Consider the following 225,726-nt stretch of genomic DNA (forward strand, 5'->3'; position numbering starts at 1 on the left):
CAAACTGGCCCGGATCGTATTCGCCCTGCTCAAAGGACAAAGCGAATATGAACCGAAAGCAGGCTGAGGGCTTTGCCTCAACCATAGAATCTCCCACAGTTTTCAGCTGCACCACAACCCCTGTGGGAGCCAGCCTGCTGGCGATGGCGTCAGTGAGAGCGCCGCTGCGCCCCCAGGGGATTCAGCGAACCACTCCCTCTTCGATCAACAGCTTGAGGATCGCCTCGGCCCCCGCCTGGGCACTGACGCCCTTGAGCACCTGTCCACCCCCGCCGCTGGCCTTGGCCGTGGCGGCCTTCATCCGGTCGGCGCCGCTCTTGGCCTTGATCACCTTCAGCCGCTTCGGGCGCGGCTTGGCCGGTTGCAGCGTCGCTGCCGCCAACAGGCCGTCGTCCACCACTTCGACGTCTTCAGGTTGCAGCACACCGCGCCGGGCCGGCCCGTAGGCGCTTTGCCGCGGCTTGGGCGCGGCGTTATCCACAGTGGCCAGAAACGGCAGGCGCACCTTCAGCCGCCGCCGCTGCCCGCGCGGCAGCGCTTGCAGCACCAGCGCCGAGCCGCCGTCGATCGATTCGACCTGCGCCAGCCCCACCACCAGCGGCCAGCCCAGCCCTTCGGCCAGCAGGAACGGCAGCATCCCCGAACCTTCGCCGGTTTCCGCCTGGCTGCCGGTGAGCACCACCTGGGCCCCGGCCCCGCGCAGGTAGTCGGTCAGCGCCGGCAGCGCGTCCGCCCCCGCCGGCTGTTCCAGCACGTGCATCTGCTCCAGGCCCATGCCCAGGTAGGCGCGCAGCGCAGGCTCGGCGATGTCGCCGGCGTGCAGCACTTGCAGGCCGTCCCCGGCCAGTTGCAGGCCCAGCTCCACGGCCCGGGCGTCCTGCTCGGCGCGGCGCGGCCGGCCCGAGGTCGGGTGGGCGCCGATTGAAACCAGACTGATGACTTTCGCGTTCATGACCCTTTCCTCAAGCCGCATCACGTTTGGCGCCGTTGCGCCAGGCTTCCACCGCCGCGATCAAGGCCTGCAGGACCTCGGCGCTCTCGCCGATCACCGACAGGTCGGCGCGCTTGATCATGTCGCAGCCGGCGTCGAGGTTGATCGCCACCACCTTGTCGCAGGCACCGATGCCTTGCAGGTGCTGGATCGCCCCGGAAATCCCCACCGCCACGTACACCCGGGCGGTGACCCAGGTACCGGACGCGCCGACCTGACGGTCGCGGGACATGAAGCCATCGTCCACCGCCACCCGCGAAGCGCCTTCGGTGGCGCCGAGGGCGGCGGCCGTCCTGTGGAAAAGATCCCAGTCCTTGACCCCGTTGCCGCCGGAGAAAATGAACTCCGCCTCGGCCATCGGGATCGCCGCCGGATCCACCGCCACCGCGCCCAGATCCTCAATGCGCGACAGGCTGCGGGCAACGCTTGTGGATAACTCCACCGGCAACGCTTCGTGGCGGGTCTCGCTGACCGGCTCGGCGCATTCGGCCGAGGCCAGGATCAGCCGCGCCAGCGGCCGGACGAGGTCCTGCAGGCCTGCCCCGGCGCGGCCGGTGCATTCCTGATCCTTGACTTGCCACACCCGCGTCGCCGGGCGTTCGCCCAGGGCTGCGGCAAAGCGCCGGCCCAGTTCGCCGCCGCCGCTGCGGCTGTCGGGCAGCAGCCAGTGGCGCGGAGCGAACTGGTTATCCACAGCCCGCAGGCCCTGCACCCGTTGCTCCGGTGCATAACCGTTGAATTGCTCGCCTTCGAGCACCAGCAGGCGGTCGACGCCCGCCGTGGCGAAGGCGCTTTCCTTGTGCTCGCCGAACACCACCGCCAGCACCGCGCCGTCCTGGCCGGCCAACTGACGGGCCAGGCCCAGCAGGTCGCGGTCGTGGCTGCTCAGGCGGCCGCCGACCATGTCCGGCACCACGCTGATGTAGAACGCCGGTGTCGGCACCTGGTGCAGCGGCAACTGCACTTCCACGGCGGCCGAGCGCTTGGCCGCCCCGCCCTGCTGGGCACCGCTGCGGTCGATGCGCTTGATGCCGTTGGGGCCGATGAAGCCGATGCCGTGGGGGTTCTTGCGGACGATCCCGTGGGGGCCCATCCAGCTGTGCTGCGCCGGTTGCATGGCTGCGTGCAGCGGATGCAGACGGTTGCGTGCGATCCATTCGGCGCGCGGATCGCGGCGGATAATGTCGCTCATCAGTGGGCCTCCGCAGGTTCACGTTTGGCCGGGGCGGCGGGCTTGCCCGAGGCGGACTCCTCCAGCAGCGCGTCGGCCACCAGTTCGGCGATGTCCTTGATCAACGGACGCGGTTCGACCACGCCTTCGAGCATCGCCGTGCACTGCGGGCAACCCACGGCCACCAGGGCGGCGCCGGTTTCGCGGATGTCTTCCATGCGCATGTCGGGGATCCGCTGCTTGCCCGGAATGTCGGTGATCGGCGCCCCGCCGCCGCCGCCGCAGCAACGCGAACGGAAGCCGGAACGCTGCATTTCCTTGACCTCGATGCCCAGGGCCCGCAGCACCTGGCGCGGCGCTTCGTACTCGCCGTTGTAGCGGCCCAGATAGCACGGGTCGTGATAGGTCACGCTGTCGCCCTTGTGCTGGCCCAGGTTCAGCGCGCCGTCGCCGATCAGTTCCGCCATGTAGGTGCTGTGGTGCTGCACCAGATAGTTGCCGTCGAAGGCGCCGTACTCGTTCTTCAGCACGTGGAAGCTGTGCGGGTCGCAGGTGACGATGCGGTTGAAGCGGTACTTGGCCAGGGTCTGGATGTTGCGCTTGGCGAGCAGTTGGAATGTCGCCTCGTCGCCCAGGCGCCGGGCCACGTCGCCGCTGTCGCGCTCTTCGAGGCCCAGCACGGCGAAGTCGATCTTCGCCGCCTTCAGCACCTTGACGAAGGCGCGCAGGGTGCGCTGGTTGCGCATGTCGAAGGCACCGTCGCCGACCCAGAACAGCACGTCGGTGGATTTCTTCTCGCCGAGCACGTCGAGGTTCAGGTCCGCCGCCCAGTTCATCCGCCCGCCCGGGGCGAAACCGCCGGGGTTGTCGGTGGCGATCAGGTTCTCCAGGACCTCGGCGCCCTTGTTCGGGGTCGCACCCTTTTCGAGGGTCAGGTGACGGCGCATGTCGACGATGGCATCGACGTGCTCGATCATCATCGGGCATTCCTCGACGCAGGCGCGGCAGGTGGTGCACGACCACAGGGTCTCGGCGTCCACCAGGCCGTTGACGATCGGCTGGTGCGGGTTGCCCGAATGCTCGCCGACGGGCTTGCCCGGATACGGGCTGCCGGCGAACTTCGCGTCGCTGCCGCCGGCCAGGCCGACGACCATGTCCTGGATCAGCTTCTTCGGGTTCAGCGGCTGGCCGGCGGCGAACGCCGGGCACGCCGCTTCGCACTTGCCGCACTGCACGCAGGCGTCGAAGCCGAGCAATTGGTTCCAGGTGAAATCCTTCGGTTTCTCCACGCCCAGCGGCGCATCCGGATCGTTGAGGTCCAGCGGCTTGAGGCCGGTGGAGCGACCGCCGCCGAAGCGTTCGGCGCGGCGGTGCCAGGCCAGGTGCAGGGCACCGGCGAAGGCGTGTTTCATCGGTCCGCCCCAGGTCATGCCGAAGAACAGCTCCGACACGCCCCACAGCACACCGACGCCCAGGATGGCCGCCAGCACCCAGCCGCCGAAGTCCTGCGGCAGGATGCCGGCCACCGGCAAGGTCACCAGGAAGAACGAGGCCGAGAACGCCAGCAGGCTTTTCGGCAGGCGCATCCACGGGCCTTTGGACAGGCGCGACGGCGGGTCGAGCCGACGGCGGTAGACGAACACCGCGCCGACGAACATCACGGCTGTCATCAGCAGCAGCGCGTAGCCGAGGATGCGGTTGTGCAGGCCGAAGCCGTGCACCAGGATCGCCAGCACGATGGACGCCACCGCCCCGCCCGCCGTGGCGACGTGGGTGTTGGCGATGTATTTGTCCCGCGCCACCACGTGGTGCAGGTCGACCATGTAGCGCTTGGGCATGGCGAACAGGCCGCCGATCAGGTCGACCTTCGAGGCACGGCCCCGGCGCCACATGGCCACCCGCCGCAACGCGCCCAACACCGCGAGGGCGATGGCCGCGAACAGCAGGATCGGAAGAAGGGTGTTCAACATGGTGAAGCTCCCACCAGTACAGCCTGGAGAAACACGGTCTGCGGTTACTGTGGGAGCGGGCTTGCCCGCGAATGCATTCTGTCAGTCACATTTTCATCGACTGATCCACCGCTATCGCGGGCAAGCCCGCTCCCACAGGGTTGTGTGCAAGTCTTCAGAAGTCCTTGCACAGCCGCAGCGCGTCATAGATCGCCGCATGGGTGTTGCGCTGGGCCACGCAGTCGCCGATGCGGAACAGCAGGTAGCCGTCCCCCGCCTGGCTCAGCGATGGCTGCGGCTGGATCGCAAACAGCGCCTCGACGTCGATCTGGCCCTTGTTGCGCGAGCCTTCCTTGAGCGCGTAGTAGATTTCTTCGTCCGGGCGCACGCCGTTCTCGACGACCACCTGATCCACCACCCGCTCTTCCTTGGCGCCGGTGTATTCGTTCTCCAGCACCGCCACCAGCTTGTCGCCCTCGCGGTAGACCTTCTCCAGCATCATGTCGCCGGTCATGATCACTTCCTTGGGGTACATGCTGCGGTAGTAGGTCGGGAACGACGTGCCGCCGATGGCCACGCCCGGCTTGATGTCGTCGGTGACGATCTCGACCTGGCTGCCCTTGTCGGCGAGGAAGTCGGCGACCGACATCCCGGTGAACTCGCAGATGGTGTCGTAGACCAGCACGTTCTTGCCCGGCGCCACCTTGCCGTCGAGCACGTCCCAGCTGCTGACCACCAGCCCTTCGGCGGCGCCCCAGTGCTCGTTCTGCTCCAGGTACGGATGGCCGCCGACGGCGAGCACCACGATGTCCGGACGCAGATCCATGATGGTCGGCGCATCCGCCGCCACGCCCAGGCGCAGGTCGACTTTCAGGCGCGCCAGCTCCAGCTGGAACCAGCGGGTGATGCCGGCGATCTGGTCACGCTGCGGCGCCTTGGCCGCCGTGGTGATCTGGCCGCCGATGAATTCCTTCTTCTCGAACAGGGTCACGTCGTGGCCGCGCTCGGCCGCCACACGGGCAGCTTCCATCCCTGCCGGGCCGGCACCGACGATCACCACCTTGCGTTTCGGCCCTGCCGACTTCTCGATGATGTGCGGCACGCCCATGTATTCGCGGGAGGTCGCGGCGTTCTGGATGCACAGCACGTCCAGGCCCTGGTACTGGCGGTCGATGCAGTAGTTGGCGCCCACGCACTGCTTGATCTGGTCGACCTGGCCCATCTTGATCTTGGCGATCAGGTGCGGGTCGGCGATGTGGGCGCGGGTCATGCCGACCATGTCCACGTAGCCGCCTTCGAGGATGCGGGTGGCCTGGTTCGGGTCCTTGATGTTCTGCGCGTGCAGCACCGGCACCTTGACCACTTCCTTGATCCCGGCCGCCAGGTGCAGGAAAGGCTCCGGCGGATAGCTCATGTTGGGGATCACGTTGGCCAGGGTGTTGTGGGTGTCGCAGCCCGAGCCGACCACGCCGATGAAATCGAGCATGCCGGTGTCGTCGTAGTACTTGGCGATCTGCTTCATGTCCTCGTGGGACAGGCCGTCCGGGTGGAACTCGTCGCCGCAGATGCGCATGCCCACGCAGAAGTCGTCGCCGACCTCGGCGCGCACGGCCTTGAGCACTTCCAGGCCGAACTTCATGCGGCCCTCGAAGGTGCCGCCCCATTCGTCGGTGCGCTTGTTGACCCGCGGGCTCCAGAACTGGTCGATCATGTGCTGGTGCACCGCCGACAGCTCGACGCCGTCCAGGCCGCCGGCCTTGGCCCGGCGCGCGGCCTGGGCGTAGTTGCCGATCACCCGCCAGATCTCTTCCGGCTCGATGGTCTTGCAGGTGGCGCGGTGCACCGGTTCGCGGATGCCCGACGGCGACATCAGGGTCGGCCAGTTGTAGCCGTCCCAGCGGGAGCGGCGGCCCATGTGGGTAATCTGGATCATGATCTTGGCGCCATGCTTGTGCATGGCGTCGGCCAGGTTCTGGAAGTGCGGGATGATCCGGTCGGTGGACAGGTTCACCGAACTCCACCACTGCTGCGGGCTGTCGATGGCCACCACCGACGAACCGCCGCAGATCGCCAGGCCGATGCCGCCCTTGGCTTTCTCTTCGTAGTACTTGACGTAGCGCTCGGTGGTCATGCCCCCGTCAGTCGCATAGACCTCGGCGTGCGCGGTGCTGAGCACGCGGTTGCGGATGGTCAGTTTGCCGATCTGGATCGGCTGGAACATTGCTTCGAAAGCCATGGCGGATTCCTCGACTTACAACGGCTTGACGGTGAACAGGCCGTCGTCGTGGCCTTCTTCGGAACCGCCGTAGACCTGCTCGGCCACGGTGCGGACCTTGCTGCCGCGGGCGGCGAGGATCTGGTCCATGGCACCTGCGAACCAGCCGGTGAACATGTAGTCGACCTTGCGCCCGACCTTGCCGTACACATAGACGAACGCCGAGTGTTCGAGCTTGACGCTGGCGGTGCCCTTGTCGAGGTCGATGTCCTGGATCTTGAACAGGCCCCAGCCGCGCTGCGACAGGCGCTTCATGTAGTGCTCGAACACCGCGACGCCTTCCAGGCCGTGGCATTCGGCTTCTTTCTCGCACCAGTGCCAGGCGGACTTGTAGCCGGCCTTGTAGAGGATCTCGGCATAGGCTTCGGCGCCCAGCACTTCCTCGATGCCCATGTGGTTGTTGACGAAGAAATGGCGCGGCACATACAGCATCGGCAGGGCGTCGGACGTCCAGACACCGGTCTCGCTGTCGACTTCGATTGGCAATTGCGGGGCGATCTTGGCCATGGAAACTTAACTCCAGAAAAATTTTGGTGTTGCCCCCGGCGCGGACGGCCGGGGGAAAGTATTCGGGAAGCGGCTTACTCGCCCCAGACGTCCTTGAGGACGTTCACCCAGTTCTCGCCCATGATCTTGCGCACCACCCGCTCGGAGTGGCCGCGCTTGAGCAGGGTTTCGGTCAGGTTCGGGAACTCGCCGACGGTGCGGATGCCCAGCGGGTTGATGATCTTGCCGAAGTTGGTCAGGCGGCGGGCGTAGCCCTTGTCGTGGGTCAGGTACTCGAAGAAGTCCTGGCCGTGGCCCTGGGTGAAGTCGGTGCCGATGCCGATGGCGTCTTCGCCGACGATGTTCATGGTGTATTCGATGGCTTCGGCGTAGTCGTCGATGGTCGAATCGATGCCCTTGGCCAGGAACGGCGCGAACATGGTCACGCCGACGAAGCCGCCGTGGTCGGCGATGAACTTCAGTTCCGCATCGGACTTGTTGCGCGGGTGCTCCTTGAGCCCCGACGGCAGGCAGTGGGAATAGCAGACCGGCTTCTTCGATTCGAGGATGACTTCCTCGCTGGTCTTGGAGCCGACGTGGGACAGGTCGCACATCACACCGGCGCGGTTCATCTCGGCGACGATCTCGCGGCCGAAGCCCGACAGGCCGCCGTCGCGCTCGTAGCAGCCGGTGCCCACCAGGTTCTGGGTGTTGTAGCACATCTGCACGATGCCCACGCCCAGCTGCTTGAACACCTCGACGTAGCCGATCTGGTCCTCATAGGCGTGGGCGTTCTGGAAGCCGAAGAGGATGCCGGTCTTGCCCAGCTCCTTGGCCTTGCGGATGTCGGCGGTGGTGCGCACCGGCATCACCAGGTCGCTGTTCTCGCGGATCAGCTTCTGGCTGGCGGCGATGTTGTTGACCGTGGCCTGAAAGCCCTCCCACACCGACACGGTGCAGTTGGCCGCCGTCAGACCGCCCTTGCGCATGTCTTCGAACAGCTCGCGGTTCCATTTGGCAATGATCAGACCGTCGATAACGATGCTGTCGGCGTGTAGTTCGGCTGGGCTCATCAGGCTGTCCCCTTATTGGCGATTCCTGCGCCGAATCGTCTGCCGGCGCTTTGGGGCCAGCATATGCCTAGGGCCCGGGTCGTTCCGGTGCAAAAACGACAGGGGAATCACCGAAAGCGTCAATCCGCGACAAAGGGTCGCCGACCGGCCCGACCGGCCACCTGTTCAAGGCCGCGAGCTTGAGCCAGAATCTTGCGCATCTCGCACACACCACTGGATTAGAGCGGCGACCCCAATGAAATCGATCTTCCTGGCCCTGGCCCTGATTGCGACCGGCGCACACGCCGCCGAAGAGTCCGACAGCAACCCGTGCGACGCGGTGGAAAACGACGTCCAGACCCTGGAATGCTCCACCTACAGCCGCACCACCGCCGAAGACCTGCTCAAGGACAACTACAAGAGCCTGAACGAGCGCATGCAGACCGCCTACGGCAAGAACGCCGGGCAACTGGCCGACATTACCGCCAAGATCAAGTCCGCCCAGCAGCAATGGCTCAAGACCCGCGACGCCGACTGCGCCGTCGAGGCCTTCCCGGCCACCGAAGGCAGCAAGGCCTTCAAGATCGCGCAGAACGACTGCGTGGCGCGGATGAGCGACGAGCGGTCGGAGTTTCTGGAGTCGATCGGGCAGGAGTGAGGCCGGTTCCTGCGCCTGCGGCGCGGGAACCGTGCGTCCCGTCCTCAGGGCGCCATGAAAGGCGATTTGAAGGGGCGCTTGTGCAACTGCTTGACCGGCGAGTATTCGTAGCCCAGATCCTGAATGTTCAAGACATGCCTCACCGTCCTTGTCCAGGGCGCGAGCGCATCATCGATGTTGTGGCCGGGCGGCCCCTCCATGACCGGCGCGTAATGGGGCGCCCACTGCGGGTGGTCCAGTGCCATCTGCGTCTGCCACTCGGCCCAGACCTTGTCGATGAAGCAATGGTGCAGGAAAAACACCGGATCTTCAGGCGAAGTCATGGCCAACATGTTGCCACCTATCCACAGGTGGACGCGGTTGTGCAATTGCGAACCGGCAGTGGTGACCTGCGGATCGCCCCGCCGCGTGACCCACCCTTCCAACCGGTTGCGGAACCCTCGGGTATACGGCCCGGAATCGTAAGGCGGTGTGTCGTACAGCCACTCGTCCATCGCCATTTGCACATCGGCAAGCGTCGGCAGTGATGCGACTGAAACACCGAACTGACGCTTGAGGCCAGGTTCCGTCTCTCCATTTTCGGGATAGGCTGGAACCGGCCAGTTTCCGTACTGATGGGCAAAGGGCCCCGTCTGCACCCGGTCATGATCGCCTCGGTCTCCATTGCCGCCCATCCATAGCTCTGACCAGATCGGCGAGTTCTCCGGGTCGTCGGCGTCTTCGGTCCAATCCCAGTACGGCAAGGCGACATCGGGGCTGACGGTGCGCAAGTCGGACTCGAACTGCATCAGCATTTCCCGGTGCCAAGGCAGAAACGCCGGACCAAGGTGCGCGCCGTTCCGGTACTCGGGATCCTGCGGCTCCCATGGACGCACCGTCGGCACCATCATTTCGTGATGCCAATGCACATAACGGTCATAGCGCCCTATTCGTTTGAGCTCCAGAACAGCCCTGATGTAGTCCGAACGCTCCTCGAACGTCAGCGAACGAACGTTTTTCCTGATGATCATGGCACGACTCCTTTGCCTGAGGCAGCTTTCGGCCGAAGGTGGCTTCACGCCAATCTAAGAGGCATGAACGCAGGCGACCACTGTCACAAGTAACAGGTCGATCTTGTTTTCAGATGAACGGTCGACCCTGCCGGAAGACGCGTCGAGGGACACTTCCAGGACGATCCGGACAGCCGCAGGGCAGCCGAGACGGCATTCGGCGACGCACCCCGTCGCCTGGCGCTGTAAGCTGCACGCCTCAGGCCAATCAAAGGATTCACATGAACATCTGCGGCATCGAAATCAAAGGCAGCGAAGCGATCATCGCCGTGGCGTCCCTTGACGGGGCGAGCCTTCACCATGTTGCGCTGGGCACCAAGAAAATCGCCCTCGACGATGACGACGAGACCGCCAACGTCCGGCTGTTCGCCGCGCAGGTGGCGTCGTTCGTGCGCGAGAATTCGATTGATCGCATTGCGATCAAGAAGCGCAGCAAGAAGGGCGAGTTCGCCGGCGGGCCGACCACGTTCAAGATCGAGGGCGTGTTCCAGTTGCTGGATGGCTGCGAGGTGACGCTGCTGTCGCCGCAGACCGTCAACGCCCAGGCCAAGAAGCACAACGTCGAGCTGCCGGGCACGCTGAACAAGTATCAGCACGAGGCGTACAGGACGGCGTGCGCGGCGTTGCTGAAGAAGTAACCTTTCCTTCCCGGCCACTGCCGGTCAATTGTGGGATCCCCGCCCACCACGCAACCTGTAGGAGCTTGCCTGCAAGCGATGAGGCCGGCACTGCCGACATCCCGATTGCCTGACTCACCGCCATCGCCGGCAGGCCGGCTCCCACATCGGTCTTGCGTGCAGTCACTCAGGCCTGGGCGGTGCGCCGGTCTTCCCTTGGGCAGCGGGCAAACCGTGCCCGGTAGCTGCGGGTGAAATACGACGGCGATTCGAACCCGCAGGCGATGCTGACCTCCAGCACGCTCATGTCGGTCTGGCGCAGCAGTTGCCGGGCCTTCTCCAGCCTCAGCCGCAGGTAGAAATTGCTCGGCGTGTCGTTCAGGTGCAGGCGGAACAGCCGCTCCAGCTGGCGCCGCGTCACCTTGATCGATTCCGCCAGCTCCAGGGTGGTCAGCGGCGGTTCGCTGTGCTGTTCCATTTCGCCGATCACCTGCACCAGCTTCTTGTTGCTGATGCCGTAGCGCGTGGCGACTTCCATGCGCTGGTGGTCTTTGCGCGGACGGATCCTTCCCAACACAAATTGCTCGCTGACCTGGATCGCCAGTTGCGCGCCGTGGGCCTGGGCGATCAGGTCGAGCATCAGGTCGATGGACGCGGTGCCGCCGGCCGAGGTGATGCGGCGGCGGTCGATCTCGAACAGCTCCTGGGTGACGCTCAACTGCGGATAGGACTCCCGGAAGGCGTCGATGGCCTCCCAGTGCAGGGTCAGGCGGTGGCCGTCGAGCAGGCCGGCCTCGGCCAGGACGAAGCTGCCGGTGTCGATGGCGCCCAGGGTCACGCCTTCGTTGTCCAGGCGCCGCAGCCAGTGCTCCAGCGCGGGGGTGGCGAACTTCAGCGGCTCGAACCCGGCCACCACCAGCAACGTCGCGCCTTTCTTCAGCGGCTCCAACGCTGCGTCGGCGTTCACCGACATGCCGTTGCTCGCCAGCACCGCTCCGCCGTCGGCGCTCAGCACGTGCCAGCGGTACAGCTCGCCGCGAAAGCGGTTGGCGACCCGCAGCGGCTCTATCGCGGAGATGAACCCGATGGCCGAAAAACCCGGCATCAACAGAAAGTAGAAATCCTGGGACATGGCGCGCACTCGGTGGGCGGGTAGCGTGCAACGTTGATACGCCAGTTGTCGGCGGCATTCAAGAGGACAGGTCGCTGCAGTGCAAGAGTCGGTCGCCGCAGTGCGTTTTCGCCGGCGCGTTGCTGCGTAGTTTTGGCATCACCGGCGCAACAGACACCGGGCCCCACAATAACGACCTGCCGAGGAACCCGACATGAAACGACTGATCAGCCGCTGCGTCCTTTCACTCAGCGCCACCGCCTTGTTGAGCACCGGCGTCATGGCGGCCGAGCCCGCCGCGTGCCAGAACGTGCGCATGGGCGTGGTCAACTGGACCGACGTGATCGCCACCAGCGCCATGGCCCAGGTGCTGCTCGACGGCCTCGGCTACAGCACCAAGCAGACCAGCGCGTCCCAGCAGATCGTCTTCGCCGGGATCCGCGACCAGCGCCTGGATCTGTTCCTCGGCTACTGGAACCCGCTGATGACCCAGACCATCACTCCGTTCGTCGACGCCAACCAGGTCAAGGTGCTCGCCGAGCCGAGCCTGAAGGACGCCCGCGCCACCCTCGCCGTGCCGACCTACCTGGCCGACAAGGGCCTGAAGACCTTCGCCGACATCGCCAAGTTCGAGAAAGAGCTGGGCGGCAAGATCTACGGCATCGAACCGGGCTCCGGCGCCAACACCCAGATCAAGGCGATGATCGCCAAGAACCAGTTCGGCCTGGGCAAGTTCCAGCTGGTGGAGTCCAGCGAGGCCGGCATGCTCGCCGCCGTGGACCGCGCCGTGCGCCGCAAGGAGGCCGTGGTGTTCTTCGGCTGGGCGCCGCACCCGATGAACGTCAACGTGCAGATGACCTACCTGACCGGCAGCGACGACGCCCTGGGCCCGAACGAAGGCATGGCCACCGTCTGGACCGTCACCGCGCCGAAATACGCCGAGCAGTGCCCGAACGTCAGCCGCCTGCTGAGCAACCTGACGTTCAGCGCCGAAGACGAGAGCCGCATGATGCAGCCGCTGCTCGACCACAAGGACGCCTTCGAATCGGCGAAGCAATGGCTCAAGGATCACCCCCAGGACAAGCAGCGCTGGCTTGAAGGCGTCACGACCTTCGACGGCAAGCCGGCCGCCGAGAACCTCCAGCTCACCAGCAAATAGACCGCAACCGAAAAACCGTTCCGCAGCCCGCCGCGGGCTGCGGACAGCCCCCTCACGCCTGAAGGAAACCGCACCATGAACCACGACGTCATCATCACCTGCGCACTCACCGGTGCTGGCGACACGACCGCCAAGAGCCCCCACGTGCCGGTCACCCCGAAACAGATCGCCGCAGCCGCCGTGGAAGCGGCCAAGGCCGGCGCCACGGTCGTGCACTGCCACGTCCGCGACCCGCAGACCGGCAAGTTCAGCCGCGACGTGGCGCTGTACCGCGAAGTGATGGAGCGCATCCGCGAAGCCGACGTCGACATCATCGTCAACCTCACCGCCGGCATGGGCGGCGACCTGGAGATCGGCCCGGGCGAGCGGCCGATGGAGTTCGGCCCGAATACTGACCTGGTGGGCCCGCTGACCCGTCTGGCCCACGTCGAAGAGCTGCTGCCGGAAATCTGCACCCTGGACTGCGGCACCCTGAACTTCGGCGACGGCGACACCATTTACGTCTCCACCCCGGCGCAGCTGCGGGCCGGCGCCAAGCGCATCACCGAGCTGGGCGTGAAGGCCGAGCTTGAGATCTTCGACACCGGCCACCTGTGGTTCGCCAAGCAGATGATCAAGGAAGGCCTGCTCGACAACCCGCTGTTCCAGCTGTGCCTGGGCATCCCGTGGGGCGCCCCGGCCGACACCACCACCATGAAGGCCATGGTCGACAACCTGCCGGCCGACGCGGTGTGGGCCGGCTTCGGCATCGGCCGCATGCAGATGCCGATGGCGGCGCAAGCGGTGCTGCTGGGCGGCAACGTGCGGGTCGGCCTGGAAGACAACCTGTGGCTGGACAAAGGCGTGCTGGCGACCAACGGCCAACTGGTCGAACGCGCCACCGAAATCCTCAGCCGCCTCGGCGCCCGCGTGCTGACCCCGGCCGAGGGCCGCCAGAAAATGGGCCTGACCCGGCGCGGCTGATCCACCCCTTTCCCCCTGTGGGAGCGGGCTTGCCTGCGAAGAGGCCGGTACGCCGCAAGCCTCTTCGTCAATCGACCCGACGCGTTCGCGGGCCGGCTCGCTCCCACAGTTTTTTAAGCCCACTTCAGGACATCAGCATGAGCTTTATCACCGACATCAAAACCTTCGCTGCCCTGGGCAGCGGTGTCATCGGCAGCGGCTGGGTGGCCCGCGCCCTCGCCCATGGCCTCGACGTCGTGGCCTGGGATCCGGCGCCCGGCGCCGAAGCGGCCCTGCGCAAGCGCGTGGCCAACGCCTGGGGCGCGCTGGAGAAGAACGGCCTGGCGCCCGGCGCCTCGCTAGATCGCCTGCGCTTCGTCGCCACCATCGAGGAATGCGTACGCGACGCCGACTTCATCCAGGAAAGCGCCCCGGAGCGCCTGGAACTGAAACTGGAGCTGCACAGCAAGATCAGCGCAGCGGCCAAGCCGAACGCACTGATCGGCTCCAGCACGTCGGGCCTGCTGCCCAGCGAGTTCTACGAGAGTTCGACCCACCCGGAACGCTGCGTGGTCGGCCACCCGTTCAACCCGGTCTACCTGCTGCCGCTGGTGGAAGTGGTCGGCGGCAAGAACACCGCGCCCGAAGCGGTTCAGGCGGCCATGCAGGTCTACGAGTCCCTCGGCATGCGCCCGCTGCACGTGCGCAAGGAAGTGCCGGGCTTCATCGCCGACCGTCTGCTCGAAGCGCTGTGGCGCGAGGCGCTGCACCTGGTCAACGACGGCGTGGCGACCACCGGCGAGATCGACGACGCGATCCGCTTCGGCGCCGGCCTGCGCTGGTCGTTCATGGGCACCTTCCTGACCTACACCCTGGCCGGCGGCGATGCGGGCATGCGCCACTTCATGTCGCAGTTCGGCCCGGCACTGAAGCTGCCGTGGACCTACCTGCCGGCACCGGAGCTGACCGACAAGCTGATCGACGACGTGGTGGACGGCACCAGCGACCAATTGGGCCGACACAGCATTTCGGCGCTGGAGCGCTATCGTGACGATTGCCTGCTGGCGGTGCTGGAGGCGGTCAAGGCCACCAAGCAGAAGCACGGCATGAGTTTCAGCGAGTAGGCCCCGCAGACCGAGGCCAGCAGTACCGGCCCCTTCGCGGTCCAGCCCGCTCCCACAGTGGGATGTGGTTCCCTGTGGAAGCGGGCTGGCCCGCGAAGGCGGCCGTCCACTCACCCCTTTTGCCGGAGCCAGCAGCATGCCCGCCCTCACCACCTACCAGACCCGCATCCTCCCGGAGTGGGTCGACTACAACGGCCACCTGCGCGACGCCTTCTACCTGCTGATCTTCAGCTACGCCACCGACGCCCTGATGGATCACTTGGGCATGGACAGCGGCAACCGCGAAGCCAGCGGCCAGTCGCTGTTCACCCTCGAACTGCACCTGAACTACCTGCACGAAGTGAAGCTCGACGCCGAAGTCGAGGTGCGCACACAGATCATCGGCCACGACCAGAAACGCTTGCACCTCTACCACAGCCTGCACCTGAGCGGCGGCGACAAGGCCTTGGCCGGCAACGAGCAGATGCTGCTCCACGTCGACCTCGCCGGCCCCCGTTCGGCGCCGTTCAGCCCGCCGACGCTGGAGCGCCTGCAAGCCCTCGTCGCGGAACAGGCCGACCTGCCCGCGCCGGAGTACATCGGCCGGGTCATCGCCCTGCCCCCCGCCCGGTAAACCCGTCCATCGCAAGGAGCCGCCATGAACACCGTTGCCGCCGTAGCCGATTTCCGTACCTATCCGTTGATCAGCGCGCTGAACGGCGTGCAGCGTCTGGCGGACCGCGTCCTGGCCGAATGGGCCGACGGGCGGGTCAGCCCGTTCCACCACGCTTGGCTGCGGGACAACTGCCCGTGCCCGCAGTGCGTGTACAGCGTCACCCGCGAGCAGGTGTTCGAGATCGTCGACGCCTCGTCCTCGCTGGAACCCGCCGCCGCCCGCATCGACAGCGACGGCCGCCTGCTCATCGACTGGCAGGACGGCCACCTGAGCCGCTTCGACCCCGGCTGGCTGCGGGCCCACGCCTACGACGACGAATCCCGCGCCGAACGCCTCGCCGCCAAGCCCAGGCCCTTCCTCTGGCGCAGCGACCTGCAACTGCCGGTGTTCGACTACGCCGCCCTGATGAACGACAACGACGCGCTGCTGCACTGGCTGCTGGCGGTGCGCGACATCGGCCTGACCCAGGTGCGCGGCGTGCCCACCGAACCCGGCTCGCTGAAGGCGGTCGCCCAGCGCATTTCGTTCATCCGCGAGAGCAATTTCGGTGTGCTGTTCAACGTGCAGTCCAAGGCCGATGCCGACAGCAATGCCTACACTGCCTTCAACCTGCCGCTGCACACGGACCTGCCGACCCGCGAGCTGCAACCGGGGCTGCAGTTCCTGCATTGCCTGGTGAACGACGCCGAGGGTGGCGAGAGCATTTTCGTCGACGGGTTCGCCATCGCCGAGGCGCTGCGCCGGGAGGATCCCCCGTCGTTCCAGGCCCTGTGCGACATCCCCGTGGAGTTTCGCAACAAGGATCGCCACAGCGACTATCGCCGGCTGGCGCCGATCATTGCGCTGGACGCCTTGGGTCACGTGGCCGAGATCCGCATGGCCAACTTCCTGCGCGGGGCGTTCGACACGTCGGTGGAGCAGATGCCGCTGCTGTACCGGGCCTACCGGCGCTTCATCGCCATGACCCGCGAACCGCGCTTTCGGGTGATGCGGCGGCTCAATCCGGGCGAGCTGTGGTGCTTCGACAACCGCCGCACCCTGCACGCGCGCAACGCGTTCGACCCGGCCAGCGGGGCCCGGCATTTCCAGGGCTGCTACATCGACCGGGACGAGCTGCTGTCGCGGATTCTGGTGCTGCAGCGCTGAAACCGCGTCATCGTTCATCGCCAGCAGGCTAGCGATGAAACTACCGCGGACTTACCACCCGGCAGGCAAAAAAAGCCCCGATGCAAGCCGTGACAGGATCGGGGCGAGGGTACTGTTGAGGAGCTGCCGTGCGAGGGTGACCAAACCTTCGTGAAGCGAGCTGGCATCAGTGTGCCCACTCCCTGGGCGCGCAAGTTAGCCGAAAACGACATGCTCATAGCCAATGTGGACACCGCGACAAAACACCCTTGCCGCGCCTCGGCAGGCCTACCAGAATCGAGCCACGACCTCCGTTGCCAAAGAAGGATCCGCGTCATGATGTATGCCGATTTGATCGATCAGGAAGACCTGTTGGGCCAACTCAAGTCGTTGGGATTCGAAGTGCCGTCGGGCTCCACGGCCCAGCAGGCCTGCGAGTGCGCCGTTCGCGGTCTGGACGATGTACGGGCCAATACCCTGCGCACCATGGTCAAGCAGATGTACACCAGCAGCGCGAGCATCCAGCCGATCGTGCGTGAAGCCATCGACAAGCAGTTGCTGCCGGCGCTGGCGCAGTACCAACAGACCCGCGTCTGAGATCCCGGGCGTTTGCTAGAGTGGTGGCCTTGACGATCACCACGAGCGAACGCCGATGTTCTTTATCCAGACCTGCCAGTCCAGCGAACAACCGGGCTGGCTGCCCTTACGCCAGGCGCTCTGGCCCGATGCGCCGGAACACGAGCACCGCGACGACATCGAGCAGCAGCTGAAGGCGCCGCAGCGCTATATCAACTTCGTTGCCTACGACACGCAAAACCATCCCGTCGGCCTCGCCGAAGCCTCATTACGCTCCGATTACGTAAACGGCACCGACAGCTCGCCGGTGGTGTTCCTGGAAGGCATCTACGTGGTGCCGCAGCAGCGCCGCCACGGCGTGGCCGCCCGGTTGATCGAGCAGGTGGCGCAATGGGGACGGGAAAACGGCTGCGTGGAAATGGCTTCCGACACCGGCCTCGACAACCTGGTCAGCCAAGCGACACACAAGGCGCTCGGCTTCGAGGAAACCGAGCGCGTCGTGTACTTCAGGCGCCCGCTCTGATCAGAGCCTCACGCTGGCGAACGTCGATTCGTTGCGCGCCTGGCTCAACGCCGACAGCGGTCCCGACAGCGGCGACATCACGATGGCCTGCGGCAGCGGCAGCATCGCCACCTGCTGGGCGGTGTTGGAGCCTACGCGCTCGTCCCGCGGCGGAATGCCGAAATACTCGCGGTAGCACTTGGAGAAGTGCGGCGTGGACACGAACCCGCAGACCGACGCCACCTCGATGATCGACATCGGCGTCTGCTTGAGCAGTTGCCGGGCGCGGATCAGGCGCAGCTTGAGGTAGTAGCGCGACGGCGAGCAGTGCAGGTACTTCTGGAACAGGCGCTCCAGCTGACGCCGGGACACCGAGACGTACACCGCCAGCTCGTCGAGGTCGATCGGCTCTTCCAGGTTGGCTTCCATCAGCGCGACGATCTCCTGCAGCTTCGGCTGGTTGGTGCCGAGCATGTGCTTGAGCGGCACGCGCTGGTGATCCTGCTCGTTGCGGATGCGCTCGTAGACGAACATCTCCGAGATCGCGGCGGACAGTTCGCGGCCGTGGTCGCGGCTGATCAGGTGCAGCATCATGTCCAGCGGCGCGGTGCCGCCGGAGCTGGTGAAACGGTTGCGGTCGAGGGTGAACAGGCGGGTGCTCATGGCCACGCGCGGGAAGGCTTCCTGCATCGCCGCCAGGCATTCCCAGTGCACGCTGCAATCGAAGCCGTCGAGCAGGCCGGCGCAGGCCAGGGCCCAGCTGCCGGTGCACACGGCGCCGAGGCGGCGCGACTGGCGCGCCTGGCCCTGCAGCCAGGAGACGTGTTCACGGGTCACGGTGCGCTGGATGCCGATGCCGCCGCAGACGATCACGGTGTCCATCGGCGGGGCTTTGTGCATGGAGGCGTCGGGGGTGATCTGCAGGCCGTCGCTGGCCCAGACCTGGCCGCCGTCTACGGTGAGGGTAGTCCAGCGGTACAGCTCGCGACCGGACAACTGGTTGGCCATGCGCAGCGGTTCGACCGCGGAAGCCAGGGAAATCAGCGTGAAATTGTCCAGCAGCAGGAAGCCGATGGATTGAGGCGCACGGTTCTGGGGTTGAGCCCCGGAGTTGAACGACGTCATCGCGGTATCTCCTCACACAAAGCGGGTGATGGCCTCAGGCGGAGGCTCTTGTTATTGCCGTCGTTCTCTTGCGCGAGACGGGGCTTTGTTATGACAGAGCAATTGCCGTGCCTGAAATTGAATGCGCGTTCAATAACTCCTGAAAACGACGTCGCGGAGCGTCTATTCAAGACGCCTGACGAAAGGTCGTGTGAAGAGCCATCAGTGGCGGCGAAAGCACTGCCCCGCAGGGTGTGAGCAAATCGGTAGCACTTGTGGGAACTGGCCCGGGGGCCGGTGCGGCGCAGTGTCACCCATGGCACGGCGGACGGACGGTCGCGGGCGCGCACGGCGCCGCCCGGACGGGAATGGTTCTTGTCTGATTGCGACGCGCCAAAAGGTGGCGCGGTGGGCGGCCAGTGCTCCCTGGGTGCGCAGTTTTGACTGGTCTGGCGCTATCGCTGGCAAGCCAGCTCCCACAGGTTTTCCGGTCGTTCACAAATCCTGTGTACACCCGATTCACTGTGGAAGCTGGCCTGTCTGCTCCCACAGCTTTTTGGGTTGTTCACAAATACTGTGCTCACCCGAATAACTGTAGGAGCCAGCCTGCCGGGGTGTTCACAAATCCTGCATTCACCCAAATCACTGTGGGAGCTGGCTTGCCAGCGATGGGGGCGACGCGGTCTCAGCACTCGACCGCGCTGACCGCCAACCCGCCCCGTGAGGTTTCCTTGTATTTGTCGTGCATGTCCGCACCGGTGTCGCGCATGGTGCGGATCACCCGGTCCAGGGAAATGAAATGCTGCCCGTCGCCCCGCAACGCCATCTGCGCCGCGTTGATCGCCTTGACCGCCGCGATCGCGTTGCGCTCGATGCACGGCACCTGCACCAGCCCGCCCACCGGGTCGCACGTCAAACCCAGGTTGTGCTCCAGGCCGATCTCCGCCGCGTTGCACAACTGCTCCGGCGTTGCGCCCAGCACTTCGGCCAGGCCCGCCGCCGCCATCGCGCAGGCCGAGCCGACCTCGCCCTGGCAGCCGACTTCGGCGCCCGAGATCGAGGCGTTCTTCTTGCAGAGGATGCCCACCGCCGCGGCCCCCAGGAAGTAGTCGACGACATTGGCGTCGGTCACCGCTTCGCTGAACCTCATGAAGTAGTGCAGCACCGCCGGAACAATCCCCGCCGCGCCGTTGGTCGGCGCCGTCACCATGCGCCCGCCGGCGGCGTTCTCTTCGTTGACCGCCAGTGCATAGAGGTTGACCCACTCCATGGCGCTGAGGGTCGAGCCGATCACGTTGGGTTTGTTCAGTTCCTGCAGGCTGCGGTGCAGCTTGGCTGCGCGCCGGCGCACATTGAGGCCGCCGGGCAGGATGCCTTCGTGCTTCAGACCGTGCTCGACGCAATCCTGCATCGCCTGCCAGAGCTTCATCAGGCCGGCGCGGATTTCCTCTTCGCTGCGCCAGGCCTTTTCGTTGGCCATCATCAGCTCGGCCACCCGCAGGTTGTGTTTCTTGCACAGCTCCAGCAGCTCCACTGCGCTTGAGAAGTCGTAAGGCAATTCCGTCCGGTCCAGGTCCGCCACGCCGCTGGCGGCCTGCGCCGCGTCCACCACGAACCCGCCGCCGACCGAATAGTAGGTGTCGCGGTACAGCTCGCCGTGATCACCTTCGGCGACCAGGGTCATGGCGTTGGGGTGGAACGGCAGGTTCTCGTCGATCAGGCGCATGTCCCGTGCCCATATAAATGGCACCGACAGCCGTCCGTCGAGCAACAGCGTGTGGGTTTCGCGCAGGGCCTGGATCCGCGGGCCGATCAGCGACGGGTCGATGGCGTCCGGCCATTCGCCCATCAGCCCCATGATCACCGCGTTGTCGCTGCCGTGACCGATACCGGTGGCCGACAGCGAGCCGTACAGCTGCACCTCGACGCGACGCACCTGTTCCAGCAGGTGCCTGTCGCGCAGCGACCCGACGAACAGGGCGGCGGCGCGCATCGGGCCGACGGTGTGGGAACTGGACGGGCCGATGCCGATCTTGAACAGGTCGAAAACGCTGATAGCCATTGCTGCGAAGCTCCTCAAGGATGCCGTTCGGGGGCGCGAAACGCCCGCTGGCGGAGCTGCTACGCTCAAGCTGCGTTCCGCCGGGATGCCCGCATCATCAAGCTTTTCCCGGCGCGCCCGGCGTCTGGCACCGACGCACTCATGTCCACCAACGCCGTACCGCTTTACGCCCGTTCCTGCGCCGTTTTTCTGCGGTTCAGACACGCCAAAAGGGCCGAAAAAAGCTGTAAACGACGTCACCGACACTGGATGCGACCATCCCTGTACTGGATACGACGCACCCTGTAGGCGTCAGATTTTCACTGGTACATGATCGTTATGACTCGATTGAAAGGCGCCGCGGTAGAGCTGTTTTCAGAACGCCACCCAACCGCAACCCATAAGTGCGGTGGTCCAATCGGAACACTGCCGAAAAAAACACCAAGGAGTCCATTCATGAAAGGTTCCCCGTCGTTGTTGTTGGCCGCCATGCTGAGTCTGCCGCTGCTGGCTCAGGCCGCCGAACCGGCGCAATGCAGCACCGTGAACTTCTCCGATGTCGGCTGGACCGACATCACCGCGACGACCGCGACCACCAGCGTCGTGCTCAACGCCCTCGGCTACAAGACCAAGACCACCATGATCTCCGTGCCGGTGACCTACAAGTCCCTGGCCGACGGCAAGAACATGGACGTGTTCCTGGGCAACTGGATGCCGACCATGGAAAACGACATCAAGGCCTACCGCGATGCCGGCACCGTCGAGACGGTGCGCACCAACCTCAAGGGCGCCAAGTACACCCTCGCCGTGCCCCAGGCCCTGTACGACAAGGGCCTGCACGACTTCGCCGACATCGCCAAGTTCAAGAAGGAACTGGACGGCAAGATCTACGGCATCGAGCCGGGCAACGACGGCAACCGCCTGATCCAGAGCATGATCGACAAGAACGCCTTCGGCCTGAAGGACGCCGGCTTCAAGGTCGTGGAATCCAGCGAGGCGGGCATGCTGTCCCAGGTCGACCGCGCGCAGAAGCGCGACACCGCCGTGGTGTTCCTCGGCTGGGCGCCGCACCCGATGAACAAGCGCTTCAAGATTCAATACCTGACCGGCGGGGACGACTTCTTCGGCCCCGACTTCGGCGCCGCCACCGTAGCGACCAACACCCGCAAGGGCTACGTCCAAGAGTGCGGCAACGTCGGCCAGCTGCTGAAGAACCTGGAGTTCACCGTCGACATGGAAAGCGAACTGATGGGCAACATCCTGGACGACAAAATGAAGCCTGAGGCGGCCGCCAAGGCCTGGCTGAAGAAGAATCCACAGGTGCTCGATACCTGGCTCGCTGGCGTGACCACCACTGACGGTAAACCTGGCCTGGAGGCCGTGAAAGCCAAGCTGAATCAGTAATCGCTTACGCCGGGCGGGTTCGCCCGCCCGGGCTGTTATTTCCTTGCATGCGGACGTTCACTACCATGCTGATTGATCAGAAAATCCCTTTAGGCCAGTACATCGCAGGCTTCGTCGAATGGCTGACGCAACACGGCGCCAGCACCTTCGACGCCATCGCCGCGACCCTGGAAACGATGATCCACGGCGTGACGTTTGCGCTGACCTGGTTCAACCCGCTGGCGCTGATCGGCCTGATCGCCCTGCTGGCCCACTACATCCAGCGCAAATGGGGCCTGACCGCGTTCGTGGTCGCCTCCTTCCTGCTGATCCTCAACCTGGGGTACTGGCAGGAAACCATGGAAACCCTCGCCCAGGTCATGTTCGCGACCCTGGTCTGCGTGGTCATCGGCGTGCCGCTGGGCATCGTCGCGGCGCACAAGCCGATGTTCTACACTTTAATGCGTCCGGTGCTCGATCTGATGCAGACCGTACCGACCTTCGTTTACCTCATTCCTACCCTGACCCTCTTCGGGCTGGGTGTGGTGCCGGGCCTGATCTCCACCGTGGTGTTCGCCATCGCCGCGCCGATCCGCCTGACCTACCTGGGCATCCGCGATGTCCCGCAAGAACTGATGGACGCCGGCAAGGCCTTCGGCTGCTCGCGTCGCCAACTGCTGTCACGGATCGAACTGCCCCACGCCATGCCGAGCATCGCGGCCGGCATCACCCAGTGCATCATGCTGTCGCTGTCGATGGTGGTGATCGCGGCACTGGTGGGCGCCGACGGACTCGGCAAACCGGTGGTCAACGCACTGAACACTGCCGATATCGCCCTGGGCTTCGAAGCGGGCCTGGCGATCGTCCTGCTGGCGATCATGCTCGACCGGATCTGCAAACAGCCCGAAGGCAAAGTAGGGGGTGATGCATGAGCATTATTCGATTCGACAACGTAGACGTCATCTTCTCCAAGGACCCGCGCGAGGCGCTCAAGCTGCTCGACCAGGGCATGACCCGCAACGAGATCCTGAAGAAGACCGGCCAGATCGTCGGTGTGGAAAAGGCCAGCCTGGACATCAACAAAGGCGAGATCTGCGTGCTGATGGGGCTGTCCGGCTCCGGCAAGTCGAGCCTCTTGCGCTGCATCAACGGCCTCAACACCGTGAGCCGCGGCAAGCTGTTCGTCGAGCATGAAGGCAAGCAGATCGACATCGCCTCCTGCACCCCTGCGGAACTCAAGATGATGCGCACCAAGCGCATCGCCATGGTGTTCCAGAAGTTCGCCCTGATGCCTTGGCTGACGGTGCGCGAGAACATCAGCTTCGGCCTGGAGATGCAGGGCCGTCCGGAAAAGGAACGGCGCAAGCTGGTGGACGACAAGCTTGAGCTGGTGGGCCTGACCCAGTGGCGCAACAAGAAGCCGGACGAACTCTCCGGCGGCATGCAGCAGCGGGTCGGCCTGGCCCGTGCGCTGGCGATGGACGCCGACATCCTGCTGATGGACGAGCCGTTCTCGGCCCTCGACCCGCTGATCCGCCAGGGCCTGCAGGACGAACTGCTGGAACTGCAGCGCAAGCTGAGCAAGACCATCGTGTTCGTCAGCCACGACCTCGACGAGGCGCTGAAGCTGGGCAGCCGCATCGCGATCATGAAGGACGGCCGGATCATCCAGTACAGCGTGCCGGAAGAGATCGTGCTGAACCCGGCGGACGACTACGTGCGCACCTTCGTCGCCCACACCAACCCGCTGAACGTGCTGTGCGGCCGCAGCCTGATGCGCACCCTGGACAACTGCAAGCGCATCAACGGTTCGGTGTGCCTGGATCCGGGCGGCGACTCGTGGCTGGACCTGGCCGAAGGCAACACCATCAAGGGCGCCCGCAAGAACGGCTCCACCCTCGACCTGCAGAACTGGGTGCCGGGCCAGGCCGTGGAAGCCCTCGACCGCCGCCCGACCCTGGTGGACTCCAACATCGGCATGCGCGAAGCGCTGCAGATCCGCTATCAGACCGGCAACAAACTGGTGCTGCACGACAACAACCACGTGGTGGGGATCCTCGGCGACAGCGAGCTGTACCACGCGCTGCTCGGCAAGAACCTGGGGTAAAGGAAAGGCCACCGACACGAAAACGCCGCGAATCATCGCGGCGTTTTCGTTGGTGCAGGGAATGTAGTTGTGGCGAGAGCGCTTGTTGGATCGCCGCACCGTCCCGCCGGCTCGCGAAGCGGCCCCGGGCAAAGCGCCGCCGCGATCCAGGTTTACGACTGCTGCGCAGTCGACCGGGACGGTGCGGGCGATCCGACAAACGCCCTCGCCACGATGCGTCCCATCAGTCGCAGAAGCATTACCCCCAAACGCAAAAACGCCGCGAATCGATCGCGGCGTCTTTGTTTTTGCGCGTCTGCGGTGAGGCCTTAAGCCCCCTTCCCCAACAAGCCAGCCCCACACTCCCCTGTGGGAGCCAGCCTGCTGGCGATGAAGCCTGCGCGGCATCCCAGACCGAAACACCGCACCGCTTGTTGCTTATCGCTTATTGCTTACCGCTTACCGCTTACCGCTTACCGCTTAGCTATACACCCGGCCCAACAACTGCCGATGGCTTTCGAACTGATCAAGCACATCCCGCGTGATCTGGTCCTGGGTGAAGCCCATCAGGTCATAGTCCTGGCTGCCGTTGTGCAGGTACACCTCGGCGCGGTAGTAACGCTGGCGCGCCTCGTCGGACTGGGCCGATTCGGTCGGGGTTGCCAGGTAGCCGTCCAGGCTCACTTCGTAGACGAAAGGGTTGCCCTCTTCCATCTCGACGCGCACGCCCATGCAGCGCTTGGACTTGCCCAGCAGGGTCTGCACTTCCAGGCCCTGGGCGCGCAACTGCGCGGCGGCGTCATCAAGCGCCGGAGTGACGTGCTTGTCCATGAAACGCTGAACCACCGACTGGCTCGGCTGCAGGTCCAACTGGGTCAGGCGCTCGCTGAAGCCGCGACGGCCACGGGCCGCCAGCTCCGCTTGCTCCTGCTCGATCTGCACGTCCGAACGCATCGCCTTGTGCAGGCCGAACATGAAGAACACCAGCACCACCGAGAACGGCAGGCCGGCCAGCACCACCATGGTCTGCATGGCTTCGAAGTTGCCGGCGAACAGCAGGCCGATGGTCACCAGGGTGATCACGACCGACCAGAAGATCCGCAGCCAGTGCGGGGCGTCTTCGTCGACGTTGCCGCCCTTGCACGAAAGGTTGGCCATCATCACCGCGCCGGAGTCGGCGGGGGTCAGGAACAGCACGAAGCCGACGAAGATCGACACACCGATCACGACCTTCGACGCCGGGTAATGCTCAAGCAACTGATAGATCGCCATCGACGGCTGTTCCAGCGCCGTCTTGCCCAGTTCCACCGCGCCCTGGTTCATCACCAGGTCCAGCGCCGAGTTGCCGAAGATCGACAGCCATGCCAGGGTGAAGCCCAGCGGGATCAGCAGCACGCCGGCCACCAGTTCGCGCACGGTGCGGCCACGGGAGATGCGAGCGATGAACATGCCCACGAATGGCGCCCAGGAGATCCACCAGGCCCAGTAGAACAGAGTCCACAGGCCCAGCCAGCGGTCGGACTTGGCGCTGTCGCCTTCATACACGTAGAGATCGAAGGTCTTGAGCACCACGCCGTTGAGGTAGTCGCCGATGTTCTGCACGAAGCCGTTGAGCAGGTGCAGGGTCGGGCCGAACAGCAGCACGAAGATCAGCAGGCCGCTGAACAGCATGATGTTGAGGTTAGACAGGCGGCGGATGCCGTTCTCCACACCGGACACGGCGGCGATGGTCGCCACGGTGCTCATCACGATGATCACGATCAGCAGGTTGGTGTTGCTGTGCTCCATGCCGAACAGGTTTTCCAGGCCCGACGCCACTTGCAGCGAACCGATGCCCAGGTTAGTCACCAGGCCCAGCAGGGTCACGAACATGCCGAAGCCGTCCACCGCGTGACCGGCGCCGCCCTTGACCCAACGCTCGCCGACCAGCGGGTACAGCGCCGAACGCAAGGCCAGCGGCTGGTTGTGACGGTAAGCGAAGTACGCCACGGCCAGGCCGACCAGGGCGTAGATCGCCCAGCCGTGCAGGCCCCAGTGCAGGAACGTCAGCTGCACCGCCTGACGCGCGGCCAGGTTGGTGGCCGAAGCGCCTTCCGGCGGGTTGAAGTAGTGGTCCAGCGGCTCGGAGGCGCCGAAGTACAGCAGCGAGATGCCGATGCCCGACGAGAACAGCATCCCCGCCCAGGCGCCGTAGCTGAAATCGGGGGTATCGTCCTTGCTGCCCAGCTTGAGCTTGCCGTAGGACGAAAACGCCAGCCCCACCACGAACACCAGATAGGCGGCGATCACCACCATGTAGTACCAGCCGAAGCTGCGGGACAGCCAGGCCTGGGCCACACCGAGCAACCTGCCCGCCTCTTGCGGGGCGGCGATCAGGATGGCGGTCAACAGCAGAATCAGCGCGGTCGAGGTGTAGAACACCCAACCGTTGACCGTCACCTTCTCGGGCGGGGTCTTTATTAGCGAGGCAGAACTCATGGCACAAATGCTCCAGGCAGTGCGAGAGAAGAACACAAGGCAACACGGAACCCGACCAATCGGTGAGTTGGCAGCCGACCGGCGGGTGATATAAAGACACCCCGAAAAGCCCGAACCTGCAGAGATGGCACCGCGAATCGCCGTCGTGGCCATGATCCGGACATTCATCCGAAACCTGGCCCCAAGCGTCTTGCCCATTCAACACGTCCATCGAACGCCGAACCGCGCCTTGCCCCACGCAGGTTTCGAGCATTTTCGGATGTCGGTTTATCGCCATTTACACGTAGGAAAAACCTGTAGGCAGCGACGATTTGTCGCAGATCTTATTCTTTGTTGATTGAACGTTCAATCAAAACAAAATAGACTGGCCCTCGATCCGACAGCCGTTGCGCGGCTGCCGGAAGGCCTAAGGAGATGTGCAAGATGCCCAAGGTCGGTATGCAACCCATCCGCCGCCAACAACTGATCGAAGCCACGTTGCAGGCCGTCGACCAGGTCGGGATGGGGGACGCCAGCATTGCGCTGATCGCCCGTTTGGCCGGTGTCTCGAACGGCATCATCAGTCACTACTTTCAGGACAAGAACGGCCTGATCGCCGCCACGATGCGGTATCTGATGACCGCCCTCAGCGAGAGCGTCACCGCGCGCCGTCAGGCGCTGGCAGACAACAGCCCCCGGGCTCATCTGCAGGTGATCATCGAAGGCAACTTCGACGCCAGCCAGGTCAATGGCCCGGCAATGAAAACCTGGCTGGCCTTCTGGGCCACCAGCATGCACCAGCCGTCTTTGCACAGGTTGCAGCGGATCAACGATCACCGTCTGTATTCCAACCTGTGCTGCGAGTTCCGCCGCGCGTTGCCGCTCGAAGAGGCGCGCAACGCCGCACGCGGACTGGCAGCGTTGATCGACGGCTTGTGGTTGCGCGGCGCGCTGTCGGGAGACGCTTTCGACACCGAGCAGGCGCAACGGATCGCTTACGAATACATGGACTTCCAACTGGCCAAGCAGGCGAGCCAGAGCACACAGAAAACGCTCGGCCCCTGAACCGCCGCCATGGCGGCAGCCAACCACTCATGCACTTGCGAGGACTTTATGGCCCGTTTCGAACTGCAAAAACTCTACATCGATGGCGCGTACTCCGACGCCGGCAGCGATGCCACCTTCGAAGCCATCAACCCGGCTAACGGCGAAGTCCTCGCCCACGTGCAGCGCGCCACCAAGGAAGACGTGGAGCGCGCCGTGGTCAGCGCCGAAAAGGGCCAGAAGATCTGGGCCTCGATGACCGCCATGGAGCGCTCGCGCATCCTGCGCCGCGCCGTCGACATCCTGCGCGAGCGCAACGATGAGCTGGCTGCGCTGGAAACCCTGGACACCGGCAAGGCCTACTCCGAAACCAAGTACGTCGACATCGTCACCGGCGCCGACGTGCTGGAATACTACGCAGGCCTGGTGCCGGCCATCGAAGGCGAGCAGATCCCGCTGCGCGACACCTCCTTCGTCTACACCCGCCGCGAGCCGCTGGGCGTGGTCGCCGGCATCGGCGCGTGGAACTACCCGATCCAGATCGCCCTGTGGAAATCGGCCCCGGCCCTGGCCGCCGGCAACGCGATGATCTTCAAGCCGAGCGAAGTCACCTCGCTGACCACCCTGAAACTGGCCGAGATCTACACCGAAGCCGGCCTGCCGAACGGCGTGTTCAACGTCCTGACCGGCAGCGGCCGCGAAGTCGGCACCTGGCTGACCGAGCACCCGCGCATCGAGAAAGTCTCCTTTACCGGCGGCACCGACACCGGCAAGAAAGTCATGGCCAGCGCCTCGGCCTCGTCCCTGAAGGACGTGACCATGGAACTGGGCGGCAAGTCCCCGCTGATCATCTGCGACGACGCCGACCTGGACCGCGCCGCCGACACCGCCATGATGGCCAACTTCTACAGCTCCGGTCAGGTCTGCACCAACGGCACCCGCGTGTTCGTGCCGAGCCACCTGAAAGCGGCCTTCGAAGCCAAGATCGTCGAGCGCGTCGCCCGCATCCGCGTCGGCAACCCTGAAGACGAAAACACCAACTTCGGCCCGCTGGTCAGCTTCGCCCACATGGAAAGCGTGTTGGGCTACATCGCCAAGGGCAAGGAAGAAGGCGCACGCGTGCTGTGCGGCGGCGAGCGCATGACCGACGGCGACTTCGCCAAGGGCGCATTCGTGGCACCGACCGTGTTCACCGACTGCACCGACGACATGACCATCGTGCGCGAAGAGATCTTCGGCCCGGTCATGGCGATCCTGACCTACGAAACCGAAGAAGAAGTGATCCGCCGCGCCAACGACACAGACTTCGGCCTGGCCGCCGGCATCGTCACCCGCGACCTGAACCGCGCCCACCGCGTGATTCATCAGCTGGAAGCGGGCATCTGCTGGATCAACGCCTGGGGCGAGTCCGACGCGAAGATGCCGGTCGGCGGCTACAAGCAGTCGGGCGTCGGCCGCGAGAACGGCATCAGCTCGCTGACCAACTACACACGCATCAAATCGGTACAGGTCGAGCTGGGCGATTACGTCTCGGTGTTCTGAGACCCGAGTCCTTCATTGCTCGCGAGGCCGCCTTCGCGAGCAGGCTCGCTCCCACAATGGAATGCGTACCCCTGTGGGAGCCAGCCTGCTGGCGATTGAGTGCGCAGCACTCATCCGGCCTTGATCTGACCAACTTCAAAGAGGGTGCATTCAATGTCCCAAGTATTCGATTACATCATCGTCGGTGCCGGCTCGGCCGGTAACACCCTGGCCACCCGCCTGACCGAAGACGAGGGCGTCACCGTCCTGCTGCTCGAAGCCGGCGGCCCGGACTACCGTCTCGACTTCCGTACCCAGATGCCGGCCGCGCTGGCCTTCCCGCTGCAGGGCCGCCGCTACAACTGGGCCTACGAAACCGATCCTGAGCCGTTCATGGACGGCCGCCGGATGGAATGCGGCCGCGGCAAGGGCCTGGGCGGCTCGTCGCTGATCAACGGCATGTGCTACATCCGCGGCAACGCGATGGACTACGACGGCTGGGCGCAATTGCCGGGCCTGGAAGACTGGTCCTACCTGGACTGCCTGCCGTATTTCCGCAAGGCGGAAACCCGCGACATCGGCCCGAACGACTACCACGGCGGCGAAGGCCCGGTCAGCGTGACCACGCCGAAGGCCGGCAACAACCCGCTGTTCCACGCCATGGTCGAAGCCGGCGTGCAGGCCGGCTACCCGCGCACCGAAGACCTGAACGGCTACCAGCAGGAAGGCTTCGGCCCGATGGACCGCACCGTGACGCCGAAAGGCCGCCGGTCCTCCACCGCCCGCGGCTACCTGGACACCGCCAAGAAGCGCTCGACCCTGACCATCGTCACCCACGCCCTGGCCGACAAAGTGCTGTTCGAAGGCAAGCGTGCGGTCGGCGTGCGTTACCTGGTCGGCTCCGCCGAAGAGCGCGTCGAAGCCAAGGCGCGCAAGGAAGTCATCGTCTGCTCCGGCGCCATCGCCTCGCCGCAACTGCTGCAGCGTTCCGGCGTGGGCCCTGCGAAGCTGCTGGAAAGCCTCGACATTCCGGTGGTCCACGACCTGCCGGGCGTCGGCGAGAACCTGCAGGATCACCTGGAGCTGTACCTGCAGTTCGCCTGCACCCAGCCGGTGTCCCTGTACCCGTCGCTGCTGTGGCACAACCAGCCGGCCATCGGTGCCGAGTGGCTGTTCAACGGCACCGGCATCGGCGCCAGCAACCAGTTCGAGGCCGGCGGCTTCATCCGCACCCGTCCTGAGTTCGCCTGGCCGAACATCCAGTACCACTTCCTGCCGGTGGCGATCAATTACAACGGCAGCAACGGCGTGCAGGAGCACGGCTTCCAGGCGCACATGGGTTCCATGCGCTCGCCGAGCCGCGGCCGCATCCAGCTCAAGTCCAAGGATCCGCGCCAGCACCCGAGCATCCTGTTCAACTACATGGCCACCGAGCAGGACTGGCAGGAATTCCGCGACGGCATCCGCCTGACCCGCGAAATCATGCAGCAGCCAGCGCTGGACGCCTTCCGCGGCCGCGAGATCAGCCCGGGCATCGAAGTGCAAACCGATGAAGAGCTGGACAAGTTCATCCGCGAGCACGCCGAAACCGCGTTCCACCCGTCCTGCTCGTGCAAGATGGGCACCGACGAGATGGCGGTGGTCGACGGCCAGGGCCGCGTCCACGGCATGCAGGGCCTGCGCGTGGTCGATGCCTCGATCATGCCGATCATCACCACCGGCAACCTGAACGCGCCGACGATCATGATGGCCGAGAAAATCGCCGACAAGATCCGCGGCCGTCAGCCGCTGCCGCGCAGCAAGGCCGCCTACTACGTGGCCGGCGATGCACCGGTCAAAGGCAAGCCGCTGCGTGAAGTGAGCTCCGCAGCGCACTGACGGCTCAACTGTCAGCGCAAACGAAAGCCGCCAGTTTCCCTGCGAAACTGGCGGCTTTTTAATTTCGATTCTCATATAAGAAAGTTTCCAAAAAGACACTCTCCAAGAAAACAAAAACCGCAACAATTACATTCTTTACCCGTCTATCAAAAACACTAATATGCGCGCCAGAAAATCACCCACCAAGGAAGGCCAACCGTGCGCAGCCATAAAGACCAATACAACTCCGTTGAATTCTTTCGACACGAACTCTCCAACGAAAAAACCATCTCGCTAGACTTCGACTACATCAGCGGAACCATTGAGTCGTGGTGGAGCAAAAATAAAGAAAGGGATATTCATACGCTCAAGATAGAGCTTACGAATATTTTCATGACCTATCTCCATCCTGACCACATCGCCTACTTCGGTAAAGTCGGCATCGCCAAGAGCGGCGTGGCGGCGGTCTGCATCACCAACATATTCACGACCGACTCTCCAGAACTGGCGCTGACCGTCCATGAGGCACTGGCCGATCTGTTCCATCTGACAGACATTAAGTACGAATATGAAGACCACAAGGCGCTGTACCTGAAACCGAGCGCCGAAAAGTACCGCGAATGGGGAAATGGGTACGGTGACATCACTCCGCACTCTGATGACCTTTATGAAAGCCTGAACGTCGACTATCTTGCGCTCACCGTTTGCCGTGACACCACCCATACACCGACCGCTTATTACTACCCTGCTGACTTACTTCAATGCCTTGATGACGAAGACATTGAAACGCTCCTGAGCACGCAAGCGGAATTCATTTCCGGAAAGAATGTCGACGGCTCGAAAAAGCGAATCCGAAACATCGTTGAATACAGCGAAACATATGGCTACCAGTTTTCACTGGATTTCCGCATCGATACCCATTGCGGTGAACGGATGCGAGCAATCAATGGTGGCCAACAAGTTCTGGACAAGATCAGGGCCAATATCTCAACCGCCAAGAGCAATGTCTCCACCGCACAGACTGGCACCTTCCTGATCGTTGCCAATCACAAGATCCTGCACGCGCGCCCCATACTGAACATCAGCGCGGATGAGGTTCGCTCACAGACGGCAAACTCGACATACAGCACGACGCCACGCCTACTGTTTCGCAGCAAAGGGCCCCGCAAGCAGTACTACTCGCTTGACGGGAAATACGCCGCGCTGGAAGCCGCTTGATGAAGGGTGGCCTACAGACCTCTCTTTCGCCTTTCGCCAAGGCACTTGGAGAAGGAGGCCGCGACTCGATCACCTTCGGGGTCGCGTTCATCTTTCTGTACCTGTCGATCGGCATGACAGGTTCGGCCCAGGCACTGACGTTGAATCAGACCCTTGCGACGACCTTGTTGATCTTTTCTACGCCACTGCAGTTCCTGCTCATTCAGAACCATGGCGAGGGATGGTTTCTGATACCGATCGTGTTGGCGCTCAATGCTCGCTTCGTCTTGCTTTCAACGACGCTGGCGCCCTACTTCAAGGAAACGCCGACGGGAAAGATCCTGGCTTCGCTCATTCTGTTCACGCCCTCGGTCTTCACTGCATGCATAACGCGCTTCAAGCAAAACGCGGAGTTTCCGTTCGCCTATCTCATCGGGGTGGGCACCCCCATCTTCGCTGTTTCGGCAGTCTGCACCTGGATCGGGTTTGTCGCGGGTGCTGGGCTCACTTCGCCGGTCATCGCCGCCGCCATAACAATGCTGCTGCCCCTTCAGTTCACGGCGCTGGCCGGCAAGCACTGGCCGAACCATGGGGAGGTGTCCAGCTATTGGCTCGGTTTCGTCAGCGCTCCACTGCTCGTGTTGCTGCTCAAGGACTACAACCTGTTAATCACACCCTTTCTGATCGGCGGTCTGATCGTGATGATTGAAAATGGCTCGACCCAAGGATTGGCTTCCCGATGACGATTTGGTTGCTGATCGGCTTTGGCGCACTGACGGCGTTTGCATTTCGCGCACTGCCGTTTGCCTTCAAAAATGCACCTGCATTAACCCGTACCCAGGGTTCTTTCTATCGATTCGTCAGTTACAGCGCTCAAGCCATGCTAGGAGTGATCGTCTACGACACGGCGTTTGGAAAGCTAGACGGCCCGAGCCTGTTGCAGCAGTTTCAGGTTCTCGATGCGCTGAAGATACTGCTGTTGGCGGGAACGTTCGTCGTCGTCGCGAAGACCAGGCAGATTCTGCCGAGCTTCCTGGGCAGCCTGGCGATTTACCTGCTCGCGTTTCATTTGAGCAGCTGAAGCGCCCGGCAACCCCTCCAAGTGTCCCTCGTGAGCCTGGCAGGCTCACGAACCCTCACCTGTCAGGTACAACGTCTGACATTCAGAGAGCATTTTCCCTCTCTCGCAATGCCCTTGATCCTACCCCCACGCAGGCCTACTCTAGTCCTCGCCCCATCGCATCACCCCTCCCCGCCGAATCCGCTTCGCCGCTACTCCATGACAAGGAGGTTTCCGAATGTTCGATTTCCACCCCCGGCTCAAGCAGCGCTTCGCTGCCCTGCGCACGGGTGCCGAATTCTTTTCCTTGCGCTATGTGCGCGAGTCCGGCCAGTACCTGTCGGTGCGCAAGAACGTCGCCGAGCCGCCGAGCCTGCGCCGCGACGAAGGTGCGATGCTCACCGTGCGGGTCAACGGCGTCGAAGCCTACGCCGCCACCAACGACCTGTCGCAGCAGGGCCTGCAGGCCGCCCTCGACCGCGCCGAACAGCAGGCCCGGCGGCTCAAGCCCCACGCCCTGCTCGACCTGCGCGAGCAGCCGGTGTCCGGCGACCGCGCCGACTACTTCTCGCCCCACCTCGACCAACCCCTCCCGTCCCTGAGCGAATGCTTCGAGCTGCTCGGCGCGGAGTCCGCCTCGGTGCCAAAGGATGAGCGCCTGGTGAACTGGGAAGTGAGCCTGGGCATCACCCATGTCGAGCAGATCTACCTGAGCAGCGCCGGCGCCGAACTGCGCCAGGCCCAGCGCTTCATCTACCCGGGCCTGGACGTCACCGCCTACGACGGCAACGACAGCCAGACCCGCAGCCTGGGCCGGGAGAACTTCGGCCAGCAGGGCGGCATGGACGTGGTGCGCCGCTGCGGCCTGATCGGCGCTGGCCCGCAAGTGGCCGACCAGGCGCTGCAGCTGCTGCTGGCGCCGAACGCCCCGCAAGGGCCGCGCGACCTTCTGCTGATGCCCGACCAGATGATGCTGCAGATCCACGAGTCCATCGGCCACCCGCTGGAGCTGGACCGGATCCTGGGCGACGAACGCAACTACGCCGGCACCAGTTTCGTCACCGCCGCCGACTTCGGCACCCTGCAGTACGGCTCGAAGCTGCTCAACGTGACCTTCGACCCGGACATTCCCGAAGAGCTGGCCAGCTACGGCCACGACGATGACGGCAGCGCCGCCAGCAAGCAGTTCCTGATCCGCGAAGGCCTGCTGGTGCGGCCGCTGGGCGGGGCGCTGTCGCAGTTCCGCGCCGGCCTCGACGGCGTCGCCAACAGCCGCGCCTGCGGTTGGAACCGCCCGCCCATCGACCGCATGGCCAACCTCAACATCGAGCCGGGCGACCAGTCGCTGGCGCAACTGATCAACGGCATCGAGCACGGCATCCTCATGAGCACCAACCGCTCATGGTCGATCGACGATGCCCGCAACAAATTCCAGTTCGGCTGCGAGTGGGGCCAACTGATCGAGAACGGCGAACTCAAGGGCGTGGTGAAGAACCCGAACTACCGGGGCATTTCCGCGCACTTCTGGAAGAGCCTGCGCGCCGTCGGCGACGCCGGCACCACCCGCGTGCTGGGCACGCCCAACTGCGGCAAGGGCGAGCCGAACCAGGTGATCCGCGTCGGCCACGCCTCGCCGGCCTGCGTATTCAGCAACGTTGATGTGTTTGGGGGAGACGCCTGATGAGTATTTCCAGGAACGGAAGCGCCGCCTTCAAGGCGCTGGTCGACTGGCTGCATGACGCCGTGCGCGAACCGGAACAATTCACCCTCAGCTACGCCGCCGAGTCCTCGGCGTTCGTGCGTTTCAACCACGCCAAGGTGCGTCAGGCCGGGCAGGTGCAGCAGGCCAACATCGGGCTGAAACTGATCGACGACGGCCGCCATGCGGACTTGCAGATCACCCTGTCCGGCGAGCCGGAAACCGACCTGCAACGCTTGGCCGAGGGCCTGCAGCAGCTTCGCGAGACCGTGCCGCTGCTGCCGCAGGATCCGTACCTGCTGCTCAACCACAACCGCTGGCAGAGCCAGAGCGTGCAGGAACATCCCCTGCCGGACACCGAAGACGTGGTGGCGCAGATCACCGAAGCCGCCGCCGGCCTGGATCTGGTGGGCTTCTATGCCGCCGGGCCGATCAGCCGCGGTTTCGCCAGCTCCTCGGGGGCGTACGGCTGGCACCAGGCCAACAGCTTCAATTTCGACTTCAGCCTGTTCCACGACAACGGCCAGGCCGTGAAGGCCAGCTACGCCGGCCACGACTGGAGCCGCGAAGGCTTCGCCCAGCGCTTCGCCCAGGCCCGCGAGCAACTGGAATTTCTCGGCCGGCCGCTGCGCACCCTGGCGCCGGGGCAGTACCGGGCGTACCTGGCGCCGGCGGCGCTGGAGGAAATCATGGGCATGCTCAGCTGGGGTGGATTCTCGGCCCAGTCGATCGCCAGCAAGAGCAGCCCGCTGCAGAAGCTGTATGCCGGCGATCAGGCCTTCAGCCCGCTGGTCTGCGTCGACGAGCAGGTCAGCGGTTCGCTGAGCCCGGCGTTTTCCGGTGAAGGCTATCCGCGCAGCGACCTGCGCCTGATCGTCGAAGGCAAGGCCGGCGACCGTCTGGTGGGCTCGCGCAGCGCCGCCGAATACGGCCTGGCCGCCAACGGCGCCGGCGGTGGCGAAGCGCCGAGCGCGCTGAACATGGCCGCAGGCCAACTGCCCCAGGACGAGATCCTCAAGCAATTGGGCACCGGGCTGTACATCAGCAACCTGTGGTACCTGAACTACTCGGACCAACCGGCGGCGCGCCTGACCGGCATGACCCGCTTCGCGACCTTCTGGGTCGAGGACGGCCGGATCCAGGCGCCGGTCAGCACCATGCGCTTCGACGACAGCGCCTACAGCCTGCTGGGTTCGCAGCTGGAAGCCCTGACCGCCGAACGGGAACTGCTGCTGTCGGCCAGCACGTACAGCCAGCGCAACACGTCTTCGGCGCTGTTGCCGGGGGCGCTGGTCAGCCGGTTGACGCTGACCCTGTAAACACAAGACCTGCGGGAACGGGCTTGGCCGCCAAAGCGGTGGGTCAATCGCCAGGGATGTCGGATGAAACGGCCTCTTCGCAGGCCGGCCCGCCCCCGCAGGTTGTCCGGTTACCCGACCATCGCAAGAGGTTCCATGCCCGACCGCACGCCGATTGACGCCATCACCGCCCGCTGGTTGCCGTGGGTCGTGGCCATCGCTTTCTTCATGCAGTCCCTCGACGGGACGATCCTCAACACCGCCCTGCCCGCCATGGCACAGGACCTGGCCGAAGACCCGCTGCGCATGCAGGGCGTGGTCATCGCCTACATGCTCACCGTGGCCCTCTTGATTCCGGCCTCGGGCTGGATCGCCGACCGCTTCGGCACCAAGAAGATCTTCTTCGGCGCCATCCTGCTGTTCAGCCTCGGCTCGTTGCTTTGTGCGCTGTCGGGCAGCCTGAGCATGCTGGTGGGCGCCCGAGTGATCCAGGGCCTGGGCGGCGCGCTGATGCTGCCGGTCGGACGGCTGGTGGTGCTGCGCGCCTACCCGCGCTCCGAACTGGTGCGGATCATGGGCTTCATCACCATCCCCGGCCTGCTCGGCCCGCTGATCGGCCCGACCATGGGCGGCTGGATGGTGGAGTACCTGACGTGGCACTGGATCTTCCTGATCAACCTGCCGGTGGGCGTCATCGGCTGCTACGCGGTGTGGAAGTTCATCCCCGACCTGCGCGGCAGCGAGCGCACGCGCTTCGACAGCATGGGCTTTGTGCTGTTCGGCGCGGCGATGATCCTGATCACCATCGCCATGGAAGGCCTGGGCGAACTGCACCTGCCGCACCTGCGGGTGATGCTGCTGCTGTTCGCCGGGCTGGCGTGCCTGGCGGCCTACTGGCTGCGCGCCGGGCACATCGACAATCCGCTGTTCGCGCCGTCGCTGTTCAAGACCCGCACTTTCGCCGTCGGCATCCTCGGCAACCTGTTCGCTCGTCTGGGCAGCGGCGCCCTGCCGTTCCTGGTGCCCTTGCTGCTGCAGGTGGCGCTGGGCTATTCGCCGTCCCAGGCCGGGATGAGCATGTTGCCGCTGGCCGCTGCGGCGATGGTCGCCAAGTGGGTGGCGCGGCCGCTGATCGAACGGCTGGGCTACCGCATCGTGCTCACCGGCAACACCTTGGCGCTGGGGATCATGCTGGCGAGCATGGGCCTGGTCAGCGAGCAGACGCCGTACTGGCTGCTGCTGTGCCTGCTGGCGATCCTGGGGGCGATCAACTCGCTGCAGTTCACCGCCATGAACACCGTGACCCTGATCGACCTCGACGACGCCAGCGCCAGCAGCGGCAACAGCCTGCTGTCGGTGGTGGCGCAGCTGTCGCTGAGCCTGGGCGTGGCCTGCGCCGGCGCGCTGCTGGGCGGGTTCACCGCGCAGATCGGCAACGACGGCGTCGACACCGTCCTGGGCGCGTTCCAGCTGACGTTCGTGACGGTGGGCGTGATGGCGATGCTGGCGGCCACGATCTTCTCCCAGCTGTCGAAGGACGACGGGCGGCGCGTGCGCAGCGCGGAGCAGCACATCGAACATTGACCGCTGTTCGTCCAGAACTTTCGAGGAAAGTGGCACGGTGCTGGTACACTGCGCGACATTTTGTTTTGCAGGCCCGTCCCGTGACCACCATCGCCACCGCTTTCAACACTTTGCCGCTGTCCGCCGCCATGCTGGCTAACCTCGACTCCCTCGGTTACGCCCAGATGACGCCGATCCAGGCGCAGAGCTTGCCGGTGATCCTCAAGGGGCTGGACCTGATCGCCCAGGCCAAGACCGGCAGCGGCAAGACCGCCGCGTTCGGCATCGGCCTGCTGAACCCGATCAACCCGCGCTACTTCGGCTGCCAGGCGCTGGTGATGTGCCCGACCCGCGAGCTGGCCGACCAGGTGGCCAAGGAAATCCGCCGCCTGGCCCGCGCCGAAGACAACATCAAAGTGCTGACCCTGTGCGGCGGCGTGCCCTTCGGCCCGCAGATCGCTTCGCTGGAGCACGGCGCGCACATCATCGTCGGCACGCCGGGGCGCATCCAGCAGCACCTGAGCAAGGGCACCCTGGTGCTCGACGGCCTCAACACCCTGGTGCTGGACGAAGCCGACCGCATGCTCGACATGGGCTTTTACGACGCCATCGAAGACATCCTCGGCCAGACCCCGGCGCGCCGCCAGACGCTGCTGTTCTCCGCCACGTATCCGGCGGGCATCAAGCAGCTGGCGTCGAACTTCATGCGCGATCCGCAGCAGGTGAAGGTCGAGGCCCTGCACGACGACAGCCAGATCGAACAGCGTTTCTACGAGATCGCCCCCGAAGATCGCCTGAGCGCGGTGACCAAGGTGCTCGGCCACTTCCGCCCGGCCTCCTGCGTGGCGTTCTGCTTCACCAAGCAGCAGGTGCAGGAGACCGTCGACCACCTGACCGCCAAGGGCATCTCGGCCGTCGGCCTGCACGGCGACCTGGAGCAGCGCGACCGCGACCAGGTGCTGGCGATGTTCGCCAACCGCAGCACCTCGGTGCTGGTGGCCACCGACGTCGCCGCCCGCGGCCTGGACATCGATGCGCTGGACATGGTGATCAACGTCGAACTGGCCCGCGACTCCGAAGTCCACATCCACCGCGTCGGCCGCACCGGCCGGGCCGGCGAGAAAGGCATCGCGGTCAGCCTGGTGGCGCCGTCGGAAGCGCACCGCGCACGGGCCATCGAAGAGCGCCAGAAGGCCCCGCTGAACTGGGATCAGGTGGACAACCTCAAGTCCCAGGGCGGCGGCCCGCTGCTGCCGGCCATGAGCACCCTGTGCATCGCCGCCGGGCGCAAGGACAAGGTGCGTCCGGGCGACATCCTCGGCGCCCTCACCGGCGACGCGGGCATCCCCGGCGCCCAGGTGGGCAAGATCGCGATCTTCGACTTCCAGGCCTACGTGGCGGTGGAGCGCGGCATCGCCAAACAGGCCCTGGCGCGGCTCAACAGCGGCAAGATCAAGGGCCGTTCGCTGCGGGTGCGAATTTTGTAAGAGCAACACACCTGCAGGAGCGAGCCTGCTCGCTCCTGCAGGGGGTTCCGGTGATTTTGAAATTTGTGTGAGGACACCGTTTTGCGCTCTACCGAAGTCGTGATCATTGGCGCCGGCGCCGCCGGTTTGATGTGTGCCCTGACCGCCGCCGGGCGTGGGCGCCAGGTGCTGCTGCTCGACCACGCGAACAAGGCCGGCAAGAAAATCCTGATGTCGGGCGGCGGGCGCTGCAACTTCACCAACATGTACACCGAGCCCGGCAATTTCCTGTCGCAGAACCCGCATTTCTGCAAATCCGCCCTGGCCCGCTACACCCAGTGGGACTTCATCGGCCTGGTCGCCAAGCACGGCGTGCCGTACCACGAGAAGAAGCTCGGCCAGCTGTTCTGCGACAACAAGTCCAGCGACATCCTCGGCATGCTCCTCGACGAGTGCGACCAGGTGGGCGTCGAACTGCGCCTGGACACCTCGATCCAGACCATCGAGAAGACCGAAGGCGGCTACCTGCTCGACACCACCCTCGGCCAGGTCCAGTGCCAGTCGCTGGTGATCGCCACCGGCGGCCTGTCGATCCCGACCCTGGGCGCCACCGGCTTCGGCTATCAGGTGGCCAGGCAGTTCGGCCACGAACTGCTGCCGACCCGCGCCGGGCTGGTGCCGTTCACCATCACCGACCAGCTCAAGGACCTGTGCGGCGAACTGTCGGGCACCTCGGTCGATTGCCTGGTCAGCTGCAACGGCCAGAGCTTTCGCGAGAACATCCTGTTCACCCACCGCGGCCTCAGCGGCCCGGCGATCCTGCAGATCTCGTCGTTCTGGGAATCCGGCGACACGGTGGAGATCAACCTGCTGCCGGACCACGACGCCGCCGGCTGGCTGCAACAGCAGCAGGCCGAACGCCCGAACAGCGAACTGAAGACCCTGCTCGGGGAAATCTTCACCAAGAAGATGGCCACCCTGCTGGCGGACAACTGGTTCGCCTCCAAGCCGATGAAGCAGTACACCCACGCGGAGCTGGCGGACATCGCCGACAAGCTCGGCAGCTGGAAAGTCGTGCCGGCGGGCACCGAGGGCTACCGCACCGCCGAAGTCACCCTGGGCGGCGTCGATACTCGGGAAGTGTCGTCCAAGACCATGGAATCGCTGAAAAGCCCGGGCCTGTACTTCGTCGGCGAAGTGCTCGACGTCACCGGGCACCTGGGCGGCTTCAACTTCCAGTGGGCCTGGGCCTCGGGCTACGCGGCGGCGCAGTACGTCTGATCCGCAACAAATCAAAAACTGTGGGAGCGAGCCTGCTCGCGATGGCGCCCGTTCAGTCACTCCGATGCTGAATGGAAGACCGTCATCGCGAGCAGGCTCGCTCCCACTTTCGTTTTGCGTGAAGCGATGAGGAACACTTTTTGCTGTCCGATGTGATCGGCGCCATTGCGTCGGCGTCATTACTGGCTCAATTTAGCGGCATCGCCTCGGAAGGCCTTCGCATTTCATGTCCTCGACCTCGTTTCGTCAGTCTTTGCGGCGCCTGTGGGCGCTGGACAAGTTCAGCTACAGCGTGCGGGTGTTCATCGCCCTGACCGGCAGCATGGCGCTGTGCTGGTTCCAGGATGAAATGGGGCTGCTGATCCCGCTGTTCCTGGGGATCATCGCCAGCGCCCTGGCCGAGACCGACGACAGCTGGCAAGGCCGCCTCAACGCGCTGGCGGTGACGCTGGTGTGCTTCAGCGTCGCCGCGCTGTCGGTGGAGCTATTGTTCCCCTACCCCGTCGTGTTCGTCATCGCCCTGGCGCTGGCCAGTTTCGGCCTGACCATGCTCGGCGCCTTGGGCGAGCGCTACGGGGCGATCGCCTCGGCGACGTTGATCCTGTCGGTGTACACGATGATCGGCGTCGACCAGCGCGGCGGCGCGGTCAGCGATTTCTGGCACGAACCGATGCTGCTGGTGGCCGGCGCCGCGTGGTACGGGCTGCTGTCGGTGCTGTGGCAGGCGTTGTTCTCCAACCAGCCGGTGCAGCAGAGCCTGGCGCGGCTGTTCCGCGAGCTGGGCTACTACCTCAAGCTCAAGGCCTCGCTGTTCGAGCCGATCCGCCAACTGGACGTCGAGGCCCGGCGCCTGGAGCTGGCGCAGCAGAACGGCCGGGTGGTGGCGGCGCTCAACACCGCCAAGGAAATCATCCTGCACCGGGTCGGCAACGGTCGCCCAGGCTCCAAGGTCAGCCGCTACCTGAAGCTGTACTTCCTGGCCCAGGACATCCACGAGCGCGCCAGTTCCTCGCACTACCCGTACAACGCCCTGGCCGACGCGTTCTTCCACAGCGACGTGCTGTTCCGCTGCCAGCGCCTGCTGCGCCAGCAAGGCAAGGCCTGCCGGGCGCTGGCCGAATCGATCCAGATGCGCCAGCCGTTCATCTACGACGCCAGCTTCGCCGAAGCGTTGGGCGACCTGCACGCCTCCCTCGAACACCTGCGCATCCAGAGCAACCCGGCCTGGCGCGGCCTGCTGCGTTCGCTGCGGGCGCTGGCGGCCAACCTCGGCACCCTCGACCGCCTGCTCAGCGACGCCAGCAACCCCGACGCCCTGGCCGACGCCACCGACAGCAGCCTGCTCGACCGTTCGCCGCGCAACCTCAAGGACGTGTGGACGCGCCTGCGCACGCAACTGACGCCGACCTCGCTGCTGTTCCGCCACGCCCTGCGCCTGCCGCTGGCCTTGAGCATCGGCTACGGCATGGTGCACCTGATCCACCCTTCGCAGGGCTACTGGATCATCCTCACCACGCTGTTCGTCTGCCAGCCGAACTACGGCGCCACCCGGCGCAAGCTCGGCCAGCGGATCCTCGGCACCGCCATCGGCCTGACCGTGGCCTGGGCGCTGTTCGACCTGTTCCCCAGCCCGCTGGTGCAGTCGTGCTTCGCCATCGCCGCCGGCGTGGTGTTCTTCACCAACCGCACCACGCGCTACACCGTGGCGACCGCGGCGATCACCATCATGGTGCTGTTCTGCTTCAACCAGGTGGGCGACGGCTACGGCCTGTTCGTCCCGCGCCTGCTCGACACCCTGCTGGGCAGCCTGATCGCGGGCCTGGCGGTGTTCCTGTTCCTGCCGGACTGGCAGGGCCGGCGCCTGAACAAGGTGCTGGCCAACACCCTGACCTGCAACAGCATCTACCTGCGCCAGATCATGCAGCAGTACGCCGCCGGCAAGAGCGACGACCTCGCCTACCGGCTGGCCCGGCGCAACGCGCACAACGCCGACGCGGCGCTGTCCACCACCCTGGCGAACATGCTCATGGAGCCTGGGCATTTCCGTAAGGAGGCCGACGTCGGGTTCCGCTTCCTGGTGCTGTCGCACACCCTGCTCAGTTACCTCTCGGGCCTGGGCGCGCACCGGGAAACCCGCTTGCCGGAGGACGTGCGCGAGCACTTGATCGACGGCGCCGGCGTCAGCCTGGCCGCCAGCATCGACGACATCGCCCAGGGCCTGGCGAGCAAGCAGCCGATCGCGATCCAGAGCGACGAGGAAGAAGCGCTGGCCAACGCGCTGGAGCAGATGCCGGACGAGATCGATGAGGGGCAGCGGCTGGTGCAGACGCAACTGGCGTTGATCTGCCGTCAGTTGGGCCCGTTGCGGACCCTGGCGGCGCATTTGATCAAGGACACCGGCGAGGCCTGAGTCCTGCGGCGCCTTTCATGGCGTCATCGCCAGCAGGGTGGCTCCCACCTTTGAAGACTGGAATACAGTCCACTGTGGGAGCCAGCCTGCTGGCGATGAGGCCATCCACCGCACAGCGGATTCCGGATCAGGGCTCACATGCCATGCTGCCTGAGCAACTTGTCGTAGCTGCCGTCAGCCTTCATCGCCGCGATCTCCCGGTCGAACCCGGCCACGATCTGCTCGTGCTGCGGGTTCTTCAGGCTCACCAGGATGTGCAGGCTGTTCTCGCTCAGGGGCTTGGGCAGGAATTCCACGGCGTTGCGCACCTTCGGCGCTTCGCGGGCCAGGTAGTAGCGCGCGACGTACTCGTCCTCCAGCGTCAGCTTGACCCGGTCCGCCGCCAGCATGCGCACGGCCATGGCGAAGTTGTGCACCGGCACCTTCTGCAACGCGGTGTCGGCGTCGAACGGCGCCGAATAGGCGTAACCGCGCACCACCGCGATCGGGTAGGTGTGCAGTTCCTCCAGACTGCTGTATTCCAGTGGCATGTCCTTGCGCTTGAGGAACCGCACGCGGTTGAGCAGGTACTCGCCGGAGAACTGCCCAAGCTTGGTCCGCTCGTCGTTGTACCAGGCGTTGACCAGCACGTCGTAGCGGCCCTCGCCGACGCCGAGCAAGGCCCGCGCCCACGGCACCTGTTCATAGCTGCTGGCATACCCGGCCCGGGACAGGGCCGTGCTGACGATGTCCGTGGCCAGCCCGCCGTTGGCCAGCGTCTCGTCGGTGAACGGCGGCCAGACATCGAACACCAGGCGCAGCTTGTCCGCGGCAGCGCTTTGGCCCAGCAACAGCAATCCGATCAAAGCAAAGGCTCGATGCAATCGCGGCATGCTTGAAAATCCTTAGCGGGCGGGCTGCCCGGCGTGTTTTCAGTCAAAACCCCAAGGCCTGTGGACGCGCATCCCAGGCCCTAACATTAGCTCATTGCAGCCAGTGCACAGCGCTTACCAGCAGATTACACAAAGAACTCGGAACCGCGAGGACGGAATGATGGCATTTTGGTCTTTGTCACAGATTTATGCGCCATGCAGACAGATTCCGGCCCGGCGCTTAGTATCGGGCGACGCCAATCAAGGAACCGGACAATGACAATCGAGTGGGTCTGCAAACATCACAGCGATCTGGGCAAGGAGCAGCTGTACGCCATCCTGAAGCTACGCTCGCAAGTGTTCGTGGTCGAACAGCGCTGCGCCTACCTGGACCCCGACGGCCAGGACCTGGAAGGCGACACCTGCCACCTGATGGGCTGGGAAGGCGACGAACTGGTGGCCTACCTGCGCCTGCTGGATCCGCAGTCCCAGGGCGGCGACGTGGTGATCGGCCGCGTGCTCACCGCGCCGTCAGGGCGCGGCAAAGGCCTGGGCCACACCCTGATGGAACAGGCGCTGAAGCAGGCCGAAAAGCATTGGCCGCAGGTGCCGGTCTACCTGTCGGCCCAGGCGCACCTGCAAGGGTATTACGGGCGTTACGGGTTCGCCGTGGCAGGCGAGGAATACCTCGAAGACGACATTCCGCACATCGGCATGCGCCGGGCCTGAGGGCCTCATCGTCGGATCGCCGCAGGATCAAGACCGTTGCTCCCACACTGTTGCGCCTGGCACAGAACCTGTGGGAGCCAGCCTGCTGGCGATGGGGCCGGCCCGCTCACCGCAGCACTCAGGGATACTCCAGCACCGCCTTGATCTGCCGCAGGTTGCGCTCGATCCACCCCCGGTCGATCGCCCCCCACTCGCGGATCCGGTAGCGCCCGGCATGGTTGCGCGCACCCTCTTCCTGCTCGAACTCGCAGACGATGTCCAGGTCCGCCAGCGCCGCGATGGTGTCCTGCGCCGTGCGCCGGGGCATGCCGGTGGCGTCGGTCAGCGCCGGCACGCTGCTGGCCAGGCCGCTGTCGATCAGGTACGCCACGTACAGACGGCGGTAGAAACTGCTCTTGGTCTTGCTCACGTCCATCCACACACTCCTTGTCGCGTCAGTTGATCGCTACTGCAGATCCCGCCAGGTCAGGTACACCCGCAGGTCGAACTCGATCTGGTGATAGCCCGGCAACATGTGCTCGCACAGCTTGTAGAACGCCTTGTTGTGGTCCGACTCTTTGAAATGCGCCAGTTCGTGCACCACGATCATCTTCAGGAATTGCGGCGCGGCCTCCTTGAACAGCGAGGCGATGCGGATTTCCTTCTTGGCCTTGAGCTTGCCGCCCTGCACCCGCGACACCGTGGTGTGCAGGCCAAGGGCGCGGTGGGTCAGGTCGAGGCGGTTGTCGAACAGCACCTTGTCGATGGCCGGGGCGTTGCGCAGGTATTCCTGCTTCAGCTCCAGCGCGTAGCCGTACAGGGCCTTGTCGCTCTGCACGTCGTGACGGTCGGGGTAGCGTTGGTCAAGGTAGTCGCCGAGGCGACCGTCGGCGATCAGCTGGCGCACCTGATCCTGCAGTTGCACGGGATAGGCCTGGAGGTATTTCAACGCAGTCATGGGGCTGGCGGTACGGGCTCATGGAAAGGCCGCCAGTGTAGCGAATTCAACCGACCAACGCGCCCCAGTCGAACGGCTGGGCAAACCGCACGGTCTCGTCGGCGACCATCGGCCGCGCCACCAGGAAGCCTTGCACGTATTCGCAGCCATGGGCCTGCAGCCATCGGTACTGCGCCAGGGTCTCGACACCCTCGGCGATCACCAGCAGGCCGTACTCCTTGCTCAGTTCGAGCACGCTGCGCACCAGCGAGGCGTCCCGCGCCGAGTCCGGCAATCGGGCGATCAGGTGTCGGTCGAGCTTCAGCGTATCCAGCTCAAGGTCGCGCAGGTGCGCCAAGGAGCACGCGCCGGAGCCGAAGTCGTCCAGCGCCACCCGCACCCCGAGGTTGCGCAACAGGCGCAGTTGCTTGCGCGTGTCGTCCGGGTTGACCGTCAGCGCCTCTTCGGTGACTTCCACCTCCAACTGCCGTGGCTTCAACCCATGACGTTCCAGCACCTGCCGCAGCTCGGTGACCAGGTTCGGCAGGCCGAACTGGGTGTTGCTCAGGCTCACGCCCAGCACCAGGTCCTCATCGAACTGCGCCTGCCAGGCCTTCCGCTGCCCGGCGCTGTGGTGGTAGATCCAGCTGCCGAGGCGGCTGATCAGCTGCGCTTCCTCCAGCAACGGCAGGAACAGGCCCGGCGGCACGTCGCCGGCGCTCGGATGGTGCCAGCGCAGCAACGCCTCGAAGCCGCGGATCCGCCCGTCGGCGATCGCCACCTGCGGCTGGTACACCAGATTGAAGTCGAGGTTCTCGATGGCGGTGCGCACGCTCTCTTCCAGCATCAGCCGCGAGCGCGCCCGGCCGTTCATCTCCGGGTCGTAGAAGCGGTACTGCTGACGCCCGGCGCGCTTGGCCTCGTACATGGCGATGTCCGAGGCGCGCAGCAACCCATCGACGCTGTTGCCGCAATCCGGGTAAGTGGCGATGCCGATGCTGGCACCCAACGTGACGTCCATGCCCTCGATCTGCTGACAGATCGACACCCGTTCGATGAGCTTCTCCGCGATCTTCGCCGCCTGCTCGGGAAACTCCAGGTCCAGCAGCGCCGTGAACTCGTCCCCGCCCATCCGCGCCAGGATGTCGAACGGGCGCAGGCACGCCTTCAACTGCTCGGACACCCAGCGCAGCACCCGGTCGCCGGCATCGTGGCCGAGGGAATCGTTGACCCGCTTGAAGCCGTCGAGGTCCAGGTACATCAGCACCCAGGCGCTGTCGCTGCGCTCGCCGCGCAGCAGCAGGTTCTCCACGGTCTGGTAGAAGCCGCGCCGGTTGAGCAGCCCGGTCAAGGGGTCGGTGACGGCCTGGAACTCCAGCTGCTGATGCAGGTGGCGCACCACCGACATGTCCAGCACCGTCACCACCATCGCATGCTGTTCGGTGGGCAGCGGCGCGCAGGACAACGCCACCGGCACCTGCTGGCCCGGCGCGGTGCGCAGCAAGGCGTCGTGCAGGCGCAGGGTTTCGCCGCGCTTGTAGCTCACGTAAAAATCGGAATCGGCCCACAAGGGAATGTGAGGCTTTTGCAGGAAATCGAGAAACTCCTGACCTTGCAGTTCCTGCACCGGAGCATTGAGCAGCCGGGAGATCGCCGGGTTGGCGAACCGGATCAAGCCGTCCTCGGCCAACACCAGGATCCCCTCCGCCGCGTTGTCCAGCACCGAGGCGTTGAACGCCCGGGCGATCTCCAGGTCCTGGCTCAGGCGCTGCAAGGCCCGCCGGTTGCGCTGGTGCTCCAGCAACGCCTGCACCTTGGGCTTGAGGATCTGCGGGTCGAAGGGCTTGAACAGGTAATCCACCGCACCGCTGGCGTAGCCCTTGATCACGGCGTCCTGGGACTGCTCGTTGGCGGTCAGGAAAATGATCGGCGTCAGGCGCGTGCGCTGGCTGCCGCGCATCAGCCGCGCGACCTCGAAACCGTCCATGCCCGGCATCTGCACATCCAGCAGCACCAGGTCGATGTCGTGCTCAAGCAACAGGTTCAGCGCCTCGAAGCCTGAGGCGGCCGTCATCACCTGCCAGTCCTGGCGTTGCAGCAACGCCCGCATGCTGATCAGGTTTTCAGGGTAATCATCAACGATCAAAAGGACTGAGCTGCCTTCACCTGGCTGTGGTTGCGCGCATTCCATGCTGCTTCTCTTGTCGGGACGTCAGACGGGATTCCGGTGAAAAACCGTACACCTACTGAGCCATCACTCTAGTCCGGGATCGGCAAAAGCTGTAGCTATCACAGGGCCATCACCCAAGCAAACGCTTGAGTAGCCGACTAACGGTCGTCGCTGAAGCCCCCGGAAACCGGGAAGGATGGCACTTCGACAGGATGTTGGCGCCAATCATCCGCCGAGCGGGCGTTAACAAAAAACACCCTTGCGCTTATAAAGGCCGCCCCCGAAAGGCGCGGGCTAGAGCTTCTGGCACGCGCGTGCAGCGAAAATCAGCGGAAGCACCGACATGATCGACCTCGCAACCTGGAACCTCAGCGTTCCCGTCGGCAACCCGCCGTACACCGTCGACACCGCCAAACTGGTGAACGGCTTCAAGGACCAGTATTTCCACTCCGACACCGGCACGCTGTTCTTCTGGTCGCCGGTCACCGGCTCCAAAACCGAAAACGCCATCTACCCGCGCACCGAACTGCGCGAGACCTACAGCAACGGCACCCTGCGCAACTGGTACTACCCCGACGCCGACAACCTGCTGCGCGCCACCCTCGCGGTGAACAAGGTGCCCAGCTCCGGCAAGATCGTCATCGGCCAGATCCACGCCTACGAAAGCCAGAAGCCGATGCTCAAGCTCGAATACCAATACAAAAGCAAAACCGAAACCGGCAACTTGGTGATCAAGTTGCGCACCCACCCCGATCAGGACGAAAGCCGCGTCATCACCCTCGCCACCGGGATCAAACTGGATCGCGAATTCAACTACCTCATCCACCTCAGCCCCGGCGGCGCCCTCGGCGTGAGTGCGGCGGGTTACCAGTGGGACAGCCAGATCAGCGCGACCTGGCGCAACAAGCCGCTGTACTTCAAGGCCGGGGTGTATGTGCAGGACAACACCGGCTACACGAGCGAGGGTGGGCAGGTGACGTTTTCCAAGCTCGACATTGATCACAACAAATAGCCGACCCTGCGCCCACTGTGGCGAGGGAGCTCGCTCCCGCCGGCCTGCGCAGCAGGCGCTGCTTTTAAGCGAGGGCCGCTGCGCGCCCCAGCGGGACGGTGCGGCGATCCGACAAACTCCCTCGCCACAATCGGCTCAGCTGTTGCGGCTTAAGAATCTTCCCAACCCGCCATTCGGTAGGGGTTCAATTGTCCAGATAAAAGTCCTTAGGAAAACTTTTCGCTGCCGCAGCTTTATATCACTACGCTCTGAAAGCTCGCACCTTTATCACATTCCGGCGCCTACATCGCACTTGGCCAGAAACCATATAGCAGGTACTTTTAATATATCCAATCAAAATAATAAAAATACCCAAATACCATAAAAACTGTCAGACATTACAGGCGAAAATTAATAACAGCTGGGATTATGATCTTATCGTACTACTTAAAAACCAACACATTGTATTGAGAGACATACTCACCAGGAGAAACAACATGGCTTATACATGGAAAAAGGATTCCATTTGGCATCCCTTTGGTTGTAAGTGCAGGTTCGACCCGATGCTTTCCGGTAACATGGGATGTAGCGGCGCAGGAACCTGGCATAGTGGGCCGTTGGATCCGACAGACTATACAGAACGGCTTGAAATTGAAGAGCTCTTGAAAACAGACCCAATATCAGCGGTTGATAAATATAATCTAGTACTATATGGATACTCACAAGAATTTGTGGATTCGATACTAGACAACATGGATGGCATGTAGTATTAAGGGGGCGGATTTATTTAATCCCGTCAACTCAGAACAACGTCAAAACCTGTTACGTTTGACAGGTGACGAACCTCACCGCGCACCCTATCCTCACGCAAGATACGAAAACACAGCGGGCCATCAACATGAGCCCGCCCCACCCTACATGGACATAGGAATCAATATGCCCAGAGCCGCACGCGTCGTATTACCCCACTATTCCCGCATCATGTCGTACAACGCGGTCACAACAAACAAACTGTATTTGCTGAGCCGAAAGACTTCGAACTATATCTCGCCGATTTGCGCGAACTGAAATCCCTTTTGGATGTGAAGGTCTATGCCTTTTGCTTGATGACCAATCATGTCCATCTACTGCTGGCACCTGGAGCGTCAGCAGCCAGCCTCGGGCAATTGATGAAAGGTCTCGCGGTTCGCATGACACGTTATCGCAATAAGCTCGAAGGCCGCTCGGGCACACTATGGGAAAGCCGCTACAAATCCAGCGTCGTTCAAACCGATACGTATTTGCTGGCCTGTTGCCGATACATAGAGCTGAACCCTGTTCGCGCCCATATGGTTGAGCATGCGAAAGATTACCCGTGGTCTAGCCTGCAATTACGACTGAATGAAACGGACGAGACCAATTGGCTGGATGACTACCCCGGTTTCAATGACCTCGGGCCGACGCCAGCCATCCGTAATGATCGTTACATCGAGTTCATGGCGCAGTTTACTCCACCAGAGGAACTTCAGTTGATACGAGACTCGCTTCAGCGTGGCCAGCTGACGGGTAATGCGCAGTTTACTGATGAGATCGAAATAATTACGGGGTTGCGAATATTACATCGGACCAGAGGCAGGACTGCGAAGTGCATTTAGAAAACAACAAAAGGGAACCGAATAATAGTAAATAAATCCGTCCCCTTTTCGCACTTGGCCCAGCCCCTGAAATGCTCAACAACTTCGCCGCCAGCCTCGCTCCCCTTTAACAAGACAGCATTGCGCAAGTGGTGATGCACAGAGAGCTGGCGGACAATAAGGGGCTGGATCATGTTGAGTGGAAAGATTTATATCGGCGTGAAGCCAATAAAAAAACAGCGAATACTCCTAAGCAAACTCCAAAAATATCCATTTTTAGTGATGCTACCCACAAAAACCGTACTAGAATAGAGCCCATCTTCCGACGGGCTCTATTCATTCACAATCAAACAATCAATACAAGCCACCTATTAGTAAACACTAACTGTCAGTGGGGTGCTCCAACCTCCCTGCCCCCCTGCGACTGTTGTAAGTTGCACATTCCAAGTGCCCGCACCACTGGCCCCGGAAACAGAGAAATTACCGTTACAATCCGCAAAGCTTTGTCCAATCAAATTTCCCACACCCTGTTGGCACATATAGATTGGATCATTCGGAGCAGCAACGCCTTTGATAGTAATAATACCCGGCTGAGTGCAACCTTGAGATGAAATACTTAAAATAGCCATGACTTTCCTCCTTGTCTGGGTGTCATTGTGACAACCCATAAAAGAAGGCTACCGCTCAAAAAAACGAGACACACCTGTAATTAATGACAGTAGCCAATAACATTTCGCGATAAAACCACACGACAACTTAACAAGCGAACCAAGATACTGTGATTTAAATTCGATCACTGCCAACCACAAAGCCCAAGCAAACACCAAACCCTAGACAGCACAAAGAATTTATCAGCCAATAAAAATCCCGCTCAATTGCGGGCCTTTTACTGATGCGAATTAGAAAGCTCAGCTCCCCTTAACGTTCAACTCACCCTTCAGATACGCTGATACATCCCTACCAGCGAAACCGGCTTGATCTTCGAAGCGTTGCCGGCGGTGCCGAAGGCTTCGTAGCGGGCGATGCACACGTCGCGCATAGCCTTCACGATTTCGCCGAAGAACTTACGCGGGTCGAACTCACTCGGGTTGGTGGCCATCAGGCGACGAATGGCGCCGGTGGATGCCAGGCGCAGGTCGGTGTCAATGTTGACCTTGCGCACGCCGTGCTTGATGCCTTCGACAATTTCTTCAACCGGTACGCCGTAGCGCCGCCGTACTGGTTGATGATCGCCAGCCACTCTTGTGGCACCGAGGACGAGCCGTGCTTCACCAGGTGGATCTTCGGGATGCGTTTGTGGATTTCATGATGCGATCATTGCCAAACGTCTGCGGTGATCACTTTCAGAATGTTGCGAGTATTAAGGGGACGGATTTATTTAATCTGTAAATAAATCCGTCCCCTTTTCGCGTCCCCTTTTCGCTACGCACCCACCCCGATCAGGACGAATGCCGGGTCATCACCCTCGCCACCGGGATCAAGCTGGATCGCGAGTTCAACTACCTCATCCACCTGAGTCCCGGCGGCGCCCTCGGGGTGAGTGCGGCGGGCTACCAGTGGGACAGCCAGATCAACGCGACCTGGCGCAATAAGCCGCTGTACTTCAAGGCCGGGGTGTATGTGCAGGACAACACCGGCTACACGAGCGAGGGTGGGCAGGTGACGTTTTCCAAGCTCGACATTGATCACAACAAGTAACCGACCCTCACCACAGGGATTTCCGGCCTTGGGCAGCGCGCTTAAACGCACCCGTTTACAGACACCCGGCGTTACGTCCCCAGGCCTACAACGGCTTGCGCCGCTGCCTACCGGTACGCCAGAATCCGCCGGCTTGTGCGCCTGGGGGGCCCTCGGTAACTTGGTTCGCGTCACTGATTTCCAGTGATCGGGTTTAGTAGCCCGGCACTTCCACCACCGTACAAGCGTCATCCCGTCAGGCCTTCGCCTGCACTTGATGGTGGCTGTGCGCATGGCGCCTTCGGGTGCGCCGGGATTTGGTGGTTTTGCCCGGTCTACTAACTTGCGTACAGCCGCCACCCTCCGTTTAGTAGCGAGATGGTTGCGGCCCAATCCGAGAAACCATCAATGATCAAATCGACACCGCACCCACCTGAAACCGATCCCGCCTCCCCCTACGAATCCATCGATTCCCGCAAGCTCCACGAAGCCGCCGAACGCGCCCTCGACCACTACCTCAATCCCGTCACGCCCACCTACCCCGCCCACGACCCCATGTACTTCGCCAACCCGGCCTACACCACCGAATCCCTGCTGGCCGACGCCAGCGAAAACCTCGGCTCGGCCAGCGCCATGCTCGACCACTTCACCACCCTGCTCGACACCCCGCACCGCAAACTGGCCCAGGGCATTGCGCAACTGGTCATGCTGGGAGAATTGGCCGTGAATCAGGCGTTGGATAACGTTGAGCCGAAGCTGTAGCGCTCGAACCGGATGACACGCACCTGACTTACGCCATCGAAAACCCGCCAATCGGTGGGTTTTCTGTAGCGATGCACAAATGAAAGAGTGAATGCCAACCTGCCAGCCGTTTCAGTATTAAGGGGACAGATTTATTTAATCAGTAAATAAATCCGTCCCCTTTCTCCCCTTTCTCCCAACTTCGCCGCCACTCTCGACACGCCTTATCGCAAGACCGCGTTGGGCATCGCCCAAGTGGTGATGCTCGGAGAGTTGGCGGTGAATCAGGCGCTGGATCATGTTGAGTTAAAGGTGTGATTGGGGTTGGAACCCAGTGAGAAATGTTACCTGTAACGGACTTTTGCCCAATCGGTACTGGAAATGTCCGTTATGGGTGTCATTCGCTCGATCGTCACAGGCGTAAGCTCGATCAAACTCAGTGTTCCGTTTAAAGAACACTCCCTCACGAATGTTACGTTAACGACACATGGATCATATTCTGCTCGTCAGCCGACTTGGTGCTCAGATACGCGGAAAACGTATCGCTCTCGGCCTGACCCAGGCGCAACTTGCCGAACTCGCGCGATTGACGCGATACAAAGTGATTGCTATCGAGAAAGGCACCCTATCTGTCGGCATGATCGCCTACGCTCGCGCATTGTGCGCTCTCGATTGCGAACTCACCGTCGTTCCGGCGGGCATGCCGACGCTTGAAGAGCTAGAGGGATTGTTCGAGTAAAAATCTCTGGCTGGTTTCTCAGCGCCCACAAAAAACCCGCCTCTCGGCGGGTTTCTTTTGAATCAGCTCAACGCCAGTCTCAATTGACCTTAGCGTTCAACTCACCTTTCAGATAACGCTGATACATCCCTTCCAGCGAAACCGGTTTGATCTTCGAAGCATTACCGGCAGTGCCGAAAGCCTCGTAACGCGCGATGCACACATCACGCATGGCCTTCACGGTCTCACCGAAGAACTTGCGCGGGTCGAACTCGCTCGGGTTGGTGGCCATCAGGCGACGCATCGCACCGGTGGACGCCAGGCGCAGGTCGGTGTCGATGTTGACCTTGCGCACGCCGTGCTTGATGCCTTCGACGATCTCTTCGACCGGTACGCCGTAGGTTTCTTTGATGTCGCCGCCGTACTGGTTGATGATCGCCAGCCACTCTTGCGGAACAGACGAGGAACCGTGCATCACCAGGTGGGTGTTCGGGATGCGCTTGTGGATTTCCTTGATGCGGTCGATGGCCAGCACGTCACCGGTAGGCGGCTTGGTGAACTTGTAGGCGCCGTGGCTGGTGCCGATGGCGATGGCCAGGGCGTCAACTTGGGTCTTCTTGACGAAGTCGGCGGCTTCTTCCGGGTCGGTCAGCATCTGGCTGTGATCCAGAACGCCTTCGGCGCCGATGCCGTCTTCTTCGCCGGCCATGCCGGTTTCCAGCGAACCCAGGCAGCCCAGCTCGCCTTCAACCGAAACGCCGCAGGCGTGAGCCATGGCGACGGTCTGTTGGGTGACGCGCACGTTGTATTCGTAGTCGGTCGGAGTCTTGCCGTCTTCGCCCAGGGAGCCGTCCATCATCACCGAGCTGAAGCCCAGCTGGATGGAGCGCTGGCAGACGTCAGGGCTGGTGCCGTGGTCCTGGTGCATGCACACCGGGATGTGCGGGAATTCTTCGATGGCCGCCAGGATCAGGTGACGCAGGAACGGGGCACCTGCGTATTTGCGGGCACCGGCCGAAGCCTGGACGATCACCGGGGAGTCAGTCTTGTCAGCGGCTTCCATGATGGCGCGCATTTGTTCAAGGTTGTTGACGTTGAAGGCCGGAACGCCGTAGCCGAATTCGGCTGCGTGGTCCAGCATCTGGCGCATGCTGATGAGTGCCATTGTGTGTGTCTCTCCCGGTTGAGGGTCGTTAATCGTGCCAGCCTGCCGGAGCGGCGGCGGCTATTCAAGTGATTGCGGATCGGGGGTCGAGGCCCGGTCCGGTGATTCGGTGTTGCCAAAATCCTGTGAACGGCAAAGGCCCCTGCATCGGACCTCTGCACATCCGTTCAATCGTGTCACTGCGCCTTGCAGCCCCGGCCGATCAGATCATTGGTGGCGACCCAGTAGACCAGGCCTTCCTCACCCTTGATGTGAAACGCCAGCATGTTGTCGCTGTACAGCGCACCCGACGCGCCCGGCTCTTCCTTCAGGCGGTAGACCTGATCGCCGCCGCCCAGGCGCACGTCGACTTCCTTGCGCCCGGCATCGGTGTAGCGCCACAGCACCTTGGCCTGGCTGTCGCAGGTCCAGGTTGTCCAGTCGTCCGCCGGTGCGGATGGCTGAAACAGCCCCAACTGCGCGCAACCGCCCAACAATCCCAACGCCGCAACGGCGATCAAGCCTTTCATCCGTGTTCCTCGACCGACGGCGCACGCCGCCGGCCCTGAGTTAAAGGTCAGACCCGTCAAGGACAGCCCTGTTCCTTGGCCGGGGTTTGCGTCTCGTACTTGTCCAGGCCTTCCGGCCCCGAGCGCTTGTTCAGCACCGGGTTGGTTTCGGCTTGCCAGTCGGCCTGGTAGCAGCCCTTGTGCGCCTCGCCGGCGTCCGGCTGCGCGTCGGCCTGCGGGTGGCTCCCGCAGGCGGCCAGCGCGGCGGTCAGCAGCAACAGCGCTAACGACTTGACCATGTGAACACTCCTTTGCCTGGCCAATCGGGCGGCCTCAGGCCTTGGCCCGGCTTTCCAGGACTTCGACGGCCGGCAGCACCTTGCCTTCGACGAATTCGAGGAACGCGCCGCCACCGGTGGAAATGTAGGAGATATCACTGGCCACGCCATACTTGTCGATGGCCGCCAGGGTGTCGCCGCCGCCGGCGATGGAGAACGCGGCGCTTTCGGCGATGGCCTGGGCCAGCACTTTGGTGCCGTTGCCGAACTGGTCGAACTCGAACACGCCGACCGGGCCGTTCCACAGGATGGTCTTCGACGATTTCAGCAGTTCGGCGAAGTTGGCTGCGGTCTGCGGGCCGATGTCCAGGATCATGTCGTCGGCGGCCACGTCACCGATCAGCTTGACGGTGGCGGCGGCGGTTTCGGCGAATTCCTTGGCCACCACCACGTCCACCGGCAGCGGCACGCTGACCTTGGCGGCGATGGCGCGGGCGGTGTCCAGCAGGTCCGGCTCGTACAGGGACTTGCCGACCGGGTGACCGGCCGCCGCCAGGAAGGTGTTGGCGATGCCGCCGCCGACGATCAGTTGGTCGCAGATCTGGCTCAGGCTGTTCAGCACGTCCAGTTTGGTCGAGACCTTGGAGCCGGCAACGATGGCGGCCATCGGCTTGGCCGGCGCGCCCAGGGCCTTGCCCAGCGCGTCCAGTTCGGCGGCCAGCAGCGGGCCTGCGGCGGCGACCTTGGCGAACTTGGCCACGCCGTGGGTCGAACCCTCGGCGCGGTGGGCGGTGCCGAAGGCGTCCATCACGAACACGTCGCACAGGGCGGCGTATTGCTGGGCCAGTTCGTCGGCGTTCTTTTTCTCGCCCTTGTTGAAGCGCACGTTCTCGAACAGCACGATGTCGCCGGCCTTGACGTCAACGCCGCCCAGGTAGTCGGCCACCAGCGGCACTTCGCGGCCCAGAGCCTTGCTCAGGTAGTCGGCGACAGGCTTGAGGCTGTTCTCGGCGGAGAACTCGCCTTCGGTCGGACGGCCCAGGTGCGAGCAGACCATCACCGCCGCGCCTTTCTCCAGGGCCAGCTTGATGGTCGGCAGCGAAGCCAGGATGCGCGCATCGCTGGTGACTGCACCGTCCTTGACTGGGACGTTGAGGTCTTCGCGGATCAATACGCGCTTACCTTGCAGATCGAGGTCGGACATCTTCAACACGGTCATGGGTCGCACTTCCTGGATTACTTGTTTGTTGGAATCGCTGTCTGCAGATAGTGCTCTGCAACGTCCAGCATTCGGTTGGCAAAACCCCATTCGTTGTCGAACCAGGCCAGGATGTTCACCAGCCGTGGGCCGGAAACGCGGGTCTGACTGGCATCGACGATGGCCGAATGTGGGTCATGATTGAAATCGCAACTGGCATGGGGCAGCTCGGTGTAGGCCAGCAACCCCTTGAGCGGGCCGGCGGTGGCGGCGTCGCGCAGGATCCGGTTGACCTCGGCGGCGTCGGTGTCGTTCGCGGTCTGCATCGTGATGTCGAGGCAGGACACGTTGACCGTCGGCACGCGTACGGCTTTGGCCTGAATTCGCCCGGCAAGTTCCGGCAGCAGGCGCTCGATGCCGCGCGCAAGGCCGGTGGACACCGGAATCACCGACTGGAACGCCGAACGGGTGCGGCGCAGGTCTTCGTGGTGATAGGCGTCGATGACCGGCTGATCGTTCATCGCCGAGTGGATCGTGGTGATCGACACGTACTCCAGCCCCACCGCCCGGTCCAGCAGGCGCAGCAGCGGCACGCCGCAGTTGGTGGTGCAGGAGGCGTTGGACACCAGGCGCTCGGCGCCGGTCAGGCAGTCCTGGTTGACGCCGTAGACGATGGTGGCGTCGACATCCGACTCGCTGGCCATCGGCTGGGAGAACAGCACCCGCGGCGCGCCGGCGTCGAGAAAGCGCTGGCCGTCGCCGCGGGTGTGCCAGGCGCCGGAGCATTCGAGCACCAGATCGACGCCCAGGGACGCCCAATCGATGCCTTCGGGGGTGGGACTGCGCAACACCTTCACGCAGTCGCCGTTAATGTGCAGACAATCGCCGTCGACCTTCACTTCGCCGGGAAACCGGCCGTGGGTGGAGTCGAAGCGTGTCAGGTATTCGATGCTGGCCATGTCGGCCAGGTCGTTGATCGCGACAATCTCGAACCCGGCCTTCTCGCCTCGCTCGAACAACGCACGCAAGACGCAACGACCAATCCGGCCGTAGCCGTTGAGTGCAACTTTGTAGGGACGCGGTTGAGGCATGGGGTTCTCGATAATACGCAGACCAGACGCAATGCTTATGTGCGACACAGCCCTTGTGGGAGCTGGCTTGCCAGCGATAGGGCCATCCGCTTCAACCTATGTGCTGACTGAACGGACTCTATCGCTGGCAAGCCAGCTCCCACAGGGAATTGCGGTGACCGGGAGGTCACCGCCGTGTGCCTTAGTCTTCCAGCAGCTCTTCGGCCTGGCCCAGGATGTTCTCCAGGGTGAAGCCGAACGCTTCGAACAGCGCCGGAGCCGGTGCCGATTCGCCGTAGGTGGTCATGCCGATCACGCGGCCTTCCAGACCCACATACTTGAACCAGAAGTCGGCGTGGGCCGCTTCGATGGCGATGCGCGCGCCGACCTGCAGCGGCAGGACCGATTGCTTGTAGCCGGCGTCCTGGGCGTCGAACACGCTGGTGCACGGCATCGACACCACGCGAACCTTGCGGCCCTGCTCGGTCAGCTTGTCGAAGGCCTGGACGGCCAGGCCGACTTCGGAGCCGGTGGCGATCAGGATCAGCTCAGGCTCGCCTGCGCAGTCCTTGAGCACGTAGCCACCGCGGCTGATGTCGGCGATCTGGATCGCGTCGCGGGACTGATGCTGCAGGTTCTGGCGGGAGAAGATCAGCGCCGACGGGCCGTCCTTGCGCTCCAGGGCGTTTTTCCAGGCCACTGCCGATTCGACGGCGTCGGCCGGACGCCAGGTGTCCAGGTTCGGCGTGCTGCGCAGGCTGGTCAGCTGCTCGATCGGCTGGTGGGTCGGGCCGTCTTCGCCCAGACCGATGGAGTCGTGGGTGTAGACGTGGATCACGCGCTGCTTCATCAGGGCCGACATGCGCACGGCGTTGCGGGCGTATTCCATGAACATCAGGAAGGTCGCGCCGTAAGGCACCAGGCCGCCGTGCAGGGCGACACCGTTCATGATCGCGGTCATGCCGAACTCGCGCACGCCGTAGTACATGTAGTTGCCGCTGGCGTCCTCGGCGCTGACGCCTTTGCAGCCTTTCCACAGGGTCAGGTTGGAACCGGCCAGGTCAGCCGAGCCGCCCAGCACTTCCGGCAGCAGCGGGCCGAACGCGTTCAGGGCGTTCTGGCTGGCCTTGCGGCTGGCGATGGTTTCGCCCTTGGCCGCCACTTCGGCGATGTAGGCGTCGGCCTTCTCGGAGAAGTCGGCCGGCAGCTCGCCGCTCAGGCGACGCACCAGTTCGTTGGCTTCGGTCGGGAACGCGGCGGAGTAGGCAGCGAAGCGCAGGTCCCAATCGGCTTCGACGGCGCGGCCGGCTTCCTTGGCGTCCCACTCGGCGTAGATGTCGGCCGGGATCTCGAACGGGCCGTGGTTCCACTTCAGGGCTTCACGGGTCAGCGCGATTTCCGCGTCGCCCAGCGGGGCGCCGTGGCAGTCTTCCTTGCCTTGCTTGTTCGGCGAACCGAAGCCGATGGTGGTCTTGCAGCAGATCAGGGTCGGCAGCGGGCTCTTGCGCGCGGTGTCGATGGCGGTCTTGATCTCTTCCGGATCGTGGCCGTCGACGTTGCGGATCACCTGCCAGTTGTAGGACTCGAAACGCTTCGGCGTGTCGTCGGTGAACCAGCCTTCGACCTCGCCGTCGATGGAGATGCCGTTGTCGTCGTAGAAGGCGATCAGCTTGCCCAGGCCCAGGGTGCCGGCCAGGGAAGCGACTTCATGGGAAATGCCTTCCATCATGCAGCCGTCGCCCAGGAACACGTAGGTGTGGTGGTCGACGATGTTGTGGCCCGGACGGTTGAACTGCGCGCCCAGCACCTTTTCCGCCAGGGCGAAGCCCACGGCGTTGGCCAGGCCCTGGCCCAGGGGACCGGTGGTGGTCTCGACGCCCGGGGTGTAGCCGAATTCCGGGTGGCCCGGGGTGCGGCTGTGCAGTTGGCGGAACGCCTTGAGGTCGTCGATCGACAGGTCGTAGCCGGTCAGGTGCAGCAGCGAGTAGATCAACATCGAGCCGTGGCCGTTGGACAGCACGAAGCGGTCACGGTCGGCGAACGACGGGTTGCTCGGGTTGTGCTTGAGGTAATCGCGCCAAAGCACCTCGGCGATATCCGCCATACCCATAGGGGCACCGGGATGGCCGCTGTTGGCTTTTTGCACGGCATCCATGCTGAGGGCACGAATGGCGTTGGCACGCTCACGACGGCTAGGCATCGCTGATCTCCTGGGTTCTGAAGCTGAAGGTGAAAAATCGAAACGGAAAAAAGGCGAGCATTTTCCCTCACCCGGACGCCTCGGGGCAATGACAGATAGTCATCTGAAGACGTTTTTCCCCTGCCGGGCGGCGCTTTCGGCGGGTGAATCCTTTCCGCCGCCCGTCTGTAACGTTAACCATTGCGTGGGAAACACCACCCATCGATCAATATCAAAACTTTTTGATATTGATCTTGCGATGCTTTCCGGCCGTCACTAGACTGCTGCCCCTATGAACTTACGCGTGCCTACGATTCGCCATGACGCCTGCGACGACCTGGCGGCCCTGTGCAAGGCCGGCGGCGACCCGCTGCGGCTGAACGTGCTGCGGGCGCTGGCCAACGACTCGTTCGGCGTGCTGGAGCTGGCGCAGATCTTCGGCATCGGCCAGTCCGGCATGAGCCATCACCTCAAGGTGCTGGCCCAGGCGGATCTGGTGGCGACCCGCCGTGAAGGCAACGCGATTTTCTACCGCCGCGCCCTGCCCCACACCGAACTGTTGGGCGGCACGCTGCACGCGGCATTGTTAGAAGAAGTCGACAACCTGGCCCTGCCGGACGACGTGCAGGCGCGGATCGCCCAGGTGCACGGGCAACGGGCGGCGGCCAGCCAGGACTTCTTCGCACGGGTGGCGGAGAAATTCCGCGCCCAGCAAGACTTGATCGCAGGCCTGCCGCAGTACCGCGACAGCGTGCTGGCCCTGCTCGACAAACTGAACTTCGGCGGCACTGCCACGGCCATCGAAGTCGGCCCCGGCGATGGAGCCTTCCTGCCGGAACTGGCCCGCCGTTTCGGCACGGTAACCGCACTGGACAACAGCGCGGCGATGCTCGAACTGGCGCGTCAGGTATGCGTTCGTGAACGGCTGGCTAACGTCAGCCTGCAATTGGCCGATGCATTGAACGGTGTGAGCCTTCAGGCCGATTGCGTGGTATTGAACATGGTGTTGCACCATTTCGCCGCGCCGGCCGAAGCGCTCAAGCACATGGCCAGCCTGCTGCAACCGGGCGGTAGCCTGCTCGTGACAGAGTTATGCAGCCACAACCAGAGCTGGGCCAGGGAGGCCTGCGGTGATCTGTGGTTGGGGTTTGAACAGGACGATTTGGCCCGTTGGGCCACCGCTGCGGGACTCGTTCCCGGGGACAGCCTCTATGTAGGCTTACGTAATGGTTTCCAGATCCAGGTCCGCCACTTTCAGCGGCCGGCTGGCGACACTCACCATCGGTAAATTCAGGAAAACATCGAGATGAGCGAATACTCCCTCTTCACCTCCGAGTCCGTGTCTGAAGGGCATCCGGACAAAATCGCCGACCAGATTTCCGATGCAGTGCTGGACGCCATCATTGCCCAGGACAAGCACGCACGCGTGGCGGTGGAGACCCTGGTCAAGACCGGCGTGGCCATCGTTGCCGGTGAAGTGACCACCAGCGCCTGGGTCGACCTGGAGCAGATCGTCCGTGACGTGATCTGCGACATCGGCTACACCAGCTCCGACGTCGGCTTCGACGGCGCCACCTGCGGCGTGATGAACATCATCGGCAAGCAGTCCCCCGACATCAACCAGGGCGTTGACCGCGCCAAGCCTGAAGACCAGGGCGCCGGCGACCAGGGCCTGATGTTCGGCTACGCCAGCAACGAGACCGACGTGCTGATGCCGGCCCCGATCACCTTCTCGCACCAACTGGTGCAGCGCCAGGCCGAAGCCCGCAAGTCGGGCCTGCTGCCTTGGCTGCGTCCGGACGCCAAGTCCCAGGTCACCTGCCGTTACGAAGGCGGCAAAGTGGTCGGCATCGACGCCGTGGTGCTGTCGACCCAGCACAACCCGGAAGTGTCGTACAACGACCTGCGCGAAGGCGTGATGGAGCTGATCGTCAAGCACGTGCTGCCGGCCGAACTGCTGAGCAAGGACACCCAGTTCCACATCAACCCGACCGGCCAGTTCATCATCGGCGGCCCGGTGGGCGACTGCGGCCTGACCGGCCGCAAGATCATCGTCGACAGCTACGGCGGCATGGCCCGTCACGGCGGCGGCGCGTTCTCCGGCAAGGACCCGTCCAAGGTTGACCGCTCCGCTGCGTACGCCGGCCGTTACGTGGCCAAGAACATCGTCGCCGCCGGCCTGGCCGAGCGCTGCGAGATCCAGGTGTCCTACGCGATCGGCGTGGCCCAGCCGACTTCGATCTCGCTGAACACCTTCGGCACCGGCAAGATCAGCGATGACAAGATCATCAAACTGGTGCGTGAAGTGTTCGACCTGCGTCCTTACGCCATCACCACCATGCTGGACCTGCTGCACCCGATGTACCAGGAAACCGCAGCCTACGGTCACTTCGGTCGCGCTCCGCAGACCAAGACCGTCGGCGACGACACCTTCAGCACCTTCACCTGGGAAAAGACCGACCGCGCCGACGCCCTGCGTTCCGCCGCCGGCCTGTAACACCTCCAGGCGACACGAAAAGCCCCGCACGGCTCACGCCCTGCGGGGCTTTTTCATGCCTGCAGGTTCCCTCCCCGCTTCGGGCAGCGCCCCAACCGAAAGCCCGCATCTGTCCATCCGGAAACAGCCCGAAAAACACCCGCCCGACGCCCCCCGGATTCCCCGCCTACCCTTCAAGCGTTCCCCTTGAGCAAGGACGCTCACGATGCCCGCTGCAATGCCCCTGCTGCTCCCACTGCTGTTGATGCTCATCCTCCCGAACGCCCTCGCCGACGACTGCCCCGATTGGCCACCGGAAAAGGCCCGCACCGAAACCGCCGTCCTGCAAAGGCAGATCGACCGCTGGGACGACGCCTACCACCGCGAAGGCCGGGCGCTGATCGCCGACGGGCTCTACGACCAGTCGCGCTTGCGCCTGGACGAATGGCGCCGGTGCTTCGGCCTTCCGTCACCGGCCAACCCGCTGCGCACGGCCACAGGCCCCGTCACTCACCCGATCGCCCACACCGGGTTGGACAAACGCCACGACGGCAAAGACGTCGAAGCCTGGCTGCGCGACCGCGAAGGCCTCTGGATTCAACCCAAGGTCGACGGCGTCGCGGTCACGCTGATCTACCGCAGCGGGCGACTGCACCAGGCCATCAGCCGCGGCGACGGAGTCCGGGGCCAGGACTGGACAGCGTCGGCGCAGAAGATCGCCGCCATTCCCCGGCAACTGACCGAACCGGTGGATCTGCTGGTGCAGGGCGAACTCTATTGGCGCCTGAGCGACCACGTTCAGTCCCGCGACGGCGGCCGCAACGCCCGCGCCACCGTCGCCGGCCTGATGGGCCGCAAGGATCTGGGCGCCGAAGAGGCCGGCGGCATAGGGCTGTTCGTCTGGGACTGGCCGCAGGGGCCTTCGGCCTTGTCCGAAAGGCTCTCGACGCTGGCCGCCCTGGGATTCGCCGCGACCGCGCCCTACACCCACACCCTCGAACGCTTTGCCGACGCCCAGGCATGGCGCGAGCATTGGTTCCGCACGCCGTTGCCGTTCGCCACGGACGGCGTCGTCCTGCGTCAGGACCGGCGCCCGTCGGCCGAGCGCTGGCAGGCACGGCCGCCGCACTGGGGCATTGCCTGGAAGTACCCGTTCGCCCAGGCCCTGGCCGAGGTGCGCAAGGTCGATTTCAGGATCGGGCGCACGGGGCGCATCACACCGGTGCTGGAGCTGGCGCCGGTGCGGCTGGACGACCGGCAGATCCGACGGGTCAGCGTCAGCTCGTTCCAGCGCTGGCAGGCGCTGGACATCCGCCCCGGCGACCAGGTCGCGGTCAGCCTGGCCGGCCTGACCATCCCCCGGCTAGACGGCGTCGTCCTGCGCGCGGCCGAGCGTGTCGAGCTGGCCGTTCCGCAGGCAACCGATTTCCACGCCTTGAGCTGCTGGCGACCGACGCCCGGCTGCGAAAGCCAGTTCCTCGCCCGCCTGACCTGGCTCGGCGGCAAGCAGGGGCTGGGGCTGCCCCATGTCGGTCGCGGCACCTGGGAGAAACTTCTGGAAACAGGCCGCCTGACCGGCCTGCTGGATTGGTTGACCCTCGAGGGGCCGGAGCTTGCTAACATGCCCGGCTTCGGCGAGCGCAGCGGCGCCCGCCTGCTGGACAGTTTTCACACAGCCCGCCAGCGGCCGTTCGCCACCTGGCTCAAAGCCTTGGGAATGCCGCCGACCGGACAGGCACCGCTGGACGGCACCTGGCACGAGCTGGCGCAACGCGACACCGAACAATGGCAGGCAGAACCCGGCATCGGCCCCGGCCGCGCGGCGCAACTGAGCGCCTTTTTCCGCGACCCGCAGGTGCTGGCCTTGCGCGACACCCTGCAAGCCGCCGGCATCGACGGCTTCTGAACACAGCCTCCCGGCACGCCGGGAACCCAATGTCCGTCGGGGCGCTCCAACAGCGCAGCGCACCACCGAACCGAATGCCTTAGCGCATGGAGCCTTTATGAAATCGCTTGCCCTGCTGACCCTATGCGGATTCCTGGCCGCCCCGTTGATGGCCGCCGAGGAAGCGCCGGAACTCACCGGCTGCGCCGCCAAGAAGCAGAACATCGTCACCCAGATCGAACAGGCCAAGGCCCACGGCAACGCCGACCAGCAGGCCGGCCTGGAGACCGCCCTGCGCGAAGTCACCGATCACTGCACCGACGCCGGCCTGAAGAAGGAACGCGAAAACAAGGTGCTGGAGGCCAAGCACGAAGTGAGCAAACGCCAGGCCGACCTCGACAAGGCCATGAAGAAGGGCGACCCGGAGAAGATCGACAAGCGCAAGAACAAGCTGGCCGAGTCCCGCAAGGAATTGCAGCAGGCGCTGGACGAACTGGACAAGTAACGAGAGCCACTGCGGCGAGGGAGCAAGCGCCCTCGCCACGGTCATTCAACCGCGTCAGCTATCAGTGATCGCGAAACTCTTTATGGCAGGCACTGCACGCATCTTCGACTTTCTGCACCGCTGGCCCCAGGTTGCTGGCCTTGTAGGGCTGCACTTGGCTGGCGATCACCAGTTCACCGGTGGCCGCCTCAAGGGTGCGGGCCATTTCCTGGAAACGCGCCTGCCTCTGCCAGACATCGTCCTTGGCGCTGGTGTGATCCTCTTCGCGCACCTGCGGGAAGTGCTTCCACGGCTCATGGGACAGCGCATCGAGCTTCACCGCGCCGTCGGCGAATTTCGCCCCGTCGAAGGGAATGCGCCCGCGCAGCATGCCGCCCAGGTCTTCGCCGGTCTTGAGCATCTGCTTGAAGATCGCCTTGCGCTGGCCCAGCGGAGAGTTGGGGTCGACGCCGCCGCAGGCGGACAGGGTCAGACAGGCCAGCAAAGCAACAGAGATTCTTTTGAGTGTCATGGTGGCTTCGGTCACGGAAAAATGGCGGCCAGTATCCTCGCGCGGCCGCCAAACACCAATAGCCCTATTAAAAATACGGGTTGCCTGAACGCATGGAGCATTCACGCAACCGGCACAGGAACCACTCCATGAACAGCCGCTTCAAGGCCTGGCGTCATCCGCTTTTCGCAACCCTGCCGCTGCTGGCGATCCTCGCCGGCTGCACCGGGGGCGACACGGCCAAGCCCAAGACCCACGCCCTCGCCACTTACTCCAGCGCCACCTGGGAGGCGCTGCCCGCCGTGTCCGACAACGACCTGGTGGCCGGCTTCGGTTCGTGGCGCAGCGCGTGCAACCGGCTCAAGGCCGACCCGGTCTGGGGCAAGACCTGCGCGGCGGCGGCCGATGTCCCGCAGAGCGCCGGCAGCATCCGCGCGTTCCTCAAGCAAAACCTCGACGTCTACGGGTTGCGCGCCGAGAACGACAACCCCAACGGCTTGATCACCGGCTACTACGAGCCGGTCTACCCCGGCAGCCTGACCCAGACCGCCACGGCGAACGTCCCGGTGTACGGCGTGCCTGACGACATGATCATCGTGTCGCTGGACAGCGTGTACCCCGAACTCAAGGGCAAGCGCCTGCGCGGACGCCTAGACGGCCGGGTGCTCAAGCCCTACGACGACGCGGCGACCATCGAGAGCAAAGGCGTCAATGCGCCGGTGGTGGCCTGGCTGACCGATCCGATGAACCTGCAGTTCCTGCAGATCCAGGGATCGGGCAGGATCCAGACCGACGACGGACGCCAGTTGCGCATCGCCTACGCCGACCAGAACGGCCACCCGTACCGCCCGATCGGCCGCTGGCTGGTGGAACAGGGCGAGCTGAAGAAGGAAGACGTCACCATGGGCGCCATCAGCGACTGGGCCAAGGCCAACCCGTCGCGCATCCCGGAGCTGCTGGGCAGCAACCCCAGCTACGTGTTCTTCACCCGCAACCCGGACAGCGACGAAGGCCCGCGCGGCTCGCTGAACGTGCCGCTGACCGCCGGCTACAGCGCGGCGGTGGACCGCAAGGTGATTCCGTTGGGCAGCCTGCTGTGGCTGTCCACCACCCGACCGGACGGCACCGCCCTGGTGCGCCCGGTGGCCGCACAGGACACCGGCGGTGCCATCGCCGGCGAAGTGCGCGCGGACCTGTTCTGGGGCACCGGCGATGCGGCGGGGCAACTGGCCGGGGACATGAAGCAGCAGGGGCAGATCTGGATGCTCTGGCCCAAGGGCACGGCGCTGCCGCAAGTGCCGCAGGTGGCCGATACGGTCAAGGGCAAGTCCTGACCGCCGAACCTTGTGGGAGCCCGGCGGCGCCGTCACTGACGCCATCGCCAGCAGGCGGGCTCCCACAGGGGCCCGGTCACTGCCAATCAATGTGGGAGCGAGCCTGCTCGCGATGAGGCCGTCAGCCTCCCCAAGGCTCAGGCCGACACAATGAAGAACCCGGCAATCAACCCCATCCCCACGAGCCACACCAGCGACCGCAGCACCGCCCAGTCCGCCAGATAGCAAATGATGTAGAGCAGGCGGCTGGTGATGAACAGCACCGCCAGCACGTTCACCGTCACAAGCTCGGCCGTGCCCACGAGGTGCGCGACGATCACGGCGGCGACAAAGGCCGGCGTCACCTCGAAGCTGTTCAGCTGCGCCGCATGGGCCCTCCGAGCCAGGCCGTTGAGGCTCTCCAGAAAGTCCCGGGGATCATGGTTGTCACTCATCCTGTAGCCGCCGACGGCCTTGGCCACGGCGGTGCACAGGTACGGCAGGAAAATCGCGATCAATACACACCACAAAGCCACGGTCATAGCGCAGTCCCTTTTTCGTGTCGTTCGAATGGCGGGCGGATCAGAGCTTCATCTCCAGCCTGCCGATCAGCACCAGCCCACAGGCTAAGAGCCGTGGCCGGCCGAAAGGTTCTTTGAGGCAGCGCATGCCGAACAGCACCCCCAGGATCAGGCTGATTTCCCGCAGCGCCGCCGCTTCGGCGATCGAACCCAGCTGCACCGCCCACAGCACCAGAGCGTAGGGCTTTGCCGGCGCTGCGCAAGGGCCGCCGGCAATTAGTCATATTATTGATTCGCGATGGGGCCGCAGCTGTTTATACTGCACGCGACCACGCCGCACTCGGTTGCGCACAGACCTATTCCAACAATGACTGCCTGACCCGTTCTCCGCCCGAGACCGGCCGTCGGCCTGCGCCTGCCTGAACGAAGCGTCAAGACTACCGACAGAGACCTTGCGCATGCCACTCGCCTTGCTTGCACTGGCCGCTGCCGCCTTCGGCATCGGCACCACCGAATTCGTCATCATGGGCCTGCTGCCCGACGTCGCTCGCGACCTCGCCGTGAGCATCCCCCACGCCGGCCTGCTGATCACCGGCTACGCCCTGGGCGTGGTGTTCGGCGCGCCGGTCCTGGCGGTCGGCACCGCCAACATGCCGCGCAAGGCGACGCTGCTGGGCATGACCCTGATGTTCATCCTCGGCAACGTGCTCTGCGCGCTGGCCCCGAACTACGCGACCCTGATGGCCGCCCGGGTGGTCACCGCGCTGTGCCACGGGGCGTTCTTCGGCATCGGTTCGGTGGTCGCCGCCGGCCTGGTGGCGCCGAACAAACGGGCCCAGGCGATCGCGCTGATGTTCACCGGCCTGACCCTGGCCAACGTGCTCGGCGTGCCGTTGGGCACCGCGCTCGGGCAGTTCGCCGGCTGGCGTTCGACCTTCTGGGCCGTGGCCGCCATCGGTGTGATCGCCGCCCTCGCCCAGTGGCTGTGGCTGCCCAAGCACATTCCGATGGAGCGCGCCGACCTCGCCAGCGAGTTCAAGGTGCTGGGCAAGGCCAACGTACTGCTGGCGCTGGGCATGAGCGTGCTGGCATCCACCAGCCTGTTCAGCGTGTACACCTACATCGCGCCGATCCTGCAGGACGTCACCGGCATCAGCCCCCACGGCGTGACAGTGATGCTGCTGTTGTTCGGCGTCGGCCTGACCGGCGGCAGCATGCTCGGCGGCCGCCTGGCCGACAGCCGCCTGTTGCCGTCGCTGGTGGGCGTGGCGCTGGCGGTGGTGGTGATCCTGGCGGCGTTCAGCCAGACCAGCCGCTCGGCGGTGCCCGCCGCGATCACCCTGGTGCTGTGGGGCGTATTCGCCTTCGCCCTGTGCCCGATCCTGCAACTGCTGATCATCGACCAGGCCCATGAAGCACCGAACCTCGGCTCGACCCTGAACCAGAGCGCCTTCAACCTCGGCAACGCGTCGGGCGCGTGGATCGGCGGGCTGGTGGTGGCCAGCGGCGCGGACCTGGCGGACCTGCCGTGGACCGGTGCCCTGGTCGGCGTGCTCACCGTGCTGGCGGCGCTTTTCTTCATTTATCTGCAACGTCGGCGCATGGCTGCGGTCAATGCCTGCGGCTGAAGCACCGGCTGCCGCAATCCCCGTGGCGGGGGCGCTCGCTCCCGCCCGACGGAAAATTGCATGCGGGCCGGCGGGAGCAAGCTCCCTCACCCCAGACGGCCTCATGTGCCCCTGAGCGGCGCCAGCCCATCCAACCCTTGCGTCCAAGTATCGGACGCGCCTCTTCCATCTCCCATCCAAAGGACCCCGGATGCTTGAACTCGTTGCTGCGTTTATCTGCCTCACCACCCTCCTGACCTTCGTGAACTTCCGCTTCATCGGCCTGCCGCCGACCATCGGCGTGATGGTCACCGCACTGATGTTTTCCCTGCTGCTGCAAGGCCTGAGCTTTCTCGGCTACCCGGGCCTCGAAGAGCGCGTGCAGCAATTGATCGGCCAGATCGACTTCGGCGACCTGCTGATGAACTGGATGCTGTCGTTCCTGCTGTTCGCCGGCGCCCTGCACGTGAACCTCAACGACCTGCGCAGCTACCGCTGGCCCATCGGCCTGCTGGCCACGTTCGGCGTGCTGATCGCCACCGCCGTGATCGGCAGCCTCGCCTATTACATCTTTGCCCTGTTCGGCTGGCACGTGAGCTTCCTCTACTGCCTGCTGTTCGGCGCGCTGATCTCCCCCACCGACCCGATCGCGGTGCTCGGCGTGCTGCGTACCGCCAACGCCTCGAAGCCGCTCAAGACCACCATCGTCGGCGAATCGCTGTTCAACGACGGCACCGCCGTCGTGGTGTTCACCGTGCTGCTGGGCATCGCGCAGCTGGGCGAGACCCCGACCCTCGGCGCCACGGCCCTGCTGTTCGCCCACGAGGCCATCGGCGGCGTGCTGTTCGGCGGTCTGATCGGCTACCTGGTGTACCTGATGATCAAGAGCATCGAGCAGCACCAGATCGAAGTGATGCTGACCCTGGCGCTGGTGATCGGCGGCTCGGCCATGGCCACCGAACTGCACGTCTCGGCGCCCATCGCGATGGTGGTGGCGGGCCTGATCATCGGCAACCTGGGGCGCAACCTGGCGATGAACGACATGACCCGCAAGTACCTGGACGGTTTCTGGGAGCTGCTCGACGACATGCTCAACGCTCTGCTGTTCGCGCTGATCGGCCTGGAGCTGTTGCTGCTGCCGTTCAACTGGCTGCACGTGGCGGCGGCGAGTCTGCTGGCGCTGGCGATCCTGCTGTCGCGCCTGCTCACCGTGGCCCCGGCCATCGTCCTGCTGCGGCGCTGGCGCACGGTGCCGCGCGGCACCATCCGGATCCTGACCTGGGGCGGCCTGCGCGGCGGCGTCTCGGTGGCGCTGGCCCTGTCGCTGCCGCTGGGCGCTGAACGGGATTTGTTGCTGAGCATCACCTACATCGTCGTGCTGTCATCGATTCTGGTGCAGGGCCTGACCATTGGCCGGGTTGTCCGTAAGGTGACGACTCCACAAGACACCGCCACGGCCAATGTTGCGCACTGACACTGGATCGGACTCCGTCGCAGCGCACCCGCGCTGCGACGGCACTCGCAATATCTCCTTCATCAGTCCGCCGCTCTCAGTACCGCATCCACCTGCTCGGCCGCGTGCAAAAGAATGCTGTCGTCTCTGAAACCGCCAATCATTTGCAGGCCAGCCGGCAACGCCCCGGCATTGCGCACGAGCGGGATGTTGATCTGAGGTAAACCGAACGCCATCCAGAACTTACTGAAATCGGAAGGCCCGGTCGCGCCAAGGCCCAACGGGGCGACGATGCCGCAGCTCGCACCGAGCATGGCATCAAACGGTTTGAATAGGGCTTCAAGCACAGGAGCCAAAGTTGCCAGGCGCTTCTTCGCCGCAGACTCCTGCTCCCACGTTGTCTGGCGGGCCCGTTCGATCATGGCCAACACTTCATCGCTGAGCAGCTCAGGTCGCGCTTGCAGCTCCTTGGCCAGTGACCGCGCCCCCTCGCAATCGTTGATCAGCAAATGGTCATCGAATACCGTCGCAAACGCCTGCGGCAACTCCACCTCACTCACCTGATGTCCGGCCCGGCGCAGATCTTCAACGGCAGCGTCCAGCGATCTGGCGATGTCCTCATCGACCTGATCCCAGCGCGCTGTACGACAGAAGCCGAACTTGCCTGGACGACGCTCATCAGTACGCTGCGCAATGCCGGGGATCAACACCTCAGCCAACAGTTGCAGGTCACGAACCGAGCGGCCGTACCAGCCCACCGTGTCAAAACTCGGCGCCAGCGGTTTTACCCCCTCCAGAGAAACCAGCCCATAGGTCGGTTTGAAAGCATACAGTCCGCAATACGAGGCGGGTTTGATCAACGACCCGGCAGTCTGCGTGCCCAAGGCGATCGGGAAAAATCCGGCCGCCATCCCCGCCGCCGAGCCAGCACTGGAGCTTCCCGGCGTCCGTTCGAGATCATGCGGATTGCGGGTCGGCCCAGTGTGCATGTAGGCGAATTCGGTGGTGTGGGTCTTGCCCATGATCACCGCGCCGGCCTGACGCAACAGCGCCACAACGTGTGCGTCACGTGAAGGACGGTTGTCCGCATAGATCGGGGAGTAAAACCCCGTGGGATGATCGGCGGTGTCGAAGATGTCTTTGATGCCCACGGGCACGCCGGCGAGAAGGCCTTTGAAGTGGCCATTGTTCAACTGGCGAACTTGAGCGCGCACCTGACCCGGGTCGAACGCTGCAAAGGCTTTTATGCTGAGCTCCCGCGCTTCGACACAGCCCAGAAAATGCTCGGCGACCGACTCTGCGCTCACGGCCTGCGACCGAACGCTCTCGGAAATATCGCTCGCGTCCATCTGATTAAAATTGCGCATAGATACCCTGCAGGTCAGTGAAGCCTTTTATCTCGATCGGGTTTCCGGCGGGATCGAGGAAAAACATGGTTGCCTGCTCACCGGGCTGGCCGGCAAAACGAATGCCGGGTGGCAGAACAAACTGCACCTGGGCCTCGATCAAGCGATCTCTCAAAACGCGCCAGTCCGACATTTCGAGGATCACGCCAAGGTGCGGCATCGGCACGTCGTGATCACCAACCTTACCGGTGTTACGGACTGCAAAAGGCTCGCCCAGATGCAACGACAATTGATGCCCGAAAAAATTGAAATCGACCCAGGAGTCAGTGCTGCGCCCCTCTTCGCACCCCAGTAAATCCCCATAGAACTGGCGCGTAACCTGCAAATCCCGGACATGCATAGCAAGATGGAAAATCGACTGCATAAAGAACTCCTGACGATCGCCGGACGAGAGAAACCTCTCAACGGTTGAAGACTGTGCGGTTTTCATCAAAACAGATAGCCTGTAATTCTTTCCACCATCGAAAGCATTTCTTATGGACTCGCGCTATCTGAGAAGTCTGATCACCGTCGTCGAGTGTGGCTCGATTGCCAATGCCGCGCGTGTCGAAGGGTTGACGGCCGCAGCGATCAGCCAGCGCATTCTCGCGCTCGAACGGCAACTCGGCTTTGAGCTGTTGTCCCGCGTCGGCCACGCCGCCAAGCCGAGCCAGGCCTGCCTCGATTTACTGCCCCGGGCCAGGCGCATCGTTCGTGAAGTAGCGCTATTGGCGGGAGATGCCGACGTCGCAGGGCTGACGGGACAGTTGCGCATCGGCGCAATCTCCACGGTTCTGACCGGGCTGTTGCCGGGAGCACTGCGAGCACTGACCGAGCTGGCGCCGGGGCTGACGCCAGTGATCGTGCCGGGAACATCGCGGTCGTTGTATCAAGCCCTGCTCTCGGCTGAGGTGGATGCGGCAATCCTCGTGGTTCCACCGTTCGAGTTGCCCAAAGCGCTGCAAGTGGTGTCCCTGCGCAAAGAACCGCTGGTGTTTCTGTCAAAGGAGAAGTCCACGCAAAGCATCCCCGCACAACTGATGAGCCAGCCCTACATCCGCTATGACCCTGACGCGTGGGGCGGACGGCATGCCGAGCAATATCTGGCGGATCAGGGACTGACGCCGACGCCGCTGGTCGATCTTGATGCGCTGGAGACCATTGCCATGCTCGTGACAGGCGGGATGGGCGTGAGCCTCGTGCCCCTTTGGTCCGGCTTTGAACAATGGGGTCATCAATGTGCGGTGAGCCCGATTGGTTCTGACCGATACGACCGAGAGATTGTGCTGATCAGCCCTGCCCAGACCGATCGGCCGAACATGATCAGCGCCTTGTGCAAGACGCTTTCAAGTGCCTAGCCTGAGCGCACTCAATCCTTCTTCGACTCGCCCCGGTCTTCTTCAGGGGCGTCGGGTGTCGGTGCGCCGCTCTCGCTGCGGATCTGCGCATGGCTGATCAAGGCGAAGATGCAGCTGCCGCCGATGATATTGCCCGCCAGCGTCGGCCCGGCGAACACCGCCCAGAAATCGCTCCACGGCAGTTCGCCGGCGAACACCAGGTACGACACTTCCGCCGAGCCGACCACGATGTGGGTGAAGTCGCCCAAGGCCATGAGGTAGGTGATGAGGATGATGATCCACATCTTCGCGCTCTCCATGGACGGGATCATCCAGACCATGGTGGCGATCATCCAGCCGGAAACGATGCCCTTGGCGAACATCTGGCTGGCGTGGTTCTCCATGACCTTGCGCCCGATCTCAAGGAAGGCCTCGTCGGTCTTGCTGTCGAAGATCGGCAGTTCGAGCATCACGTAGGCCACCAGCAACGTGCCGCACAGGTTGCCGGCCAGCACCACCGTCCACAGCCGGACCAGGCGGCCGACATTGCCCAGGGTCGGTCGGGTCATCACCGGCAGCACGGCGGTCAGGGTGTTTTCGGTGAACAGTTGCTGGCGCGCGAGGATCACCGCGAGGAAGCCTGCGCAGTAGCCGAAACTGGCGATCACCTTGAACTCGTCGCCTTCGGGCAGGCGTGAGTTGAGCAGGCCCATCCCCATCAGCGACAGGCCCATGGTCAGGCCCGCCGCCAGCGCCGACCACCACAGCGCGGCGATGCTGCGCTCCAGTTCCTGGTCGCCCTGGGTGCGGATGATTTCGTGCAGCACGGCCGCGCGGGGCGGCTGGCTCTTCTCGACTTCGTGCCGTTCCTTGGGCGAAAGGTCTGGGGTCTTGCCGTCTGTCGGAGTGGTCATGGCAGGCAATCCGGTGGCAGGGTTGTTTAGCTACGACCCGCGCCGCTCGGGACTGTTCACCGGCCTGGAGAATCTTCGTGACTGTGCGGCCGCCATCGCGGGCAAGCCCGCTCCCACAGGGAGCAGCGCTGTCCTTGTGGGAGCGGGCTTGCCCGCGATGGGAGCGAAACCGGTCTTACTGGACCGGCACGTCATCCTTGAACTGGTCTTTGACGTACTTGATCTCGGTGCGCCCGTGCGGCGCCGGCAGGCCGTCTTCGCCGAGGTTGACGAAGACCATCTTCTCCACGGTCAGGATGCTCTTGCGGGTGATCTTGTTGCGCACTTCGCAGGTGAGGGTGATCGAGGTGCGGCCGAACTCGGTGGCGGTGATGCCCAGTTCGATGATGTCGCCCTGGCGCGAGGCACTGACGAAGTTGATCTCGGAGATGTACTTGGTCACCACGCGCTGGTTGCCCAACTGGACGATGGCGTAGATCGCCGCCTCTTCGTCGATCCAGCGCAGCAGGCTGCCGCCGAACAGGGTGCCGTTGGGATTGAGGTCTTCGGGTTTTACCCACTTGCGGGTGTGGAAATTCATCTTCACTCCTGAGCGTCTTGCCGAATGATGGTCGCCATCATGTCAGACCGAACAGTCACGCTCCATGAGCCATCCGCTATGGCCATCATTGGCAATCTTCATTTGGCCGACAGAAACCCTTTGGAAGATCAGTCTAGACGGCTATAATCGCCCCCGTTTCAAAACGGTAACCTTCACGCGCTACCGTTTTCCCGCCACCTGTCCGAGGGGCGCTGCAGCAGGTTCCACCTGTCAGGCTCGGATGGGGCGTTGACCGGCCTTGCGCCGGACACCAAACGCACAACGGCGCCCATTCGCATACATTACGAATGGAGGCTCTTCATGAGCGCTGTAATCACGCCTGCAGATTTCACCGACTACAAGGTCGCCGACATGTCCCTGGCTGCCTGGGGCCGTCGCGAAACCATCATCGCCGAATCGGAAATGCCTGCCCTGATGGGTCTGCGCCGCAAGTACGCTTCCGAGCAGCCGCTCAAAGGCGCCAAGATCCTCGGCTGCATCCACATGACCATCCAGACCGCCGTGCTGATCGAGACCCTGGTCGCCCTGGGTGCCGAAGTGCGCTGGTCGTCCTGCAACATCTTCTCCACCCAGGACCAGGCCGCCGCGTCCATCGCCGCCGCCGGCATCCCGGTCTTCGCCTGGAAAGGCGAGACTGAAGAAGAGTACGAGTGGTGCCTGGAGCAAACCATCCTGAAGGATGGCCAGCCATGGGACGCCAACATGATCCTCGACGACGGCGGCGACCTGACCGAGCTGCTGCACAAGAAGTACCCGCAGGTGCTGGACCGCGTCCACGGCGTGACCGAAGAGACCACCACCGGCGTTCACCGCCTGCTGGACATGCTGGCCAAGGGCGAGCTGAAGATCCCGGCCATCAACGTCAACGACTCGGTGACCAAGTCCAAGAACGACAACAAGTACGGCTGCCGTCACAGCCTGAACGACGCCATCAAGCGCGGCACCGACCACCTGCTGTCCGGCAAGCAAGCGCTGGTCATCGGCTACGGTGACGTGGGCAAGGGCTCGGCCCAGTCCCTGCGTCAGGAAGGCATGATCGTCAAGGTGTCCGAAGTCGACCCGATCTGCGCCATGCAGGCCTGCATGGACGGCTTCGAACTGGTCTCGCCGTTCATCGACGGCATCAACGACGGTTCCGAAGCGAGCATCGACAAGGCGCTGCTGGGCAAGATCGACCTGATCGTGACCACCACCGGCAACGTCAACGTGTGCGACGCCAACATGCTCAAGGCTCTGAAGAAGCGCGCCGTCGTCTGCAACATCGGTCACTTCGACAACGAAATCGACACCGCTTTCATGCGCAAGAACTGGGCATGGGAAGAAGTGAAGCCACAGGTGCACAAGATCCACCGCACCGGCCCAGGCGCCTTCGACGCGCAGAACGACGACTACCTGATCCTGCTGGCCGAAGGCCGTCTGGTGAACCTGGGCAACGCCACCGGTCACCCGAGCCGCATCATGGACGGTTCGTTCGCCAACCAGGTGCTGGCGCAGATCTTCCTGTTCGGCCAGAAGTACGCCGACCTGTCGCCGGCCCAGAAAGCCGAGCGCCTGACCGTGGAAGTGCTGCCGAAGAAACTCGACGAAGAAGTGGCCCTGGAAATGGTGCGCGGCTTCGGCGGCGTGGTCACCCAGCTGACCAAGCAACAGGCTGACTACATCGGCGTGACCGTCGAAGGCCCGTTCAAGCCGCACGCTTACCGCTACTAAGACACGAGCAGCTGCGAGCCTCAGGCTTCAAGCGGCAAGCAAGGCCAAAAGCCGAACTTGCCGTGCGAGGCCTGAGGGCTCCGCCACTATTTCAGAACAGTTTCAGGCAACAGGCCTGCGGCACAAGGGATCAGCGCATCTCCGCTTCTCTTGCGGCCCAAAGCTTGCGGCTTGCAGCTGGAGGCTCCCTCCATGTCCCAAGAACGTCGCTACAGCTTCGAGTTCTTCCCGACCAAGACCGATGCTGGGCATGAAAAGCTCCTCGCCACTGCCCGTCAGTTGGCCACCTACAACCCTGACTTCTTTTCCTGCACCTACGGCGCAGGCGGTTCGACCCGTGACCGCACGCTCAACACCGTCCTGCAGCTGGAAAGCGAAGTCAAAGTCCCGGCCGCCCCGCACCTGTCGTGCGTCGGCGACAGCAAGGCCGACCTGCGCGGCCTGCTGAGCCAGTACAAGGCAGCGGGCATCAACCGCATCGTCGCCCTGCGCGGCGACCTGCCGTCCGGCATGGGCATGGCCAGCGGCGAGCTGCGCCACGCCAACGAACTGGTCGAATTCATCCGTGAAGAGACCGGCGACCACTTCCACATCGAAATCGCCGCCTACCCGGAGATGCATCCGCAGGCGCGCAACTTCGAGGACGACATCGCCAACTTCGTGCGCAAGGCCAAGGCCGGCGCCGACAGCGCGATCACCCAGTACTTCTTCAACGCCGACAGCTACTTCTACTTCGTCGACCGCGTGAAGGCCCTGGGCGTGGACATCCCGGTCGTGCCGGGGATCATGCCGATCACCAACTACAGCAAACTGGCGCGCTTCTCCGATGCCTGCGGCGCGGAAATCCCGCGCTGGATCCGCAAGCAGCTGGAAGCCTACGGCGATGACACCCAAAGCATTCAAGGCTTCGGCGAACAGGTCATCACCGACATGTGCGAACGCCTGCTGCAGGGCGGTGCGCCGGGGCTGCACTTCTACACCCTGAACCAGGCCGAACCGAGCCTGGCGGTGTGGAACAACCTGAAGCTGCCGCGCTAACGGCAGTCAGCTTCACGGGGCAAGCAAGAAGGGAAATCGCAGTTTGGGAAAACGCCTACGGAAGTTTTCGCAACTGCGATTTTTTGCTTTCAACGCCCGAAACAGAGCTTCTGCCGCCGCTTTCTGGCTCTTTCCCGATTCTCGTCGTACTCTCCAGTCATGCCTTTGATCGCGCAGTTTTTCACCGTGCTGGTTTTCGCTTGCCTGAGCTTCGCCGCCCGGGGCGAGAAATTGCGTATTGTCACCGAGCCCTGGGCGCCCTACGTCTATGAGGACGGCGGCAAGAACCTGGGGCTGGACTACGAAGCCACCGCCATCGTCTTCAAACGCCTGGGCATCGAGGTCGAATGGCAGTTCCTGCCCTGGAAGCGCTGCCTGTCGATGCTCGAGACCGGCCAGGCCGACGGTGCGCTGGACATCTTCCACAGCGACGAGCGCGACGCCACCCTGCTCTACCCCAGCGAGCCGCTGTCGGTGGTGGAGTTCGTGATGTTCTACGCCAACGAGCGGCCGCACCCGTTCCGCACCCTCGACGAACTCAAGGGCCTGACCGTCGGCACCTCCCCCGGCTACCTGTACAGCCAGGACTTCAGCGAATCGCCGCTGTTCACCCGGGAACCGGCCCCGACCCACGAGGCCAACTTCGGCAAACTGGTGCGCGGGCGCATCGACCTGCTGATCACCGATCGCCGGGTCGGCCAGCACCTGCTGGACCAACTGGAGATCCGCGACCAGATCACCGAGAACCCGACGGTCATCAGCCGCCAGAGCCAGTACCTGGCCGTGCGGCGCAACGCCGGGATGGATCTGCTGGTGCAGCGTTTCGGCGCCGAACTCAAGCGTTTCAAGCGCGAACCGGCCTACGCCGAGCTCAGCGCACGCTACGGAGCGGCCCCTGCCGCCGCGCCGCTGGAAAGCGCCAGCACCGCCGGCAAGGCCGTTGAGCAGCAGGAACGCAGCGCACAGTGATTGCTCTGTTATACTCCGGCGTTCCCGCCAGGCTCACGCCCGGACGCCCGGATCCGTAACAGGCCTCCCGACCCGCTACAGCGCAGCTTTTCAGCCCGCGCGAGCGCTCCGGACGAGCCTTCGGATGCGCCGCAGGACCGGACGGGACCGCGTCACGTTAAACGCGGTTCGCGCCAGGCAAGACTCCCATTGGGCCCAGCCCTAACTAAAAAACAGGATTACTCATGTCCTTTGCTTCCCTCGGTCTCTCCGAGGCTTTGGTCCGCGCTATCGAAGACGCGGGCTATACCGAGCCTACTCCGGTGCAACAGCGGGCCATTCCCGCCGTGTTGCAAGGTCGCGACCTGATGGTCGCGGCACAGACAGGTACCGGTAAAACCGGCGGTTTCGCCCTCCCGATCCTGGAGCGGCTGTTCCCCAACGGTCACCCGGACAAGTCCCAGCGCCACGGCCCGCGCCAGCCGCGCGTGCTGGTGCTGACCCCGACCCGCGAACTCGCGGCCCAGGTGCACGACAGCTTCAAGATCTACGCCCGTGACCTCAAGTTCGTCAGCGCCTGCATCTTCGGCGGCGTCGGCATGAACCCGCAGGTCCAGGCCATGGCCCGTGGCGTGGACGTGCTGGTGGCGTGCCCCGGCCGTCTGCTGGACCTCGCCGGCCAAGGCAGCATCGACCTGTCCCATGTCGAGATCCTCGTGCTGGACGAAGCCGACCGCATGCTCGACATGGGCTTCGTGCACGATGTGAAGAAAGTCCTCGCCCGCCTGCCGGCCAAGCGCCAGAACCTGCTGTTCTCGGCGACCTTCTCCAAGGACATCACCGACCTTGCCGGCAAGCTGCTGCACAACCCTGAGCGCATCGAAGTCACGCCGCCGAACACCACGGTCGAGCGCATCGAACAGCGCGTGTTCCGCCTGCCGGCCAGCCACAAGCGTGCGCTGCTGGCCCACCTGATCACCGCCGGCGCGTGGGAACAGGTGCTGGTGTTCACCCGCACCAAGCACGGCGCCAACCGCCTGGCCGAATACCTGGACAAGCACGGCCTGCCGGCCGTGGCGATCCACGGCAACAAGAGCCAGAACGCCCGCACCAAGGCCCTGGCCGACTTCAAGGCCAACGAAGTGCGCATCCTGGTGGCCACCGACATCGCCGCCCGTGGCCTGGACATCGACCAACTGCCCCACGTGGTCAACTACGAGCTGCCGAACGTCGACGAAGACTACGTGCACCGCATCGGCCGCACCGGCCGGGCCGGCCGTTCGGGCGAGGCGATCTCGCTGGTCGCGCCGGACGAAGAGAAGCTGCTCAAGAGCATCGAGCGCATGACCAAGCAGAAGATCGCCGACGGCGACCTGATGGGCTTCGATGCCAGCGCCGTGGAAGCCGAGAAGCCGGAGACCCGCGAGCGTCCCGACGGCCGCAACCCGCGCAACGCCCGCAGCCCGCGCGGCGAAGGCCAGAACGGCGGCGGCCGCAAGGACAAAGGCAAAGACAAGGGCAAGGAAAAGGACAAGTCCGCTTCCGGCGAGAAATCCGAGCGCGGCGAGCGTCCGGCCCGCCAGCCGAAGCAACGTGAAGGCAGCCGTCAGCAGCGTCAGTCGAGCCAGCCGCCGCGCCCGGCCCCTGACCGCGCCCCGGACGAGTTCCTCGACGACGACATCGACAACTTCGGCAACCGCGTCGACTACGTGCCCAAGCAGGTTCCGGCAGCGGGCCGCGGCCGTCGTCCCGGCGGTTCCGGCCAAGGCCAGGGCTCCGGCGCACCGCGCAACGGCCAGTCCCAGGGCCGCCAGAACGGCCAGCCACGCAATGGCGGCGGCGGATCGCGCAGCGGTTCGTCCCGTGACGGCCAGGGCCGCCGCGACGAGTCGCGCAACCGCCGTCCGAACCGCGACGAAGGCTCCCGCGCCGAACCGGCCGTGCAGAACCCGCGCAGCACCGGGCCGAAGATCATGCACAAGGAGTCCAAGGCCGACCGCTTCCCGACCCCTGAGCAGCTCGATCAACTGCCGAGCCGCCCGCGTGGCGAGAAACCGGCGTTGCTGACCCGCAACCGCTGATCTCGCGCCGCTGAAAAAATGCCCTGGTTCGCAAGAACCGGGGCATTTTTGCAAAAGCCATGGGCGATCCTGCCCCTTGTGGGAGCCAGCCCGCTGGCGCTGGGGCCGGCATGTCCAAGGCATTTGCCGACTGACCCACCGCTATCGCCAGCAGGCTGGCTCCCACAGGGGTGCTGCGGCGACGGCAGTCATCCGCAAGGCAAAAAAAACCCTGGCCGCAAGGCCAGGGTTTTTTTGCGCATCGGGCGAAAGTTACTTCGCTTTCACGCCTTCGAACGAGATGTACAGGTCGACGTTGTCGGACTGCGGGCCCAGGTCCATCATCTTGCCGAAATCGGAACGCTTGATGCTGGTGGTGCCTTCGAAGCCAGCGCGGTAGCCGCCCCACGGATCCTTGCCCTCGCCCAGGAACACGGCCTTGACCACGATCGGCTTGGTCACGCCGTGCAGGGTCAGGTCGCCGGTCACGTCGGCGGTGTCTTTGCCGGCGGCGTTCTTGCCGGTGGACTTGACGCTGGTGGAGACGAACTTGGCGTCAGCGTATTTGCCCACGTCCAGGAAGTCTTTGCTGGCGATGTGCTTGTCACGCTCGGCATGGTTGGTGAACACGCTGGCGGTCTTCACGTCGAACTCGATCTTGCTGTCTTCTGGCTTGGCGGCGTCGAAGCTGAACTTGCCGCTGATGTCCTTGAAGGTACCGGTGATGAAGCTGTAGCCCAGGTGGCTGATCTTGAAGTCGACGAAGGCGTGCTGGCCTTCCTTGTCGACGGTGTAGTCAGCGGCCATCACGTTGGCGGACAGCACAGCGGAGCCGATGGCCAGAGCGGCCAGAGTCTTTTTCAACATGCTTTCTTTTCCTTTGAGTCGAGGTTGAGTTCAGGCTTTGCGGCCCAGCATTCGGGTGAGGGTCGCATCACGATCGATAAAGTGGTGCTTCAATGCAGCCAACGCATGGAGGCCGGAAAAAATTACCAGCGCCCAGGCCAGGTACAGGTGAATCGCACCGGCGGTGTCAGCCTGGTCCGGTAGTCCGGACACCAGGGCAGGAACTTCGAACAAACCAAACACCGGGATCCCGACACCGTCTGCGGTGGAAATCAGGTAACCGGCGATCATCACGGCGAACAGGCCGAAATACAGGAACGCATGGCCGAACTTCGCGCCGATGCGGGTCATCCGGCTGTAGCTCTGCAGCGTCGGCGGCGGCGGGCTGACGAAGCGCCACAGCACCCGCAGCACCATCACCGCCAGCAGCACCAGGCCGATGCTCTTGTGCAGGTCCGGCGCGTCTTTGCGCCAGCTGCTGTAATAATCCAGCCCCACCATCCACAAGCCCAGCGCGAACAGCCCGAAGACCGCCAGCGCCACACCCCAGTGCATGAAGATGCTGACCCAACCGTAGCGCGAAGAAGAGTTACGTAGCTGCATTGCCCAAATCCTGTGAGAACTGCGAACCAAGACTATCGACTTATCTATCGAATTAAAGCGGAAAATTTTGCTTTGAAATATCGAGAAATACGATCAAGAGTCTGTAAGTGGCGAGTTAAGGAAAGATTAAAGGCGAAAGTGTGACGGGATGTTGGTGGGGAGATCAGAGAATTTCATGGCCGGTACTGGCCCGATCGCCAGCAGGCTGGCTCCCACAGGGATTGCTGTTCAACTGAACAGATCCGTTCGAATGTGGGAGCGAGCCTGCTCGCGATGACGCTCTGACAGGCAAAAAAAAGCGCGGCCCATGAGCCGCGCTTCTTCATTCAAGCCAAAGCCTTACTGCGTCTTGGCCTCGGTGCTTGCCGCCGGTTTGGCCACAGGCTTCTTGGCCGGCTCGGCCTTTTTCGCCGGTGCCTTGGCCGCAGGCTTTTTCGCCTCGGTCTTGGCCGCCGGTTTCTTCGCCGCCGGCTTGCTGGCGGCCTTCTTCGCCGGTTCGGCCTTCACAGGGGCCGCAGGCTTCGGCGCTTCCGCCGGAGCAGGCGCGGGTGCCGGGGTCGGCGCAGGCGCCGGAGCTGGAGCCGGGGCTGGCGCAGGCTCCGGGGCCTTCACCGGCTCAGGCTTCTTGTCGTCGTCCGAACCGCCGAACAGGTTGGTGAAGAAGTTGCCCTTCTTCGCCGCCACGGCGCCACCCGCCGCACCGGCCGCCACCGCAGCGGCCGCGGCTGTCGGGCCGACCTTGACCGGCGCGAAGGATTTGCCCGCCGCGAGGTCTTCGACCTGGCCGGCGGCGCGCTGGCCGGTGCGCAGCGCACCTTCCAGGGTGCCCGGATACAGGGTGTCGGTGTGCTCGCCGGCGAACGTCACCCGCTGCAGCGGCTGTTCCCACAGGCGCCAGAACTTGCTGATCTGGCCCGGGCCGAAGGCCAGGTACGAACCGCCGGTGGACGGGTCGGTGCTGTAGCGGCGGATCTCATAGCCGGTGAACGAACCGCGGGCCTGCGGATAGAACGCATGCAGACGGATCAGCACCTGATCGACCATCTGCTTGTCGCCGAACGCCTGCATCACCCGCGCGTTGTCGCCGGACAGGTTGATCACCACGTTCGCCCCGCCCTTGAGCGCAGGCTCGACCCAGAGCATGCCCAGGCCGGTGTTGCTGTAGATCTCGCCGGACATCCGCGCCTTGCTTTCCCACACCGGCGTCTTGAACTTGAGCATGATCTGGTCGCGCCAGCCGTAGTTGGTGCCCTTGATCGCCGCCTGGTGCTGGGCGTCCAGCGCCGGGGTCAGCTGGATCTTGCTCAGGGCGCGCAGCGGCACCGCCAGCACCACGTAGTCGGCTTGGTAGCCGACCGCGCCGACCTTGACGGTCACGCCGTCCTTGTCCTGGGTGATGGCCGACACCGGCGAGTTGGTCTTGATGGTCTTCAGTTGCTTGACAAAGGCCTGGGCCAGCACCGGGCTGCCGCCGACCAGGCGCGAGGCGCGCAGGTCACGGTCGGACACGCCGCGGTACACCCGGCTCTGCTGGGCGAAGTACAGCAGCGACAGGCGCGACGGCTCGTCGTAGCGGCTGCGGATCTGCTGGTTGATCAGCTGGCGGGCGGTGGCCGGCAGGTTCTGCTTGTCGAGCCAGCTGGACACGTTGATCTGGTCCAAGGCATGCAGAGTGTTGGTGGACGCCGGGTTCTGCGGATCGTCGATCGAGCGCGCCAGGTCGTCCAGGGTCTTCTCGTAGCGCTTGAGCGCATCGCCCGTGGCCGGCTGCTTGGCGGCGAGGTCGGCGGCGGAGAAGTACTCGCCGTCGATCAGGTAGCCCGGCGTGCGCACGAACTCAGGGGCCGGCGTGGTGCTCAGCTTGAAGGTCGACACGTACTTGTTCAGCACCGGCTGGGTCTTGTCGTTGCCGATCCACTCGCTGGTGGCCATGCCGGAACGGCCGCCGATGCTCGGCTTGGCTTCCAGCAGGGTGACCTGCCAGCCCTTGTTCTGCAGCTCGTAGGCGGCGGTCAGGCCCGACAGGCCGCCGCCGATCACGATCGCGGTTTTATCCTTGGCCAGCGCCGAAACGCTGAACAGCCCCAACACCACCAGCGCACAGGCGCGCAGCCAACCGACAGACATTCAGCGAACTCCGGAAATACACGGGAAAAAACGGTTTTTCGGGTCAGGCGACCCAGAGAACCGCGAAGAATACGTCAGCCATCAAAACGCCGCCAGCGACGTCTATCGCCCCAAGTAAAGTAGCTCAATCGACACAATGGGTTGTCCCGGCGCGACGCATTGCATAGGCTTGCGCGATTGTTTGCCCGCGCCAGGCGCGAGCCGTCCCGAGGAGACCGGAAATGGGCCTGAACGACCAGTGGATGCAGCGTGACCTCAAGGTCCTGTGGCACCCCTGCACCCAGATGAAAGACCACGAACAGCTGCCGCTGATCCCGATCCGGCGCGGCGAAGGCGTCTGGCTGGAAGACTTCGACGGCAAACGCTACCTCGATGCCGTCAGTTCCTGGTGGGTGAACGTATTCGGCCATGCCAACCCGCGCATCAACCAGCGGATCAAGGATCAGGTCGACCAGCTGGAGCACGTGATCCTGGCCGGCTTCAGCCACCAGCCGGTGATCGAGCTGTCCGAACGCCTGGTGAAGATGACGCCGCCAGGGCTGGACCGGGTGTTCTACGCCGACAACGGTTCGTCCTGCATCGAAGTCGCGCTGAAGATGAGCTTCCACTACTGGCTCAACCGCGGCCAGCCTGACAAGAAACGCTTCGTCACCCTGACCAACAGCTACCACGGCGAAACCGTGGCGGCGATGTCGGTCGGCGACGTGCCGCTGTTCACCGAGACCTACAAGGCGCTGCTGCTGGACACCCTCAAGGTGCCCAGCCCCGATTGCTACCTGCGCCCCGAAGGCATGAGCTGGGAGGAGCACTCGCGCAACATGTTCGCCGCGATGGAGCAGACCCTGGCCGAGCACCATGCCAGCGTCGCGGCGGTGATCGTCGAGCCGCTGATCCAGGGCGCCGGCGGCATGCGCATGTACCACCCGGTGTACCTCAAGCTGCTGCGCGAGGCCTGCGACCGCTACGGCGTGCACCTGATCCACGACGAGATCGCCGTCGGCTTCGGCCGCACCGGCACGATGTTCGCCTGCGAGCAGGCCGGCATCCGCCCGGACTTCCTCTGCCTGTCCAAGGCCCTGACCGGCGGCTACCTGCCGCTGGCGGCGTGCGTGACCACCGATGAGGTCTACAGCGCCTTCTACGACGACTACCCGACCCTGCGCGCCTTCCTCCACTCCCACAGCTACACCGGCAACCCGCTGGCCTGTGCGGCGGCGCTGGCGACCCTGGACATCTTCGAGCAGGACAACGTGATCGAGAACAACCAGGCGCTGGCCCGGCGCATGGCGTCGGCCACCGCGCACCTGGCCGATCACCCGCACGTCGCCGAAGTGCGCCAGACCGGCATGGTGCTGGCGGTCGAGATGGTCAAGGACAAGGCCTCGAAAGAGGCGTATCCCTGGCAGGAGCGCCGCGGCCTCAAAGTGTTCCAGCATGCGCTGGAGCGCGGCGCGCTGCTGCGTCCGCTGGGCAGCGTGGTGTATTTCCTGCCGCCGTATGTGATCACGCCGGAGCAGATCGACTTCCTCGCCGAAGTCGCCGGCGAAGGGATCGACATCGCCACCCGCGACAGCGTCAGCGTGGCGGTGCCGAAGGACTTCCACCCCGGCTTCCGCGATCCGGGCTGATTGCCGCAGAGTCCCCCTGCTCGCGATGAATGCACCTCGGTTCGTCTGACGAACCCCGTCGTCGCCATCGCGAGCAGGCTCGCTCCCACAGAACAGCCGCTGCGTACGCCCCACACCTTTTACAGAGACCCCGCATGAGACTGTCCCGCTTCTTCATCGACGCCCCCCTGAGCCTCGGCGAGCACGAACTGCCCGAAGCCCAGGCGCATTACATCAGCCGCGTGCTGCGCATGACCGAGGGCGATGCGGTGCAGCTGTTCGACGGTTCCGGCCAGGAGTTCCTCGGCGCACTGGCGGAGGTCGGCAAGAAGCGCGTGACGGTGCGCATCGACGAGCAGTTCGCCGGCCAGCCGGAATCGCCGCTGAGCATCCACCTCGGTCAGGGCCTTTCGCGCGGCGAGCGGATGGACTGGGCAATCCAGAAGGCCACCGAACTGGGCGTGAACGAGATCACCCCGATCTTCAGCGAGCGCTGCGAAGTGCGGCTCAAGGACGAACGCGCCGACAAGCGCCTGCTGCACTGGCGCCAGGTGGCGGTCAGCGCCTGCGAGCAGTGCGGCCGCTCGCGGGTGCCGGTGATCCATCCGCCGGTGCTGCTGGCCGACTGGCTGAAGCAGACCGAGGCCGACCTGAAACTGGTGCTGCACCCGGTGGCGGAGCCGCTGGTGAGCCACGCCAAACCAGCGAGCCTGGCGTTCCTGATCGGGCCGGAGGGCGGGTTGTCCGAGGCCGAGGTCGAGCAGGCCAAGGCCGGCGGTTTCCATGCCGCCCGTCTCGGCCCGCGGGTGCTGCGCACCGAGACCGCGCCGGTGGTGGCGCTGGCGGTGGCCCAGCAACTTTGGGGTGACTTCTAGAGCGCCATCGTCGGATCGCCGCCCGGAACAAGCCCGCTCCCACAGTGTTCCCTGTCGCTCACAAGCATTGCATACGCTACAAATACCTGTGGGAGCGGGCTTGCCCGCGATGGGCGGCACACGGGCCTGAAGCCGGTCACTGTACCGGATCGCTCACCGGCCTGGCGATGATCGCCTTCAGCTCGACGGTCATCGGAAACTCCAGGTTCAGGCCCTTCGGCGGGATCGGCTGTTCGAACCATTTGCGGTAGATCCCGTTGATCTCGCCCGACGCGTACAAATCCCCCAACGCCCCGTTGACCAGCGCCAGGAACGGCGGGTCATCCTTGCGCACCATGCAGCTGTAGATCTCCCGCGACTGCTCCTCCCCCACCACCACCCAATTGTGCGGATCCCGGGCCTTGGCCCGTTCGCCGTAGAGCAGCGCGTCGTCCATGTAGAACGCCGCCGCCCGCCCCGACTGCAGCATCTGGAACGCTTCGCCGTGGTCCTTGGCGCTGATCACGAACATGTCGAGCTTGTGGTTGAGGTTGTAGCTCTTGAGGTAGCGCTCGTTGGTGGTGCCGGCGGTGGTCACCACGTTCTTGCCGCGCAGGTCGTCGAAGCGCTGGATGCCGCTGTCCTTGGCCGTCAGCAGCTGTCCTTTGACGTAGATGAAGCCGTAGGAGAACGCCACTTGCTTCTGGCGCTCGGCCGTCACCCCGGTGGAGCCGCACTCCAGGTCGACGGTGCCGTTCTGCACCAGCGGAATGCGGGTCTGCGAGGTCACCAGGTTGTATTTCACCTTCAGCTCCGGCAACGCCAGTTGCTGGCGGATGCGTTCGACGATCTTGCCCGCCAGCTCCACCGAGTAGCCCATCGGCTGGCCGGTGTTGTCCCCTATGTAAGAGAACGGCACCGAGGCGTCGCGGTAGCCCAGGGTGATGCTATTGGCGCCGGCGATCTTGGCCAGCGTGCCGCCAAGCGGTGCTTCGCCGGCGTGGGCTTGGGTTTGGGCTTGAGCGCCGAGCAACAGACCGAGGGTGCAGCCGAGCAACGTGATTTTTTGCATTGTTGTTCTCCGTTGTGGGTGTTCGGGGTTCAGGCGTGGGGATTGAAGCCGTGCAGGTCGATGGACGGCCGGCGCTGGCCGATCAGCTCGCTGAGCAGTTGCCCGCTGGCGCAGGCCAGGGTGAACCCGAGCGCGCCGTGGCCCAGGTTCAGCCACAGGTTGCGGTAGGCCGTGGCGCCCAGCAGCGGTACGCCGGTGGGGGTGGCCGGACGCATGCCGGCCCATTCCACGGCGGCGCCGTAATCGCCGGCCTCGGGGAAAGTGTCGCGGGCCTGGCGCCGGATCAGGGCCAACCGCGCGGGATCCACGGCCGGGTCGAAGCCGACGATGTCGACCATCGCCGCCACCCGCAGCTGTTCGCCGATCCGGGCGTAGACGATCTTGCGGTCGTAGTCGGTGATGCTCACGTCCGGCGCCCGATGCCCCTCGCCGATCGGCACGGTCAGGCTGTAGCCCTTGAGCGGGTACAGCGGCAGGCGCAGACCCGGCAGCGCCAGCAGCGGGCTGCGGTGGCCGGCGGCGATCACCAGTTGATCGACCGCCAGCACCTCGTCGCCCAATTCGATGGCCGTGACCTCTGCGTCGCGGTGGCGCAGGCCGGTCACCGTCCGGCCCAGGCGAAACTCACACAACCCGGAGGCCTCCAGCCGCGCCGCCAGTTGCCGGCAAAAGCCGTGGCAATCGCCGGCTTCCTCGTCCGGCGTATGGATCCCGCCCACGAAAGGCCCGTCGGCCAGCGCCGGTTCCAGCTGCGCGCACTCGGCGGCGCTCAGCACCTGCTGCTGCCGGGGGTCGGCCAGGTGCCGGCGGGCCTGGGCGAAACGGCCGGCATCGCGGAACGTCACCAGTTTGCCGTTGCGCCGCCAGTGGAACCCGGCGAGGCCGTCCTCCTCGCGCCAGGCCTTCAGTGTGCGCTGGCTCAATAGCGCCAGGCGCAGCAGGTGCGCGGCGTTTTCACGGTTCACCGAACTGCGGCAGGCGGCCAGGAACGCCGCCATCCAGCGCCACTGCTGCGGATCCAGGCGCGGGCGCAGCTTGAGCGGCGAGTCGCCGCGCAGCATCCAGCCGAGGGCCTGCCACGGCACGCCGGCGTCGGCCAGCGGCGCGACGTAGCGGTAGGACAACTGTCCGCCGTTGGCGAAACTGGTCTCGGCGCCGAAGCTGTCGCGGGCCTCGACCACCGTCACCCGCAAGCCGTCGCGCACCAATGCATAGGCCGTTGCCAGGCCGATCACGCCGCCGCCGATGATGCACACACGCTGAGCCATGTCCGTCCTTAACCGTTCGTGAAGACGAGGCCGAGGTTAGTGCCAGGTGACAGGCGCCGGACAATGAATAAAGATGCCAGACCCATAAGCAAAGGTTATGGACTTGCCATGCGCCTACGTCACATCGAGGTCTTCCAGGCCATCCGCCAGACCGGCTCGGTCAGCGCCGCCGCGCAGCTGCTGCATGTCTCGCAGCCGGCGGTGACCAAAGTGCTGCAGCACGCCGAACAGCAATTGGGCTTCGCCCTGTTCCTGCGGGTGCGCGGCAAGCTGCAGCCGACCCCGGAAGCGCTGGAGCTGGAGCGCGAAGTCGACAAGGTCAGCGAAAGCCTGCAAGGCGTGCGGCGCCTGGCCCAGAGCCTGCGCCGCACGCCCGGCCGCAGCCTGCGGATCGGCGCGACCCCGGCCCTGGCGCTGTCGCTGCTGCCGCCGGCCATCCACGAATGGACGGTGCGCTGGCCGGACATCGCCTGCGAGCTGTCCAGCGCCCACAGCCGCGAACTGACGCAGAACCTGCTGATGCGCGAGGTGGACGTGGCCCTGACCCTGCAACTGCCCGACCATCCGGGGCTCAAAGCCCAGGCGTTGGCGTCGGGGGTGCTGGTGGCGCTGGCGCCGAAGGGGTTCTGGCCGCCGGAGGACGCCGGCCGGCCGCTGCCGCTGACGGCGCTGGCGGACGCGCCGCTGATCGGCCTGTCCAGCGCCGACCCGCTGGCCGCCCGGCTCGACCGTTACCTCGAAGCGGTGGAGCCGCCGCCTCGGGTGCGCATCGCCGTGCAGACTTACTCGCTGGCGCGGGCGATGGTGGAGTCCGGCGCCGGCGTCGCAGTGATCGACCCGTTCACCGCCCTCGGCGCCGCCCCGGCGACCACGACGCTGCGGCCGCTGGCCCCGCCGCTGCCGATCACCCTGTACGCGGTGATCCGCGCCAGCGAACCGCCGCCCCATGCGCTGAGCGACTTGCTGGATATCTTCAGCCGCCGGGCCCGGGAACAGCTCGGTGGCCCGGGCGCCGCACAACACTGATCGGCAGGCCGGCGCCTACAAAACGTAAAACCAGATCGCCACGAAGTGCAGCAGGCTCCCGGCGATCACGAACAGGTGCCAGATCCCGTGGGCATGCCGCAGCCGGTGGTCGAGGGCGAAAAAGATGATGCCCACGGTGTACAGCACGCCGCCCGAGGCCAGCCAGGCGAAACCCGCAGGCCCCAGCGCATCGAGCAGCGGCTTGACCGCCACCAGCACGATCCAGCCCATCACCGCGTAGATCACGATGGACAGGATCCGCGCCTCCGAGCGCGGTTTGATCTCCTGCAGGATGCCGATCAGCGCCAGCCCCCAGACGATCCCGAACAGCGTCCAGCCCCACGGCCCGCGCAGCGTCACCAGGCAGAACGGCGTGTAGCTGCCGGCGATCAGCAGGTAGATCGAAAAGTGATCGACCTTCTTCATGATCGCTTTCTTGCGCCCCCGCACGCTGTGGTACACGGTCGAGGCGCTGTACAGCACCAGCAAGGTGAAGGCGTAGATTGCCACGCTGACGATCTTCCACGGACTGCCGTCCAGGCTGGCGATCACCACCAGCCAGATCCCGCCGATGAAGGCCGCCACCGCCCCGACCAGGTGCGTCCAGGCGTTGAGTTTTTCCCCGTGATACATGTGTCGCTGACCTCAGATTCATGACCGCCGCGCGCAAGGCTCGGGCCTTGAGCGTAAAAGCGCAATGTTTCGGTTCGACGCGGGCCTGCGCCTGTCCGGTTAATTGGGCACAATCGACCGATATCAAGAAGAGTCCGCGCCATGCTGATCGACGAAGAATTGACCCTGAAAAAACTCGAGGTGTTCCTCGCCTTCATGCGCACCGGCAACCTCGCCCGGGCCGCCGCCGAGCTGCAGACCAGCAACGTCAGCGTGCACCGCGCCATCCACTCGCTGGAGAGCGCCCTGCGTTGCCCGCTGTTCAAGCACGAGGGACGCAACCTGACGCCGCTGGAAAGCGCCTACGTGCTGGAGGAGCGGGCGCAGAAGCTGATCCAGGACGTGGTCGAGAGCGTGCGCCTGACCCGCGAGGCCGCCGGGTTCTCCGCCGAACGCTTCAAGCTGGGCTCCCTCTACTCGCTGACGGTGAAGACCGTGCCGCAACTGATCATGGGCCTGAAGATCCGCCGCAGCGAACTCAACATCGACCTGATCCTGGGCTCGAACATCGACCTGCTCTACAAGCTCAAGAACATGGAGGTCGATGCGATCCTGGTGTCGCTGGACGACAGCGTCAGCGACCCGGACTGCGAACAGATCCCGCTGTTCTCCGACGACATTTTCCTGGCCACCCCGGCCGACTCGCGGTTCGCCCAACGCAGCGAGGTCGACCTGGCCGACGTGCGCGACGAGACCTTCATCACCCTCACCCAAGGCTTCGCCACCCACCAGGACGGCATCCGGGTGTTCCGCCAGGCGGGGTTCGAGCCGAAGGTGGCGATGCAGGTCAACGACATTTTCACCCTGCTGAGCATGGTCAGTTCCGGGGTGGGCTATGCGCTGCTGCCGGGGAGGATCGCGGCGGTGTACGAAAACCGGGTGAAACTGATCCCGTTGCAGGAAAAGTACCGGTTGCAGCAGCACATCGGCGTGGTGTTCCTCAAGGCCAAGGAACGCGACCCGAACCTGCTGGCGTTGCTGGCGGAGTGCCGGATGTACGCCAACCGCCAGGCCTGAGGCCGGGCGCCCCCGATCGCCGGCCTGCTGGCGATTGAGGGCAACCCGGCACCCGACGTCAGCCGACGATCCCGCGCACGATGAAGAACAGCACCGAAGGCCCCAGCAGGCAGCCCAGCCCGGTGTGGAACGTCGCCGTCAGCGCGCCGTAGGGCACCAACCGCCGGTCCGTCGCCGCCAGTCCCGCGGTCACGCCGCTGACGGTGCCGGCCAGGCCGCCGAACACCATCGCCGAACGCGGGTTGTCCAGGCCCATCCAGCGCGCCGCCACCGGGGTGCCGACCATCACCAGGATCGCCTTGATCAGCCCGGTGGCGATCGACAGCGCCATCACGTCGGACGTCGCGCCGATCGCCGCGCCGGTCACCGGCCCCACGATGTAGGTCACCGCCCCGGCGCCGATGGTGGTCATGCTGACCGCGTCGCGGTAGCCGAAGGCCCAGGCCATGCACGCACCGACGATGAACGGCAGCACCGTGCCCAGCAGCAGCGCGACCACGCCGATCAGCCCGGCCTTCCTCGCCTCGGTGGCCTGCACCTCGAACGCCGTGGCGACGATGGCGAAGTCCCGCAGCATCGCCCCGCCCATCAGGCCGATGCCGGAGAACAGGGTCAGGTCCGCCAGCCCTTTCTGCCCGCCGGTCAGCGTGCCGCCGACCCAGGCCAACACCAGGCCGATGACGATGGCGATGGCCGAACCGTGGATGCGCCCGAACGTCAGGCGCCTGGAGAGAATCACCGACACCCACATGATCACGCCGACGAACGCGAACGCGGTGACCAGACCGTTGTGCTCCAGACCTTTCTCGATGAGATCCCACATGTCAGCGACCTCCCGCCGGGGCGGCCATCGGGGCCGGCTCTGCCGGCTCGTCCGGCAACGGCTCGCCCTTGTTCGTGCGGCTGATCAGGGCAATGGTGCAGCCGCAGACCACCACCGAACCGATCGCCGCCAGCACCGCCACCGGGCCGCCGTGCAGCGCGGTGACGACGTTCTGCTGCGCGGCCATCGCCACCACCACCGGAATGTACATGGCGCCCCAGAAGCCGACGCCCATCTCGCAGTCCTTGGTCATGCCGCCGCGCCCGTGCATCCACAGCCGTGCGCAGATCAGCAGGATCATGGCGATCCCGACCCCGCCGACATTGGATTTGACCCCCAGCAGCACGCCGAGCAGGTCACCCATGATCACCCCTGCCAGCGTACAGATCGCCAGCAGCGCCACACCGTAAATAATCATTGTCGCAGTCCTCAAGTTGCATCGTCGGATGTTGTTTTTGTTGTTCGAAGCCTGAAGTCGGGTGGTCTAGGGTCGGCGGCCCTCCTCCTCACGCAGCAGCGCCTGCAGGGTGTCGGGCCGGGCGCCGTCGAAGGCGATCACCGTGCCTTGCTCGAACACCCGGCGCGCCAGCCCGGTCAGCACCGCGCCGGGCGGCAGTTCGATCTGCAGCCGCACGCCGCGCTCATAGGCGCTTTGCACGGTGCCGCGCCAGTCCACCACACGGCACATGTTGAAGGCCAGGTCATCGCGCAGGGCTTCGGGCCTGGTGAGCGGACGTGCACGGCTGCCGCTCAGGTATGCGATCTTCGGCGCCTGCACCGGCACGGCGGCGAACGCGTCGGCCAGCACCTGCGCGGGGCCCTCCAGCAGCGGGCAGTGCGACGGCACGCTCACCGCCAGCCGTTTCGCCAGGCCCGCCCCACGGCGGCGCGCCAGCTCCGCCACCGCGTGCATCGCGGGGTCGCAGCCGGCGATCACCACTTGGCTGTCGGCGTTGATGTTGGCCAGGTAGACCGGGGATTCGCCGCTGTGCACCTGCGCGACCAGCGCTTCCACGGCCTCCGGAGGCAGGCCGGTGATGGCGGTCATGCCGAAGCCCTGCGGATAGGCCTGCTGCATCAGTTCGCCGCGCAGGCTGACCAGGCGCAACGCATCGCCGAAGCTCAACGCCTGCGCCACCACCGCCGCCGGGTAGGCGCCGATGGACAGGCCGGCGACATAATCCACCTGCGCACCGTCCTGCAGCAGCTGCCGGGCCGCCGCCACGCCGGCGATCAGCAGGCAGAGCTGAACCGCCCGTGTCGTGCGCAGGGCCTGCGGCGAGTCCAGCCGCGTGACGTCTTCGCCCAGCGCATCGCTGGCCTCCGCCAGCGTTTGCCGGGGCAACGGCCGGAGCATGCCCGGCTGCTGCGCGCCCTGGCCGGGGAACACCAGCAGGCTGCTCACGCCGCCAGCTCCTGCGGGTTCCACGGATCGCTGACCAGGTACGCCCGCTGCGCACTTTTGAGCAGCACCCTTGCCGAAGCGCCCGCCCACTCACGCAGGGCCACCGCCCCGGACGGCGTCTGCAACTGCAGATCGATCCGGCAGGCCGCACGCTCAAGCAGCGCCAGCAACTGGCGCGCCTGATGACGGGGCAACCGCTGCGGCGTGCGCAGGATCAGGTCGAGGTCGCTGCCGGCGTGCATCGCGGCAAACCCGCTCGCCAGTTCGAACCCGGCGCTGCCGCTGACGCCCCAGGCCCAGCCGCCGTCGTCGAGCAGCGGGCGAAGCTGCCTGAGCGCCCGCATCGCCGGCAGGTCACGGGGGCTGTCGACGTGGCACAGCGCCTCCGGACTGACCCGGCGCACCACCGAATCGGCCGCCATGAACGCCGCCCAACGCTGCTCCCGCGCCGCACCGCGCAGGCCAACAGCAACCTGACCGGGTGCGCCCTCTGCGCGCCGCACCACCACCGGATGGCCGGCGCGCAACGACTCGACCGCCCACAGCGGCGCCTGCGCCGGCAGCTGCGCCGGGGTCATGCCCCAGAGCAGATCGTGGGGCAGCGGCCAGGACAGGCTCACCACTGCGCCCTCAGCAGTTCGCGCACCCGGCTCGACGCGGCGCGGTTGGCCGCGCCGAGGCGCCCGCCCAGGTCCGCCGACGACACATCGGCGATGGCCTGCCGCAGGCATTCGCTCACCCGCGCCAGATCCTCCGCCGTCGGCTGTTCGGTCTGCGCCACCGACAGGGTTTCCCACAGCAGGCCCAGGCTGGCGTAGCTGTCGATGTCGTAAGCCATGGGCGGCACGCTGGACGCCAGCGCCTCCAGTTCCTCGACGCTGCGCAAGGTCACCCGCGCCGCCGAAGCCTTGCCCATCGCGTGCACCATCACCCCCGGATCCCGCAGGGCGATCAAGCGGTTGGCCTGATAACCGTGGGCCAGAAACGCCCCGGACATGGCCTTGCCCACCAGCAGCGCGATCACCGGGTGCCCGGCCAGGCGTGCTCGGGCATAGCTGTCCGCCGCCCCGGCCAACGCCTGATGGATGCCGAGGGCCTCTTCGCGACGGCCGTAGGCCTGGCTCGGCACATCGACGATGGCGATCAGGGCCCGTTTGTGAGATGCGTCGCGGTCGGCCACAACGGCGTCGTCCACGGCCTTGGCCAGGCCCCAGCCCTCCAGCAGGCCGACCTCGCCCTGACGGGCGCGGGGAAAACGGTTGTCCGGATCGGCCACCACCGCCAGCAGACGGCCCAGCGCGACGTCCGCCACCCGCAGCGACGGCGGCAAGCCTTCGAGCGCCAGCGCACCGCCGCTCAATGCGTTGAACCAGTTCAGGCCCCGCAGGGATATTCCGCTCATGAACGCTCTCCTTGATACAGGTCGCGAACCACCGAGGGTTCGATCTGCGCCTCGGCGTCCAGGCTCGCCAGACGCCGCAAAAACCACTCGGCGCGCCGGCTGCGCGGGTGCGCCGGCAGGCCCTGGTGCAGCAGGTCGGCGACCTGCCCGCGAATCTGCGCCACGTCATCGGCCACGTAGCGGTCCGCCAGCCCGCTGGCGAAACGCTGCTCGCCGCCGGTCAGGCTCCAGATGAACGGCCGGTCCCGCGAGTCGTACTCGGCGATGCCGGCTTCCTGCTCGATCACCTGCGGCCCGTTAAGGCCCAGCCGGGCTTCCTGGGTCACCAGCAGGTAGCTGCACAGGCCGGCGGCGATCGACATGCCGCCGAAGCAGCCGACGCTGCCGGCCACCACGCCGACCACCGGCCGGTACTGCTGCAGGTCGACAATCGCCGCATGGATGTCGGCAATCGCCGCCAGCCCCAGGTTGGCCTCCTGCAAGCGCACGCCGCCGGTCTCCAGCAGCAGGACGGCGCGGGTCGGGATGCCGTTGCGGTTGTCTTCGGCGGCCAGCTCCAGCGCGCCGGCGATCTTCGCCCCGCCGACCTCGCCGAGGCTGCCGCCCTGGAACGCGCCTTCGATGGCGGCAACGACCACCGGCAGGCCGTCGAGGCTGCCCTTGGCGATCACCACGCCGTCGTCGGCCTGGGGGACGACGCCCTGGCGCTCCAGCCACGGCGACATGACGCGCTGGAACGGGTCGAGCAGCTCGCGGAAGGTGCCGGCGTCGAGCAAGGCCTTGGCCCGTTGCCGCGCACCGAGCTCGACGAAGCTGTGCTTGTTCAGCAACGTTGCGCTGTCAGTCATGGCCGATCTCCTCGAAGCCTTGTTCCAGACGCAGGCGAACCACGCCGGGGGTGGCGCCGAAGTCGTGGATCTCGATATTCATGGCCGGCGGCACCGTGCCGTCGAACATCCGCGCGAACAGATGCCGCCAGCGCTGCCCGCTGCCGTTGACCGAGGTCTGCACGTTGATCGACAGCGTGCCGGCCAGGCCCGGCTCGATCAGCACCTCCAGATCGCCGGAGCCGACGCAGCCCACCAAGGCACGTCCGCGCGGCGGCTGGCCGGCGGGGAATTCAAACGATAGGGTTTCCATCAATACGCTCCCTGAAGGATGCCGCCGTGACCGATCCGGTCGAGCAGCAAGGTGGCGGCGAGCAGATCGGCGGCGCCGCCGGGCGAGGCATTCAATGCGATGAGTTGCCGGTCCAGCGCGTGCAGATGCCGGCGGCCGGCCAGGCTGGCGCTGCCGCCGCCGTCGAGCACGGCCTGGGCCCCGCGCTGCATGGCGTGCAGGCCGGGTTCCCCGGCGCGGTACAGCACGCAGGTGTCGGCCAGGCCGGTCATGATCGCCAGCAAGGCGTCGAGCCTGGCGTTCTGCTCGCCGTGGCCGGCGGCGCGGCTGCGTTCGAGCTGCGGCAGGCCGCGCCCGGTGACCGCCGGAAAGCCCAGTTGCGCTTCCTCGCGGGCGCCACGGGCGCCGTAGCGCAGGGCGACCTGGGCGCCATGGCTCAACGGACGCGGCGCATGACGGTCCTCCAGCAGCGCCAGGCGCGCGGCGCGCAGGGCGACCGCACCGGCACCGTTGGATTCAGGCGCCAGCGCCGCGGCCGTCACCAGCAGGCCCAAGGCCCAGATTGCGCCGCGGTGAGTGTTGACGCCGCCGGTGGTGGCCAGCATCGCCTGTTCGCCTTCACGGCCGATGCGGCCGACGGTTTCGCGCAACGCCAGGTCAATCGTTCCGGTCTCGGTGGCGGCTTCGGCCATTTCCTTGAAGGCCGGCCAGAGCGCCAGCGCCGAGGCGTGCATCAGCCCCAGGTGCAGATCGGTGTGGGCGCCGTTGCCGCGACGGTCGACCAGGGCCGGTTTCGGCGACAGGTCGGCCTCGTCGATCAGCGCGTCCACCGCCAGGTCCGCCAGGCGCTCGGCCAGGCTGACGGGTTTCGCTTGCGGATGGAGTGCGTGCATCACCAGCTCCTGAACTTGGCGGGCGGGTTGTAGAGGCCGCCGGACCACTCGACCAGGTCGGCCACGCTTTTGGCCGCCAGCAGTTCGCGGGTGGCGTCGGTGCGGCGGATGCCGAGGTCTTCGGGCAGGGCCACGAGGCCTTCGCGACGCAGGCGCTCGGTGTCTTTCGGGTCATGGCGCAGGCCGATGGCGGTGACCCCGGCCACCGCCGCGATCATCGCCCGGCGCTCGTCCAGCGAACGGGCCTTGTACAGGTAGGCGATGCCTTCTTCGGTGAGCAGGTGGGTGACGTCGTCGCCGTAGATCATGACCGGCGCCAGCGGCATGCCGCTCTTCTTCGCCACGTCCACGGCGTCGAGGGTCTCGACGAAGGTCGGCTTGCCGCCCTCCTGGAACGTCTCGACCATCTGCACCACCAGTTTCTTGCCCCGTTCGAGCATCGGCTGCGCCGAATCGGTGTGGCGCATGTCCAGCCAGGCCGGAGTGCCGTGACGGCGGCCGCGGGGGTCGTGGCCCATGTTCGGCGCACCGCCGAAACCGGCCAGGCGCCCGCGGGTGACGGTGGAGGAATGGCCGTCGCCGTCGACCTGCAACGTGGCGCCGATGAACAGGTCCACCGCGTACTGCCCCGCCAGTTGGCTGAACATCCGGTTGGAGCGCAGCGAGCCGTCGCGGCCGGTGAAGAACACGTCCGGGCGGGCAGCGATGTACTGCTCCATCCCGAGCTCGGTGCCGAAGCAATGCACGCTCTCGACCCAGCCGCTTTCGATGGCCGGGATCAGGGTTGGGTGTGGGTTGAGCGTCCAGTTGCGGCAGATCTTGCCCTTCAGGCCCAGGGACTCGCCGTAGGTCGGCAGGATCAGCTCGATGGCGGCGGTGTTGAAGCCGATGCCGTGGTTGAGCGACTGCACGTTGTGTTTTTCGTAGATGCCACGGATCGCCATCATCGCCATCAGCACGTGCACCGGCTTGATGTGCCGGGGGTCGCGGGTAAACAGCGGCTCGATGTAGAACGGCTTGTCCGCCACCACCACGAAATCCACCCACGAGGCGGGAATGTCGACGCGGGGCAATTCGCTGACGTCGTCCACCAATTGGTTGACCTGGACGATGACGATGCCGTCGCTGAACGCCGCCGGCTCGATCAGCGCCGGGGTGTCCTCGGTGCTGGGGCCGGTGTAGATGTTGCCGGCGCGGTCGGCCATGAAGCCGGCCGAGAGCACCACGTTGGGCGTCAGGTCCACCACCAGCCGCGCATAGAGTTCGATGTAGGTGTGGATCGCGCCGATCTCCAGCAGGCCGTCCTCCAGCAACTGGCTGATGCGCAGGCTCTGGGTGCCGGCGAAGGAGAAGTCCAGCTTGCGGGCGATGCCGCGCTCGAACAGGTCCAGGTGCTCGGAGCGGCCGACGCTGGGCATGATCATGTGCAGGTCGTGCAGCTTCGACGGGTCGGCCTTGGCCAGGGCCCGGGACAGGAAGTCCGCCTGCTTCTGGTTGTTGCCCTCCAGGACCACTCGGTCGCCGGGCAGGATCAGCGCTTCGAGCGCCGCGACGATCCGGTCGGTCGGGAGCACCGCACCGTCGGCCAGGCCGCGCACCCGGTCAAGGCGACGCCGCTTCTCGTCACGCCGCCGCGTCCAGCGCGGGTCGGGGGTTATTGTTGTTGTCATGCTCACTCCACGGGGTTCGCTGTCGTGGAGCCAACCTTAGGAGCGGGCGGAGGGAGCATCAATCAAGCAGCGCGGCGAATCGTTACGGTCAGCGTAATGGTTGAGGCCGTGGGTGCCGGGAGCGTCCGGGTCAATCGGTGAGCCCGGCCTCCACCAAAAGCTTCTCCAGCCCCAGCAGATCCGGCACTTTCGCCACCTGGTCGCCCACCTGCACCGCCGCCTGCTCCAGCGCGCACAACGGCACGTCCACATAGCTCAACTGGCTGTCGAGCTTGCACGAGCGCGGGATCCCCTGCACCAGCAGGGCCATGAAGCGCAGCTGCGGCAGGCCGCCCAAGGCGTTGAGGACCACGATCCGCGCCCGCTCGCCGATGACGATCCGGTTGCCGCAGGCCGACTCGAAGCTGAGCAGCGGGATCTGCCGCTCGCGCCAGGTCACCCGGCCCAGGTACCACGGCGGCGTGTCGAGATCAAAGGCGCCGGCCTGGTAGTCGATCAGCTCGGCCACCGCCACGTTCGGCAGGATCAGGTTGCGGTCGGCCAGCGGCAGCAGCAGGCCGGTGAGCTGGCTGGTGCGCGGGTTATGACGCCGCTCATGCATGTCTCTTGCTCCATTGGGCGATGCTGTCGAGCAGCACCGATTCCTGGTACGGCTTGCCGAGGTATTCGTTGACGCCGATGGCCATGGCGCGGTCGCGGTGCTTCTGCCCGGTGCGCGAGGTGATCATGATGATCGGCAGGTGCTGCAGGCGCTCGTCGCCGCGCACCCGGGTCGCCACTTCGAAGCCGTCCATGCGCGGCATTTCGATGTCCAGCAGCATGACGTCGGGCAGGTGCTCTTCGAGCAGCAGCATCGCATCGACCCCGTCCTTGGCGGTGAGCACGTTCATGCCGTGGCGCTCCAGCAGGCGACTGGTGACCTTGCGCACGGTGACCGAGTCGTCCACCACCAGCACCAGCACCGGCCGCTGCGGTTCGCTGTCGATGTCCGGCTGCGCCGGCCGTTGCGGCAGACGGGCCTGCATCGCGCGGATCGGCGCCAGCAGGTCGAGGATCAGCACCACCCGGCCGTCGCCGAGGATGGTCGCCCCGGACACCCCCTGCACCGCCGCGAACTGCGGGCCCAGGCTCTTGACCACGATCTCGCGGGTGCCGGCCATGGCGTCCACCTGCACCGCCACATGCCGCTCGTTGCACTGCACCAGCAGCACCGGCAGCGGCAGGCTCTGGCCCAGCAGCTTGGGCCGGGGGACGGTCTTGAGCAGCTCGCCCAGGTAGCACAGTTCGTAGCGCTGGCCGGCGTACTCGTACACCGGCGGGTCGTGCCGGAAGTGCCCTTCCAGTTCGTTCGGCGGCACCCGCACCATGCCGTCGATGGTGTTCAGCGGAATCGCGTACTGATCGTCGCCGCACTGCACCATCAGCGCCCGGTTGACCGACACCGTGAACGGCAGGCGGATGCGGAAGTGCACCCCCTGCCCCGGCACCGAATCGATGCTCATGGTGCCGCCCAACTGGCGCACCTCTTCGTGCACCACGTCCATGCCCACGCCGCGCCCGGAGATCTGGGTGATCTTCTCGGCGGTGGAGAACCCCGGCTGCAGGATGAACTGCAGCACGTCGCGGTCGCTGATCTCGGCGTCCGGCGCCAGCAGGCCGCGCTTGACCGCCTTGCGCCGCACCGCGTCCAGCGGCACCCCGGCGCCGTCGTCGCGGATGTCGAAGACAATGTCGCCGCCCTCCCGGGACAGGTCGAGGGTGATCTGCCCCTGGGCCGGCTTGCCCGCCGCCAGCCGCACGTCGGCAGGCTCCAGGCCGTGGTCGACGGCGTTGCGCAGCATGTGTTCCAGCGGCGCCGCCATGCGTTCCAGCACGTTGCGGTCCATTTCGCCTTCGGCGTTGCCGACGGTGAAGGCCACGTCCTTGTTCAGTTCCTCGGCCACCTGACGGACGATGCGCTTGAGGCGCGGCAGCATCCGCTCGAACGGCACCATGCGCGTGCGCATCAGCCCTTCCTGCAGTTCGGAGTTGATCCGGCCTTGCTGCTGCAGCAGGTTTTCCGCGTCGCGGGTGCGCCGGTCGAGGGTCTCCTTCAGGTCCAGCAGGTCCGAGGCGGACTCGAACAGCGCCCGGGACAGCTGCTGCAGTTGCGAATGGCGATCCATCTCCAGCGGGTCGAACTCTTCGTAGCCCAGCCGCTCGTTGTCCACCTGCTGACGGCTGAGGATGCGCCCCTGGGTCTCGGTGTCGAGGCGGCGCAATTGGTCGCGCATCCGTTCGATGGTGGTTTCCATCTCATTGAGCGCCACCTGCGCGTCGCTGACCTGCTGCTCGATCCGCCCGCGCACGATCGAGGTTTCGCCGGCCAGGTTGACCAGATCGTCGAGCAGTTCGGCGGACACCTTGACCATGTCCGCGCCGCTGTCGGCGGCCGCGGCGGCGGGTTCGGCCTTCACCGGCACGGCCGGCACCGGGGCCGCGGCCTGCGGCGCCGCCGGGTGGCTGAAGTCGCGGATCGCATTGATCAGCCGGTCCGCCGGCGGACAAGGCTGCCCGGCGCGCACCGCGTCGAGCATCTGGGCCAGACGGTCGTGGCTGCGCTGCACCAGCGCGAACAGCTCGGCCCCCGGCTGCAGCGTGCCGGCGGACAGGCGTTCGTAGAGGTTTTCCAACTCATGGGCCAGGTCGCCGATGGGGCCGATCTCCACCATCCGCGCGCCGCCCTTGAGGGTGTGCAGGTCGCGCAGCAGGGTTTCGACCTCCTGGCGGTTGCCGGGGTCGGCCTGCCAACGGGTCAGGGCCGCGCCGGAGCTCTCGATGATGTCGGAACCTTCGTCGAGGAACACCTCCAGCAGCTCCGGGTCGTGACCGGCGCTCTCCTCGTGGGCGGCTGGCGCCGGGGGCGTCTCGGGCTCGCCTTGGCGGAACCGGCGCAGCGCCTCGATCAGCGCCTGCGCCGGTTCCGGCGGCTGCCGCTCGTGCAGGTGACCGAGCTGCAGCGCCAGCCGCTCATGGCACTGACGCAGCAGTTGCCCCAAGGCATCGCTGTGGCGGTGACGGCGCTCCGCCAGCCCCTTGTAGACGGTCTCCAGCTCCTGGGCCAGATCGCCGACCGCATCGACCTCGGCCATCCGCGCGCCGCCCTTGAGGGTGTGCAGGTCCCGTTGCAGCGACGGCAGCGGCGCCCCGTTGGCAGGATCCGCCAGCCAGCGACGCAGGGCTTGCCCGGCGCTGTCGAGCAGGTCCACCGCCTCTTCCAGGAAGATCTCGACGATCTCGTCGTCCGGCCCGTTGCCGGCGGCGGCCTTGTTCAGTTCGGCGGTGGCGCTGCCCAGTTCGCGGATGCTCAGGGTGCGGCTGCCGTCGCTGCGGATCAGGCCCATGGACGCCGGATCCAGGCTCTGGTCGAGCAACTCGTGCAAGGCGCGGATGCGCTGGGGCTGCGGGGTGATTTCCTGGCCGGCGGCCAGTTCGTCGAGCATGTTGATCAGCGCTTCGTGGGCCAACTGCGCCTGCTCGAAGAACGCCTCGCTGACCGCCAGGCTGCTTTCCTCCACGGCACCGTAGAGGTCGAGCAAGGCTTCGCACAGCACATCCACCGGCAACAGGTCGGCCAGGTGCGCGGCCTCGCCCAGGGTGGTCAGCTCATCCAGCAGCGCGCTCAGTTCCTGGCGTTCGCCGGGGTGCCGCTGCCAACGCTGCAGGAGGTTTTCGGCGTCGAGCAAGATGTCCATGCCCTGGGCCAGAAAGTCGTTGATCAACTGCGGATCGCGCTTGACCCGCAGTCCGCCGCTCGGCCCGTCGAGGATCGACGCCAGCCGTTCCGCCAGCAAGGTCTCGGTGCGCTTGATCAGCGACTGCGCACCGACGATCGGCGCCAGCGGATCGTTGCCCAACTGACGCAGGCCGATGCGCAGCAGCCCTTCGGCCTCCAGCAGCAGTTCCACTTCGTCCAGATCCAGCGCCAGCTGGTGGGCCTTGAACTCCCGGGCCAGGTGATCCAGCGGCGCCGCCAGTTCGGCGATCGGCAAGACGCCAGCCATCGACGCGCTGCCCTTGAGGGTGTGCAGCGCGCGCTGCAATTCGTCGCTGGCCGGCAGCGGCACATGCTCGGCCGCCTGGTCGAGGAAGCGGTTGAGGCTGGCCAGATGGGTTTCGGCCTCGTTGCGGAAAATCTCCAGCAGCAGCGGATCCGTCGCGGCGGTGTCCTTCATGCCTGGGGCGGCCGGCGGCGCATCGCCCCTGGCCAGGGCATGGGCCCGGGCGGCGAGCCGATCGACATCGCTGCGCTGGCGCTGGGCGTTGGCGGCGAATTCGGCGATCAGCTCCGGCAGCAGTTGCAGGCAGTCCGTCAGCACCTGGCCCACCGCAGGAGCAGGCTCGACGCTGTGCTCCAGCACGCGGTTGAGCAGGTTCTCCACGGCCCAGGCCAGTTCGCCGAGGATCAGCGCGCGCACCATGCGGCCGCTGCCCTTGAGGGTGTGGAAGGCCCGGCGCAGTTCGCTCAGGGCCGCGCGGTCGCCGGGGTCGGCCGACCAGCGCGGCAGGCACTCGCCCAGCACCTGCAGCACCTCGTCGGTCTCTTCGAGAAACACCTCGCGCAGCTCGTCGTCCACCGGCGGTTCATCGGCGGGCGGCGGCAACAGGCTTTCGGGGGTGGTCTGCGCCGGCGGGTTGACCGCCGACACCGGGCTGGCCAGCACCTCGGCCAGCGACTGCACGATCCCGGGATCGTCCAGGGCCTGGCGATCCTGCATCGCCTGCGCGTCAACGGGGCTGACCACGTCGGCCAGCACCGGCACATAGGGTTCGTCCGGGAAGTAGCCGAGCTTGGCGAGGCTCTTCTGCGCCACGTCCAGCAAGGGTTCGGTGGCGGCCTGCGGGTCATCGCCCAAGCGTTCGAGGCAGTATTCCAGGCTGGCGATGGCATCGGCCAGGCTGTCGAGCTGCTGCCAGCCGGGCTCGTGCGGGTCGAGCAACAAACGCTCGCGGATGAACCCGTTGCAGGCCTCGACCAGGCTCGCCGCACGGCTGAGCGGGATCATCGCCAGCGCGCCGCGCACTTGGGTCAACAGCTCCGGCAGCGGCTGCAGCGGCTGGCGGTCCCAGTCGGCCTCGATGTAGTCGACGATCATGTCCTTGGCCTGCTGCAGGCAGATGCGCGCTTCCTTGATCACGATCTGGTGGATCTGCGTCAGGTCCGTGGTGGGCAGGCGGCTGTCGTCCGGATCCTGCGGCTCGACCGTGCCGACCATGCCGGCCAGGGTCGCCTCGACGTACAGCAGGGCGCCGGCGACGTCCATCAGCGTGGCGTCGTTCGGTACGCGCTGGCCCTGGGCCAGGCCGAGCACCACCGCCAACTGGTCGATGATCACCTTGCGCGGCTGGCCGAAGCCGAGCACCGCCAGGGTGTCGGCGATCTGCCGCAGCGGCGCCAGCAGGCTGTCCAGGTCCGAGACGTGCTGGCGGTCGCTGCGCACGAACAGGTCGAGGCGCTCCTTGACCCGCACCAGCTCTTCGCACAGCGCCACCAGCACCGAGCGCATGGCATCGCGGTCGGGGCCGGCCAGGCGCGCGCGCTCTTCGTCGACCATCGCGCTGTCGGGCAGCGCGTCGTCCAGGGAGTAGCGGTCTTTCATGGTCAGCATCTGCCCGGTGGGATGTTCGGCTTTGGCGATGTAGAACAGCAGGCTCTTGAGCAGCTCCGGCGGGGGCGGCCGGTTCAGGGCCGGCATGCCTTGGTCGAGCAGGCGCTTGAGTTCCTTGTCGGCGTCCTTGAACAGGCTGCGCAAGGCCGGGCTGTTGGCGATCCGCCCTTCGCGCATGCCCTCGACCAGCGCCGAGGCGACCTGCCACAACGGGCTGAGCGGCGCGGCGCCGCTCAGCGCCTCAAGGCGCAGGAAGACCTTGGCCAGGTAAGCCAGGTGCGTCTGGTCGTCCTGTTCGCGCAGCAGGCCGACCAGGGCCATCTGCAGCGTCTGGCGCAGCTTGCGCAGCACGTTGGGCAGGTCCGGCGGCTCTAGCCCTTTGAGGGTCTCGGCGTCCAGCGGCGGGCTGTCGGGCAAATGCGGGCTGAACAGGCTGGTCTCCGACAGCAGGCTTTCGCCACGGGCGCTGCGCAGGTCGTTGAGCAACGGCAGCACCACCAGCGGCAGGTCGCGCCGGGCGCCTTGCACGCGGTCGAGGTAGACCGGCAACTGGCCGATGGCTTGCAGCAGCAGGTGCAGGGCTTCTTCGCGGTGGCTGACGCGGCCCTCGCGCAGGGCCTCGACCAATTGCTCCATCTCTTCGGCCAGCAGCGCCGCGCCGTAGAACTCGATCATCTGCAGGCTGCCGTGCACCTGATGGATGCAGGCCAGGCACTCGTCCAGCCCGGGGACGGACGACGGCTCGTCGAGCACCGCTTCGATGGCCTGGTGCGCCAGCCTCAGGGTTTCGGCGATCTCGCCCTTGACCCATTCCAGGGCCACATAGTCGTGCCGGTCGCCCATGACCGCTCCGTCCGCCGGCCTCACGCTTTGTCCGTTGCCGGCGCCGGCGTCGTCGGCAAGGTGAAGCCGGACACCGAACGGCGCAGCTGGCTGGCCATTTTCGCCAGGTTGCCGATGCTGTCGGCGGTGGCGGTGGAGCCGGACGAGGTCTGCGAGGTGATCTGCTTGATCACGTTCATCGTCAGGGAGATCTGCCCGGCCGACGAGGTCTGCTGCTGCGCTGCGTTGGAAATGCTCTGGATCAGCGCGGCGAGGGTCTTGGACACGCCTTCGATCTCTTCCAGGGCCACCCCGGCGTCCTGCGCCAGGCGTGCGCCGCGCACCACTTCGGTGGTGGTCTGCTCCATGGAGATGACCGCCTCGTTGGTGTCGGCCTGGATCGCCCGCACCAGCGTCTCGATCTGCCGCGTGGCGGCGGAGGAACGCTCGGCCAGGCGCTGCACCTCATCGGCGACCACGGCGAAGCCGCGCCCGGCATCGCCGGCCATCGACGCCTGGATCGCGGCGTTGAGCGCCAGGATATTGGTCTGGTCGGCGATGTCGTCGATCAGGCTGACGATGTCGCCGATCTCCTGGGACGACTCGCCCAGGCGCTTGATCCGCTTGGCGGTGTCCTGGATCTGCTCGCGGATGTTGTCCATGCCGTGGATGGTGTTGTGCACCACCTCGTTGCCCTTGTTGGCGATGTCCACCGAACGTTCGGCCACCGCCGACGATTCGGCGGCGTTGGCCGACACCTGGTCGATGGACTGGGCCATGTCGCTGATCGCGTTGGAGGCTTCGGCGATCTGCTGGGCCTGGTGCTCCGAGGCCTGGGCCAGGTGGATCGCGGTGGCCTGGGTCTCCTGCACCGCAGCGGCGACCTGGCCGGCGGTGAGGTTGATGGTCGCCACCAGGTCGCGCAGCTGGTCGACGGAATAGTTGATGGAGTCGGCGATGGTGCCGGTGAAGTCCTCGGTCACCGACGCGGTCACCGTCAGGTCGCCGTCGGCCAGGTCTTCGATTTCGTCGAGCAGACGCATGATCGCGTTCTGGTTGCGTTCGTTCTTCTCGGCGGTCTCGCGCAACTGACGGTTGGTCTCGCGCACCATGACCATGCCGATCAGGATGATCGACGCCAGCGCCAAAAGGCCCAGCACATAGCCGCCGATGGTGTCGGTGCTGCGCCCGCCGGCCAGGTTCTCGAAGCGGCTGGCCAGGTGCGAGGCTTCGTCGAGCAGGGTCTGCGACAGGCTGAAGATGTTGGTCGCCGACTCGCGCACCTTGAACAGTTCCGGCGAGGTTTCCAGGATCTCGTCCACCGAGCCGGAAACGAACTGGAACAGCTCGGCGATCTCGCCCAGCCGCGCCCGGGCGTCGCGGTCTTCGACCTGGCTGATCTTCAGCGAAGGGTTGCCCTGCAGCATGCCGTTGAGCACCTGGCCGAACCGGGTGGCGTCGCGGCCGAAGGCATCGGCGGCCTGCTGCGAGTTCTCGTCGCCGGACAGCACGGTGTTGACCGCTCCCAGAATCCGCTCCGCCAGCAGCGACTGGCGCTGGGCCATGGCCACCTGCCCCGCCGGGGCGCCGCGCTGGAGCAGGATCTCCACGACCTTCTCGTATTCGATCTGCAGCTGCGGCACGGTTTCGGCCAGGGTCGCCGCCACCTGGTGCAGGGAGAGCACGGTCTGTTCGCTGGACAGGATGGCGTCGGCGTTCTTCAGCAGGCGCTCCCAGTCCAGCTGCACGGCGCGCATCTCCGGGCGCACGGTGGACGGCGCGGGCGGCAGGCCGGTGGCCGCGTCGCCTTTCTTCAGGTAGCCCCAGCGCTGGGCGAAGTCGTTGCGCGCATCGCTCAGCAGCTTGAACGCGGCGGCCTTGCCGGCGGCGGCTTCGGTGGCGTTCTTGGCGATGCGCTGGGACAGCACCCGCAGCTCCCCGGCGTGGCCGATGTACTGCTTGTCGTAGTTGGCCTGGGTGTTGAGGTACGCGAAGTTGGCGAACAGCAGCATGATGAACACGATCAGCGCGATGAACAGCACGATGATCTGCGAGCGGCTGCGCGAGCCTTCTGCGGGCATGCCTGGTTTTGCTTTTGTCATCGGTCCTCGCCTTCGAAACTCGCCACAGACCTGTGGGAGCGGGCTTGCCCGCGAAAGGGCGGCTCAGCCAGCCTCAATGTTGAATGTCAGACCGCATTCGCGGGCAAGCCCGCTCCCACAGGGGCGCTCTGTTGTTGCGGCTATATTGCGACGTTCATGAACCCCGGGGACTGCGCCAGGGCAAACAGGCTGAACACCCGCCAGTCCTGTTCGCGCCGGAAGTGCCCCTTGAGAAACCCGGCCTTCGCACCCTGCCGCTCACTGATCGGCAACGGCTCGAAGCTGTCCTGCTCGAAATGCTGCAGCCCGAAGACCTCATCGACCAGCAGCCCGGCGAACACCTCCCGGTGCTCCACCACCAGCACCCGCCGCTGCTTGCGCAACGGCGACAGCTCATGGCCGAAGAAGCCGCACAGGTCCATCACCGGCAACAGCCGCCCGCGCAGGTTGGCGACGCCCTTGACCCACGGCTTGACCCCCGGCAACTGGGTGAAGCGCGGTTCAGGAAGCACTTCGCTGATCTCGCCCATGGGCGTCACGTACCAGTGCTCGCCCAGGCGGAAGCCGATGCCGCTCCACAGGTCCCGGCTGGCCGGCGGCGACGGCAGCTGCGCCGCCAGCGACCGGCAGCGCAGGTCCATCTGCCACAGCAGCTCGAACGCGGTCAGCGACCCGCTCATGGCTGCGCGCTCAACCGGCCAGCACGTTGTTCAGGGTCTTGATCAGGGTGTCTTCCTCGACCGGTTTGGTCAGGTAGTCCTTCGCGCCCTGGCGGGTGCCCCAGACCTTGTCGGTTTCCTGGTCCTTGGTGGTGATGATGATCACCGGGATATGGCTGGTCTCGGCATCCTTGGTCAACTGGCGGGTGGCCTGGAAGCCGTTGAGGCCGGGCATGACGATGTCCATCAGCACCGCGTCGGGCTTCTCCTGACGGGCCAGGGCCACGCCGTCGGCGCCGTTTTCGGCCTTGAGCACCTCATGGCCGTGCTTTTCCAGCATGCCGGTCAGTTTGTACATTTCGGTCGGCGAATCATCGACGATCAGGATACGAGCCATGGTCTTCCCCATTTTTCTTGTCGACGCCCGGCCCGCTGGCCGCGCGTCCTTGTACGTGTCTCACTGCAGCACTGCGGCAAAGCCCGGCACATGGGCCGCTATCGCGTCGAGCAGCTCTTCCTTGCTGAACGGCTTGGTCAGGAATTGGTCGGAACCGACGATCCGCCCCTTGGCCTTGTCGAACAGCCCGTCGCGGGACGACAGCATGATCACCGGCGTTGCCTTGAACGCGCTGTTGTTCTTGATTAAAGCGCAGGTCTGATAACCATCCAGACGCGGCATCATGATGTCCACGAAAACGATGTCCGGATGGTTGTCGACGATCTTGGCCAACGCCTCGAAACCGTCGACCGCCGTGATGACGTCGCACCCTGCGTTTTTCAGCAAGGTCTCGGCGGTGCGGCGAATCGTTTTCGAGTCGTCGATCACCATGACCTTCAAGGCGCTGGACTGCTGTTCCATAAGGGGGCTCTACCGTCGCCTTTGCGAATCAATATGTCCGTTTTGCGATGACTGCCGGCTGCAAACCCTTGCCGTTCAAGGGCCAGCCCGGTATGGCAGCCTTTTTAGCACAGTCTCCCCATGCAATCTATCGACGGGTTTTCCCTTGACCGCAAACCCGCCCGGCGCCACTCTGACGCCACTTTTTCCGCACCGTTTCGGTAGCCCATTTTCGAGGAAAACCCCATGAGCGTTCGCGTCGGGATTGTGATGGACCCCATCGCCAGCATCTCCTATAAAAAGGATAGCTCGCTGGCCATGCTGCTGGCCGCGCAGAAACGCGGCTGGGAACTGTTCTACATGGAGCAGCGCGACCTGTACCAGGCCGAGGGCCAGGCCCGGGCACGGATGAAGCCCTTGAAGGTGTTCGCCGACCCGCAGAAGTGGTTCGAGCTGGGCCAGGAGCAGGATTCGCTCCTCAGCGACCTGAACGTGATCCTGATGCGCAAGGATCCGCCGTTCGACATGGAGTTCGTGTACTCCACCTACCTGCTCGAGCAGGCCGAAAGCGCCGGTGTGCTGGTGGTCAACAAGCCGCAGAGCCTGCGCGACTGCAACGAGAAGCTGTTCGCCACGCTGTTCCCGCAGTGCACGCCGCCGACCGTGGTCAGCCGCCGCGCCGACGTGCTGCGCGAGTTCGCCGCCCAGCATGGCGACGTGATCCTCAAGCCGCTGGACGGCATGGGCGGCACGTCGATCTTCCGCCACCGCGCGGGCGACCCGAACCTGTCGGTGATCCTGGAGACCCTGACCGCCCTCGGCACCCAGCAGATCATGGGCCAGGCGTACCTGCCGGCCATCAAGGACGGCGACAAGCGCATCCTGATGATCGACGGCGAGCCGGTGGACTACTGCCTGGCGCGGATCCCGGCCCAGGGCGAAACCCGCGGCAACCTGGCGGCCGGCGGCCGGGGCGAAGCCCGCCCGTTGACCGACAAAGACCGCTGGATCGCCGCCCAGGTCGGCCCGACCCTGCGCGCCAAGGGCCTGCTCTTCGTCGGCCTGGACGTGATCGGCGAGCACCTGACCGAGATCAACGTCACCAGCCCGACCTGCATCCGCGAAATCGACAACGCCTTCGGCACCGACATCGGCGGTCTGCTGATGGAGGCCATCTGGAAAAAGCTGCAGGCTTGATGTGCGTCACATGCAGCCTGTCGCTTGATGCCTGAAGCCCAAGGCGTACGACCAACATTGCGTTATCATGCGCGGCCTGTGAAAAACGCGATGTTGGTTTCCTTGTCATGACGCTTCCGTCCGATCTGCCCGCAGAACTCGCCCACACCGGCGTGCGCCCGGTCGATCGCCTCGGATTTACCCTGTTCCTGGCGGCGCTGATCCATTTGGCGCTGCTGCTGGGCGTGGGCTTCACCATGGTCGAGCCCAAGCAGATCAGCAAGACCCTGGAAATCACCCTCGCCACGTTCAAGAGCGAGAAGAAGCCCGCCAAGGCGGATTTCCTCGCCCAGGAAAACCAGGAAGGCAGCGGTACGCTGGACAAGAAGGCGATTCCCAAGACCACCGAGGTCGCGCCGTTCCAGGACAACCAGGTCAAGAAGATCACCCCGCCCCCCGCCGCCAAGGCCGAGGTGAAGGAAGCGGCGCCCAAGGCCGCCGTGACCACGGTCGCGCCGAAGCCGCAGAAGGCGCCGACCAAAAAGGAAGAGACCAAGACCGAGACCCGGCCGGCGGTCGACGCGCCGACGTTCGACAGCTCGCAGCTGTCCAGCGACATCGCCAGTCTTGAGGCCGAACTGGCCCACGAACAGCAGTTGTACGCCAAGCGCCCGCGGATCCACCGTCTGAGCGCCGCCTCGACCATGCGCGACAAGGGCGCCTGGTACAAGGACGAATGGCGCAAGAAGGTCGAGCGCATCGGCAACCTCAACTACCCCGACGAGGCACGGCGCCAGCAGATCTACGGCAACCTGCGGCTGATGGTGTCGATCAACCGCGACGGATCGCTGTATGAGGTGATGGTGCTGGAGTCCTCCGGCCAGCCGCTGCTGGACCAGGCCGCCCAGCGCATCGTCCGCCTGGCGGCGCCGTTTGCGCCGTTCACCGGGGACCTGTCGGACATCGATCGGCTGGAAATCATCCGCACCTGGAAATTCGCCCGGGGCGACCGCCTGTCCAGCAACTGACGGAACGCCTTCGCGGGCTTGCCCGCAAAGACGCCATCAAGGGCACCGCAGGGCGCACTTGTCAGCATCCCCGGCTTGTCAGTTCGCCCCTTGACCGCCACACTAGCGCACATGAAAAACGTCAGCCCCAGCTACCTCAAGCATCACTTCCTGATCGCCATGCCGCACATGGCCGACCCCAACTTTGCCCACACCTTGACCTACATCGTCGAGCACACGGCCAATGGCGCCATGGGGCTGGTGGTGAACCGACCGCAGGAGCTGAACCTGGCCGACATCCTGGAGCAGCTGCGCCCGGACATCGAACCGCCGGCACGCTGCCAGCACGTGCCGATCTACATCGGCGGCCCGGTGCAGACCGACCGCGGCTTCGTCCTGCATCCGGCGGGGCAGACCTTCCAGGCCACCGTCGAACTGGACGGCCACCTGGCGCTGTCCACCTCCCAGGACGTGCTGTTCGCCATCGCCGACGGCGTCGGCCCGCAACAGAGCCTGATCACCCTCGGCTACGCCGGCTGGGAAGCGGGGCAGCTTGAAGCCGAACTGGCCGACAACGCCTGGCTGACCTGCCCGTACGACGCCGACGTCCTGTTCAGCACCCGCAGCGACCTGCGCCTGGAAGCCGCCGCCAAGCACCTGGGCATCAACCTGAGCCTGCTGACCAGCCAGGCGGGGCACGCCTGATGGCTTTGCGCCTTATCCTCGGCTTCGACTACGGCACCCGCTCGATCGGCGTGGCGGTCGGCCAGGTCATCACCGGCCAGGCCCGCGAGCTGTGCACCCTGAGGGCGCAGAACGGGGTGCCCGACTGGAACCAGGTCGAAGCGCTGATCAAGGAATGGAAACCCGACGCCGTGGTGGTCGGCCTGCCGCTGAACATGGACGGCACGCCCAGCGAGATGTGCGAGCGCGCCGAGAAGTTCGGCCGCCGCCTCAACGGCCGCTACAACCTGCCCTTCTATACCCACGACGAACGCCTGACCACCTTCGAGGCCAAGGGCGAGCGGATGGCCCGCGGCGGCCAGAAGGGCAGCTACCGCGACAACCCGGTGGACGCCATCGCCGCCGCCCTGCTGCTGCAGGGCTGGCTCGACGAAAACACCGCATTGTTTGAATCCTGACAAGCGCTTCGGCGCTTTTCTTTTGGCTACGACCCGGGCCGCCGTCCACACGCGCCGGCCCGCCCCCGAGAAGGAGCAACCATGAGCCTGCCCAATCCCGCCGATCTGATCAGCCAGATGGCGACCCGCCTCAAGGCGCACCTGGACGCGCGCGGCATCGGCGAGCCGCGTTTCATCGGCATCCGCACCGGCGGCGTCTGGGTCGCCCAGGCCTTGCTCAAGGAACTGGGCAGCGATGCGCCGCTCGGCACCCTGGACGTCTCCTTCTACCGCGACGACTTCAGCCAGAACGGCCTGCACCCGCAGGTGCGCCCCTCGGCCCTGCCCTTCGAGATCGAAGGCCAGCACCTGGTGCTGATCGACGACGTGCTGATGAGCGGGCGCACCATCCGCGCCGCCATGAACGAACTGTTCGACTACGGCCGCCCGGCCAGCGTGACCCTGGTCTGCCTGCTGGACCTGGACGCCGGCGAGCTGCCGATCCGCCCGAACGTGGTCGGCGCCACGCTGAAGCTGGCCGCCCACGAGCGGGTCAAGCTGTCCGGCCCTGAGCTGAACCTCGAACTGCAAGACCTTGCCTTTTAATCCGCCCTATTGAGAGTCCCCTTCGCGATGACGCCTCTAGACACCAAGCGCCCGCTGCAGCTCAATGACCAGGGCCAGCTGCGCCACTTCCTCTCGCTCGACGGCCTGCGCCGCGAGCTGCTGACGGAAATCCTCGACACCGCCGACTCGTTCCTCGAAGTCGGCGCCCGGGCGGTGAAGAAAGTCCCGCTGCTGCGCGGCAAGACCGTGTGCAACGTGTTCTTCGAGAACTCCACCCGCACCCGCACCACCTTCGAACTGGCGGCCCAGCGGCTGTCGGCGGACGTGATCACCCTGAACGTGTCGACCTCGTCGGCCAGCAAGGGCGAAACCCTGCTCGACACCCTGCGCAACCTGGAAGCCATGGCCGCCGACATGTTCGTCGTGCGTCACGGCGACTCCGGCGCCGCGCACTTCATCGCCGAGCACGTCTGCCCGCAGGTGGCGATCATCAACGGCGGCGACGGCCGCCACGCCCACCCGACCCAGGGCATGCTCGACATGCTGACCATCCGCCGGCACAAGGGCAGCTTCGAGAACCTCTCGGTGGCCATCGTCGGCGACATCCTGCACTCGCGGGTGGCGCGCTCGAACATGCTCGCCCTCAAGACCCTCGGCTGCCGGGACATCCGCGTGATCGCGCCCAAGACCCTGCTGCCGATCGGCATCGAGCAGTACGGCGTGAAGGTCTACACCGACATGGCCCAAGGCCTGAAGGACGTCGACGTGGTGATCATGCTGCGCCTGCAGCGCGAGCGCATGACCGGCGGCCTGCTGCCGAGCGAGGGCGAGTTCTACCGCCTGTTCGGCCTGACCACCGCGCGCCTGGCCGGGGCCAAGCCCGACTGCATCGTCATGCACCCGGGACCGATCAACCGCGGGGTGGAGATCGAGTCGGCGGTGGCCGACGGCCCGCACTCGGTCATCCTCAACCAAGTCACCTACGGCATCGCGATCCGCATGGCCGTGCTGTCCATGGCCATGAGCGGACAGACCGCCCAGCGCCAATTCGAGCAGGAGAACGCCCAGTGAAGCTCAGCATTCTCGGCGCACGCGTCATCGACCCGGCCAGCGGCCTGGACCGCGTCACCGACATTCACGTCGAAGCCTGCAAGATCGTCGCCCTCGGCGCCGCCCCGGCGGGGTTCGCCGCCGTGGAAACCATCGACGCCCAAGGCCTGGTGGCCGCTCCGGGGCTGGTGGACCTCAACGTCGCCCTGCGCGAGCCGGGCTACAGCCGCAAAGGCACCATCGCCAGCGAAACCCGCGCGGCGGCGGCCGGCGGCGTGACCAGCCTGTGCTGCCCGCCGAAGACCAAACCGGTGCTCGACACCTCCGCCGTGGCCGAACTGATCCTCGACCGCGCCCGCGAGGCCGGCAACACCAAGGTGTTCCCCATCGGCGCCCTGAGCAAAGGCCTGGACGGCGAGCAACTGGCCGAGCTTGCGGCCCTGCGCGACGCCGGCTGCGTGGCGTTCGGCAACGGCCTCAAGAGCTTCGGCAACACCCGCACCCTGTGCCGGGCGCTGGACTACGCCGCGACCTTCGACCTGACGGTGATCTTCAACTCCCAGGACCACGACCTGGCCGACGGCGGCCTGGCCCACGAAGGCGCCACCGCCAGTTTCCTCGGCCTGCCGGGCATCCCGGAGACCGCCGAGACCGTGGCCCTGGCCCGGGACCTGCTGCTGGTGGAGCAGACCGGCGTGCGCGCGCACTTCAGCCAGCTCACCAGCGCCCGGGGCGTGGCGCTGATCGCCCAGGCCCAGGCCCGCGGCCTGAAGGTCACGGCGGACGTGGCGCTGTATCAGTTGATCCTCACCGACGAGGCGCTGATCGACTTCAGCAGCCTCTACCACGTCCAGCCGCCGCTGCGCACCCGCGCCGACCGCGACGGCCTGCGCGAAGCGGTGAAGTCCGGCGTGGTCTCGGCGATCTCCAGCCATCACCAGCCCCACGAGCGCGACGCCAAACTGGCGCCGTTCGGCGCCACCGAACCGGGCATCAGCAGCGTCGAGCTGTTGCTGCCGCTGGCGATGACACTGGTGGAGGACGGTCTGCTGGACCTGCCGACCCTGCTGGCGCGCCTGAGCGCCGGCCCTGCCGAGGCCCTGCGCCTGCCGGCGGGCAAGTTGGAGGTGGGCGGCGCGGCGGACATCGTGCTGTTCGATCCGAAGGCGTCGACCGTGGCCGGCGAAGCCTGGCTGTCGAAGGGCGAGAACTGCCCGTTCATCGGCCACAGCCTGCCGGGCGTGGTGCGCTACACCCTGGTGGACGGCCGGATCAGCCACCAGGCGTAACCCTGCGGCGAGGGAGCTTGCTCCCTCGCCGCAATTCGTTTCACTGGAAGGCCCTGCGGTTCTGCTGGTTACGCAGCGAAACCTGGTCGTTCAGCGTCCAGAAGTCATACAGCACACCGATGAAGAACAGCCCGCCGGTCAGCAGGTACAGCAATCCGCTGATCCACTTGCCCTGATACATGCGGTGCACGCCGAACACCCCGAGGAACGTCAGCAGGATCCACGCCACGTTGTATTCGATGGGGCCGGCGGTGAAGCGCAGGTCGGCCTCGCGGTCCATCGCCGGGATCAGGAACACGTCGATCAGCCAGCCGATGCCGAGCAGGCCGAAGGTGAAGAACCAGATCGTCCCGGTCACGGGCTTGCCGTAATAGAAGCGGTGAGCGCCAGTGAAGCCGAAAATCCACAGCAGGTAGCCGATCACTTTGCTGTGGGTGTCCTGGTTCGCGCCCGGCGGTTGATAGCGGTTCATGAAGACCTCGATTCACGCAATAGATAAATATTCTTTAATTCTTTGTGACTTTTTTACAGGTAGCCGACGTACGGCAAATGCTACCGTGTTCCCCGTCAAAGCCTTATAGCACCTGACTTCTGTCCGACAATGGCGTCCATTTGCCGCTTGTTTGGTTCCGTTGCCCCCTGTTCGAATCGACCAACGGCCTCGGAAGGGACAAAAAAGCTGTTATAAAGTTGCGCGCTAACACACAAGAGCCCTGCCTAATGCGTCCATTTTTCAAGACATGGCTGACCATTTGCCTACTGATGCCACTGGCCGCCCACGCCACCAACCGTGAGCAACGACTTCCCAACGTCAACGGCTACACCCCCAAATCCCATGCGTCTGCTCCGTCGAACAAGGGCAAGCAGAGCAAGCACACCACGCTCAGCAGCAACGGCCACAGCAAGGTCGTGCCGCCGATGGCGAACAAGGAAAGCAGCAACGTCCTGAGCCGCGCGGTGAACGTCCTCGGCACGCCGTACCGCTGGGGCGGCAGCAGCCCGAGCAAAGGCTTCGACTGCAGCGGCCTGGTGAAGTACGCGTTCAACGACGCCACCTTCGACCTGCCCCGCACCTCCAACGCAATGGCCAGCGGCCATGGCGAGAAGGTCGAGCGCAAGGACCTGAAGCCGGGCGACCTGATCTTCTTCAACATCAAGAGCCGCCGGGTCAACCACGTCGCCATCTACCTGGGCAACGACCGCTTCATCCACGCCCCGCGCCGCGGCAAGGCCGTGAGCATCGACACGCTGAACAAGCCGTACTGGGAACAGCACTACGTCGTCGCCAAGCGCGTACTGCCCAAAGAACCCAAGCAGATGCGCGTCGTCCAGCGCTGAGCCCCGCCGTGAGGGAGCCTGCTCCCTCACCGCACTCCTCCCCCTCAGAAATTGTCCGGCGTGCGCGCCTTCTCCCGCGCATGCTCGCGGCTGATCAACCCCTTGGTCACCAACTCCTTCAGGCACATGTCCAGGGTCTGCATCCCCAGCGACCCGCCGGTCTGGATCGCCGAGTACATCTGCGCCACCTTGTCCTCGCGGATCAGGTTACGGATCGCCGAGGTGCCGAGCATGATCTCGTGGGCCGCCACCCGCCCGCCGCCGATCTTCTTGATCAGCGTCTGCGACACCACCGCCAGCAACGACTCGGACAGCATCGAGCGCACCATCGATTTCTCGTCGCCGGGGAACACGTCCACCACCCGGTCGATGGTCTTCGCCGCCGAAGTGGTGTGCAGGGTGCCGAACACCAGGTGCCCGGTCTCGGCGGCGGTGAGCGCCAGGCGGATGGTTTCCAGGTCGCGCATCTCGCCCACCAGGATCACGTCCGGGTCTTCGCGCAGCGCCGAACGTAGGGCCGTGGCGAAACTGCGGGTATCGCGATGGACTTCACGCTGATTGATCAGGCATTTGCGCGATTCGTGGACGAATTCGATGGGGTCTTCGATGGTCAGGATGTGATGGTGGCGGTGGGTGTTGAGGTAGTCGATCATCGCCGCCAGGGTGGTGGACTTGCCTGAACCGGTGGGCCCCGTCACCAGCACCAGGCCGCGTGGGGCGTCGGTGATCTTGCGGAAGACGTCGCCCATGGCCAGGTCCTCCATGGTCAGCACCTTGGACGGGATGGTGCGGAACACCGCGCCGGCGCCGCGGTTCTGGTTGAACGCGTTGACCCGGAACCGCGCGACGCCGGGCACTTCGAAGGAGAAGTCGGTTTCCAGATGTTTCTCGAAGTCCACCCGCTGGGTGTCGTTCATGATGTCGTAGATCAGTTCGTGCACCTGCTTGTGGTCCAGCGCCGGCAGATTGATCCGCCGCACGTCGCCGTCCACGCGGATCATCGGCGGCAGGCCGGCCGACAGGTGCAGGTCGGAAGCGCCCTGTTTGGCGCTGAAGGCCAGCAGTTCGGTGATATCCATAGCGTCCCCCAATTCCAGTAGAATGCCGCGAACCCTCAGACCGCCGGCGCCTCTTGATGTCCACGATAGCAGACAACATTTTCAACGTCGGGTCGCGCATCCAGGCCGCGACCCAGGCCGCCGGACGCGGCGAAGACAGCGTCCGGCTGCTGGCCGTGAGCAAGACCAAACCCGCCCGGGCCCTGCGTGAAGCCTATGCCGCCGGCCTGCGGGACTTCGGCGAGAACTACCTGCAGGAAGCCCTGGGCAAGCAGCAGGAACTGGCCGACCTGCCCTTGATCTGGCACTTCATCGGCCCCATTCAGTCGAACAAGACCCGCTCGATCGCCGAGCATTTCGCCTGGGTGCACTCCGTGGACCGTCTGAAAATCGCCCAACGCCTGTCCGAGCAGCGCCCGGCCGACCTGCCGCCGCTGAACATCTGCATCCAGGTCAACGTCAGCGGCGAAGCCAGCAAGTCCGGCTGCGCCCCGGCCGACCTGCCCGCCTTGGCGCAGGCCATCAGCCAATTGCCGCGCCTGAAGCTGCGCGGGCTGATGGCGATCCCCGAGCCGACCGAAGACCGGGCCGCCCAGGACGCCGCCTTCGCCGCCGTGCAGCGCTTGCAGGCCAGCCTCGACCTGCCCCTCGACACCCTTTCCATGGGCATGAGCCACGACCTCGAGTCGGCCATCGCCCAGGGCGCCACCTGGGTCCGTATCGGCACCGCCCTGTTCGGCGCCCGCGACTACGGCCACATTTCTCAATAAGGACCTGACATGAGCGATACACGCATTGCCTTTATCGGTGCCGGCAACATGGCGGCCAGCCTGATCGGCGGCCTGCGGGCCAAGGGTCTGGAAGCGGGACGGATCCGCGCCAGCGATCCGGGCGAAGAGACCCGCGCCCGGGTCAGCGCCGAACACGGCATCGACACCTTCGCCGACAACGCCCAGGCCATCGACGGCGCCGACGTGGTGGTGCTGGCGGTCAAGCCCCAGGCCATGAAGGCCGTGTGCGAAGCGATCCGCCCGAGCCTCAAGCCGAACCAGCTGGTGGTGTCCATCGCCGCCGGCATCACCTGCGCCAGCATGACCGCCTGGCTCGGCGAGCAGCCGATCGTGCGCTGCATGCCCAACACCCCGGCGCTGCTGCGCCAGGGCGTGAGCGGCCTGTACGCCACCGCCGCCGTCAGCGCCGCGCAGCGCCAGCAGGCCGAAGAACTGCTGTCCGCCGTGGGCATCGCCCTGTGGCTGGAGCAGGAGCAGCAACTGGACGCCGTGACCGCCGTGTCCGGCTCGGGCCCGGCCTATTTCTTCCTGCTGATCGAAGCCATGACCGCCGCCGGCGTCAAGCTCGGCCTGCCGAAGGAAACCGCCGAGCGCCTGACCCTGCAGACCGCCCTGGGCGCCGCGCACATGGCCGTGTCCAGCGACGTCGACGCCGCCGAACTGCGCCGCCGCGTGACCTCGCCGGCCGGCACCACGGAAGCCGCCATCAAATCGTTCCAGGCCGACGGCTTCGAAGCCCTGGTGGAAAAGGCCCTCGGCGCCGCCGCGCACCGTTCGGCCGAAATGGCCGAGCAACTGGGCCGCTGATCAGCACTTCATAAGGAATCAACAATGCTTGGACTCAACGACGCTGCCATTTTCGTGATCCAGACCCTGGGCAGCCTGTACCTGCTGGTCGTCCTGATGCGCTTCATCCTGCAACTGGTGCGGGCGAACTTCTACAACCCGCTCTGCCAGTTCGTGGTCAAGGCCACCCAACCGCTGCTCAAGCCGCTGCGCCGGTTCATTCCGAGCCTGTTCGGCCTGGACATGTCGTCGCTGGTGCTGGCCCTCGTGGTGCAGATGCTGCTGTTCGCCGTGATCCTGTTGCTCAGCGGCTACAAGGTCGATGTGCTGTTCCTGGTGCCGTGGGCGCTGATAGGCATCTTCGCGCTGTTCCTGAAGATCCTGTTCTGGGCCATGATCATCAGCGTGGTGCTGTCCTGGGTCGCGCCGGGCAGCCACAACCCCGGCGCCGAGCTGGTTCAGCAGATCACGGAGCCGGTGCTCGCGCCGTTCCGCCGCCTGGTGCCGAACCTGGGCGGCCTGGACATCTCGCCGATCTTCGCCTTCATCGTCCTGCAACTGCTGCAGAGCTGGCTGATCCCGCGCCTGGCCTACTACACCCTGATGCCGCGGGAACTGTTCGGCCTGATCTGATGGCCTGGTTCCGCTGGGACGGCGACGACCTGATCCTGGAGTGCCACCTGCAACCTGCAGCCCGCAGCGATGATTTCGCCGGGCTGCACGGCGACCGCCTGAAGATCCGCCTGACCGCGCCGCCGGTCGAAGGCAAGGCCAATGCCTATCTGATGGGATTCCTGGCCAAGGCGTTCGGGGTCTCCAAGAGCCAGGTCAGCCTGGTCGCCGGCGAGCTGAACCGGCAGAAGCGGGTGCGGGTGTGCTCGCCCAAGACATTGCCCGACTTGCCGGGGCTGGTGCGTCCGGCCTGACCCACCGCCCCGACAGCATCAGACCGAGATTCCTGTGGGAGCCAGCCTGTTGGCGATGGCGTCTGCGAAGGCGCCATCGCCAGCAGGCTGGCTCCCACCGTTTGAGCGGCACCACAATTGCGACGCAGGGTTTCACAACGCCCACCCAACGGGTGAAATCAGGCCCGACGGTTGCTTGCCGCTGACCCCACCGGTCTTTAGACTTACGCCTCATTTCAACGAGAGCAGGGTCGATGCCAGCTGCCTTTCCCCCCGATTCTGTTGGTCTGGTGACGCCGCAAACGGCGCACTTCAGCGAACCGCTGGCCCTGGCCTGCGGCCGTTCGCTGGCCGCCTACGACCTGATCTACGAAACCTACGGCACGCTGAACGCCCAAGCGAGCAACGCCGTGCTGATCTGCCACGCCCTGTCCGGCCACCATCACGCCGCCGGCTACCACAGCCCCGACGACCGCAAGCCCGGTTGGTGGGACAGCTGCATCGGGCCCGGCAAGCCGGTCGACACCAACAAATTCTTCGTGGTCAGCCTGAACAACCTCGGCGGCTGCAACGGCTCCACCGGCCCGAGCAGCGTCAACCCGGACACCGGCAAGCCGTTCGGCGCCGAGTTCCCGGTGCTCACCGTCGAAGACTGGGTGCACAGCCAGGCGCGCCTGGCCGACCGCCTCGGCATCACCCAGTGGGCGGCGGTGATCGGCGGCAGCCTCGGCGGCATGCAGGCGCTGCAATGGACCATCACCTACCCGGACCGTGTGCGCCACTGCCTGGCCATCGCCTCGGCGCCCAAGCTGTCGGCGCAGAACATCGCCTTCAACGAAGTGGCGCGCCAGGCGATCCTCACCGACCCGGAGTTCCACGGCGGCTCGTTCCAGGAACACGGCGTGATCCCCAAGCGCGGCCTGATGCTGGCGCGGATGGTCGGGCACATCACGTACCTGTCCGACGACTCCATGGGCGAGAAATTCGGCCGGGGCCTCAAGAGCGAGAAGCTCAACTACGACTTCCACAGCGTCGAATTCCAGGTCGAAAGCTACCTGCGCTATCAGGGCGAAGAGTTCTCCGGCCGCTTCGACGCCAACACCTACCTGTTGATGACCAAGGCGCTGGATTACTTCGATCCGGCGGCGAACTTCGACGATAACCTGGCGAAAACCTTCGAAGGCGCGAAGGCCAAGTTCTGCGTGATGTCGTTCACCACCGACTGGCGCTTCTCCCCGGCCCGCTCGCGGGAACTGGTGGACGCGCTGATGGCGGCGCGCAAGGACGTCAGCTACCTGGAGATCGACGCGCCCCAGGGCCACGACGCCTTCCTGATTCCGATCCCGCGCTATCTGCAGGCGTTCGGCAACTACATGAACCGCATCACGCTTTGAGGAAGACATGAGAGCCGATCTGGAAATCATCCAGGAATGGATCCCCGCCGGCAGCCGCGTGCTCGACCTCGGCTGCGGCGACGGCGAACTGCTGACCTGGCTGCGCGACCACAAGCAGGTCACCGGCTACGGTCTGGAAAACGACCCGGACAACATTGCCGAGTGCGTGGCCAAGGGCATCAACGTCATCGAGCAGGACCTGGACAAGGGCCTGGGCAACTTCGCCAGCAACAGCTTCGACATCGTGGTGATGACCCAGGCCCTGCAGGCGGTGCACTACCCGGACAAGATCCTCGACGAAATGCTGCGGGTCGGCCGCCAGTGCATCATCACCTTCCCCAACTTCGGCCACTGGCGCTGCCGCTGGTACCTGGCGAGCAAGGGGCGGATGCCGGTGTCGGAGTTCCTGCCGTACACCTGGTACAACACGCCGAACATCCACTTCTGCACCTTCGAGGACTTTGAGGAACTTTGCCGCGAACGTGAGGCGAAGGTCATTGATCGGCTTGCCGTGGATCAACAGCACCGCCACGGGTGGGCCAGTAAGCTATGGCCTAATCTGTTAGGTGAGATCGGCATCTACCGCGTCAGCAGCCCGGCGCTGCAGGATCACAGAATCGCGGTCTGAACCACGACATTGCGAGGAGAACGAACATGGGACGCCTGATTACCACGCTGTTGGCCGCCTGCCTGAGCCTGTCGGCCGTGGCAGCCGATGCCATCAAGAGCGAGCGCCAGGAAACCTTCGGCGACGTGACGGTGCACTACAACACTTTCAACTCGACGTACCTGCAACCGGACATCGCCAAGGCTGCCGAACTGATCCGCAGCAAGAATCAGGGCGTGATCAATGTCTCGGTAATCAAGGACGGCAAACCGTTGATCGCCAACGTCACCGGTACAGTGAAAGACCTGACCAGCCAGACCGTGACCCTGAATTTCCGTCAGGTCACCGAACAGGGCGCGATCTATTACATTGCCCAGTACCCGGTGGAACAGCAGGAAACCCGCACCTTCGAAATCAAGGTGCAGAACGGTGACAAGATCAACACCATCAATTTCAACCAAGAGCTTTTCCCCGGCGAATGATGAACCTCAAGCAACTCGTACTGGCCAGCCATAACGCCGGCAAACTCAAGGAACTCCAGGCCATGCTCGGCGACTCGGTGCAATTGCGCTCGATCGGCGAGTTCAGCAGCGTGGAGCCGGAAGAGACCGGCCTGTCGTTCGTCGAGAACGCGATCCTCAAGGCCCGTAATGCCGCGCGCATCTCCGGGCTGCCGGCGCTGGCCGACGATTCGGGTCTGGCGGTGGATTTCCTCGGCGGTGCGCCGGGCATCTACTCGGCGCGCTACGCCGACGGCAAGGGCGACGCGGCGAACAACGCCAAACTGCTCGACGCCTTGAAGGATGTGCCTGAAGCCGAGCGCGGCGCACAGTTCGTCTGCGTGCTGGCGCTGGTGCGTCACGCCGACGATCCGCTGCCGATCCTCTGCGAAGGCCTGTGGCAAGGGCGCATCCTGACCGCCGCCAGCGGTGAACACGGTTTCGGCTACGACCCGCTGTTCTGGGTGCCGGAGCGTAACGTGTCCAGCGCCGAACTGAGCCCGAGCGACAAGAACCAGATCAGCCACCGCGCCCGTGCAATGGATCTGCTGCGCCAGCGTCTGGGCTTGAAATGACCCGTGATTCTTCTGCGTCGCCACTGATCGTCGGTGGCGCCGCCTCTTCGCCTCGGGCGCCGTTGCCGACGCTGCCGCCCCTGGCGCTGTACATCCACATCCCGTGGTGTGTGCGCAAATGCCCGTATTGCGACTTCAACTCCCACACCGCCAGCCCGGTGCTGCCGGAACAGGAATACGTCGACGCGTTGCTTGCCGACCTGGATCAGGATCTGCACGCGGTGTACGGCCGTGAGTTGAGTTCGATCTTCTTTGGCGGCGGTACGCCGAGCCTGTTCAGTGCCGAAGCACTGGGCCGCTTGCTCGAAGGCGTCAAACAACGCATCCCGTTTGCCGAGGACATCGAAATCACCCTGGAAGCCAACCCCGGGACTTTCGAGCAAGAGAAGTTCGTCGCCTACCGCAAACTGGGGATCAATCGCCTGTCGATCGGTATCCAGAGCTTCCAGCAGGAAAAGCTCAAGGCCCTTGGCCGTATCCACAACGGTGACGAAGCGGTGCGTGCCGCCGGCATGGCGCGCCAGGCCGGGTTCGATAACTTCAACCTCGACCTGATGCACGGCTTGCCGGACCAGTCACTGGACGATGCCCTGAGCGATCTGCGCCAGGCCATCGCGCTGAAGCCGACGCACATTTCCTGGTATCAGCTGACGCTGGAGCCGAACACGGTGTTCTGGAACCAGCCGCCGGTGCTGCCGGAAGACGACACCCTGTGGGACATCCAGGAAGCCGGGCAGGCGCTGCTGGCCGAGCATGGCTACGCGCAGTACGAAGTCTCGGCCTATGCCCAGCCCGGCCGGGCGGCGCGGCACAACCTCAACTACTGGAGCTTCGGCGACTTCATCGGCATCGGCGCCGGCGCCCACGGCAAGCTCAGCCATCCGGACGGGCGCATCGTGCGTACCTGGAAAACCCGCCTGCCGAAGGACTACCTCAACCCGGCCAAAAGCTTTCAGGCCGGCGAGAAGGCCCTGACCGACGACGAAATGCCGTTCGAATTCCTGATGAACGCCCTGCGCCTGACCGCCGGCGTCGAATCGCGCCTGTACCCGGAACGCACCGGCCTGCCGCTGGAGACGCTGGCCGAAGGCCGCCGCGAAGCCGAACGAAGCGGCCTGCTGCAGGTCGAACCGTCACGTCTGGCGGCCACCGAGCGCGGACAACTCTTTCTCAACGACTTGCTGCAGACATTTCTGAGCTGATTTCAGCCCTAAGGAAACCCGCATGGATCTGATACTCGACCTGCTCGCCACCGTCTCCCGGTGGAGCCGCAGCAACCTTTCGGAAATCGCCCTGGCGCTGGTGGGTTGCCTGCTGGTGCTGTTCGGCGCCGACTTCAAGGGCTGGGTCGAGCAACGCCTGGGCAGCATCGCCGGCGCCTTGCGCGTCCCGCTGATGGCCCTGCTGTGCATGATCGGCAGCGGCGCGGCGCTGATCTACGCCACGCCGTGGGTCGTGAAGGGGCTGAGCCAGTTCAACAACTACAGCCTGGCGCCGGTGTTGCTGGTGGTGCTCGTATTGATCGGCGTGGTCGCGGATCGCCGCTGACTTTGAGTACGCCATAAAAACTTGTGGGAGCGGGCTTGCCAGCGATGGGGGCGCAACAGTCGACGATGATGTTGAATGTTATGCCGTCATCGCTGGCAAGCCAGCTCCCACAGGTTTATCTACAGCCTGAATCAGGACTGCTTTTCGAACTTCAGGTCCCACACGCCATGCCCAAGACGTTCGCCGCGGCGTTCGAACTTGGTGATCGGACGTTCGGCCGGGCGCGGCACGCACTTGCCGTCTTCGGCGAGGTTGCGATAGCCCGGGGCGACATTCATCACTTCCAGCATGTATTCGGCATACGGCTCCCAGTCGGTGGCCATGTGCAGGATGCCGCCGACCTTCAGCTTGCTGCGCACCAGCTCAGCGAAGGACGCCTGAACGATGCGGCGCTTGTGGTGACGGCTCTTGTGCCAAGGGTCCGGGAAGAACAGCATCAGGCGATCGAGGCTGTTGTCGGCCACGCAGCGGTTGAGCACTTCGATCGCATCGCAGTCGTAGACGCGGACGTTGCTCAGGCCTTGGGTCAGCACGCCGTTGAGCAACGCGCCGACACCCGGACGGTGAACCTCCACGCCGATGAAGTCCTGCTCCGGCGCCGCCGCCGCCATTTCCAGCAGCGAGTGGCCCATGCCGAAGCCGATCTCCAGCGAGCGCGGCGCCGAGCGGCCGAACACCTGATCGTAATCCACCGGTGCGTCGGCCAGCGGCAGCACGAACTTCGGCGCGCCCTGCTCCAGGCCGCGCTGCTGGCCTTCGGTCATGCGTCCGGCGCGCATCACGAAACTCTTGATGCGGCGGTGTTGGCGCTCGTCGCCTTCTTCCGTCTGGATTGGCGTGTCGTTCGATTCAGTCATCAATGGCTCTTACTTGATCAGACCATCCAGCGGCGAAGAGGCGCTGGCATAGAGTTTTTTCGGCATGCGGCCGGCGAGGTAGGCCAGGCGGCCCGCGACGATCGCGTGTTTCATGGCTTCGGCCATCATGACCGGCTGCTGGGCGTGGGCGATGGCCGAGTTCATCAGCACGGCGTCGCAGCCCAGTTCCATGGCGATGGCGGCGTCGGAAGCGGTGCCGACACCGGCATCCACCAGCACCGGGATGTTCGCCTCTTCCAGGATGATCTGCAGGTTGTACGGGTTGCAGATCCCCAGGCCCGAGCCGATCAGGCCGGCCAGCGGCATGACCGCGATGCAGCCGGTTTCCGCCAGCTGGCGGGCGACGATCGGGTCGTCGCTGGTGTAGACCATCACGTCGAAGCCTTCCTTGACCAGCGTTTCGGCGGCCTTGAGGGTTTCGATCACGTTGGGGAACAGGGTCTTCTGGTCCGCCAGCACTTCCAGTTTCACCAGGTTGTGGCCGTCGAGCAGCTCACGGGCCAGGCGGCAGGTGCGCACGGCCTCGACCGCGTCGTAGCAGCCGGCGGTGTTCGGCAGGAAGGAATAGCGGTCCGGCGACAGCACGTCGAGCAGGTTCGGTTCGCCCTCGATCTGGCCGAGGTTGGTGCGACGCACGGCGAAGGTGACGATCTCGGCGCCCGAGGCCTCGATGGCCAGACGGGTCTCTTCCATGTCACGGTACTTGCCGGTGCCGACCAGCAAACGCGACTGGTAGGTACGACCGGCCAGAACGAAAGGCTTGTCGCTGCGAACGATGCTCATGGGAAATCCTCTTCAAAGGTGAGGGTCTTGCAGGATGGCCGGGCCACGGGGCCGGCGGGACTAGCCGCCGCCGATGGCGTGCACCACTTCGACATTGTCGCCGTCGTTGAGCGTGGTCTCGGCATGCTGGCTGCGCGGGACGATATCCAGATTGAGCTCGACCGCCACCCGGCGTCCGGTCAGTTCCAGACGGGTCAGCAGGGCCGCAACGGTCTCACCGTCGGGCAGTTCATAGGATTCGCCGTTCAACTGAATGCGCATGCGCGATGCCGCCATCATTTTTAGGGGCTGGCATTCTAGCCCGATCATGACCTAAAGGTCAGCACCAAGCGTCAAGCGGTCAGCGGCAAACGCCAGGCGGCCAGCCCCAGGCACACCCAGCCGACCAGGAAGGCCAGGCCGCCGAACGGGGTAATAATGCCGAGCTTGCCGATGCCGACGGTGGTCAACAGGTACAGGCTGCCGGAGAACAGCAGGATGCCGATGCTGAACGAGACACCGGCCCAGGCGACCAGACGCCCCGGCACCTGGGTGGCCAGCAGCGCCACGCCGAACAGCGCCAAGGCGTGAACCAGTTGATAGGTGACGCCGGTGTGGAAGATCGCCAGGTACTCGGGGGTCAGGCGGCTTTTCAGGCCGTGGGCGGCGAACGCGCCCAGGCCGACACCGGTGAAGCCGAAAAAAGCGGCCAGCATCAGAAAGCTACGCAGCATGAAGAACTCCAGTCAGACTCGGTCGGCAGGGTCTGTATAATGGCCCGCTCATCCGGTTCGGCCAAGCCATCTCTATGCTGCGTTCATTTTTCCGTCGCCTGTCGAAGGCGCTGCTCTGGTTCGCGGGCGGCAGTGTCTTGCTGGTCGTGCTGTTCCGCTTCGTGCCGCCGCCGGGCACGGCGCTGATGGTCGAACGCAAGGTCGAGTCCTGGGTCGACGGCGAGCCCATCGACCTGCAGCGCACCTGGAAACCGTGGGACGAGATCTCCGACGACCTCAAGGTGGCGGTGATCGCCGGGGAAGACCAGAAATTCCCCGAGCACTGGGGCTTCGACATCAGCGCGATCCGCGCGGCGCTGGCCCACAACGAACTGGGCGGCTCGATCCGCGGCGCCAGCACGCTGAGCCAGCAGGTCTCGAAGAACCTGTTCCTGTGGTCGGGCCGCAGCTACCTGCGCAAAGGGCTGGAGGCCTGGTTCACCGCGCTGATCGAAGTGCTTTGGCCCAAGCAGCGGATCCTTGAGGTGTACCTGAACAGCGCGGAGTGGGGCGACGGCGTGTTCGGCGCCGAGGCGGCGGCACGGCATCACTTCGGCACCGGCGCCCGCTCGCTGTCGCGCCAGCAGTCCAGCCTGCTCGCCGCCGTGCTGCCCAACCCGCGGGCCTGGAGCGCCAGCCGCCCGAGCCCGTACGTCCTGCGCCGGGCGAGCTGGATCCGCCAGCAGATGAACCAGTTGGGCGGAGACAGCTATCTGCTGGGCCTGAACGATTCGCGCCGGGCGCCCTGGACCCAGTAAGGCCGACATCGCCAGCAGGCTGGCTACCACAGGATCCTGCGGCGAACACGGAGCTGCATACAACTGCCCTCCCCCATGTGGGAGGCAGCCTGCTGGCGATGGCGTCAGCCCAGGCACAGCCCAACCCGAACAAGACCACAAACGAAAACGCCCCGATCATCACTGATCGGGGCGCTTTCTTATGCCGGGCGGCCGGTCATGCGGCAATCGACGACTTGAGCTTGTTCATCGCGCTCTTCTCGAGCTGACGGATACGCTCGGCCGACACGTTGTACTTCTGCGCCAGGTCGTGCAGCGTGGCCTTCTCTTCCGCCAGCCAGCGCTGGTAGAGGATGTCACGGCTGCGTTCGTCCAGCACTTCCAGCGCTTCGTGCAGGTTGTGGTTGGAGTTGTCGCTCCAGTCGGCGTCTTCCAGTTGACGGGCCGGGTCGTACCGGTGGTCTTCCAGATAGTTGGCCGGCGACTGGAAAGCGCTGTCGTCGTCCGCTTCCGCGGCCGGGTCGAAGGCCATGTCGTGGCCGGTCAGACGGCTTTCCATCTCACGCACTTCCCGCGGCTCGACGCCGAGGCTTTCCGCCACACGGTGGACTTCCTCGTTGTTCAGCCAGGCCAGACGCTTCTTCTGGCTGCGCAGGTTGAAGAACAGCTTGCGCTGGGCCTTGGTGGTCGCGACCTTCACGATCCGCCAGTTGCGCAGGATGAACTCGTGGATCTCGGCCTTGATCCAGTGCACCGCGAAGGACACCAGACGAACGCCCATTTCCGGGTTGAAACGCTTCACGGCCTTCATCAGGCCGACGTTGCCTTCCTGGATCAGGTCGGCCTGGGCCAGACCGTAGCCGGAATAGCTGCGGGCAATGTGTACGACAAACCGCAGGTGGGCGAGCACCATCTGCCGAGCCGCCTCAAGATCCTGCTCATAGTAGAGACTCTCGGCCAGTTCACGCTCCCGCTCCGGCGACAGCAACGGAATGCTGTTGACGGTGTGCACATAGGCTTCCAGGTTCGCACCCGGAACCAACGCGTACGCAGGCTGCAAAGAATTGGTCATGCGAAAAAACCTCCCACTTACATACTCGTGCCATTGGCACTGCGAAAATTGACCGGGAACCGCTGAACAAGTTCCCCTTGAAACCGTGAGGTCAATCACGCGCAAAAAGATTCTACTTCGGCGCCAGCTCCCTGAGATGACGTGCGACTGCAATCCATGCACCGATATAACCCAACAGCACCGCGCCAAGCAAGAGCGACAGACCGTCGGCGACCGGCACGCCGGCCAGCGCGAAATCGCTGCCGTACAGGCCGGCCAGCCCGACCACCGCGTCGTTCAGCCAGTCCAGGCCGAACGCCAGGACGCCCCAGGACAGAACCCCCGCACCGAAACCGTACAACGCCCCCATATAAAGGAAGGGACGCCGCACATAGCTGTCGGTGCCGCCGACGAGTTTAATCACTTCTATCTCTGTGCGGCGGTTTTCGATATGAAGACGAATGGTATTGCCTATCACCAAAAGTAATGCGGAAACCAGCAGCACCGTCAGCCCGAACACGAAACGGTCGCCCAGCTTGAGGATGGCGGCCAGACGCTCGACCCAGACTAGATCAAGTTGCGCCTGCTGTACCTTGGGCAGTTCGGAAAGTGTTTGTCTCAATGCTTCCAGGTTTGCCTTGTCGACTTCCTTCGGCGTCACCAGCACCACGCCGGGCAGCGGGTTTTCCGGCAGCTCGCGCAGGGCCTCGCCCAGGCCGGACTGCTGCTGGAACTCTTCCAGCGCCTGGTCGCGACCGACGTACTCGGCCTCGGCGACGCCCGGCATGCCTTTGATCCGGTCACGCAGCGACTCGCCCTGCTCCGGGCTGGCGTCGAGCTGCAGGTACAGCGAAATCTGCGCCGCCCGCTGCCACGAGCCGCCCAGGCGTTCGATGTTGTTCAGCAGAAGCGACAGGCCCATCGGCAGGCTCAGCGCCACCGCCATCACCATGCAGGTGAAGAAGCTGCCGATCGGCTGCTTGCCGAGGCGGCGCAGGCTGTCGACCCAGCTGGCCCGGTGGCTTTCGAGCCAGGCGCGGAACAGCGTGGCGAAATCCGGGCCGTCATCGTCATGGCTGGCCTTTTTCTTCGGCGGCTGCGGATCGGCGGCCTTGGGGGCCACCCGTTCGGAAACCTTCGGACTGCGAGTCGCGCTCATACGCCGGCCTCCCCGTCGCCGATCAATCGGCCGCGCTGCAAGGTGAGCATGCGGTGACGCATGCGGGCGATCAGGGCCAGGTCGTGGCTGGCGATCAGCACGCTGGTGCCCAGACGGTTGATGTCTTCGAACACGCCCATGATCTCGGCCGCCAGGCGCGGATCGAGGTTACCGGTGGGTTCGTCCGCCAGCAGCAGGGCCGGACGGTGAACGATGGCGCGGGCGATGCCCACGCGCTGCTGCTGACCGGTGGAGAGGTCGCCCGGGTACAGGTCGGCCTTGTCCGACAGCGCCACGCGCTCCAGCGCCGAGTCGACGCGCTTGGCGGTCTCGGCCTTGGACAGCCCGAGAATTTGCAGCGGCAGCGCGACGTTGTTGAACACCGTGCGGTCGAACAGCAGCTGGTGGTTCTGGAAGACCACGCCGATCTGCCGGCGCAGGAACGGGATCTGCGCGTTGCTGATGGTGCTCAGGTCTTGCCCGGCCAACAGCAGCTTGCCGCTGGTGGGACGCTCCATCGCCAGCAGCAGGCGCAGCAAGGTGGATTTGCCGGCGCCGGAATGGCCGGTGACAAACAGGAATTCGCCACGGCGGACACGGAAGCTCAGCTCATGCAGGCCGACGTGACCGTTCGGGTAGCGCTTGCCGACCTGTTCGAATCGAATCATGAACGCTCCCGCTCGGCAAACAAGGCCTGGACAAAGGGTTCGGCTTCAAAGGTGCGCAGGTCGTCGATGCCCTCACCGACGCCGATGTAGCGGATCGGCAGGCCGAACTGCTTGGCCAGGGCGAAGATCACCCCGCCCTTGGCGGTGCCGTCGAGCTTGGTCAGGGCCAGGCCAGTCAATGCGACGGTCTGGTTGAACTGCTTGGCCTGGTTGATGGCGTTCTGGCCGGTGCCGGCGTCGAGCACCAGCAGCACTTCGTGCGGCGCGTCGGCGTCGAGCTTGCCGATCACCCGGCGAACCTTCTTCAGCTCTTCCATCAGGTTGTCTTTGGTGTGCAGGCGACCGGCCGTGTCGGCGATCAGCACGTCGATGCCCCGGGCCTTGGCGGCCTGCACGGCGTCGAAGATCACCGAGGCCGAGTCGGCGCCGGTGTGCTGGGCGATCACCGGGATCCGGTTGCGCTCGCCCCAGACCTGCAGCTGCTCCACCGCTGCGGCACGGAAGGTGTCGCCGGCGGCCAGCATGACCTTCTTGCCTTCCAGCTGCAGCTTCTTGGCCAGCTTGCCGATGGTGGTGGTCTTGCCGGCGCCGTTCACGCCGACCACGAGGATCACGTACGGTTTGGCCTGCGAGGCGATCTTCAGCGGCTGCTCGACCGGTTTGAGCATCGCGGCCAGTTCGGCCTGCAGGGATTTGTACAACGCGTCGGCGTCGGCCAGCTCCTTGCGGGCGACCTTCTGGGTCAGGCGCTGAATGATCACCGAGGTGGCCTCGACGCCGACGTCGGCGGTCAGCAGGCGGGTCTCGATCTCGTCGAGCAGGTCGTCATCGATGGCTTTCTTGCCGAGGAACAGGCTGGCCATGCCCTCGCCGATGCTGGCGCTGGTCTTGGACAGGCCTTGCTTGAGACGGGCGAAGAAACCGGCCTTGGCTTCTTCGGTGCGCGGCGGTTCGGCCGGCGCTTCGACGGCCGCGACAGCGACCGGCGCCACGGCAACCGGTGCAGGTGCAGGTGCAGGTGCAGGTGCAGGTGCAGGTGCAGGTGCAGGTGCAGGTGCAGGTGCAGGTGCAGGCTCGGGCGTTTCGACGGCCGGCGCAACCGGCGCGGCTACGTGAGGCGCTACGTGAGGCGCTACGGGAGGGGCTACGTAAGGGGTTGCGGGAGGAACGACGGGAGCGGCCGGCTCGGCCACCACCGGCACCTCAGGAACGACCGGCGCCGCCACCGGCTCTGGGGCGAAAGCGGCAGGCGCCGCTGGGATCGGCGGCGTCACGTGGGCCACGGTCTCTTCGACCAGCGCCACCGGCTCTTCCGCCACGGGCAGGGTCAGCCAGGGCTCTTTGGCCGGGGCCAACGGCAGCTCAGGGGCAGCAGCAGGTTCAGGCGCGGCTTGGGCCGACGGCTGCGGCACTGGCTGCGATAGGGGCTCGGCGACCGGCGGGACAACCGGCGTCTCTGGCGCTACGGGCGCCGGGGCCGGCTCAGGCGCGGCCGCCGGCTGTTCGGCCGCCGGCTTCTTGCGCAGCCATCCGAACAGGCTTTTCTTCTCGCCAGCGGCAGCTGGGTTCTTCTTGTCGTCGTTGGAACCAAACATGGAGGACGGCTATCTCACGGTAGCGACGCGCCATCAGGCGCCCCGGCAATTGAATATTCGATGCAGAACAGACTGTGTTTGATCCAGCTTGTTCACGCGCAACCTGTTGTCGAGGCGCCCGCGGCACCTCAAAAGAATCGTCTTAACGAAGGACTAAACCGGCAAAATCGGCGAAAAGGCAAAGTTTAGCTGAGAAACCAAAGCCTTTTGCCGCGAACCCATACAGCCCGAACAAGTCTGCGGACCCGATAGGCGTGGCCGCCGGTAAAACGGATCAGTATCCTAGCACCTCCTCGCCCGCCTAGGCTAAGGCCAAGCGGGCAGCACAACAGGTTTGAAAATCAATGAACGCTCTCGCCCGCCGCGCCGCCGGCCTGCTGCTCGGCACCGTCTGCCTGCCCTTGTCGGCCCTGGCGGCCGACCCGCAACCGACCCATGAATTCACCCTCGACAACGGCCTGAAGGTCGTCGTGCGCGAAGACCACCGCGCCCCCGTGGTGGTGTCGCAGGTCTGGTACAAGGTCGGCTCCAGCTACGAGACTCCGGGCCAGACCGGCCTGTCCCACGCCCTCGAACACATGATGTTCAAGGGCAGCGAGAAAATCGGCCCCGGCGAAGCCTCGCTGATCCTGCGCGACCTGGGTGCCGAAGAGAACGCCTTCACCAGCGACGACTTCACCGCGTACTACCAGGTGCTGGCCCGCGACCGCCTGGGCGTGGCCTTCGAGCTGGAAGCCGACCGTATGGCCAGCCTGCGCCTGCCGCCGGAGGAGTTCGCCAAGGAGATCGAGGTCATCAAGGAGGAGCGCCGCCTGCGCACCGACGACAAGCCGATGTCCAAGGCCTTCGAACGCTTCAAGGCCATGGCCTACCCGGCCAGCGGCTACCACACGCCGACCATCGGCTGGATGGCCGACCTCGACCGGATGACGGTCCAGGAGCTGCGCCACTGGTACGAATCCTGGTACGTGCCGAACAACGCCACCCTGGTGGTGGTCGGCGACGTCACCCCGGACGAGGTGAAGACCCTCGCCCAGCGCTACTTCGGCCCGATCCCCAAGCGTGATGTGCCGCCGGCGAAGAAGCCGCTGGAGCTGGCCGAACCCGGCGAACGCCAGATCACCCTGCATGTGCAGACGCAACTGCCCAGCCTGATGCTCGCCTTCAACGTGCCGAGCCTCTCCACCGCCGACGACAAGCGCTCGGTCAATGCCCTGCGCCTGATCTCGGCCCTGCTCGACGGCGGCTACAGCGGGCGCATCCCGACCCAGCTGGAGCGCGGCGAAGAGCTGGTGTCCGGCGGCGCGTCGAACTACGACGCCTACACCCGCGGCGACAGCCTGTTCACCCTGTCCGCCACGCCCAACACCCAGAAGAAAAAGACCATGGCCCAGGCCGAGGCCGGCCTGTGGAAACTGCTGGAGCAGCTGAAGACCACCGCGCCGTCCGCCGAAGAACTGGAGCGGGTGCGCGCCCAAGTGATCGCCGGCCTGGTGTTCGAGCGCGACTCGATCACCAGCCAAGCCAGCGCCATCGGCCAGCTGGAGACCGTCGGCCTGTCGTGGAAACTGATGGACACCGAACTCGCCGACCTGGAAAGCGTCACCCCGCAAGACATCCAGAACGCCGCCAAACTGTATTTCACCCGCGAACGTCTCAGCGTCGCCCATGTCCTGCCCCTGGAGACGACTCATGAGTGAGCGCAAAACCCCACGCCTGATGCTCGGCCTGCTCGCCGCGGCGCTGATCGGCGCCAGCGCGCTGTACTTCGCCCCCGGCGACAAGTCCGGCGCCAGCGAAGCGCTGGACAACGCCAAGTCCAGCCAGAAACTCCAGTCGCTGGCCGAACTGGACGGCAAGGCCCCGGCCAGCCGCAAGCTCGACGTGCAGACCTGGCACACCGCCGAAGGCGCCCGGGTGCTGTTCGTCGAGGCCCGCGAGCTGCCGATGTTCGACATGCGCCTGATCTTCTCCGCCGGCAGCAGCCAGGACGGCAACGCGCCGGGCCTGGCCGTGCTGACCAACGCCATGCTCAACGAAGGCGTGGCCGGCAAGGACGTCAGCGCCATCGCCCAGGGCTTTGAAGGCCTGGGCGCGGACTTCGGCAACGGCGCCTACAAGGACATGGCCATCGCCTCGCTGCGCAGCCTGAGCGCGGCGGACAAGCGCGAGCCGGCGCTCAAGCTGTTCTGCGACGTGGTGGGCAAGCCGACCTTCCCCGCCGACTCCTTCGCCCGCATCAAGAACCAGCTGCTCGCCGGCTTCGAATACCAGAAGCAAAGCCCCGGCAAGCTCGCCAGCCTGGAACTGATGAAGCGCCTGTACGGCGATCATCCGTATGCCCACGCCAGCGACGGCGATGCCCAGAGCGTGCCGAAGATCACCCTGGCGCAGTTGCGCGACTTCCACGCCAAGGCCTACGCCGCCGGCAACGCAGTGATCGCCCTGGTGGGCGACCTGTCGCGCAGCGAGGCCGAGGCCATCGCCAACCAGGTGTCCGCCGCCCTGCCCAAGGGCCCGGCGCTGGCGAAGATCGCCCCGCCGCAGGAGCCCAAGGCCAGCGTCGGCCACATCGAGTTCCCGTCCAAGCAGACCAACCTGATGCTCGCGCAGCTGGGCATCGACCGTGACGACCCGGACTACGCGGCGCTGTCGATGGGCAACCAGATCCTGGGCGGCGGCGGTTTCGGCACCCGGCTGATGAGCGAAGTGCGCGAGAAGCGCGGCCTGACCTACGGCGTGTACTCGGCGTTCAGCCCGATGCAGGCCCGGGGCCCGTTCATGATCAACCTGCAGACCCGCGCCGAGATGAGCGAGGGCACCCTTAAACTGGTGCAGGACGTGCTGGCCGACTACCTCAAGAGCGGCCCGACCCAAAAAGAGCTCGACGACGCCAAGCGCGAACTGGCCGGCAGCTTCCCGCTGTCCACCGCCAGCAACGCCGACATCGTCGGCCAGCTCGGCGCCATGGGCTTCTACAACCTGCCGCTGAGCTACCTGGACGATTTCATGCGCCAGTCCCAGAGCCTGACGGTCGAGCAGGTCAAGGATGCGATGAACAAACACCTGAGCACGGACAAGCTGGTCATCGTCAGCGCTGGCCCGACCGTGCCGCAAAAGCCGTTACCGGCCCCATCTGACAAACCCGCCGAGCAGCCGCTCGGGGTTCCGGAGCATTAATGGCCCAGCAGAAGAAATCCCCCCAGCGCCAACACAACGGCGTGAACCAGCTGCGCATCATCGGCGGCGAATGGCGCAGCCGCAAACTGAGCTTCCCCGACGTCGAAGGCCTGCGCCCGACGCCGGACCGGGTGCGCGAGACCCTGTTCAACTGGCTCATGCCGTACGTGCCGGGGGCCAAGGTGCTCGACCCGTTCGCTGGCAGCGGCGCGCTGTTCCTTGAGGCCCTGTCCCGTGGCGCGGCCATGGGCCAGGCGCTGGACGCCAGCCATGTCGCGGTGTCCAGCCTCAAGGAGCACCTGGGCACCCTGCGCTGCACCACCGGCCAGGTGCAGACCGCCGACGCGCTGCGCTACCTGGAGACCCAGCCGGCCCGCGCGTTCGACCTGGTGTTCCTCGACCCGCCGTTCAACCAGAACCTGCTGCCGGCAGTGTGCGCCCTGCTGGAGGAACGGCAGTGGCTGGCCGCCGATGCGTGGATCTACACTGAAAGCGAAAGCGCGCCGTCGACCCTCGGCCTGCCGGGCAACTGGCGCCTGCACCGCGAACAGAAGTCCGGGCAGGTGCATTACGCGCTGTGGCAACGCATGGCCTCGGTCGCCGGCTGACAACGCACTGAACACCCTGCGGCGAGGGTGCTTGCTCCGTCGCCACAACAGGGTTTGCCCCAACGCCGCATCGAGAATCGTCGTGTCCGCCTCACCTGAACCGTTCACCCCCGCCTTCGGCCTCGGCAATCCGCACCTGCAGACACTGTGGGGGCCGCTGTGGCGCAAGACCGTGCACCTTGACCGCCAGCGCGAACGGCTGTGGCTCGACGACGGCGACTTCCTCGACCTCGACTGGCACGGCCCCCACAGCGCCGAGGCGCCGCTGGTGCTGGTGCTGCACGGGCTGACCGGCTCGTCCAACTCGCCGTACGTCGCCGGGATCCAGGCGGCCCTCGCCGCGCAGGGCTGGGCCAGCGTCGCGCTGAACTGGCGGGGCTGCTCGGGCGAGCCGAACCTGTTGGCGCGCAGCTACCATTCCGGCGCCAGCGAAGACCTGGCCGAAGCCATCCGCCACCTGAAGGCCAAGCGGCCCTTGGCGCCTCTTTATGCGGTCGGCTACTCCCTGGGCGGCAACGTGCTGCTCAAGCACCTGGGGGAGACCGGCAGCGCCAGCGGCGTGCTCGGGGCGGTGGCGGTGTCGGTGCCGTTTCGCCTCGACCAGTGCGCCGACCGCATCGGCCAAGGCTTCTCCAAGGTCTACCAGGCGCATTTCATGCGCGAGATGGTCGCCTACATCAAGAACAAGCAGCGCCGGTTCCAGCACGACGGCCGCGAAGACGGCCTGGCGACGCTGGCGGCCTTAGGCTCGCTGGAGAACATGCGCACCTTCTGGGACTTCGACGGCCGGGTGACCGCGCCGCTGAACGGTTTCGCCGACGCCGAGGACTACTACCGCCGCGCCTCCAGCCGTTACTTCCTCGGCGAGATCCGCACCCCGACCCTGATCATCCAGGCGGCGGACGACCCCTTCGTGTTCCCCCACAGCCTGCCGCAGGCCGCCGAGCTGTCCGCCTCGACCCGTTTCGAACTGCAGGCCCGGGGCGGCCATGTCGGTTTCGTCGACGGCACGCTGCGCCAGCCCGGCTATTACCTGGAACGGCGCATCCCGCAGTGGCTGACCGCGGCCGGGCGCGGTTGACGGCATGAGCGGCCCGGGCGAATCGATCCGTTTCTGGCAGACCGAGCCGCTGGCCGGGATCGAGCTGCTGTCGGCGCGCTACATCGACCAGCGCTTCGCGCCCCATGTCCACGACGGCTACGTGATCGGCATGATCATGGCCGGCGCCCAGCGCTACCGCTACCGCGGCGCCGAACACCTGGCGGGCAGCGGCACCCTGGTGCTGATCAACCCGGACGAGCTGCACACCGGCCACAAGGGCACCGACGACGGCTGGCTGTACCGGGCGTTCTATCCCGACACCGGCAAGATCCTGTCACTGCTGGAAGAGCTCGAACTGCCGACCGCGCCGCTGCCGGCGTTCGGGGCGACGCTGTACCGCGACCCTGACCTGGTCGCCGGTTTCTGCCAGTTGCACCGGCTGCTGGAAAGCCCGGCCACCGCGCTGCAACAGCAAACGGCGTGGCGCGAGATGATGATGCAGCTGCTGCAGCGGCATGCGGCGGTGCCGGACGCGGGCCAGCCCGGCAAGGAGCACCGGGCGGTGGTGCGCGCCAAGGAGCTGCTGCACGCGCAACTGGCGGCGCCGCCTTCACTGGAAGAACTGGCGGCGGCGGTGAACCTGTCGCCCTTCCACTTCGCCCGGGTGTTCCGCCGCGCCACCGGCATGCCGCCCCACACCTGGCTGATGCAGCAACGGATCGCCCGCGCCCGGGGCTTGCTGCAAGGCGGCTGCCTGCCGGTGGAGGTCGCCGCGCAACTGGGCTTTGCCGACCAGAGCCATCTGAGCCGGCAGTTCAAGCAGGTCTATGGCGTGGGGCCGGCGGCGTACCGCAGCGCCCGGCATTCGCTGGCGCGCTGACACACACCTTGTGGGAGTGCCGTTTCAGTCGGTGCAGTGCTGCCTGACCGGACGCCATCGCCAGCAGGCTGGCTCCCACAGGGTCTGCGGCGAACAAGGAGTTGCATTCAACCGCAATCCTCTGTTGGAGCCAGCCTGCTGGCGATGGCGCCAGTCAAGGCGCCGCCGGTCACTCGCCGGTGGCGATGCCCCGGGCCGGGTCGTTGATCCATTCGCTCCAGGAACCGGCATACAGCTCGGCCAACGGATAGCCGGCCAGGCACAAGGCGAACAGGTTATGGCACGCCGTCACCCCGGAGCCGCAGTAGGCCACCAGTTCGCCCGGTGAGCGGTCGCCGAGCAGCGCCGCGAAGCGCTGCTTGAGCCGGTCGGCCGGCAGGAACCTGCCGTCGCTGCCCAGGTTGTCGGTGAACGCCGCGCATTGCGCGCCGGGGATGTGGCCGGCGACCGGATCGATCGGCTCCACCTCGCCCTTGAAGCGCGGCAGGGCCCGGGCGTCGAGCAGGGTCAGGCCGCTCTGGCCCAGGCGCTGCTGCAGTTGCGCGGCGCTCAGCAGCAAGCGCAGGTCCGGCTGGCCGCTGAAGCTGCCGCGGAACGTCGACGGCGGATCCAGGCTCAGCGGCAACCCGGCGGCGTGCCAGGCCTTGAGCCCGCCGTCGAGGATGAACACGCCGTCGCGCTTGCCCAGCCACGCCAGCAGCCACCAGGCCCGCGCCGCGTAGGCGCCGGGGCCGTCGTCGTAGAGCACGATGTCGCTGCCGGCATCGATGCCGAACGCTTGCAGGCGCTCCACCAGCGCCGCCGGCTCCGGCAGCGGATGGCGACCGGTCACGCCCTTGACCACCGGGCCGCTGAGGTCGCGCTCAAGGTCGGCGAAATGCGCCCCGGCGATGTGCCCCTCGGCGTAGCTGCGCTGGCCGTAGTCCGGATCCTCCAGGGCAAAGCGGCAATCGAGGATCACCAGTCCCGGCTGATCCTTGCGGGCATCCAGCGCTTGAGGGCTGATCAGTTGCGCAATCGGCATAGCGGACGACTCCTTGTTCAAAAGAAGGGGTTACGGCGTTTCTTCGAGGGCCTGGGCCAGCGGCACGTAGAACTCGTCGAACAGGGCGTTGACCTCGTCGCGCGCCTGCTCGGTGACGAACCCAGCCTCCAGCACCAGCACCTGGTACACGCCGCGTTTGACGGCCTGTTCGCTCAGGTGCTTGGCGTTCTCGCGGGTGGTGCACAGGAACCGCACCCAAGAGGTGAGGATGATCCAGGCATTGAGGGTCAGGGATTCGATCTGCACCCGGTCCATCTTCAGGATCCCGGCGGCGACGAACCCCTCGTAGATGGCCGTGCCCTGGATCACGCAGCGCTGGGAAAAGCGCCGGTAGCGCGCCGCCAGGTCGGGATCGCTGTCGAGCAAGTGTTCCAGGTCGCGGTGCAGGAACCGGTAGCGCCACATCGCCGACAGCAGCTCCTTGAGGTAGTAGCGCTTGTCCTCGACCGTGGCCGGGCGCCCCTGGGGCGGGCGCAGGAAGCTGTCCACCAGGGTTTCGTACTCACTGAACAGCACGGCGATGATCGCCTGCTTGTTGGGGAAGTGGTAGTACAGGTTGCCCGGAGAGATCTCCATGTGGGCGGCGATGTGGTTGGTGCTGATGCTGCGCTCGCCCTGCTGATTGAACAGCTCGAGGCTGTTCTGCACGATGCGCTCGCTGGTTTTGATCCGTGGGGCCATGGCTTGAGCTTTAATTCAGAGTGCGTTGAGGGGCATCTTACGACCTATCCGGAACGGGATAAAACCTTGCCGCGCCAGGAAGTGAATTGACTTTCTAGAGCATAGACTCTAAAAAGTTCCTCACGACAACAAAACCGGAGCCGACAATGACTGCCGATATCGCCTACCTGCAATCGCTGCAACAGCCGCTGGAAGAGCTCAACCGGCTGTTCGACGCGCAACGGGCCGCCTACGCCGCCAACCCGATGCCACCCGCCGCCCAGCGCCAGCAATGGCTCAAGGCCCTGCGCGACCTGCTCAGCGATGAACGGCAGGCGTTGGTCGACGCGATCAGCTCCGACTTCAGCCACCGCAGCGCCGACGAAACCCTGATCGCCGAGCTGATGCCCAGCCTGCACGGCATCCACTACGCCAGCCGTCACCTCAAGGGCTGGATGAAACCGTCGCGGCGCAAGGTCGGCCTCGCCTTCCAGCCGGCCTCGGCCAAGGTCGTGTACCAGCCGCTGGGCGTGGTCGGCGTGATCGTGCCGTGGAACTACCCGCTGTTCCTGGCCATCGGCCCGCTGACCGGCGCGCTCGCGGCGGGCAACCGGGTGATGCTCAAGCTCAGCGAATCGACCCCGGCCACCGGCCTGCTGCTCAAGGCCCTGCTGGCGCGGATCTTCCCCGAAGACCTGGTGTGCGTGGTGCTCGGCGAGTCGGACGTCGGCGTCGCGTTCTCGAAACTGCGTTTCGACCACCTACTGTTCACCGGCGCCACCAGCATCGGCAAGCACGTGATGCGCGCGGCGGCGGAAAACCTCACGCCGGTGACCCTGGAGCTGGGCGGCAAGTCCCCGGCCATCGTGTCCCGTGACGTGCCGCTCAAGGACGCCGCCGAACGCATCGCCTTCGGCAAGATGATCAACGCCGGCCAGACCTGCGTCGCTCCGGACTACGTGCTGGTGCCGGAAGACCGGGTCGGCGCCTTCGTCGAAGCCTACCGCCAGGTCGCGCACCGGTTCTACCCGACCCTGGCCGACAACCCGGACTACACCGCGATCATCAACGAGCGCCAGTTGGCGCGGCTCAACGGCTACCTCAGCGACGCCACCGGCAAGGGCGCGCTGCTGATTCCGCTGTTCGAGCAGGGCCAGGGCCGGCGCATGCCCCACAGCCTGCTGCTGAACGTCAGCGACGACATGACCGTAATGCAGGACGAGATCTTCGGCCCGCTGCTGCCGATCGTGCCGTACCGGGACGTGGATCAGGCATTCTCCTACATCAACCGGCGACCCCGTCCTCTGGCCCTTTACTACTTCGGCTACGACAAGCGCGAACAGGAACGCGTGCTGCACGAGACCCACTCCGGCGGCGTCTGCCTCAACGACACGCTGCTGCACGTGGCCCAGGACGACATGCCGTTCGGCGGCATCGGCCCGTCCGGCATGGGCCACTACCATGGGCACGAGGGGTTCCTGACGTTCAGCAAGGCCAAGGGCGTGCTGGTCAAGCAGCGCTTCAACGCCGCGAAGCTGATCTACCCGCCCTACGGCACAGCGATCCAGAAACTGATCCAGAAACTGTTCATTCGCTGACCACCGTCACCGCCGGGTAATAACAACAATGCACCCAAGCCTGACCGAAACACCTGCGCTGTCGCGCCGCGGCCTGCTGAAGTTCAGCCTCGGCGCCACGGCGTTCCTCGCCACCGCCGGCCTGGGCGCCAGCCTCAGCGGCTGTTCGTCCAGCGTGCCGGCCAGCGGCTATGCCGCGCTGCGCAGCAACGACCTGCCGTTCCTGCGCGCCCTGATCCCGGTGATGCTCGACGGCGCCGTGGCCGCCGACAAAATGGCCGCCGCCGTCGAGGACACCCTCCAGTCGCTCGACCACGGCCTCGACCATCTCTCGCCGGAAATGCTCAAGCTCAGCCGGCAACTGTTCGACGTGCTGGGCATGGTCGTGACCCGGGGCCCGCTGACCGGGATCTGGGGCAGTTGGGAAAACGCCGAACCGGAGGCCGTCCGGCACTTCCTCGAACGCTGGCGGAACAGCTCGCTGAGCCTGCTGCGCATGGGCCACAGCTCCTTGCTGCAGATGGTGATGATGGCCTGGTACAAGCGCGCCGAGTCCTGGGCCCATTGCGGCTATCCCGGCCCGCCCTCTGTCTGAACCGCGTCGCCGCCGCCGAACCCTGCCGTCCGGCAGTCAACAATAAGAGAGCCTGAACATGCCCGTACCCGACCCGTTCCGCGAAGGCCTCGCCCGCGGCTGGAAGACCCACAACGGCGCGCAGCTGACCGACGACCTGACGCTGGAAGCCGACGTGGCGATCATCGGCAGCGGTGCCGGCGGCGGCACCACCGCGGAGATCCTCAGCGCCGCCGGCCTCAAGGTACTGCTGATCGAAGAGGGGCCGCTCAAGACCAGCAGCGACTTCAAACTGCTGGAGGACCAGGCCTACAGCAGCCTCTACCAGGAAGGCATCGGCCGCCTGAGCAAGGACGGCGCGATCACCATCCTTCAGGGCCGGGCGGTGGGCGGCACCACGCTGGTCAACTGGACGTCGAGCTTCCGCACCCCGGAGCCGACCCTGGAGCACTGGGCCAAGGAGCACAACGTCAAGGGCCACAGCCCCGCCGAGATGGCGCCGTGGTTCGAGAAAATGGAGCAGCGCCTCGGCATCGCCCCGTGGCTGGTGCCGCCCAACGCCAACAATGACGTGATCCGCAAGGGCTGCGAGGCGCTCGGCTACAGCTGGCACTTGATCCCGCGCAACGTGCGCGGCTGCTGGAACCTGGGCTACTGCGGCATGGGCTGCCCGACCAACGCCAAGCAGTCGATGATGGTCACGACCATTCCCGCGTCCCTGGAAAAGGGGGCAGAACTGCTGTACCTGGCCCGGGCGGAAAAACTGCTGATGAGCGGCGACAAGGTCACCGGCCTGCAATGCGTGGCGATGGACGAACGCTGCGTGGCGCCGACCGGGCGCACGGTCACGGTCAAGGCGCGGCACTACGTGCTGGCCGGCGGCGGCATCAACAGCCCGGCGCTGCTGATGCGCTCGCAGGCGCCGGATCCGCACGGGCGCCTGGGCCAGCGCACGTTCCTGCACCTGGTGAACATGTCCGCCGGGCGCTTCGACGAGGTGATCAACCCGTTCTACGGCGCGCCGCAGTCGATCTACTCCGACCATTTCCAGTGGAAGGACGGCACCACCGGCCCCATGGGCTACAAGCTCGAAGTGCCGCCGCTGCACCCGGCGCTGGCCGCGACCCTGCTCGGCAGCTTCGGCCGGGACAACGCGCAGCACATGGCCGACCTGCCGAAGACCCACGCGATGCTCGCCCTGCTGCGCGACGGCTTCCACCCGGACAGCCCCGGCGGCACGGTCGAGCTGCGCGGCGACGGCTCGCCGGTGCTCGACTACCCGGTTTCGCCCCACACCTGGGAAGGCCTGCGCCGGGCGTTCCACAGCATGGCCGAGATCCAGTTCGCCGGCGGCGCCAAGGCCGTGATGCCGATGCACGCCGATGCGCGCTACGTGGACAGCCTGGCCGAGGCCCGCGCAATGATCGACGGCCTGGACCTTGCGCTGTACCGCACGCGCCTGGGCAGCGCCCATGTCATGGGCGGCTGCGCGATGGGCGAAGACCCGAAGACCGCCGTCGCCGACAGCCTCGGCCGGCATCACCAGCTGGGCAACCTGTCGATCCACGACGGTTCGCTGTTCCCCACCAGCATCGGCGCCAACCCGCAGCTGTCGGTGTACGGCCTGACCGCGCAACTGGCGACGGCCCTGGCCGAACGGCTGAAGAACCCATGAAAGGGCGCCGTTTCCCCGACGTCTATAGTGCTTTCTTACCCAACAGGCGACTTGGCCGACCGGGACGGCTGCGATACCATCCGACTCCCCAACGGATTCCCGCCAGGACGACGCGATGAACCGAGTGTTGTACCCAGGAACCTTCGACCCTATCACCAAGGGCCATGGCGACCTGGTCGAACGCGCCTCGCGCCTGTTCGACCATGTGGTCATCGCCGTGGCCGCCAGCCCGAAGAAAAACCCGCTGTTCCCGCTGGAGCAACGGGTCGAGCTGGCCCGCGAGGTCACCAAGCACCTGCCGAACGTGGAAGTGGTCGGTTTCTCGACGCTGCTGGCGCACTTCGCCAAAGAGCAGAACGCCAACGTATTCCTGCGCGGCCTGCGGGCGGTCTCGGACTTCGAGTACGAATTCCAGCTGGCCAACATGAACCGCCAACTGGCCCCGGACGTGGAAAGCCTGTTCCTCACCCCGTCCGAGCGCTATTCGTTCATTTCCTCGACCCTGGTGCGCGAGATCGCGGCCCTGGGCGGCGACATCAGCAAGTTCGTCCACCCGGCCGTGGCCGAGGCCCTGACCCTGCGCTTCAAGAAGTGACGACCGTTCAAACGGCGCCTGCGTGCACTGCAGGCGCCAATGCGGCACAATTGCGCGCACTGATAGATAGCGCCCGGGCCTGCCGCCCCGGCTGGAGTTAGCATGTCCCTGATCATCACCGACGATTGCATCAACTGCGACGTCTGCGAACCCGAGTGCCCGAACGAGGCCATTTCCCAAGGCGAAGAGATCTACGTGATCGACCCGAACCTGTGCACCCAGTGCGTGGGCCACTACGACGAGCCGCAGTGCCAGCAGGTCTGCCCGGTGGACTGCATCCCGCTGGACGAAGCCCATCCGGAAACCGAAGAGCAACTGATGGCCAAGTACCGCCGGATCACCGGCAAGGCCTGATCCGGGCCCTATCGGCCTCATCGTCAGCAGGCTGGCTCCCACTGGGCGCAGATCCCATGTGAGAGCCAGCCTGCTGGCGATAGCGTCACCGACCACCCGGAACAGTTCACTCGCGCTGTTCGAACCCCTCCCCCGTGCACCCCAGGCACCGCGCGAACGCCGCTTTCGCCGGCGCCACCACCAGCGCCTCTCCGGCATCGCCGATCCCGCCGCCCAAGGCCGTGAACGGCAACGACACGACAAACACCCCCGCCCCGATCACCGTCGCCACCGTCAGCAACGGCCGGGCGATCAGCAGGTCGCCGATCATGGCGTAGGCCGGCGGGTTCTGGATGGCGTAGCGCGGATCGCCGCTGCCGCCCTCCGTCGCCCGGGCGGGCAGGCTGGCACACAGCGACAGTGCGATGAGCAGGGCAGGAAGGGATTTCATGGCACGATCCTTCGGGCTGAACAGTGAGACACCTCACTATAGACCGTAGGAGCTTTTCAGCCGTTTTGCCTCAGGTCTGGCAGCGCGGGCACCAGACGCTTGCGCGCTGGCCGAGCTTGATTTCCCGCAGCCCGGTGCCGCACACCTTGCAGTGCTCGCCGCCGCGGCCGTAGACGAACAGCTCCTGCTGGAAATACCCCGGCTGGCCATCGCCGCCGATGAAGTCGCGCAGCGTGGTGCCGCCGCGCTCGATGGCGGCGGCGAGGATGCGTTTGATCTCGATGGCCAGCTTCAGGTAGCGCGCCCGGGAAATGCCCCCGGCTTCGCGGCGCGGATCGATGCCGGCGGCGAACAGCGCTTCGGTCGCGTAAATGTTGCCCACGCCCACCACCACCGCGTTGTCCATGATGAACGGCTTGACCGCCATCGACCGCCCCCGCGACAGCTGGAACAGCCGCTCGCCGTCGAACAGGTCGGTCAACGGCTCAGGCCCCAGGCGGATCAGCAGCTCGTGTTGCAGCGGATCGGTGCTCCAGAGCATGGCGCCGAACCGGCGCGGATCGGTGTAGCGCAGGGCCAGGCCCGATTCGAGTTCGATGTCGACATGCTCATGCCGGCCCGCCGGCAACCCCGCCTCCACCAGCCGCAGGTTGCCCGACATGCCCAGATGGCTGATCAGCGTGCCGACCTCGGCGTTGATCAGCAGGTACTTGGCCCGCCGGTCGACCTGCACGATGCGCTGGCCGGACAGCCGCACATCGAGGTCTTCGGGGATCGGCCAGCGCAGACGGCGCTCGCGCACGATCACCCGGCTGACCCGCTGGCCCTCCAGGTGCGGGGCGATGCCCCGGCGGGTGGTCTCGACTTCCGGCAATTCAGGCATGGTGTTCTCGAATCAGTGGGCGCCGAGCTCGCGGATCGTCTGCTTGAGGGTCTCGAAGTCATACTCGGACAGGCCGACGTAGTCGAGCACCAAAGGACCTACGCAGTTCCACTCATGGTCTTCGGCCTGGTTGCCCAGCACCCGGTAGGAGGCGCAGATGTGCTCGGCCATCTTGAGGATCGCCAGCAGGTTCTTCATCTGGTTGTTGCGCGAAGACTCGTCGCTGAAGATCGCCAGCGCGTTGTGGTGGTTGGCGATGGCGTTGCTGACGTGCTCCGGCAGGCGCCAGGACTTGGCGGTGTAGTAGCCGACCACCGAATGGTTGGTGTTGTACACGCGGTTTTCGGTGTCCACCACCCGGCATTCGGCGCTGGCGCTGGCGTAGGCCTCTTCGAGCGTCGACATGTAGTCGGGGAAGCGCTGCAGCATCAGCGGCACGCCGCAGTCATGGAACAGGCCCAGCGCATAGGCCTCGTCGCACGCTTCGGTGCCGACGCGCTTGGCCAGGGTCAGGCAGGTCATCGCCACGTCCTGGGCCGTGTCCCAGAAACGGTTGAGGGTGACGATGGTGTCGTCGTTCATCTCGCCCTTGATCGACTGCGCGTTGATCAGGTTGATGATCGAACGGCTGCCCAACAGGTTCACCGCGCGCTTGATCGAGGTGATCTTGTTGCTCAGGCCGTAGTACGGCGAATTGACGATCTTCAGCAGCGAGCCGGACATGCCGGGATCCTGGGAGATCAGCTTGGCGATCGTCTCCAGGTCCGGGTCGGGCATGTACTGCTCCATTTGCAGATCCACCATGATCTGCGGTTGCGCGGGCACGCTGATGCCCTGCAGGGACTGTTGAATCTGTTCGGTGGTCAGCTCTTGGGACATAAGTACACACTCTGGGACAGGCGGCGATTCTAACCCCTAAAAACCGACGAACGACACATCGCAGGGCAGATCGGCCAAATCTTTCATTGAAGACCACCCCGTCGATTGCGCCTGGCGGCGTACGCAAAATGTGTGGCCGGTTCGCCTGCGGCGGGTGATTCATCGCTCCTGCGGCCCGCGTCGCGCGCAACACGGTATACTCCCGCTCTTTTTTCCGGAGCGACGTCATGTCCCTGCCTAGCTTGCGCCTCAAAGCCAACGCCGACCGTCGCCTGCGCGCCGGCCACCTGTGGGTCTACAGCAACGAAATCGACGTGGCCGCCACCCCGCTGCACGGCTTCAAGGCCGGCGACCAGGCCCTGCTCGAAGCCGCCGGCGGCAAGGCGCTGGGCATCGTGGCGATGAGCCCGAACAACCTGATCTGCGCCCGCCTGCTGTCCCGGGACGCCAAGCTGGCGCTGGACAAGTCGCTGCTGGTGCACCGCCTGAACGTGGCCCTGTCCCTGCGCGAGCGCCTGTTCGACAAGCCGTTCTACCGCCTGGTCTACGGCGACTCCGACCTGCTGCCGGGCCTGGTGGTCGACCGTTTCGGCGACATCCTCGTGGTGCAGCTCGCCTCGGCCACCATGGAAGCCCACAAGGCCGACGTGATCGCCGCGCTGACCCAGGTGCTCAAGCCGAGCGGCATCCTGTTCAAGAACGACTCGGCCGCCCGCGATGCCGAGGGCCTAGAGCGCTACGTCGAAACCGTGTTCGGCGTGGTGCCGGAGTGGGTGCCGCTGGAAGAGAACGGCGTGAAGTTCGAAGCCCCGGTCATCGGCGGCCAGAAGACCGGCTGGTTCTACGACCACCGCATGAACCGCGCGCGCCTGGCGCCGTACGTCAAAGGCAAGCGCGTGCTGGACCTGTACAGCTACATCGGCGGCTGGGGCGTGCAGGCCGGCGCGTTCGGCGCCAGCGAAGTGTTCTGCGTCGACGCCTCGGGCTTCGCCCTCGACGGCGTGGAGCGCAACGCCGCGCTGAACGGCTTCGCCGACAAGATGACCTGCATCGAAGGCGACGTCTTCGAAGCCCTGAAGGAACTCAAGGCCAGCGAAGAGCGTTTCGACGTCATCGTCGCCGACCCGCCGGCGTTCATCAAACGCAAGAAAGACCTGAAGAACGGCGAAGGCGCCTACCGCCGCCTGAACGAGCAGGCCATGCGCCTGCTGACCAAGGACGGCATCCTCGTCAGCGCGTCGTGCTCGATGCACCTGCCGGAAGACGACCTGCAGAACATCCTGCTGACCAGCGCCCGCCACCTGGACCGCAACATCCAACTGCTGGAGCGCGGCGCCCAGGGCCCGGATCATCCGGTGCACCCGGCCATCCCGGAAACCCGCTACATCAAGAGCATCACCTGCCGCCTGCTGCCCAACAGCTGATACGCGGCCGGACAGCAAAACGGGGAGCCCATGGGCTCCCCGTTTTGCTTTTGGCCTGCGTCCCGCCCTGCCTCATCGAACTTCCCACATGTTCCTTCCTACATGTTCTTTCCTACAGACGTGCAGGATATTTCATTAAAAGAAACACCCAACAAGAAACAACTTACAAGTCCAAACTCGACCGGTAAGCGCTCCGACAAAATTACTGGAACATTCCTACTGAATATCCGCTTGCCAACAATCCATTACAAACTATGATTGAGCTGTCACCACGAGGTGACTTCAATTACCAATGAACAAGGAGTTCATCAAATGAAAGCAATCACTCTGGAAACCAACAAAATCGCAAACCTGGCTTTTCTGGTCGCCCCTAAAGCCCGCTAAGTAAATGAAGACGCCGGAGCGTGCCGGCACTCCGGCGTCTTCAAAGGCTCACAGCACAGAGTGAATCGCCTCATGCACATCAACCCTCATGTTTTCATATTGCCGAAGCCGCCCGCACAAATTGTCTGGAACTATAAAGACCACACGCAACACGAACTCGATATCCGTTATTCGACTCGCCTCGCGCAACTTATAGAAAACCCGAACAACTTCGACGACAGCAACATCATAGACACACAACTTCTGGCAGCCGGAATATTAACTGCTTCAAAAACCGACACACCGGAATGGGGATGGGACGAACTTTCCAGGATCTACCACATCGGCACCCAAAACATCCCTTTCGAACACCCCCCACAGAACATTCAAGAATGGTCCAGGCAATACCTGGAACATTGCAACGACGTGCTGGCCACGCCAGCGCCCGGCGACACCCGGACACCGCCGGACACCCTGGCGCACATCGCCCTGCCCGAACCGTCCCGGTTGGCCGGCGCCGATCTGCACACCATGCTGCTTGACCGGAAGACCTGCCGCTCCTTCACCCAGGCCCCCGTGGCGCTCACCGACCTGAGCACCCTGCTGTACCTGACGCTCGGCCATCTGCGCGAACGCAGCTGCGACGACAGCGCCGCCCCGGGCATGACGGCACGGCGCAGCAGCCCGTCCGGCGGCGGGCTCAACGCCTGCGAAGGCCTCTTGCTGGTGCAGAACGTCGGCGGCCTGGCGCCCGGCGTCTATGCCTACCATCCGGCGCAGCACACCTTGAGCCTGACGAACCCGCTGCCCGACTCGGCACTGGGCAACCTGCTGTGCGGCCAGCACTTCATCAACGATCTGCCGCTGGGCCTGTTCATCACCGCCCGGTTCGACCGGCTCTGGTGGAAATACCCCCACTCACGGGCTTACCGGATGGCATTCGTCGAGGCCGGCCATCTGTCCCAGACCTTTCAACTGGTGGCCACGGCATTGGGCCTCAACACCTGGCTGACCGGTGCGTTCGCCGACGGCCCGGTCGAAACCCTGCTCAACCTCGAAGGCAGCCCTGAACAGCCCTTGTTCTTCGTCGGCTGCGGCAACAGCGATGGCCAGGCCATGTGCCGGGAACTGAGGGACCTGCTGGACCCACGGGCGGTGAATCCATGACCCGACTGCTCGATGTCCCGGCCGAACCGCCGGTGTCCTGGGCGCTGCGCTTCACGCTGGGAGAATGGGACACCCGCGCCTCGGTGCGGGTCAGCCGCCATGACTACCCGTTGCCAGCGGACCTTGCGCGGCAACTGGAGTCCCGCCACTGGTTTCCCCCAGGCTTCCTGCCGTACCTGGCCCATCCGGCCATCGAAGCAGCCGGGCGCGAGGTCATCCACCGCCTGACCGCCAACCACCTGGTGCACTTTCTCGACTACACCACCCTGCTCGAACACCGCATCGTCAACCGAGCGGTGGAAACCATCGTCCATGGCGAGATCCCCGCCTACGTGCCCCCGCGCATGAAGACCGCCGCGCTCCAGCTCTACACGGACGAGGGGTATCACGCGCTGTTCTCCAACCGCTTGGCCGAACAGATCGCCGCGCACTATGGTTTCAGCCAGCGTCCGGCCATGCCCCGGCGGATCACCCGGCTCAACGCCCTGATCGAACGCACACCGCAGCACAGCCGGCCGCTGGCGTGGTTCCTGCTCGGCTTCGTCTCGGAGACCCTCATCGCCCGCGAGCTGCTCGACGTCTGCCGTGACAGCCTGGTGTCCTGCGTCGACGACATGCTGCGCGACCATCTGGGCGACGAGGCCCGTCACAGCCGCTACTTCGCCGAGGTGTTCCATTACCTCTGGCTGACCATGAACACCCGCAAAAGGACGTTCACGGCAAGAACGCTGCTGGAGGTCATCGGGATCTTCTTCGAGGTCGACGAGGCCTGGCTGCTCCAGAGCCTGCGCAGCGCCGGGATCGAGGAGGAAGCGACCACGGACATCGTCGCCGAGGCGGCCACCGCGCAGGCCAACCGGCGCCGCGCCCGCGCAGGCGCCGTCGCCACCCTCGCGGCGCTGACAAAGGCCGGATTCTTCGCGTTGCCCCAAAACCGCAGACTCTTCGCCAAGGCAGGACTGATCGATGAATGAAGGAACTCCGGCGGCGACCGCCCGCCAACGTCGCGGGGCCGTGGGCCTGTTGCTGGCGATGGTGCTGCTCGGCGTGTTTCCGCTGGATGTCCTGCTGCCGTCGTTTCCGGCCCTGGCCGAGCATTTCCGGCGCACGCCCACGGACATCGCGCTGTCGATCAGCGTGTTCGCCGTGGGCATCGCCTTTTCCCAGTTGCTGATCGGCCCGCTGTCGGACGTGATCGGACGCAAGTGCCTGCTGCTGGCCGGCATCGCGGTCTCGATCCTCGGCGCCGTCGGTTGCCTGCTGTCCCGCGACTACGCGATGTTCCTGGCGTTCCGGGTGGTGCAGGCGGCGGGCTGCGGTTGCTTCGTGCTGTCCCAGGCCCTGGTGCAGGACCTGTTCGACGGGGAGGAACGTGACCGGTTGCGGATCCTGATGGTCACCGCAGGTGGTCTTTTCATCTCGGTGTCACCGTTGGCCGGCACCCTGCTGCAATCCGCCTTCGGCTGGCGCGCCAGCTTCTGGGCATTCGCGGCGCTGGCCTCGGCGGTGCTGCTCAAGGCGGGGCTGTTCCTGCCAGGGGGCCGTCCGACGGCCGCAGGTGCCCCGGCGCACTTCCTGCTGACCTACCGCCGGGTGCTGGGCGATTTCGACTTCGTCGGTTACTGGCTGATATCGGCCTTCGCCTTCGCTTGCCACTTCTCGTTCATCGTGATTTCGCCGCTGATCTTCATGGACCGCCTGCAACTGTCCGCCTATGAGTTCTCCCTTGTCCTGCTGGTCTACGGCGCCGCCTATGTGCTGGGGGGCATCGTCGCCACCGTGCTGAGCCGACGGATCACGCCCGCCCGGCAGATCACCGCAGGGCTGGGCCTGATCCTGCTGGCCGGCCTGGCCCTGCTGTGCCTGCCTTCGGGCTTTGCGCTGACCCCGGCGACGGTGCTGGTGCCGATGCTGATCTGCACCGCCGGCACCACCATCGTCCGGCCAGCGGCCACCTCTCGGGCCATGGATCTTTATCCCGAGCACGCGGGCACCTCGGCCTCGGCCGGCAGCACCCTGGTCTTCATCTGCGGCGGGGCGATCAGCGCCTTGATCAGCCTGAGCCCGGCCGACCTGCAACCCACCCTCGGCGGCTGCTTCCTGATCCTCGGCGGCGTGGCGCTGGGGCTGAACGCCCGCATCAACCGCCGGGCCGAAGGCCTTCGTCACGGCGCCGTCGCGCAGCCGGGCCGCGACTGAAACCGCCGGCCGTCATCCCGCAGGCGCCCTCGGCGGCCGAACAGCGTTTTGCGCCATTCCCTCCAGACGCCAGCGGTGTAGAATCGCGGGATTCATCGCCATTCATCCCCGGCGGGTTTATGAGCTCAGGCTGAGGCAAGCGGCGATCCCGCAAAGTCATCGGCAGCATCAGGACACACGGCCATTTTCGGGTGTTCCGGACGTCAACAGAAGCTCACTCCCCTTTAGTACCTGATTAGCCGCCCGGAGTGCTCCAATGCCTGATTACCGTTCAAAGACTTCCACCCACGGCCGCAACATGGCCGGCGCCCGCGCACTGTGGCGCGCCACCGGGATGAAGGATGACGACTTCAAGAAGCCGATCATCGCCGTCGCCAACTCCTTCACCCAGTTCGTGCCGGGCCACGTCCACCTCAAGGACCTGGGCCAACTGGTCGCCCGCGAAATCGAACGGGCCGGTGGCGTCGCCAAGGAATTCAACACCATCGCCGTGGACGACGGCATCGCCATGGGCCACGACGGCATGCTCTATTCGCTGCCGAGCCGCGAGATCATCGCCGACTCCGTCGAATACATGGTCAACGCCCACTGCGCCGACGCCATCGTCTGCATCTCCAACTGCGACAAGATCACCCCCGGCATGCTGATGGCCGCCCTGCGCCTGAACATCCCGGTGATCTTCGTCTCCGGCGGCCCGATGGAAGCCGGCAAGACCAAACTGGCCAGCCACGGCCTCGACCTCGTCGACGCCATGGTGATCGCCGCCGACTCCAGCGCCTCTGACGAGAAGGTCGCCGAGTACGAGCGCAGCGCCTGCCCGACCTGCGGTTCGTGCTCCGGCATGTTCACCGCCAACTCGATGAACTGCCTGACCGAGGCCCTGGGCCTGGCGTTGCCGGGCAACGGTTCGACCCTGGCCACCCACAGCGACCGCGAACAGCTGTTCCTCGAGGCCGGCCGCACCATCGTCGAGCTGTGCAAGCGCTACTACGGCGAGAACGACGAGTCGGTGCTGCCGCGCAACATCGCCAACTTCAAGGCGTTCGAGAACGCCATGATGCTCGACATCGCCATGGGCGGTTCGACCAACACCATCCTGCACCTGCTGGCCGCCGCCCAGGAAGCCGAGATCGCCTTCGACCTGCGCGACATCGATCGCCTGTCGCGCAAGGTGCCGCAGCTGTGCAAGGTCGCGCCGAACATCCAGAAGTACCACATGGAAGACGTGCACCGCGCCGGCGGCATCTTCAGCATCCTCGGTTCGCTGGCCCGCGGCGGCCTGCTGCACACGGACCTGCCGACCGTGCACAGCCGCAGCATGGAAGAAGCCATCGCCAAGTGGGACATCACCCAGACGAACGACGAGGCCGTGCACCATTTCTTCAAGGCAGGCCCTGCCGGCATTCCGACCCAGACCGCGTTCAGCCAGTCCACCCGCTGGCCGTCCCTGGACGACGACCGCGAGAACGGCTGCATCCGCAGCGTCGAGCACGCCTACTCCAAAGAAGGCGGCCTGGCCGTGCTGTACGGCAACATCGCGCTGGACGGCTGCGTGGTGAAGACCGCCGGCGTCGACGAGTCGATCCTGGTCTTCGAAGGCAACGCGAAGATCTTCGAAAGCCAGGACAGCGCCGTGCGCGGCATCCTCGCCGACGAAGTGAAGGAAGGCGACATCGTCATCATCCGCTACGAAGGCCCGAAAGGCGGCCCGGGCATGCAGGAAATGCTCTACCCGACCTCCTACCTGAAGTCCAAGGGCCTGGGCAAAGCCTGCGCCCTGCTCACCGACGGCCGCTTCTCCGGCGGCACCTCGGGCCTGTCCATCGGCCACGCTTCGCCGGAAGCGGCGGCGGGCGGCGCCATCGGCCTGGTGCAGGACGGCGACAAGGTGCTGATCGACATCCCGAACCGTTCGATCAACCTGTTGATCAGCGATGAAGAACTGGCCGCGCGCCGGGTCGAGCAGGACAAGAAAGGCTGGAAGCCGGCCGAACAGCGTCCGCGCAAGGTGACCACCGCCCTGAAGGCCTACGCCCTGCTCGCCACCAGCGCCGACAAGGGTGCGGTGCGCAACAAGGCGATGCTCGACGGGCTGTAATGCTTAACCGTCGCGCATAAAAATGCCCCGCCATGTGCGGGGCATTTTTTTGCCTGGGCTGGCGATGGCGCCCGTCGAGGCGCCACAGGCTCAAGACCGTAGCGCCCCCAGGAACCGCCCAGGACCGCGGCTTACTGGATCTCTTCCGGCTTGACGATCACCCAGTTCTTGTCCGCCGTCACCGGCAAGCCTTCCTTGGCCTGGGCCGCGGCGTGCTTGGCCATCATGCCGTTGAGCTGGCTCATGTACTTGTCCTTGCGGTTGACCCACAGGTGGATGCCGCCCTTGGCCACGTCAACATCGTGGAACAGCATGTAGCCGTCGCTGGTCGGGGTGTCGCCGCCCACCAGCACCGGCTTCTTCCACTCGTCGATGTAGGTCAGGATCGCCGCGTGCTTGCCGGCCATCCAGGTGGCCGGGGTCCACAGGTACGGGGTCAGTTCCAGGCCGAGGTTGGCCTTCTCGTCATACTTGCCGGCGGTGATCTGCTTGCGGGCGGTGGTCAGCTCGCCGGTCTTGGGGTCCTTGAGCAGCAGCGACACGCCGATGACGTTCTGCGGCTTGACGTTGTAGCCGTACTTCGGATCCGCCGCGACCATGCGCACCAGTTCCTCCGAAGCGGCGGTCATCACATAGACCTCGATGCCGTTCTCCATCAGCTTGTTGTACAGCTCTTGCTGGCCGGTGAAGAGCTTCGGCGGGTTGACGTCGAGCTTCTTGACCACGTCGCCTTCGTAATAGGTGGCCGGCACCGGCTTGCCCGAGGCCATCATTTCGTCGACGTAGCCCTTGAGTTCCTTGAGGGTGAAGCCGGAGAACACTTGCGCCACCCAGGGGTAGCAGACCATGTCGTCGACTTCGCAGAGGCGGTAGTAGTAGCTGAACAGGCTTTCCTTATGGTCGGCGGTGTCCTTGAACGGCATCAGCTTCAGGGAGGGGTCGAGCTTGTCCCGGGTGATCAGGCCCTTGTTTTCCATGAACGGCAGCAGCGACTCTTCAAGGTCGTAGCGGTAACTGGTGTTGTCCATGTCGAACACCGCGTAGTTACCCTTGTTAGCGTTGGCCGCGATCATCGCGTCCAGGGCCTTGGCCTGATCCGCGGGCCAGTGCTTCAAGTCGGTGGCGAGCGCCTGGCCAGCGAGGCCAAGGCAGAGTGCGGCAGCCAGAAATGTCGGTGCGAATTTCATCAGCGTTTCTCCCCGGTTGAAAGGAATCGACGCTAACAAATCAGTGTGACAGTTCCCGTCTGTCAGCGACCGCGTGCGTCTTTTTTGCGCCAGTTGCATCGTGGATGCGACATGCGCTTATTCCAAAAACGACGGACACCCTGCGATTTCGGTATTAATTCATTGCAAATCAAGCTGTTAGGCTTTCCGGTTCGCAGCGGCCCCGGAAGGCTGCTGGCAACGTCTTTTCGGGAGTCCTCATGAATCTGCCGCTGATCCTCAATCTGCTGGTGTTCCTCGCCCTGCTCTTCGGCTTGGCGCAAACCCGCCATAGCTCCTGGAGCCTGGCGAAAAAAGTCCTGCTCGCGCTGGCGCTCGGCGTGGGCTTCGGCGTGGCGCTGCACACCGTCTACGGTGCCGGCGACCCGGTGCTCAAAGCCTCGATCGGCTGGTTCGACCTGGTGGGCAACGGTTACGTGCAACTGCTGCAAATGATCGTGATCCCGCTGGTGTTCGCCTCGATCCTCAGCGCCGTGGCCCGACTGCACAACGCTTCGTCGCTGGGCAAGATCAGCTTCCTGACCCTCGGCACGCTGCTGTTCACCACCGCGATCGCCGCGCTGATCGGCATCGGCCTGACCAACCTGTTCGGCCTCACCGCCGAAGGCCTGGTGGCCGGCACCCAGGAAATGGCCCGCCTGCAAACCATCCAGACCGACTACGCCGGCAAGGTCGCCGACCTCAACGTGCCGCAGCTGCTGCTGTCGTTCATCCCGCAGAACCCGTTCGCCGACCTGGCGCGGGCCAAGCCGACCTCGATCATCAGCGTGGTGATCTTCGCCGCGTTCCTGGGCATGGCTGCGCTGCAGCTGCTCAAGGATGACGCCGACAAAGGCCAGAAAGTGATCAACGCCATCGACACCCTGCAAGCCTGGGTGACGCGCCTGGTGCGCCTGGTGATGAAGCTGACCCCGTACGGCGTGCTGGCGCTGATGACCAAGGTGGTGGCCGGCTCCAACCTGCAGGACATCATCAAGCTGGGCAGCTTCGTGGTCGTGTCGTACCTGGGCCTGGGCCTGATGTTCGTCGTGCACGGCGTGCTGGTGTCGGCGGCCGGGATCAACCCGCTGCGCTTCTTCCGCAAGATCTGGCCGGTGCTGACGTTCGCCTTCACCAGCCGCTCCAGCGCGGCGACCATCCCGCTGAGCATCGAAGCGCAGACCAGCCGTCTGCGCATCCCGCAGTCGGTGGCCAGCTTCGCCGCCTCGTTCGGCGCGACCATCGGCCAGAACGGCTGCGCCGGCCTCTATCCGGCCATGCTGGCGGTAATGGTGGCGCCGACCGTGGGCATCAACCCGCTGGATCCGCTGTGGATCGCCACGCTGGTGGCCATCGTGACCCTGAGCTCGGCCGGTGTGGCGGGCGTGGGCGGCGGCGCGACGTTCGCGGCGCTGATCGTGCTGCCGGCCATGGGCTTGCCGGTGTCATTGGTGGCGTTGCTGATTTCGGTCGAGCCGCTGATCGACATGGGCCGCACGGCATTGAACGTGAGCGGTTCGATCACCGCCGGGGCGATCACCAGCCAAGTGATGCAGCAGACCGACAAGGCGCTGCTGGAGGCCGATGAGCATGCGGAGCTTGCTCAGGCTTGATTGACGTTGTGGCGAGGGAGCGTGCTCCCTCGCCGCAGATTCAGGCTTTTTCCCAGACTTCGAAGTGGTAGGCCGGCTTGTCGCCTTCAGCCGGATTCGGCACGTTCGACACCAGCTTCCACTGGTTCAGATCGAACTCCGGAAACCACGCATCCCCTTCCGGGCTCAGTGCCACGCGGGTCAGGTACAAACGATCCGCCTGCGCCAGCCCCTGCGCATACAACTGCGCACCGCCGATCAGCATCAACTCGTCGACGCCCTGCTCTTTCGCCCATTCTTCGGCACGAACCACGGCGGCTTCCAGCGACGGATAGACTTCCGCGCCTTCCAGCGCCAGACCGGCCTGACGGCTGACCACGATATTCAGACGGCCCGGCAACGGGCGACCCAACGAATCCCAGGTCTTGCGGCCCATGATGATCGGCTTGCCGAGCGTCGTGGCCTTGAAGTATTTGAAGTCCCCCGGCAGGTGCCAGGGCATGCTGTTGTCGATGCCGATCACACGGTTTTCGCCGAGGGCTGCGATCAGGCTGAGGGGGAGTGATTTAGTCATGCCGGCGAGGATAGCAGAGCCGCGCTTACCCCGATAAGCGCCGCAGCGGTTATGCTCACGGCTCAATCAAGCAACGGGATGCCGCGTGACTGAACTGACTTCACTGCAAAACCTCTGGCTCACCGAAACCGTGCGCCTGCGCGAAGAACACGCAGGTTCCCTGGACGATCTGGAAGCCAATCGCCTGGCCCGCGCGGCCGGCGGCGACCTGCCGGGGCGCATCCAGCGCCGGGCGCTGTGGTTGGCCGAGCGCGACGGGCTGACCGCCGCGCTCAAGCACTGGCTGCAAGGCGCACGCCTGGCGGTGCTGCTGATGGCGGCGCTGGCCTGCATCACCGGGGCGGGCATGGCGTTTTCCGCGCTGGGCAACGGCCTCGGGCCGGTCAACATTTTCTGGGCCTTGGGCACGTTGCTCGGGCTGAACCTGATTCTGCTGCTGAGCTGGGCGGTCGGCCTGGTGTTTGCCGGGGAGCACGGCGCGGCGCTGGGCCGCCTGTGGCTGTGGCTCAGCGAGAAACTCGCCCGGGACGCCAAGGCCGCCCAACTGCCGCCGGCGCTGATGCTGCTCCTGCAACGGCACCGGCTCAACCGCTGGGCCATCGGCACGCTGGTCAACGGACTCTGGCTGCTGATCATGCTCAGCGCCCTGATCATGCTGGTGCTGCTGATGGCGACCCGGCAATACGACTTCATCTGGGAAAGCACCCTGCTGGGCGCCGACTTCTTCGCGGCGCTGACCGATGCCCTGACCGCTGTCCCCCACGCCCTGGGCTGGAGCGCGCCACGGGTGGACATGATCCGCGTCGGCCTGGACGGCGACTACAACCGGGCGCTGGTGCGCCAGGCCTGGGCCATCTGGCTGGTCGGCGCGGTGCTGATCTACGGCGTGCTGCCGCGGCTGATCCTGATGCTGCTGTGCCGCTGGCGCTGGCACCGCGGACGCGCCCGCCTGCACCTGGACCTGAACCTGCCCGGCTACGCCCAGCTGCGTGAACGCCTGATGCCCAGCAGCGAGCGCTTAGGCATCAACGACGCGGCGCCGGAGCACCTGCACCGGGTCGAAAGCGCCGTCGGCGCAGAGGTCAGCGAAGGGGCGCTGCTGGTGGCGATCGAGCTGGACGACCAGCGCCCGTGGCCGCCGGCATTGCCCAAAGGCGTCAGCGACGCCGGCATCCTCGACAGCCGCGAATCCCGGCACCGCCTGCTTGAACAGCTGACCCGCTTCCCGCCCGCACGTCTGGCCATCGCCTGCGATCCCCGGCGTTCGCCGGACCGCGGCAGCCTGGCGCTGATCGCCGAACTGGCGCGCAATGCCGCCGCCACCCGCGTCTGGCTGTTGCAGGCACCTCAAGGCCAGGCGCTGGACGCCGAACGCCTCGGCGACTGGCACGTGGCGCTGCAGCAGCTGGAGCTGCCGTTCGCCGATTGCGCCCCGATGGGCTGGCTGGAGCACGGTCATGACTGAAGCCTGGAAGGCCCCGCTGAAACTGGCCGTGGTCGGCCACACCAACGTCGGCAAGACGTCGCTGCTGCGCACCCTGACCCGCGACGTCGGCTTCGGCGAAGTCTCGCACCGCCCCAGCACCACCCGGCACGTCGAGGGCGCACGGCTGTCGGTGGAGGGCGAACCGTTGCTCGACCTCTACGACACCCCGGGCCTGGAAGACGCCATCGCCCTGCTGGATTTTCTCGAACGGCTGGAACGCCCCGGCGAACGCCTCGACGGCCCGGCGCGGCTGGCGCGGTTCCTCGACGGCAGCGAGGCGCGCCAACGTTTCGAGCAAGAGGCCAAGGTGTTGCGGCAACTGCTCGCCTCCGACGCCGGGCTGTACGTGATCGATGCCCGCGAACCGGTGCTGGCCAAATACCGGGACGAGCTGGAGGTGCTGGCCGGCTGCGGCAAACCGCTGCTGCCGGTGCTGAATTTCGTCAGCAGCGCCGACCACCGCGAGCCGCAATGGCGCGAAGCGTTGGCGCGTCTTGGCCTGCATGCGCTGGTGCGCTTCGACAGCGTCGCCCCGCCGGAGGACGGCGAACGGCGGCTGTACGAAAGCCTGGCGCTGCTGCTGGAGAATGCCCGGCCGCAACTGGAGCGCCTGATCGCCGACCAGCAGGCCCAACGCCTCGCCCGCCAACAGAGTGCCGCGCGCCTGATCGCCGAGCTGTTGATCGACTGCGCCGCCTGCCGGCGCAGCGTGGCCAGCGAAGCCGCACAGGAACAGCAAGCCATCAGCGAACTGCGCCAGGCCGTGCGCCAGCGCGAACAGCGCTGCGTCGAGGCGCTGCTCAAGCTCTATGCCTTCCGCGTGCAGGATGCCGCCGCCAGCGACCTGCCGCTGCTGGACGGGCGCTGGGGCGATGACCTGTTCAACCCCGAAACCCTGAAGCAACTGGGCGTGCGGGTCGGCGGCGGCATCGCGGCCGGTGCGGCCGCCGGGGCCGGAGTCGATCTGCTGGTGGGCGGCATCACCCTCGGCGCCGCCGCCCTGGCCGGCGCGATTGCCGGCGGCGCCCTGCAGACCGCCCGCAGCTACGGCAACCGCTTGCTGGGCAAGCTCAAGGGGCAGCGCGAGCTGACGGTCGACGACAACGTGCTGCGCCTGCTGGCGTTGCGTCAGCGCCAGTTGCTGCTGGCCCTGAACGCCCGGGGCCATGCGGCGATGGATGCCGTTCAGGTCGCCGCCTCCCAGGACGAGACCTGGCGCCAAGGCAAACTGCCCGAGGCCCTGATCAAGGCGCGGGCGCATCCGCAGTGGTCATCGCTCAATCCGCACCCCAAGCTCAATCAGGCCGAACGACAGGGGCAGATCGACTCACTGGCCGCCGATCTGTAGGAGCCAGACTGCTGGCGATGGCGGCCCTGCGGTTCAGCGGTTCAGCCGGCCAACACCCGCGCCGCCTTCTCCTTCAGCAACTGAAGATCCACCACCGGCACCGCCGTCTCCTTCGCCAGCTCATCCCACTGGCGCATCCGCAGGCTGACGGCGCACAACGGATCGCGCTCGAACGCCTCAGCTTCGGCCTCCGTCATCACCCCGCCCTGATACGCCAAGGTGCGCCGGCTGGCTTCGCTCAGGCGTTGGTGATAGCCCGTCTCCCTGAGCGTCAGATAGCGCTTGGCCTGCACGTGATACTCCACCAGCCGCGCGACACGCTCACTGAACCCCGCCTCGCGCAGGTAATCGGCGCCGAGGCGTTCGTGGCTGACCGCGCCGTAGCCGCCCATGCTCTGCGCGCCCTCGGCGCACAGGTGGCCGATGTCGTGGAAGAACGCCGCCAGCACCACTTCGTCGTCAAAGCCTTCGGCCATGGCCAGTTGCGCCGCCTGGGACATGTGCTCGATCTGCGACACCGGCTCGCCGATGTAGTCGCTGGCACCGAAGCGTTCGTACAGCCCGAACACCTCGGCGATCACCTGTTCGTGGCGGCCCATCAGACCTCCTCCAGCAGTTGCGCGACATTGCGCTCGGCCATGGCCGGGCCGACGCTCATGCCCACGCCGGTGTGCATCAGCGCCACGCCGAGCCCCGGCGCCGGCCGCAGGAACGAAAACGGCCCCGGCCCGCGGGCGCCGTAGACGCCCTGCCAGCGCTCGACCACCTGTACCTTGCAGCCGAGGGTGTGCTCGGCCAGGCCGATCATCCAGTCGTACACCTGTTCGGCGTTGAACGGCGACGGATCCCTGCCGTAATGGTGCGAATCGCCGATGATCAGTTCGCCTTGGGGCGTGGGGCTGATCAGCAGGTGAATGCCGTTGTCGTGCAGGTGCGGCGTCTCGCGCAGGATCTGCGCCTGCACCGCCGCCGCTTCCGGCAGGTCGGCGAAGGCGCCGTAGTGCACGCAACTGAGGCCGGTGAGCAGCGCGTGCTGCAGGTCGAGGCTGGCCTGGGGCCGGGCGCGCAGCATCTGCAGGCGGCAGACCTGCGGGTCGAGGGCGGCGATGGGCTCGGCCAGCAGGGTCTGATAATCGTGGCCGGAGCAGACGATGATCTGCCCGGCCGTGAACGTGCCGGCGGTGCTGTGCAGGCGCCCCGGTTCGACGTCGCGCACCAGGGTCGAGAAGTGGAACTCGACGCCCAGCTCGCGGCGCAGCCAGTCGATCAGCGCCGGGATCGCTTCGCGCGAGTACAGCTGCTGGTCGTCCAGGCCGTACAGCGCGGCGCGGTGATGGCTGAACCGGCCGCCGTACAGGTCATGCAGGGCGGCACCGCGCAGCAGCTCCACGCGGTAGCCGTGCTCGACGGCGCGGCCGGCGCAAAAGGCTTCCAGCAACTGTTCTTCCGCCTCGGTGCGGGCGAACAGGTACGAGCCGTTGCGCTTGAGTTGCAGGCCGGCGAGCTGCGCCCACCGGCCCCAGATCTCGCGGCTGGCCTTGGCCAGCTCCAGCATCGGCCCCGGCGGCTGGCCGGTGACCAGCGCCTGGCCGAAATTGCGCACCGACGCCCCGAGGGGCGTGGCGGTACGCTCGAAGACGCTGACCTTGAGGCCGTGCCGGGCGGCGGCATAGGCGTGGGACAGGCCCAGGATGCCGGCGCCGATGATCAGCAAGTCTTTGTGTTGTGTCATTGAGAGGTGCTCTGAATGAGAGACCGCCATCGCTGGCAAGTCGAATCGTCGAACCGCAGCTCCCACAGGTTTGGTGGTGTCCACACAATGTGTGTTTCACACCGGCCAATGTGGGAGCTGCGTGCGACGATTCGACTTGCCGGCGATGGGGCCCTGTCAGTCGATGAAAATCTTACTTGGCGGCGACTTTCTCGGACTTGCCGTCATAGCGCTTGCGCCACTCGGTCAGGATCTCGTCGCGGTTCTTCGAGGCCCAGGCGAAGTCGTTCTTGATCAGGCGCTGCTCGTAGTCCGCCGGCAGTTCGGTCTGCGGCTTGGCGATGCCCGGCTGGGCGAGCACGGCGAAGTTTTCCTTGTACAGCTCCATGGCCGCCGGGCTTGCGGAGAAGTCGGCGAGCTTCTTGGCCGCCTCTTCGTGGGCGGTGCCCTTGATCACGGCGGTGGCTTCGATCTCCCAGCCCAGGCCTTCCTTCGGCAGGATGATGTCCAGCGGCGCGCCCTGACGCTTGAGCTGAACGGCCGGGTACTCGAAGGAAATGCCGATCGGGAATTCCCCCGCCGCCGCCAGCTTGCACGGCTTGGAGCCGGAATGGACGTACTGGCCGATGTTCTGGTGCAGGCCGTCCATGTAGGCCCAGCCCTGCTTCTCGCCGAAGGTCTGCAGCCAGGCGCTGACATCGAGGAAACCGGTGCCGGACGAGGCCGGGTTCGGCATCACGATCTTGCCCTTGTACTCAGGCTTGGTCAGGTCCTGCCAGCTCACCGGCTTGCTCAGGCCCTGCTTTTGGGCCTCGACGGTGTTGAAGCAAATGGTCGCCGCCCACACGTCCATGCCCACCCAGGCTGGCGGATTGGCGGCATCGCGGTAGTTGCCGCCGATCTTGCCCAGGTCCTTCGGCGCATAGCTTTGCAGCATGCCCTGCTGGTCGAGGATCGCCAGGCTCGACGCCGCCAGGCCCCAGACCGCGTCGGCCTGCGGGCGCTCCTTCTCGGCCAGCAGCTTGGCGGTGATGATCCCGGTGGAGTCGCGCACCCACTTGATCTCGACATCCGGGTTGGCCTTCTCGAAGGCTTCCTTGTAGGTCTTGAGCTGTTCGGCTTCGAGGGCGGTGTACACCGTCAACTCGGTTTTCGCCGCGAAGGCATTCAGGCTGAAAGTGGCGAGCGCGGCGGCCAGGGCCATAGGCTTGAACATGATCTTTTCCTGTCTTGAGTTGAGGGGATGGGACGAAAATCAATGGCCGGGCGGGGTCTGCCGCCAGGCCTGGGAACGGCGCAGCAAGCCGCGCGAAGCCCACGCCAGCAGCAAGGACACGCCTGCCGAGGTGAACAGAATCAGGGTCGACATCGCCGCTGCGCCGCCGACGTTGCCGGCGTCGTCCATGTTCAGCACCGCCACCGCCGCAAGGATGGTGTCGGGGCTGTAAAGGAAGATCGCGGCGGACACGGTGGTCATCGCCGACACGAACAGGTAGCGCACGATGTCCAGCAGCGCCGGCAGGCAGATCGGCACGGTCACCCGCAGGTAATGGCGGTACAGCGGCGCTTTCAGCGACAGCGCGGCGGCTTCGAACTCGGCGTCGAGCTGGCGCAGCGCGGTGGTGGCAGTCATCTGCGCAGTGGTCAAATAGTGAGCAATGGTGCAGACGATCAGCAGGGTCATGGTTCCGTACAGCACGTGCAGCGGGTTGCCGGTCAGGTTGAAGAAGAAAACGTAACCCAGACCGAGCACCAGCCCCGGCACCGCCATCGGTACGAAACTGAGCATCCTCAGCGTCAGATTCAGCCCGCGCTGGCTGCGGGTCTTTTCCATCAGGTAGGCGCCGGTGAAGATCAGCGCGCTGCCGATCAGCGCCGAGCCCAGCGCCATCTTCAGGCTGTTGCCGTAGGCCAGCCAGCCGCCGCCGGCGGTCTCGTCGAACCGGTAATGGTTGAGCGACAGCGACAGGTTGTACGGCCAGAACTTCACCAGCGACGAGAACACGGCCATGCCGAACACCAGCAGCAACGCTGCGCTGATCAGCAGGACAACGCTGAGATAAAAGACATCGCGCTTCTTAGACGGTGCCGGTTTGAACACCTGGGCGCGACCGCTCATGGCGTCGCCATGACGGCGACGCAACCAGGCATCGACGCCGAAACTGAACAGCGCCGGCAGCAGCAGCAGCATGCCGATCAACGCGCCGCGGCCGAATTGCTGCTGGCCGACCACCGCTTTGTAGGCTTCCAGCGCCAGCACCTGATAGTCGCCACCGACCACCACCGGCACACCGAAATCGGTGATGGTCAGGGTGAACACCAGACAGAACGCGGCGAACACGGCCTGACGGGTCGCGGGCCAAGTGATGCTGCGGAAGGCTTTCGCAGGACTGGCGCCCATGCTCGACGCAGCATCGAACAGTCGCGCATCCGCCAGCGACAGGGCTGACAGCAAGATCATCAAAGCGTGTGGGAAGGTGTAGATCACCTCACCCAGAACAATCCCCCAGAAACCGTAAATGTTGTCCGACAGCAGGCCGCGCAGCAGGCCCTGATTGCCGAACAGATAGACCAGCGCAATCCCCGGCAGCATCGATGGCGCCATCAGCGGCAGCAACGAAATCCCGCGCCAGAGGCCTTTGCCGGGAATCAACGTGCGCTGCAAGGCGTAGGCAAATAGGTAGGCCAGCGGTACGACGATGGCCGCGACGCTGAGGGAAACCTTCAGGCTGTTGCCGAGCAGCCAGTGGAAATTGTCGCTGCTCACCAGTTCTTTCGCGGCGAGCCAGCCGCCGCCCTGCCCGGCTTCGCTGCTGAAGCCGCGCCAGAAGATCGCCAACAGCGGCAGCAGCACCGCCACCCCGAGCAGCACCAGCAGCAGGAGCTTGCCGCCGAGCACGAAGATCCGGTCGCCGACCTCGGCCCCGGACACCTGCCGCGCCTGCTTGTGCGGCAGCGGCAGCGCCCTGTTCATGCTCATCAGGCGAACACCTGCAGGCTGCGCGGCGGCAGGGCCACCATGATCTGCTGCGCGCCCAGGCGCGGCATGGCTTCCGGGGCCAGTTCGGCGAGCAGCGCATGGCCCGGCAACTGGTCGAGTTCGAAGCTCATGCGGCAGCGGTTGCCGAGGAAGGTGATCTCACGCACCTTGGCCGGGAACAGGTTTTCCTCGTGCACCAGCGGATTGACGCTGATCGCTTCCGGACGGCAGAACAGGCGGCCGGAAGGACTGTGGACGCTGCCGTCGGCCAGACGCAGGTTCATCCCGCCGACCCGCGCGTGGCTGTCGCTGCTGCGCTGGAACGGCAGCCAGTTGCCCTGGCCGACGAATTCGGCGACGAACGGCGTGGCCGGGCGGTCGTAGATCTCCTGGGGCGTGGCGTACTGCTCGACCTTGCCGTTGTGCATCACGGCGATGCGGTCGGCCATCAGCATGGCTTCGTCCTGGTTGTGGGTGACCATCAGGGTGGTGATGCCGAGGCTCCGCTGCAGTTGGCGCAGTTCGGTGCACAGGTGCTCGCGCACCCGGGCGTCGAGGGCCGACATCGGCTCGTCGAGCAGCAGCAGCGACGGCGACGGCGCCAATGCCCGGGCCAGGGCGACCCGTTGCTGCTGACCGCCGGACAGTTGGCCGGGGTACTTTTTCTCGCTGCCGACCAGGCCCACCAGCTCCAGCATCTGACCGACCCGGCGGCGCACTTCGTCGCGGCCGCTGCCGGCCAGGCCGTAGGCAATGTTCGCTTCGACGGTCAGGTTGGGGAACAGTGCGTAGGACTGGAACAGGATGCCGTAGTCCCGGGCCTGGGGCGCGAGGTGGGACACGTCGCGCTCACCGAGGTACAGCTCGCCGCTGTCCTGCTTCTCCAGGCCGGCGATGCAGCGCAGCAAGGTGGTCTTGCCGCAGCCCGACGGGCCGAGCAGGCACACCAGCTCGCCGGCGGCCACGTCGAGGGAGACGTTGTCCAGCGCCGTGAACGCGCCGAAGCGCTTTTGCACGTTGCGCACTTTCATCGGTGCGCCGGGAGTGGTCAGGACGGTTGCAGGGTTCATGGACAGGCCTCATCGAGCAGATGGGGGCCATCCTAGGGTTGTAATGCGTCCGTCATATGGCAGCCGGGCAAAAACGGCCGATAGTGGTATTCATGGATTTGGGTTGTCCGGCCCGGCGCCATCGCCAGCAGGCTGGCTCCTACAGGGGAACGCATTTCAATCTAGGAGCCAGCCTGCTGGCGATGAGGCCGGCACAGGCACCGAAAAGCCTCAGGCTGGGCACATCTCTTGTGCCAAACCCAGAAACGCCGCCGGCAAGCGCGCATTCTTGCGTTCCTTCAGGCAGTAGAGATACTCGGGGATCTGCGGCGCGTTCTCCAGGGTCAGCACCCGCAGCTGCGGATCGTGGGGCACTTCCTGGCGGGCGATGATGCTGATGCCGATGTTGCGCAGCACCGCCTCGCGGATCGACTCGCGGCTGCCGATCTCCAGCAGCGGGCCGAAGCTCACGCCGGCGCCGGCCAGCAGCTCTTCGGTCAGGCGCCGGGTGGTCGAGCCGGACTCGCGCTTCAGCAGGGTATGCCCGGCCAGCGCGCTCAGCGTCACATGGTCATGCGCCGCCAGCGGATGGTCGCGATGCACCGCCAGCACCAGCGGGTCGCTGCCGAGCACCCGGCGGATCAGCCGCGCGTCCTCCAGCAACTGCGACGAGGCCGCGACGTCCACCCGGTAATCCTCCAGCGCTTCGAGCACCTGCTGGGAGTTGCCGATCTCCACCGACACCTCCACCTGAGGCAGACGCTCGCGGAACGCCTTCACCAGGTCGAGGATGTAATACGGCGCGGTGGCGGCGATGCGCAGCGTGCCCTGCACCTGACCACTGTTGCGCAGGAAGAACTCGATGTCGGCTTCCTGCTGCAGCAGCGCCTTGACCATCGGCAGCAGCCGCGCGCCCTCGTCGCTGACGCTCAGGCGCCGGCCGCCGCGGTAGAACAGCTCCACCGAGTATTGGCTCTCCAGATGGCGGATCTGGGTGGTCACGGTCGGTTGGCTCAGGCCCAGCTTCTTTGCCGCCAGCGTGATGCTGCCCAACCGGGCCACCATGTAAAACGCCTTCAGCTCGGCACTCAGCACAACCGCCCCTCTCTCTTACTTGCGCAGCAGGCGCAAACCGTTGAACACCACCAGCAGGCTGACGCCCATGTCGGCGAACACCGCCATCCACATGGTGGCGACCCCGGCGAAGGTTACCCCAAGAAAGATCGCTTTGATCACCAGCGCCAACGCGATGTTCTGCTTGAGGATTGTCGCTGTGTTGCGCGACAGGCTGATGAATGCCGGGATCTTGCGAAGATCGTCGTCCATCAGGGCGACATCGGCGGTTTCGATGGCGGTGTCTGTGCCGGCCGCCGCCATGGCGAAGCCGATTTCGGCCCGGGCCAGCGCCGGGGCGTCGTTGATGCCGTCGCCGACCATACCGACCCGGTGGCCCTGGGCATACAGGTCTTCGATCGCTTGCAGCTTGTCGGTGGGCAGCAGGTCGCCCTTGGCCTGGTCGATGCCGACCTGCGCCGCGATCGCCTGGGCGGTGTGGACGTTGTCGCCGGTGAGCATCAGGGTTTTCACGCCCAAATCGTGCAATTGGCGAATGGCTTCGCGGCTGGTGTCCTTGACCGTGTCGGCCACGGCGAACAGCGCCAGCGGGCCCGAGCGGTCGAGCAGCAGCACCACGGACTTGCCCTGCTTCTCCAGCGCGAACAGCTTTTCTTCCAGCTGCGGCGAGCACAGGCCCAACTCTTCCACCAGGCGGTGGTTGCCCAGGTGGTAGGTCTGGCCGTCCACCTCGCCCTTCACCCCGCGACCGGCCAGGGCGGTGAAGTTATCCACAAGCGGCAGGATCAGATTCTTATCCACAGCAACGTTCGCGATGGCCAGCGACACCGGGTGGTCGGAACGCCCGGCCAATGCGGCGGCGATGGCCGGGGCCAGCGCTTCGGCGGTCGGGTCGAGCGACAGGTAATCGGTCTGCACCGGTTTGCCGTGGGTGATGGTGCCGGTCTTGTCCAGGGCCAGGTAGTCGAGCTTGAAGCCGCCCTCCAGGTACACGCCGCCCTTGACCAGGATGCCCTTGCGCGCCGCGGCCGCCAGGCCGCTGACGATGGTCACCGGGGTGGAGATCACCAGGGCGCACGGGCACGCCACCACCAGCAGCACCAGTGCGCGGTAGATCCAGTCGAACCACGCCGCGCCCATGAACAGCGGCGGGATCACCGCCACGGCCAGCGCGAGGATGAACACCGCCGGGGTGTAGATCTTCGAGAACTGGTCGACGAAGCGCTGGGTCGGCGCCCGCGCGCCCTGGGCCTGTTCGACGGCGTTGATGATCCGCGCCAGGGTCGAGTTGTTGGCCGCCGCGGTCACGGTGTACTCAAGGGAACCGGCCTGGTTGATGGTGCCGGCGAACACCTTGTCGCCGACGGTCTTCTCCACCGGCAGGCTTTCCCCGGTGATCGGTGCCTGGTCGATGGTCGAGCTGCCGCTCACGACTTCACCGTCGAGGGCGATGCGCTCACCGGGCTTGACCCGCACCCGGGCCCCGAGTTCGATGCCTTTGACCTCACGTTCGGCCCAGTTGCCGTCAGCCTGCAATACCGTGGCTTGCTCCGGCGTCATCTGCATCAGGCCGCTGATGGCGTTGCGCGCCCGATCCAGCGAACGGGCCTCGATCAGCTCGGCCACGGTGAACAGGAACATCACCATCGCCGCTTCCGGCCACTGGCCGATCAGCACGGCGCCGGTCACGGCGATGCTCATCAGGGCGTTGATGTTGAGGTTGCGGTTCTTCAGGGCGATCCAGCCCTTTTTGTAGGTGCCAAGGCCCCCGCTGAGGATCGACACCAGCGCGACGATCGCCACCACCCAGGTCGGCGCGGCGTTGGTGAAATGGATGACCTCCGCCGCCAGCGCACCGACGCCGGACAGCGCCAGCGGCCACCAGTGCTTTTTCACCGGCGCCGGGGCGGGCGTCTCGACGCCGGCCTCCAGCGGTTCGGCCTGCATGCCCAGGGACTTGATCGCCTCGGTGATCGGCGCGGTGTCCGCCAGCGTGTGGGTCACGCCGAGGACGCGGTTGATCAGGTTGAACTCCAGTTGCTGAATGCCGGCCAGCTTGCCGAGCTTGTTCTGGATCAGGGTCTGCTCGGTCGGGCAGTCCATCGCCTCGATGCGGAAACTGCTCAGCCGGGCGTCGGCGCTCGGCGCCTCGCTCAATTGAATCAGCGAAGGCATGGCGGCTTTCGATCCGCAGCAGGAATCTTCATTCGAATGAACAGGCGCAGGCGTGAAAACCTTCGATCCGCAGCAGGCGTCGGCGCCGTGATCGTGTTTATGCACAGGCTGCAGTTTCGGGCTGTGGCCATGATCGTGATCATGCTTGTGATCGTGTTCGTCGCCAGGTTTGTGGCTGTGGGTATGCAGGGAATCGCTCATCGGTCGCGTCCATGAAGGTGCCTGTTGCCAAGTAAAGACCCTGTAGCCACTATAGGGTCAAGCACCCTTTTGGAGATTGCCGTCATGAAGATCGGAGAACTGGCGAAACTCACCGACTGCGCCGTGGAGACCATCCGCTACTACGAACGCGAAAACCTGCTGCCGGAACCGGCCCGCAGCGACGGCAACTACCGGGTCTACACCCAGGCCCACGCCGAGCGGCTGACCTTCATCCGCAACTGCCGCACCCTCGACATGACCCTCGAAGAGATCCGCGCCTTGCTCACCCTGCGCGACAGCCCGCAGGATCAATGCGAAAGCGTGAACGCCTTGATCGACGAGCACATCCAGCACGTGAAGGCGCGGATCGACGGCCTGCTGGCCTTGCAGGCGCAACTGCTCGACCTGCGCCAGCGCTGCGGCGAAGGGCCGGAGGCGGATCAGTGCGGGATCCTGCAACGGCTGGAAGTGAGCGGCGGGGTTACGGCGACGGAGGTGGAGCATTCCCATGTGGGCCGTAGCCACGGCCACTGAGAACACCCCAAAACAAATGTGGGAGCGAGCCGGCCGGCGATAGCGGTCTGTCAGCCGATCCATCCTTGGCTGACACACCGTCATCGCGAGCAGGCTCGCTCCCACATTGTCTTGCAGTGAACGCCACCCCAGCATCCAACCGAACTCCTTGTGGGAGCCAGCCTGCTGGCGATGGCGTCAGCCCAGGCTCTGCGGAGCCGGGCCTCAGACCGCCATCGGCGCGGTCATCGGCGCGTGGTGCTCGTAGCCTTCCAGGGAAAAGTCGCTTGGCTCGACCAGTTCCAGCCACTCCGGCTGGTACACGCCGGTCTTGGCGAATTCCGGCACGCGGTCGGAGATCTTCAGTTTCGGCATGGCGAACGGCTCGCGCTTGAGCTGTTCGTTGAGCATGTCCAGGTGGTTCTCGTAGACGTGCGCATCGCCGATGAAATAGGTGAACCAGCGTGGCGTGTAGCCGGTCAGGCGGCCGATCAGGCTCAGCAGCGCGGCGCCTTCGGTGAGGTTGAACGGTGTGCCCAGGCCCAGGTCGTTGGAACGGATGTAGAGGGTCAGGGAAATTTCCTTGGTCTCGACGTTCGGGTGGAACTGGTACAGCAGGTGGCACGGCGGCAGGGCCATCTCGTCGAGCTGGGCGCAGTTCCAGCCGTGGAACAGGATGCGCCGGCTGCCCGGATCCTTGATGATCGTGTCGACGCACTGGCGCACCTGGTCGATGGCCTTGTACAGCACCACGTAGGCCTGGCCGTCCTCTTCGCCCTCGGCGATCTGCCGGTAGCCCTGGCTCAGGGTCTGCTCGATGGCGGCGGCGTTGCTCAGCGGGATCTGCTTGTACGCCGGCCATTTGCGCCACTGCACGCCGTAGATCTCGCCCAGGTCGTCCTCGCCCTGACGGAACGGGTTGGCCAGCCACTGGGCGTTCTCGTTGGCGTTCTGGTCCCAGACCTTGCAGCCCAGCGCCCGGAACTCGGCGGCGTTGTTCACCCCGCGCAGAAAACCGCACATCTCGCCGATGGCCGACTTGAAGGCCATCTTGCGGGTGGTGATCGCCGGAAAGCCTTCCTGCAGGTCGAAGCGCAGCATGGCGCCCGGAAAGCTGATGGTGTTCACGCCGGTACGGTTGGCCTGTTTGGTGCCGTTGTTGATGACGTGGGACACCAGATCAAGATATTGCTTCATGGGTTACCTGTTTCCTTTGAGCCCCGGCGTCCGGCGCCGGGGTCCGTATGTTAAGCCGTCGGAGCGACCGGCGCCGCCGGCGCGCGACGGTAGGCCAGCCAGATCAGGAACAGCCCGCCGACGATCATCGGCACGCACAGCACCTGGCCCATGGTCAGCCAGTTCCAGGCCAAGTAGCCCAGTTGCGCGTCCGGCACGCGGACGAACTCGACGATGAACCGGAAGATCCCGTAGAACAGCGCGAACATGCCGGAGACGGCCATGGTCGGACGCGGCTTGCGCGAGAACAGCCAGAGGATCAGGAACAGCGCCACGCCTTCGAGGGCGAACTGGTAAAGCTGCGACGGGTGACGCGGCAACTGCGCCGGATCGCTGAACGGCGGGAAGATCATCGCCCACGGCACGTCGGTCGGCTTGCCCCACAGCTCGGCGTTGATGAAGTTGCCGATGCGCCCGGCGCCCAGGCCGATCGGCACCATCGGCGCGACGAAGTCCATCAGCTGGAAGAACGACTTGTTGTTGCGCTTGCCGAACCACAGCGCCGCCAGCATCACGCCGATGAAGCCGCCGTGGAACGACATGCCGCCCTTCCACACCTCGAAGATCAGCGTCGGGTTGGCGAGGTAGGCGCTCAGGTCATAGAACAGCACGTAGCCCAGGCGCCCGCCGACGATCACGCCCATGGACAGCCAGAACACCAGGTCGGAGAGCTTCTCCTTCGTCCAGGTCGGGTCGAAACGGTTGAGCCGGCGCGACGCCAGCAGCCACGCGCCGCCGATGCCGATCAGGTACATCAGCCCGTACCAGTGGATTTTCAACGGACCGATGGCAACCGCCACCGGGTCGATCTGCGGGTAAGGCAGCATTGCGACTCCTCGTTAGAGTTCAGGTCTTCAACATTCCCGGGGGACGCTGCCACCTCAGGATTAAGTCAGGATTGCGCCGGCTCACAACAGAAAGTTCAGGCCCACGCAGAACAGCAAAGCGGCGAACAGGCGTTTGAGCAACTTCGGCGACAGTTTGTGGGCCAGGCGCGCGCCGAGGCGGGCGAAGACCATGCTGGTCAGGGCGATCCCCAACAGCGCCGGCAGGTACACGAAACCGAGACTATGGGCCGGCAGCAGCGGATCGTGCCAGCCCAGAATCATGAAACTTATCGCACTGGCCACCGCGATCGGCAAACCGCAGGCCGACGATGTCGCCACCGCCTGCTGCATCGGCACGCTGCGCCAGGTCAGGAACGGCACGGTCAGCGAGCCGCCGCCGATGCCGAAGATCGCCGAGGCCCAGCCGATCACGCTGCCGGCCACGGTCAGGCCGAGCTTGCCCGGCACCGTGCGGCTGGCCTTGGGCTTGGCCTCCAGGGCCAGTTGCGCGGCGATCACCAGGGCGAACACGCCGATGATCTTTTGCAGGTGAGGCCCCGAGATCGCTTCGGCAGTCAGCGCGCCCAGGCCGGCGCCGACCAGGATGCCGACCGTCATCCAGACGAAGATCGGCCAGCGCACCGCGCCCCGGCGGTGGTGCTCGCGCACGGCGTTGACCGAGGTGAAGATGATCGTCGCCAGCGACGTGCCCACCGCCAGGTGCGTCAGGATCGACGGATCGAAGCCTTGCAAGGTGAAACTGAACACCAGCACCGGGACGATGATGATCCCGCCGCCGACCCCGAACAGCCCAGCCAGCACGCCTGCGCAGGCGCCCAACGCCAGATAGAGCAGAAATTCCATGACCGCCTCCCCCGACGCGTCCCTAAAACCGGAGCGGCATGGTAACGGATGCATGGCCTCGGGCTCCACTTGCGATGGATGCGCGGACGATGACTGCGTAAAGTGAGCAAAAAACGCACAAGGACAACCTTATGTGCCTGATCGTTTTCGCCTGGCGGCCGGATCATGCCCAGCCGCTGATCGTCGCGGCCAACCGCGACGAGTTCTACGCCCGGCCCAGCCTGCCGCTGGCCCCCTGGCCGGAGGCGCCTCATGTCCACGCCGGGCGAGACCTTGAGGCAGGCGGCACCTGGCTGGGCCTGAGCGCCCACGGCCGGTTCGCGGCGCTGACCAACATCCGCGACCCCGGCCAGCCGCCGGCGCAGCGCTCACGGGGCGGGCTGGTGGCCGGGTTCCTGACCGGGGAGCTGTCGATCGACGACTATCTGGCCGATGTCGTCGAACGCTCGGCGCAGTACGCCGGGTTCAACCTGCTGCTGGGCAACGCCCACGAACTGTGGCACTTCAACGCCCGCGACACGGAGCCGGTGATGCTGCCGCCAGGGGTCTACGGACTGTCCAACGCCGGGCTGGACACGCCCTGGCCGAAACTGCTCAAGGCCAAGGCGGCCCTGAGCGCGGCGCTGGACGATCCGCAGCCCGAACGGTTGCTGGCGCTGCTGGCCGACGCGCAGCCGGCGCCGGAGGCGGAGTTGCCGGACACCGGCGTGGGACGGACGACCGAGTCGCTGCTGTCGAGCGTGTTCATCGCCAGCCAGAGCTACGGGACGCGGGCGAGCACGGCGCTGATCGTGCAGGCGGACGGCACGCGCCGGATCGTGGAGCGCAGCTTCGGCCCGTTCGGCGGGCATCTGGGGGAGGTGGACCTGAGCGTCTGACATGGCGAAGGCGCTCGCTCCCTCGCCACATGCCCTCAGGCGGTCTTGACCGGCGCCGGGTTGATCATCCGCGACAGCCCCAGGTTCTTCAGGGCCAGCTGCAGCGAGCTGTGGATGACCTGCGGGTTGTCGATGGTCATCAGCTCCGCCAGCAGGTCCTTGGACTTGCTCAGGTTGATCTGACGCAGCATCCACTTCACCTTCGGCAGGTTGGTGGCGTTCATCGACAGGCTGTCGAAGCCCATCGCCATCAGCAGCACCGCGGCCGCCGGGTCGCCGGCCATTTCGCCGCAGATGCTCACCGGCTTGCCTTCGGCGTGGGCGTCGCGCACCACGATCTGCAAGGCCTGCAGCACCGCCGGGTGCAGGTAGTCGTAGAGGTCGGCCACCCGTGGGTTGTTGCGGTCCACGGCCAGCAGGTACTGGGTCAGGTCGTTGGAGCCGACGGACAGGAAGTCCACCATCCGCGCCAGTTCCTTGGTCTGGTACACCGCCGCCGGAATCTCGATCATCACCCCCACCGGCGGCATCGGCACGTCGGTACCCTCGTCGCGCACCTCGCCCCAGGCCCGGTGGATCAGGTGCAGCGCCTCTTCCAGCTCGTGGATGCCGGAGATCATCGGCAGCAGGATCCGCAGGTTGTTCAGGCCTTCGCTGGCCTTGAGCATCGCGCGGGTCTGCACCAGGAAGATCTCCGGGTGGTCGAGCGTGACGCGGATGCCGCGCCAGCCCAGGAACGGGTTGTCCTCTTTGATCGGGAAGTACGACAGCGCCTTGTCGCCGCCGATGTCCAGGGTACGCATGGTCACCGGCTGCGGATGGAACGCGGCGAGCTGCTCGCGGTAGATCGCCAGCTGTTCCTTTTCGCTCGGGAAGCGCTGGTTGATCATGAACGGCACTTCGGTGCGGTACAGGCCGACGCCTTCGGCGCCACGCTTCTGGGCGCGGGCCACGTCCGCCAGCAGGCCGGTGTTGACCCAAAGCGGCATGCGGTGCCCGTCGAGGGTCACGCACGGCAGGTCGCGCAGCGCGTCCAGGCCCAGGGCCAGCTGCTTCTCTTCTTCCACCACTTCGGCGAACTGCTTGCGCAGCACTTCGCCGGGGTTGGTGTAGACCTCGCCGCGGTGGCCGTCGACGATCATTTCGATGCCGTCGACCTTGGCGTACGGCAGGTCGACCAGGCCCATCACCGTCGGGATGCCCATGGCCCGGGCCAGGATCGCGACGTGGGAGTTGCCCGAACCGAGCACCGAGACCAGGCCGACCAGCGTGCCTTCCGGCACCTCGCCGAGCATGGCCGGCGTCAGTTCTTCGCTGACCAGGATGGTCTTTTCCGGGTAGACCAGGTTCTGCTGGCGCTCTTCCTGCAGGTAGGCGAGCAGGCGGCGGCCCAGGTCCTTGACGTCCGAGGCCCGCTCCCGCAGGTAGGCGTCGTCCATCAGTTCGAAACGGTTGACGTGATCGGTGACCACCTGGCGCAGGGCGCCCTGGGCCCATTGGCCGGTCTTGATCACGGTGGTGACTTCGCTGCCCAGCGAGGCATCGTCGAGCATCATCAGGTAGACGTCGAACAGCGCGCGCTCTTCGGGGCGCAGCTGGGTCGCCAGCTTGGCCGACAGGGCGCGCATGTCGGCGCGCACGCCTTCGAGGGCGTTCTTGAACAGCGCAAGCTCGGCATCGATGTCGGCGACGGCCTTGTCCGGCACCACGTCCAGGTCCGCCGGCGGCAGCATGACCACCGCGGTGCCGACCGCCGCACCCGGAGAACCCGGCACGCCGACGAACTTGGCTTCCTGGATGCCCTTGCCCTGACGGCCCAGGCCGCGGATCGAGCCGGTGGCCTCGGCGTGGGCGATCACGCCCGCGAGCTGGGCGCTCATGGTCACGAGGAAGGCTTCTTCGCCTTCGTCGAACTGGCGGCGTTCTTTCTGCTGGATGACCAACACGCCGACGACGCGGCGGTGGTGGATGATCGGCGCCCCGAGGAACGAGGCGTAGCGCTCCTCGCCGGTCTCGGCGAAGTAGCGGTAGCGCGGGTGATCCGCGGCGTTTTCGAGGTTCAGGGGTTCTTCACGCGTGCCGACCAGGCCGACCAGACCTTCGTTGGGCGCCATGCTGACCTTGCCGATCGAGCGCTTGTTCAAGCCCTCGGTGGCCATCAGCACGAAGCGGTTGGTCTCCGGGTCGAGCAGGTAGACCGAGCAGACCTGGCTGCCCATGGCCTCTTTGACGCGCAACACAATAATCCCCAACGCCGCCTTGAGATCCTTGGCGGAGTTAACTTCCTGGACGATCTTGCGCAGCGTATTGAGCATGGCTCGGGGTCGAACTCCGTCGTCAGTCGCGCGCCAGCAGGCGCGGGGCAAGCTCTTTGAGGGCGCGCCGGTACACCTCGCGCTTGAATGTCACCACCTGGCCCAACGGATACCAATAGCTGACCCAGCGCCAGCCATCGAACTCCGGTTTACCGGTCAAATCCATCCGCACCCGCTGCTCGTTGGAGATCAGGCGCAGGAGAAACCACTTCTGCTTCTGGCCGATGCACAGCGGCTGGCTGTGGGTCCGCACCAGGCGTTGCGGCAAACGATAGCGCAACCAGCCCCGGGTACAGGCGAGAATTTCAACATCTTCGCGCTCCAGGCCCACTTCTTCGTTCAGCTCGCGGTACAAGGCGTCTTCCGGCGTCTCGTCGGGGTTGATCCCCCCTTGCGGAAACTGCCAGGCGTCCTGATTGATACGGCGGGCCCATAGCACCTGGCCGGCGTCATTCGTCAGAATGATCCCGACATTGGGGCGGAAACCATCGGGGTCGATCACGGCAACAACCTCGCAAACGCATGTCGCCGCATTGTTCCACAAAGGTCGTGAAGGCGGCAACGAAGGTTCCCAGCTTATGTGCACTCTTGTGAAAAGACCGTATTCTTGTCCCCTTTTCACTGACTTTTCAGCGGGTAACTGCAATGCGCCTGGCACTCTTCGATTTGGACAACACCCTTCTGGGCGGCGACAGCGATCACGCCTGGGGCGACTACCTGTGCGAACGCGGCTTCCTCGACCCGGTCGCCTACAAGGCGCGCAACGACGAGTTCTACCAGGATTACCTGGCCGGCCAGCTGGACAACGCCGCGTACCTGAACTTCTGCCTGGAGATCCTCGGCCGCACCGAAATGGCCGTGCTCGACCAATGGCACAGCGACTACATGCGCGACTGCATCGAGCCGATCATGCTGCCCAAGGCGCTGGAACTGCTGAAGCGGCACCGCGACGCCGGCGACAAACTGGTGATCATCACCGCCACCAACCGTTTCGTGACCGCGCCGATTGCCGTGCGCCTGGGCGTCGAGACCCTGATCGCCACCGAGTGCGAGATGCAGGACGGCCGCTACACCGGGCGCAGCACCGACGTGCCGTGCTTCCGTGAAGGCAAGGTGACGCGGCTGAACCGCTGGCTGGAAGAGACCGGGCATTCGCTGGAGGGCAGTTACTTCTACAGCGACTCGATGAATGACCTGCCGCTGCTGGAGCAGGTGGCGAACCCGGTGGCGGTGGATCCGGACCCGAACCTGTTGGCCGAGGCCCAGAAGCGAGGCTGGCCTGTGCTCAGTCTGCGCGGCTGATGCCGCCATCGCTGGCGAGCCAGCGCCCACAGGAACCTTCAGCGAACCCGAATGTGGCATCTGAAAACTGTGGGAGCCAGCCTGCTGGCGATGGGGACGACTCGGGTGAAGGCCTTAAACAGGCTTGGCCCCCATCAACCCGGCAATCGCCACGAAGCAGACCAGGCCGAACAGCGCCAAGGCCAGGCTGAACCGCCCCACCCCGCCCGGCGCCTTGCGCAGCCGGTTCAGCCGCACCAGCAGCCAGAACCACGCCAGCGCCGCCACGGTGTAGAGCACGCTGGAGGCCAGCAGCCAGGTCTGCCCCAGCGGCCAGCCCACCAGATGCACCATCCACCAGCCGGTGAACGGCATGCTCAGCAGCGCCAGCGCCATCAGCAGCCAGACGAACACCCGCGGCCGCTGCAGCGTGCGGCTGCCCGCGGTGGCGTCACCCTTGCGCCGCGCCAGGAACACCCAGGCGCCCAGGCCCAGCGCGCCGAGCAACAACACGGCCGTCGCCGCCGTGTGCGCCACCTTGAGTGCAGTCAACGTTTCCATGATCCGGTTTCCTTATGGCCTGCCCATCAGCGTAGCCGCTCAGCCGAGAAACAGCTGATAGGCCGGGTTGTCGCTCTCGTCCCAGTACGGGTAGCCGATCGCCTCCAGCGCCGCCGGCACCAGGTGGCGCTCCTCGTGCGGCACCTGCAGGCCCGCCACCACCCGGCCGTCCGCCGCGCCGTGGTTGCGGTAGTGGAACATCGAGATGTTCCAGCGCCCGCCCAGTTTGTTGAGGAAGTTGAACAGCGCCCCCGGACGCTCCGGGAACTCGAAGCGCAGCACCACCTCGTCGACCACCTGCGCCGCGCGCCCGCCGACCATGTGGCGGATGTGCAGCTTGGCCAGTTCGTTGTCGGTCAGGTCGATCACCGGAAAGCCCTGTTCGGTCAGGCTCGCCAGCAGCGCGCTGCGCGGGTCGCTGTCCGGGTGGGTCTGCACGCCGACGAAGATGTGCGCTTCGCTGCCGGTGCTGTAGCGGTAGTTGAATTCGGTGATCTGGCGCTTGCCGATGGCCTCGCAGAACGCCTTGAAGCTGCCGGCCTTCTCCGGGATGGTCACGGCGATGATCGCTTCGCGGCCCTCGCCCAGTTCGGCGCGCTCGGCCACGTGGCGCAGGCGGTCGAAGTTGACATTGGCGCCGGAGTCGATGGCGACGAAGGTCTTGCCGGCCACGCCGCGCTGCTCGACGTACTTCTTGATCCCGGCCACGCCCAGGGCGCCGGCGGGTTCGGTGATCGAGCGGGTATCGTCGTAGATGTCCTTGATCGCCGCGCAGATTTCGTCGGTGCTGACGGTGATCACCTCATCGACGTAGTCCTTGCAGATGTCGAAGGTGTGCTGGCCGATCTGGGCCACCGCCACGCCGTCGGCGAAGATGCCCACCGTCGGCAGCACCACGCGCTCGCCCGCCGCCATCGCCGCCTGCAGGCAGTTGGAGTCGTCGGGCTCGACGCCGATGACCTTGATGTCCGGGCGCAGGTACTTCACGTACGCCGCGATGCCGGCGATCAGCCCGCCGCCGCCGACCGGCACGAAGATCGCGTCCAGCGGCTGCGGGTGCTGGCGCAGGATCTCCATCGCCACGGTGCCCTGCCCGGCGATGGTGTGCGGATCATCGTAAGGGTGGATGTAGACGTAGCCCTTCTCATCGACCAGCTTCAGCGAATAGGCCAGCGCCTCCGGGAACGAGTCGCCGTGCAGCACCACCTTGCCGCCCCGTGAGCGCACGCCTTCGACCTTGATCTCCGGGGTGGTCTTGGGCATCACGATGGTGGCCTTCACCCCCAGCACCTTGGCCGCCAGGGCCAGGCCCTGGGCATGGTTGCCCGCCGAGGCGGTGACCACGCCGCGGGCGCGCTCTTCGTCGGTCAGCTGGGTCAGCTTGTTGTAGGCCCCGCGGATCTTGAACGAGAACACCGGCTGCAAGTCTTCGCGCTTGAGCCAGATGTCGTTGCCCAGCCGCTCGGAGAGCTGGCGGGCGTTCTGCAGCGGGGTTTCTACGGCAACGTCGTAAACGCGCGAGGTGAGGATCTTTTTGACGTACTGTTCGAGCATCGGAAGGCATCACTGGGCGGGTTGGGCAGGGCCAAGGAGTCTAACCCGGCTTTTGGCCGCACGACCACACGAATCCCGAGGCTTTACCCCGGCTTGGGGCTATAATGCCGGCCTTTCCGTTCTTACCTTGCCCGCTTCCGGAGCCCGCATGACCCAGGATCAACTCAAACAGGCCGTGGCCCAGGCCGCCGTCGACTTCATCCTTCCTAAACTCGACGACAAGAGCATCGTCGGGGTCGGCACCGGCTCCACCGCCAACTGCTTCATCGACGCCCTGGCCCTGCACAAGGGCGCGTTCGACGGCGCGGTCGCCAGCTCCGAAGCCACCGCCGCGCGCCTGAAGGGCCACGGGATCCCGGTGTACGAGCTCAACACCGTGAGCAACCTGGAGTTCTACGTCGACGGCGCCGACGAAAGCGATGCCCACCTGAACCTGATCAAGGGCGGCGGCGCGGCCCTGACCCGCGAGAAGATCGTCGCCGCCGTGGCGCAAACCTTCATCTGCATCGCCGACGCCAGCAAGCTGGTGCCGGTGCTCGGCGCGTTCCCGCTGCCGGTGGAAGTCATCCCGATGGCCCGCAGCCACGTCGCCCGCCAACTGGTGAAGCTCGGCGGCGACCCGGTCTACCGCGAAGGCGTGCTGACCGACAACGGCAACATCATCCTCGATGTGCACAACCTGCAGATCACCAACCCGGTGGAACTGGAAGCGCAGATCAACGCCATCGTCGGCGTGGTCACCAACGGCCTGTTCGCGGCGCGTCCGGCGGACCTGCTGCTGTTGGGCACCAGCGAAGGCGTGAAAACCCTGAAGGCTGAGTAACCCGAAACTGCCCACATTCTTCTGGGCAGATGAAAAACCTGTGGGAGCTGGCTTGCCAGCGATAGCGGTGTGTCAGTCGACCTGTTCAGTGACTGAAACTCCCTCATCGCGAGCAGGCTCGCTCCCACAGTGTTTTTGGGTGCGAATCAGTTTTGCGCAGGCTTCTTGAAGACGTAGAACAGATTCGGCTCGCTCACCAGGTACAGCGTCCCGTCATCGTCCATCGCAATGCCTTCGGCCTGCGGCACGGTCTTCTTCAGGCCCTGCCGCCCCCCGCTCAGCGACATCGTGCTCAACGGGCGCCCGTCCACATCCAGTTCCAGAATCAGCCGCGACTCGTCGGACAGCGCCAGCAGATGGCCGCTGCGCTCGTCGTACTGCAGGCTCGACAGGTCCCGCACGAACATCCCGGCGTCGCGCTTGGGGTTGTTGATCACGTGCACGGCGTAGGACTTCTCCGGATTGAAGTGGGGAAAGCCGTGCACTTCATAGATCAGCATCGGGTCCCGCTCCTTGGCCACGAACAGGCGCTTGCCCACCGAATCGTAGGCCAGGCCTTCGAACCCCTTGTTGCCGCTCATGTGCACGCCGAGGGTCATCTGCTCCGCATCGGCCGCATCGAGGAACGTGGTGTCCTGCTCCAGGTGGATCTTGATCAGCCGCTGCTGGCGCTCGTCGGTGATGACGTAGGTGTCGGCGCTGATGAACTCCACCGCCTCCGGATCGCCGAAGCCGATCAGCGCCACCCGGCGCAGGATCCGGCCGTCCAGCGACAGTTCGATCAGCTCGGCGTTCTTGTTGGTGACGGTGAACAGGCTGTTGCGCACCGGATCGTAGGTCAGGGCCGACACATCGTCGTCCAGCCCGTCGATGGTTTTCGCCTCGACGTCCACCCGGTAGCGGTCAAGGCCGATGGCCTCGGCGCTGTGCGGCTGCCACAGCGCATGCAGGTTGAACCAGGCCCGTTCGAACAGGCGCAGGTACTGGCCGACGGCGATCAACGCGATCAAGGCCACCGCGGACAGCAGAATGAACAGGGGTTTGGGACGGGCGAATCGGCGCATGCGGACGGGCTCGGAATCAAAACGGGCGGATGGAATATCACGCCCGTCTGAACTGAAGCTTAATGGCCGCCGGCCCGTGAGGACAACCGCGCGCCTGGGGCGCCGGGGTCACTTCTGCTTTTCGAAGCGATAGAACAGGTTCGGCTCGCTGACGATGTACAGCGTACCCGCCTCGTCCATGGTCACGCCTTCGGCGCGGGGGATGGTTTTCTTCAGGCCGTTGAAGCCGCCGAGCAGGGTCATGAAGCTGACCTGCTCGCCCTTTTCGTCCAGCTCCAGCAGCAAGTGCGAATCGGCGGACAGCACCAGGGTGTGGCCGGTGCGCGGGTCGACGGCCAAGGCCGAGAGGTTGCGCAGGTCCAGCTCGTCGCTCGGCAGCTTCTGCTTGTCACCCTTGAGGGCCTGGCTGCCGTCGCTGCTCCAGGTGAACAACGCCGGCGGACGCTCCTCGCCCAGCAGCAGGCGTTGGTTGCGCTTGTCCCAGGTGATGGCCTCGAACGCCTTGTTCTGATCCTTGGACGGGCCCAGGTCGTACTTCGGATAGTCGTCGCGCTTGAGTTCGCGGGTGGCGGCGTCGACCTTGACGATCGACAGCAGGTGGTCGCGTTCGTCGACGATGGCCAGCAGGCCGTTCTCCATCACGGTGACGCCTTCCGGATTGCTCCAGCCCACCAGCGGCATCTTGCGCAGCACATCGCCCTGCAGGGTCAGCTCGACCAGGAAAGGGTTCTTGCCCATCACCGAAAACAGGGTTTTGGTCTGCGGGTCGTAGGAGAGATCCGACGCCTCGTCCTTTTCCATCCCCGGCAACAGCTTGGCGTCGATCACCGCGCGGTAGTCGGGCAGCCAGATGCTTTCCTTCTGCTCGGCGGCGCTCTCGAAACGCTCCTGCACCCACAGCAGGCCCCGGTCGTCCCAGTGCATGGCGTACGCCAGGCCATAAGCGACGGCGCCCACCAGCAGCAGCCAGGAATACCCACGCATGACGAACCGCGGGCGGCGGGCGGATTTGAGCTTGGGCAGCGATTGAGATGACATCAGAGGACGCGTTCCGAAAATTCAGGCTATGGGTAATAGCACAAAGGGGCCGGCTCAGACGCCAGAATGACCGGAATTATCCGTACAGGATGTGAAAAAAACGGCAAATGGCGGGATCGCCTTGCCTGTGGGGGCCGCTGCACCGATCCATCCCTTGCGGTGGCTGATCCAGCGAATCGCCAGCAGGCTGGCTCCCACAGAGGCCCCCCCCGATATCCGCAAGATACCTGACAGGCTCCAAGACCCTGTGGGAGCCTGCCTGCCGGCGATGGCGTCAGCGGCAATGACGGATCAGCGCACGCTGCTGGTGAAGCGGCTGGCGCCCGGCAACTCCAGCACGATGTCGTCGCCGACGTTCAGCGGCCCGACGCCCACCGGCGTGCCGGTGAGGATCACGTCGCCGGCCTGCAGCGAGAAGCAGCCTGCCATGTGCTGGATCATCGGCACGATCGGGTTGAGCATCGCGCTGCTGTTGCCGTCCTGGCGAACTTCACCGTTGATGGTCAGGCGGATGCCGATGTCGGTCAGGTCGGCGAAGGTGCCGGCGGCCACGAACGGGGCGATCACCGCCGCACCGTCGAAGGACTTGGCGATTTCCCACGGCAGGCCCTTGGACTTGAGCTCGGCCTGCTTGTCGCGCAGGGTCAGGTCCAGCGCCGGGGCGAAGCCGGAGATGGCGTCCAGCACTTCCTCGCGGCTCGGCCGGGTGGACAGCGGCTTGCCGATCAGCACGGCGATCTCGGCCTCGTAGTGCACCGAACCGCGCTCGGTCGGAATCTTGAACCCGCCCTCCAGCGGCACCACGCAACTGCCGGGCTTGATGAACAGCAACGGCTCGGTGGGCACCGGGTTGTCCAGTTCCTTGGCGTGTTCGGCGTAGTTGCGGCCGATGCACACCACTTTCCCCAACGGGAAGTGAATCCGCGTACCGTCGACGTATTGGTGCTGATAGCTCATTTACCGACTCCTGCCTTCATTGATTCACAAGGGTTGCGCTCAAACCGCGAAGATCTTGCCCGGGTTCATGATGCCGTTCGGGTCGAACACCGCCTTGACCGCTTTCATGTACTCGATTTCCGCCGGCGAGCGGCTGTAGGTCAAGTAATCGCGTTTGGTCATGCCCACGCCGTGTTCGGCGGAGATCGAGCCGTTGTACTTCTCGACGGTCTCGAACACCCACTTGTTGACGGTGGCGCACTTGGCGAAGAACTCGTCCTTGCTCAGGCTGTCCGGCTTGAGGATGTTCAGGTGCAGGTTGCCGTCGCCGATGTGGCCGAACCAGACGATCTCGAAATCCGGGTAGTGCTTGCCGACGATCGCGTCGATTTCCTGGAGGAACGCCGGGACTTTCGCCACGGTGACCGAAACGTCGTTCTTGTACGGCGTCCAGTGGGAGATGGTTTCGGAGATGTACTCGCGCAGCTTCCACAGGTTCTGCAGCTGGGTTTCGCTCTGGCTCATCACGCCGTCGAGCACCCAGCCCTGCTCCACGCAGTGCTCGAAGGTCTCCAGGGCCAGGTTGGCCACCTCTTCGGTGGTCGCCTCGAACTCCAGCAGCGCGTAGAACGGGCAGTCGGTCTCGAACGGCGCCGGCACGTCGCCGCGGCCCAGCACCTTGGCCAGCGCCTTGTCGGAGAAGAACTCGAACGCGGTCAGGTCGAGCTTGCCCTGGAAGGCGTGCAGCACCGGCATGATCGAGTCGAAGTCCGGGGTGCCGAGCACCATCGCGGTCAGGTTCTTCGGCGCCCGGTCCAGGCGCATGGTGGCCTCGACCACAAAGCCCAGGGTGCCTTCGGCGCCGATGAACAGCTGCCGCAGGTCGTAGCCGGTGGCGTTCTTGATCAGGTCCTTGTTCAGTTCCAGCACGTCGCCCTTGCCGGTGACGACTTTCATGCCCGCCACCCAGTTGCGGGTCATGCCGTAGCGAATGACCTTGATCCCGCCGGCATTGGTGCCGATGTTGCCGCCGATCTGACTGGAACCGGCGGAGGCGAAGTCCACCGGGTAGTACAGGTCATGCTCTTCGGCGGCGTTCTGCAGTTGCTCGGTGACCACCCCCGGCTGGCAGACGGCGGTGCGGTCGGTGAGGTTGATGTCGAGGATGCGGTTCATGTAGTCGAACGACACGACCACCTCGCCGTTGGCCGCCACTGCGGCGGCGGACAGCCCGGTGCGCCCGCCCGACGGCACCAGCGCCACCTTGTGCGCATTGGCCCAGCGCACAATGGCCTGCACCTGCTCGATGGTCTTGGGGAACACGACGGCGCTCGGCGCCGGGGCGAAATGCTTGGTCCAATCCTTGCCGTATGCGTTCAGGGAGTCGGCGTCGGTGAGGACTTTGCCGGGCTCGACCAGGGTCTTCAGTTCATCAATCAGGGCAGGATTGGTCATCGACAGAACTCTCGAACAATTCATGGTCATCCTGAAGACGCTTCACGTCGCAGGAATGAGTGATTAGCGGGGTGGCTATGCTAGCATACCGACCCCGCAGGCCAGTGCCCAACGGCGGTTCTGCGGCGACGGCTTTCCTGCCGTCCGGGTCAGCATCTGTTGACCATTTCCTGCCATTTTTCTCCGGGATACAGGTTTACGCAGATGAGCAAGACTTCTCTCGACAAGAGCAAGATCAAGTTCCTTCTCCTCGAAGGCGTCCACCAATCGGCTGTCGACGTCCTCAAGGCGGCGGGCTACACCAGCATCGAGTACCTCACAGGCTCCCTGCCGGAAGACCAGCTCAAGGAAAAGATCGCTGACGCTCACTTCATCGGCATCCGCTCGCGCACCCAACTGACCGAAGAGATCTTCGATCACGCGAAGAAGCTGGTGGCGGTGGGCTGTTTCTGCATCGGCACCAACCAGGTCGACCTGGAAGCGGCCCGCGAGCGCGGCATCGCCGTGTTCAACGCGCCGTACTCCAACACCCGCTCCGTGGCGGAACTGGTGCTGGCCGAGGCGATCCTGCTGCTGCGCGGCATCCCCGAGAAAAACGCTTCCTGCCACCGTGGCGGCTGGATCAAGTCCGCGGCCAACTCCTTCGAGATCCGCGGCAAGAAGCTGGGCATCGTCGGCTACGGCTCCATCGGCACCCAGCTGTCGGTCCTGGCCGAAGGCCTGGGCATGCAGGTGTACTTCTACGACACCGTGACCAAGCTGCCGCTGGGCAACGCCGTCCAGGTCGGCAACCTGCACGAGCTGCTGGGCATGTCCGACATCGTCACCCTGCACGTGCCTGAAACCGCCGCCACCCAGTGGATGATCGGCGAGAAGGAAATCCGCGCCATCAAGAAGGGCGGCATCCTGATCAACGCCGCCCGCGGCACCGTGGTCGAGCTGGACCACCTGGCCGCCGCGATCAAGGACAAGCACCTGATCGGCGCCGCCATCGACGTGTTCCCGGTGGAGCCGCGCTCCAACGACGAAGAGTTCGAAAGCCCGCTGCGCGGCCTGGACAACGTGATCCTGACCCCGCACATCGGCGGCTCCACGGCCGAGGCGCAAGCCAACATCGGCCTGGAAGTGGCGGAGAAGCTGGTCAAGTACAGCGACAACGGTACGTCGGTATCGTCCGTGAACTTCCCGGAAGTGGCCCTGCCGGCCCACCCGGGCAAGCACCGTCTGCTGCACATCCACGAGAACGTCCCGGGCGTGATGAGCGAGATCAACAAGGTCTTCGCCGAAAACGGCATCAACATCTCGGGTCAGTTCCTGCAGACCAACGAGAAGGTCGGCTACGTGGTGATCGACGTCGACGCCGAGTACTCGGAGCTGGCGCAAGAGAAGCTGCAGCACGTCAACGGCACTATCCGCAGCCGCGTGCTGTTCTGACCGGTCGCTGAGCAACAAAAAAGGGAGCTCCTCGGAGCTCCCTTTTTCATGCCCGCAGAACCGTCATTTCACCGTGATGGTGATCTTCTCCGAAACGATCGGCGGGTCGAACGCCATGTGGTTCTTGTCGCCCAGCTCCAGCTGCAGGGTGTGCTGGCCCGGAGCAAGTTTGATTTCTGCGAACGTCTGGGCCTTGCCGAAATGCATATGGTTGGCGTCGGTCGGCACCACTGCGCCGACCGGAACAGTCTCCTTGGCGTCGATCAGCAGATGGTGGTGACCGGTATTCGGCGTGGCATCACCAGCCGGTGCCAGCGCGACATCCTTGGTGCCGAACTTGACGGTGAAGGTCTGCGAAACCGTGGCTCCGTCCTCGGGAGAAACGATGAACACTTCGGCTCCCTTCGGCGCCGGCGTGGCCGCACTGGCCAGCACCGAAACGCCCATCAGCAAACCAGCCAAAGCAGCACGTGACATGAATGTTTTCATTCTCTTCTCCAGTTTTTCCGTAAAATCCGCGCGGTCATGACAACTTCATGACCATTCGTTGTCGAAGGCACTCGTCAACCATAGCAAAGCGAGCCTGAACATCAGGCCGCGACAATGATTTCAAAGGAGTGACCATGCGTTTCCTGCCTGGCCTGATCTGCCTGCTTCCCCTTCTGAGCCCCCTGGCCCATGCCGAACTGATGGATGACATCAACGACCGCGGCGAGTTGCGCATCGCCCTTGAGGCTAATACACCGCCCTTCAATTTCAAGGACGGCGACACGCTCGCGGGGTTCGAGGTCGAGCTGGGGCAACTGCTGGCCAACGAGCTGGATGTGCGGGCCGACTTCACCGTCACCGACGAAAGCGACCTGCTCCAGGGCGTCGAAAGCGGCAAGTACGACATCGCCCTCAACCACATGGCATTGACCCCGGCGCTCAAGGATCGTTTCGACGTCAGCGAACCCTACGGCCAGGTCAACCCGCGGTGGCTGGCCAAGAAGGACGAGCAGCCGCGCCCGCTGGTGCTGGTGCAGGCCCTGACCGAGGGCAAGCCCAAGGACGAAGCGCCGGTGGCGCTGGCGATTCCGTACCAGAAAGGCAACCCGGCGTTCCACGCGAGCCTGGAGAACGCGTTGCAGCGGATCAAGGCGGACGGCCGGCTGGCGACGCTGACGCAGAAGTGGCTGGAGCAGCCTGCCGAAAACCCATGAGCCTGTAGCCCTGCGGCGCCTTGGCGGACGCCATCGCCAGCAGGCTGGCTCCCACAAGGATCCAGGCTGAGTGCAGCGTCCGCGGTCAACGCAGAAGCGGGGTTCGCCCGCGAAGGCATGGGGTCAGGCGCCGGTGATGTCGGAGGTGCCGGCCCAATCGCCGGCAAGCCGGCTCCCACAGGTTTTGTGCTTGGGCACCGGATCTGTGGGAGCCAGCCTGCTGGCGATGGCGGCAGCGGGAGCGCCGCAGGTCTGTCGAGCGTTGCCAGGGCCTCGGCGGCCTGCTGCAGCTCCAGTTCGCTGAACACCTGCACGCCGTGGCGCTTGAGCAGCGCCGCGGTGACCCCTTCGCCCGAGACCTTCACCCCGCTGAACGTCCCGTCATAGGTCAGCCGGTTGCCGCAGGACGGGCTGTTGGCCTTGAGCACGGCGATCCGGATGCCGTGGCGGCGCACCAGCTCCAGGGCCTGCTGCGCCCCGGACAGGAACTGCGCGCTGACGTCCTCGCCGTCGGTGGTGATGACCGCGGCGGTGCCGTCCAGCACTTCACCGCCCTGCCCGCCTGGGATCTCCGCCGCCGCCCGGGGCGTGGGCAGACCGCCGGCCACCTCGGGGCACGTCGGCACCACGCGCCCCTCAGCCACCCATTGCTCCAGCAGCCCGAACGGCCCGCCGGCCCCGCCGTCGTAACGCACGGGGTGGCCGAGCAGGCAGCGGCTGACCAGGATCCGCTCCATCTCAGAACGGCTCGTTGCCGCGGCGGCGGAACCAGCCGGTCAGCGACAGGCGCTCGCGGTTGGCCGGCAGCACTTCGTGGGGCACGTCGCCGGAGAGGAACACCACCAGGCAACCGCCCGTGGGCTGCACGTCGTGGATGCGTTCGTCGTCCAGGTACATGCGCAGCTGGCCGCCGTCCTCCGGCAGCCAGGCGTCGTTGAGGTAGATCACCGCCGAGACCGCACGCCGGTCGTCGTCGCGGAAACGGTCGACGTGCCGGCGGTAGAACGCCCCCGGCGGGTACAGGGCGAAGTGGCACTCGAAGTCTTCGAGGCCCAGGAACAGCCCGCGGTTGAGCGCCTCGCGCAGGCTGTCCATCAGGTTCAGGTAGCGGTCGCTGGCCGCGTCCTGGCCCGGTTCGAGCCATTGGATGTGGTCGCCGCGAATGCCTTCGCGGACTTCCGTGGAGGCGCCGCGCCCGACCGCCGCCGGCGCCAGTTCGCCCTCGGCCGCGCGCTTGCGGCACTCGGCCGCCAACGCGCGGGTCAGGTCCTGGGGCAGGAAAATGTTCTGCTGCGACCAGCCATGGTCGGCGAGGTCGTCGACGATGCGCAGCAGCAGCGGGTGATCAGAGGATATGGGCATGGCGCGCATAGTATGCCGGCGGCGAGAAATCCGACAGAGCCACGCGGCGGCCTGATACGAATTCTCGACAAGTACCGGCACCGCACGGAGAATAGTCGGCTGCTGACAGGAGTCCTTATGCGCCGTTTGTTTTTCTCACTGTTGATGTTCTGCGTGTTGCCCGCCTGGGCAGACAGCCACGACCAGCTGTACAAGGTCGCCGGCTGGCCGGAACAGCGCGCGCATTTCAACGACGCCCTGAGCGCCGCGCAGCAGCGCTATCAGAACAGCCTGCCGCCGGCGGTGTTCCAGGCCCTGGTCAACAACAGCAACCAGCGTTTCGCCCCTCAGTCCGTGGATCGGCGCGCCGAAGCGCAACTGCGCCAGAACCTCGCCGACCCGAAACCGGCCCTGTCCTTTTTCCAGTCGCCGCTGGGCAAGAAGATCGTCGCCGCCGAGCTGCTGGCAACCCGCCGCGACCAACTGGCGAAGAACGCCAAAGGCCTGCCGAAGATGCCGGCCAGCGACAGCCGCCTGCTGATCATCGGGCACCTGGCCCAGGCGCTGCCCGCCCGCGAGGCCGGCGCCGAAGTCAGCCTGGCGATCGCCGGTGTGGCGGCCGACAGCCTCAGCTCGATGATTCCCGGCCTGCTCGGCGCCGGCCAGGCCCAGGGCATGCTCGACGGCCAGCGTCAGCGGCTGATGGAGCAGATCGGCGCCGACCTGAACAACACGCTGCTGTACGTCTACCGCGACCTGTCGGACGAAGAGCTGGAAGAGTTCGCGACCTTCGCCGAGTCCGCCGAGGGCAAGGCCTATTACCAAGCGGCGCTGGCGGCGATCCGGGCGGGGCTGGCGGTCGGCCAGAGCGCGTCGAACCTCGGCCAGTGATCCGTATCGCCTTCCGGGCCCTATCGCGGGCAAGTCGAATCGTCGCACCGCCGCTCCCACAGTGATCGCGGTCGTTCAAAAACCTTGTGTACGCCTCGAAACCTGTGGGAGCGGGCTTGCCCGCGATGGCGCCCGGAAGGCCGCTACCGCTGGTTGCCCTTGATCCGCTTGCTCAGGAACTCGAAATACTCCTCGCGCATCTCCACCACCTCGTTGGCCAGGTGATGCCGCGCCTGCGGCAGCATCAGGATCTGCGGCCGGTCGAACTTCCACTTCAGCACCTGAAGGTTGTGCGGCCAGTCCACGGTCATGTCCGCCTGGCCCTGGACGATCAGCGGCCGGCGCGGGCTCTTCTTGGCGTATTCGATGCGCTCGATCCAGCGCGACAGCGCCCCGACCCACTTCGTCGGCAAACGCTTTGGCTGCAGCGGGTCGGCCTGCAGGAACGGCAGGAACGCCGGATCGTTGGTGTTCTCGCTGAAGCGCCGGGCGATGCCCCGGACGAAGGGCCGCAGCAGATAGTAGCTCAGCTGCGACCAGCCCCAGGCCCGCGGCCGCACCAGCGGCGCCAGCAGGATCACCTGGCCCTGGGCGGGGCTCTCGACGTTCGGGTCGAGCAGATGATCGACCACGATCGCCGCCCCCGTGCTTTGCCCGCACAGGTGCCACGGCTGCGGCAAGGCGATCGAGCGCGCCTCGGCGAACAGCCCGTGCAGGGCGTCCTGGTACTCGGAGAAGTCGCGGATGCTCGCCCGCTCGCCGCTCGACAGCCCGTGCCCCGGCAGGTCGCAGGCGATCACCGCGAAGCCCTGGTCCAGCGCCCAAGCGATCACATGCCGGTAGAGCCCGGTGTGGTCGTAGAAGCCGTGGAGCAGGAACAGCGTGCCCTTGGCGGTCTCCGGCCACCAGCAATGGCTGACCAGTTCGTAGCCGTCCACCTCGAAGCGGCCCATGCCGCGCCACACGTCGCGCTCGGGGAAGTCGGTGCGGTAGAACCGCTGGTACGCCTTGGCCTCGTCCGACAGCGGCTGCCACTGGGCCAGGGGCCGCAGGCCGGCACGCAGATGATCGGGGTTGAAGGTCGCAGACATGGGCACTTCCAGAACGGTGAACAGACTTTATCGGCCTGCGATATTCATCTGTCGCGGCAGGCATGGCAAGCTAGCCGGCCTTCGAGGATCGAAAACCATGCGTCCGCCCTACCGCACCGCCCTGTTCGCCAGCCTGCTCGCGCTCGTGTGCGCCGGGGTGCTGTGGGCGGCGTACGACTGGTTCCAGGGCCGTTACCTGCGCGCCTTCAGCTCACACACGGCGGTGTTCTCCGGCGATCCGCTGCGCCTGCCGGACGACCTCGCCGGCCCCGGCAGCATCCGCCTGGTGCATTTCTGGGATCCCGCCTGCCCGTGCAACGTCGGCAACCAGCAGCACCTGACGGAGATGGTCGAGCGCTTCAGCGCCAAGGGCGTGGAGTTCTTCGCGGTGCAGAAGGCCGGCAGCCACGGCCAGTTGCCCGCCGGCCTCGGCAACCTCAAGACCCTCGACGCGCTGCCCGGCGCCGAACAGATCCCCGCAAGCCCGGCGGTGGCGATCTGGGACCGCAGCGGCAAGCTGGCATACTTCGGGCCGTACAGCGAAGGCCTGACCTGCAACTCCGCCAACAGCTTCATCGAACCGATCCTCAATGCGCTCAGCGAAGACCGCCCGGTCAACGCCACCCACACGCTGGCGGTCGGCTGCTATTGTCCGTGGCCGGCGACCGGGCCTTAAGGCATTCCGGACTTTTCGAAAGACAGCGATGCACGGCGCACAAGGTCTGTGCTAATTGTTGACGGCCCCCATGGGCGGGGATCCCGAACGCACAAGGAGTCACCATGAAACGCGTCTTCACCGTTCTTGCCTTGCTCATCGTCGCGCTGCTCGTCGCCGCCGGCGGCTACGTGTACAGCAAGCAGCCGACGCGTCAGGGCCAGATGGCGCTGCGCAACCTGCAAGGCTCGGTGACCGTGCGCTACGACGAACGCGGCGTCCCCCACATCCGCGCCGAAAGCGAAACCGACCTCTACCGCGCCCTCGGCTACGTGCACGCCCAGGACCGGCTGTTCCAGATGGAAGCCATGCGCCGCCTGGCCCGAGGCGAGCTGGCCGAAGTGCTGGGGCCCAAGCTGCTCGACACCGACAAGCTGTTCCGCAGCCTGCGCATCCGCGAGCGGGCCGCCAGCTACGTCGCCGGCCTCGACCGCCAGTCACTGGCGTGGAAGGCCCTGGAAGCCTATCTGGACGGCATCAACCAGTATCAGGACAGCCACGCCGCCCCCCTCGAGTTCGACGTGCTGGGCATCCCCAAGCGGCCGTTCACCGCCGAAGACAGCATCAGCGTCGCCGGCTACATGGCGTACAGCTTCGCGGCGGCGTTTCGCACCGAGCCGTTGCTGACCTACGTGCGCGACCGGCTCGGCGCCGACTACCTGAATGTCTTCGACCTCGACTGGCAGCCCAAGGGTGTGCTGGCCAAGGGGCGCAACCCTTCGGCGCTGGCCCTGGCCGCCAGCGACTGGCAAGACCTGAACGCCCTCGCCCGCCTCAGCGAACAGGCGCTGATCGACCACGGCCTGCCGCAGTTCGAAGGCAGCAACGCCTGGGCGGTCGCCGGCAGCCGCAGCAAGAGCGGCAAGCCGCTGCTGGCCGGGGATCCGCACATCCGCTTCTCGGTGCCGGCGGTGTGGTACGAGGCGCAGCTGTCGGCGCCGGGCTTCGAGCTGTACGGCTATCACCAGGCGCTGGTGCCGTTCGCGTTCCTGGGGCACAACCTGGACTTCGGCTGGAGCCTGACCATGTTCCAGAACGACGACCTGGACCTGGTGGCCGAAAAGGTCAACCCGGACAACCCGAACCAGGTCTGGCACCGCGGCCAGTGGACGGACATGGTCAGCAGCGAGCAGCAAATCGCGGTGAAAGGCCAGGCGCCGGTGACCGTCACCCTGCGCCAGTCGCCCCATGGCCCGATCGTCAACGACGCCCTCGGCACCGCCGCCGGCAAGACACCCATCGCCATGTGGTGGGCTTTCCTCGAAACGCCCAACCCGATCCTCGACGGTTTCTACCAGCTCAACCGCGCCGACACGCTGGCCAAGGCCCGCGCCGCGGCGGCCAAGGTGCAGGCGCCGGGGCTGAACATCGTCTATGCCAACGCCAAAGGCGACATCGGCTGGTGGGCGGCGGCCCTGCTGCCCAAGCGTCCGGCCGGGGTGAAGCCGGGCTTCATCCTCGACGGCGCGAGCAGCCAGGCGGACAAGGACGGCTACTACCCCTTCAGCGCCAACCCCCAGGAAGAGAACCCGGCGCGGGGCTACATCGTGTCGGCCAACTTCCAGCCGGTGTCGCCCACCGGCCTGGAGATCCCCGGCTACTACAACCTGGCCGACCGTGGCCAGCAGCTCAACCGCCAGCTCGCCGACAAGTCCGTGAAGTGGGACAACGAGGCCAACCAGAAGCTGCAGCTGGGCACCGCCACCGCCTACGGGCCGCGCCTGCTGGCGCCGCTGCTGCCGGTTCTGCGTGAGGTAGTGAGCGACCCGGCGCAGCTCAAGCTGATCGGGCAACTGACCCAGTGGCAAGGCGACTATCCGCTGGATTCGGTCAGCGCGACGGTGTTCAACCAGTTCCTGTACGACCTCGCCGACGCGGCGATGCGCGATGAGCTGGGCAACGACTTCTTCGAAACGCTGCTGTCGACCCGGGTGATCGACGCCGCGTTGCCGCGCCTGGCGGCGAACGCCGACTCGCCGTGGTGGGACAACCGCGCCACCCCGCAAAAGGAAACCCGCGCCGACACCGTCAGGGCGGCCTGGCAGGCCAGCATGGCGCACCTGAAGCAGACCCTGGGCGACGACCCGGCGCGCTGGCAGTGGGGCACGGCGCACACCCTGACCCACGGCCACCCGCTGGGCCAGCAGAAGCCCCTGGATCGGATCTTCAACGTCGGCCCCTACGCCGCGCCGGGCAGCCACGAAGTGCCGAACAACCTCTCGGCGAAGATCGGCCCGGCGCCGTGGCCGGTCACCTACGGGCCGTCCACCCGGCGCCTGATCGACTTCGCCGACCCGGCCCACAGCCTCACCATCAACCCGGTGGGCCAGAGCGGCGTGCCGTTCGACAGCCACTACGACGATCAGGCCGAGGCCTACGTGGACGGGATGTACGTGCAGGCGCACTTCAGCGACGAGGAAGTGACGGCCAACACCCGCAGCACCCTCAAGCTGCTGCCGGCGCGGGCGGCCCAGTAACCTTCAGCGCGGCGCCTGGCAAGTCGAGTCGTCACACCGCAGCTCCCACAGGTATCGCGGATCACCGAAGACCACTGTGGGAGCGGGCTTGCCCGCGATGAGGCCCGCCGGATCGCCCCTGCCCCTCAGACCTGCAACGCAAAGTGCTGCCGGAACTGCAGCGGCGTCACGCCGAGCCTGCGGTTGAACACATTGCGCATGTGCTGCGCATCACGGAAGCCGCACCGGTAGGCGACGGTCTTGAGCGGCAAGGCCGTGCTCTCCAGCATCACCCGCGCCGCATCCACCCGTGCCCGTTCGACGAACTCCGCCGGGGTGACCTGCGCCTCACGGGCAAACACTCGGGAAAACGTGCGTGCGCTCATGTTCGCGGCCTTCGCCAGGTCAGCGATGGCCAGGTTCCCGTCCAGATGGGCCAGCACATACTGCTGCACCTGCGCGACCGCCGACGTCGGCTCGGCGTGGGGCGTCAGGAATGGGCTGAACTGCGACTGGCCGCCGGCGCGCTGGGTGAACACCACCAGGCGCTTGGCCACGTTCAGCGCCACATCCGCGCCGTGGTCGCGCGCCAGCAGATACAGCGTCAGATCGATCCCCGCCGTCACCCCGGCCGAGGTGTAGAGCGCGCCGTCCTCGACATACAGGCGGTCCGCTTCGACCCGGGCCTGCGGGCACAGCTGCGCCAGGGCCTGGGCATCGTTCCAGTGGGTGGTCACCGTGCGCCCCTCCAGCAGGCCGGCACGGGCCAGCATGAACGCACCGTTGCAGATCGAGCCGAAGCGCCGCGCCCGCCCGCAGGCCTCGCGCAGCCAGCCATCGAACGCCTCGCCGAAGGTTGTGAACGGCAATTGCGGTCCGCCGGCCACCAGCAGCAGGTCGTAGGTTTGCGACGCTTCGCGAAAATGCCGGTCGGGGGTCAGCGCCAAGCCGTTGGAGCAGCGCACCGGCCCGGTTTCGGTGCCGATCACTTCCAGGCGGTAGTGATCCTCCGGCGCCAGAAAGCGCCCGGCCTCGGCCAGCACGTCCATGGGGCCCGTGACATCCAGCGACTGCACGCCGGGGAACACCACGATGGCGACGGTTCTGTTCATGGTTCAGGCAAATCCCTGTGGCGAGGGCCCAAACCTTAGCCAATCCGCGCTCCGGAAGCGAGCTGGCACGATTTGCAGGCGCATTGGCAAGGATCGCAGCCATGGGTCGATTGTCCCGTTCCGGGCCGGGGAACAGACTTTGTCCATCAGCGCCGCCACGGCGTTTTCCACGAGGACGACTCCCATGAGCACCACCATCGCCGGCATCAGCATCCCCGACAGCGCACTGGCCCGCGCCACCACCGAATACATCCGCGACATCGAGTCCGACCTGCTCTATCACCACTCGCGCCGGGTGTTCCTGTTCGGCGCGCTGAGCGGCGAACGCCGGCAACTGGCCTACGACCCGGAGCTGCTCTACGTCGGCGCGATGTTCCACGACCTGGGCCTGGTCGAAGGCCACCGCAGCGACGACGAGCGCTTCGAGGTCGACGGCGCCAACGCGGCCGCAGCCTTCCTCAAGCCTTACGGCTTGAGCGACGACGACATCGAGCAGGTGTGGCTGTCGATCGCCCTGCACACCACCCCGGGCGTGCCCAAGCACTTGCGCCCGACCGTGGCGCTGGTGACCGCCGGCGTGGAGATGGACGTGCTGGGCATGGACTACGCCGCGTTCACCCACGTGCAGCGCGAAGCCGTGGTGCATGCGCACCCGCGGGGCGAGGGGTTCAAGGAGTGCATCATCTGCGCGTTCGCCGACGGCTTGCGCCACCGCCCGCAGACCACGTTCGGCAACGTGAAGACCGATGTGCTGAAGGATCAGGAACCGGGGTTCAAGCCGATGAACTTCGTCGAGGTCATCCGCCACTCACCGTGGATTTCCTGATCACATAAAAACCTGTGGGAGCGGGCTTGCCCGCGATGACGTCATAACAGCCAACAAATTTGTTGAATGTCAGACCGCTATCGCGGGCAAGCCCGCTCCCACAGGGATTGGGGACAACCACAGAACTGTGATCTCCCCCGGATTCAAGCCACTTCCGGGGTGGCCGAGCGGCGCACGTCCGGTTGCTTCCACGAATCGGCAGCGCTTTCCTCGATGGCTTGCTGGATCGCCTTGCGGCGCGCTTCCTCGGCACGGCGGCTGAAGAACCAGACCAGGAAGGTCACCAGCGACACCGCCAGCAGGATCAGGCTGGCCACGGCGTTGATCTCAGGCTTCACGCCCAGGCGCACCGCCGAGAACACTTCCATCGGCAGCGTGGTCGAGCCGGGGCCGGACACGAAGCTGGCCAGCACCAGGTCGTCCAGCGACAGGGCGAACGACATCATGCCGCCCGCCGCCAGCGACGGCGCGATCATCGGGATGGTGATCAGGATGAACACCTTCCACGGCCGCGCGCCGAGATCCATCGCCGCCTCTTCGATCGACAGGTCCAGCTCGCGCAGGCGCGCCGACACCACCACCGCCACATAGGCCGCGCAGAACGTGGTGTGGGCGATCCAGATGGTGACGATGCCGCGCTCCTGGGGCCAGCCGATCATCTGCGCCATGGCCACGAACAGCAGCAACAGCGACAGGCCGGTGATCACCTCAGGCATCACCAACGGCGCGGTGACCAGGCCGCCGAACAGCGTGCGGCCCTTGAAGCGGGTGATGCGGGTCAGCACGAACGCCGCCAGCGTACCCAGCGCCACGGCGGCGATCGCGGTGTAGCAGGCGATCTCCAGCGAGCGCACCACCGAACCCATCAGCTGGGTGTTGTCGAGCAGGCCGACGTACCACTTCACCGACCAGCCGCCCCACACCGTCACAAGCTTCGAGGCGTTGAACGAGTAGATCACCAGGATCAGCATCGGCAGGTAGATGAACAGCAGGCCCAGCACCAGCATCAGGCTGGAGAAACGGAAGCGCTTCATTCTTTACCCTCCATTTCCTTGGCCTGGCTGCGGTTGAACAGGATGATCGGCACGATCAGGATCGCCAGCATCACCACCGCCAGGGCGGAGGCCACCGGCCAGTCGCGGTTGTTGAAGAACTCTTGCCACAGCACCTTGCCGATCATGAGCGTCTCGGGGCCGCCGAGCAGCTCAGGGATCACGAACTCGCCCACCACCGGGATGAACACCAGCATGCAGCCGGCGATGATGCCGTTCTTGGACAGCGGCACGGTGATCTTCCAGAAGCTGTTGAAGGTGCTCGAACCCAGGTCGGACGCAGCCTCCAGCAGGCTCGGGTCATGCTTCACGAGGTTGGCGTAGAGCGGCAGGATCATGAACGGCAGGTACGAGTAGACCACGCCGATGTACACCGCAAGGTTGGTGTTGAGGATCTGCAGCGGCTCATCGATAAAGCCCATGCTCATCAGGAAGCCGTTGAGCAGGCCGTTGTTGCTGAGGATGCCCATCCACGCATAGACGCGGATCAGGATCGCCGTCCAGGTCGGCATCATGATCAGCAGCACCAGCACGGTCTGGGTTTCCTTGCGCGCGGTGGCGATGCCATAGGCCATCGGATAGCCGATCAGCAGGCACAGCAGCGTGCTGAAGAACGCCATCTTCAGCGAGCCGAGGTAGGCCGACAGGTACAGCTCGTCGTCGCCCAGCATCGCGTAGTTGCCCAGGTTCAGCAGCAGCTGCAGCTTCTGCTCGGCGTAGCTGTAGATCTCGGTGTACGGCGGGATGGCCACGTCGGCTTCGGCGAAGCTGATCTTCAGGACGATGAAGAACGGCAGCATGAAGAACAGGAACAGCCAGATGAACGGAACCCCGATCACCAGCTGGCGGCCACCGGGAACGATCCGGTTGAGGCGACGCTTGAGTTTGCGCATGTTCATGAGCGAAGCACCACGCCGCTGTCGTCTTCCCACCACACGTAGACCTGGTCGCCCCAGGTCGGACGCTGGCCGCGGCGCTCGGCGTTGGCGACGAACGACTGCACCAGCTTGCCGCTCGGCAGCTCGACGTAGAACACCGAATGGCCGCCCAGGTAGGCGATGTCGTGCACCTTGCCGCTGGACCAGTTGTACTCGCAGGTCGGCATGTCGGCGGTGACCAGCAGCTTCTCCGGACGGATCGCGTAGGTCACGGACTTGTCCTGCACCGAGGTGCTGATGCCGTGGCCGACGTAGATCTGCCGGTCCAGGTCCTTGCAGGTGATGGTCGCGTGGCCTTCGGCGTCGTCGATCACTTCGCCTTCGAAGATGTTCACGTTGCCGATGAATTCACAGACCAGACGGCTGGTCGGGGTTTCGTAGATGTCGATCGGGCTGCCGATCTGGGCGATCCAGCCCAGGTGCATGATCGCGATGCGCTCGGCCATGGTCATGGCCTCTTCCTGGTCGTGGGTCACCATCACGCAGGTCACGCCCACGCGCTCGATGATCTCCACCAGTTCCAGCTGCATCTGCGAGCGCAGCTTCTTGTCCAGCGCGCCCATCGGTTCGTCGAGCAGCAGCAGCTTGGGCCGCTTGGCCAGCGAACGGGCCAGGGCCACACGCTGACGCTGGCCGCCGGAGAGCTGGTGCGGCTTGCGCTTGGCGTACTGGCTCATCTGCACCAGCTTGAGCATCTCGGCCACGCGGGCGTCGATCTCGGCGGACGGGATCTTGTCCTGCTTGAGGCCGAAGGCGATGTTCTGCGCCACGGTCATGTGCGGGAACAGCGCATAGGACTGGAACATCATGTTGATCGGACGCTCGTACGGCGGCATGTCGGTGATGTCGACGCCGTCGAGGAAAATGCGCCCCTCCGTGGGCCGTTCGAAGCCTGCCAGCATCCGCAGCAGGGTGGACTTGCCCGATCCCGAGCCGCCGAGCAGGGCGAAGATCTCGCCCTTCTTGATTTCCAGGGACACGTCGTCCACGGCAACCGTCTCGTCGAACTTTTTCGTGACCCGGTCGATTTTGACCAGCACCTGTTTCGGTGTCTGGTCGCCCTCGAGGGCTTTCTTGTAGGCGCCGGAGGCAACTGCCATTTACGAAACTCCCAACAGAATGTGCAGTTCGCCCACGCAAGACGAACGCTGGATAGTTTGATCCTTGAAGTTATTTGCCCGACTTGACCGTGGTCCAGCTGCGGGTCATCAAACGCTGAATCTTGGGCGGCAATTCCTTCGACACGTAGAGCTTGTCGAGGATGGCCTGCGGCGGGTAGACCGCCTCATCGGTGCGGATGGACTGTTCCATCAGCTTGTCCGACCCCGGGTTGGGGTTGGCGTAACCGACGTAGTCGCTGACCTGGGCGATCACCTCAGGCTTGAGCAGGTAGTTGATGAAGGCATGGGCCTCTTTGACGTTGGTCGAATCCTTGGGGATCGCCAGCATGTCGAACCACAGCGCACCGCCCTCTTTCGGGATCGCGTAGGCGATGTTCACGCCCTTCTTGGCCTCTTCGGCGCGGTGCTTGGCCTGGAAGATGTCGCCGGAGAAGCCGACCGCCACGCAGATGTCGCCGTTGGCGAGGTCGGTGATGTACTTGGAGGAATGGAAGTAGGTCACGTACGGACGCACCGCCAAAAGCTTCTCGGTGGCCTTCTTGTAGTCGGCCTCGCTGGTGCTGTTGGCGTCCAGGCCCAGGTAGTTGAGCACGGTCGGCATCATTTCGTCGGCCGAGTCGAGGAACGCCACGCCGCAGCTCTGCAGCTTCTTGATGTTCTCAGGCTCGAACAGCACGCCCCAGGAATCGATCTTGTCGACGCCCAGCACGGCCTTGACCTTGTCGACGTTGTAGCCGATGCCGTTGGTGCCCCACAGGTACGGCACGGCATACAGGTTGCCCGGGTCGTTCTGCTCCAGGCGCTTGAGCAGCGCCGGGTCGAGATTGCCGTAGTTGCCCAGCTGGGACTTGTCGAGCTTCTGGAACGCCCCTGCCTTGATCTGCTTGCCCAGGAAGTGGTTCGACGGCACGACCACGTCGTAGCCGGTGCGGCCGGCCAGCAGCTTGCCTTCCAGGGTTTCGTTGGAGTCGAACACGTCGTAGACCGGCTTGATCCCGGTGGCCTTCTGGAAGTCCGCCAGGGTGGTCTCGCCGATGTAGTCCGACCAGTTATAAATATGCACCGTACCGGCGGCCTGGGCTCCGACAGCGAAGGTCAGGCCGACTGCGGCCAGCAGGGCATTGCGCAACGAAGAAAAAATAGGCAAGTGAAGGTCCTCTAAAATCAGTTGGGCCCAAGTTGCCCCGCATTGCATGACAGCCGTGGCTGCCCGGCAACAAAACCGGCGCGCAACTTACCCTCGAAAAACCGTTCAAGCAAAACTTTCAGTCATTTAATTGCGCCGCTGGCCGCCCTCGCGGGGACGACGGCCAGCGGTCGCTGCCTCAAACCGGCTTATTTGCCGGACTTGATCTTGGTCCAGCTGCGGGTCAGCTCACGCTGGGTCGCGGCCGGCAGGTCGGCGATCGCATACAGCTTGGCCTGCACGTCCGCCGGCGGGTAGATGCCCGGATCGCTGGTGATGTCCTTCTCCACCAGTGGCGTGGCGGCGGCGTTGCCGTTCGGGAAGCGTACGGCGTTGGTGATGCCGGCCATGACTTCAGGCTTCTGCAGGAAGGTCATGAACTTGTAGGCGCCTTCAACGTTTTCGGCATCCTTCGGAATGGCGACCATGTCGAAGAAGCTGCCAGCGCCTTCCTTCGGAATGGCGTAGCTGACTTTCACCTTGTCACCCGCCTCGGCGGCACGGGACTTGGCCTGCTGCACGTCACCCGAGTAGCCGACCGCTACGCAGATGTTGCCGTTGGCCAGGTCCGAGATGTACTTGGAGGAGTGGAAGTAGGTGATCGAAGGACGGATCTTGAGGAACAGTTCCTCGGCCTTCTTGATGTCGTCTTTCTTCTGGCTGTCGGTCGGCAGGCCCAGGTAATGCAGCGCGACCGGGATCATTTCGGTCGGCGAATCGAGGAAGCTCACGCCGCAGCCCTTGAGCTTGGCGATGTTCTCAGGCTTGAGCAGCACGTCCCAGGAATCGATCTTGTCGGTGCCCAGCGCCGCCTTGACCTTCTCCGGGTTGTAGCCGATGCCGATCGAGCCCCACATGTACGGGAAGGCGTGCTTGTTGCCCGGGTCGCTGACCGACACGGCCTTGAGCAGATCCTGGTTCAGGTTCTTCCAGTTCGGCAGCTTGGAGGTGTCCAGCTCCTGGTAGACGCCGGCCTTGATCTGCTTGGCCAGGAAGTTGTTCGACGGCACGACCACGTCGTAGCCGGACTTGCCCGCCAGCAGCTTGGCTTCCAGGGTCTCGTTGCTGTCGAACACGTCGTAGACGACCTTGATCCCCGACTCCTTCTCGAAGTTGGCGATGGTGTCCGGCGCGATGTAGTCCGACCAGTTGTAGACGTGCAGCACTTTGTCGTCCGCGTGGACCGCACCCGCCATCATGCCCGCCACGGACAGGGCGAGCAGTGTCTTGCCAGCAAGCTTTTTACCTAATGCCTTCATGCGTCATGCTCCAAATTTTTCTTTTTTGAACCACTTTGTTCAGCGGCCGAACCCCGACAACCGGAACCGCGGCTAGTCTGGCAAGATCCGGGCCGGTCTTTCAAGGAAAGACCGGCCTTTCTGACAGCTCCGTGCGCGCATGCCGGCGGCACCCACGCAAAGAGCCTAGCACTTAGCCTTGCAACGCACTCAGGGTCAGGTCCAGGCACTTGCGCGCCTTGGTCACCAGCTCATCGATTTCCGCCTTGCTGATCACCAGCGGCGGGGCAATGATCATGGTGTCGCCCACGGCGCGCATGATCAGCCCGTTGTCGAAGCAGAACTGGCGGCAGATCATGCCCACGCCCTTGCCTTCGTAGCGCTTGCGGGTGGCCTTGTCCTGCACCAGCTCGATGGCCCCCAGCAGGCCGACCCCGCGCACTTCCCCCACCAGCGGGTGATCGTTGAGTTCGCGCAGACGCTTTTGCAAATACGGTGCCGTTTCCTCGTGGGCGCGCTCGATGATCTTCTCTTCGCGCAGGATGCGGATGTTCTCCAGCCCCACCGCCGCCGCCACCGGGTGGCCGGAGTAGGTGAAGCCGTGGTTGAAGTCGCCGCCCTCGTTGAGCACCGCCACCACTTCGTCGCGCACGATCAGGCCGCCCATCGGGATGTAGCCGGACGTCAGGCCTTTGGCGATGGTCATCATGTGCGGCTTGAGGCCGTAGAAATCGCTGCCGAACCACTGGCCGGTACGGCCGAAGCCGCAGATCACTTCGTCCGCCACGAACAGGATGTCGTACTTGGCGAGGATCTCCTTGATGCGCGGCCAGTAGGTGTCCGGCGGAATGATCACGCCGCCCGCGCCCTGGATCGGCTCGGCGATGAAGGCGCCGACGTTGTCCACGCCGATCTCCAGGATCTTCTCTTCCAGCTGGTTGGCCGCCCAGATCCCGAACTCTTCGGGGGTCATGTCGCCGCCTTCGGCGAACCAGTACGGTTGGGCGATGTGGACGATGCCCGGGATCGGCAGGTCGCCCTGCTCGTGCATGTAGGTCATGCCGCCCAGGCTCGCGCCGGCCACGGTGGAGCCGTGGTAGCCGTTCTTGCGGCTGATGATGACTTTCTTGTTCGGCTGGCCCTTGATCGCCCAGTAGTGGCGGACCATGCGCAGCATGGTGTCGTTGCCTTCGGAGCCGGAGCCGGTGAAGAACACGTGGTTCATGCCCTCGGGCGCCACGTCGGCGATGGCCTTGGCCAGTTCCAGCGCCGGCGGGTGGGCGGTCTGGAAGAACAGGTTGTAGTACGGCAGCTCGCGCATCTGTTTCGCGGCGGCGTCGGCCAGTTCGTCGCGGCCGTAGCCGATGGCCACGCACCACAGGCCGGCCATGCCGTCGAGGATCTTGTTGCCCTCGCTGTCCCACAGGTACACGCCCTTGGCATTGGTGATGATCCGCGGGCCCTTCTCCTTCAACTGCTTGAAGTCGCTGAACGGAGCCAGGTGATGCTCGCTGCTCAAGGTTTGCCACTCACGGGTTTGCGGGTTGTTGCTGGTCATGCCAATTCTCCTTGTTATCGGTGAAGGCGCGGCGTGCGACGGCCGCGCCGGGCGCGTCAGACGGCGAACAGCAGGTATTCGCGCTCCCACGAACTGATCACGCGCTTGAAGTTTTCATGCTCGGCCCGCTTGACCGCGACGTAGCCGGTGATGAAGTTCTTGCCCAGGTATTTCTCGATGGTGGCGCTCTTCTCCATGCGCTCCAGAGCATCCTCGATGGTCAGCGGCAGGCGCAGGTTGCGGCGCTCGTAGCCGCGGCCCACCACCGGCGCGCTCGGGTTGAAGCCCTCGACCATGCCGATGTAGCCGCACAGCAGGCTCGCGGCGATGGCCAGGTACGGGTTGGCGTCGGCGCCCGGCAGGCGGTTCTCCACCCGGCGGTTCTGCGGGCCGGCATCCGGCACGCGCAGGCCCACGGTGCGGTTCTCTTCGCCCCACTCCACGTTCACCGGCGCCGAGGTGTCCGGCAGGAAGCGGCGGAACGAGTTGACGTTCGGCGCGAACAGCGGCAACAGCTCGGGGATCAGCTTCTGCAGGCCGCCGATGTGGTGCAGGAACAGCTGGCTCATGGTGCCGTCTTCGTTGGAGAAGATGTTCTTGCCGGTCTCGATGTCGATGATGCTCTGGTGCAAGTGCATCGCACTGCCCGGTTCGCCGGTCATCGGCTTGGCCATGAAGGTCGCGGCCACGTCGTGCTTGAGCGCGGCTTCGCGCATGGTGCGCTTGAACACCAGGATCTGGTCGGCCAGGGACAGCGCGTCGCCGTGACGGAAGTTGATTTCCATCTGCGCGGTGCCGTCCTCGTGGATCAGGGTGTCCAGGTCCAGCTCCTGCAGTTCGCACCAGTCGTAGACGTCTTCGAACAGCGGGTCGAATTCGTTCGCCGCCTCGATGGAGAACGACTGGCGGCCGATCTCCGGACGCCCGGAGCGGCCCACCGGCGGCTGCAGCGGATAGTCGGGGTCGTCGCTGCGCTTGGTCAGGTAGAACTCCATCTCCGGCGCCACGATCGGCTGCCAGCCCTTGTCGGCATAGAGCTTCAGAACCTTCTTGAGCACGTTGCGCGGCGACAGCTCGATGGGGTTGCCCTGCTTGTCGTAGGTGTCGTGGATCACCTGGGCGGTCGGCTCGATGGCCCACGGCACCAGGTACACCGCGCTCTGGTCGGGACGGCAGACCATGTCGATGTCCGCCGGGTCGAGCAGTTCGTAATAGATGTCGTCTTCGACGTAGTCGCCGGTCACGGTCTGCAGCAGCACGCTCTCCGGCAGGCGCATGCCCTTTTCGGCGATGAATTTGTTGGTCGGCGAGATCTTGCCCCGGGTGATGCCGGTCAGGTCGCTGATCATGCATTCGACTTCTGTGATCTTGTGGTCTTTCAACCAATCGGTGAGCTGGTCGAGGTTGGTGCTCATAAGTGCCTCTGGGCTGTCGCCTGACGCGTGTCAGGCCTTGTTTGACGCACGGGGCGTCGCGTTAAAGGGGGCTTGCGTGCGCGCAGTGCCGGCTTACGCCGGGCACCGCGCATCGACAATGAAGGAGGAGCTTACCTGCCCTTTACGCTGGCGTTGCATTTCCTGTGCGAACCTTGGGTGTGCAGAATCGTGTGCACCGCGCCGGGCACCGCACAGGCCGGAGGAATGAAAGCGATCTATATTGAAAGGAGAACCGCTGAAGGGGATGCCGCCGCGTGCGTCCTCAATACCGGACGCCGACGCTTTTCCCGCCGGGGACAGGAGTCCCTTCGACAGGCCACAGGCCTTGCCGGCCGCGCTGCGCACGGACGTGTCGCCACTGATGTGATGAGCATGCTGGCCAGACGGCTGGAAGCCGTCGGTGACGCCGATGATCGGCAGGCGAGACATGAAGCACCCCGGTATTATTGCTGTTATGGGTTTGACCCGAGCTTAGCCTTGTTCATTTTTTTACACAACACCCCCGTAAAAAATACAACACGGCCTGCTCAAGCCCGCGGGTGGCGTGAATTCCGCGGACAAAAAAAAGCCCCAAAGCGCCCCATAAATGCCCCCATGGCGCTTTTTTAGGGCAAAAAAGGCCTCGCTTGACTTCGGCAGGCCGTTCGGGTTGACTGAAACCCGAAAAGATCAATGATTGATATTTTTAACAAAAAAGGTGTTGCATCATGTCGGTACCCCCGCGTGCCGTTCAGCTCAACGAAGCGAACGCGTTCCTTAAGGAACATCCTGAGGTTCTGTACGTCGACCTTCTGATTGCGGATATGAATGGTGTGGTGCGCGGCAAGCGCATCGAACGCACCAGCCTCCACAAGGTTTACGAGAAAGGCATCAACCTGCCGGCCTCCCTGTTTGCCCTGGACATCAACGGCTCGACGGTGGAAAGCACCGGCCTGGGCCTGGACATCGGCGACGCGGACCGCATCTGCTATCCGATCCCCGATACCCTGTGCAACGAACCCTGGCAGAAGCGCCCGACCGCGCAGCTGCTGATGACCATGCACGAACTCGAAGGCGATCCGTTCTTCGCCGACCCGCGCGAAGTGCTCCGTCAAGTTGTCGCAAAGTTTGACGAACTGGGCCTGACCATCTGCGCCGCGTTCGAGCTTGAGTTCTACCTGATCGACCAGGAGAACGTGAACGGCCGTCCGCAGCCGCCGCGCTCGCCGATCTCCGGCAAACGCCCGCACTCGACCCAGGTCTACCTGATCGACGACCTCGACGAATACGTCGACTGCCTCCAGGACATCCTCGAAGGCGCGAAGGAGCAAGGCATCCCGGCCGACGCCATCGTCAAGGAAAGCGCCCCGGCGCAGTTCGAGGTCAACCTGCACCACGTCGCCGACCCGATCAAGGCATGCGACTACGCAGTGCTGCTCAAGCGCCTGATCAAGAACATCGCCTACGACCATGAGATGGACACCACCTTCATGGCCAAGCCGTACCCGGGCCAGGCGGGCAACGGCCTGCATGTGCACATTTCGGTACTCGACAAGGATGGCAAAAACATTTTTGCCAGCGAGGATCCCGAGCAGAACGCCGCGCTGCGTCACGCGATCGGCGGTGTGCTCGAGACCCTGCCCGCGCAGATGGCTTTCCTCTGCCCGAACGTCAACTCGTACCGTCGCTTCGGCGCGCAGTTCTACGTGCCGAACTCGCCGAGCTGGGGCCTGGACAACCGCACCGTGGCCCTGCGCGTGCCGACCGGCTCCGCCGATGCGGTACGCCTTGAGCACCGCGTAGCGGGCGCCGACGCCAACCCGTACCTGCTGATGGCTTCGGTGCTGGCGGGCGTGCACCACGGCCTGACCAACAAGATCGAGCCGCCGGCCCCGACCGAAGGCAACAGCTACGAGCAGAACGAGCAGAGCCTGCCGAACAACCTGCGCGACGCGTTGCGCGAGCTGGACGACAGCGAGGTGATGGCCAAGTACATCGATCCGAAGTACATCGACATCTTCGTCGCGTGCAAGGAAAGCGAGCTGGAGGAGTTCGAGCACTCCATCTCCGACCTTGAGTACAACTGGTACCTGCATACCGTCTAAGCGGATTGCGGTGATCGAGAACGCCGTCGGCTGAGTCAGCCGACGGCGTTTTTTTATGGCCGCCTGCGGCGGATCGCTGGCAAGCCAGCTCCCACAGGGATTAATGGTGCTTACACAATATGTGTTTATCCCGGAACCTTGTGGGAGCTGGCTTGTCGGGTCGCCGCACCGCAGCGATGGCGTCCGGGCAGACAACGCACAGGCCGCCTCGTACAATGCCCGCTGCCCCGCAGGAGACTTCCATGACGCGCCCCGCCCCCGTCCGCAAACCCCGTGCCCGCAGCCAAGCGCGGATCGACTCGATTCTCGATGCCGCGCGCACGTTGCTGGCCGCCGAGGGCGTGGGCAGCCTGTCGATCTACAGCGTCGCCGAGCGCGCGCAGATCCCGCCCTCCTCGGTCTACCATTTCTTCGCCAGCGTCCCGGCGCTGCTCGAAGGGCTCACGGCGGATGTCCACGCCGCGTTCCGCGCCTGCCTGCAATTGCCCATCGACCACGAGGCCCTGCGCGACTGGCGCGACCTGTCGCGGCTGGTCGAGCAGCGCATGCTGGAGATCTACGACCAGGACGCCGCCGCCCGCCAACTGATCCTGGCCCAGCACGGCCTCACCGAGGTCACCCAGGCCGACCGCCAGCACGACCTGGAACTGGGCGACCTGATGCACAAGCTGTTCGACCGCCATTTCGAACTGCCGAAACTGCCGGACGATGTGGACGTGTTCGCCCTGGCCATGGAACTGGGCGACCGGGTCTACGCCCGCTCGGTGCAGCAGCACGGGCAGATCACCCCGCGCATGGCCGAGGAAGGGATGCGGGTGTTCGATGCCTACATCGGGCTGTACCTGCCGCCGTACCTGCCCAAGCGGGTTCTCTAGGGCCCTGCCCCACTCAAGCCAGGCACAAAAAACCCCGAAGGGTTCGCACCCTTCGGGGTTGTCTGTATCCACAGCCTCACAACTTGGCGATGGACACCTCGGTAGACTTCACGAAGGCGATCACTTCGCTGCCCACGTCCAGTTCCAGCTCCTTGACCGAGCGGGTGGTGATCACTGAGGTGACGATCCCGGAGGCGGTCTGCACGTCGATTTCCGACAGCACGTCGCCCAGGACGATTTCCTTGATGGTGCCTTTGAACTGGTTGCGTACGTTGATGGCTTTGATGGTCATGGCATGGTTCCTGTCGTTTGCTTGCGTTATTGGGCCCAGCGCAATTGCGTGGGCAAGGGTGAAACAGGTTCCGGCGCCGGCGGTTCGCCGGGCAGGGACAACACGCGGTTGAGCACTTCGGTTTCCAGCGCCGCCAGCCGGTGCGAACCGCGCACCCGCGGGCGCGGCAGCTCCACGGCCAGGTCGAGGCCGACTTCGCCGTCCTCGATCAGGATCACCCGGTCGGCCACCGCCACCGCCTCGCTGACGTCGTGGGTCACCAGCAAGACGGTGAAGCCGTGCTGCTGCCAGAGGCGTTCGATCAGTTGCTGCATTTCGATCCGGGTCAGGGCATCCAGCGCGCCCAGCGGCTCGTCGAGCAACAGCAGGCGCGGCTGGTGGATCAGCGCCCGGGCCAGGGCCACGCGCTGCTTCTGCCCGCCCGACAACGCCGCCGGCCACTCATCGGCCCGGTCCGCCAGGCCCACCGCGTCCAGCGCTTGCAGCGCCTGGGCCCGCCAGTCACCCTTGAGGCCCAGGCCGACGTTGTCGATGATGCGCTTCCACGGCAGCAGCCGGGCTTCCTGGAACATCAGGCGGGTGTCTTCCCGCGCGTCGCTCAGCGGCGCCGCGCCGGCCAACAGGTCGCCGCCGGTGGGCCGGTCGAGGCCGGCGAGCAGACGCAGCAAGGTGCTTTTGCCGCAACCGCTGCGCCCGACCACCGCGACGAACTGCCCCGCCGGGATGTGCAGGTCGATGTCGCGCAGCACCTGCCGCGCGCCGAAGGTCTTTTGCAGGTTGCGCAGCGCCAGCGGGATCCCGCGCAGCAGGCGCGGAGGCTGTTGAGCGGTCATGCCGCACCTCCTTTCACCGACTGATAGGCCGGATGCCAGCGCAGCCACACACGTTCCAGCCCCCGGGCCGCGAGATCGGCCAGCTTGCCGAGCACCGCGTACATCAGGATCGCCAGCACCACCACGTCGGTCTGCAGGAACTCCCGGGCGTTCATCGCCAGATAGCCGATGCCGGAGCTGGCGGAGATGGTTTCGGCCACGATCAGCGTCAGCCACATGAAGCCCAGCGCGAAACGCACCCCCACCAGGATCGAAGGCAGCGCCCCCGGCAGGATCACCTGCCAGAACAGGCCGAACCCGGACAGGCCGTAGTTGCGGGCCATCTCCACCAACGCCGGATCGACGTTGCGGATGCCGTGGTAGGTGTTGAGGTAGATCGGGAACAGCGTGCCCAGCGCCACCAGGAAAATCTTCGCCGACTCGTCGATCCCGAACCACAGGATCACCAACGGGATCAGCGCCAGGTGCGGCACGTTGCGGATCATCTGCACCGAGCTGTCGAGCAGGCGCTCGCCCCACTTCGACAGGCCGGTGATGAAGCCCAGCGCCAGGCCGATGCCGCCGCCGATGGTGAAGCCCAGCGCGGCGCGCCAGCCGCTGATCGCCAGGTGCGTCCAGATCTCGCCGCTGCGCACCAGGCTGACGCCGGCCTCGACCACCGCCACCGGCGCCGGCAGGATCCGCGTCGACAGCCAACCGGCCGACACCGACAACTGCCACACCGCCAGCAACAGCACCGGCAACGCCCAGGGCGCAAGGCTGTGGATAAGCTTCTTCATGGCGACGCCTCAGCTCTGGGACGCGGCTTTGGGAAGGATGTCGTTGGCCACCATCTCGCCGAACGGGCTGACGTAACCGGCGCTTTTCGGCACCTCCGGCCGTTCGATGTCCAGGTGCGGGAACAGCAGCTCGGCCACCCGGTACGACTCTTCGAGGTGTGGATAACCGGAGAAGATGAAGGTGTCGATGCCCAGGTTCGCGTACTCCTTCACCCGGGCCGCCACGGTCGGGCCGTCGCCGACCAGCGCCGTGCCGGCCCCGCCGCGCACCAGGCCGACACCGGCCCACAGGTTCGGGCTGACTTCCAGGTTGTCGCGGCTGCCGCCGTGCAGCGCGGCCATGCGCTGTTGGCCTACCGAGTCGAACCGCGCCAGCGAGGCCTGGGCCCGCTTGATGGTGTCGTCGTCCAGGTGCGAGATCAGCCGGTCCGCCGCCCGCCAGGCCTCGGCGTTGGTTTCGCGCACGATCACATGCAGGCGGATGCCGAAGCGCACGGTGCGGCCGAGCTTGGCGGCCTTGGCGCGAACCTGTTCGATCTTCTCGGCCACCGCCGCCGGCGGTTCGCCCCAGGTCAGCACCATTTCCACCTGCTCGGCGGCCAGGTCCTGGGCCGCCTCCGACGAACCGCCGAAGTACAGCGGCGGACGCGGCTGCTGGATCGGCGGATAGAGCAGCTTGGCGCCCTTCACGCTGATGTGCTCGCCGTCGTAGTCCACGGTTTCGCCTTCCAGCACCCGGCGCCAGATCCGGGTGAACTCCACCGAGGCCTGATAACGCGCTTCGTGATCGAGGAACAGGCCGTCGCCGGCCAACTCTTCCGGGTCGCCGCCGGTCACCAGGTTGAACAGCGCGCGGCCGCCGGACAGCCGGTCCAGCGTCGCCGCCTGACGCGCCGCCACCGTCGGGGAAATGATCCCGGGGCGCAGGGCCACCAGGAACTTCAGGCGCTGGGTCACCGGAATCAGCGATGCGGCCACCAGCCAGGAGTCCTCGCAGGAACGGCCGGTGGGGATCAGCACGCCGCCGAAGCCCAGGCGGTCCGCCGCTTGCGCGACCTGCTGCAGGTAGCCGTGGTCGACGGCGCGGGCGCCTTCGGCGGTGCCAAGGTAATGGCCATCGCCGTGGGTAGGCAGGAACCAGAAAATGTTGAGGCTCATGGAGTGGTCTCCTTGGGAATTCGAGTTAAGGTGCCTTGGCCACGGCGGCCGGCGGGGTCCAGATCACGTCCTTGATGCTCAGCGGCTTGGGGATCAGCTTGAGCTGGAAGAAGGTGTCGGCGATTTTCTGTTGCGCGGCGACCACGTCCGGGGTCAGGAACAGCGCGCCGTAACCCTGGCGCTTCACCGAGGTCAGGGTGATGTCCGCCGGCAGGCCGAGCAGCGGCGAGACTTGGCGGGTGACGTCTTCGGGGTTGGCCTTGGACCATTCGCCGACCGCGCGCACTTCTTCCACGAGGGCGGTAATCACCTCGGGATGCTTCTGGGCGTAGGGTTTGGTCGCCAGGTAGAACTGGTGGTTGTCGACGAGGCCTTTGCCGTCGCGCAGGGTGCGCGCCTGCAATTGCTGTTCGGCGGCGGCCTGGTACGGATCCCAGATCACCCAGGCGTCGACGCTGTTGCGCTCGAACGCCGCACGGGCATCGGCCGGCGGCAGGTAGACGGTCTGGATGTCGCTGTACTTGAGGCCGGCGTCTTCGAGGGCGCGCACCAGCAGGTAATGGACGTTGGAGCCCTTGTTGAACGCGACTTTCTTGCCTTTCAGATCCGCGACGGTTTTGATCGGCGAGTCCTTCTGCACCAGGATCGACTCGCTGTCCGGCGCCGGCGGCTCATAGGCCACGTAGAGCAGATCGGCGCCGGCGGCCTGGGCGAAGACCGGCGGGGTTTCGCCGGTGACGCCGAAGTCGATCGAGCCGACGTTCAGGCCTTCCAGCAATTGCGGACCGCCGGGGAACTCGGTCCACTGCACGTCCACGCCTTGGGCGGCCAGACGCTTTTCCAGGGTGCCCTTGGCCTTGAGCAGCACCAGCGTGCCGTACTTCTGATAGCCGATCCGCAACGTCTCGGCCTGGGCCTGGGTGATGGCGCCGAAGGACACAGCCGCAGCAAACAGAGCGACCAGACCGCGACGCAAAAATACAGTGCGCATAGCGCTCTCCTTTTTGCAGTTGGTTTTGGCTGCACCTGCTTGCCCGTTGACGGGCGAGTAAGGCCAGTGATGTCAGATTCGGGTGAAGCTCAAATGCTCCAGCGGGCACTCAGCAGACGTTCGTTCAGCAGGCCCGGCACCAGAGGCTGGGGACGGCGGGCCATGGCCGCGACGAACAGTTCCAGGGCTTCATGCAGCCGCTGCTCCAGCGCCGGCGCAAGCTGCGGCTGGGCACTGCCTTCGCCATAGGCGATCTGGCTGTCTTCGGCAAAGATGCCCTGCAGCATTTCCTGGGCCTTGAGGGCCGACAGCACCGGCTTGAGGGCGTAGTCGACCACCAGCATGTGGGCGATGCTGCCGCCGGTAGCCATCGGCAAGACGATCTTGTGGCTCAGGGCTCGTTCGGGCAGCAGGTCGAGCACGGTCTTCAGTGCGCCGGAAAACGAGGCCTTGTACACCGGCGTGGCGATCAGCAGGCCGTCGGCGTTTTCGATCTGCCGCAGCAGGTCGAGCACCTTCGGACTGTCGAAACGGGCGTGGAGCAGATCCTCGGCGGGAAAGTCCCGCACCTGGTAACTCACCACCTCCACACCGTGCTGCTGCAACCAGCGTTGCGAACGCTCCAGCAACACCCCGGAACGGGAGCGTTGGCTGGGACTGCCTCCGAGCGATACCACCAGCATTCAAATGATTCCTTGCCTGTTGCGGGCGATTCGCGGGTTGCGGTCTCGCTTGATGGAATGACCTTACCAGCTCATTTATATATCCATAAATCATATTTATTCATTTGGTTATTCCTTTTAGGGATATGCGCATGCATTTCCTCCAGGCAAAAAAACAGGCCGTCGGAACGGCCTGAAACCCTGCTTTGCGGGTACTGCACTTGAAGTCTGCGTTGAACGGGCCGGCCCCGTCGTCGGATCGCCGCCCGGGGCAAGCCCGCTCCCACAGTGAATCGCGGCGTTCACACAAGGGAATTCACTTGTTCGGCTGCGGCGTCAGGCGCAGGTACGGCTTGATCGCCCGATAGCCCTTGGGAAAGCGCCGTTTGATTTCTTCCGGATCCTGGAGCGACGGCACGATCACCACCTCGTCGCCGTCCTGCCAGTTGGCCGGGGTGGCCACCTTGTGGTTATCGGTGAGCTGCAGCGAGTCGATCACCCGCAGGATCTCGTGGAAGTTGCGCCCGGTGCTCGCCGGGTAGGTGATGGTCAGGCGGATCTTCTTGTTCGGGTCGATCACGAACAGCGAGCGCACGGTGAGGGTGTCGCTGGCGTTGGGGTGGATCAGGTCGTAGAGGTCGGACACCTTGCGGTCGGCGTCGGCCAGGATCGGGAAATTGACGACCGTGTTCTGGGTTTCGTTGATGTCTTCGATCCACTTGTGGTGCGAGTCCACCGGATCCACCGACAGCGCGATGGCCTTCACGCCGCGCTGGGCGAACTGATCCTTGAGCTTGGCGGTGAAGCCCAGTTCCGTGGTGCACACCGGGGTGAAGTCTGCCGGGTGGGAAAACAGCACGCCCCAACTGTCGCCCAGCCATTCATGGAAGCGGATCTTGCCGGCGCTGGAGTCTTGTTCGAAATCGGGGGCGATGTCGCCGAGTCTGAGGCTCATGGTGCTGCTCCTGATGAGTGGGTGGAGAAGACAACTGTAGCTCGGCTTTTGATCTTCTGAAAAAGAATAAATAACTAGATATTTAGATCAAACAGAAATATTAAACATCTGTTCACTGGACGCCTCCAAGCATCGCGACCACCATCGGCCCCAAGGTTCCAGAAGGCCTTGAGTTGCAGTAAAGAGGGAAACCTCGGGAAGGGTCTACGGGGGTGGGCCCGACCCGAAACGCAAAAGCCCCGTCCGGCGCAATACCGGACGGGGCTTTTTTTCATCGGCGACTCAGGCGTGCTATTACAGCAGCGGGATCGAGTAGCTGACGATCAGGCGGTTTTCATCCTGGTCACGCTGACCTGGGATGTCGTTGCGCCAGGTGGCGTTTTTCCACATCAGGCCCAGGTTCTTCAGCGGGCCTTCCGGCACGACGTAGCCGATGGTCAGGTCGCGTTCCCACTCGGTCTTGTCACCGGTGGCGTTGTCGATGTTGTCGCCACGCAGATAAACGACACCGGCAGTCAGGCCAGGTACGCCGACCTTGGCGAAATCATACGAGTAGCGACCTTGCCAAGTGCGTTCGCCGGCACGGCCGAACTTCTGGATCTGCATGTCGGTGATGGTGTAGTTGGACGAGCCGTCACCCTGGTTCAGCCAAGGGAAGTCGCTGTCGCCGTTGCTGACCTGGTAGCCGCCGCCGAAGGTGTGGCCTTCAACGGTGTACAGGAACAGGCCGCTGTACAGGTTGTTGTCGACCTTGCCTTTGGTGACCGTGCCGCCGTAGTAGCCAGTGGTGTAGTAAGCGCTGTCGTGGCCGTTGGCACCGTCGCTGCGGCTGTTGAAGTAACGGAAGTCCGACTTCAGCACGCCCGGGCCGATTGCCCAGTTGTGCACCAGGCCCAGGAAGTGCTGCTTGTAGAAGTCTTCCAGGTTGCCGTAGTAGTACTGAGCGGTCAGGTCTTTGGTGATCTTGTAGTCACCGCCGCCGTAGATGAACTTGTTGCTGTCACGACCGGAAGCGGTGTGAGCGTTCGCACCGGCGATCGACAGTTCTTCGTTGTTGCTGGAGTTACGGCCCTTGGCGTGCTCGATCTGACCGCCGACCAGCGTCAGGTCCTTGATGTCGCCGGAGGTGATCTGGCCACCCTGCCAGGTCTGCGGCAGCAGACGACCGTCGTTGGTCACGATGACCGGGTTCTTCGGCTGCAGCGTACCCAGCTTCAGTTCGGTCTGGGAGATCTTGGCCTTGGCGGTCAGGCCCAGGCTGGAGAAGTTGTCCACCGCTTCGCCGTTGGACTTGCTCGGGAACACGGTGCCGCCGTAGGAGTTCGGAGTGGCACCGTTGGTGCCGCCGCCCGAATCCAGCTTCACGCCCAGCAGGCCGATGGCGTCGATACCGAAGCCAACGGTGCCTTGGGTGTAGCCGGAGATGAAGCGCAGGTCGAAGCCCTGACCCCATTCTTCGTTCTTGCTCTGCACGCCGGCACGCTTGTTGGCGGCGGAGTTCGCAGCGCTGTCACGGTTGTCGGTGTTGATGTAGAAGTTACGCAGCCCCAAGGTGGCCTTGCTGTCTTCGATGAAACCGGCGGCGCCTGCCTGCTGCGCCAAAACCCCTACGGCCACAGCCAGGGCCAAGGTGGACTTGTTCATGTAACGCTCCTCTCGTTTCTAATTCTTGTGTTCCTGGCCCGGGGTCTGATGCCCCTGGATCCTAAGATGCGCGATTAGCGCCAGACCGTGACTGACAAGTCAATCGCAACCTTGTGCGCCTACGACCAAGGTCTAATCGCAGTGATTCGGTCCCTGCAGGGTAATGATTTCCTGATACATCCAAAAAGAATTTATTGATTCTTTTTAATACCATTATGGAATATTGCCATCTACTGGCCACTACGCCGGGCTACAACGTATCGGCGCCTAAGCTCATTCCTAAACGGTATTTTGTTGCCTTTTTTTAGATCGATTAGCGTTGACACAACCCCAATACGTCAATCCCTATCGAAAAGGCGACGCCATGATGGCTAAACGCGCACTATCTAGTCAATTTGTTACAGTTTGTGTGTCGGCGATGATTTCTTTTTCTGTCCAGGCATCCGGTCTCACGGTCGGGTATCAGACCGGCATCGACCCGAGCAAGGTGCCCCAGGCCGACGGCACCTATGAAAAGGCCCTCGGCGAGAAGATCGACTGGCGCCGCTTCAACAGCGGCCCGGAAGTTGTGACAGCCATCGCCTCCGGCGACGTACAGATCGGCAACCTCGGCTCCAGCCCGCTGGCGGCGGCCGCCTCGCGCCACCTGCCGATCGTGGCGTTCATCGTGTCGGCCCAGATCAACAGCGCCGAAGCCCTGGTGGTGCGCAACGGCAGCGGCATCGACACACCCCAGGACCTGATCGGCAAGACCATCGCCACGCCGTTCGTCTCCACCTCCCACTACAGCCTGCTCGGTGCGCTCAAGCACTGGGGCGTGGACGCCTCCAAGGTCAAGGTGGTGAACCTGCAGCCCGCCGAGATCGCGGCGGCCTGGAAGCGCGGCGACATCGACGGCGCGTTCGTCTGGTCGCCGGCGCTGGGGGAAATCCGCAAGACCGGCAAGACCCTGACCGACGCCGCGCAGGTCGGCCAGTGGGGCGCGCCGACCTTCGAGGTCTGGGTCGCGCGCAAGGACTACGCCGAGAAACACCCGGACGTGGTGGCCCGGTTCGCCAAGGTGACGCTGGACGCGTTCGCCGACTACGCCGCGCATAAAGACAGCTGGACCGCCGACTCGGCGCCGGTGCAGAAAATCGCCAAATTGACCGGTGCCAACGCAGCGGACGTGCCGGAACTGCTCGCCGGCTCGGCCTTCCCCGACGCCCGGGCGCAGCAGACCGCCGCGCTGCTGGACGGCGGCACGGCGAAGGCGATCGGCGAGACGGCGAAGTTCCTGAAGGAACAGGGCAAGGTCGAGACGGTGCTGGCGGACTATTCGCCGTATGTCAGCGCGAAGTTTGTCGCGCCATAAAAGCTTCGCGGGCAAGCCCGCCCCCACAGGACCGATGCGATCCTGGCGGGAGCGGGCTTGCCCGCGATGGGAACGACGCGGTCACAGGCTCTTTTCGAAGATCTTCGAATTGCGCTGATAGTTGTACAGCGACGCCCGCGCCGCCGGCAGGCGTTCGACGCTGCTCGGCTCGAACCCGCGCTCGCGGAACCAGTGCGCGGTGCGGGTGGTGAGCACGAACAGGGTCTTGAGGCCCTGGGCACGGGCGCGGGTCTCGATGCGCTCCAGCAGCTCGTCGCCGCGGCCGCCGTGGCGGTACTCCGGGTTCACCGCCAGGCACGCCAGCTCGCCGGCATCCGAATCGGCGATCTGGTACAGCGCCGCACAGGCGATGATCATGCCTTCGCGCTCGACCACGCTGAACTGCTCGATCTCGCGCTCCAGCACCTCGCGGGAACGGCGCACCAGAATCCCTTGCTCCTCCAGCGGGCTGATCAGGTCGAGCAGGCCGCCGACGTCCTCGATGGCCGCCTCGCGCACCAGCTCGAACTGCTCCTGGGCCACCAGCGTGCCGCCGCCGTCACGGGTGAACAGCTCGGTGAGCAGCGCACCGTCTTCGGCATAGCTGACGATATGGCTGCGGGCCACGCCGCCGCGGCAGGCTTCGGCGGCGGCGTCGAGCAGTTCCGCCTGATAGTTGCTGCCCAAGCGTTGCAGATGCGCCGGCACTTGCTGCGGACGCAGTTCACGCACCAGGTGGCCGTGCTCGTCGATCAGGCCCAGGTCGGCGCCGAACAGCAGCAGCTTGTCGGCCCCCAGGTCGATGGCGGCGCGGGTGGCGACGTCTTCGCAGGCCAGGTTGAAGATCTCGCCGGTCGGCGAGTAGCCCAGCGGCGACAGCAGCACGATGGAGCGTTCGTCCAGCAGGCGGTTGATGCCCTTGCGGTCGACCCGGCGCACTTCGCCGGTGTGGTGGTAGTCGACGCCTTCGAGCACGCCGATCGGCCGCGCGGTGACCAGGTTGCCGCTGGCCACCCGCAGGCGCGAGCCCTGCATCGGCGAGGAGGCCATGTCCATCGACAGGCGCGCCTCGATGGCGATGCGCAGCTGGCCGACGGCGTCGATCACGCATTCCAGGGTGGCGGCGTCGGTGATGCGCATGCCGTGGTGGTAATGCGGGGTCAGGCCGCGGGCGGCCAGGCGCGCCTCGATCTGCGGGCGCGAGCCGTGCACCAGCACCAGGCGCACGCCGAGGCTGTGCAGCAGCACGATGTCATGGACGATGTTGCCGAAGTTCGGATGCTCCACGCCGTCGCCGGGCAGCATGACGACGAAGGTGCAGTCGCGATGGGCATTGATATAAGGGGACGCGTGACGAAGCCAATTGACGTATTCGGGCATGAACCTGGGCCTGTAATAAATAGCAGCCGGAAAAGGGGCGGAACGGAAAACGCACAGCGGGCTGATGGTTATCGTCGGAACAGGCTTGGCGACACGCGCGCTCTCCTCATGAATACGGGTTGGATTGGCGGCAATTTACCGCGTTTGTCTGGATAAAACACAGCGGGTGCCTACAGGTTTTTGTCCGGGGTCAGGCAGTAATGTTCAATCAATTGCCGCAACAGTTGCACGGTAGGCTGCAGACGTGACATTTCAAGGTATTCGCCCGGCTGGTGCGCGCAGGCGATGTCGCCCGGACCCAGCACCAGGGTCTCGCAGCCCAGGCGCTGAAGATAAGGCGCTTCGGTGCCGAACGCCACCGCTTCGGCGGCATGGCCGGTAAGCTTCTCGGCGATGCGCACCAGTTCGCTCCCTTCGGCCTGCTCGAACGGCGGCACCTCAGGGAACAGCGGCCGGTAGTCGATCTTCACCCGGTGCCGTTCGGCGACCGGATTGAGCTTCTGCAGGATCTCGGCCCGCAGCACCTTGGGATCCATGCCCGGCAGCGGCCGCAGGTCGAACTCCAGCGAGCACTGGCCGCAGATGCGGTTGGGGTTGTCGCCGCCGTGGATGCAGCCGAAGTTGAGGGTCGGCTGCGGCACGCTGAACTGCGGATTGTTGAACTCGCGCTGCCACAACAGGCGCAGGCCGCGCAGCTCGCCGATGGCGTCGTGCATGGCCTCCAGGGCGCTGTGGCCCAGACGCGGATCCGACGAATGGCCGCTCTGCCCGAGGATGTCGATGCGTTCCATCATCACGCCCTTGTGCAGGCGGATCGGCTTGAGCCCGGTGGGTTCGCCGATCACCGCCGCCCGCCCCAGCGGCCGCCCGGCTTCGGCCAGGGCCCGGGCGCCGGCCATCGAGCTTTCCTCGTCGCAGGTGGCGAGGATCAGCAGCGGTTGCTTGAACGGCCGCTCCAGCAGCGGTTGCACGGCTTCGATGACCAGGGCGAAGAAGCCCTTCATGTCGCAGCTGCCCAGGCCGATCCAACGGCCGTCGGCCTCGGTGAGCTTGAGCGGGTCGGTCTGCCACAGCGCGTCGTCGTAAGGCACCGTGTCGCTGTGCCCGGCCAGCACCAGGCCGCCGGGGCCGCTGCCGAAGCTGGCGAGCAGGTTGAACTTGCCGGGGCTGACCTGTTGGATGTCGCAGGCGAACCCCAGATCGCCCAGCCATCCCGCCAGCAGATCGATCACGGCCCGGTTGGACTGGTCCAGGCTGGGCTGGGTGCAACTGACCGACGGCACGGCGATCAGCGCGGCGAACTGGTCTTTCATGGACGGCAAAGGCATCGCTGGCTCCCACTCCCGGATTGAAGTCCATCATAGAGCCATCCGGCGCCCGGAATAAACCGCCGCAAGGCGCAGCCCCCGTGAGTCCTGTACACTGCACGGCCTTGGCAGCCGCGCATCCCCCGGCTGCGCTCCCGATCCTGGATTTTCCGGCCATGCAGAAAGAAACCGAAATCAAACTCCGCGTCAGCCGCGAAACCCTCGCCGCCCTGCGCGAGCACCCGCTCCTGAAGAAACGCAACAAAAATGGCTGGGAACGCCGTGAGTTGATGAACCAGTACTTCGACACCCCCGAGCGCGACCTGGCCCAGGCCAAGGTCGCCCTGCGCCTGCGCAAGGACGGCGACGAAGTGATCCAGACCCTCAAGACCCGCGGCCAGAGCGTCGCCGGCCTGTCCGAGCGCAACGAGTACGACTGGCACCTGGCCAAGGCCAAGCTCGATGTGAAGAAGCTCGACGGCGAATGCTGGCCCGAGTCCCTCGCGGAACTGGACAAGAAAACCCTCAAGCCGATCTTCACCACCGATTTCGTCCGCGAGCGCGCCGAGATCGCCTGGGGCCGCGGCAAGGCCAAGGTGGTCATCGAAGCCGCCCTCGACCTGGGCCACGTGGTGGTCGGCAAACAGAAAGAAGAAATCTGCGAGCTGGAACTGGAACTGCGCGAAGGCGAACCCGCCGCGCTGCTGGAACTGGCCGCCGAACTGGCCGAGACCCTGGCCCTGATGCCGTGCGACATCAGCAAGGCCGAGCGCGGCTACCGCCTGTACGACGCCGGCAGCTACTCGCTGAGCCTGCCGGCGCCGCAACTGACCGCCGAGACCCCGCTCGACGACGCGTTCGCCGCCCTGGGCTGGCACCTGCTCGGCAGCAGCCAGCGGCTGGCCGAACAGTATCGCTTCAACGGCCACTGGCGCCTGCTGCAGGACTGGGTCGAACAATTGGCGGAACTGCGCGCCCTGCTCAGCAGCCTCGGCCAGGCCGCGCCGCGACCGTCGACCCACGACCTGCGCGCGGCGCTCGACGCCCTGCTGGAAGACTGGCGCCCGCTGGTGCAGGCCGGCCTGGACGACGAAGACGTGCGCAAGGCCGCGCCGGAACAGTTCCTCGAAGAGCTGGAAGACCCGCGCTGGGGCCTGTTCTCGCTGAACGCCTCACGCTGGCTGCTGGCCCGCGGCTGGACCGCCCAACGCACCACCCGCGGCGACCGCCAGGGCTCGGCCCAGTTGCAGAGCTGGCTGCCTCGCCTCTTGAGCGAAGAAGCCGGTTCGCTGCAGTTGCAGCGCTACCAGCAGCAGCCGGAAGACCTGGCCGAACAGCTGCCGCGCATCGAGCGCATCCAGGTGTGGCTGCACCACGCGCGCGACGTGCTGGAGATCGCCGAAATGGATCGCCTGTACGGCGAACTGAACAAACTGGCGCAACTGGCCAACCAGCCGATCACCGACGAAGCGCTCGATGCCCGCAAGCATCAGGCGATCGCGGTCTATCAGAACCGCGCCTGGAAGACCCTGCTGCGCCTGTGATCCCGCCATCGCCGGCAGGCCGGCTCCCACAAATCCCCTGTGGGAGCGAGCCTGCTCGCGATGAGGCCCTCCCCCTCGACGAAGACCCTCAGACCGGCAGACTGGTGGTCGACTTGATCTCCGACAGCGCCACGATCGAATTCACCTCCTGAATCCCCGGCACCAGCGACAGCTTCTCGAAGAAGAACCGCTCGTACGCCTCGATGTCCGCCGCGACGATGCGCAGCATGAAGTCCACCGCCCCCATCAGCACGTAACACTCCAGCACCTCCGGGAAGCCGCGGATCGCCTCGGTGAACTCGGTGAAGTTCGAGCGGCCGTGGGCGTTGAGCTTCACCTGGGCGAAGATCTGCGTGTTCAGGCCGATCTTCTTGCGGTCGAGCAAGGTCACCTGGCCGCGGATGATCCCCTCCTCCTTCATCCGCTGGATCCGCCGCCAGCAGGGTGACTGCGACAGCCCCACCTGTTCGGCGATCTGCGCGCTGGACAAGGAAGCGTCCGCTTGCAGCAGGGCGAGAATGCGCCGGTCGTAGCTGTCCAGCTCGCTGTGCATAAATAATCCTCACAATCATCAGATGCGAAATAGAACCTGTCGGCCAATCCGCCAATTTGCCCATCTTAGATAAGAAATGCCCGGCGCAGCGTGCAAAAATTTCTCCACCGAATCCGGAGAGCCGCCATGCCCCACCTCGAAGCCGTGAACACCCCCTCGCCCCGCGCCGATGCGTGGAGCGCGCGCAACGCCCATTGCCTGGCGCAATACCGGATCCTCGCCGAAGCCGAACCGGATCTGCCGGTGCGCGTGCTGAACCTGTTCGCCCTGCAATGCCTGACGCCTGAACAGTTCAACCTGCAGCGGCTGGACGACCTGCTGTCGATCGACATCGTCATGGGCGGGCTGAGCTGGCACCGCGCCCAGGTGATCGCGCAGAAGCTGGGCAACCTGGTCAGCGTCTGTTCGGTCACGCTGCACAATGCCGATGCGGCGCGGACGGCACCGGTGCAGGCGGCTGGCTGAAAGATCCCGAAACGGCTTGCGCCCGGTAGTGGCCCAACGGTCTGCGGGGCCGCGGCTATCCTTTGGCGCACTGTCGTTCAAAAGGTGTCCGCATGTCCGTTCAACTCGCCGCTCAGGATCGCTGGCTGGATCTCAACGATGTCTTGCGTGAACTGGTGGCCCAGGGCTTCATCAGCCAGGACGCCGCCGAACAGGCGCTGAACGCGCGCCGCCGCCAAGGCGCCCACAACCCCCTGCACCCGCTGGAGTTCATCGCCGGCCAGCAGCTGGACGACCTCAGCCGCCCGGGCCGGCACCTGGACCTGGAAGGCCTGACCCTGTGGCTGGCCCAGCAGGCCGGCCAGCCGTACCTGCGCATCGACCCGTTGAAGATCAACGTGGCGGCCGTCATTCCGCTGATGTCCTACGCCTTCGCCCAGCGCCACAGGATCCTGGCGGTGGCCGTCGACCGCGACGCGGTGACCGTGGCCAGCGCCCAGCCCTACGTCCGGGGCTGGGAGGCCGACCTGACCCACGTGCTGAAGCTGCCGGTCAAGCGGGTGGTGGCCAACCCGGCGGACATCCAGCGCCTGAGCGTCGAGTTCTTCCGCCTGGCCAAGTCGGTCAGCGGCGCCAGCAGCGCCGACCAGCAGGGCGGCCACCTGGGCAACTTCGAACAGTTGCTCAACCTCGGCGCCAGCGACCAGGAGCCGGACGCCAACGACGCGCACATCGTCAACATCGTCGACTGGCTGTTCCAGTACGCGTTCCAGCAGCGGGCCAGCGACATCCACATCGAGCCGCGCCGCGAGCAAGGCACGGTGCGCTTTCGCATCGACGGCGTGCTGCACAACGTCTACCAGTTCCCGCCGCAGGTGACGATGGCCATCGTCAGCCGCCTCAAGAGCCTGGGCCGGATGAACGTCGCCGAAAAGCGCAAGCCCCAGGACGGCCGGGTCAAGACCAAGACCCCGGACGGCGGCGAGGTCGAGCTGCGCCTCTCGACGCTGCCCACGGCGTTCGGCGAGAAGATGGTCATGCGGATCTTCGACCCCGAAGTGCTGCTCAAGGACTTCGACCAGCTGGGCTTTTCCGCCGACGACCTGCGCCGCTGGCAGGACATGACCCGCCAGCCCAACGGCATCATCCTGGTGACCGGGCCCACCGGGTCGGGCAAGACCACCACGCTCTACACCACGCTCAAGAAGCTGGCGACGCCCCAGGTCAACCTCTGCACCATCGAAGACCCGATCGAGATGGTCGAGCCGGCGTTCAACCAGATGCAGGTGCAGCACAACATCGACCTGGGGTTCGCCGCCGGCGTGCGGGCGCTGATGCGGCAGGATCCTGACATCATCATGATCGGCGAGATCCGCGACCTGGAAACCGCCGAGATGGCGATCCAGGCCGCCCTCACCGGGCACCTGGTGCTGTCGACCCTGCACACCAACGACGCGCCCAGCGCCATCAGCCGCCTGCTGGAGCTCGGCGTGCCGCATTACCTGATCAAGGCCACAGTGCTCGGGGTCATGGCGCAGCGCCTGGTGCGCACCCTGTGCCCGCACTGCAAGGCGCCGCTCACCCTCGACGACGACGGCTGGCAGTCCCTGACCCGGCCATGGCAGGCGCCGCTGCCGGGCAACGCGCAACGCTCCGTCGGCTGCCTGGAATGCCGCGACACCGGTTACCACGGACGGGCCGGCGTCTACGAGATCATGCAACTGAGCGACGGCCTCAAGGCCCTGATCACCCCCGACACCGACCTCACGGCCATCCGGCGCCAAGCGTTCAAGGAAGGCATGCGCAGCCTGCGGCTGTCGGGGGCGCAGAAGGTCGCGGCGGGGCTGACGACCATCGAGGAAGTGCTGCGGGTGACGCCGCAGAGCGAGCAGCGCTAGCCGTCACGGAACTCGACCCGGGAGCGGCGATCCAACGGCACAGTCATCACCCCCCAGCGGAGTCATCCACCATGCGTCTCAAACTTGCTGTCGCCACCCTTGCCCTGCTGTCCCTTCCCGTTGGTTCAGCGATGGCCGACAGCTTTTGGCGTAACGTCATCTCGTCCGGCGCCACCACCGGCTCGACCTACCTGACCTTCAAGGACCACAAACTGATCGTCGCCGCCCAAGACGATGCCGGCAGCTTCGTCGCCAGCGAAGGCAGCATCCGCGGCCCGTACCTGGAAGCCGCGATGCAGAAGGTCCGCGCCGACAACCCGGGCCTGCAGGCGTCGGACATGGAACTGGCGAACGCGATCCTGGCGAAGAACGCCGTGGCTTCCGAGTAAGCCTTGCCCCACAGAAATGCCGCTCCCGGGAGCGGCATTTTTTTTGCCCGCGTTTCTGCGGGAACGACTGGGTGGGTTTCGCCCTGTGGGGCCTGGGCTGACGCCATCGCCAGCAGGCTGGCTCCCACAAAGTGCGCGGAGCGCATGCAGGATCTGCGGCCACCGCAAAGACCTGTGGGAACTTGCCTGCAAGCGATGAGGCCGGCACATCCAGCATCACCCGTGCCTGACCCACCGCCAGCGACCACAGGGGTTCAGCGGTAGTCGTCCACCGGCACGCACGCGCAGAACAGGTTCCGGTCGCCGTAGACGTTGTCCACCCGGTTCACCGCCGGCCAGTACTTGTGCGCCCTGGTGTGCGCATCCGGGGTGATGCCCTGCTCGATGCTGTAGGGCCGTTCCCACACCCCGGTGATGTCCGCCAAGGTATGCGGCGCGTGCTTGAGCGGGTTGTCCTCGGCCGGCCAGTTGCCGTTCTGCACTTCGGTGATCTCTGCGCGGATGCTGAGCATGGCGCCGATGAACCGATCCAGTTCGGCCTTCGACTCGCTCTCGGTCGGTTCGACCATCAGTGTGCCCGGCACCGGGAAGGACATGGTCGGCGCATGGAAACCGTAATCCATCAGACGCTTGGCGACGTCCTCCTCGCTGATGCCGGTGAGGGCCTTGAGCGGCCGCAGGTCGAGGATGCACTCGTGGGCCACCCGTTCGTTGCGGCCGGTGTACAGCACGGGAAAGGCGCCGGACAGGTGCCGGGCCAGGTAATTGGCCGCCAGGATCGCCACTTCGCTGGCGTCCGCCAGTTGCGGCCCCATCATGGCGATGTACATCCAGCTGATCGGCAGGATGCTCGCGCTGCCCCACGGCGCGGCGCTCACCGCGTCGTTCTGCGGTTGCGGGCCGTCGAGCGGCACCACCGGATGGTTGGCGACGAACGGCGCCAGGTGCGCCCGCACGCCGATCGGGCCCATGCCCGGCCCGCCGCCGCCGTGGGGAATGCAGAAGGTCTTGTGCAGGTTCATGTGCGACACGTCGGCGCCGATGTCCGCCGGCCGGGCCAGCCCGACCTGGGCGTTGAGGTTGGCGCCGTCCATGTACACCTGGCCGCCGTGCCGGTGGATCACTTCGCAGATCTCGCCGATGCCCTCCTCGTACACGCCGTGGGTCGAGGGGTAGGTCGCCATCAGGCAGGACAGCTTGTCCCCCGCCTCGGCCGCCTTGGCCTTGAGGTCATCCAGGTCGACGTTGCCGGCGTCGTCGCACTCGACGATCACCACCCGCATCCCCGCCATCTGCGCCGACGCCGGGTTGGTGCCGTGGGCCGAGGACGGGATCAGGCAGATGTCGCGCCCGCCCTGCTGCCGGCTCTCGTGGTATTTGCGGATCGCCAGCAGCCCGGCGTATTCGCCCTGGGCGCCGGAGTTGGGCTGCATGCAGATCGCGTCGAACCCGGTGATCGCGCAGAGCCAACGCTCAAGCTCCTCGATCATCAGCGTGTAGCCGACTGCCTGCTCCCGGGGGGCGAACGGGTGCAGATGAGCGAACTGCGGCCAAGTGATCGGGATCATCTCGCTGGTGGCGTTGAGCTTCATGGTGCAGGAGCCCAGCGGGATCATCGACTGGTTGAGCGCCAGGTCCTTGTTCTCCAGCTGCTTGAGGTAGCGCAGCATCTCGGTTTCGCTGTGGTGGGCGTTGAACACCGGGTGGCGCAGGTACGGCGTGCTGCGCTGCAGGGCGTCAGGGATCCCGGACACCACGTTCTCCGCGTCGAGCGCCTCGACGCTCAGGCCGTGATCGGCCCCCAGCAGCACATCGAACAATTTCGCCACGGTCTGTTCGTCGCAGGTCTCGTCGAGGCTCAGGCCCAGCCGTCCGCGGCCGAGGATCCGCAGGTTGATCTGCGCGGCCTTGGCGCTTTCGATGATCGCGGTCTGCGCGCCGCCCACCTCCAGCGTGAGGGTGTCGAAAAAGTGGTCGTTGACCCGGTCGACGCCATGCCGGGCCAGACCGGCGGCGAGGATGCACGTCAGCCGGTGCACCCGCTGGGCGATCCGCTTGAGGCCCTCCGGCCCGTGGTACACCGCATAGAACCCGGCGATGTTGGCCAGCAGCACCTGGGCGGTGCAGATGTTCGAGTTGGCCTTCTCCCGGCGGATGTGCTGCTCGCGGGTCTGCAGGGCCATGCGCAGTGCGACGTTGCCGCGGGCGTCCTTCGACACCCCGATGATCCGCCCCGGCATCGCCCGCTTGTGCTCCTCGCGGGTGGCGAAGTACGCCGCGTGCGGGCCGCCGTAGCCCATCGGCACGCCGAAGCGCTGGCTGGAGCCGAACACCACGTCCGCGCCCAGTTCGCCCGGCGGGGTCAGCAACAGCAGGCTCAGCGGATCGGCGGCCACGCAGGCCAGCGCCTGCTGCGCGTGCAGGTGGTCGATCAGCGGCCGCAGGTCGCGGACTTCGCCGTGGGTGTCGGGGTACTGGAACAAGGCGCCGAACACCTGATGCTGCTTGAGGTTATCCACAGCCTCGACAATCAGCTCGAAACCGAAGCCTTCGGCGCGGGTGCGCACCACGGAAATCGTCTGCGGGTGGCAATTCTCGTCGACGAAGAACAGGTTGCTCCTGGACTTCGCCACCCGCTTGGCCAGCGCCATGGCCTCGGCGGCGGCGGTGGCTTCGTCGAGCAGCGAGGCGTTGGCCAGTTCCAGGCCGGTGAGGTCGATGATCAGTTGCTGGAAGTTGAGCAACGCTTCGAGCCGGCCCTGGGCGATCTCCGGCTGATACGGCGTGTAGGCGGTGTACCAGCCGGGGTTCTCCAGCACGTTGCGCAGGATGACGGCCGGGGTGACGGTGCCGTGGTAGCCCATGCCGAT

General features: G+C 65.3%; 208 protein-coding genes, 7 pseudogenes and 1 riboswitch (1 of these 216 only partly in view). Of the genes and pseudogenes, 103 read left to right on the forward strand and 112 right to left on the reverse strand.

All coding sequences use genetic code 11. The features are described from left to right. Positions 1–181 precede the first annotated feature (181 nt). From CAG31_RS10485 to CAG31_RS10510, 6 genes are all read right to left on the reverse strand, one after another. On the reverse strand, positions 182–952 hold the full coding sequence (locus tag CAG31_RS10485; RefSeq protein ID WP_085580647.1) for an electron transfer flavoprotein subunit beta: 771 nt from the start codon (positions 950–952) through the stop codon (positions 182–184). Positions 953–962: 10 nt separating this feature from the next. After that, positions 963–2,183, reverse strand: a complete 1,221-nt coding sequence (locus CAG31_RS10490) for an electron transfer flavoprotein subunit alpha/FixB family protein (RefSeq protein WP_085580649.1) — start codon at positions 2,181–2,183, stop codon at positions 963–965. Further along, a complete protein-coding gene (gene dgcB, locus CAG31_RS10495; protein WP_085580651.1) occupies positions 2,183–4,132 on the reverse strand; it encodes a dimethylglycine demethylation protein DgcB in 1,950 nt (649 codons plus the stop codon). Before dgcB ends, CAG31_RS10490 begins: the two co-directional genes overlap by 1 nt. A gap of 154 nt (positions 4,133–4,286) precedes the next feature. Continuing rightward, positions 4,287–6,347, reverse strand: a complete 2,061-nt coding sequence (dgcA, locus tag CAG31_RS10500; RefSeq protein WP_085580653.1) for a dimethylglycine demethylation protein DgcA — start codon at positions 6,345–6,347, stop codon at positions 4,287–4,289. Between the two features lie 15 nt (positions 6,348–6,362). Next, positions 6,363–6,893: a DUF5943 domain-containing protein gene (locus CAG31_RS10505; RefSeq protein ID WP_085580655.1), complete on the reverse strand. Its 531-nt coding sequence runs from the start codon at positions 6,891–6,893 to the stop codon at positions 6,363–6,365. Between the two features lie 74 nt (positions 6,894–6,967). Next, positions 6,968–7,945, reverse strand: a complete 978-nt coding sequence (locus tag CAG31_RS10510) for a dipeptidase (protein ID WP_085580657.1) — start codon at positions 7,943–7,945, stop codon at positions 6,968–6,970. A gap of 235 nt (positions 7,946–8,180) precedes the next feature. Between CAG31_RS10510 and CAG31_RS10515 the strand changes: the two genes are divergently transcribed. Further along, the gene (locus CAG31_RS10515) at positions 8,181–8,582 is read left to right on the forward strand and encodes a lysozyme inhibitor LprI family protein (protein ID WP_085581200.1); all 402 of its coding nucleotides are present in this window, start codon (positions 8,181–8,183) and stop codon (positions 8,580–8,582) included. Between the two features lie 44 nt (positions 8,583–8,626). On the opposite strand, the gene CAG31_RS10520 is transcribed toward CAG31_RS10515, so the two are convergent. Further along, positions 8,627–9,592, reverse strand: coding sequence for a tyrosinase family protein (locus CAG31_RS10520; protein ID WP_085580659.1), 966 nt, complete (start codon positions 9,590–9,592; stop codon positions 8,627–8,629). Positions 9,593–9,852: 260 nt separating this feature from the next. Between CAG31_RS10520 and CAG31_RS10525 the strand changes: the two genes are divergently transcribed. Continuing rightward, positions 9,853–10,269 carry a DUF3010 family protein gene (locus CAG31_RS10525; RefSeq protein ID WP_085580661.1) on the forward strand — a complete coding sequence of 139 codons (417 nt, stop codon included), beginning with the start codon at positions 9,853–9,855 and terminating at the stop codon, positions 10,267–10,269. Positions 10,270–10,435: 166 nt separating this feature from the next. On the opposite strand, the gene CAG31_RS10530 is transcribed toward CAG31_RS10525, so the two are convergent. Continuing rightward, entirely contained in the window at positions 10,436–11,380 is a 945-nt protein-coding gene (locus CAG31_RS10530) for a GlxA family transcriptional regulator (protein ID WP_085580663.1), read from the reverse strand. A gap of 193 nt (positions 11,381–11,573) precedes the next feature. Between CAG31_RS10530 and CAG31_RS10535 the strand changes: the two genes are divergently transcribed. From CAG31_RS10535 to aac(6'), 7 genes are all read left to right on the forward strand, one after another. Further along, complete coding sequence (locus CAG31_RS10535) at positions 11,574–12,518, forward strand: choline ABC transporter substrate-binding protein (protein WP_085580665.1); 945 nt, start codon at positions 11,574–11,576, stop codon at positions 12,516–12,518. Positions 12,519–12,593: 75 nt separating this feature from the next. Next, positions 12,594–13,481: a 3-keto-5-aminohexanoate cleavage protein gene (locus CAG31_RS10540; protein ID WP_085580667.1), complete on the forward strand. Its 888-nt coding sequence runs from the start codon at positions 12,594–12,596 to the stop codon at positions 13,479–13,481. A 137-nt stretch (positions 13,482–13,618) separates the two neighbouring features. Further along, entirely contained in the window at positions 13,619–14,584 is a 966-nt protein-coding gene (locus CAG31_RS10545; RefSeq protein WP_085580669.1) for an L-carnitine dehydrogenase, read from the forward strand. A gap of 136 nt (positions 14,585–14,720) precedes the next feature. Beyond that, positions 14,721–15,197 carry a thioesterase family protein gene (locus CAG31_RS10550; RefSeq protein WP_085580671.1) on the forward strand — a complete coding sequence of 159 codons (477 nt, stop codon included), beginning with the start codon at positions 14,721–14,723 and terminating at the stop codon, positions 15,195–15,197. 24 nt (positions 15,198–15,221) lie between these two features. Beyond that, positions 15,222–16,385 carry a gamma-butyrobetaine dioxygenase gene (locus tag CAG31_RS10555; protein WP_085580673.1) on the forward strand — a complete coding sequence of 388 codons (1,164 nt, stop codon included), beginning with the start codon at positions 15,222–15,224 and terminating at the stop codon, positions 16,383–16,385. 315 nt (positions 16,386–16,700) lie between these two features. Then, entirely contained in the window at positions 16,701–16,961 is a 261-nt protein-coding gene (locus CAG31_RS10560) for a hypothetical protein (protein WP_085580676.1), read from the forward strand. A 55-nt stretch (positions 16,962–17,016) separates the two neighbouring features. Continuing rightward, positions 17,017–17,463, forward strand: a complete 447-nt coding sequence (gene aac(6') / locus CAG31_RS10565) for an aminoglycoside 6'-N-acetyltransferase (RefSeq protein WP_085580679.1) — start codon at positions 17,017–17,019, stop codon at positions 17,461–17,463. Here aac(6') and CAG31_RS10570 read toward each other — a convergent pair whose 3' ends face one another. Then, on the reverse strand, positions 17,464–18,567 hold the full coding sequence (locus CAG31_RS10570; RefSeq protein ID WP_085580681.1) for a GlxA family transcriptional regulator: 1,104 nt from the start codon (positions 18,565–18,567) through the stop codon (positions 17,464–17,466). A gap of 664 nt (positions 18,568–19,231) precedes the next feature. Beyond that, the gene (locus CAG31_RS10575) at positions 19,232–20,608 is read right to left on the reverse strand and encodes an L-serine ammonia-lyase (protein ID WP_085580683.1); all 1,377 of its coding nucleotides are present in this window, start codon (positions 20,606–20,608) and stop codon (positions 19,232–19,234) included. A gap of 435 nt (positions 20,609–21,043) precedes the next feature. Here CAG31_RS10575 and CAG31_RS10580 point away from each other — a divergent pair, with 435 nt between their 5' ends. The 3 genes from CAG31_RS10580 to choV all read left to right on the forward strand — a co-directional run bounded on the left by CAG31_RS10580 (position 21,044) and on the right by choV (position 24,077). Continuing rightward, on the forward strand, positions 21,044–21,991 hold the full coding sequence (locus CAG31_RS10580; RefSeq protein ID WP_085580685.1) for a choline ABC transporter substrate-binding protein: 948 nt from the start codon (positions 21,044–21,046) through the stop codon (positions 21,989–21,991). A gap of 65 nt (positions 21,992–22,056) precedes the next feature. Next, positions 22,057–22,902: a choline ABC transporter permease subunit gene (choW, locus tag CAG31_RS10585; RefSeq protein ID WP_085580687.1), complete on the forward strand. Its 846-nt coding sequence runs from the start codon at positions 22,057–22,059 to the stop codon at positions 22,900–22,902. After that, the gene (gene choV / locus CAG31_RS10590) at positions 22,899–24,077 is read left to right on the forward strand and encodes a choline ABC transporter ATP-binding protein (protein WP_085580689.1); all 1,179 of its coding nucleotides are present in this window, start codon (positions 22,899–22,901) and stop codon (positions 24,075–24,077) included. Before choW ends, choV begins: the two co-directional genes overlap by 4 nt. 459 nt (positions 24,078–24,536) lie before the next feature. On the opposite strand, the gene CAG31_RS10595 is transcribed toward choV, so the two are convergent. Then, a complete protein-coding gene (locus CAG31_RS10595; protein WP_371856101.1) occupies positions 24,537–26,477 on the reverse strand; it encodes a BCCT family transporter in 1,941 nt (646 codons plus the stop codon). A 480-nt stretch (positions 26,478–26,957) separates the two neighbouring features. Here CAG31_RS10595 and betI point away from each other — a divergent pair, with 480 nt between their 5' ends. From betI to betA, 3 genes are all read left to right on the forward strand, one after another. Continuing rightward, entirely contained in the window at positions 26,958–27,578 is a 621-nt protein-coding gene (gene betI / locus CAG31_RS10600) for a transcriptional regulator BetI (protein ID WP_085581202.1), read from the forward strand. 48 nt (positions 27,579–27,626) lie between these two features. Further along, the gene (gene betB / locus CAG31_RS10605) at positions 27,627–29,099 is read left to right on the forward strand and encodes a betaine-aldehyde dehydrogenase (RefSeq protein WP_085580694.1); all 1,473 of its coding nucleotides are present in this window, start codon (positions 27,627–27,629) and stop codon (positions 29,097–29,099) included. A gap of 153 nt (positions 29,100–29,252) precedes the next feature. Continuing rightward, the gene (gene betA, locus CAG31_RS10610; RefSeq protein WP_085580696.1) at positions 29,253–30,956 is read left to right on the forward strand and encodes a choline dehydrogenase; all 1,704 of its coding nucleotides are present in this window, start codon (positions 29,253–29,255) and stop codon (positions 30,954–30,956) included. 273 nt (positions 30,957–31,229) lie between these two features. On the opposite strand, the gene CAG31_RS28965 is transcribed toward betA, so the two are convergent. Further along, positions 31,230–31,481, reverse strand: coding sequence for a hypothetical protein (locus CAG31_RS28965; protein ID WP_371856097.1), 252 nt, complete (start codon positions 31,479–31,481; stop codon positions 31,230–31,232). Positions 31,482–31,704: 223 nt separating this feature from the next. Between CAG31_RS28965 and CAG31_RS28970 the strand changes: the two are divergent. The 10 genes and pseudogenes from CAG31_RS28970 (at position 31,705) to yccS (ending at position 42,909) form a co-directional block, all read left to right on the forward strand. Then, positions 31,705–31,731 (forward strand): annotated as a pseudogene (locus CAG31_RS28970) (hypothetical protein). Positions 31,732–31,868: 137 nt separating this feature from the next. Continuing rightward, positions 31,869–32,153 (forward strand): hypothetical protein, encoded by a 285-nt coding sequence (locus tag CAG31_RS28975; protein WP_371856098.1) that lies wholly within the window; start codon positions 31,869–31,871, stop codon positions 32,151–32,153. After that, positions 32,153–32,875, forward strand: coding sequence for an AzlC family ABC transporter permease (locus tag CAG31_RS10620; RefSeq protein WP_085580700.1), 723 nt, complete (start codon positions 32,153–32,155; stop codon positions 32,873–32,875). Before CAG31_RS28975 ends, CAG31_RS10620 begins: the two co-directional genes overlap by 1 nt. Next, complete coding sequence (locus CAG31_RS10625) at positions 32,872–33,213, forward strand: AzlD domain-containing protein (RefSeq protein WP_085580702.1); 342 nt, start codon at positions 32,872–32,874, stop codon at positions 33,211–33,213. The genes CAG31_RS10620 and CAG31_RS10625 overlap by 4 nt, the downstream gene beginning before the upstream one ends. A gap of 217 nt (positions 33,214–33,430) precedes the next feature. After that, the gene (locus CAG31_RS10630; RefSeq protein ID WP_085580704.1) at positions 33,431–34,873 is read left to right on the forward strand and encodes a TldD/PmbA family protein; all 1,443 of its coding nucleotides are present in this window, start codon (positions 33,431–33,433) and stop codon (positions 34,871–34,873) included. Continuing rightward, positions 34,873–36,210 (forward strand): TldD/PmbA family protein, encoded by a 1,338-nt coding sequence (locus CAG31_RS10635; RefSeq protein ID WP_085580706.1) that lies wholly within the window; start codon positions 34,873–34,875, stop codon positions 36,208–36,210. Before CAG31_RS10630 ends, CAG31_RS10635 begins: the two co-directional genes overlap by 1 nt. A 135-nt stretch (positions 36,211–36,345) precedes the next feature. Next, positions 36,346–37,773 carry a multidrug transporter subunit MdtD gene (gene mdtD, locus CAG31_RS10640; protein ID WP_085580708.1) on the forward strand — a complete coding sequence of 476 codons (1,428 nt, stop codon included), beginning with the start codon at positions 36,346–36,348 and terminating at the stop codon, positions 37,771–37,773. An 80-nt stretch (positions 37,774–37,853) separates the two neighbouring features. Continuing rightward, the gene (gene dbpA, locus CAG31_RS10645; RefSeq protein ID WP_085581204.1) at positions 37,854–39,239 is read left to right on the forward strand and encodes an ATP-dependent RNA helicase DbpA; all 1,386 of its coding nucleotides are present in this window, start codon (positions 37,854–37,856) and stop codon (positions 39,237–39,239) included. Positions 39,240–39,320: 81 nt separating this feature from the next. After that, on the forward strand, positions 39,321–40,499 hold the full coding sequence (locus tag CAG31_RS10650) for an NAD(P)/FAD-dependent oxidoreductase (protein WP_085580710.1): 1,179 nt from the start codon (positions 39,321–39,323) through the stop codon (positions 40,497–40,499). A gap of 226 nt (positions 40,500–40,725) precedes the next feature. Then, a complete protein-coding gene (gene yccS / locus CAG31_RS10655) occupies positions 40,726–42,909 on the forward strand; it encodes a YccS family putative transporter (RefSeq protein WP_085580712.1) in 2,184 nt (727 codons plus the stop codon). Between the two features lie 134 nt (positions 42,910–43,043). Here the strand turns inward: yccS and CAG31_RS10660 are convergent, their stop codons facing one another. Then, the gene (locus CAG31_RS10660; protein WP_085580714.1) at positions 43,044–43,781 is read right to left on the reverse strand and encodes an ABC transporter substrate-binding protein; all 738 of its coding nucleotides are present in this window, start codon (positions 43,779–43,781) and stop codon (positions 43,044–43,046) included. 255 nt (positions 43,782–44,036) lie between these two features. On the opposite strand from CAG31_RS10660, the gene CAG31_RS10665 reads away from it, so the two are divergent. After that, entirely contained in the window at positions 44,037–44,489 is a 453-nt protein-coding gene (locus CAG31_RS10665; protein ID WP_085580716.1) for a GNAT family N-acetyltransferase, read from the forward strand. A gap of 118 nt (positions 44,490–44,607) precedes the next feature. Here the strand turns inward: CAG31_RS10665 and CAG31_RS10670 are convergent, their stop codons facing one another. The 3 genes from CAG31_RS10670 to CAG31_RS10680 are packed head-to-tail and all read right to left on the reverse strand — an operon-like array spanning position 44,608 to position 47,596. Beyond that, positions 44,608–44,904, reverse strand: coding sequence for a helix-turn-helix domain-containing protein (locus CAG31_RS10670; RefSeq protein WP_085580718.1), 297 nt, complete (start codon positions 44,902–44,904; stop codon positions 44,608–44,610). A 30-nt stretch (positions 44,905–44,934) separates the two neighbouring features. Further along, positions 44,935–45,426 carry a M48 family metallopeptidase gene (locus CAG31_RS10675; protein ID WP_085580721.1) on the reverse strand — a complete coding sequence of 164 codons (492 nt, stop codon included), beginning with the start codon at positions 45,424–45,426 and terminating at the stop codon, positions 44,935–44,937. A 46-nt stretch (positions 45,427–45,472) separates the two neighbouring features. Continuing rightward, a complete protein-coding gene (locus CAG31_RS10680) occupies positions 45,473–47,596 on the reverse strand; it encodes a bifunctional diguanylate cyclase/phosphodiesterase (RefSeq protein ID WP_085580724.1) in 2,124 nt (707 codons plus the stop codon). A 322-nt stretch (positions 47,597–47,918) separates the two neighbouring features. On the opposite strand from CAG31_RS10680, the gene CAG31_RS10685 reads away from it, so the two are divergent. The 3 genes and pseudogenes from CAG31_RS10685 (at position 47,919) to CAG31_RS10690 (ending at position 50,200) form a co-directional block, all read left to right on the forward strand. After that, a complete protein-coding gene (locus CAG31_RS10685) occupies positions 47,919–48,587 on the forward strand; it encodes a polysaccharide lyase family 7 protein (RefSeq protein ID WP_085580727.1) in 669 nt (222 codons plus the stop codon). 476 nt (positions 48,588–49,063) lie between these two features. Beyond that, positions 49,064–49,333 carry a hypothetical protein gene (locus CAG31_RS28120; protein ID WP_139831337.1) on the forward strand — a complete coding sequence of 90 codons (270 nt, stop codon included), beginning with the start codon at positions 49,064–49,066 and terminating at the stop codon, positions 49,331–49,333. A gap of 169 nt (positions 49,334–49,502) precedes the next feature. Beyond that, positions 49,503–50,200, forward strand: a pseudogene (locus CAG31_RS10690) (transposase). A 350-nt stretch (positions 50,201–50,550) separates the two neighbouring features. On the opposite strand, the gene CAG31_RS28125 reads toward CAG31_RS10690, so the two are convergent. Next, positions 50,551–50,808: a hypothetical protein gene (locus CAG31_RS28125; protein ID WP_139831339.1), complete on the reverse strand. Its 258-nt coding sequence runs from the start codon at positions 50,806–50,808 to the stop codon at positions 50,551–50,553. A 279-nt stretch (positions 50,809–51,087) separates the two neighbouring features. After that, positions 51,088–51,484 (reverse strand): annotated as a pseudogene (locus CAG31_RS10695) (class II fructose-bisphosphate aldolase); the annotation flags it as partial. Between the two features lie 117 nt (positions 51,485–51,601). Here CAG31_RS10695 and CAG31_RS10700 point away from each other — a divergent pair. From CAG31_RS10700 to CAG31_RS10710, 4 genes and pseudogenes are all read left to right on the forward strand, one after another. After that, positions 51,602–51,877, forward strand: a pseudogene (locus CAG31_RS10700) (polysaccharide lyase family 7 protein); the annotation flags it as partial. 387 nt (positions 51,878–52,264) lie between these two features. Further along, complete coding sequence (locus CAG31_RS10705) at positions 52,265–52,618, forward strand: DUF6124 family protein (protein WP_085580729.1); 354 nt, start codon at positions 52,265–52,267, stop codon at positions 52,616–52,618. Positions 52,619–52,795: 177 nt separating this feature from the next. Then, positions 52,796–52,915 (forward strand): annotated as a pseudogene (locus CAG31_RS28980) (DUF6124 family protein); the annotation flags it as partial. Positions 52,916–53,084: 169 nt separating this feature from the next. After that, positions 53,085–53,336 carry a transcriptional regulator gene (locus CAG31_RS10710; RefSeq protein WP_085580731.1) on the forward strand — a complete coding sequence of 84 codons (252 nt, stop codon included), beginning with the start codon at positions 53,085–53,087 and terminating at the stop codon, positions 53,334–53,336. A 79-nt stretch (positions 53,337–53,415) separates the two neighbouring features. Here the strand turns inward: CAG31_RS10710 and fba are convergent, their stop codons facing one another. The 6 genes from fba to tkt all read right to left on the reverse strand — a co-directional run bounded on the left by fba (position 53,416) and on the right by tkt (position 59,714). Continuing rightward, a complete protein-coding gene (gene fba, locus CAG31_RS10715) occupies positions 53,416–54,480 on the reverse strand; it encodes a class II fructose-bisphosphate aldolase (protein ID WP_085580733.1) in 1,065 nt (354 codons plus the stop codon). A gap of 176 nt (positions 54,481–54,656) precedes the next feature. After that, entirely contained in the window at positions 54,657–54,989 is a 333-nt protein-coding gene (locus CAG31_RS10720) for an MliC family protein (protein WP_085580735.1), read from the reverse strand. 56 nt (positions 54,990–55,045) lie between these two features. Beyond that, positions 55,046–55,267 carry a hypothetical protein gene (locus CAG31_RS10725; RefSeq protein WP_085580737.1) on the reverse strand — a complete coding sequence of 74 codons (222 nt, stop codon included), beginning with the start codon at positions 55,265–55,267 and terminating at the stop codon, positions 55,046–55,048. 34 nt (positions 55,268–55,301) lie between these two features. After that, entirely contained in the window at positions 55,302–56,465 is a 1,164-nt protein-coding gene (locus tag CAG31_RS10730; RefSeq protein WP_085580739.1) for a phosphoglycerate kinase, read from the reverse strand. 17 nt (positions 56,466–56,482) lie between these two features. Then, complete coding sequence (gene epd / locus CAG31_RS10735; protein ID WP_085580742.1) at positions 56,483–57,535, reverse strand: erythrose-4-phosphate dehydrogenase; 1,053 nt, start codon at positions 57,533–57,535, stop codon at positions 56,483–56,485. Between the two features lie 181 nt (positions 57,536–57,716). Then, on the reverse strand, positions 57,717–59,714 hold the full coding sequence (gene tkt / locus CAG31_RS10740; RefSeq protein WP_085580744.1) for a transketolase: 1,998 nt from the start codon (positions 59,712–59,714) through the stop codon (positions 57,717–57,719). 271 nt (positions 59,715–59,985) lie between these two features. Here tkt and CAG31_RS10745 point away from each other — a divergent pair, with 271 nt between their 5' ends. The 4 genes from CAG31_RS10745 to CAG31_RS10760 all read left to right on the forward strand — a co-directional run bounded on the left by CAG31_RS10745 (position 59,986) and on the right by CAG31_RS10760 (position 64,559). Further along, complete coding sequence (locus CAG31_RS10745; protein WP_085580746.1) at positions 59,986–60,981, forward strand: metalloregulator ArsR/SmtB family transcription factor; 996 nt, start codon at positions 59,986–59,988, stop codon at positions 60,979–60,981. A gap of 18 nt (positions 60,982–60,999) precedes the next feature. Next, positions 61,000–62,190 (forward strand): methionine adenosyltransferase, encoded by a 1,191-nt coding sequence (gene metK, locus CAG31_RS10750; protein ID WP_085580748.1) that lies wholly within the window; start codon positions 61,000–61,002, stop codon positions 62,188–62,190. Between the two features lie 205 nt (positions 62,191–62,395). Next, positions 62,396–64,075 carry an NAD-dependent DNA ligase LigB gene (ligB, locus tag CAG31_RS10755; protein WP_085580750.1) on the forward strand — a complete coding sequence of 560 codons (1,680 nt, stop codon included), beginning with the start codon at positions 62,396–62,398 and terminating at the stop codon, positions 64,073–64,075. A 97-nt stretch (positions 64,076–64,172) separates the two neighbouring features. Then, on the forward strand, positions 64,173–64,559 hold the full coding sequence (locus CAG31_RS10760; protein WP_085580752.1) for a DUF1090 domain-containing protein: 387 nt from the start codon (positions 64,173–64,175) through the stop codon (positions 64,557–64,559). Positions 64,560–64,620: 61 nt separating this feature from the next. Here CAG31_RS10760 and CAG31_RS10765 read toward each other — a convergent pair whose 3' ends face one another. After that, positions 64,621–65,070: a cytochrome c gene (locus CAG31_RS10765; RefSeq protein ID WP_085581206.1), complete on the reverse strand. Its 450-nt coding sequence runs from the start codon at positions 65,068–65,070 to the stop codon at positions 64,621–64,623. Between the two features lie 128 nt (positions 65,071–65,198). Here CAG31_RS10765 and CAG31_RS10770 point away from each other — a divergent pair, with 128 nt between their 5' ends. Continuing rightward, the gene (locus CAG31_RS10770) at positions 65,199–66,383 is read left to right on the forward strand and encodes a murein transglycosylase A (protein WP_085580754.1); all 1,185 of its coding nucleotides are present in this window, start codon (positions 65,199–65,201) and stop codon (positions 66,381–66,383) included. A gap of 137 nt (positions 66,384–66,520) precedes the next feature. Here the strand turns inward: CAG31_RS10770 and CAG31_RS10775 are convergent, their stop codons facing one another. Together CAG31_RS10775 and CAG31_RS10780 are read right to left on the reverse strand one after the other, a co-directional pair. Continuing rightward, positions 66,521–66,904, reverse strand: a complete 384-nt coding sequence (locus tag CAG31_RS10775) for an MAPEG family protein (RefSeq protein ID WP_085580756.1) — start codon at positions 66,902–66,904, stop codon at positions 66,521–66,523. A 40-nt stretch (positions 66,905–66,944) separates the two neighbouring features. Then, positions 66,945–67,124: pseudogene (locus CAG31_RS10780) on the reverse strand (EamA family transporter); the annotation flags it as partial. A 217-nt stretch (positions 67,125–67,341) separates the two neighbouring features. Between CAG31_RS10780 and CAG31_RS10785 the strand changes: the two are divergent. Both CAG31_RS10785 and CAG31_RS10790 read left to right on the forward strand, forming a co-directional pair. Further along, the gene (locus tag CAG31_RS10785) at positions 67,342–68,511 is read left to right on the forward strand and encodes an MFS transporter (protein WP_085580758.1); all 1,170 of its coding nucleotides are present in this window, start codon (positions 67,342–67,344) and stop codon (positions 68,509–68,511) included. 190 nt (positions 68,512–68,701) lie between these two features. After that, positions 68,702–69,964, forward strand: coding sequence for a sodium:proton antiporter (locus CAG31_RS10790; RefSeq protein ID WP_085580760.1), 1,263 nt, complete (start codon positions 68,702–68,704; stop codon positions 69,962–69,964). A gap of 62 nt (positions 69,965–70,026) precedes the next feature. Here the strand turns inward: CAG31_RS10790 and CAG31_RS10795 are convergent, their stop codons facing one another. Together CAG31_RS10795 and CAG31_RS10800 are read right to left on the reverse strand one after the other, a co-directional pair. Beyond that, positions 70,027–71,310, reverse strand: a complete 1,284-nt coding sequence (locus tag CAG31_RS10795; RefSeq protein ID WP_085580762.1) for an amidase — start codon at positions 71,308–71,310, stop codon at positions 70,027–70,029. Next, positions 71,297–71,713, reverse strand: coding sequence for a VOC family protein (locus tag CAG31_RS10800; protein WP_085581208.1), 417 nt, complete (start codon positions 71,711–71,713; stop codon positions 71,297–71,299). Before CAG31_RS10800 ends, CAG31_RS10795 begins: the two co-directional genes overlap by 14 nt. A gap of 112 nt (positions 71,714–71,825) precedes the next feature. On the opposite strand from CAG31_RS10800, the gene CAG31_RS10805 reads away from it, so the two are divergent. Further along, a complete protein-coding gene (locus CAG31_RS10805; RefSeq protein ID WP_085580764.1) occupies positions 71,826–72,686 on the forward strand; it encodes a LysR family transcriptional regulator in 861 nt (286 codons plus the stop codon). Between the two features lie 11 nt (positions 72,687–72,697). Here CAG31_RS10805 and CAG31_RS10810 read toward each other — a convergent pair whose 3' ends face one another. Then, positions 72,698–73,579, reverse strand: a complete 882-nt coding sequence (locus CAG31_RS10810) for a formate/nitrite transporter family protein (RefSeq protein ID WP_085580766.1) — start codon at positions 73,577–73,579, stop codon at positions 72,698–72,700. Positions 73,580–73,754: 175 nt separating this feature from the next. Beyond that, positions 73,755–74,159 (reverse strand): acyl-CoA thioesterase, encoded by a 405-nt coding sequence (locus CAG31_RS10815; RefSeq protein WP_085580768.1) that lies wholly within the window; start codon positions 74,157–74,159, stop codon positions 73,755–73,757. A 198-nt stretch (positions 74,160–74,357) separates the two neighbouring features. Beyond that, positions 74,358–74,457: riboswitch (S-adenosyl-L-homocysteine riboswitch) on the forward strand. A gap of 23 nt (positions 74,458–74,480) precedes the next feature. Here CAG31_RS10815 and ahcY point away from each other — a divergent pair. The 4 genes from ahcY (at position 74,481) to CAG31_RS10835 (ending at position 79,957) form a co-directional block, all read left to right on the forward strand. Beyond that, a complete protein-coding gene (gene ahcY, locus CAG31_RS10820) occupies positions 74,481–75,890 on the forward strand; it encodes an adenosylhomocysteinase (protein ID WP_085580770.1) in 1,410 nt (469 codons plus the stop codon). 192 nt (positions 75,891–76,082) lie between these two features. Next, positions 76,083–76,928, forward strand: coding sequence for a methylenetetrahydrofolate reductase [NAD(P)H] (metF, locus tag CAG31_RS10825; RefSeq protein ID WP_085580772.1), 846 nt, complete (start codon positions 76,083–76,085; stop codon positions 76,926–76,928). A gap of 159 nt (positions 76,929–77,087) precedes the next feature. Beyond that, the gene (locus tag CAG31_RS10830; RefSeq protein ID WP_085580774.1) at positions 77,088–77,897 is read left to right on the forward strand and encodes an ABC transporter substrate-binding protein; all 810 of its coding nucleotides are present in this window, start codon (positions 77,088–77,090) and stop codon (positions 77,895–77,897) included. 224 nt (positions 77,898–78,121) lie between these two features. Then, positions 78,122–79,957: a DEAD/DEAH box helicase gene (locus tag CAG31_RS10835; protein WP_085580776.1), complete on the forward strand. Its 1,836-nt coding sequence runs from the start codon at positions 78,122–78,124 to the stop codon at positions 79,955–79,957. Positions 79,958–80,209: 252 nt separating this feature from the next. Here the strand turns inward: CAG31_RS10835 and CAG31_RS10840 are convergent, their stop codons facing one another. The 3 genes from CAG31_RS10840 to CAG31_RS10850 all read right to left on the reverse strand — a co-directional run bounded on the left by CAG31_RS10840 (position 80,210) and on the right by CAG31_RS10850 (position 83,512). Next, positions 80,210–80,803, reverse strand: a complete 594-nt coding sequence (locus tag CAG31_RS10840) for a YceI family protein (RefSeq protein WP_085580779.1) — start codon at positions 80,801–80,803, stop codon at positions 80,210–80,212. Positions 80,804–80,833: 30 nt separating this feature from the next. Beyond that, positions 80,834–81,385 (reverse strand): cytochrome b, encoded by a 552-nt coding sequence (locus CAG31_RS10845; protein ID WP_085580781.1) that lies wholly within the window; start codon positions 81,383–81,385, stop codon positions 80,834–80,836. 339 nt (positions 81,386–81,724) lie between these two features. Beyond that, complete coding sequence (locus CAG31_RS10850; RefSeq protein WP_085580783.1) at positions 81,725–83,512, reverse strand: flavin monoamine oxidase family protein; 1,788 nt, start codon at positions 83,510–83,512, stop codon at positions 81,725–81,727. Positions 83,513–83,733: 221 nt separating this feature from the next. On the opposite strand from CAG31_RS10850, the gene CAG31_RS10855 reads away from it, so the two are divergent. Together CAG31_RS10855 and CAG31_RS10860 are read left to right on the forward strand one after the other, a co-directional pair. After that, the gene (locus CAG31_RS10855) at positions 83,734–85,140 is read left to right on the forward strand and encodes an adenosylmethionine--8-amino-7-oxononanoate transaminase (RefSeq protein ID WP_085580785.1); all 1,407 of its coding nucleotides are present in this window, start codon (positions 83,734–83,736) and stop codon (positions 85,138–85,140) included. Between the two features lie 134 nt (positions 85,141–85,274). Next, on the forward strand, positions 85,275–85,994 hold the full coding sequence (locus CAG31_RS10860; protein WP_085580787.1) for a 16S rRNA (uracil(1498)-N(3))-methyltransferase: 720 nt from the start codon (positions 85,275–85,277) through the stop codon (positions 85,992–85,994). A gap of 136 nt (positions 85,995–86,130) precedes the next feature. Here CAG31_RS10860 and CAG31_RS10865 read toward each other — a convergent pair whose 3' ends face one another. Both CAG31_RS10865 and CAG31_RS10870 read right to left on the reverse strand, forming a co-directional pair. After that, entirely contained in the window at positions 86,131–87,045 is a 915-nt protein-coding gene (locus CAG31_RS10865; RefSeq protein WP_085580789.1) for a transporter substrate-binding domain-containing protein, read from the reverse strand. A 29-nt stretch (positions 87,046–87,074) separates the two neighbouring features. Beyond that, positions 87,075–88,313 (reverse strand): D-amino acid dehydrogenase, encoded by a 1,239-nt coding sequence (locus CAG31_RS10870; protein WP_085580791.1) that lies wholly within the window; start codon positions 88,311–88,313, stop codon positions 87,075–87,077. 108 nt (positions 88,314–88,421) lie between these two features. Between CAG31_RS10870 and CAG31_RS10875 the strand changes: the two genes are divergently transcribed. Continuing rightward, positions 88,422–89,339, forward strand: a complete 918-nt coding sequence (locus tag CAG31_RS10875) for a LysR family transcriptional regulator (RefSeq protein ID WP_085580793.1) — start codon at positions 88,422–88,424, stop codon at positions 89,337–89,339. A 15-nt stretch (positions 89,340–89,354) separates the two neighbouring features. Here the strand turns inward: CAG31_RS10875 and CAG31_RS10880 are convergent, their stop codons facing one another. Further along, positions 89,355–89,972: a hemolysin III family protein gene (locus tag CAG31_RS10880; RefSeq protein WP_085580795.1), complete on the reverse strand. Its 618-nt coding sequence runs from the start codon at positions 89,970–89,972 to the stop codon at positions 89,355–89,357. Between the two features lie 141 nt (positions 89,973–90,113). Between CAG31_RS10880 and CAG31_RS10885 the strand changes: the two genes are divergently transcribed. Next, positions 90,114–91,028, forward strand: a complete 915-nt coding sequence (locus CAG31_RS10885; RefSeq protein ID WP_085580797.1) for a LysR substrate-binding domain-containing protein — start codon at positions 90,114–90,116, stop codon at positions 91,026–91,028. Between the two features lie 58 nt (positions 91,029–91,086). Here CAG31_RS10885 and madM read toward each other — a convergent pair whose 3' ends face one another. From madM to pilG, 15 genes are all read right to left on the reverse strand, one after another. Then, a complete protein-coding gene (gene madM, locus CAG31_RS10890; protein WP_085580799.1) occupies positions 91,087–91,851 on the reverse strand; it encodes a malonate transporter subunit MadM in 765 nt (254 codons plus the stop codon). 1 nt (position 91,852) lies between these two features. Beyond that, a complete protein-coding gene (madL, locus tag CAG31_RS10895; RefSeq protein ID WP_085580801.1) occupies positions 91,853–92,269 on the reverse strand; it encodes a malonate transporter subunit MadL in 417 nt (138 codons plus the stop codon). A 66-nt stretch (positions 92,270–92,335) separates the two neighbouring features. Then, on the reverse strand, positions 92,336–93,256 hold the full coding sequence (mdcH, locus tag CAG31_RS10900) for a malonate decarboxylase subunit epsilon (RefSeq protein ID WP_085580803.1): 921 nt from the start codon (positions 93,254–93,256) through the stop codon (positions 92,336–92,338). Further along, a complete protein-coding gene (locus tag CAG31_RS10905) occupies positions 93,253–93,876 on the reverse strand; it encodes a malonate decarboxylase holo-ACP synthase (protein ID WP_371856099.1) in 624 nt (207 codons plus the stop codon). The genes mdcH and CAG31_RS10905 overlap by 4 nt, the downstream gene beginning before the upstream one ends. Then, entirely contained in the window at positions 93,873–94,658 is a 786-nt protein-coding gene (gene mdcE / locus CAG31_RS10910) for a biotin-independent malonate decarboxylase subunit gamma (protein WP_085580807.1), read from the reverse strand. Before mdcE ends, CAG31_RS10905 begins: the two co-directional genes overlap by 4 nt. Then, positions 94,655–95,506 (reverse strand): biotin-independent malonate decarboxylase subunit beta, encoded by an 852-nt coding sequence (locus tag CAG31_RS10915; protein ID WP_085580809.1) that lies wholly within the window; start codon positions 95,504–95,506, stop codon positions 94,655–94,657. The genes mdcE and CAG31_RS10915 overlap by 4 nt, the downstream gene beginning before the upstream one ends. Then, positions 95,499–95,798, reverse strand: coding sequence for a malonate decarboxylase subunit delta (locus CAG31_RS10920; RefSeq protein WP_085580811.1), 300 nt, complete (start codon positions 95,796–95,798; stop codon positions 95,499–95,501). Before CAG31_RS10920 ends, CAG31_RS10915 begins: the two co-directional genes overlap by 8 nt. Beyond that, positions 95,798–96,670, reverse strand: a complete 873-nt coding sequence (locus CAG31_RS10925; RefSeq protein WP_085580813.1) for a triphosphoribosyl-dephospho-CoA synthase — start codon at positions 96,668–96,670, stop codon at positions 95,798–95,800. The genes CAG31_RS10920 and CAG31_RS10925 overlap by 1 nt, the downstream gene beginning before the upstream one ends. Then, positions 96,670–98,340, reverse strand: a complete 1,671-nt coding sequence (mdcA, locus tag CAG31_RS10930; protein WP_085580815.1) for a malonate decarboxylase subunit alpha — start codon at positions 98,338–98,340, stop codon at positions 96,670–96,672. The genes CAG31_RS10925 and mdcA overlap by 1 nt, the downstream gene beginning before the upstream one ends. A gap of 130 nt (positions 98,341–98,470) precedes the next feature. Continuing rightward, positions 98,471–98,941: a chemotaxis protein CheW gene (locus CAG31_RS10935; protein ID WP_085580817.1), complete on the reverse strand. Its 471-nt coding sequence runs from the start codon at positions 98,939–98,941 to the stop codon at positions 98,471–98,473. Beyond that, complete coding sequence (locus CAG31_RS10940) at positions 98,934–104,831, reverse strand: Hpt domain-containing protein (protein WP_085580819.1); 5,898 nt, start codon at positions 104,829–104,831, stop codon at positions 98,934–98,936. The genes CAG31_RS10935 and CAG31_RS10940 overlap by 8 nt, the downstream gene beginning before the upstream one ends. A 20-nt stretch (positions 104,832–104,851) precedes the next feature. Further along, positions 104,852–106,912, reverse strand: coding sequence for a methyl-accepting chemotaxis protein (locus CAG31_RS10945; protein WP_085580821.1), 2,061 nt, complete (start codon positions 106,910–106,912; stop codon positions 104,852–104,854). 140 nt (positions 106,913–107,052) lie between these two features. Continuing rightward, positions 107,053–107,592: a chemotaxis protein CheW gene (locus tag CAG31_RS10950; protein ID WP_085580823.1), complete on the reverse strand. Its 540-nt coding sequence runs from the start codon at positions 107,590–107,592 to the stop codon at positions 107,053–107,055. Between the two features lie 10 nt (positions 107,593–107,602). Further along, positions 107,603–107,968, reverse strand: a complete 366-nt coding sequence (gene pilH / locus CAG31_RS10955) for a twitching motility response regulator PilH (RefSeq protein WP_003229091.1) — start codon at positions 107,966–107,968, stop codon at positions 107,603–107,605. A 60-nt stretch (positions 107,969–108,028) separates the two neighbouring features. Further along, entirely contained in the window at positions 108,029–108,430 is a 402-nt protein-coding gene (gene pilG / locus CAG31_RS10960) for a twitching motility response regulator PilG (protein WP_085580825.1), read from the reverse strand. A 225-nt stretch (positions 108,431–108,655) separates the two neighbouring features. Between pilG and gshB the strand changes: the two genes are divergently transcribed. The 7 genes from gshB to CAG31_RS10995 all read left to right on the forward strand — a co-directional run bounded on the left by gshB (position 108,656) and on the right by CAG31_RS10995 (position 114,619). Then, positions 108,656–109,606, forward strand: a complete 951-nt coding sequence (gene gshB / locus CAG31_RS10965) for a glutathione synthase (protein ID WP_085580827.1) — start codon at positions 108,656–108,658, stop codon at positions 109,604–109,606. A 107-nt stretch (positions 109,607–109,713) separates the two neighbouring features. Continuing rightward, the gene (locus tag CAG31_RS10970) at positions 109,714–110,613 is read left to right on the forward strand and encodes an energy transducer TonB (protein ID WP_085580829.1); all 900 of its coding nucleotides are present in this window, start codon (positions 109,714–109,716) and stop codon (positions 110,611–110,613) included. Between the two features lie 111 nt (positions 110,614–110,724). Next, positions 110,725–111,297, forward strand: coding sequence for a YqgE/AlgH family protein (locus CAG31_RS10975; protein WP_085580831.1), 573 nt, complete (start codon positions 110,725–110,727; stop codon positions 111,295–111,297). Next, positions 111,297–111,734 (forward strand): Holliday junction resolvase RuvX, encoded by a 438-nt coding sequence (gene ruvX, locus CAG31_RS10980; protein ID WP_085580833.1) that lies wholly within the window; start codon positions 111,297–111,299, stop codon positions 111,732–111,734. The genes CAG31_RS10975 and ruvX overlap by 1 nt, the downstream gene beginning before the upstream one ends. A gap of 81 nt (positions 111,735–111,815) precedes the next feature. Then, positions 111,816–112,319, forward strand: coding sequence for a bifunctional pyr operon transcriptional regulator/uracil phosphoribosyltransferase PyrR (gene pyrR, locus CAG31_RS10985; protein ID WP_085580835.1), 504 nt, complete (start codon positions 111,816–111,818; stop codon positions 112,317–112,319). Positions 112,320–112,346: 27 nt separating this feature from the next. Then, entirely contained in the window at positions 112,347–113,351 is a 1,005-nt protein-coding gene (locus CAG31_RS10990; RefSeq protein ID WP_085580837.1) for an aspartate carbamoyltransferase catalytic subunit, read from the forward strand. Next, complete coding sequence (locus CAG31_RS10995) at positions 113,348–114,619, forward strand: dihydroorotase (protein ID WP_085580840.1); 1,272 nt, start codon at positions 113,348–113,350, stop codon at positions 114,617–114,619. The genes CAG31_RS10990 and CAG31_RS10995 overlap by 4 nt, the downstream gene beginning before the upstream one ends. 40 nt (positions 114,620–114,659) lie before the next feature. Here the strand turns inward: CAG31_RS10995 and CAG31_RS11000 are convergent, their stop codons facing one another. After that, positions 114,660–115,091 (reverse strand): TM2 domain-containing protein, encoded by a 432-nt coding sequence (locus CAG31_RS11000; RefSeq protein ID WP_085580842.1) that lies wholly within the window; start codon positions 115,089–115,091, stop codon positions 114,660–114,662. 248 nt (positions 115,092–115,339) lie between these two features. Between CAG31_RS11000 and CAG31_RS11005 the strand changes: the two genes are divergently transcribed. Continuing rightward, positions 115,340–115,957 carry a C40 family peptidase gene (locus CAG31_RS11005; RefSeq protein WP_085580844.1) on the forward strand — a complete coding sequence of 206 codons (618 nt, stop codon included), beginning with the start codon at positions 115,340–115,342 and terminating at the stop codon, positions 115,955–115,957. A gap of 44 nt (positions 115,958–116,001) precedes the next feature. On the opposite strand, the gene CAG31_RS11010 is transcribed toward CAG31_RS11005, so the two are convergent. Then, positions 116,002–117,036 (reverse strand): type IV pilus twitching motility protein PilT, encoded by a 1,035-nt coding sequence (locus tag CAG31_RS11010; protein ID WP_085580846.1) that lies wholly within the window; start codon positions 117,034–117,036, stop codon positions 116,002–116,004. Positions 117,037–117,092: 56 nt separating this feature from the next. On the opposite strand from CAG31_RS11010, the gene CAG31_RS11015 reads away from it, so the two are divergent. From CAG31_RS11015 to CAG31_RS11060, 10 genes are all read left to right on the forward strand, one after another. Further along, positions 117,093–117,785, forward strand: coding sequence for a YggS family pyridoxal phosphate-dependent enzyme (locus CAG31_RS11015; protein ID WP_085580848.1), 693 nt, complete (start codon positions 117,093–117,095; stop codon positions 117,783–117,785). A 9-nt stretch (positions 117,786–117,794) separates the two neighbouring features. Beyond that, positions 117,795–118,613: a pyrroline-5-carboxylate reductase gene (gene proC, locus CAG31_RS11020; RefSeq protein ID WP_085580850.1), complete on the forward strand. Its 819-nt coding sequence runs from the start codon at positions 117,795–117,797 to the stop codon at positions 118,611–118,613. Between the two features lie 24 nt (positions 118,614–118,637). Next, a complete protein-coding gene (locus tag CAG31_RS11025) occupies positions 118,638–119,225 on the forward strand; it encodes a YggT family protein (protein WP_085580852.1) in 588 nt (195 codons plus the stop codon). After that, positions 119,225–119,518, forward strand: coding sequence for a DUF167 domain-containing protein (locus CAG31_RS11030; protein ID WP_085580854.1), 294 nt, complete (start codon positions 119,225–119,227; stop codon positions 119,516–119,518). The genes CAG31_RS11025 and CAG31_RS11030 overlap by 1 nt, the downstream gene beginning before the upstream one ends. Positions 119,519–119,751: 233 nt before the next feature. Then, entirely contained in the window at positions 119,752–120,891 is a 1,140-nt protein-coding gene (locus CAG31_RS11035) for a homoserine O-acetyltransferase (RefSeq protein ID WP_085580857.1), read from the forward strand. A gap of 7 nt (positions 120,892–120,898) precedes the next feature. After that, positions 120,899–121,519 carry a methionine biosynthesis protein MetW gene (gene metW / locus CAG31_RS11040; protein WP_085580859.1) on the forward strand — a complete coding sequence of 207 codons (621 nt, stop codon included), beginning with the start codon at positions 120,899–120,901 and terminating at the stop codon, positions 121,517–121,519. Positions 121,520–121,545: 26 nt separating this feature from the next. After that, positions 121,546–121,980 (forward strand): DUF4426 domain-containing protein, encoded by a 435-nt coding sequence (locus CAG31_RS11045; RefSeq protein ID WP_085580861.1) that lies wholly within the window; start codon positions 121,546–121,548, stop codon positions 121,978–121,980. Then, the gene (gene rdgB, locus CAG31_RS11050; RefSeq protein WP_085580863.1) at positions 121,977–122,573 is read left to right on the forward strand and encodes an RdgB/HAM1 family non-canonical purine NTP pyrophosphatase; all 597 of its coding nucleotides are present in this window, start codon (positions 121,977–121,979) and stop codon (positions 122,571–122,573) included. Before CAG31_RS11045 ends, rdgB begins: the two co-directional genes overlap by 4 nt. Further along, on the forward strand, positions 122,570–123,775 hold the full coding sequence (gene hemW, locus CAG31_RS11055; RefSeq protein WP_085580864.1) for a radical SAM family heme chaperone HemW: 1,206 nt from the start codon (positions 122,570–122,572) through the stop codon (positions 123,773–123,775). The genes rdgB and hemW overlap by 4 nt, the downstream gene beginning before the upstream one ends. A gap of 22 nt (positions 123,776–123,797) precedes the next feature. Then, positions 123,798–124,121 carry a DUF3392 domain-containing protein gene (locus CAG31_RS11060; RefSeq protein WP_011336381.1) on the forward strand — a complete coding sequence of 108 codons (324 nt, stop codon included), beginning with the start codon at positions 123,798–123,800 and terminating at the stop codon, positions 124,119–124,121. A gap of 131 nt (positions 124,122–124,252) precedes the next feature. On the opposite strand, the gene trmB is transcribed toward CAG31_RS11060, so the two are convergent. The 4 genes from trmB to CAG31_RS11080 form a co-directional block, all read right to left on the reverse strand. Beyond that, positions 124,253–124,978: a tRNA (guanosine(46)-N7)-methyltransferase TrmB gene (gene trmB, locus CAG31_RS11065; protein WP_085580866.1), complete on the reverse strand. Its 726-nt coding sequence runs from the start codon at positions 124,976–124,978 to the stop codon at positions 124,253–124,255. 9 nt (positions 124,979–124,987) lie between these two features. Continuing rightward, positions 124,988–125,782, reverse strand: a complete 795-nt coding sequence (locus CAG31_RS11070) for a thiazole synthase (protein ID WP_085580868.1) — start codon at positions 125,780–125,782, stop codon at positions 124,988–124,990. A 60-nt stretch (positions 125,783–125,842) separates the two neighbouring features. Beyond that, positions 125,843–126,043 carry a sulfur carrier protein ThiS gene (thiS, locus tag CAG31_RS11075; RefSeq protein ID WP_170929948.1) on the reverse strand — a complete coding sequence of 67 codons (201 nt, stop codon included), beginning with the start codon at positions 126,041–126,043 and terminating at the stop codon, positions 125,843–125,845. Between the two features lie 71 nt (positions 126,044–126,114). Next, positions 126,115–126,495, reverse strand: coding sequence for a DUF423 domain-containing protein (locus tag CAG31_RS11080; protein ID WP_085580870.1), 381 nt, complete (start codon positions 126,493–126,495; stop codon positions 126,115–126,117). Positions 126,496–126,569: 74 nt separating this feature from the next. On the opposite strand from CAG31_RS11080, the gene mtgA reads away from it, so the two are divergent. Beyond that, on the forward strand, positions 126,570–127,292 hold the full coding sequence (gene mtgA / locus CAG31_RS11085; RefSeq protein ID WP_085580872.1) for a monofunctional biosynthetic peptidoglycan transglycosylase: 723 nt from the start codon (positions 126,570–126,572) through the stop codon (positions 127,290–127,292). A gap of 196 nt (positions 127,293–127,488) precedes the next feature. Here mtgA and rpoH read toward each other — a convergent pair whose 3' ends face one another. The 4 genes from rpoH to ftsY all read right to left on the reverse strand — a co-directional run bounded on the left by rpoH (position 127,489) and on the right by ftsY (position 131,744). Continuing rightward, positions 127,489–128,343, reverse strand: coding sequence for an RNA polymerase sigma factor RpoH (rpoH, locus tag CAG31_RS11090; RefSeq protein WP_085580874.1), 855 nt, complete (start codon positions 128,341–128,343; stop codon positions 127,489–127,491). 112 nt (positions 128,344–128,455) lie between these two features. Continuing rightward, positions 128,456–129,481, reverse strand: a complete 1,026-nt coding sequence (ftsX, locus tag CAG31_RS11095; protein WP_085580876.1) for a permease-like cell division protein FtsX — start codon at positions 129,479–129,481, stop codon at positions 128,456–128,458. After that, positions 129,478–130,149 (reverse strand): cell division ATP-binding protein FtsE, encoded by a 672-nt coding sequence (ftsE, locus tag CAG31_RS11100; protein ID WP_085580878.1) that lies wholly within the window; start codon positions 130,147–130,149, stop codon positions 129,478–129,480. Before ftsE ends, ftsX begins: the two co-directional genes overlap by 4 nt. Further along, on the reverse strand, positions 130,146–131,744 hold the full coding sequence (gene ftsY / locus CAG31_RS11105; RefSeq protein ID WP_085580880.1) for a signal recognition particle-docking protein FtsY: 1,599 nt from the start codon (positions 131,742–131,744) through the stop codon (positions 130,146–130,148). Before ftsY ends, ftsE begins: the two co-directional genes overlap by 4 nt. 344 nt (positions 131,745–132,088) lie before the next feature. Here ftsY and CAG31_RS11110 point away from each other — a divergent pair, with 344 nt between their 5' ends. From CAG31_RS11110 to CAG31_RS11130, 5 genes are all read left to right on the forward strand, one after another. Further along, complete coding sequence (locus tag CAG31_RS11110; protein ID WP_085580882.1) at positions 132,089–133,444, forward strand: pitrilysin family protein; 1,356 nt, start codon at positions 132,089–132,091, stop codon at positions 133,442–133,444. Beyond that, complete coding sequence (locus tag CAG31_RS11115; protein WP_085580884.1) at positions 133,437–134,924, forward strand: pitrilysin family protein; 1,488 nt, start codon at positions 133,437–133,439, stop codon at positions 134,922–134,924. The genes CAG31_RS11110 and CAG31_RS11115 overlap by 8 nt, the downstream gene beginning before the upstream one ends. Further along, a complete protein-coding gene (gene rsmD / locus CAG31_RS11120; protein ID WP_085580886.1) occupies positions 134,924–135,532 on the forward strand; it encodes a 16S rRNA (guanine(966)-N(2))-methyltransferase RsmD in 609 nt (202 codons plus the stop codon). The genes CAG31_RS11115 and rsmD overlap by 1 nt, the downstream gene beginning before the upstream one ends. Before the next feature lie 82 nt (positions 135,533–135,614). Beyond that, a complete protein-coding gene (locus CAG31_RS11125; protein ID WP_085580888.1) occupies positions 135,615–136,613 on the forward strand; it encodes a hydrolase in 999 nt (332 codons plus the stop codon). Positions 136,614–136,617: 4 nt separating this feature from the next. Further along, positions 136,618–137,454, forward strand: coding sequence for an AraC family transcriptional regulator (locus tag CAG31_RS11130; protein WP_085580890.1), 837 nt, complete (start codon positions 136,618–136,620; stop codon positions 137,452–137,454). A 169-nt stretch (positions 137,455–137,623) separates the two neighbouring features. Here CAG31_RS11130 and CAG31_RS11135 read toward each other — a convergent pair whose 3' ends face one another. Together CAG31_RS11135 and CAG31_RS11140 are read right to left on the reverse strand one after the other, a co-directional pair. Continuing rightward, positions 137,624–138,478 carry a sulfurtransferase gene (locus CAG31_RS11135; RefSeq protein ID WP_085580892.1) on the reverse strand — a complete coding sequence of 285 codons (855 nt, stop codon included), beginning with the start codon at positions 138,476–138,478 and terminating at the stop codon, positions 137,624–137,626. A gap of 30 nt (positions 138,479–138,508) precedes the next feature. Beyond that, positions 138,509–139,180, reverse strand: a complete 672-nt coding sequence (locus tag CAG31_RS11140; protein WP_085580894.1) for a TetR/AcrR family transcriptional regulator — start codon at positions 139,178–139,180, stop codon at positions 138,509–138,511. Positions 139,181–139,326: 146 nt separating this feature from the next. Between CAG31_RS11140 and CAG31_RS11145 the strand changes: the two genes are divergently transcribed. From CAG31_RS11145 to CAG31_RS11165, 5 genes are all read left to right on the forward strand, one after another. Then, positions 139,327–140,757 carry a coniferyl aldehyde dehydrogenase gene (locus tag CAG31_RS11145; protein WP_085580896.1) on the forward strand — a complete coding sequence of 477 codons (1,431 nt, stop codon included), beginning with the start codon at positions 139,327–139,329 and terminating at the stop codon, positions 140,755–140,757. Positions 140,758–140,785: 28 nt separating this feature from the next. Then, positions 140,786–141,331, forward strand: coding sequence for a twin-arginine translocation pathway signal protein (locus CAG31_RS11150; protein WP_085580898.1), 546 nt, complete (start codon positions 140,786–140,788; stop codon positions 141,329–141,331). 58 nt (positions 141,332–141,389) lie between these two features. Next, positions 141,390–142,985, forward strand: a complete 1,596-nt coding sequence (locus CAG31_RS11155) for a GMC family oxidoreductase (RefSeq protein ID WP_085580900.1) — start codon at positions 141,390–141,392, stop codon at positions 142,983–142,985. Between the two features lie 115 nt (positions 142,986–143,100). Continuing rightward, positions 143,101–143,580 carry a pantetheine-phosphate adenylyltransferase gene (gene coaD, locus CAG31_RS11160; protein WP_085580902.1) on the forward strand — a complete coding sequence of 160 codons (480 nt, stop codon included), beginning with the start codon at positions 143,101–143,103 and terminating at the stop codon, positions 143,578–143,580. A gap of 102 nt (positions 143,581–143,682) precedes the next feature. Beyond that, positions 143,683–143,934 (forward strand): YfhL family 4Fe-4S dicluster ferredoxin, encoded by a 252-nt coding sequence (locus tag CAG31_RS11165; RefSeq protein WP_009683359.1) that lies wholly within the window; start codon positions 143,683–143,685, stop codon positions 143,932–143,934. Positions 143,935–144,040: 106 nt separating this feature from the next. On the opposite strand, the gene CAG31_RS11170 is transcribed toward CAG31_RS11165, so the two are convergent. From CAG31_RS11170 to CAG31_RS11180, 3 genes are all read right to left on the reverse strand, one after another. Further along, positions 144,041–144,364, reverse strand: coding sequence for a multidrug transporter (locus CAG31_RS11170; protein ID WP_085580904.1), 324 nt, complete (start codon positions 144,362–144,364; stop codon positions 144,041–144,043). Between the two features lie 70 nt (positions 144,365–144,434). Then, positions 144,435–145,247, reverse strand: coding sequence for a bifunctional DNA-formamidopyrimidine glycosylase/DNA-(apurinic or apyrimidinic site) lyase (gene mutM / locus CAG31_RS11175; protein WP_085580906.1), 813 nt, complete (start codon positions 145,245–145,247; stop codon positions 144,435–144,437). A 12-nt stretch (positions 145,248–145,259) separates the two neighbouring features. Beyond that, a complete protein-coding gene (locus tag CAG31_RS11180) occupies positions 145,260–146,072 on the reverse strand; it encodes an HDOD domain-containing protein (protein WP_170929954.1) in 813 nt (270 codons plus the stop codon). A gap of 281 nt (positions 146,073–146,353) precedes the next feature. Between CAG31_RS11180 and CAG31_RS11185 the strand changes: the two genes are divergently transcribed. The 5 genes from CAG31_RS11185 (at position 146,354) to ilvD (ending at position 153,377) form a co-directional block, all read left to right on the forward strand. Further along, on the forward strand, positions 146,354–147,550 hold the full coding sequence (locus tag CAG31_RS11185) for a class I SAM-dependent rRNA methyltransferase (protein WP_085580910.1): 1,197 nt from the start codon (positions 146,354–146,356) through the stop codon (positions 147,548–147,550). Positions 147,551–148,006: 456 nt separating this feature from the next. Then, positions 148,007–149,080 carry a SagB family peptide dehydrogenase gene (locus tag CAG31_RS11190; protein WP_085580912.1) on the forward strand — a complete coding sequence of 358 codons (1,074 nt, stop codon included), beginning with the start codon at positions 148,007–148,009 and terminating at the stop codon, positions 149,078–149,080. Beyond that, positions 149,077–150,054, forward strand: a complete 978-nt coding sequence (locus tag CAG31_RS11195; protein ID WP_085580914.1) for a diiron oxygenase — start codon at positions 149,077–149,079, stop codon at positions 150,052–150,054. The genes CAG31_RS11190 and CAG31_RS11195 overlap by 4 nt, the downstream gene beginning before the upstream one ends. Further along, positions 150,047–151,279 carry an MFS transporter gene (locus CAG31_RS11200; protein WP_085580916.1) on the forward strand — a complete coding sequence of 411 codons (1,233 nt, stop codon included), beginning with the start codon at positions 150,047–150,049 and terminating at the stop codon, positions 151,277–151,279. Before CAG31_RS11195 ends, CAG31_RS11200 begins: the two co-directional genes overlap by 8 nt. Before the next feature lie 256 nt (positions 151,280–151,535). Next, on the forward strand, positions 151,536–153,377 hold the full coding sequence (gene ilvD, locus CAG31_RS11205) for a dihydroxy-acid dehydratase (RefSeq protein WP_085580918.1): 1,842 nt from the start codon (positions 151,536–151,538) through the stop codon (positions 153,375–153,377). A 131-nt stretch (positions 153,378–153,508) separates the two neighbouring features. Here the strand turns inward: ilvD and CAG31_RS11210 are convergent, their stop codons facing one another. Further along, the gene (locus CAG31_RS11210; RefSeq protein ID WP_085580920.1) at positions 153,509–154,564 is read right to left on the reverse strand and encodes a phosphorylcholine phosphatase; all 1,056 of its coding nucleotides are present in this window, start codon (positions 154,562–154,564) and stop codon (positions 153,509–153,511) included. Between the two features lie 239 nt (positions 154,565–154,803). Here CAG31_RS11210 and CAG31_RS11215 point away from each other — a divergent pair, with 239 nt between their 5' ends. Further along, positions 154,804–156,195 carry an L-cystine transporter gene (locus CAG31_RS11215; protein ID WP_085580922.1) on the forward strand — a complete coding sequence of 464 codons (1,392 nt, stop codon included), beginning with the start codon at positions 154,804–154,806 and terminating at the stop codon, positions 156,193–156,195. A gap of 40 nt (positions 156,196–156,235) precedes the next feature. On the opposite strand, the gene CAG31_RS11220 is transcribed toward CAG31_RS11215, so the two are convergent. After that, the gene (locus CAG31_RS11220) at positions 156,236–156,748 is read right to left on the reverse strand and encodes a dihydrofolate reductase (protein WP_085580924.1); all 513 of its coding nucleotides are present in this window, start codon (positions 156,746–156,748) and stop codon (positions 156,236–156,238) included. An 85-nt stretch (positions 156,749–156,833) separates the two neighbouring features. On the opposite strand from CAG31_RS11220, the gene CAG31_RS11225 reads away from it, so the two are divergent. Both CAG31_RS11225 and CAG31_RS11230 read left to right on the forward strand, forming a co-directional pair. Next, positions 156,834–158,213, forward strand: coding sequence for a DUF2868 domain-containing protein (locus CAG31_RS11225; protein WP_085580926.1), 1,380 nt, complete (start codon positions 156,834–156,836; stop codon positions 158,211–158,213). Further along, the gene (locus CAG31_RS11230; protein WP_085580928.1) at positions 158,206–159,582 is read left to right on the forward strand and encodes a GTPase/DUF3482 domain-containing protein; all 1,377 of its coding nucleotides are present in this window, start codon (positions 158,206–158,208) and stop codon (positions 159,580–159,582) included. Before CAG31_RS11225 ends, CAG31_RS11230 begins: the two co-directional genes overlap by 8 nt. Positions 159,583–159,623: 41 nt before the next feature. Here CAG31_RS11230 and CAG31_RS11235 read toward each other — a convergent pair whose 3' ends face one another. From CAG31_RS11235 to CAG31_RS11265, 7 genes are all read right to left on the reverse strand, one after another. Next, on the reverse strand, positions 159,624–160,181 hold the full coding sequence (locus CAG31_RS11235) for a phosphonate degradation HD-domain oxygenase (RefSeq protein WP_085580930.1): 558 nt from the start codon (positions 160,179–160,181) through the stop codon (positions 159,624–159,626). Then, positions 160,181–161,314 (reverse strand): TIGR03364 family FAD-dependent oxidoreductase, encoded by a 1,134-nt coding sequence (locus CAG31_RS11240; protein WP_085580933.1) that lies wholly within the window; start codon positions 161,312–161,314, stop codon positions 160,181–160,183. Before CAG31_RS11240 ends, CAG31_RS11235 begins: the two co-directional genes overlap by 1 nt. Positions 161,315–161,486: 172 nt before the next feature. Beyond that, entirely contained in the window at positions 161,487–162,509 is a 1,023-nt protein-coding gene (locus CAG31_RS11245; protein WP_085580935.1) for a putative 2-aminoethylphosphonate ABC transporter substrate-binding protein, read from the reverse strand. A gap of 39 nt (positions 162,510–162,548) precedes the next feature. After that, complete coding sequence (locus tag CAG31_RS11250; protein ID WP_085580937.1) at positions 162,549–164,273, reverse strand: putative 2-aminoethylphosphonate ABC transporter permease subunit; 1,725 nt, start codon at positions 164,271–164,273, stop codon at positions 162,549–162,551. Continuing rightward, entirely contained in the window at positions 164,273–165,343 is a 1,071-nt protein-coding gene (locus tag CAG31_RS11255) for a putative 2-aminoethylphosphonate ABC transporter ATP-binding protein (protein WP_085580939.1), read from the reverse strand. The genes CAG31_RS11250 and CAG31_RS11255 overlap by 1 nt, the downstream gene beginning before the upstream one ends. Before the next feature lie 210 nt (positions 165,344–165,553). After that, positions 165,554–166,417 (reverse strand): LysR family transcriptional regulator, encoded by an 864-nt coding sequence (locus CAG31_RS11260; protein ID WP_085580941.1) that lies wholly within the window; start codon positions 166,415–166,417, stop codon positions 165,554–165,556. Positions 166,418–166,432: 15 nt separating this feature from the next. After that, positions 166,433–168,772 (reverse strand): heavy metal translocating P-type ATPase, encoded by a 2,340-nt coding sequence (locus tag CAG31_RS11265; protein WP_085580943.1) that lies wholly within the window; start codon positions 168,770–168,772, stop codon positions 166,433–166,435. An 84-nt stretch (positions 168,773–168,856) separates the two neighbouring features. Here CAG31_RS11265 and cadR point away from each other — a divergent pair, with 84 nt between their 5' ends. Continuing rightward, on the forward strand, positions 168,857–169,306 hold the full coding sequence (gene cadR / locus CAG31_RS11270; protein WP_085580945.1) for a Cd(II)/Pb(II)-responsive transcriptional regulator: 450 nt from the start codon (positions 168,857–168,859) through the stop codon (positions 169,304–169,306). Between the two features lie 204 nt (positions 169,307–169,510). Here cadR and CAG31_RS11275 read toward each other — a convergent pair whose 3' ends face one another. The 3 genes from CAG31_RS11275 to CAG31_RS11285 form a co-directional block, all read right to left on the reverse strand. Further along, a complete protein-coding gene (locus tag CAG31_RS11275) occupies positions 169,511–170,482 on the reverse strand; it encodes a thymidylate synthase (RefSeq protein WP_085580947.1) in 972 nt (323 codons plus the stop codon). A gap of 50 nt (positions 170,483–170,532) precedes the next feature. After that, positions 170,533–171,348: a prolipoprotein diacylglyceryl transferase gene (gene lgt / locus CAG31_RS11280; RefSeq protein ID WP_085580949.1), complete on the reverse strand. Its 816-nt coding sequence runs from the start codon at positions 171,346–171,348 to the stop codon at positions 170,533–170,535. 81 nt (positions 171,349–171,429) lie between these two features. Continuing rightward, on the reverse strand, positions 171,430–172,212 hold the full coding sequence (locus tag CAG31_RS11285; RefSeq protein ID WP_085580951.1) for a sulfite exporter TauE/SafE family protein: 783 nt from the start codon (positions 172,210–172,212) through the stop codon (positions 171,430–171,432). Between the two features lie 131 nt (positions 172,213–172,343). On the opposite strand from CAG31_RS11285, the gene CAG31_RS11290 reads away from it, so the two are divergent. Next, positions 172,344–173,090, forward strand: a complete 747-nt coding sequence (locus CAG31_RS11290) for an NRDE family protein (protein WP_085580953.1) — start codon at positions 172,344–172,346, stop codon at positions 173,088–173,090. Between the two features lie 35 nt (positions 173,091–173,125). Here the strand turns inward: CAG31_RS11290 and ptsP are convergent, their stop codons facing one another. Together ptsP and CAG31_RS11300 are read right to left on the reverse strand one after the other, a co-directional pair. Further along, complete coding sequence (gene ptsP / locus CAG31_RS11295; protein ID WP_085580955.1) at positions 173,126–175,405, reverse strand: phosphoenolpyruvate--protein phosphotransferase; 2,280 nt, start codon at positions 175,403–175,405, stop codon at positions 173,126–173,128. 22 nt (positions 175,406–175,427) lie between these two features. After that, positions 175,428–175,907 carry an RNA pyrophosphohydrolase gene (locus CAG31_RS11300; RefSeq protein WP_085580957.1) on the reverse strand — a complete coding sequence of 160 codons (480 nt, stop codon included), beginning with the start codon at positions 175,905–175,907 and terminating at the stop codon, positions 175,428–175,430. 143 nt (positions 175,908–176,050) lie between these two features. Between CAG31_RS11300 and CAG31_RS11305 the strand changes: the two genes are divergently transcribed. Continuing rightward, positions 176,051–176,707, forward strand: coding sequence for an HAD family phosphatase (locus CAG31_RS11305; protein ID WP_085580958.1), 657 nt, complete (start codon positions 176,051–176,053; stop codon positions 176,705–176,707). A 114-nt stretch (positions 176,708–176,821) separates the two neighbouring features. Here CAG31_RS11305 and CAG31_RS11310 read toward each other — a convergent pair whose 3' ends face one another. Further along, positions 176,822–177,247 carry a DUF2269 family protein gene (locus CAG31_RS11310; RefSeq protein ID WP_085580961.1) on the reverse strand — a complete coding sequence of 142 codons (426 nt, stop codon included), beginning with the start codon at positions 177,245–177,247 and terminating at the stop codon, positions 176,822–176,824. 39 nt (positions 177,248–177,286) lie between these two features. Further along, a complete protein-coding gene (gene ilvA, locus CAG31_RS11315) occupies positions 177,287–178,801 on the reverse strand; it encodes a threonine ammonia-lyase, biosynthetic (RefSeq protein WP_085580963.1) in 1,515 nt (504 codons plus the stop codon). Positions 178,802–178,949: 148 nt separating this feature from the next. Between ilvA and rpiA the strand changes: the two genes are divergently transcribed. Continuing rightward, entirely contained in the window at positions 178,950–179,624 is a 675-nt protein-coding gene (rpiA, locus tag CAG31_RS11320; protein WP_085580965.1) for a ribose-5-phosphate isomerase RpiA, read from the forward strand. Positions 179,625–179,770: 146 nt separating this feature from the next. Here rpiA and CAG31_RS11325 read toward each other — a convergent pair whose 3' ends face one another. The 4 genes from CAG31_RS11325 to CAG31_RS11340 form a co-directional block, all read right to left on the reverse strand. After that, the gene (locus CAG31_RS11325) at positions 179,771–180,688 is read right to left on the reverse strand and encodes an SdiA-regulated domain-containing protein (RefSeq protein ID WP_085580967.1); all 918 of its coding nucleotides are present in this window, start codon (positions 180,686–180,688) and stop codon (positions 179,771–179,773) included. 108 nt (positions 180,689–180,796) lie between these two features. Beyond that, the gene (locus tag CAG31_RS11330; protein ID WP_085580970.1) at positions 180,797–181,726 is read right to left on the reverse strand and encodes an SdiA-regulated domain-containing protein; all 930 of its coding nucleotides are present in this window, start codon (positions 181,724–181,726) and stop codon (positions 180,797–180,799) included. 291 nt (positions 181,727–182,017) lie between these two features. After that, the gene (locus CAG31_RS11335; protein ID WP_085580972.1) at positions 182,018–182,683 is read right to left on the reverse strand and encodes a fumarylacetoacetate hydrolase family protein; all 666 of its coding nucleotides are present in this window, start codon (positions 182,681–182,683) and stop codon (positions 182,018–182,020) included. A gap of 39 nt (positions 182,684–182,722) precedes the next feature. Next, the gene (locus CAG31_RS11340) at positions 182,723–184,117 is read right to left on the reverse strand and encodes an FAD-binding oxidoreductase (RefSeq protein WP_085580973.1); all 1,395 of its coding nucleotides are present in this window, start codon (positions 184,115–184,117) and stop codon (positions 182,723–182,725) included. Positions 184,118–184,321: 204 nt separating this feature from the next. On the opposite strand from CAG31_RS11340, the gene serA reads away from it, so the two are divergent. Further along, positions 184,322–185,551, forward strand: coding sequence for a phosphoglycerate dehydrogenase (gene serA / locus CAG31_RS11350; protein ID WP_085580977.1), 1,230 nt, complete (start codon positions 184,322–184,324; stop codon positions 185,549–185,551). A 63-nt stretch (positions 185,552–185,614) separates the two neighbouring features. Here the strand turns inward: serA and CAG31_RS11355 are convergent, their stop codons facing one another. After that, positions 185,615–186,040 carry a DUF4399 domain-containing protein gene (locus tag CAG31_RS11355; RefSeq protein WP_085580979.1) on the reverse strand — a complete coding sequence of 142 codons (426 nt, stop codon included), beginning with the start codon at positions 186,038–186,040 and terminating at the stop codon, positions 185,615–185,617. 134 nt (positions 186,041–186,174) lie between these two features. Between CAG31_RS11355 and CAG31_RS11360 the strand changes: the two genes are divergently transcribed. Then, a complete protein-coding gene (locus tag CAG31_RS11360) occupies positions 186,175–186,753 on the forward strand; it encodes a transporter substrate-binding domain-containing protein (RefSeq protein WP_085580981.1) in 579 nt (192 codons plus the stop codon). 254 nt (positions 186,754–187,007) lie between these two features. Here the strand turns inward: CAG31_RS11360 and CAG31_RS11365 are convergent. Both CAG31_RS11365 and CAG31_RS11370 read right to left on the reverse strand, forming a co-directional pair. Then, a pseudogene (locus CAG31_RS11365) lies at positions 187,008–187,490 on the reverse strand (DUF523 domain-containing protein); the annotation flags it as partial. A 1-nt stretch (position 187,491) separates the two neighbouring features. After that, the gene (locus CAG31_RS11370) at positions 187,492–188,124 is read right to left on the reverse strand and encodes a 2OG-Fe(II) oxygenase (protein WP_085580983.1); all 633 of its coding nucleotides are present in this window, start codon (positions 188,122–188,124) and stop codon (positions 187,492–187,494) included. A 108-nt stretch (positions 188,125–188,232) separates the two neighbouring features. Here CAG31_RS11370 and CAG31_RS11375 point away from each other — a divergent pair, with 108 nt between their 5' ends. Continuing rightward, complete coding sequence (locus CAG31_RS11375) at positions 188,233–188,985, forward strand: DUF2059 domain-containing protein (RefSeq protein ID WP_085580986.1); 753 nt, start codon at positions 188,233–188,235, stop codon at positions 188,983–188,985. 143 nt (positions 188,986–189,128) lie between these two features. Here the strand turns inward: CAG31_RS11375 and CAG31_RS11380 are convergent, their stop codons facing one another. Continuing rightward, positions 189,129–190,076, reverse strand: coding sequence for an alpha/beta hydrolase (locus CAG31_RS11380; protein WP_085580988.1), 948 nt, complete (start codon positions 190,074–190,076; stop codon positions 189,129–189,131). 97 nt (positions 190,077–190,173) lie between these two features. Here CAG31_RS11380 and CAG31_RS11385 point away from each other — a divergent pair, with 97 nt between their 5' ends. Continuing rightward, positions 190,174–190,752, forward strand: a complete 579-nt coding sequence (locus CAG31_RS11385; RefSeq protein WP_085580990.1) for a DUF6436 domain-containing protein — start codon at positions 190,174–190,176, stop codon at positions 190,750–190,752. Between the two features lie 104 nt (positions 190,753–190,856). Further along, complete coding sequence (locus tag CAG31_RS11390; protein ID WP_085580992.1) at positions 190,857–193,268, forward strand: penicillin acylase family protein; 2,412 nt, start codon at positions 190,857–190,859, stop codon at positions 193,266–193,268. A 125-nt stretch (positions 193,269–193,393) separates the two neighbouring features. Here the strand turns inward: CAG31_RS11390 and CAG31_RS11395 are convergent, their stop codons facing one another. Continuing rightward, complete coding sequence (locus CAG31_RS11395; RefSeq protein ID WP_085580994.1) at positions 193,394–194,359, reverse strand: GlxA family transcriptional regulator; 966 nt, start codon at positions 194,357–194,359, stop codon at positions 193,394–193,396. A gap of 184 nt (positions 194,360–194,543) precedes the next feature. Here CAG31_RS11395 and CAG31_RS11400 point away from each other — a divergent pair, with 184 nt between their 5' ends. Continuing rightward, positions 194,544–195,185 (forward strand): HD domain-containing protein, encoded by a 642-nt coding sequence (locus tag CAG31_RS11400; protein WP_085580996.1) that lies wholly within the window; start codon positions 194,544–194,546, stop codon positions 195,183–195,185. A 143-nt stretch (positions 195,186–195,328) separates the two neighbouring features. On the opposite strand, the gene CAG31_RS11405 is transcribed toward CAG31_RS11400, so the two are convergent. The 8 genes from CAG31_RS11405 to CAG31_RS28145 form a co-directional block, all read right to left on the reverse strand. After that, on the reverse strand, positions 195,329–196,219 hold the full coding sequence (locus CAG31_RS11405; protein WP_085580998.1) for an ABC transporter permease subunit: 891 nt from the start codon (positions 196,217–196,219) through the stop codon (positions 195,329–195,331). After that, positions 196,216–197,136, reverse strand: a complete 921-nt coding sequence (locus tag CAG31_RS11410) for an ABC transporter permease subunit (RefSeq protein ID WP_085581000.1) — start codon at positions 197,134–197,136, stop codon at positions 196,216–196,218. Before CAG31_RS11410 ends, CAG31_RS11405 begins: the two co-directional genes overlap by 4 nt. After that, a complete protein-coding gene (locus tag CAG31_RS11415; protein ID WP_085581002.1) occupies positions 197,133–198,275 on the reverse strand; it encodes an ABC transporter ATP-binding protein in 1,143 nt (380 codons plus the stop codon). The genes CAG31_RS11410 and CAG31_RS11415 overlap by 4 nt, the downstream gene beginning before the upstream one ends. Before the next feature lie 70 nt (positions 198,276–198,345). Further along, positions 198,346–199,443 (reverse strand): polyamine ABC transporter substrate-binding protein, encoded by a 1,098-nt coding sequence (locus CAG31_RS11420; RefSeq protein WP_085581004.1) that lies wholly within the window; start codon positions 199,441–199,443, stop codon positions 198,346–198,348. Between the two features lie 188 nt (positions 199,444–199,631). Continuing rightward, positions 199,632–200,741, reverse strand: coding sequence for a polyamine ABC transporter substrate-binding protein (locus CAG31_RS11425; RefSeq protein ID WP_085581006.1), 1,110 nt, complete (start codon positions 200,739–200,741; stop codon positions 199,632–199,634). Positions 200,742–200,913: 172 nt separating this feature from the next. Beyond that, a complete protein-coding gene (locus CAG31_RS11430; protein ID WP_085581008.1) occupies positions 200,914–202,278 on the reverse strand; it encodes an aspartate aminotransferase family protein in 1,365 nt (454 codons plus the stop codon). Positions 202,279–202,334: 56 nt separating this feature from the next. After that, positions 202,335–203,693: a glutamine synthetase family protein gene (locus CAG31_RS11435; protein ID WP_085581010.1), complete on the reverse strand. Its 1,359-nt coding sequence runs from the start codon at positions 203,691–203,693 to the stop codon at positions 202,335–202,337. Positions 203,694–203,786: 93 nt separating this feature from the next. After that, positions 203,787–204,143, reverse strand: a complete 357-nt coding sequence (locus tag CAG31_RS28145; protein WP_139831341.1) for a glutamine amidotransferase — start codon at positions 204,141–204,143, stop codon at positions 203,787–203,789. Between the two features lie 278 nt (positions 204,144–204,421). Between CAG31_RS28145 and CAG31_RS11440 the strand changes: the two genes are divergently transcribed. Both CAG31_RS11440 and CAG31_RS11445 read left to right on the forward strand, forming a co-directional pair. Next, complete coding sequence (locus CAG31_RS11440; protein ID WP_085581012.1) at positions 204,422–205,798, forward strand: glutamine synthetase family protein; 1,377 nt, start codon at positions 204,422–204,424, stop codon at positions 205,796–205,798. A 242-nt stretch (positions 205,799–206,040) separates the two neighbouring features. Beyond that, positions 206,041–206,673 carry a TetR/AcrR family transcriptional regulator gene (locus CAG31_RS11445; RefSeq protein WP_085581015.1) on the forward strand — a complete coding sequence of 211 codons (633 nt, stop codon included), beginning with the start codon at positions 206,041–206,043 and terminating at the stop codon, positions 206,671–206,673. 76 nt (positions 206,674–206,749) lie between these two features. On the opposite strand, the gene CAG31_RS11450 is transcribed toward CAG31_RS11445, so the two are convergent. The 8 genes from CAG31_RS11450 to CAG31_RS11485 all read right to left on the reverse strand — a co-directional run bounded on the left by CAG31_RS11450 (position 206,750) and on the right by CAG31_RS11485 (position 213,987). Next, a complete protein-coding gene (locus CAG31_RS11450; protein ID WP_085581017.1) occupies positions 206,750–206,965 on the reverse strand; it encodes a molybdopterin-binding protein in 216 nt (71 codons plus the stop codon). Between the two features lie 26 nt (positions 206,966–206,991). After that, positions 206,992–207,798 carry an aliphatic sulfonates ABC transporter ATP-binding protein gene (gene ssuB / locus CAG31_RS11455; RefSeq protein ID WP_085581019.1) on the reverse strand — a complete coding sequence of 269 codons (807 nt, stop codon included), beginning with the start codon at positions 207,796–207,798 and terminating at the stop codon, positions 206,992–206,994. After that, positions 207,795–208,577 (reverse strand): aliphatic sulfonate ABC transporter permease SsuC, encoded by a 783-nt coding sequence (gene ssuC, locus CAG31_RS11460; protein WP_085581021.1) that lies wholly within the window; start codon positions 208,575–208,577, stop codon positions 207,795–207,797. The genes ssuB and ssuC overlap by 4 nt, the downstream gene beginning before the upstream one ends. 9 nt (positions 208,578–208,586) lie before the next feature. After that, the gene (gene ssuD, locus CAG31_RS11465) at positions 208,587–209,735 is read right to left on the reverse strand and encodes an FMNH2-dependent alkanesulfonate monooxygenase (protein WP_085581023.1); all 1,149 of its coding nucleotides are present in this window, start codon (positions 209,733–209,735) and stop codon (positions 208,587–208,589) included. 25 nt (positions 209,736–209,760) lie between these two features. Further along, positions 209,761–210,726: a sulfonate ABC transporter substrate-binding protein gene (locus CAG31_RS11470; protein WP_085581025.1), complete on the reverse strand. Its 966-nt coding sequence runs from the start codon at positions 210,724–210,726 to the stop codon at positions 209,761–209,763. A gap of 89 nt (positions 210,727–210,815) precedes the next feature. After that, positions 210,816–211,409, reverse strand: a complete 594-nt coding sequence (gene ssuE, locus CAG31_RS11475; protein ID WP_085581027.1) for an NADPH-dependent FMN reductase — start codon at positions 211,407–211,409, stop codon at positions 210,816–210,818. 295 nt (positions 211,410–211,704) lie between these two features. Continuing rightward, a complete protein-coding gene (locus tag CAG31_RS11480; RefSeq protein ID WP_085581029.1) occupies positions 211,705–212,343 on the reverse strand; it encodes a peroxiredoxin in 639 nt (212 codons plus the stop codon). 294 nt (positions 212,344–212,637) lie between these two features. Further along, a complete protein-coding gene (locus CAG31_RS11485; protein ID WP_085581031.1) occupies positions 212,638–213,987 on the reverse strand; it encodes an OprD family porin in 1,350 nt (449 codons plus the stop codon). A 418-nt stretch (positions 213,988–214,405) separates the two neighbouring features. Here CAG31_RS11485 and tauA point away from each other — a divergent pair, with 418 nt between their 5' ends. Next, on the forward strand, positions 214,406–215,341 hold the full coding sequence (gene tauA, locus CAG31_RS11490) for a taurine ABC transporter substrate-binding protein (protein WP_371856100.1): 936 nt from the start codon (positions 214,406–214,408) through the stop codon (positions 215,339–215,341). An 81-nt stretch (positions 215,342–215,422) separates the two neighbouring features. Here tauA and argA read toward each other — a convergent pair whose 3' ends face one another. After that, a complete protein-coding gene (gene argA / locus CAG31_RS11495) occupies positions 215,423–216,721 on the reverse strand; it encodes an amino-acid N-acetyltransferase (RefSeq protein ID WP_085581035.1) in 1,299 nt (432 codons plus the stop codon). A 170-nt stretch (positions 216,722–216,891) separates the two neighbouring features. Beyond that, the gene (argE, locus tag CAG31_RS11500; protein ID WP_085581037.1) at positions 216,892–218,049 is read right to left on the reverse strand and encodes an acetylornithine deacetylase; all 1,158 of its coding nucleotides are present in this window, start codon (positions 218,047–218,049) and stop codon (positions 216,892–216,894) included. A 155-nt stretch (positions 218,050–218,204) separates the two neighbouring features. Between argE and CAG31_RS11505 the strand changes: the two genes are divergently transcribed. Further along, positions 218,205–219,572, forward strand: coding sequence for an inorganic triphosphatase (locus CAG31_RS11505; RefSeq protein WP_085581039.1), 1,368 nt, complete (start codon positions 218,205–218,207; stop codon positions 219,570–219,572). Positions 219,573–219,660: 88 nt separating this feature from the next. Here CAG31_RS11505 and CAG31_RS11510 read toward each other — a convergent pair whose 3' ends face one another. Beyond that, a complete protein-coding gene (locus tag CAG31_RS11510; RefSeq protein ID WP_085581042.1) occupies positions 219,661–220,125 on the reverse strand; it encodes an Lrp/AsnC family transcriptional regulator in 465 nt (154 codons plus the stop codon). 126 nt (positions 220,126–220,251) lie between these two features. Between CAG31_RS11510 and CAG31_RS11515 the strand changes: the two genes are divergently transcribed. From CAG31_RS11515 to CAG31_RS11525, 3 genes are all read left to right on the forward strand, one after another. After that, on the forward strand, positions 220,252–220,590 hold the full coding sequence (locus CAG31_RS11515; protein WP_085581044.1) for a hypothetical protein: 339 nt from the start codon (positions 220,252–220,254) through the stop codon (positions 220,588–220,590). A 92-nt stretch (positions 220,591–220,682) separates the two neighbouring features. Beyond that, complete coding sequence (locus tag CAG31_RS11520; RefSeq protein WP_085581046.1) at positions 220,683–222,467, forward strand: GspE/PulE family protein; 1,785 nt, start codon at positions 220,683–220,685, stop codon at positions 222,465–222,467. A gap of 71 nt (positions 222,468–222,538) precedes the next feature. Next, positions 222,539–222,856 carry a DUF2388 domain-containing protein gene (locus CAG31_RS11525; protein WP_085581048.1) on the forward strand — a complete coding sequence of 106 codons (318 nt, stop codon included), beginning with the start codon at positions 222,539–222,541 and terminating at the stop codon, positions 222,854–222,856. A gap of 254 nt (positions 222,857–223,110) precedes the next feature. Here CAG31_RS11525 and gcvP read toward each other — a convergent pair whose 3' ends face one another. Further along, positions 223,111–225,726, reverse strand: the 3' portion of a protein-coding gene (gene gcvP, locus CAG31_RS11530; RefSeq protein WP_085581050.1) for an aminomethyl-transferring glycine dehydrogenase. It continues 258 nt past the right edge of the window; the window shows 2,616 of its 2,874 coding nt (coding positions 259–2,874); its start codon lies beyond the right edge, outside the window; it ends in the stop codon at positions 223,111–223,113.

The organism is Pseudomonas sp. R25(2017) (assembly GCF_002112565.1).
GTDB lineage: Bacteria > Pseudomonadota > Gammaproteobacteria > Pseudomonadales > Pseudomonadaceae > Aquipseudomonas > Aquipseudomonas ekonensis.

Coding starts and splice junctions, on each gene's coding strand:
- CAG31_RS10485 (WP_085580647.1), bottom strand. CDS start 952: ATGAACGCGAAAGTCATCAGTCTGGTTTCAATCGGCGCCCACCCGACC.
- CAG31_RS10490 (WP_085580649.1), bottom strand. CDS start 2,183: ATGAGCGACATTATCCGCCGCGATCCGCGCGCCGAATGGATCGCACGC.
- dgcB (WP_085580651.1), bottom strand. CDS start 4,132: ATGTTGAACACCCTTCTTCCGATCCTGCTGTTCGCGGCCATCGCCCTC.
- dgcA (WP_085580653.1), bottom strand. CDS start 6,347: ATGGCTTTCGAAGCAATGTTCCAGCCGATCCAGATCGGCAAACTGACC.
- CAG31_RS10505 (WP_085580655.1), bottom strand. CDS start 6,893: ATGGCCAAGATCGCCCCGCAATTGCCAATCGAAGTCGACAGCGAGACC.
- CAG31_RS10510 (WP_085580657.1), bottom strand. CDS start 7,945: ATGAGCCCAGCCGAACTACACGCCGACAGCATCGTTATCGACGGTCTG.
- CAG31_RS10515 (WP_085581200.1), top strand. CDS start 8,181: ATGAAATCGATCTTCCTGGCCCTGGCCCTGATTGCGACCGGCGCACAC.
- CAG31_RS10520 (WP_085580659.1), bottom strand. CDS start 9,592: ATGATCATCAGGAAAAACGTTCGTTCGCTGACGTTCGAGGAGCGTTCG.
- CAG31_RS10525 (WP_085580661.1), top strand. CDS start 9,853: ATGAACATCTGCGGCATCGAAATCAAAGGCAGCGAAGCGATCATCGCC.
- CAG31_RS10530 (WP_085580663.1), bottom strand. CDS start 11,380: ATGTCCCAGGATTTCTACTTTCTGTTGATGCCGGGTTTTTCGGCCATC.
- CAG31_RS10535 (WP_085580665.1), top strand. CDS start 11,574: ATGAAACGACTGATCAGCCGCTGCGTCCTTTCACTCAGCGCCACCGCC.
- CAG31_RS10540 (WP_085580667.1), top strand. CDS start 12,594: ATGAACCACGACGTCATCATCACCTGCGCACTCACCGGTGCTGGCGAC.
- CAG31_RS10545 (WP_085580669.1), top strand. CDS start 13,619: ATGAGCTTTATCACCGACATCAAAACCTTCGCTGCCCTGGGCAGCGGT.
- CAG31_RS10550 (WP_085580671.1), top strand. CDS start 14,721: ATGCCCGCCCTCACCACCTACCAGACCCGCATCCTCCCGGAGTGGGTC.
- CAG31_RS10555 (WP_085580673.1), top strand. CDS start 15,222: ATGAACACCGTTGCCGCCGTAGCCGATTTCCGTACCTATCCGTTGATC.
- CAG31_RS10560 (WP_085580676.1), top strand. CDS start 16,701: ATGATGTATGCCGATTTGATCGATCAGGAAGACCTGTTGGGCCAACTC.
- CAG31_RS10570 (WP_085580681.1), bottom strand. CDS start 18,567: ATGACGTCGTTCAACTCCGGGGCTCAACCCCAGAACCGTGCGCCTCAA.
- CAG31_RS10575 (WP_085580683.1), bottom strand. CDS start 20,608: ATGGCTATCAGCGTTTTCGACCTGTTCAAGATCGGCATCGGCCCGTCC.
- CAG31_RS10580 (WP_085580685.1), top strand. CDS start 21,044: ATGAAAGGTTCCCCGTCGTTGTTGTTGGCCGCCATGCTGAGTCTGCCG.
- choW (WP_085580687.1), top strand. CDS start 22,057: ATGCTGATTGATCAGAAAATCCCTTTAGGCCAGTACATCGCAGGCTTC.
- choV (WP_085580689.1), top strand. CDS start 22,899: ATGAGCATTATTCGATTCGACAACGTAGACGTCATCTTCTCCAAGGAC.
- betI (WP_085581202.1), top strand. CDS start 26,958: ATGCCCAAGGTCGGTATGCAACCCATCCGCCGCCAACAACTGATCGAA.
- betB (WP_085580694.1), top strand. CDS start 27,627: ATGGCCCGTTTCGAACTGCAAAAACTCTACATCGATGGCGCGTACTCC.
- betA (WP_085580696.1), top strand. CDS start 29,253: ATGTCCCAAGTATTCGATTACATCATCGTCGGTGCCGGCTCGGCCGGT.
- CAG31_RS28965 (WP_371856097.1), bottom strand. CDS start 31,481: ATGGAACAGATCGGCCAGTGCCTCATGGACGGTCAGCGCCAGTTCTGG.
- CAG31_RS28975 (WP_371856098.1), top strand. CDS start 31,869: ATGCGAGCAATCAATGGTGGCCAACAAGTTCTGGACAAGATCAGGGCC.
- CAG31_RS10620 (WP_085580700.1), top strand. CDS start 32,153: ATGAAGGGTGGCCTACAGACCTCTCTTTCGCCTTTCGCCAAGGCACTT.
- CAG31_RS10625 (WP_085580702.1), top strand. CDS start 32,872: ATGACGATTTGGTTGCTGATCGGCTTTGGCGCACTGACGGCGTTTGCA.
- CAG31_RS10630 (WP_085580704.1), top strand. CDS start 33,431: ATGTTCGATTTCCACCCCCGGCTCAAGCAGCGCTTCGCTGCCCTGCGC.
- CAG31_RS10635 (WP_085580706.1), top strand. CDS start 34,873: ATGAGTATTTCCAGGAACGGAAGCGCCGCCTTCAAGGCGCTGGTCGAC.
- mdtD (WP_085580708.1), top strand. CDS start 36,346: ATGCCCGACCGCACGCCGATTGACGCCATCACCGCCCGCTGGTTGCCG.
- yccS (WP_085580712.1), top strand. CDS start 40,726: ATGTCCTCGACCTCGTTTCGTCAGTCTTTGCGGCGCCTGTGGGCGCTG.
- CAG31_RS10660 (WP_085580714.1), bottom strand. CDS start 43,781: ATGCCGCGATTGCATCGAGCCTTTGCTTTGATCGGATTGCTGTTGCTG.
- CAG31_RS10665 (WP_085580716.1), top strand. CDS start 44,037: ATGACAATCGAGTGGGTCTGCAAACATCACAGCGATCTGGGCAAGGAG.
- CAG31_RS10670 (WP_085580718.1), bottom strand. CDS start 44,904: ATGGACGTGAGCAAGACCAAGAGCAGTTTCTACCGCCGTCTGTACGTG.
- CAG31_RS10675 (WP_085580721.1), bottom strand. CDS start 45,426: ATGACTGCGTTGAAATACCTCCAGGCCTATCCCGTGCAACTGCAGGAT.
- CAG31_RS10680 (WP_085580724.1), bottom strand. CDS start 47,596: ATGGAATGCGCGCAACCACAGCCAGGTGAAGGCAGCTCAGTCCTTTTG.
- CAG31_RS10685 (WP_085580727.1), top strand. CDS start 47,919: ATGATCGACCTCGCAACCTGGAACCTCAGCGTTCCCGTCGGCAACCCG.
- CAG31_RS28120 (WP_139831337.1), top strand. CDS start 49,064: ATGGCTTATACATGGAAAAAGGATTCCATTTGGCATCCCTTTGGTTGT.
- CAG31_RS28125 (WP_139831339.1), bottom strand. CDS start 50,808: ATGGCTATTTTAAGTATTTCATCTCAAGGTTGCACTCAGCCGGGTATT.
- CAG31_RS10705 (WP_085580729.1), top strand. CDS start 52,265: ATGATCAAATCGACACCGCACCCACCTGAAACCGATCCCGCCTCCCCC.
- CAG31_RS10710 (WP_085580731.1), top strand. CDS start 53,085: ATGGATCATATTCTGCTCGTCAGCCGACTTGGTGCTCAGATACGCGGA.
- fba (WP_085580733.1), bottom strand. CDS start 54,480: ATGGCACTCATCAGCATGCGCCAGATGCTGGACCACGCAGCCGAATTC.
- CAG31_RS10720 (WP_085580735.1), bottom strand. CDS start 54,989: ATGAAAGGCTTGATCGCCGTTGCGGCGTTGGGATTGTTGGGCGGTTGC.
- CAG31_RS10725 (WP_085580737.1), bottom strand. CDS start 55,267: ATGGTCAAGTCGTTAGCGCTGTTGCTGCTGACCGCCGCGCTGGCCGCC.
- CAG31_RS10730 (WP_085580739.1), bottom strand. CDS start 56,465: ATGACCGTGTTGAAGATGTCCGACCTCGATCTGCAAGGTAAGCGCGTA.
- epd (WP_085580742.1), bottom strand. CDS start 57,535: ATGCCTCAACCGCGTCCCTACAAAGTTGCACTCAACGGCTACGGCCGG.
- tkt (WP_085580744.1), bottom strand. CDS start 59,714: ATGCCTAGCCGTCGTGAGCGTGCCAACGCCATTCGTGCCCTCAGCATG.
- CAG31_RS10745 (WP_085580746.1), top strand. CDS start 59,986: ATGAACTTACGCGTGCCTACGATTCGCCATGACGCCTGCGACGACCTG.
- metK (WP_085580748.1), top strand. CDS start 61,000: ATGAGCGAATACTCCCTCTTCACCTCCGAGTCCGTGTCTGAAGGGCAT.
- ligB (WP_085580750.1), top strand. CDS start 62,396: ATGCCCGCTGCAATGCCCCTGCTGCTCCCACTGCTGTTGATGCTCATC.
- CAG31_RS10760 (WP_085580752.1), top strand. CDS start 64,173: ATGAAATCGCTTGCCCTGCTGACCCTATGCGGATTCCTGGCCGCCCCG.
- CAG31_RS10765 (WP_085581206.1), bottom strand. CDS start 65,070: ATGACACTCAAAAGAATCTCTGTTGCTTTGCTGGCCTGTCTGACCCTG.
- CAG31_RS10770 (WP_085580754.1), top strand. CDS start 65,199: ATGAACAGCCGCTTCAAGGCCTGGCGTCATCCGCTTTTCGCAACCCTG.
- CAG31_RS10775 (WP_085580756.1), bottom strand. CDS start 66,904: ATGACCGTGGCTTTGTGGTGTGTATTGATCGCGATTTTCCTGCCGTAC.
- CAG31_RS10785 (WP_085580758.1), top strand. CDS start 67,342: ATGCCACTCGCCTTGCTTGCACTGGCCGCTGCCGCCTTCGGCATCGGC.
- CAG31_RS10790 (WP_085580760.1), top strand. CDS start 68,702: ATGCTTGAACTCGTTGCTGCGTTTATCTGCCTCACCACCCTCCTGACC.
- CAG31_RS10795 (WP_085580762.1), bottom strand. CDS start 71,310: ATGCGCAATTTTAATCAGATGGACGCGAGCGATATTTCCGAGAGCGTT.
- CAG31_RS10800 (WP_085581208.1), bottom strand. CDS start 71,713: ATGCAGTCGATTTTCCATCTTGCTATGCATGTCCGGGATTTGCAGGTT.
- CAG31_RS10805 (WP_085580764.1), top strand. CDS start 71,826: ATGGACTCGCGCTATCTGAGAAGTCTGATCACCGTCGTCGAGTGTGGC.
- CAG31_RS10810 (WP_085580766.1), bottom strand. CDS start 73,579: ATGACCACTCCGACAGACGGCAAGACCCCAGACCTTTCGCCCAAGGAA.
- CAG31_RS10815 (WP_085580768.1), bottom strand. CDS start 74,159: ATGAATTTCCACACCCGCAAGTGGGTAAAACCCGAAGACCTCAATCCC.
- ahcY (WP_085580770.1), top strand. CDS start 74,481: ATGAGCGCTGTAATCACGCCTGCAGATTTCACCGACTACAAGGTCGCC.
- metF (WP_085580772.1), top strand. CDS start 76,083: ATGTCCCAAGAACGTCGCTACAGCTTCGAGTTCTTCCCGACCAAGACC.
- CAG31_RS10830 (WP_085580774.1), top strand. CDS start 77,088: ATGCCTTTGATCGCGCAGTTTTTCACCGTGCTGGTTTTCGCTTGCCTG.
- CAG31_RS10835 (WP_085580776.1), top strand. CDS start 78,122: ATGTCCTTTGCTTCCCTCGGTCTCTCCGAGGCTTTGGTCCGCGCTATC.
- CAG31_RS10840 (WP_085580779.1), bottom strand. CDS start 80,803: ATGTTGAAAAAGACTCTGGCCGCTCTGGCCATCGGCTCCGCTGTGCTG.
- CAG31_RS10845 (WP_085580781.1), bottom strand. CDS start 81,385: ATGCAGCTACGTAACTCTTCTTCGCGCTACGGTTGGGTCAGCATCTTC.
- CAG31_RS10850 (WP_085580783.1), bottom strand. CDS start 83,512: ATGTCTGTCGGTTGGCTGCGCGCCTGTGCGCTGGTGGTGTTGGGGCTG.
- CAG31_RS10855 (WP_085580785.1), top strand. CDS start 83,734: ATGGGCCTGAACGACCAGTGGATGCAGCGTGACCTCAAGGTCCTGTGG.
- CAG31_RS10860 (WP_085580787.1), top strand. CDS start 85,275: ATGAGACTGTCCCGCTTCTTCATCGACGCCCCCCTGAGCCTCGGCGAG.
- CAG31_RS10865 (WP_085580789.1), bottom strand. CDS start 87,045: ATGCAAAAAATCACGTTGCTCGGCTGCACCCTCGGTCTGTTGCTCGGC.
- CAG31_RS10870 (WP_085580791.1), bottom strand. CDS start 88,313: ATGGCTCAGCGTGTGTGCATCATCGGCGGCGGCGTGATCGGCCTGGCA.
- CAG31_RS10875 (WP_085580793.1), top strand. CDS start 88,422: ATGCGCCTACGTCACATCGAGGTCTTCCAGGCCATCCGCCAGACCGGC.
- CAG31_RS10880 (WP_085580795.1), bottom strand. CDS start 89,972: ATGTATCACGGGGAAAAACTCAACGCCTGGACGCACCTGGTCGGGGCG.
- CAG31_RS10885 (WP_085580797.1), top strand. CDS start 90,114: ATGCTGATCGACGAAGAATTGACCCTGAAAAAACTCGAGGTGTTCCTC.
- madM (WP_085580799.1), bottom strand. CDS start 91,851: ATGTGGGATCTCATCGAGAAAGGTCTGGAGCACAACGGTCTGGTCACC.
- madL (WP_085580801.1), bottom strand. CDS start 92,269: ATGATTATTTACGGTGTGGCGCTGCTGGCGATCTGTACGCTGGCAGGG.
- mdcE (WP_085580807.1), bottom strand. CDS start 94,658: ATGAGCGGAATATCCCTGCGGGGCCTGAACTGGTTCAACGCATTGAGC.
- CAG31_RS10915 (WP_085580809.1), bottom strand. CDS start 95,506: ATGACTGACAGCGCAACGTTGCTGAACAAGCACAGCTTCGTCGAGCTC.
- CAG31_RS10920 (WP_085580811.1), bottom strand. CDS start 95,798: ATGGAAACCCTATCGTTTGAATTCCCCGCCGGCCAGCCGCCGCGCGGA.
- CAG31_RS10925 (WP_085580813.1), bottom strand. CDS start 96,670: ATGCACGCACTCCATCCGCAAGCGAAACCCGTCAGCCTGGCCGAGCGC.
- mdcA (WP_085580815.1), bottom strand. CDS start 98,340: ATGACAACAACAATAACCCCCGACCCGCGCTGGACGCGGCGGCGTGAC.
- CAG31_RS10935 (WP_085580817.1), bottom strand. CDS start 98,941: ATGCATGAGCGGCGTCATAACCCGCGCACCAGCCAGCTCACCGGCCTG.
- CAG31_RS10940 (WP_085580819.1), bottom strand. CDS start 104,831: ATGGGCGACCGGCACGACTATGTGGCCCTGGAATGGGTCAAGGGCGAG.
- CAG31_RS10945 (WP_085580821.1), bottom strand. CDS start 106,912: ATGACAAAAGCAAAACCAGGCATGCCCGCAGAAGGCTCGCGCAGCCGC.
- CAG31_RS10950 (WP_085580823.1), bottom strand. CDS start 107,592: ATGAGCGGGTCGCTGACCGCGTTCGAGCTGCTGTGGCAGATGGACCTG.
- pilH (WP_003229091.1), bottom strand. CDS start 107,968: ATGGCTCGTATCCTGATCGTCGATGATTCGCCGACCGAAATGTACAAA.
- pilG (WP_085580825.1), bottom strand. CDS start 108,430: ATGGAACAGCAGTCCAGCGCCTTGAAGGTCATGGTGATCGACGACTCG.
- gshB (WP_085580827.1), top strand. CDS start 108,656: ATGAGCGTTCGCGTCGGGATTGTGATGGACCCCATCGCCAGCATCTCC.
- CAG31_RS10970 (WP_085580829.1), top strand. CDS start 109,714: ATGACGCTTCCGTCCGATCTGCCCGCAGAACTCGCCCACACCGGCGTG.
- CAG31_RS10975 (WP_085580831.1), top strand. CDS start 110,725: ATGAAAAACGTCAGCCCCAGCTACCTCAAGCATCACTTCCTGATCGCC.
- ruvX (WP_085580833.1), top strand. CDS start 111,297: ATGGCTTTGCGCCTTATCCTCGGCTTCGACTACGGCACCCGCTCGATC.
- pyrR (WP_085580835.1), top strand. CDS start 111,816: ATGAGCCTGCCCAATCCCGCCGATCTGATCAGCCAGATGGCGACCCGC.
- CAG31_RS10990 (WP_085580837.1), top strand. CDS start 112,347: ATGACGCCTCTAGACACCAAGCGCCCGCTGCAGCTCAATGACCAGGGC.
- CAG31_RS11000 (WP_085580842.1), bottom strand. CDS start 115,091: ATGAACCGCTATCAACCGCCGGGCGCGAACCAGGACACCCACAGCAAA.
- CAG31_RS11005 (WP_085580844.1), top strand. CDS start 115,340: ATGCGTCCATTTTTCAAGACATGGCTGACCATTTGCCTACTGATGCCA.
- CAG31_RS11010 (WP_085580846.1), bottom strand. CDS start 117,036: ATGGATATCACCGAACTGCTGGCCTTCAGCGCCAAACAGGGCGCTTCC.
- CAG31_RS11015 (WP_085580848.1), top strand. CDS start 117,093: ATGTCCACGATAGCAGACAACATTTTCAACGTCGGGTCGCGCATCCAG.
- proC (WP_085580850.1), top strand. CDS start 117,795: ATGAGCGATACACGCATTGCCTTTATCGGTGCCGGCAACATGGCGGCC.
- CAG31_RS11025 (WP_085580852.1), top strand. CDS start 118,638: ATGCTTGGACTCAACGACGCTGCCATTTTCGTGATCCAGACCCTGGGC.
- CAG31_RS11030 (WP_085580854.1), top strand. CDS start 119,225: ATGGCCTGGTTCCGCTGGGACGGCGACGACCTGATCCTGGAGTGCCAC.
- CAG31_RS11035 (WP_085580857.1), top strand. CDS start 119,752: ATGCCAGCTGCCTTTCCCCCCGATTCTGTTGGTCTGGTGACGCCGCAA.
- metW (WP_085580859.1), top strand. CDS start 120,899: ATGAGAGCCGATCTGGAAATCATCCAGGAATGGATCCCCGCCGGCAGC.
- CAG31_RS11045 (WP_085580861.1), top strand. CDS start 121,546: ATGGGACGCCTGATTACCACGCTGTTGGCCGCCTGCCTGAGCCTGTCG.
- rdgB (WP_085580863.1), top strand. CDS start 121,977: ATGATGAACCTCAAGCAACTCGTACTGGCCAGCCATAACGCCGGCAAA.
- hemW (WP_085580864.1), top strand. CDS start 122,570: ATGACCCGTGATTCTTCTGCGTCGCCACTGATCGTCGGTGGCGCCGCC.
- CAG31_RS11060 (WP_011336381.1), top strand. CDS start 123,798: ATGGATCTGATACTCGACCTGCTCGCCACCGTCTCCCGGTGGAGCCGC.
- trmB (WP_085580866.1), bottom strand. CDS start 124,978: ATGACTGAATCGAACGACACGCCAATCCAGACGGAAGAAGGCGACGAG.
- CAG31_RS11070 (WP_085580868.1), bottom strand. CDS start 125,782: ATGAGCATCGTTCGCAGCGACAAGCCTTTCGTTCTGGCCGGTCGTACC.
- thiS (WP_170929948.1), bottom strand. CDS start 126,043: ATGCGCATTCAGTTGAACGGCGAATCCTATGAACTGCCCGACGGTGAG.
- CAG31_RS11080 (WP_085580870.1), bottom strand. CDS start 126,495: ATGCTGCGTAGCTTTCTGATGCTGGCCGCTTTTTTCGGCTTCACCGGT.
- mtgA (WP_085580872.1), top strand. CDS start 126,570: ATGCTGCGTTCATTTTTCCGTCGCCTGTCGAAGGCGCTGCTCTGGTTC.
- rpoH (WP_085580874.1), bottom strand. CDS start 128,343: ATGACCAATTCTTTGCAGCCTGCGTACGCGTTGGTTCCGGGTGCGAAC.
- ftsX (WP_085580876.1), bottom strand. CDS start 129,481: ATGAGCGCGACTCGCAGTCCGAAGGTTTCCGAACGGGTGGCCCCCAAG.
- ftsE (WP_085580878.1), bottom strand. CDS start 130,149: ATGATTCGATTCGAACAGGTCGGCAAGCGCTACCCGAACGGTCACGTC.
- ftsY (WP_085580880.1), bottom strand. CDS start 131,744: ATGTTTGGTTCCAACGACGACAAGAAGAACCCAGCTGCCGCTGGCGAG.
- CAG31_RS11110 (WP_085580882.1), top strand. CDS start 132,089: ATGAACGCTCTCGCCCGCCGCGCCGCCGGCCTGCTGCTCGGCACCGTC.
- CAG31_RS11115 (WP_085580884.1), top strand. CDS start 133,437: ATGAGTGAGCGCAAAACCCCACGCCTGATGCTCGGCCTGCTCGCCGCG.
- rsmD (WP_085580886.1), top strand. CDS start 134,924: ATGGCCCAGCAGAAGAAATCCCCCCAGCGCCAACACAACGGCGTGAAC.
- CAG31_RS11130 (WP_085580890.1), top strand. CDS start 136,618: ATGAGCGGCCCGGGCGAATCGATCCGTTTCTGGCAGACCGAGCCGCTG.
- CAG31_RS11135 (WP_085580892.1), bottom strand. CDS start 138,478: ATGCCGATTGCGCAACTGATCAGCCCTCAAGCGCTGGATGCCCGCAAG.
- CAG31_RS11140 (WP_085580894.1), bottom strand. CDS start 139,180: ATGGCCCCACGGATCAAAACCAGCGAGCGCATCGTGCAGAACAGCCTC.
- CAG31_RS11145 (WP_085580896.1), top strand. CDS start 139,327: ATGACTGCCGATATCGCCTACCTGCAATCGCTGCAACAGCCGCTGGAA.
- CAG31_RS11150 (WP_085580898.1), top strand. CDS start 140,786: ATGCACCCAAGCCTGACCGAAACACCTGCGCTGTCGCGCCGCGGCCTG.
- CAG31_RS11155 (WP_085580900.1), top strand. CDS start 141,390: ATGCCCGTACCCGACCCGTTCCGCGAAGGCCTCGCCCGCGGCTGGAAG.
- coaD (WP_085580902.1), top strand. CDS start 143,101: ATGAACCGAGTGTTGTACCCAGGAACCTTCGACCCTATCACCAAGGGC.
- CAG31_RS11165 (WP_009683359.1), top strand. CDS start 143,683: ATGTCCCTGATCATCACCGACGATTGCATCAACTGCGACGTCTGCGAA.
- CAG31_RS11170 (WP_085580904.1), bottom strand. CDS start 144,364: ATGAAATCCCTTCCTGCCCTGCTCATCGCACTGTCGCTGTGTGCCAGC.
- mutM (WP_085580906.1), bottom strand. CDS start 145,247: ATGCCTGAATTGCCGGAAGTCGAGACCACCCGCCGGGGCATCGCCCCG.
- CAG31_RS11185 (WP_085580910.1), top strand. CDS start 146,354: ATGTCCCTGCCTAGCTTGCGCCTCAAAGCCAACGCCGACCGTCGCCTG.
- CAG31_RS11190 (WP_085580912.1), top strand. CDS start 148,007: ATGCACATCAACCCTCATGTTTTCATATTGCCGAAGCCGCCCGCACAA.
- CAG31_RS11195 (WP_085580914.1), top strand. CDS start 149,077: ATGACCCGACTGCTCGATGTCCCGGCCGAACCGCCGGTGTCCTGGGCG.
- CAG31_RS11200 (WP_085580916.1), top strand. CDS start 150,047: ATGAATGAAGGAACTCCGGCGGCGACCGCCCGCCAACGTCGCGGGGCC.
- ilvD (WP_085580918.1), top strand. CDS start 151,536: ATGCCTGATTACCGTTCAAAGACTTCCACCCACGGCCGCAACATGGCC.
- CAG31_RS11210 (WP_085580920.1), bottom strand. CDS start 154,564: ATGAAATTCGCACCGACATTTCTGGCTGCCGCACTCTGCCTTGGCCTC.
- CAG31_RS11215 (WP_085580922.1), top strand. CDS start 154,804: ATGAATCTGCCGCTGATCCTCAATCTGCTGGTGTTCCTCGCCCTGCTC.
- CAG31_RS11220 (WP_085580924.1), bottom strand. CDS start 156,748: ATGACTAAATCACTCCCCCTCAGCCTGATCGCAGCCCTCGGCGAAAAC.
- CAG31_RS11230 (WP_085580928.1), top strand. CDS start 158,206: ATGACTGAAGCCTGGAAGGCCCCGCTGAAACTGGCCGTGGTCGGCCAC.
- CAG31_RS11235 (WP_085580930.1), bottom strand. CDS start 160,181: ATGGGCCGCCACGAACAGGTGATCGCCGAGGTGTTCGGGCTGTACGAA.
- CAG31_RS11240 (WP_085580933.1), bottom strand. CDS start 161,314: ATGACACAACACAAAGACTTGCTGATCATCGGCGCCGGCATCCTGGGC.
- CAG31_RS11245 (WP_085580935.1), bottom strand. CDS start 162,509: ATGTTCAAGCCTATGGCCCTGGCCGCCGCGCTCGCCACTTTCAGCCTG.
- CAG31_RS11250 (WP_085580937.1), bottom strand. CDS start 164,273: ATGAGCATGAACAGGGCGCTGCCGCTGCCGCACAAGCAGGCGCGGCAG.
- CAG31_RS11255 (WP_085580939.1), bottom strand. CDS start 165,343: ATGAACCCTGCAACCGTCCTGACCACTCCCGGCGCACCGATGAAAGTG.
- CAG31_RS11265 (WP_085580943.1), bottom strand. CDS start 168,772: ATGAGCGATTCCCTGCATACCCACAGCCACAAACCTGGCGACGAACAC.
- cadR (WP_085580945.1), top strand. CDS start 168,857: ATGAAGATCGGAGAACTGGCGAAACTCACCGACTGCGCCGTGGAGACC.
- CAG31_RS11275 (WP_085580947.1), bottom strand. CDS start 170,482: ATGAAGCAATATCTTGATCTGGTGTCCCACGTCATCAACAACGGCACC.
- lgt (WP_085580949.1), bottom strand. CDS start 171,348: ATGCTGCCTTACCCGCAGATCGACCCGGTGGCGGTTGCCATCGGTCCG.
- CAG31_RS11285 (WP_085580951.1), bottom strand. CDS start 172,212: ATGGAATTTCTGCTCTATCTGGCGTTGGGCGCCTGCGCAGGCGTGCTG.
- CAG31_RS11290 (WP_085580953.1), top strand. CDS start 172,344: ATGTGCCTGATCGTTTTCGCCTGGCGGCCGGATCATGCCCAGCCGCTG.
- ptsP (WP_085580955.1), bottom strand. CDS start 175,405: ATGCTCAATACGCTGCGCAAGATCGTCCAGGAAGTTAACTCCGCCAAG.
- CAG31_RS11305 (WP_085580958.1), top strand. CDS start 176,051: ATGCGCCTGGCACTCTTCGATTTGGACAACACCCTTCTGGGCGGCGAC.
- CAG31_RS11310 (WP_085580961.1), bottom strand. CDS start 177,247: ATGGAAACGTTGACTGCACTCAAGGTGGCGCACACGGCGGCGACGGCC.
- ilvA (WP_085580963.1), bottom strand. CDS start 178,801: ATGCTCGAACAGTACGTCAAAAAGATCCTCACCTCGCGCGTTTACGAC.
- rpiA (WP_085580965.1), top strand. CDS start 178,950: ATGACCCAGGATCAACTCAAACAGGCCGTGGCCCAGGCCGCCGTCGAC.
- CAG31_RS11325 (WP_085580967.1), bottom strand. CDS start 180,688: ATGCGCCGATTCGCCCGTCCCAAACCCCTGTTCATTCTGCTGTCCGCG.
- CAG31_RS11330 (WP_085580970.1), bottom strand. CDS start 181,726: ATGTCATCTCAATCGCTGCCCAAGCTCAAATCCGCCCGCCGCCCGCGG.
- CAG31_RS11335 (WP_085580972.1), bottom strand. CDS start 182,683: ATGAGCTATCAGCACCAATACGTCGACGGTACGCGGATTCACTTCCCG.
- CAG31_RS11340 (WP_085580973.1), bottom strand. CDS start 184,117: ATGACCAATCCTGCCCTGATTGATGAACTGAAGACCCTGGTCGAGCCC.
- serA (WP_085580977.1), top strand. CDS start 184,322: ATGAGCAAGACTTCTCTCGACAAGAGCAAGATCAAGTTCCTTCTCCTC.
- CAG31_RS11355 (WP_085580979.1), bottom strand. CDS start 186,040: ATGAAAACATTCATGTCACGTGCTGCTTTGGCTGGTTTGCTGATGGGC.
- CAG31_RS11360 (WP_085580981.1), top strand. CDS start 186,175: ATGCGTTTCCTGCCTGGCCTGATCTGCCTGCTTCCCCTTCTGAGCCCC.
- CAG31_RS11370 (WP_085580983.1), bottom strand. CDS start 188,124: ATGCGCGCCATGCCCATATCCTCTGATCACCCGCTGCTGCTGCGCATC.
- CAG31_RS11375 (WP_085580986.1), top strand. CDS start 188,233: ATGCGCCGTTTGTTTTTCTCACTGTTGATGTTCTGCGTGTTGCCCGCC.
- CAG31_RS11380 (WP_085580988.1), bottom strand. CDS start 190,076: ATGTCTGCGACCTTCAACCCCGATCATCTGCGTGCCGGCCTGCGGCCC.
- CAG31_RS11385 (WP_085580990.1), top strand. CDS start 190,174: ATGCGTCCGCCCTACCGCACCGCCCTGTTCGCCAGCCTGCTCGCGCTC.
- CAG31_RS11390 (WP_085580992.1), top strand. CDS start 190,857: ATGAAACGCGTCTTCACCGTTCTTGCCTTGCTCATCGTCGCGCTGCTC.
- CAG31_RS11395 (WP_085580994.1), bottom strand. CDS start 194,359: ATGAACAGAACCGTCGCCATCGTGGTGTTCCCCGGCGTGCAGTCGCTG.
- CAG31_RS11400 (WP_085580996.1), top strand. CDS start 194,544: ATGAGCACCACCATCGCCGGCATCAGCATCCCCGACAGCGCACTGGCC.
- CAG31_RS11405 (WP_085580998.1), bottom strand. CDS start 196,219: ATGAAGCGCTTCCGTTTCTCCAGCCTGATGCTGGTGCTGGGCCTGCTG.
- CAG31_RS11410 (WP_085581000.1), bottom strand. CDS start 197,136: ATGAACATGCGCAAACTCAAGCGTCGCCTCAACCGGATCGTTCCCGGT.
- CAG31_RS11415 (WP_085581002.1), bottom strand. CDS start 198,275: ATGGCAGTTGCCTCCGGCGCCTACAAGAAAGCCCTCGAGGGCGACCAG.
- CAG31_RS11425 (WP_085581006.1), bottom strand. CDS start 200,741: ATGAAGGCATTAGGTAAAAAGCTTGCTGGCAAGACACTGCTCGCCCTG.
- CAG31_RS11430 (WP_085581008.1), bottom strand. CDS start 202,278: ATGACCAGCAACAACCCGCAAACCCGTGAGTGGCAAACCTTGAGCAGC.
- CAG31_RS11435 (WP_085581010.1), bottom strand. CDS start 203,693: ATGAGCACCAACCTCGACCAGCTCACCGATTGGTTGAAAGACCACAAG.
- CAG31_RS28145 (WP_139831341.1), bottom strand. CDS start 204,143: ATGTCTCGCCTGCCGATCATCGGCGTCACCGACGGCTTCCAGCCGTCT.
- CAG31_RS11440 (WP_085581012.1), top strand. CDS start 204,422: ATGTCGGTACCCCCGCGTGCCGTTCAGCTCAACGAAGCGAACGCGTTC.
- CAG31_RS11445 (WP_085581015.1), top strand. CDS start 206,041: ATGACGCGCCCCGCCCCCGTCCGCAAACCCCGTGCCCGCAGCCAAGCG.
- CAG31_RS11450 (WP_085581017.1), bottom strand. CDS start 206,965: ATGACCATCAAAGCCATCAACGTACGCAACCAGTTCAAAGGCACCATC.
- ssuB (WP_085581019.1), bottom strand. CDS start 207,798: ATGACCGCTCAACAGCCTCCGCGCCTGCTGCGCGGGATCCCGCTGGCG.
- ssuC (WP_085581021.1), bottom strand. CDS start 208,577: ATGAAGAAGCTTATCCACAGCCTTGCGCCCTGGGCGTTGCCGGTGCTG.
- ssuD (WP_085581023.1), bottom strand. CDS start 209,735: ATGAGCCTCAACATTTTCTGGTTCCTGCCTACCCACGGCGATGGCCAT.
- CAG31_RS11470 (WP_085581025.1), bottom strand. CDS start 210,726: ATGCGCACTGTATTTTTGCGTCGCGGTCTGGTCGCTCTGTTTGCTGCG.
- ssuE (WP_085581027.1), bottom strand. CDS start 211,409: ATGCTGGTGGTATCGCTCGGAGGCAGTCCCAGCCAACGCTCCCGTTCC.
- CAG31_RS11480 (WP_085581029.1), bottom strand. CDS start 212,343: ATGAGCCTCAGACTCGGCGACATCGCCCCCGATTTCGAACAAGACTCC.
- CAG31_RS11485 (WP_085581031.1), bottom strand. CDS start 213,987: ATGAACAAGTCCACCTTGGCCCTGGCTGTGGCCGTAGGGGTTTTGGCG.
- tauA (WP_371856100.1), top strand. CDS start 214,406: ATGATTTCTTTTTCTGTCCAGGCATCCGGTCTCACGGTCGGGTATCAG.
- argA (WP_085581035.1), bottom strand. CDS start 216,721: ATGCCCGAATACGTCAATTGGCTTCGTCACGCGTCCCCTTATATCAAT.
- argE (WP_085581037.1), bottom strand. CDS start 218,049: ATGCCTTTGCCGTCCATGAAAGACCAGTTCGCCGCGCTGATCGCCGTG.
- CAG31_RS11505 (WP_085581039.1), top strand. CDS start 218,205: ATGCAGAAAGAAACCGAAATCAAACTCCGCGTCAGCCGCGAAACCCTC.
- CAG31_RS11510 (WP_085581042.1), bottom strand. CDS start 220,125: ATGCACAGCGAGCTGGACAGCTACGACCGGCGCATTCTCGCCCTGCTG.
- CAG31_RS11515 (WP_085581044.1), top strand. CDS start 220,252: ATGCCCCACCTCGAAGCCGTGAACACCCCCTCGCCCCGCGCCGATGCG.
- CAG31_RS11520 (WP_085581046.1), top strand. CDS start 220,683: ATGTCCGTTCAACTCGCCGCTCAGGATCGCTGGCTGGATCTCAACGAT.
- CAG31_RS11525 (WP_085581048.1), top strand. CDS start 222,539: ATGCGTCTCAAACTTGCTGTCGCCACCCTTGCCCTGCTGTCCCTTCCC.